The organism is Pseudomonas sp. StFLB209, from assembly GCF_000829415.1.
Lineage (GTDB): Bacteria > Pseudomonadota > Gammaproteobacteria > Pseudomonadales > Pseudomonadaceae > Aquipseudomonas.
Genome location: NZ_AP014637.1, coordinates 3,680,367 through 3,911,052 on the forward strand (window position 1 = coordinate 3,680,367; position 230,686 = coordinate 3,911,052).

The following is a 230,686-nucleotide window of genomic DNA, read 5'->3' on the forward strand; positions in this document are numbered from 1 at the left end:
CCAACCGGCTGGCGGCGCAATCGACGCCAGCGGTACACCATCGGCCCCGGCAGCTCAGGCTCCGGCGGCTGGCACCGAGCCGCCAGACCCGGCCAAAGAGAAGCTCTATTACGACGCTTCCCTGGATCTGGTCAAAGCCAAGGATTTCGACAAGGCCAGTCAGGCACTTGCCGCATTCCTGCGTAAATACCCCAACAGCACTTACGCGGGCAACGCTCAATACTGGCTGGGTGAGGTAAACCTGGCCAAGGGTGACCTGCAAGGTGCCGGTCAGGCATTTGCCAAGGTAAGTCAGCTGTACCCCAAACACGGTAAAGTGCCCGATTCGCTTTACAAGCTGGCAGATGTCGAGCGTCGCCTGGGGCATACCGACAAGGTCAAAGGTATTTTGCAGCAGGTTGTAGCCCAGTATCCGGGTACTTCCGCTGCTCAATTGGCGCAGCGTGACCTTCAGCGTCTTTGAGCCAAAGCTGACAGTTGTCCAGAAAAGCCGCGCCTGTCGCGGCTTTTTTCGTTAGAATCGCCCACCCGAAATATCGGTCATCATTAGTTTCGCTTCATGGCATTGCGTGATTGCGCGGTGCCCTGAAGTGCCTGACGGAGGCGGACGGCCTGTTTAGCTGTTACGCCCGTGGCTCTCATGCAAGACACATTACGTATCACCGAAGTTTTTCACTCGTTGCAGGGTGAAACCCGCACGTCCGGGCTGCCCACTGTATTTGTGCGGTTGACCGGTTGCCCGCTGCGCTGCCAGTACTGCGACAGCGCCTATGCGTTCAGCGGCGGCACCATCATGACGCTGGACGCCATTGTCGAACAGGTTGCAACCTGGCGACCGCGCTATGTATGCGTGACCGGCGGTGAGCCTCTGGCCCAGCCCAATGCGATCGCGCTGCTCAAGCGCCTGTGTGATGCTGGCTATGACGTCTCTCTGGAAACCAGCGGGGCGCTTGATATCTCGGCAGTCGACACCCGTGTCAGTCGTGTTGTGGATCTCAAGACCCCGGGCTCGATGGAAGTCTCGCGTAACCGCTACGAGAACATCGAGTTGCTGACGCCTAATGATCAGGTCAAGTTTGTGCTCTGCTCTCGGGAAGACTACGACTGGGCGGTGTCCAAGCTGATTCAGTACCGGCTTGATCAGCGAGTGAGCGAAGTCCTGTTCTCGGCCAGTCACCATCAGTTGAAAGCGCGTGATCTGGCGGACTGGATCGTCGCAGATAATCTGCCGGTGCGTATGCAGATGCAATTGCACAAGCTGCTTTGGGACGATGAGCCCGGGCGTTGAGAGGAGAAAGCAATGAGTGACAAGAAAGCGGTCATCCTGCTGTCTGGCGGCCTGGATTCGGCCACGGTTGTGGCTATGGCTCGCGCCGAAGGTTACGCCTGTTACACCATGAGCTTTGATTATGGCCAACGCCATCGCGCCGAGCTCGATGCAGCTGCACGTGTGGCGAAAGACCTGGGTGCCATCGAGCACAAGGTTATCGGTCTGAATCTGGACGGCCTGGGCGGCTCGGCCCTGACTGACAGCAGCATTGATGTGCCCGAGGCGCCCACCGAAGGTATCCCGGTTACCTATGTGCCGGCGCGAAACACCGTGTTCCTGTCGCTGGCGCTGGGCTGGGCCGAGGTGCTGGAGGCGCGGGACATCTTCATCGGCGTCAACGCGGTGGATTACTCCGGCTACCCCGACTGCCGCCCCGAGTTCGTCGAAGCCTTCGAGCGCCTGGCCAACCTGGCGACCAAAGCCGGTGTAGAAGGGCAAGGCTTTACCATCCGTGCGCCGCTGCAAAACTTGAGCAAGGCTGACATCATCAAGGCGGGGACGGAACTTGGTGTGGATTATGCGCTGACGGTTTCCTGCTATCAGGCTGATGATCAGGGCCGTGCCTGCCGTAAATGCGATAGCTGCCGCCTGCGTGCAGAAGGCTTCGCTGCGGCCGGTGTGAATGACCCAACCAATTATTTTTAATTTTTTTATCGGAAGGTGTTGAATTACTGTGAAAAATCAGTAATATACGCGCCATCCAACGGGTCGTTAGCTCAGTTGGTAGAGCAGTTGGCTTTTAACCAATTGGTCGTAGGTTCGAATCCTACACGACCCACCATATATACGCAGAAACCCTCCCTAGTGGAGGGTTTTTGCGTTTGGCTGCTTAAATAATTTTTGATCTTCTGTCAGGCAAGATTTGCGGCACTGCTTGTTTTGGCTCAACGACCGAGCACTTTTGAACTTTATTTAAATAGTAATCATTAGCAGATTTGGCAGTTTAAATATTTGTGCTGATACCGTTCATTAGGGTTAGAATCTGCCCGCTTCAGGCCGCAGGGCTTGAGGTTGTGTTCAAGAGCTGGATGCTCCCAGATCTACGGGGCGCCGGCTTTTTTTTCGCATGCCTTTCGGGTGTAAACTTGCATTACGCGCCACCGCGCACTCAGGTCCAGCCAACATGACGCAGATTTCCGAACGCTTTCTGGTGCAGGCCCATCTGGCGGCCAAGCAGCCAAGAGAGTTGAGCCTCGAAGAACAAGCCCACTACCGTGCGCAGATCGCTGCCGAACTCAAAGCGCGTGATGCGGTGCTGGTTGCGCATTATTACTGCGACCCGGTTATTCAGGCGCTGGCCGAAGAGACCGGCGGGTGTGTGGCGGACTCTCTGGAGATGGCGCGTTTCAGCAATAACCACCCTGCCAGCACCGTGCTGGTTGCCGGGGTGCGGTTCATGGGCGAGACAGCCAAGATCCTCAACCCGGAAAAGCGCGTGTTCATGCCGACCCTGGAGGCAACCTGTTCGCTGGATGTGGGTTGTCCTGTCGATGAGTTCTCGGCGTTTTGCGATAAGCATCCTGACCGCACGGTGGTGGTCTATGCCAATACCTCGGCAGCTGTTAAAGCTCGCGCCGACTGGGTGGTGACTTCCGGCTGTGCGCTGGAAATCGTCGAAAGCCTGATGGATAACGGCGAGAAGATCATCTGGGCACCGGACAAGCATCTGGGGCGCTGGATTCAGCGCGAGACCGGCGCTGACATGCTGCTGTGGGACGGTGCCTGCATTGTCCATGAAGAATTCAAGTCCAAGCAGCTTGAGGATATGAAGGCGCTGTACCCTGAGGCGGCAGTGCTGGTGCATCCGGAGTCGCCGGAAGCGGTTATTGCGTTGGCCGATGCAGTCGGTTCTACCAGTCAGATGATCGCTGCCGCGCAACGTCTGCCGAACAAAACTTTTATCGTTGCCACTGATCGCGGCATTTTCTACAAGATGCAGCAGGTGTGCCCCGACAAGATCTTCATCGAGGCGCCCACCGCCGGTAACGGCGCGGCATGCCGCAGTTGTGCGCATTGTCCGTGGATGGCCATGAATACCCTGGAGCGTACCTTGCAGTGCCTGCAGGACGGTAGCAACGAGATCTTTGTCGATCCAGCCCTGATTCCGCATGCCGTACGCCCGTTGCAGCGCATGCTGGACTTCACCCAGGCTGCCCGTCTGAGGCAGGCGGGCAACGCTTGAGGCAGTGGATATAAAAAGCCCGGCATCGCTGCCGGGCTTTTTTATTTGCGCTGCCCTCAATTGTTACATCATGCCTTTGACCAGACGTTCCTGTTCGACCAGTTCTTTCTGGCGGGCGTCGATGCGTGACGCCAGCTGGAAGTTGTTGCTGGAACGACGCTTGGCGAAGTCCAGTTGCTGGATGGCCTGGCGGAAGTCGCCGACCAGAGCAAAGAACTCGGCGCGGGCCTGGTGCAGGCCGACGGTATTGCCGGTCAGGCCACGGGCTTCGGCCACCTGATACCAGATGTCCGGGTCGACCGGACGGTTTTTCAGCAAGGCATCCAGGGCTTTTTCGGCTTCAGCGTTTTTACCTTGCTTGAGCAGGGTGTCGATACGCGCCTGATTGAGCGGGTAGTTGCCAGGGTATTGAGTCAGCAGGCGCTCTGCGCGCTGCTGAGCTTCGGCGAGGCGGTTGCTGGTGATGTCCAGGTCGATCTGGGCCAGGTTGAAGGTGATGTCGTTAGGTGCCTTGTCCAGCAGCGGCTTGAGGCCTTCGCGTGCTTCGTTGAGCTGGCCGCCCTTGATCTGGGCAATTGCCAGGCCATAGCGAGCGTAGTCTGACTTCGGGTTTTCGCTGAGCTGGGCACGGAAGCGCTTGGCAGCAATGCCTGGGGTTTCTTCATAGATCAAGGCGATGCGGGCACGCATCAGTTGATAACGCAGGCTGTCTTCCTTGCCGCCGGACGCGGCCTGTTCGGCGCGGTTACGGGTGTCGGCGATACGTGACTCGCTGACCGGGTGGGTCAGGAGAAACTCTGGCGGCCTCGCATCGAAGCGGTACTGGCGCATCAGACGTTCGAACATGGTGGGCATGTTGCGCGGGTCGTAGCCGGCTTTTTCCAGATTGAGGATGCCGATGCGGTCGGCTTCCTGCTCGTTCTGGCGCGAGAAGCGTCGCTGCTCCTGAATCGCTGCGGCCTGTGATCCGGCAATCGCGGCCATGCCGGCATCCCCGGCGCCGGCCGCAGCCATGACGATACCGGCCAGCATCGCGGCCATTACCGGCACCTGCATGCGTTGCTGGGCCTCGACACCACGGGCGAAGTGGCGCTGCGACAAGTGGGCCAGTTCGTGGGCCATGACTGAGGCATATTCGCCTTCGGTCTGGGCGTGCAGAAACAGGCCGCCGTTGACACCAATGATTCCGCCGGGGGCGGCGAAGGCGTTGAGCTGGTTGCTGTTGATCAGGATGAATTCGAGGCGCCGGTCCTGGACCTGGCTGGTCTCGGCCAGTTTATAGACCGAGGACTCGACGAAGTCTTTGAGTTGCGGGTCGGAAAGCTGATCGACCTGCGAGCGCAACATGCCCAGCCATGCCCGCCCCAATTGATGTTCCTGTTCCGGGGAGACGATGGACGAACTGGAGTCGCCCAGCGAGGGCAGGTCATCGGCCATGACCGGAGTGGCCAGCAGGCAGGCGAGGGTGAGCAGTGTAGGACGCAGAAAATTCATGCACGAAGCTCTGGGTAAATGTGCAGCTACTGTAGCTGCCTCAATGGCTTGCTGACCAGAGTGCGGTATTCTTCAAGCCATGTATGAAACATCCTGATTACTTTTTGCCACAACGATGTGCCTGGCTGGAGAGAAACGATGTCTGAAGCTGTAGTCCCCGAAAACTGTGATGCTGAACTGGATGCACGCGGGCTCAATTGCCCATTGCCGCTGCTCAAGGCCAAGATGGAACTCAACCGCCTGGTCAGTGGTGCGGTGCTCAAGGTGCTGGCCACCGACGCCGGCTCCCAGCGTGACTTTCGCAGTTTCTCACGGCTCTCCGGTCATCAGCTGTTGCATGAGCAGAGCGACGCGGGGGTCTATACCTACTGGTTGCGCAAAGCGTAGCTGGCCGTTTTTCTTCAAAAGGACGTTTGATGTACAAGGTGCTCCAAGACTGGATGCAGCGCTACTTTTCTGATGAAGAGGCGGTGGTGCTGGCGGTTCTGTTGGCTCTGGCCTTCACCCTGATTCTGACCCTGGGCGGGATGCTGGCGCCGGTCCTGGCCGGGCTGGTACTGGCGTTTCTGATGCAGGGGCAGGTCGGGCTCTTGATGCGTTTGCGCATCCCGGAGCGCGTAGCGGTGAGTCTGGTGTTCACCTTGTTCATCGGTTGTTTGCTGGTGTTTTTGCTGATCCTGGTGCCGCTGCTGTGGCATCAGTTGATTACCTTGCTCAATGAGTTGCCCGGCATGCTCGCCAAGTGGCAGTCGCTGCTGCTGTTGCTGCCTGAGCGTTATCCGCATCTGGTATCCGATGAGCAGGTGTTGCAGGCAATCGAGGTGGCGCGGGGTGAAGTGGGCAAGGTCGGCCAGTTGGCACTGACCTTTTCATTGTCCAGCCTGCCGCTGCTGGTCAACCTGATGATCTATCTGGTGCTGGTGCCGATCCTGGTGTTCTTCTTCCTCAAAGACCGCCATCAGATGGGCCGCTGGGCGCGGGGGTATCTGCCGCGTGAGCGGGCACTGCTGACCCGGGTGGCCAGAGAGATGAACCGGCAGATTGCCAATTACATCCGTGGCAAGGTCATCGAGATTGTCATCTGCGGTGGGGTGACCTACGTGGCGTTTGTCGCGCTGGGGCTCAACTACGCGGCGCTGCTGGCGATGCTGGTGGGCATTTCGGTGGTCGTGCCCTACGTTGGCGCTGTGGTCGTCACCGTGCCTGTGGCATTGATCGGCCTGTTCCAGTGGGGCTGGGGGGATCAGTTCATCTACCTGATGGCCATTCACGGGATCATCCAGGCGCTCGATGGCAACGTGCTGGTGCCGCTGCTGTTCTCCGAGGCGGTAAACCTGCATCCGGTGGCAATCATTTGCGCCGTGTTGCTGTTTGGCGGGCTATGGGGCTTCTGGGGGATCTTTTTCGCGATTCCGTTGGCCACCCTGTTCAAGGCCGTGCTCGATGCCTGGCCGCGCCAGGAGCCTGTTGTGGCACCGATGTTGTAGGGTATTCCGGGCGGCGCAGGGCGCGCTGCCCGGGTTCATAATGCGCAATCAGGCCTGATTCAGCTCTTGAGCCTTGGCCAGCACCTGCTCTACATGGCCGGGCACTTTCACGCCGCGCCACTCATGGCGCAGCACGCCATCCTTGTCGATCAGAAAGGTGCTGCGATCCACTCCCAGGTACTCCTTGCCATACAGCTTCTTGAGCTTGATGACATCGAACAGCTGGCACAGTGCTTCATCCTTGTCGCTGATCAGCTCGAACGGGAACGCCTGCTTGGCCTTGAAGTTCTCGTGAGTCTTGAGGCTGTCACGCGATACGCCGAACACCAGGGTGTTGGCGGCTTCGAATGCCGCAATGCTGTCGCGGAAGTTCTGGCCCTCGGTGGTGCAACCGGGGGTATTGTCCTTGGGGTAGAAGTAGATCACCACCTGACGCCCCTTGAGGCCGGACAGGCTGACGGTCTGACCGCCAGTGGCGGCTACCTGGAAATCGCTAACGGATTGGTCTACTACAACGGCCATCAGGCATTCCTTACATTGGGGCTTGTGGGCGCCATGGTTCGATCAGTGCGTCGAGGTTCAGGGCGTCGGAGAAATCCAGGAACTGGTCGCGCAGCCAACTGATCTGGGTACCTGCCGGCAGGGTTACGGTAAAGGTCGCATTCAGCATGGTGCCGCCGGTCTGCGGCGCCTGGTAGGTGTCGCAGGTGAGGTTTTCCAGCTCGACGTTGTGGTCGATGAAGAACTGGCACAGCTCATTGATAATGTCCGGGCGATAGGCCGAGCTGACATAGGCAACGTACGGCAGTGCCTCGGGACGGCTTTCAAGGGCGGCACTGCGCACCACGCTGATGGTGAAAGTGTGTTTCTTGGCCAGGTTGGGAAGCGCGACTTCCAGGCGCGCCAGAGCGTCCCAGCTGCCGGATACCTGCAGCACCAGAGCGCTGAACTCGCCGTGCCTGGTCAGGCGCGAGCTGACCACCGCGCAACGGTTTTCATGGCTGGCGCGAGAGAGAATGTTGGCCAGTTCCATAGGGTTGGCGCCTAGGGCGCTGATGACAAGAAATTGTTCGCGAACCGGGGGGGTGGAGGACATGCAGCATTCCTAGATGATGAACGGTCGGTATCTTCCGGGCCTTTTCGAGCCGCTGGCAGGGATGGTCTGCTCCGCTGCTGTTCCGAACCTTCCTGGCCGGGCCAGCCGTGGCAGGGTCGCAACGCGCTGGAACAGGGCTGTCAGGGGCAAAACCGGGCGATTGGTCGCCGAGCGCAGACGAACGATACTGAGCAAAGGGTGAAGGGTAGCGAAATCCTTCGCCAAGGGGAATGCTCAGAGCGCCGGAGTTCGCTTGTACAAGGCTGATGGCGCCAGTACCATTACGGCTCTCTTTTTCCGGCAGGAGCGGTTGCATGATTGCGGGCAGTATGGTGGCACTCGTCACACCCATGGATGCACAAGGTAGTCTGGACTGGGACGCCCTGAGCAAACTGGTGGACTTCCACCTGCAAGAGGGCACCAACGCCATTGTCGCGGTCGGTACGACCGGCGAGTCGGCGACCCTGAGCGTAGACGAGCACATCGAAGTGATTCGTCGCGTGGTCGGCCAGGTGGCCGGGCGCATTCCGGTGATCGCCGGAACCGGCGCCAACTCCACCAGCGAAGCGGTGGAACTGACCACCAATGCCAAGAATGCCGGCGCTGATGCCTGCCTGTTGGTGGTGCCGTACTATAACAAGCCTACTCAGGAAGGCCTGTTCCAGCATTTCAGCCACATTGCCCGCGCCGTCGATATCCCGCAGATCCTCTACAACGTCCCTGGCCGCACCGCCTGCGACATGCAGGCCGAGACAGTGATCCGCCTGTCGACCGTGCCGAACATCATCGGTATCAAGGAAGCCACCGGCAACCTGCAACGCGCCAAGGACATCCTGGCCGGTGTCAGCAGTGACTTTCTGGTCTACTCCGGTGACGACGCCACGGCGGTAGAGCTGATGCTGCTCGGCGGCAAAGGCAATATCTCGGTCACTGCCAACGTTGCGCCACGGGCCATGAGCGACCTGTGCGCCGCCGCCCTGCGAGGCGATGCCGCCGCCGCCCGGGCCATCAATGACAAGCTCGCGCCGCTCAATAACGCCCTGTTCGTCGAATCCAACCCTATCCCTGTGAAGTGGGCGCTGACCGAACTGGGTCTGATGCAGAGCGGTATCCGCCTGCCACTGACCTGGCTCAGCCAGTCCTGTCACGAGCCGCTGCGCCAGGCCCTGCGCCAGGCCGGCGTACTGGTTTAATTGAGGAAGTACAACGCAATGAAGCGATTGGCCGGACTTTCCGCACTTGCCCTGATCATCTCCAGCACCAGTGGTTGTGGCTGGGTATGGGGCCCAGACGGTTACTTCCGTGATCGCGGCAGCGATTACCTGGAAGCGACCCAGACAGCACCGATGCAGGTGCCAGCCGATATCAGTGGTGCCAAGCGCCTCGATCCGCTGCTGCCGATTCCGCGCAACGTTGCCGATAGCACCCACAAAGGTGAATACGTCGTGCCGCGTCCGCAACCGCTGAGCACTTCCTTGGCCGAGGCCGGCGATTTCAGCCTGCAGCGTAACGGCGAAGCACGTTCGATCCTGGCCCAGCGCCCGCCGGCCGAAGTCTGGCCGGTGGCGCACCAGTACTTCGAAGACAATGGTTTCCGGATCGCTGAAGAGCGCCCGCAGACCGGTGAGTTCACCACAAGCTGGCAGCGTGGCGACGAACTCTCGGCTTCGGTGGCTCGTCGTCTGGCCGGTGGTGGTAGCCCCGCTGACGGCGAAACCCGCGTACGGGTACGTATCGAGCCTGGCGTGCAGCGCAACACCAGTGAAATCTACGTGGTCAGCGTTTCCCGTGCCGCGGGCAGCACCAGCGATGTCGAGTTTCCTGCGCGCAGCGCCAACCTCGGCGTTGACGCTTCGCTGACCGACGACCTGCTGGCGAGCCTGAACCGCAATGCCGGGCAGGGCGGTTCGGTGTCGCTGCTGGCTGCGCGTGACTACGATGCCCCGAGCCGCGTGGCCCTGGGCTCGGACGGTAGCGGTAACCCGGTCCTGAATGTCGGTGAAGACCTTGATCGTGCCTGGTCCAGTGTCGGTCGTGCGCTGGAGCAGGGAGACTGGCGCGTTGAAGACATCAACCGCAGCCTGGGTCTGTATTACATCAACCTGGCAGAGCGGGCCAAGACGCCTGAAAACGAATCCGGTGGCTTCTTCAGTGGTCTGTTCGGCAGCAAACCGACCAAGGAAGAGCTTGAAGCTCGCGCCGAGCGTTATCAGGTGCGCCTGAGCAAGGTCGGTGACAGCGTCCAGGTGACGGTCGAGAAGAACATCAACACCGTGGCACCTGCCGATGTGGCGCGTCGCGTGTTGAGCATCATTCAGGATCACTTGGGCTAAGTGCGCTTCGCGGTCCTCGGCAGCGGCAGTCGTGGCAATGCCACGCTGGTCGCAAGCCACGATACTTATGTGTTGGTCGATTGCGGCTTTTCGCTGCGTGAGACCGAGCGACGCCTGGCCCGGCTGGGCGTCGCTGCAGAACAGCTCAGTGCGATTCTGGTGACCCACGAACATGCCGATCATGTGCATGGCGTGGGTTTGCTGTCTCGGCGCTACAATGTGCCGGTGTACCTCAGTCGCGGGACGTTGCGCGGCATGCGCAAACCTGTGGAGGCCGCTGCACTGCTCTGTGCCGGCGAGTCGCTGCGCATCGGCGCGCTGGACATCGACGTGGTGTCGGTCGCCCACGATGCACTGGAGCCAACCCAGTTTGTCTTCAGCGACGGGCAGCGGCGCTTTGGCCTGCTGACCGACCTGGGGTCATATTGCACGGACGTATTGCAACGCTATCAGGGCCTGGATGCCCTGATGATCGAAGCCAACCATTGCCGCGATCTGCTTGCCAGAGGGCCTTATCCGGTCTTTCTCAAGCAGCGGGTGGGAGGCCACACAGGACATTTGAACAATCATCAGGCCGCGAGCCTGGTGAGCGAGCTGGGATGGCAGACACTGCAACACCTGGTGCTGGCCCATCTGAGCAGCAAGAACAACCGGCCGCAGTTGGCCCGGCAATGTTTCGTCGATACCCTCGGGTGCGACCCGGACTGGCTGCAACTGGCCGATCAAGATTGTGGGCTCGACTGGCGACAGATCGCCTAGCCCAATCATTAGCAAGCGGAGCCCATCATGGAAAAGCGCGAAGAACTCTACCGCGGTAAAGCCAAATCGGTTTACAAGACCGATGACGCCGACCGTTTGATCCTGCTGTTTCGTAACGACACCTCGGCGTTCGACGGCAAGCGTATCGAGCAACTGGACCGCAAAGGCATGGTGAACAACAAGTTCAACGCCTTCATCATGCAGAAGCTCGAAGAGGCCGGCGTGCCGACCCAGTTCGACAAGCTGCTGGGTGACAACGAAGCACTGGTCAAGAAGCTCGACATGATCCCGGTCGAGTGCGTCGTGCGTAACTACGCTGCCGGCAGCCTGGTCAAGCGTCTGGGCGTTGAAGAAGGCCTGAAGCTTGAGCCTTACACCTTCGAACTGTTCCTCAAGGATGACGCCAAGGGCGACCCGTTCATCAACGAATCTCACGTTGTGGCATTCGGTTGGGGCACCGCCGAGCAACTGGCGCGCATGAAAGAGCTGTCGCTGAAGGTCAACGAAGTGCTGAGCAAGCTGTTCGACGACGCTGGCCTGCTGCTGGTCGACTTCAAGCTGGAGTTCGGCGTGTTCCACGGCCAGATCGTGCTGGGCGACGAGTTCAGTCCTGATGGCTGCCGCCTGTGGGACAAGGAAACCCGCAAGAAGATGGACAAAGACCGCTTCCGTCAGGGGCTGGGCGACGTCATCGAAGCCTATGAAGAAGTCGCGCAGCGTCTGGGCGTGCCCCTGTAAGTTTGCAAGCGCTTGATACCACGAAAAAAATTGTAGAAATGTCTCGACAACTACGATCAAGCTGGTATGATGCGCGCCATTGGAGAGATGCCGGAGTGGTCGAACGGGACGGATTCGAAATCCGTTGTACTGGCAACAGTACCTAGGGTTCAAATCCCTATCTCTCCGCCATACAACGAAAAGCCCCGCAGATGAAAATCTGCGGGGCTTTTTCGTTTTACTCCTGCTGCATGCTTTTGAGCATCGTTCCTGGTTCGGTATCAGCCAGCTGTCTCGCATGACGTGGTCTGCTGTGTTCAGCCGATCGCCCGGTTATATAAATGTTGGCAGTTATCCTACAACCGTGTCGGCCATTATATAAATTTAATTGGTTTGCCATACCCATTAACAAGTTAGGGGTATACAGGCTTAATTGGATCCAGAGATATCCTTTTGTCTACCACTCACCCAGATGATGTGAAACATTTTTGGGGTGGAAATATGTCTGGTATCAAATCGGTTACCATGGGCTCGGTATTGTCTGACGATCCACGCATTTAAACCCTGATTGTGGGCAAGGTTATTTATGGATGGCGCGCAATTAAGAGCCTGCCTGGAGGCTGAGGTAGATGAACTGCATGCCCAAGGTAATATTGACTCGCTCATCAAGCAGCATTATCAGTACCTGGGGCAGTACTATAAAGTTCGGCCGTTCTTTTACAAGAATGTTCTGAAATTTGACAGGTTTATGGTGGTGTTGGCCATGTTGACCAACTATTACGATGAGCATCTTCCTTCGCTATCAAAGGTTCGCGAGTTGTGTTTGCAGCGTGGTTATTTGTCCAAAAACAGCCTGGAGTCGTATTTCTCCTTTTTCATTATTTCCGGTTATATGGAGGTGACGCATCACCCGGATGATCGACGGCTCAGGATTTACAGGCCTTCTGTGCGGGCCATGGCTGAGGCCGTCAATATCGTCAGTGCCTATTACTTTCCGGCGCTCGGTATGACGGATACCTGTGATGGCTCTGCAAAGGTCAGTGGACGAACCGTAGAGGCGTTCTTTCGCGGCTTCAAGCGGATTCTGGATGCTGACATCACCCTTGACATGCTGCTGCCGGAAAGCCGCTGGCTGATTAATCGCGACGGCGGGCACATGCCGATGCTGGCCCTGTTCGTCGAGGCGCTGGAAAAGCAGGCCAAGGCCGGGTCGGGTTGTAAAAGGTCGAGCTACGGAGAAATGTCTGCCGGGCTTGCGGTGTCGAGCACTCATTTGATCAGGCTGGTGAGGGAGGGTGAAACGAAGGGCTATTTCACAACGGCCAGGAGCACCTTGGAACTGTCGGAAAGCTTCATGCAGTTGGTGCGAAAAATGATGCTGATCAACTTCGCTATTACCCGAGTGAGCATCAGGCTGGGTGAACAGCACACCGGCCAATAAGGAGGCACATGAAGAACAACATGGAGCAGGGTAAAGTTGCAGCGAACTCAAGACAGGCGAATCAGAACGGTGTTGCATGGCGGTATTGTGCGTGCGGAGTGTCTGGCGATTTCCAGTTGGTGTGTGGTGCAGTGGCTTGTTTACTCCCGTCAGTCAGTGATCGAGGCGCTCCTGCTGTTTTTTCTGATGATTGCCATCAGTCTTGTCCAGACATTTACCCGTAGCGATAAAGTCTGGCGGCTCGCGGGTGTGGTATTTGTTCTGGTGTTTTCTGCATCTTACAAGTTTTTATTTGTTTCGCGTCCCGAGCTGTATCAGGCATTTTCATTGGCTTTTGCAGTCATTGCCGTATTGGGCGCTTCGTTGCTGATCCGCAGTCCTCATGATTACACGGTCACTGCGTTATTGACCTGGTTGATTATCTGGCCCGTCGCACCCTTGGCGGTGCCGGACGCCAATCTGTATGTCGTTATCTTTGCCCTGTTTTCCGTCGCGTTGGGCGGGCTTAACAATTATTCGTTCATGGATTCTCTGAGGAGTATTTTGGCGGCCGAGCAACAGTATCGGGTCATGGCTGAAACCGACTATCTGACCGGTATCTACAACCGTCGTGCGTTCATGGCGCGTTTCGAACGCCTGGCGCTGTCCGTGCGGGGCGGGTGCTTTCTGATGATTGATATCGATAACTTCAAGCGTGTCAACGATGGCTGGGGGCATGACGTCGGCGATCAGGTTCTGTGTGCCCTGGCGCGTTGCCTGAATCAGGTGCAAGGCAGTCACTGTCATGGGCGCCTTGGTGGCGAGGAGTTCGGTGTGCTGCTCGATACGCGTAATACCCAGGAGGCCGTCGCTTATACCGAGCGTCTGCTGCAGGCGGTGCGCGGCTGCGACTTTTTGCCCTGCAGGTTCACCGTGAGTGCGGGCCTGGTGTCTTTCGAGCGGGGGGCGGATGTCTCGCACGTGCTCAAAAGCGCTGATCGCAAACTTTACGAGGCCAAGAGTGCCGGTAAAGACAACTTCAAGATGCAGGTGTGCTGAGTGTTCGCCTGCTATCGCTCATACCGCTGTAGAAACCATTGCGATAGAGCAGGGAGGTGCCATGAGGCACAGCATAGCGACAGCCGTTGCCGATCTGGAGTCCGGTGTCGCGCACCTGAAAGGTCAAGTGTCATGCATGTTGCTGAAGATCAATCAGGTCGATTGCGCCATTGACATTGCCAAGTCGCTGCTGGCCAGCACAGATCGGTTAATGGGCGGGCCCCAGACCAATGCGAGCAGTTTGAGTGACCTGTCCTGTGTTCATCTCAAGGGCGAGTTGTTGAGGCTTATTGCGGTCGTCGAGGAGGGCGTCAGAAGAATTCTGGGGCTGACCGGCATGTTGATCGACGACGTTCGCCAGAGACTGTTGATCATCAGTCGGGGGTTTTGCGAGTTCGATTCAGCGCGTGGTCGTTTGAATGCCCTGAAGACGGTGCTGGATGACGTCGAGTCGTTATGTGTCTCGATTCTGGCGCGATCCAGCGTTCAGTTGCTGGCGCTTGATGCCTTGAAACAGAACAAGGGCGCCCTTGAGTGACCGCTTGGCAGGTTCTGCCGGTGGTTCATTCGCCGTAACCATTGGGAGGTGTGAGTATGTTCGAACGACGCTTGAAACAAGAGCTGATAAAGCGCGATAACCAGTTACGGCAGTTACAGCAACTGGGTGCACAGCTGGATGCGGGCATGCTCTCAGTGCGCCTGGGCCCGGATTTGAAAGTCATGGCGTTCAACAGCGCATTTGCTGACTCGCTGGGGCGCATGCCTGAGCGGCTGCATGGCCAGAGTCTGAAGCAGCTCATGTCAACGTCAGGCAGCACCGCGGGGCTCTTCGCAGCGCTGGAAGACGGACTGAAGGCGTCAAAGCCTGTGCATGACCGTTACCGGTTTATACGCACCGATGGCGGCGCTGCCTGGCTGAGCCTGCATTGGCTGCCGGTGTATGACGATGCGGGCCGTCTCGAACATGTGCAGGGTTACGGTTCGGCTATCACCGACATGGTCGAGCAGATCAGCGAACATTCGCAAATCCTGGCGGCGTTGCTCAGGTCCACGGCGGTAATCCAGTTCAATCCCGACGGCACCGTGATCACCGCCAACGATCAATTCCTGCAGAGCATGGGGTATTCGCTGGCGCAGATTCAGAAACGTCATCATCGGATCTTCTGCGCAACGGACTATGCCGCCTCTGCCGAATACGTGGCGTTTTGGGAAAGGCTGCGGCAGGGTGAATACGTGGCGGGCCGGTTTTGCCGGCTGCACAATCGTGGTCATCCGGTCTGGTTGGAGGCTTCCTATAATCCGGTCTATGACGCTGAAGGGCGGCTGTACAAAGTGGTCAAGTTCGCCAGCGTCGTAACCGACCAGGTGAGCCGCGAGACACAGGTCAAAAGCGCTGCGCAGATCGCCTACGATATTTCGCGCCAGACCGAGACCCGCGCCGCGCAGGGTACCGAGGTCGTACAGCAGGCCATCAAAACCATGAAATCCATCGCCGGTCAGATGCAATCGGCGACCGCCAGCATGCAGGCTTTGGGCGACCAGTCGTTGCTGATCAGCAGCATGGTGGAGAAGATCAGCGCGATTGCTTCGCAGACCAATCTGCTTGCCCTCAACGCGGCTATCGAGGCTGCGCGTGCCGGTGAGCAAGGTTGGGGCTTTGCAGTCGTGGCCGATGAGGTGCGTCAACTGGCCGGGCGCACCAGCGCGGCCACCGGTGAAATCGTCCAGATTGTCCAGCACAACAAGACCCTGGCTGACAAGGCGGTCGAAGACATCCAATCCAGTCGGACAAAGGCCGAGCAAGGCCTGCTGATGGCCGAGCAGGCCGATACCGCGATCATCGATATTCGCAATGGGGCCATTGAGGTGGTTCAGGCTGTAGGAAGGGTCACGGTGGATTTGGGCTAAGCGCTTGGTATGCACAACTGCGCCGTAGAGCCGGTCGCCCGTACCGATGGCCGGGTATTTGACGACGATCAGGTATCTATTCTGGTTGCCCTATTCCCTGCTCGCGGCGCCAGCGCGACTGCTATCGTGAAGAGCACGATTCAGCGTGTTGTTACGTATTACGTTGGTTTGACCTGACTCACAATCGAATGCTCAGGGGGCCATCATGCAAAAGACTGTCATTTTTGGAGTGCTCGATACTGCTCAGTTGGCGTACTACTACTTGAAAAAAGACCCTTCGGTTGAAGTTGTCGGTTTCACGGTCAACCAACGTTATCTCCCGGAATCGAGGCATTTCGAAGGCTTACCGGTGGTGCCGTTCGAATCCCTCCATGAGTATTTTCCGTGTGTCGGGTACAAGCTGTTTGCACCGATGACGGGGCGCAGGATGAACCGTCAGCGTGAGTCGATCTATCTTCAGGGCAAAGAAAAGGGCTACGACTTCATTTCATACGTCAGCCCCCAGGCGACGGTGAATGACAACCTGATCGGTGAGAACTGTTTCATTCTGGAAGACAACACACTGCAACCCTTCACCAGCATCGGTAACAACGTGGTCATGTGGAGTGGTAACCATATTGGTCACCATAGCGAGATTCGCGACCATGCGTTTTTCGCCTCCCATGTGGTCTTGTCCGGGCATTGCCTGGTCAATGGCTATGCCTGGTTCGGCGTCAATTCGACCATCACCAATAATTGCACGATCGCTGAGGGCACCTGTGTCGCCATGGGGGCGCTGATTTCGAAAGACACTCAGCCCTGGCAGTTATATGTCGGTGCCCCGGCGCGCGCGGTGAAAAGCAGTCAGGAACTGGATTTCTAGGCATCCCATGGTGTGTAAGGCCTGCGCCTCACAGGTAATCGTAGGCCTCAAGATGCGGTTTTATGCCTTGGGCGCCGACTTCCATCAGCGCATCGATGATCGACAGGTACGGGGTAAAGACTTTGCCACGCTGGCGGTAGGGCAGTGGCTGCATAGCGATGAATTGCAGATCGATACCGGCGTTGGCAAATGCCCGTGGCTCGTACAGTGACCTGCCGCCCTGGGCGTTGATGTAGCGTGTTGCACCTTCCTGGCGGCAAATATCCAGAATCCGCTCCTGCGCCGCCAGGTGCGCGTTGTTGTAGATCTGGCTGCTGGGGATGATTCGCGCCGTCAGGCCCATGAAGCTCGCCATCATTTGAATCTGATAAGTCAGAAATTGCGCAAGGTTGCTGCTCTCAAAGCTCAGCAGGTGCTCAAGCAAAGGAAACACCTGATAGAAGCAGGGCGCTTTGCCATAAGCCATTTGCATACTCAGCAGCATTCGACGCTGCCACTGCGCGGCGGGTGCGATCTGGATCTGGTTAATCTTGCGGTTCTGCGATGCATCAAGCAGCGGCAAAGTGATCAAGCCCGCAGCGTTATTGATCAGGATCCGGTTGCGATTGATCCAGCCGCGGTTGATGTAGTTCACGTCGTCATAGACCACGAAGCAGTCCGAGGCGTGTAGCAGTTGCCAGTAGCCAATATAGGGAAACAGGTAGGGTTGCATGATCGCCACTGCACTCATGCAATCGCCTCGGCAATCGCGAAGTTGTTGCACGGGGGCCTGAAGGTGATAACGCTGACGTGCAGATGGTGGCGGAAACTGTCGAGCATCCGTTTCTCTCCCTGGCGATTCAAAAAATGTCCTTGGCCCACGTGTACGGGCGTAAGACGTTATTGAATCGCTCGCGCTGGCCCATCCGGAGTACAGGTTCAGTTAACTGTCGACCAACGCTCTGAGGTCACGGGTGATCAGGTCAATCACTCCAGCAAACTGTAGCAGCCAGGGGTGTTCGTGCAACGGACGGCTTTGCAGTGGCGGTAAATATTATTGCGTGCTGACGGGTATGCGCATGGCGTGGTGCATGAGCGTCGCCGGGTGACTCTGCATGTCATCCATCTGGTCTATTCTCCCTGCAAGTGCATACGCTATCGGGGGCTTCCTACGGTTGCGCAGCACCCTCCGCTGTCGCCCGAAGTGCCACACGGCCTCGGTTCACTCAGTTGCATGCAAGGAGTTGCAAATGACCGATGTAGATCAAGCAGAACAAACCCCTTCGCTTCCGGATCAAGGCTACGATGAGCTGATCGCCCAGTTTCAGGCGCAGGGTCGGCAGATTGATTGGCTGCTGCAGTGGCTGGTCAGGTTTGTGGTGAGTACCAAGGTCGAGCTGGGTGTCACCCTGTCGGTCGGTGGAAATCTGCTGTCAGGACATCTTGTTTCTCATGATGCCTATTTTGATCAGCTAGCCGAGGAGCTGGCGGCGCCTTTTGGTCAATTTCACAACGGTACTGATCAATCAATGAAGGAAATGATTCTGTCGTTCAAACCCGGTGAGCTGGCTGAGGACGATAATCACGCCTTCCACTTCATTCATCTCAAGGACGCCAAAACCTACTCTTCCGACCAGAGCCCGATCTGCGAAACCGGTGTGCTGTGGCGTGGCCGCATCGCCGCGGTAGACGGCTTCAGTATCGGTCGGATCGTGACGCATTGATGGCAGCTGTCCGGCGCGGTGCAAGCCTCGCCGGCGGTTCACTTTATCAACGGGCAAAGAAAAGCCCGCCGGATGGGGGGAGCGGGCTTAAGGTTCACACTTGGGAGCGACTTCAAGATGCAACAGCCGCTGTGAAAAGTTCGTGAACTTCATGTCATGGTTTTGCAGCCTGTTAGTTTTTGTTTTTTTGTTCGCCAGGTCTGGGTTTCGGCCGTCGTTGCGAATGCCCGCTGAATTTCCCACGTCGACGTTCTCCAGCGCTAAATCAGCGCGCGCCGTCGTCATTGGCCGTTGTCGTCAGATGGCAACAAAATCTGTGCAGCGTGGTGCAGGCGATCTCGCTGAAAACTGTCGTTTTTTAGCGACAATATGTCGCAGCGGGGCGGGTGTCGCGAGTAATATGTGCGGCCTGAATTGCTCACCGAATTTTTCCGGTATGGCCTGAGAGAGCTGGCAAAAAAACAATAACGCAACACGCCAGGTTGCACGCCCCGGTCTTGCACAGAATTTACGAGAGACGAAAAGGCGAAGAAGAAATGACCAATACCACACGACCGCTGTACATTTCCTACGCAGGTCCTTCCCTGTTGGAAATGCCCCTTCTGAACAAGGGCAGTGCGTTCACTCCGCAAGAGCGGATCGATTTCAACCTGATCGGCTTGTTGCCACAAAACGTGGAAACCATCGAAGAACAGGTGGCCCGGGCCTACAGCCAGTATCAGCAGTGCGCCAGCGATCTGGACAAGCACATCTTCCTGCGCTCGATCCAGGACAACAACGAGACGCTGTTCTTCCGTCTGCTGGACGCGAATCTGGAACAGATGCTGCCGATTATCTACACCCCGACGGTCGGTCAGGCGTGTCAGGAATTCTCCAAGATCTACCGCACCCACCGCGGCCTGTTCATTTCCTATCCTGACCGCGATCGTATCGATGACATCCTGCGCAGCGCGACCAAAGACCGGATCAAGATCATCGTGGTAACCGACAGCGAGCGCATTCTCGGTCTGGGCGACCAGGGCATCGGCGGCATGGGGATCCCGATCGGCAAATTGTCGTTGTACACCGCCTGCGGTGGGGTCAGCCCGGCCTACACCCTGCCGATCGTGCTGGATGTCGGCACCAACAACCGTGAATTGCTGGATGACCCGATGTACATGGGCTGGCGCCACGAGCGGGTGACCGGCAAGGAGTACGAAGACTTCGTTGCGCTGTTCATCGAAGCGGTACAGCGCCGCTGGCCGGACGTGCTGCTGCAGTTCGAAGACTTTGCCCAGGCCAACGCCATGCCGTTGCTGGACAAATACCGCGACGTGCTGTGCTGCTTCAACGATGACATTCAGGGCACCGCGTCCGTGGCGGTGGGTACGCTGCTGGCGGCCTGCAAGGCCAAGCAGGAAACCCTCGGCCAGCAGAAAGTGGTGTTTCTGGGCGCCGGTTCCGCCGGTTGCGGTATCGCCGAACACATCATCGCCGCCATGCAGGTCGAGGGCCTGAGCGAGGCCCAGGCACGCAAGCGGATCTTCATGGTCGACCGTTTCGGTCTGCTCACCGAGGGCATGGATAACCTGCTGGACTTCCAGAAGCGCCTGGCGCAGCAGTCTGCTGACGTGGCCGGTTGGGCAAGCGCCGGTCAGGACTATGCGTCACTGCTGGATGTGGTCAGCAACGCTGGCGCCACCGTACTGATCGGGGTTTCGGGTCAGCGTGGCCTGTTCAGCGAAGAAGTGATCCGTGAGTTGCACAAGCACTGCCCGCGTCCGCTGGTGATGCCACTGTCCAACCCGACCTCCAAGGTCGAGGTCACGCCTGAGGAAGTCCTGCGCTGGACCGACGGCCAGGCCCTGGTTGCCACCGGTAGCCCGTTTGCCCCGGTGAACATCAACGGTCGCACCGTACACATTGCCCAGTGCAACAACTCGTACATCTTCCCGGGCATCGGTCTGGGTGTCCTGGCGTGCAAGGCTTCGCGAATCAGCGACCGCATGCTGATGGCAGCCTCGAACGCCTTGGCCGAATGCTCGCCTATGGTGACCGGGGAGGGCGATGCGGTGTTGCCGCCGCTCAAGGACATTCAGCAGGTCAGCCGCAAGATCGCTCTGGCCGTGGCCAAAGAGGCCCAGGCCGAAGGGCTGGCGCTGGAAACGCCGGAAGACGTTATTCTCGACGCCATCGAGCGCAACTTCTGGACGCCTGAGTACCGTACCTACCGTCGGCGTTCCAACTGACCGACAGCCGGGGCGCGCAATGCGCCCCGGCCTCCTGCAACATCTGCTCAATACTATGAAGATTGTGCAAAGACTTGCCGGCTGATGCGCGACAAGCTCCCACGGCGATATATACTGCGCGCCATTATCCAAGGGAGAGCCGTGTGGCCATCGATATTCACTGGATCCGCGACGACGACAGCCTTGCCCGCCAATGCACGCAATGGCAGTCCCTGCCGTTTATCGCCGTCGACACCGAATTCATGCGGGTCGATACCTTCTATCCGATCGCCGGTTTACTGCAGGTCGGATATGGCAACAACGCCTGGCTGATCGATCCTTTGCTGATCAACGACTGGCACCCGCTGGCGGTACTGCTGGAAGACCCGGCCGTTACCAAAGTTCTGCATGCCTGCAGCGAAGACCTCGAAGTCTTGCTGCGCCTCACCGGCAGCCTGCCGCTACCGTTGTTCGATACCCAACTGGCAGCCGGTTACCTGAACATCGGCTTTTCGATGGGCTATTCGCGGCTGGTGCAAGCGGTGCTGGACATCGAACTGCCCAAGGGCGAGACCCGTTCCGACTGGCTGCAGCGGCCACTGTCCGATACGCAGGTCAGCTATGCGGCAGAAGACGCCATGCATCTGGCCGAGCTGTTCAACAAGTTGCAGCCACAGCTATCGGCCGAGAAGTACGCCTGGGTTCTGGAAGACGGCGCCGAACTGGTCGCCAATCTGCGTCGCGAAAGCGATCCGCGCGAGGCTTACCGCGAGGCCAAGCTGGCCTGGAAGCTGTCTCGTCAGCAATTGGCGGTGCTGCGTGAGCTGTGCACCTGGCGTGAGCAGCAGGCGCGGATTCGCAACCAGCCGCGTAATCGTATCCTGCGTGAAGCTTCGTTGTGGCCGTTGGCCAAGACCCAGCCGGATCAGCTCACCACGCTGGCGCGCATCGAAGACATGCACCCGCGTACCGTGCGTCAGGATGGCGAGTTTCTCTTGCAACTGATCAAGAGCGCGGGCAATACCCCTGCCGAGCAATGGCCGGCGCCGCTGCCGGAGCCGCTGCCGATCGAAGCCTCGGCCATGCTCAAGTCATTGCGCGCCATCGGCCAGCAGTACGCCGAGCGCCTGGATATGGCGCCGGAATTGATGCTGCGCAAGAAAACCCTGGAGTTGCTGCTCAAAAGCGGCTATCCCCAAGGGCCTTACCAATTACCCGATTCGCTGCGTGGCTGGCGCCGTGAGTTGATGGGCCAGGCACTGCTCGACAGCCTGGCCAGTGTCGGAGAACAGCCTTGAAACGTATTTGCTCCATCTATCGCAGCCCCAAGAAGAACGAGATGTACCTGTACGTCCTGAAAAGTGACGTGCTCAGCCGTGTACCTGAGGGTTTGCTGACCGCGTTCGGCAAGCCGCAGCATGCCTTTGACCTGGTCCTGAGCCCTGAGCGTGCGCTGGCGCGTGAGGACATCACCAAGGTGCTGGAAAATCTCGACAACCAGGGTTATCACCTGCAAATGCCGCCTGCCGAAGAAGAATACATCGAGCATTTGCCCGAAGAACTGCTGCGTCGCAACGATCCGGTGTGATCGTGTCTGCCGGCATCCGACGGGTGCCGGTCTGGTGATGCCCGGTACTTCGTATTGACCTGCCTGCCCGAATTCCAGGATTGCCTTGCATGCGCGTTCTGATCGCTGAACATGATTACGCTCTCTATACCCGACTGCTGCAACAGGCTGCCCCACAACTTGAAGTCCTGAGCAGTGGTGATTCGGCGCAGTTGGCCGAAATGGCCAGTGATGCGCCGGTCTGGCTGGGCCAGCCCGATCTGCTCGCCACGTTGTTGCGTCAGGGGCACAAACCGCAGTGGATGCAATCAACCTGGGCCGGCATCACGCCGCTGCTCAGTGAGCACCTGAGCCGTGAGTACCGGCTGACCCGTGCGGTGGGTATTTTTGGCCAGGTGATGGCCGAATATGTTCTCACTTATATGCTTGGTCATGAGCGTGAAGTGCTTGCACGGCTGATGAGCCAGGTCGAGCGCAAATGGGATAACCGCCCAGGCCATAGCCTGGCCGGGCGCAAGGTACTGATCGTGGGTGCCGGTGACATTGGTCGGAGTGTTGCGCAGTTTCTACGGCCGTTTGGCGTGCAATTGTTCGGCGTGGCCTCCACGGCGCGTGAGCTGCCGCCCTTTGAACAGGTCGTCACGCTGGCTGATATGGCGCAACTGCTCGGTGATATGGACTATGTGATCAATCTACTGCCCAACACGCCGCAGACTCATGACCTGTACGATGCGAAGCTGTTCGCTTGCTTCAAGCCTTCGGCGCTGTTCATCAACACCGGGCGCGGTGTGTCGGTGGTCGATGCCGACCTGGTAGAGGCGCTCAAGGAAGGCCATCTGGCCGGTGCAGTGATCGACGTCTGCCGCCAGGAGCCCTTGCCTCGGCGTCATCCGTTCTGGACTGCTTACGGCCTGTTGTTGACCGGACACAGTTCAGCGCCCACCTCGCCACCGGCGATGGTCGAACTGTTTCTGGACAACCTGCGCGCCTTTGAAGCGGGCGAGCCATTGCGCGGCGAGGTGGATTTCGCGCGCGGTTACTGACGGCTGCGCCTGTCAAAATCCGTAGGAGCCGCCGGGCGGCGATCCGCTTCAGCGGCGAAGCCTTCGCCGCTGAAGCAGCTCCTACGAGGCCCGGTGTGTGCTGCGTGATTCAACCTACAGGCTGAAATCACCTTCGGCAGCCAGTTCGCTGACCGGCTGGCGCGGGCTCGGTACTTCACGGCCTTGCAGGTATTCCGGCAGGCTTGCCTTGTCGCCGGCCTTGCCCACTGCGATCACCGCGTGAATCGCGTAGTGCTCCGGAATCTTCAGCTCTTGACGGGTCAGGTCCTGATCGAAGCCGGCCATGCCGTGGGTGTGCCAGCCGCTCAGGCTCGCCTGCAGGGCAAACAGCCCCCAGGCGGAGCCGGTGTCGAAGGTGTGCCACAGGGCCGGGCTTTCTTCGCTGGCGCCCGGTGCGGTGAAGGTGGTCTTCGACACAATGACCACCAAGGCTGAGGCGTGCTGGGCCCAGCTGCGGTTGAATTCATTGAGCAGGCCCAGGTAGCGTTCCCAGTTCGGTGTACCACGGCGCGCATACAGGAAGCGCCAAGGCTGTGAATTGTAGGCCGAAGGCGCCCAGCGCGCGGCTTCGATGAAGCTCAGCAGGGTTTCTTCCGGGATCACCGCATCGCTGAACGCCCGCGGCGACCAGCGTTGGATGAATTGCGGGTGAATGTCAAAGTCGGCAACGCGAGGATGAGTGCTCATGGCAGTCCTTGTCGTAGGGAGGGGTTGAATGACGGGCAGACAGGATGGGCCGTGGTCGGCAGGCATCAGGATGTAACAAAGCCTGTCAAAATTACTGTTTCGCACTACCAATGACAAGTCTGGCGACAGCCAGCGCTTGGCCCGCAGCAGTTGTGCCACTAGACTGGCGGCCTTTTCCTGCACCGACGCTGTTTAGCCGCCCATGACCGCCACACTCGAACCTTTCTGGATCCACAAGCGCCTCGACCAACTGAACCGGGACGAGTGGGAGTCGCTGTGCGATGGGTGCGGATTGTGCTGCCTGCAAAAGCTCGAAGACGAAGAAGACAACAGCGTCTACTACACACGCATCGCCTGCAAGCTGCTGGACCTCAAGACGTGCCAGTGTTCGGACTACCCGAACCGTCGCGATGCCGTGCCCGACTGTATCCAGCTCACCCCAGGCCAGGCCGATGAGTTCAAGTGGCTGCCGCCGACCTGTGGTTATCGGCTGGTCAGCGAAGGCAAGGATCTGCCTGAGTGGCACCACCTGGTCAGCGGTGACCGCAAGGCGGTCCACCGCAAGCGTATCTCCCAGTCCGGGCGCATGCTCAGCGAAGACAGCGTGCCTGAAGATGACTGGGAGGATTACCTGATTTTCCGCGCCGGCTAACGCTTCAGATCTCAGGCCTGGAGGTCTTCGGGGTGGCGACCTCGTCAATGACCGTCTCTTTCACCGCCTCGATCACTTTGGGCGCGGTTTTTTCGGCTTTTCTTTTCAGGTGGTGCAGTTCGGCGCCGGCACGTTCGATATCGGTCCGTGCACGGTGCAGATCGCTACGGCTTTTCTCCAGCAGGCTCTTGGCCGAGCAGTGGCCGGTGATGCCACGGGCCAGAACCGCGCCGCCGATGGCCAGCTGTACCAGACCGAACAGCCCGCCCCGGCGCAGCCCTTTGCCTACCAGCGCCACGCCACCGGCCAGCGAGGTGATGCGCTCCCAGCCCTGAACGTTCTGTTCCGGGCGTTGTGGCGGGAATGGGCGGTCAATGCGTTCGATGATCGGGGTATCGCTCATGATTGCTCTCCTGACGGGTTGAACCATTACTGACTGCCAGCCAGGTCAACTGTTCCCCGAATCTGCATCAATGGCTGCGCGGGCGGCTGGCGTGGGCTCGGTGACCTTGTCACGACCGAACTGCGCACCGGAGCGGGTGTTGTTGCCCTTGGCCATGCGGTCGTAGAGCACCACATTGACCGTCGCCGCGAGGTTCATGCAGCCTTCGGTAGGGATGTACACCACGTCCTCGCACCAGTCGCGGATCTCCTGGTCCAGCGAGCCATCTTCCGGGCCGAAGATATACAGGGCGCGATCAGGGTGGGTGTACTCCGGCAAGGCGCGGGCACCTTCGACCAGCTCGACTGCCACTGGGGTGCAGCCCAGCGGCAGGATCTGTTTGAGGTCTTCAATACCGATCAGCGGGATATCCTGGTGGATCTTCTTGGTGTCGGTAACAAAGTCCCTGGCGCGCTCATAGCGTTTACCGGTGTAGAACACCGACGCCACGCCATAGCAACCGGCGGCGCGCATGACCGAGCCGACATTTTCCGGGGATTTGGGGTTATACAGTCCGATACAGGCGTAGCGTTTGTTGCCCACGGTGAAGTGCTCTGGAGAAAAGCCGGCAAGTATACGGCAGATTCAGAACCACAGCCGTACCCCCAGCACCAGCCGTGCTTCACTGCGCGCTTCACCCTCAGCCCTGGCGTAGTCAGCGCTATTGCCGTAGCGATGGTTCCAGGTCACGCCGATATAGGGCGCAAACTCGCGGCGGATCTCATAGCGCAGGCGCAAACCCAGTTCGCTGTCGGCAAGACCTGCACCGACCCCGCGTTGCTCATCGTTGCTGGCATACAGGTTGACCTCTGCCGAAGGCTGCAGGATCAGCCGGTTGGTAATCAGCAAGTCGTACTCGGCCTCCAGGCGTAGCGCAGCCTGGCCGCCTTCGCCGATAAACGCCGTAGCTTTTTCCAGCCCGGACAGCGGCATGCCCTGAATCCCGAACGCCGCCCAGGTTTGCGCGGCACCGGGATTGAAGTCCTGACGTATGCCACCCAGCAAATCCCACCAGGGCGAAATTGAATGGCCCCACAGCGCCTGTACTTCGGCGTGCTCGGTACGCCCTTGACTGCGTTCGCCCTCGCTGCGTAACCACAACCGGTCGATGTCCCCACCGACCCAGCCGTCGACATTCCAGGCCAGCGCACTGCCGTGTTCGCCATCCTGCCATTCGAGCCTGTCCAGCAACACCTGGTGATTCCAGGCGTTGTCGTGCATCTGGTGCCCTGCCGGGTGCTGGTACACCGCCGCCCGGTCAGCGTCGGTCAGGGGCGGGACTGGCGAGGCAACGGCGGGTGGCATTGAATGGCCGCTGTGTGTGCTCATGTCGTGGCCTGCGTGACCCTGATGAGCATCAGTGGCGGGCGCAGGCGCGTGTCCTGCATGCTCGTCTAGCGGCTGGGCGTGCATGGCAGGGTCCGCCATGGCGCCGTGGCTGGAGTGGTCCATATTGTGACCGGTGCCTTGCGCGGCCAGCGCGACCGGGCTGAACAGCAGGCTGGTGGTCAATAGCAGGGCAGGGCGGCGGCTCATGTGCGTCAGGCTCATTCTTGTACCCTCACTTCGCGGAACATGCCGGTCTCCATGTGGTACAGCAGGTGGCAGTGATAGGCCCAGCGGCCCAGCGCGTCGGCAGTCACCCGGTAGCTGCGCCGCGTGCCGGGCGGCATGTCGATGGTGTGCTTGCGGACCATGAAGCGCCCGTGCTCGTCCTCCAGATCGCTCCACATGCCATGCAAGTGAATGGGGTGGGTCATCATGGTGTCGTTGACCAGCACGATACGCACCCGCTCGCCATACCTGAGCAACAAGGGTTCGGCGTCGGAAAACTTCACACCATTGAACGACCAGGCGAATTTTTCCATGTGCCCGGTCAGGTGCAGTTCAATGCTGCGGCCTGGTTCGCGGCCATCGGGGTCAGCGAAGCGGCTGCGCAGGTCAGCGTAAGTCAGCACCCGTCGGCCGTTATCGCGCAGGCCGATACCTGGATCATCCAGCTTGGCCGTTGGCTGGGTGGTCTGCATATCAACCAGCGGATTGCCCTCTTCGCTGGCGGGGTGTTCGATGGGTTGCGAACCGCTGCCATGCTGCATGCCCGGCATCGCTGGCATGGCGGCGTGATTCATTTGGCCATGGTTTATCTGGTCATGGCCCATGCCCGCATGGCTCATGTTCATATCGGCCATGCCCAGCAGTGGCCGTGGGTCCAACTGCGGCACTGGCGCACGTAGCCCCGGCTGGCTGGCCAGCGTGCCGCAGGCAAAGCCGCTGCGGTCCATGGCCTGGGCGAACAGGGTGTAGGCGGGGGCCTGTGGCTCGATGATCACGTCATAGGTTTCTGCCACGGCGATACGCAGTTCATCGACGGTCACGGGTTCGACATGCAAGCCATCGGCGGCAACCACGGTCATTTTCAGGCCCGGTATGCGCAGGTCGAAGTAGCTCATGGCCGAGCCGTTGATCAGCCGCAGGCGGACCTTTTCGCCGGGCGTGAACAGCCCGGTCCAGTTCATGTCCGGTGCCTGGCCGTTCATCAGGTAGGTGTAGGTCGCGCCGCCGACATCAGCGATATCGGTGGGGTTCATGCGCATCTGCGCCCACATTTTCCGGTCGGCGACAGTCTGGCTCCAGCCGTGCCGGCCGACGTCGTCAATGAAGTCGATCAGGGTGCGTTTCTGGCGATTGTAGTAATCGCCTTGCTGCTTGAGTTTCTTCAGCAGCGTGGCAGGTTTCTCGTCGGTCCAGTCAGTGAGCATCACCACATGCTCACGCTGGTACTCGAACGGCTCGGGTTGCCTGGCATCGATGATCAGCGGCCCGTAGACCCCGGCCTGCTCCTGTAACCCGGAGTGGCTGTGATACCAGTAGGTGCCGTTCTGGCGCACCTTGAAGCGGTACTCATACATGCCGTCAGGGGCGATTCCGGCAAAACTCAGGCCCGGTACACCGTCCATATTGGCTGGCAGGATGATGCCGTGCCAGTGAATGGAGGTCGGTTCTTGCAGCCGGTTACGCACGCGCACCGTCACCGTATCGCCCTCACGCCAGCGCAACAACGGGCCGGGCAAGCCGTTATTGATGGTCAGTGCGGTACGCGGCCGACCGGTGATGTTCACCGGCGTTTCACCGATGAACAGCTCGAATTCGGTGCCGCTCAATTCCAGCGGCTGCTGATTGCCGACCGCAGCGGCCCGCAGCGGCGTAGCCAGCAAGCCCAGCCCACCCAGCAGCCCGCCGGCGGCCAGGCCCTGAACGAACGTACGTCGTGAAGTCTTGAAAGGCATCGCAGTAGAAGTCCCATGCATCGATGGGCGTGAAGATGCCATAACGCACAGCGGTGGGTGATTACATTTACGTCAGGTTAAAAAGCATGAGCAACGCTATAGGCATAAGCATTCGGCGAACTCTCCTGGTAACCGAGTGTGCCCTGAGAGGGTGTTTACAAAATAGGCGAACGAAGGCAAGACAAGGCGAAATCGGGCGGAAAAGCGCAGTGTACAGAAGTACATGAGCATGTTGACCGGGCTGGCGATCCAGGCCGATTTCAACGCAGTATTGCTAAGTGCAGCCATTTTGTAGACACCCTCTAAGCTTATGCATAACAAGTCTTATACCTATCCAGGTCGGTCTCATAAGCTGGCGTTTTGGGCACCTCTAAAAACGACCTGCGTTGCCAGCACTGCGTTAAAAAACGGCTCAGGATGCTCATTTACAACCCGTAAACTCCGCTCCCTCGCCGTTTTTTGCCTTGCGCAGGCTGCCTCGCCTACGTTTTTAGAGGTGACCTTTTGCAAGATATATCTATTGAATGCACCGGGATCTGTTTGCAATGCGAAGTCCGGGACACCATGAAGGAGGCTACGTTGATTCGGGCTTTTATGGTTGATGTGGATGGTGTCGTCGTCGATGGTCGGCCCGCCGACGGCCAAGGCTGGGCTTCATCACTTGAAGAGGATCTCGGGCTGGCAAGCTCGGATCTTCATAAGGCGCTGTTCGAGCCCTACTGGGATGCCATAGTTACCGGCAAGTTATCCCTTGAAGAGAGGCTTGCCTCGGTGCTGGCAGACATTGCTCCGAACCTTTCTGCGCATAGATTATTGAATTACTGGTTTGAAAACGATGCTCGGCTCAATCTCGGGTTGCTGGCGGACCTGGCCCGTCATCGTCGTCGTGGGGTGAAAGTATTTCTCGCGTCCAATCAGGAACACCTACGCGCAGAGTTTTTAATGACGTCACTTGGCCTGGATCACTACTGCGATGGCATCTTTTACTCCGCAGCGCTGTCTTGGCGAAAGCCAAGCCTTGAGTTTTATAAAAAGATCACCGAGTTGTCCGGATTTCTACCAGAGGAGTTACTCCTGATTGATGATACTCCAGCTAATGTTCAGGCTGCACTTGAGTCGGGCTGGAATGCTATTTGTTGGACGAAGTCCAGCGAGCTTGAAGCGCAGATCAGTGATCTACAAGTAATAGGCGAAAGTGCAAAATGACCCTGCGCAGGGTCGTATCGTGAACAGCGACTGCTCTTGAGTTCTGTAAGAAAAAGTACTGCTGCCTACAAAGTAGGCGGCAGGCCAAGGTGACCATAGCCGCAACGCTCCTGGCCAGCCAAACATCCGTTCACTGATGCTCTGCTGTCGATACTTTGGACAATCAAAGAGTCGCGGCAAGCCATGCGGGCCGCCAGCCAATCATGGCGCAAACGCTACCGGCACCGACTTTTAGTACAAAACCTAAAAAGTATGAGCGGCTGTGTTTTTGCCGTTGTTCTTCGGGCCGAGCCCGCGCTGTGGCGCCAGATCAGCACAGAGGTGCAGCGCTCACTCATCCTTCTTCATCAAGCCTGCCAGCGCCGCAAACGGGTTATGCGTGGCCTTGGCGATTTTCGGTGTGCTCAGTGAGTCTTCGCTGAAGTACTGCTGGTCGGTGTATCGCGCATGTTCGTTGTCATGGCAATACAGACACAGCAACTCCCAGTTCGAGCCGTCCTGGGGGTTGTTGTCGTGGTTGTGGTCACGATGGTGTACCGTCAATTCGCTCAGGCGCTTGCCGGAAAACTCCCGGGCGCAGCGCCCGCAGACATGCGGGTACATGCGCAGGGCCTTGTCACGGTAGCCTTTTTCCCGTTCGCGCTGGGTTTCGGCGAGGATGCGGTCCAGTTTGGAAGTGTTCGACGGCGTGCTCATACAATGGCCTTGCTGCAGGTGTGGAATACGCCGTCAGTCTATCAGGCTGTCAAACCTGCTGCGCGAGCAACTGCCCATCGACCATGCGCAGCCGCCTGGACAATGAAATCGCCAATGCGCGAATAATCTTCGCCGCAATCTTCGGCGCCTCGTCGATCATCTTGTCCAGCGAGTCACGCCCCAGGGTCAGCAACTGGCAGTGGCTGGCAGCGATGCAACTGGCCGAGCGACGTTCGCCATCGAGCACCGCCATTTCGCCCAACGCCCGGCCGCGGCGCAGGCTGGCGATATCCACCGCCTGGCCGTCGGGGTTGAGTTTGCGCACCACCACGCTGCCCTGGTCAATGATGCACATGAAGGTTCCGGGGTCGCCTTCATTGAAGATGACCTGGTCCTTGTCGAATTCAGTGATGCTGAAATAACCGGCGACGCTGGCCAACTCGCTGGATGACACGGAATCAAACAGCCCGCAGTCGAGCAGCATGGTGTGAATCGCGGTGTTCATGTTGGACGGTTCAGGCATGATTCGGTCTTGTTCTGATTGGTTTACGCTCACGGTCAACGCTTGTTGCAGCCAGGCGCCCGATGACGACGGTCTGGCTGCGAAGCACGGCTATCAATCAGCCAGGTCAAGTACTTTGAACACAAAACCGTATTCAAGTGCCACATCCCGCAGGCCTTGATAGCGGCCGCTCATGCCGCCATGGCCGGCGCCCAGCTCGGTCTTGAGCAGCAGCAGGTTGTCGTCGGTCTTGTGCTCACGCAACCGCGCCACCCACTTGGCTGCCTCCCAGTACTGCACGCGGCTGTCGTTGTAACCGGCGATCACCAGCGTTGCCGGGTAGGCCTGGGCCTGGACGTTTTCATAAGGCGCATAGGCTTTGATCCGCTCATACACTTGCGGTTCTTGCGGATTACCCCATTCGTCGTATTCGGTGACGGTCAGCGGCAGCTCCGGGTCGAGCATGGTGTTGAGCACGTCGACAAACGGCACTTCGGCAATTGCCGCACGGAAAAGTTCAGGGCGCTGGTTGAGTACCGCGCCGATCAACAACCCGCCAGCGCTACCGCCGCTGATCACCAGTTGCCCGGCGCGGGTCAGGCCTTTGTCGATCAGGTGTTCGGCGCAGGCAATGAAGTCGCCAAAGGTGTTGTGTTTGTGTTCCTGCTTGCCGGCGCGATACCAGGCTTCGCCCAGCTCGCCGCCGCCACGCACGTGGGCGATGGCAAAGGCTACGCCGCGGTCGAGCAGGCTCAGGCGGGCATGGGAAAACCACGGGTCGAGGCTCGCGCCGTAGGCGCCGTAGCCATACAGGTAAACCGGCGTTGGCTGGCCCAGGCATTCACGGCGCACCACCAGGCTGATCGGCACTTGAGTGCCGTCGGCGGCAGTTGCCCAGAGGCGCTGACTCACATAGGCATCGGCATCGAACTTGCCGAGTACCGGTGTCTGCTTGAGTACCTCTTGCTGGCCGTTGTCCAGTTGCAACTGGCGTACCTGAGACGGGCGGTTCAGTGACTGGTAGCGCAGACGAATACGGTCGCTGTCGAACTCCAGGCTGTCCTGCACGTACAGGCTGTAGGCGGCATCAGGCAACTGCACGCGATAGGACGGCAGGCTCTGCGGGCGCACCTCGATCACTGGCAGGCCACCTTCACGCAGGCTCAGGGTGATGGCTTTGGCATTGAGGGTCACGCCATCGAGCATCACTGTATCGCTGTGGGGCACCAGCGGCTGCCAGTCGGCGCGGGCTGGAATACCGGTGGCCGGTGCCTGGTAAAGCGCGAAGTTGATACCGTCCTGGTTGCTGCGAATGAACCAGGTCCATTGGCCATCGAGCAGGCCATGATCGACGTCATATTCGTGGCCTTCGACCCGTGGTGCCAGGCAAGTGAACGCCTGCGTCGGCTGATCGGCGTCCAGTACCCAGGCTTCGCTGGTGGTCTTGCTGCCCAGTTGCAGCAGCAACTGGCGTTCCGAGCTGCTGCGTGCGCATTGCAGGAAAAAACGCCCGTCCGGCTCGCAAAACACCTCCTCGGCATTTGCCTTGCCCAAACGATGGCGATGGAGCTTCCAGGGTCTGTGGGTGTCATCCAGCGTTGCGAAGAACAGGGTCTGGCTGTCATTGGCCCAGGTCATGCTCCCGTCGCAGTCCTCGAAGGGCAGGCTGTGCACCTCGCCGCTGTCCAGTTCCTTGACGAACAACTGGTAGATCTCATCGCCCGAGGTGTCCAGGCTGTAGGCCAGACGTCGGTGGTCAGGGCTGATGCTGAAGCTGCCCAGCGACAGGAAACCGCCGTTGGCCAGTACGTTCGGGTCCAGCAACAGCTGTTCGCTGGGTTCGTCTGCCTGATGGGACCCGTCGGCCGGGCGTGCGCAGCGGTAATGCCGGGCATATTCGTCGCCGGCGGTGGTGCGGGTGTAATACAGGTACGGGCCCCAGGGCGAGGGCAGCGACAGGTCGGTCTCCTGGATGCGCGCCTTGATTTCTTCAAACAGCGCCTCGCGCAGAGCCTGTTGGTCGCCTAGCTGTGCATCGGTATAAGCGTTTTCGGCTTTCAGGTAATCGAGTACTTCAGTGCTGTCGCGCTCTTGCAGCCAGACATAAGGGTCCTGGCCATCGGCCTTACGGGCTACAGGGGCGCTGGCGCAGGTAGTAGGTGAAGTCATGCCGGGCTCTCCTGGATAAAACGTGGTTCACATGCCGGACGCGCCGGGGCCGTGAAAAGCCGTTATCATAAGCGTCTATTTGACTGGCTGACCACGCACCACATGACTGAACATGACTATCTGATCGCCTGGGGTCTCTACGCCGTTGCTGCATTGGGCTGCCTGCTGGTGCTGTTTGTAATGACCGGCTGGATGTGGCGCTACCTCAAGGAGCCGCTGCGGGTGATTGGCGCGGTGCTGCTGTTTACCCCGACCGTGGTTGATCCGGCACGTGATCTTTACGCGCCGGCGGTGGCTATTTCGGCACTGGATCTGCTGTTCAAGGTGGGCAGCAATGTCTGGACGGCGGTGCTCGACCTTGCCATGTATGGTCTGTGTGCGTTCATTGCTTACCTGGTGTTCGTGCTGGTGCGCATGCCCATCGAAAAAAGCCGCAAGGCACGCCAGGAGCAGCTTGAAGCCCGCAAGCAACAGGCCGCTGCGCAGGATGACGAGGATGACGAGCCGTTCGGCAACAATGAGCCTTACGCCCGCAGCCCGGAACCGGCGTCGACGCTGCGCACCCGGGTCGAGCCGCGTCTGTAACCGTTCGCTTCGTGGGGGCGCGCCGGCTGTACGCCTGCGCAGGCAATGTTTTGAAGCGAGTACCTGAACATGTGTGAACTGCTGGGCATGAGTGCCAATGTCCCGACTGATATCGTTTTCAGCTTTACCGGCCTGATGCAGCGCGGCGGCCGAACCGGTCCGCACCGTGATGGCTGGGGCATCGGTTTTTATGAAGGGCGCGGCCTGCGCCTGTTTCAGGATCCGGCGGCCAGCAGCGAGTCGGAAGTCGCGCAGTTGGTACAGCGTTATCCGATCAAGAGCGAAGTGGTGATCGGCCATATCCGCCAGGCCAACGTCGGCAAAGTCTGCCTGTCCAACACGCACCCGTTTGTACGTGAACTGTGGGGCCGGAACTGGTGCTTTGCCCACAATGGCCAGCTGGCGGATTTCAATCCGCAGCACAGTTTCTATAGGCCGGTGGGCGATACTGACAGCGAAGCGGCGTTCTGCGACCTGCTTAACCGCATTCGCGAGGCGTACCCTGAGCCCGTGGAAATCGAGCAGCTTTTGCCAACGCTGGTAGAGGCCTGCAACGAGTACCGTGGCAAAGGGGTATTCAATGGCTTGCTGAGTGATGGCGACTGGCTATTTTGCTTTTGTTCCACCAAGCTGGTGCACATTACCCGACGGGCGCCATTTGGCCCTGCGCGGTTGAAGGATGTCGATGTGATCGTCGATTTCCAGGCTGAAACAACGCCCCACGACGTGGTCACCGTGATCGCCACCGAAGCCTTGACCGAGAATGAGACCTGGACCGGTTACGAACCGGGCCAGTGGGGGCTGTGGCGCAAGGGGGAGTGTGTAACCCACGGCACCACCGCAACACCGTAATACCTGCTTTGAACGACCGACCCGCCAAAAAATCAAAAAGAGGGATATCGATGCTGCGTAGTTACCTGCGACTGGTTCTGTTCACCACCGCACTGTTGTTCGGCGTCCAGGCGCCAGGTTTCATCAGTGATTACAGCAAGCGGGTCGAGGCGCACCTGATCGAGGCGCAGCAGGCGATCAAGGGCTTCAAAGCGACCGCGCAGCAGTTCTTCAACGGTGACATTCAGGCACTGATCCAGCACTACCGCAACAGCGAAGACCCGGTGTTTCGCAACGACGCCAGCAACATCGAAAACCTGCTCAGCCGCACCCAGGTACTGGAGCGTCAATGGCTGGGCCTGCAAGGCTCCATGGCCGGCAAAGCCTGGCACGTCGCGACTGCCGCCGACCCTGACATCCGCCGCGAAACCCTTGATGGCTACACCTGGCAACTGCTGCTCACCCCCGTGGTGATCGGCTGGGGTATCGCCAGCGCGGTCATCCTCACCTTCCTGGTTGAAGGCCTGTTCCTGCTGCTGGGCTGGGTGGTCAACGGCGGCCGGCGCAAACCGAAAATGCGCGCCGAGTGGCGTTGAGCAAAACGCTGGTGATTGTCCGCAGGAGATCGCCCGCCGCCTCGGCGCCGCGCTGTCGCGCAGCAAACACGGCCCCGTAGGAGCGGCTTTAGCCGCGAAGGCTTCCCGGCTGAACCGGATCGGCCGCTCTTACTTGGCCAAATAGCGAATCCCTTCCTCCAGCCCTTGCAGGGTCAGCGGATACATCCGCTGCTCTACCAGGTCGCGCACAATGTGCGTCGAGGTCGTGTAATCCCAGACGTTCTTCGGGTAAGGATTGATCCACACCAGCTTTTTGAACTTGGTCATGAACCGCTGCATCCACAGATGGCCCGGCTCCTCGTTCCAGTGTTCGACGCTGCCACCGGCATGCGTGATCTCATAAGGTGCCATGGACGCATCACCGACGAAGATCACTTTGTAATCGGCGCCATAGGTATGCAGCACGTCCTGGGTGGCGATGCGCTCGGCATTGCGCCGCTGATTATCCTTCCACAGCGTTTCATAAACGAAGTTGTGGAAATAGTAATACTCCAGGTGCTTGAACTCGGTCTTGCACGCCGAGAACAGCTCTTCGCAAACCTTCACATGCGCATCCATCGAGCCGCCAATGTCGAACAGCAACAGCAGTTTCACGGCGTTGCGTCGCTCCGGGCGCATCTGGATGTTCAGCAGTCCCGCATCGCGGGCGGTGTGTTCGATAGTGCCATCGAGGTCCAGCTCTTCGGCCGCCCCCTCACGGGCGAACTTGCGCAGCCTTCGCAGTGCGACTTTCAGGTTGCGGGTGCCCAGCTCGACCTGATCATCGAGGTTGCGGTACTCGCGTTGGTCCCAGACTTTGACCGCCTTGCCCTGACGCTGCCCGGCATCGCCCACCCGGATGCCTTCGGGGTGATAGCCTCCGGAGCCAAACGGGCTGGTGCCGCCGGTGCCGATCCACTTGTTGCCGCCAGCGTGGCGCTCTTTCTGTTCGGCCAGGCGCTGCTTGAACGCCTCCAGCAGTTTGTCCAGGCCTCCGAGTGACTGGATCTGCGCCCGCTCTTCAGGCGTCAGCGAACGTTCGAATTCCTTGCGCAACCAGTCTTCGGGAATCAGCGCCTGCAACGCGTCATCAAGATCCTGCAGGCCATTGAAGTAAGCGCTAAAAGCCCGGTCGAACTTGTCAAAGTGGCGCTCGTCCTTGACCAGAATGGTGCGGGCCAGAAAGTAGAACTCGTCGATATCGGCAAACACCACACGTTGTTGCAGGGCCTCGATCAGGTCCAGCAGTTCGCGCAACGACACCGGTACTTTTGCGGCACGCATTTCGTTAAACAGATTGATCAGCATGGCGAGGGCCTTTGTTCAGCGGTTGCCGCGCCGGCTCATGAACGCCAGGCGTTCGAGCAATTGCACATCCTGCTCGTTCTTCACCAGGGCACCGGCCAGCGGTGGAATGGCCTTGGTCGGATTGCGCTCGCGCAGCACTTCTTCGCCAATCTCGTCGGCCATCAACAGCTTCAGCCAGTCGACCAGTTCCGAGGTCGAGGGCTTCTTCTTGAGGCCCGGCACTTTGCGCACATCGAAAAACACATCCAGCGCTTCGCTGACCAGGCTTTGCTTGATGTTCGGGAAGTGCACATCGACGATCTTTTGCAGTGTCTGGCGGTCGGGGAAGGCGATGTAATGGAAGAAGCAGCGGCGCAGAAAGGCGTCGGGCAGTTCTTTCTCGTTATTGGAGGTAATGATGATGATCGGCCGGTGCCGGGCCTTGATGGTCTCGTCGGTCTCGTAGACGTAGAACTCCATGCGGTCGAGTTCTTGCAGCAGGTCGTTAGGAAACTCGATATCGGCCTTGTCGATCTCGTCGATCAGCAGAATCACCCGCTCGGGTGCTTCGAAGGCTTCCCAGAGCTTGCCCTTTTTCAGGTAGTTACGCACGTCGTGAACCTTGTCCACGCCCAGTTGCGAGTCGCGCAGGCGGCTGACCGCATCGTACTCGTACAAGCCCTGATGGGCCTTGGTGGTGGACTTGATGTGCCAGGTGATCAGCCGTGCCCCAAAGGATTCGGCCAACTGCTCGGCCAGCAAGGTCTTGCCGGTGCCTGGCTCGCCTTTGACCAGCAACGGTCGCTCCAGAGTGACGGCGGCGTTGACCGCCAGTTTGAGGTCGTCGGTGGCGACGTAGGTGGCGGTGCCTTCGAACTTCATCGTTGATGGATCCTCGTAACCCGGACAAAGGGATGAATATAGCCTGTATCACTGCGCATCGGTGCCTTCATATCGGGCATTGAAGGCCTGGATAAAGCCATTGCGCAAAATCCCCCAGAACGCTTGCAGGCCACTGATGTTCTGCTGCTTGACGCTGCCAGACAGCGCTACACGGGTCGCGAACTGGTTCTTTTGCTGGTTTTTGAGCACGGTTTCACTGGCGCCGACCAGGGCCTCCCAGACCGAGCGCAACAAGCCCTTGTTCTGGTTCTCGACGTCCTGCTGCCAGTTGAACACCTCGACATCGCGCAGCAAGGGCTTGATATAGCCGTCCAGCCGGCCGTCGACCGCCTGGGCTTCGATGACCAGATCGCCGTGCCCGGCGTTGAAGTCGAACTTGCCATAGGCCGAGGCAAAGTCGTTCATGCGCTTGAGCTCTATGCCGGTGGCGCGCAGCCGAAAGTCAAAGTCCTGAAAGTTGTTCATCGGATCGAACGTGGCGGTGCTTTCAAGGCGGGCGCTCTGCAACAGCCGGGCCTTGCCTTCGAAGCGTGCGTCCCGAGGGCCCTGCAGGTCGACCACGTTGGTCAGGTTGTACAGGCTGGCGTTGACCTGATCGGCCTCGATACGCACTTTCGGGGTGGTACTGAAGTTATTGAAGGTGATCTGGCCGTTATCGATGCGCAACTCGTTGAGGGTGAACGGCAGGACTTTATCCAGTTGCGCCCGCCAGTCGGTGCCCTGACCGGTCTGCGAAGCGCTGCGGTCTTGGCCGCCGTCGACGAAGTTGAGTTGCGGTTCGCTGAAAATCACCTCACCGACCACGGCATGATCCTGCCACAGCGAGCGCCAGCTTATGGCCAGTTCGATCAGCGGCGCCTGCAGAAACGGCACCGGCACTTTGCCGTCGACCTTGACGATCTGCAGCGCCTTGATCCGATAGGCGCCGCGCCACCAGGCCAGCTCGACATCGGCGATGCGGCCACGGTAATCGCCCATGTCTGCCAGCTTGTCGTTCAGGTAGTCGCGCACCAGATAAGGCAGGGCCAGGTGCAGGGCCAGCAGCAGGCTGGCCAGACCGGCCAGGGTCCATAATGGCCAGCGGTAGCGACGTTTCATGGTATTGGCCTCGAAAAGACGGTTAACAGGCTGTTGAGAGTTGACTGCCGTCAAGATCAATCGTTTCGCTGTGACTGGACGCAAAACAGCCTTGCGCATAGGCTGTTGGGTCTTTCTCAAATGCCTTTGCAACAAGGACACCGTCATGAGCCGGATCTATGCAGACAATGCCCACTCCATCGGCAATACGCCGTTGGTGCAGATCAACCGGATAGCGCCGCGCGGCGTGACCATCCTGGCCAAGATCGAAGGTCGCAACCCTGGCTATTCGGTCAAATGCCGGATCGGCGCGAACATGGTCTGGGACGCCGAGAGCAGCGGCAAACTCAAGCCGGGCATGACCATTGTCGAACCGACTTCCGGCAACACCGGCATTGGTCTGGCCTTCGTTGCGGCGGCGCGGGGCTACAAGCTGATCCTGACCATGCCGTCCTCCATGAGCCTGGAGCGCCGCAAAGTGCTCAAGGCGCTCGGCGCAGAGCTGGTGTTGACCGAGCCTGCCAAGGGCATGAAAGGCGCGATTGCCAAGGCTGAAGAGTTGCTGGCGGCCAACCCCGGCGAGTACTTCATGCCGGCGCAGTTCGACAACCCGGCCAACCCGGCGATTCACGAGAAAACCACCGGCCCGGAAATCTGGGCTGATACCGACGGCGCGATCGACGTGCTGGTCGCGGGTGTTGGTACCGGCGGCACCATCACCGGCGTCTCGCGCTACATCAAACAAACCGCTGGCAAGCCGATCCTGTCGGTGGCGGTCGAGCCTGAGACCTCGCCGATCATCGCCCAGGCGCTGGCTGGTGAAGAAATCAAGCCGGCCCCGCACAAGATTCAGGGCATCGGCGCCGGGTTCATCCCGAACAACCTCGATCTGTCGCTGCTCGACCGCGTCGAGTCTGTCAGCGAAGACGAAGCCAAGAGCATGGCCCTGCGCCTGATGCAGGAAGAGGGCATCCTGTGCGGTATTTCCTGCGGTGCTGCCATGGCCGCTGCCGTGCGGCTGGCTGAAAAGCCCGAGATGCAGGGCAAGACCCTGGTGGTGATCCTGCCCGACTCGGGCGAGCGCTACCTGTCGAGCATGCTGTTCAGCGACCTGTTCACCGACCAGCAATTGCAGCAGTGAGTTTCTTGCCGGTCGGTCAAAGGTTTATGATGGCCGACTTGTTAAGCGCTTGATGCGCTGAAGAACTTCTGGCCGGTGCGTACCGGCCTTACGACCCGAACTGACGGGCGGCCTTGATCCAAAGGCCGCCCGTTGGTTTTCAAGGAGAGCTCCATGACCCTATCGTTCGCTGTAAAGGCGTCGATCCTGCTGTTGTTCGTGGGCAGCACGCTGTACGTCCACCTGCGTGGCCGGGCACGCCTGCCGCTGCTGCGTCAGTTTGTCAATCATTCGGCGTTGTTCGCTCCTTACAACAGCCTGATGTACCTGTTTTCCAAAGTACCGTCCAAGCCATACCTGGACCGCCGCGAGTTTCCTGAGCTCGATGTGCTCAAGGACAACTGGCAAGTCATTCGTGAAGAGGCCATGCGCCTGTTCGACGAGGGTTACATCCGTGCGGCAGCCAAGGATAACGACGCCGGTTTTGGCTCGTTCTTCAAGAAAGGCTGGAAGCGGTTTTACCTGAAATGGTACGACAAGGCCCTGCCGTCGGCCGAAACCCTGTGCCCGCAAACCGTGGCGCTGGTCAACAGCATTCCCAACGTCAAGGGCGCAATGTTCGCCTTGCTGCCTGGCGACAGCCACCTCAACCCGCACCGCGACCCGTTCGCCGGCTCGCTGCGTTATCACCTGGGCCTGTCGACGCCCAACTCCGACGCCTGCCGGATCTTCGTCGATGGCGAGGAGTACGCCTGGCGTGACGGTGAAGACGTGATGTTCGACGAAACCTACGTGCACTGGGTCAAGAACGAGACCAGCGTGACCCGGGTGATTCTGTTCTGTGATGTCGAGCGGCCACTGACCAACAACCTGATGACCCGCATCAACCGCAGCGTCAGCGCCTTTCTGGGCCGCGCCACCGCGCCGCAGAATCTCGACGACGAGCGCGTCGGCGGCATCAACCAGGCCTATGCTTTCAGCAAGCGCTTCAGCAACGTGATCAGCACTCAGGTCAAGCAGTTCAAGCGCAGCAACCCCAAGGCCTACCGCATCCTGCGCCCGGTGCTGGCCGTGCTGGTGCTGACCCTGCTGGGTTACTGGCTGTTTGGTTGATCCGATAACGGGGTAGGGGCCGGCAGATACTCACAGCGCTCTGGAGGATTGACCGTGCCTCCCCACCCCCTCGCGCAGGCCATCGCCCGGCTGATCCTGGCCGGCTTTGACGATTACCGCAGGCATTTCCGGCGCATCACCGGCGCTGCCCGGCAACGCTTCGAGCAAGCGCGCTGGCAAGCCATTCAGGATGCCTCCGCGCAGCGCATCGAACTCTATGAAGTTCAGGTCAATCGCACCATTGTCCGGCTGCGCCGGCGCTTTGCCGGTGAGCGCTGGCCGGGGGTGAGGGGATGGCCCCTGATCAAGACCCTGTTCACCAGCCTGATCGCCCCGCGCCGCGACGGCGAACTGGCCGAGACCTGGTTCAACTCGGTGTTCTGCGGGTTATTCAGTCATGACCTGATCAGCGATGGCTGCATGTTCGTGCACAGCACTTGTCCGCCGTTACGGGGCAAGCCTGAGCTCGCGCAGATTCGGCGTTACTGGCCCAATGGCAACCTGCCTGTGTTGCTGCGCAGGATTTTCAATGATTACCGCTTCAAGGTCCCTTACTGCGACCTGGACGCAGACCTGCTGCGCCTTGAGGCGCTGCTGCAAGCCAACTTGCCGGACTGGGTGGTGCGCGACCCTGAGCTGTGTATCGAACTGTTTACCTGCGTGTTCTACCGCAACAAGGGCGCGTACCTGGTAGGCCGGCTGTTTACCGCAGATGAACACTGGCCGTTGGTGATTGCCCTGCTGCACCACCAAGGCGAGGGCCTGCGGATCGACACCCTGATTGTCGACGAGGCCGAGGTGTCGATCATCTTCTCCTTCACTCGCTCATACTTCATGGTTGATGTGCGGGTGCCCAGGCAGTTCGTGGCGTTTCTCAAGCGCATCCTGCCGGGCAAGCACCTGGCCGAGCTGTATAGCTCGATCGGCTTCTACAAGCAGGGCAAGTCGGAGTTCTATCGGGCGCTGATTCGTCATCTCAATCGCACTGACGACCGTTTTGTCATGGCCCCGGGTGTTCCGGGCATGGTCATGAGCGTATTTACCCTGCCTGGCTTCAATACCGTGTTCAAGATCATCCGCGACCGCTTTGCGCCGGCCAAGCTGGTTGACCGTGCCACGGTGATCGACCGTTACCGGCTGGTGAAAAACAGCGACCGGGTCGGCCGCATGGCCGACACCCAGGAATTTGCCGATTTTCGCTTTGCCTTGACCAGCTTCGAACCTGCCTGCCTGACCGAGCTGCTGTTGGCAGCGCCGTCGACTGTCCAGGTGGTGGATGGTGATACGGTGCTGATCCGCCATTGCTGGACCGAACGGCGGATGATGCCGTTGAACCTGTATCTGGAGCAGGCCAGCGCGGCGCAGCGACATGAAGTACTGGACGACTACGGCCTGGCGATCCGCCAACTGGCAGCGGCGAACATCTTTCCCGGCGACATGCTGCTGAAAAACTTCGGTGTCACCCGTCATGGTCGGGTGGTGTTCTACGACTACGACGAAATCAGTCTGCTCACCCAGGTCAACTTCCGCCGCATCCCTGCACCGCGCACCCCGGAAAATGAATGGGCCGCTGAGCCTTGGTACGCCGTCGGCCCCCACGACGTTTTTCCCGAAGAGTTCCCTACCTTCCTGTTCGCCGACCGCGAACAACGCCAGCTTTTTACCCGCCTGCATGGCGAACTGTTCGATGCCCACTGGTGGCAAAGCGTTCAAACCGACATCCGCGCCGGCAACGTGATCGACGTATTTCCCTACCGCAGAGGGCAGTGAATCGAGCGGCCGACAAAGGTCGCCGTTGCTGTTGATCTTGCTTCTGCTTTTGCTCTTCGAATCCCGCTTGAAGCGGGACTAGCCGTCGCAAGCATTTTGGTTACGTTGGCGCTCCAAAGTAACTCGCCCAGCAGGGCGAAACCTGCGTCTCAAGCAACTCGGTATTGGATTTTCCATTGATCGAAAGATCGCCGTGCTAGCGAAGAGTGCAGCACATTCACAATAGATGTATGAGTTTTACCGGCCTCTTCACGAGCGAACTCGTTCCCGCAGAGACCGCGTTGATCATTAGTCCTGCGGTTGAGCCCTATATCCTCAATGCAAATCCACATGCCGACTCAACAACGCCCGCAACGCCGCAGGCTTGACCGGCTTGGGCAGGTAATCCAGCCCGGCTGCATGCACCTGCGCAATCAACTCCTGGCGACCATCGGCACTGATCACCACCCCCGGCACCGGCTCACCCAGCCGCGTGCGTAACCAGGCCATTAACTCAGCGCCGGTCTCACCGTCATCCAGGTGGTAATCGACCAGCGCCAGGTGCGGCCGGACCCCCGTGTCCAGCAACGCCTGACACTCACTGCGATTGCGCGCGGTCCACACCTGACAACCCCAGCGACTCAACAGGCTCTGCATGCCGATCAAAATGCTGTCTTCGTTATCGACACACAGTACCTGCGTTCCATTGAGCGGCGGCTTGTCCGCCTCGACCACCACCGCCTGCGCCAGCGGCTGAGTCTCGGCCAGTGGCACCTGCACACTGAACACACTGCCACGGCCCGGCCATGAGCGAACCTGCAACGGATGATCAAGCACCCGGCACAAGCCATCGGCAATCGCCAGCCCCAGCCCCAGGCCTTTTTCGGCGCGGGTCTGATGACTATCCAGACGCTTGAACTCCTCGAAGATCACCCGCAGCTTGTCCTGCGCAATGCCTGGCCCGCGATCCCAGACCTCAAGGTTCAGATGCCGGCCGCGACGCCTCACACCCAGTAACACCGGGCCTTTGGCATAACGGAAGGCGTTGGTCAGGAAGTTCTGCAAAACCCGGCGCAGCAGCTTGATATCACTGTCGACCCGCAACGCGCTGCCCCGCACCCTGAACTGGATGCCTTGGTCCTGAGCCAAAGCCTTGAACTCGGTGCCGAGTGTGTCAAACAGGCTGTTGAGGGCAAAGGGCTGACGATCCGGGGCAATCTTGCCGTTTTCCAGGCGCGAAATATCCAGCAGATCGCTGATCAGGTCTTCGGCTGAGCGCAATGAGCTGTCCAGGTGCTGGATCAGTTGCTGAGCGTCGCAGGAAATGCCTTCCTGCTGCGCCGACAGCGCGGCGGAAAACAGCCGCGCAGCATTGAGCGGTTGCATCAGGTCATGGCTGACGGCGGCCAGAAAGCGGCTTTTCGATTCGTTGGCCGACTCGGCATGTGCCTTGGCCTCGCCCAGTGCCTGGTTGAGCTGTGACAGTTCATGGGTGCGCTCGGTGACCCGTTGTTCAAGGCTCTCATTGACGTCCTTGAGGACCTTTTCCGCCTCGCGGTACGCGGTGATGTCGGTAAAACTCATGACGAAACCACCGCCGGGCATCGGGTTGCCGATCAGTTCGATCACCTGACCATTGGGGAACAGCCGTTCGGAGGTGTGCGCACGGCCCTGGCGCATCCAGTGCAGACGCCTGGCCACGTGGACTTCGGCCTCGCCAGGGCCGCACAGGCCGCGCTCGGCGTTGAAGCGAATGATGTCGGCAATCGGCCGGCCGACCCCGATCAAACCCTCGGGGTAGTCGAACAGCTCCAGGTAGCGACGGTTCCAGGCCACCAGGCGCAGCGACTGGTCGACCACACTGATGCCCTGGGTGATGTTCTCGATGGCGCCTTGCAACAGGGCACGGTTGAACTCCAGCACTTCCGAGGCTTCGTCGGCGATGCGCACCACGTCCTCAAGTTGCATCTCGCGGCCTTCGATGGCTGCCTTGACCACCGCGCGTGCCGAGGATGTGCCCAGCACACCGGCCAGCAGGCGTTCGGTATGGGCGATCCATTCGCCGTTGGCGTTCTGGCCAGGGTTGAAGTCCTGGCCCTGGGTGAAGGCGAAGCGCAGGAAGCTTTTGTGCGCCCGGTCGTCACCGACGAAGCGCGACGACAGATGCAGCAGGTCTTCAACTTGCACCGACAGCAGCGACCGGCTGCCGGAGCGGGCCTGGGTCTGCTGGCCGATGAAGCGCCCGGCCTGCCAGTGTTCGGTGACCCGTGGGCGCGAGAGGATCGAGACCCAGGCGAACAGGATGCAGTTACCGGTCATCGACAGCACCACACCCTGGGTCAGCGGGCTGATCGGCAGATTAAAGGGGTTGTTGTGCAGCCAGGCCAGCAGCGGGAAACTCTCCAGTGCCCAGCCCATGCTGTGGGCAATCACCGGCAGCACCAGGGTGTAGAACCACAGGAAAATACCCGTGGCCAGGCCGGCGAACACGCCACGGCGGTTGGCCTGTTTCCAGTACAGCGCGCCGAACATCGCCGGCGCCAGTTGGGTGATGGCCGCAAAGGCGATCTGGCCGATGGTCGCCAGGCTGGCGGTGGAGCCCAGCATGCGATAGCTGACGTAGGCCAGCAGCAGAATCACCACGATGCTCACCCGACGCACGGTGAGCATCCAGTGGCGGAAGGCTTCGAACGGCCGCTCGGCATTTTTGCGCCGCAGCAGCCATGGCAGCAGCATGTCGTTGGACACCATGGTCGACAACGCCACGCTGGCGACGATCACCATGCCGGTGGCCGCCGAAGCGCCACCGATGAAGGCCAGCAAGGCCAGGGCAGGGTGGGCGTGGCCCAGCGGCAGGCTGATTACAAACGAGTCGGGTAGCACCCCGTCGGGCAGCATCATCTGCCCGGCCAGGGCGATGGGGATCACGAACAGCGCAGCCAGCGCCAGGTAAGCAGGAAATACCCATTTGGCCAGGTTCAGGTCGCCAGGCTCGATGTTTTCCACCACCGTCACGTGAAACTGCCGCGGCAGGCAGACAATGGCCATCATCGCCACCCCGGTCTGCACGATCATCGCCGGCCAGTTGATGGTCTCCTGCCAGTAGGCTTCCAGTTGCGGGGCCGTACGTGCCTGGCTGAGCAGGTCGTCGAAACCGTCATACATGCTGTAGGTGACGAACACCCCGACGGCCATGAACGCCAGCAGCTTGATCACCGCTTCGAAGGCAATCGCCAGGACCATGCCCCGGTGGTGTTCGGTGATGTCCAGATTGCGCGCGCCGAACACGATGGTGAACAAGGCCAGGACCAGCGACACCACCAGTGCGGTGTCCTGGGCGCTGGTGCCGGTCGAGTCGGGCCCGGCGCCGATCAGGATATTCACCCCCAGCACGATGCCTTTTAGCTGCAAGGCGATATAGGGCAGCATGCCAACCAGGCAGATCACCGCCACCATCACCGCCAGTGGCTGGGATTTGCCATACCGTGCGGCGATGAAGTCGGCAATCGAGGTGATGTTCTCCTGCTTGCTGATCAGCACCATCTTCTGCAGCACCCAGGGCGCCAGCAGCATCAGCACGATAGGTCCGAGATAAATTGGCAGGAACGACCATAGCTGCTCGGCGGCCTGGCCCACTGCGCCGAAGAAGGTCCAGCTGGTGCAATACACCGCCAGCGACAGGCTGTACACCCAGGCCCGCTGGGTCGGGCGCAGGGCATTGCTGTAGCGGTCGCCATAGAAGGCGATGGCGAACATGATCGCCATGTAGGACAGGGCGACGACCGCAATAAGGCCGCTGGACAACGACATGGAAACTCCGGAGCAGAAATGGAACGCAATCTGGTCTGAGAGTCTGGCACGTGGCTCGTGGCAAGTCAGCGCCGACCATGGTCGCAGTGGCTGTAAATCAATTGGCGGCGCAGTCAGTGCCGAGGGCTATGAAGGCAAACCTAAAAGGACGGGGCGAGGTTGCGCCGGGCAGCCTCGCCCCCGTGTCAGGGCTTTTGAGCTCAGAAGGCGGTCAGATTTCTTCGTCCTTGAACGCTTCTTCGCGTTTTTTGCGCAGCGCGGGCAGGATCATCAGCACCAGCAGGATGGCCGAGGCAGCGAACAGGCCGGCGCTGATCGGCCGCTCGACCAGCACCATCGGGTCGCCCTGGGAGATCAGCATCGCCCGGCGCAGGTTGGTTTCCAGCAGTGGCCCGAGCACGAAGCCCAGCAGCAGCGGCCCCGGCTCGCATTTGGCTTTGCGCAACAGATAGCCCAGCAAACCGAAGATGATCACCAGTGCCACATCAAAGCCGCGGTTGTTGACGCTGTAGACGCCGACACAGCAGAACAGCAGGATGGCCGGGAACAACAGGCGGTAAGGCACGCGCAGCAAGCGAACCCAGACCCCAATCAGCGGCAGGTTGATCACCAGCAGCATCACGTTGCCGATCCACATACTGGCGATCAGTCCCCAGAACAGCTCGGGCTGGTGATTGATCACCGACGGGCCAGGGGTGATGCCGTGGATCATCATCGCGCCAAGCATCATCGCCATGATCGAGTTGGACGGAATGCCCAGGGTCAGCAAAGGAATGAACGACGATTGCGCGCCGGCGTTGTTGGCCGCTTCCGGTGCGGCGACCCCTTCTATTGCACCGCTGCCAAAATTTTCCGGGGTTTTGGAGACTTTCTTTTCCAGCGAGTAGGCGCTGAACGCACTCAAGGTCGCGCCACCGCCCGGCAGCACGCCCAGGAAGGTGCCCAGTGCGGTGCCGCGCAGGGTGGCCGGCCAGGCTTTGCGAAAGTCCTCGCGGGTCGGCCACAGGCGGGTGATCTTGCCGGCCAGTGAGCCCCGTGCTTCGGGTGATTCAAGGTTAACGGCGATTTCTGCGATACCGAACAGGCCCACGGCGATGACCACAAAATCGATGCCGTCATACAGGTCGGTGGAGCCGAATGTCAGGCGTGTACTGCCACTGCTGACATCCATGCCGACCATGCCCAGCAACAGTCCTATGCAGACCATGGCCACCGCCTTGATCACCGAGCCGCTGGCCAGGATAGTGGCGGCCATCAGACCAAAGACGGTCAGGGCGACGTATTCGGCCGGGCCGAACGACAGGGCGAACTTCGACAACAGCGGGCCGGCCACCGCCAGTGCAACGGTGGCCACGGTGCCGGCAAAGAACGAAGCCAGTGCGGCAGTGGCCAGTGCCGCACCGGCCCGGCCGCGCTTGGCCATGGCATGGCCATCCAGTGCTGTCACCACCGCAGACGCCTCACCGGGCAGGTTGACCAGAATGGCTGTGGTCGAGCCGCCGTACTGGGCGCCATAGAAGATGCCGGCGAGCATGATCAGCGCCGCCAGCGGCGGCAGGAAGTAGGTGATCGGCAGCAGGATTGCCACCGTGGCGGTCGGGCCGATACCCGGCAAGACCCCAATCAGGGTGCCCAGCAGCGCGCCAATCAGGCAGAACGCCAGGTTGGTCGGGCTCATTGCGGCAGAAAAGCCCAGGTACAGCGCGTCGAAAAATTCCATCAGAACGGCCCCACTGGCATTTGGACGTCCAGTCCATAGATGAACACGACCAGCCCGAACAGGCTAAGCACGACACTGGAGATGAGGGCTTCACGCAGGCGCCACTCTCTGTCGGCCATGCTGCCGAACAGGATCAGCCCGGCCGACGCGATCAGAAACCCGGCCAGCTCGGCCGCCAGCGCGAACCCGCCAACGGCGGCCAGCAGGATCAGCAAGGGGCGCAAGCGCACCTTACCGATGGGCTCGGCGCCCTTGCACAAACCTGCCAGGCCAATGATCAGGCCCAGTATCAGCACCATGCTGCCAACCACCATGGGCATGAAGCCAGGCCCCATCATGGCCGCGCTGCCAAAGGCCAGGTCTTTGCTCGACCATAACGCCAGGCCGCCCAGCCCGATCAGGGTGGCGCTGGCCAGCAGATCGGGACGGTTGCCGCGTGTTGCCGCGCTTACTGCACCCATGGCGAGACGCTCCAGAGCTTCTGGTAGCCTTGCAGTTGGGCGGGCATTTGCGCTGCCCAGTCTTCACCTGACAGGTAGGCGATCGGCAGCATCAGGTCCTTGGCCTTCTTGAGAAAATCAGGGTCTTGCAGCACATCGCGGACCGCCTCGGACATGCGCTTTTCGATGTCGGCAGAAATACCTGAAGGCGCCGCAATGCCACGTTCGGAACTCATGACCAGGTCGACACCTTGTTCCCTGGCGGTTGGCAGGTCCGGTTGCTGCGGCATGCGCTCGGCCGAGAACTGGGCCAGCACCCGGAAGTCGTCATCGGCATTCAGTTCGCTGATGTTCTGCCCGGCGCCACTGATATGCCCGCCCATCAAAGCGGTGCGTGACTCGGACGCGCCGCTGAACGGGATGTGGGTGAGTTTGGTGCCGGTCAGTTGCTGCAACTGGACCATCATCAGGTGATCGTCGGTTCCTACGCCGGAGGTGCCGATCGACATTTTGCCCGGCGCGGCTTTGGCGGCTTCGATGAAGTCGGCCAAGTTCTTGTAGGACGACTCCTTGGGCACCGCCAATACGGTCGGGTCATCGACGATCCGCGCCACCGGACGGATCTTGTCGGTGTCGTAGCCGACCTTGCGCTGTACCCGGGTGCTGAGAAAACCCGGGGTATTGATAAAGGCAAAGGTATAGCCGTCAGGCTTGGCTTTGCTCAGCGCGGTGTAGGCGATTTCGCCGGCTGCACCGGGACGGTTGACAATCACGATGTCGGCGCCCAGGCGCTTCTCGATGAACGGCTCCATGGCGCGGGCCATCACGTCAGTGCTGCCACCGGGTGCATAGGCCACCAGAAACTCGATCGGCCGGTCTTGCGGCCATTGCGCATGGGCGTTGAATGAGTTGAGGGCAAGGGCGAGCAGGGCTGCACTCGAACAGAATGTGGGCTTGTTCATCAAGGTTCCTCGGGTTGTTTTTATTGAGGTACTGGCAGGTGAAATTCAGCGCAGTCGGCGCGACAGTGGACGGCGTGACAAGCAGTGACGCAGCGGCTGGGGATGAGCGGCAAGGCGGGGCATAGGCTGACCTGTATTTTTATTGTTCAGGTATGAGATGACGATAAAAAAGCTAACAGATTGAAATGATATTTTAAAAATAAGCTTTTGTGACAGGATGTTTCGTCGCGTTTCGCTAGCATTCAATAGCGCTGTAAGCGCTTTCTGAAAGCCGTGTAGGGCGCTTCCTGGCGTATTCATGAGGGGTTGACAGGAAAGGGGCTGTGAATTTTTATAAAAGGAATGCTATTTCAAAAAAACAAGAAAAATGGAGCTGTATATGCACTGCGCTGCAAAACCTTCCCTGCGCCATCCGGTCCTGAACGCCTGTTTGCTTTTACGTGGTTTGTCACTGCCAAGGTTTGGCTCTGTGAGCCCTTCCATCTCTCGTCTGGCAATCGCAACAGGTTGCGCGATCGTCGGCTTGCAGGCGCATGCCGATTTGCTCAAGGACAGCCAGGCCACGCTGTCGATGCGCAATTTCTATTTCAATAACGACAACCGCGATGGCAGCGCCGATCCTTCGAAAACCGAAGAATGGGCGCAAGGCTTCATGCTCAACTACCGCTCAGGCTTTACCGAAGGGCCGGTCGGGTTGGGGGTGGATGCCACCGGTATGCTCGGCCTGACCCTCGACAGTGGTCGCGGTCGGCATGTCGGCAGCACGATGATTCCGTCTGACGGCGACCGCGCCGCCGATCAGTGGAGCCGCTTCGGTGCGACAGCCAAGCTCAAGGCCAGCAAGACCGAACTGCGCTACGGCCAGTTGATCCCCAAAATTCCGGTACTGGTGGCCACTGATGGTCGCCTGCTGCCGCAGACCTATCAGGGCGTGCAGGTGCAGTCCAAAGAGCTGGACGACTTCACCTTTCTGGCAGGTGGCCTGAACCGGGCCACCGGGCGCGGCTCGACCAACCGCACCGGTATGGCGGTGGCCGGTGGTTCGCAGCAAAGCGATCGCTTCTACTTCGCCGGGGTCGATTACCGGGTTGACCGCGACTTGCTGCTGCAGTACTACGCAGGCCAGCTCGAAGACTATTACACCCAGCATTTTCTGGGCCTCAATCACAAATGGACGCTGGGCGACGACAGCTCGCTGACCACCGACCTGCGCTATTTCCGCACCCTTGCCGACGGCGCCAACCGCAGTGCTTCCGGTCGCGCCCAAGGCTATCGCACCAGCGGTTATACCTCGGCAGGCAATGGCGAAATCGACAATAGCTTGTGGAGCGCGGCGTTTACTTACCGGCTGCGCGGTCATTCGGTGTTGCTCGGCTACCAGAGCGTTTCCGACGACAGCAACTTCGTCCAGCTCAATCAGGGTTCGATCGATGAGGGCGCCGGGGGGACCACCCTGTACCTGTGGACCCAGAAAATGGTGCTCAACTTCAGCCGTGCCGGCGAGCAGACCGCCTTTGCGCAATACGCCTACGATTTTTCCGCCAACGGCGTGCCGGGGCTCAAGGCCAGCGTGATGTACCTCAAGGGCGACAATATCCAGACCGTGAACGGCGCCGAACAGTCGGAATGGGAGCGTAACCTGGCACTGGAATACGTCGTGCAGGACGGCGCTTTCAAAGGCCTTGGCGTTGCCTGGCGGCATGCCGTGGCCCGCAGCGAAGCTGCGCGTGATGCCGACCAGACCCGGGTGATCATCAACTACACCTTGGCGCTGTTCTAAGTCGCAGGCATTGCGAGCCGCTGTGGGAAATCACCTGCCGCCTCAGCACCGCGGATAAGCGCTGCATGCCTTTATGGGAGCGACCTTGGTCTGGGCGGCATTCCGACGAAAGGGCCAGCAAAGTCACAGCAGATGCAGTGTTTTTACCGGCCTCTTCGCGACCAAGGTCGCTCCTACAGAATGCCTGTCATCGCACAGAGATTTGCAATGCGGCTTGTCAGTCTGTGCCGTGAACGTGCAGATTAGCGGCTTTGGCGTGTTGCGCGCCTCTATTCAAAGCCTCTCAGGTGCACGGACGATGAGTCAGCAGTCACAATTCGATCTTCTGAAAAAGCGGCGCTTCCTGCCGTTTTTTATCACCCAGTCCCTCGGGGCTTTCAACGATAACGTGTTCAAGCAGGCGCTGATCCTCGCCATCCTTTACAAACTCAGCATCCAGGGCGATACCTCGGTGTACGTCAACCTCTGCGCCATGCTGTTCATTCTGCCGTTCTTTCTGTTTTCGGCGCTGGCCGGGCAGTTGGGCGAGAAGTATCCCAAGGATGCGCTGATCCGCCTGATCAAGCTGGCCGAGGTCGGCATCATGGCTGTCGCTGCGGTGGGCTTTGTGTTCAGTAATCTGCCGCTGCTGTTGCTGACACTGTTCGCCATGGGCACTCACTCGGCGCTGTTCGGTCCGGTGAAGTACTCGATATTGCCCCAGCATCTGCGCGAGAACGAACTGGTCGGCGGTAACGGGCTGGTGGAAATGGGCACCTTCCTGGCCATTCTGGCCGGCACCATCAGTGCCGGAATCATGTTGTCGTTCACCCATTACGCCTGGATCGTCTCGGCCGCCATCCTGCTCACAGCGTGCCTGGGACTGTTGGCCAGTTACGGCATTCCCAAGGCGGGCGCTGCGACGCCGGATTTGCGTCTGAACTGGAACATTTTCAGTGAAACCTGGGCAACCGTGCGGCTGGGCCTGACCCAGACCCCGGCAGTGTCGCGCTCGATCGTCGGCAACTCGTGGTTCTGGTTTGTCGGGGCGATTTACCTGACCCAGATTCCAACCTATGCCAAGGACCTGATGCACGGCGATGAAACCGTGGTCACCCTGATTCTGACGGTGTTCTCGGTGGGTATCGCGCTGGGCTCGCTGCTCTGTGAGCGGCTGTCCGGGCACAAGGTCGAAATCGGCCTGGTGCCGTTCGGCTCGTTCGGCATCACCCTGTTCGGCCTGTTGTTGTGGTGGCATTCGGCGCATCTGGTCGAGCCTGCCACGGTGCATGGCTGGCGCGAGATTCTCGGCTTGAGTGCCGGGCGCTGGGTGTTGCTGGATATCCTTGGCATCGGGGTCTTTGCCGGCTTCTATATCGTCCCGCTGTACGCCCTGATCCAGTCGCGCACCGCCGAGAAGGAGCGTTCGCGGATCATCGCGGCCAACAACATCCTCAATGCGTTGTTCATGGTGATCTCGGCACTGGTCTCGATCCTGTTTCTCAGTGTGGCCAAGCTCTCGATCCCGGAGCTGTTCCTGGCCGTGTCGCTGATGAATATCGCGGTCAACGTGTACATCTTCCGCATCGTGCCCGAATTCACCATGCGCTTTTTGATCTGGCTGCTCAGCCATTCCATGTACCGCGTCGAACACCGCAACCTGGATCAGATCCCTGATGAGGGCGCGGCGCTGCTGGTGTGCAATCACGTGTCGTTTGTCGATGCATTGCTGATCGCCGGTGCCGTGCGACGGCCGATCCGCTTCGTCATGTACTACAAGATCTACCAGCTGCCGGTGCTCAACTTTGTGTTCCGTACCGCTGGGGCCATTCCGATTGCCGGGCGCAACGAAGACATGCAGATCTACGAGCAGTCTTTTGCCCGCATTGCCCGTTATCTGGCCGACGGTGAACTGGTGTGTATCTTCCCGGAAGGCAAGCTGACCACTGACGGTGAAATCAGCGGCTTCAAGGCGGGCATGAGCCGGATCATCGAGGAAACCCCGGTGCCAGTGATTCCCATGGCGCTGCAAGGTCTGTGGGGCAGCTTTTTCAGTCGTGATCCGAGCAAGGGGCTGTTCCGTCGCCTGTGGTCAAGGGTGGTGCTGGTGGCTGGCCCGCAGATTGCCGCCGAAGCGGCAAAGCCGGTGGAGGTGCGTGAGGTGGTCAAGCAGTTGCGCGGCCAGGCCCGTTAGTCTGCAAGCACAATCAGTACATGGCGTTTCTTGCCCAGACTGACCTGCCACGGTGCCTGCTCGGCATCCAGTGGCAGGTCCGGGTTGTCCAGCCGCTCACCCTTGCAGCGCAAGCCGCCGCCGGCCGCCAGCCGGCGCACGGCGCTAAGTGACGGCTCCAGTCCGGCATCGACCAGCACGCTGGCAAGCGTAGCCCCGGCGTGCAGCGCTTCACGCTTCAGCGCAATCTGCGGCAGCCCGGCGCTGTCGTGTTCGGCGAAGATTGCGTTGGCCTGCCGCTGCGCCTGGTCAGCCGCGTCCTGACCGTGGGCCAGGGCAGTAACCTGATTGGCCAGCACGATCTTGGCCTGGTTCAGCGCCGCACCGCCTGCGGCTGTCAGGCGCTCGATCTCGTCCAGCGGCAATTCAGTGAACAGCTTGAGAAAGCGGGCCACGTCGCGGTCATCGCAGTTGCGCCAGAACTGCCAGAACTCGAACGGCGCCAAGCGCTCGCCATTGAGCCACACTGCGCCGTTAAGGGATTTGCCCATCTTCTTGCCGTCGCTGGTGGCCAATAACGGCATGGTCAGGCCGAACAGTTCGCGGCTGTCGCGGCGCCGACCCAGCTCTACACCATTGATGATATTGGCCCACTGATCGGCGCCGCCCAGTTGCACGGTACAGTCAAAACGTTTGGCCAGCTCGGTGAAGTCATGGGCTTGCAGCAGGGTGTAGCCGAATTCCAGAAACGACAATGAATGCTCACGATCCAGGCGTTGGCGCACGGCATCGAAGGTCAGCAGGCGATTGATCGAGAAGTAGCGGCCCACCTCGTCGAGAAATTGCAGGTAGCCGATACCGTCCAGCCACTGGGCGTTATCCACCACACGCCCGGCGCCGTCACCCAGTTCGACATAACGTGCGAAGGTCTTGCAGATACCGGCGATGTTCGCCTCGATCTGCGCCTGGTTCAGCAGCGGGCGGCTCTCGTCACGAAAGCTCGGATCACCGATGCGCGTGGTGGCGCCACCGATCAGCATCAACGGTCGATGCCCGGCCTTTTGCAGCCAGCGCATCAGCATCAGGCCTTGCAAGTGCCCCACGTGCAGGCTGTCGGCGGTTGCATCGAAACCCAGATACACGGTGCGCGGCGCCTCGGCCAGATGCTCGCGCAGGCCATCCAGGTCGGTGGATTGATGAATGAAGCCGCGTTGTTGCAGGGTTTCGATGATGTCGGTGTTTGCGCTCATGGTGGCTCGGCCGTTGTATAGATGAAAAACTATAAAACCTACCGATAGGTAGGCTTGCTGGGCCGATCATAGACAAGCTTGCCCGGCAGGGCAATGACTCGATAAGTCAGGAGCAGAGGAGGGGCGTGAACCAGCCTGTATCGGCCGGTCCACGAAAGGCGCGCTTAGTCTTGCAGCTTGTGGCTTGCCACTTGCGGCTGCTCGTCTTTCATCTTGCGGAAATACGTCGACAGCAACGCACCGGAGATGTTGTGCCAGACGCTGAACAGCGCACTGGGCACCGCTGCCAGTGGCGAGAAGTGTGCGGCAGCCAGGGCAGCGCCGAGGCCGGAGTTCTGCATGCCGACTTCCAGCGCCAGCGACTTGCGCTGTGGCAGGCGCAGCTTGAACAGCTTGCCGGTGAAGTAACCGAGCAGGAAGCCGAAGCTGTTATGCAGAATCACCACGGCCATGATCAGCAGGCCTGATTCTGCGATCTTCGCCTGGCTGGCGGCCACCACGGCGCAGACGATCATCACGATACTGACCACCGACACCAGCGGCAGCACCTCTACCGCATAGCTGATCCGGGCGCCCAGCAGACGTTGGGCAAGTACTCCGAGGATGATCGGCAGCATCACCAGTTGCAGGATCGACATGAACATGTCGGCGAACGAGACCGGCAGCCAGGCCGAGGCCAGGAACCAGATCAGCGCCGGGGTCAGCAGCGGGGCGAGCAGGGTGGTCACCGCAGCGATGGCCACTGCCAGGGCCAGGTCACCCTTGGCCAGCCAGGCCATGACGTTGGACGAAGTGCCGCTGGGGCAGCAGCCGACCAGGATCACCCCGACGGCGATTTCCGGCGGCAGGTGGAAGAGCTGGCAAAGCAGCCAGGCCACGCCGGGCATGATCACGAAGTGGGCGACCACGCCGAGTGCCACGCGCCAGGGGTTGCGCGCCACTTCCGAGAAATCTTCAAGCTTGAGGGTCAGGCCCATGCCGAACATGACCAGCCCCAGCAGCGGGACGATCCAGCCTTTGAGGCCAATGAAAACCTGCGGGAACAGGAACGCCAGGATGGCGAACAACAGCACCCAGTACGCGAAGGTGTTGCCGACGAAGCGGCTCAAGGCTGCCAGTGCGCGCATGGCCTTATCCTTTTGTGATTGCTTAATGAAAAGCGCCGCCAGCGAGGGCGGCGCGATGGCGCTGGGCTGATCAGATGCCTTGTGGCTGCTCTTCGCCGCCCAGGGCTTCGAACAGCTCGGGCAGGAACTCGCCGAAGGTCAGCATCATCAGGGTGAAACTGGCGTCCAGTTGGCCCAAGGCTTCGTCACCGCCGTCCTGCTCGGCCTGCTCTTGCAGCAGGTCTTCGAACTTCAGGCGCTTGATTACCAGCTTGTCGTCGAGCACGAACGACAGTTTGTCTTGCCAGGCCAGCGACAGCTGGGTGACGATTTTGCCGGTGTTCAGGTGCAGCTGGATCTCATCGCCGGTCAGGTCCTGGCGCTTGCAACGCACGATGCCGCCGTCTTCGTGGGTGTCGCGCAGTTCGCATTCATCCAGCACGAAGAAATTGTCGGCGGCTTTCTGGGTCTTGACCCAGTCGGTGAGGGTGGCGCTTGGGGCGACCTTGACCGTCAGTGGGCGCACCGGCAGCGAGCCGATCACTTCACGCAGGGTCGACAGCAGGTCTTCAGCGCGCTTGGCGCTGGAGGCGTTGACCAGAATCAGGCCCTGTTTCGGCGCGATGGCGGCGAAGGTCGCCGAGCGGCGGATGAACGCGCGCGGCAGGAAGGCCTGGATGATTTCATCCTTGAGCTGGTCGCGCTCCTTCTTGTAGACCTTGCGCATCTGCTCGGCCTCGATCTCTTCGACCTTTTCCTTGAGGGCATCGCGCACCACGCTGCCAGGCAGAATGCGCTCTTCCTTGCGCGCCGCGATCAGCAGGAAGTCCTGACTGACATGCACCAAGGGTGCGTCTTCGCCTTTGCCGAACGGCGCCGTGAAGCCATAAGTGGTCAACTCCTGGCTGGCACAGGGGCGGGCAGGCTTGGTCGCCAGTGCAGTTTCCAGCGCTTCGGCGTCAAAGGGCACGTCCTGGGTCAGTCGATAGACAAGCAGGTTTTTGAACCACATGGGCTGAGTCTCTCCTCATATACAAAGTGGGGCATTATTCGCTGCCCGGCTCCCTTGGACCAGCCCTGAGCTAAGTCATTGGAAAATTTATAAATTTTTTTTCAAAAAGTGCTTGTCAGAGTTTGGGGTGCTCCGTAGAATGCGCGCCACACCGAGAGGGTGATTAGCTCAGCCGGGAGAGCATCTGCCTTACAAGCAGAGGGTCGGCGGTTCGATCCCGTCATCACCCACCATCAGTGTAATGCGCAGCGGTAGTTCAGTCGGTTAGAATACCGGCCTGTCACGCCGGGGGTCGCGGGTTCGAGTCCCGTCCGCTGCGCCACTTTCGATTCAAGCTCACTGAACGGCTTGAATCACTGCCAAAAAGGCGGCCTCAGGGTCGCCTTTTTGCTTTTCCGGCTTTTGTTCGGCGCTTCAGGCGCAAGCCTTCAATCGTCTTCACGGGTCCTTTCAGCCCGCACCGCGTCCATGAACGCCTGCATGGCCGATGACTGGATGCGATGGCGGCGGGTGATCAGGCCGTAAGGCGGCAGACGCGGTTCGAAGATGATCGGCAGTACCGCCAGCAGGTGCTTGCCTGGGTAATCATTGATGACCGACACCGGCGTCACACCAATCATGTCGGTCTGCTGCAGCAGCGACAGCAGGGTCATGATCGAAGTGGTTTCGACGATGCTGTTGGGGATATCCACCCGGGCGTTGTGGAAGGCCTGATTGATGATGGTGCGCATCGGGCTGGGGTGCTGTTGCAGGACCCAGGTCATGTCCTGCAGTTGCTCCCAGCTCAGTTCGGTGGCGCCTGCCATCGGGTGTTGGGCGCCGGCAACCACACACAGGGTTTCTTCACCCAGACTGTCGAACAGCAGATCATCGGTGCGGGCGCCATCTGGAATACGGCCGAGCACCACGTCCAGTTGATCCTGTTGCAGGGCCTGCACCAGTACATCGCTGGTATCGACCTGAATGCTCATCGACAGCCGTGGATGACTGTTCTTGAGGGTGGCGATGGTGCGGGTCAGGAGCCCGCAAGCCAGCGCCGGAATGGCGCCGATGGTTACCCTGCCAAGATTGCCGGACTCCAGCGCCACGAACTCCTCACGCATGCCCGACAGCTCGGCGAAGATCATCTTCGCGTAGTAGATCGCCGTCTCGCCAAACGCGGTGGCGCGCATGCCGCGCGGCAAGCGCTCGAATAGTTCGACGCCAAGCAGGCTTTCCGCTTCGTGGAGCATCTTGGTGGCTGCCGGCTGGGTCATGCCGATCTCTTCGGCCGCGCGGCGCAATGAGCCGAACTCCTGAAGCGCCAGCATCAGGCGCAGTTGCCGCAAACGCAGGCGGCTGTGGATGATGCTGGCGTCTGGAATACGGGACATGGCGCGACTCTTGGCAGGAGAACCGGCCAAGGGTGACAACAAATCGCGCCGCTCGCCAGTCATAAGCGAGCGGCCCCTGGCAACGCCCGGAAACAGCCCGGCCTGGGTCCGGTCACGAGACATGCTTGGTCTGCCCGCAGCCTTGACGCGTAAACAGTGCTTTTATGGCGCGCGCCAGCAGTGGCCAGAACAGCATCAGCAGGGCTGCCGTGGTCAGGCTGCCAACCAGTGGATTCGACCAGAAGATCGATAATTGCCCGTCGGAGAACAGCATCGACTGACGAAACGCGTCTTCGGCCTTGTCGCCCAGCACCGCCGCAAGAATCAATGGCGCAATCGGGTAGCCGAGCTTTTTGAACAGATAACCGAGCGCGCCAAAGATCAGCATCAAGCCGACGTCGAACATCGAGTTGTGCACCGAGTAGGCACCAATCGAGCAGATCATGATGATGATCGGCGCAATGATCGAAAACGGGATGCGCAGGATCGAGGCGAACAGTGGCACGGTCGCCAGCACCACAATCAGGCTGACCACGTTGCCCAGATACATACTGGCGATCAGCCCCCAGACGAAATCGTGCTGCTCGACAAACAGCGTCGGCCCCGGATGCAGGCCCCAGATCATCAGCCCGCCGAGCATCACCGCGGCGGTTGCCGAGCCCGGAATCCCCAGGGTCAGCATCGGGAGCAGGGCGCTGGTGCCGGCACTGTGATCGGCGGTTTCAGGGGCGATAACACCTTCCACTTCACCTTTGCCGAAGTTGTCCCGGTTCTTCGAGAAGCGTCGCGCCAGGCTGTAGCTCATGAACGAGGCGGCGGTCGGTCCGCCGGGTGTAACCCCCATCCAGCAACCGACCAGCGCGCTGCGCAGCCAGGTCAGCCAATAGCGTGGCAATTTGGCCCAGGTGCGCAGGATGGTCATTGGCGTGATGCGCGCCCGTTCGCCGCGAAACACCAGGCCTTCCTCGACCGTGCAGAGAATCTCGCCGATACCGAACAGGCCGATCACCGCCACTTCAAAGCTCAGGCCGGAAAGTAGCCAGGTCTGGTCGAAGGTCAGCCGCAGTTCGCCAGACACCGTGTCCATCCCCACGGCAGCCATGGCAAAACCGATCATCATCGCGACCACGGTTTTCAGTGGCGGGTTCTTGCTCATGCCAATGAAAGTACAGAACGCCAGCAGGTACACGGCGAAGAACTCGGGCGAGCTGAACGCCATGGCGAATTCGGCGATACGGGTCGACAGGAAGGTCAGCAGCAGCACGCCCACCAGTGCCCCGAGCAGCGCCGAGGTGAAGGCGGCGGTCAGTGCTTCGCCGGCCTGGCCGTTGCGCGCCATCGGGTAGCCATCGAAGGTGGTCGCCACCGACGAGGGTTCGCCGGGTATGTTGAACAGGATCGAGGTGATGGAGCCGCCGAACAGTGCGCCCCAGTACATGCACGACAGCAGGATGATCGCTGACACCGGCTCCATGGTGAAGGTCAGCGGCAACAGCAGCGCCACGCCGTTGGGCGCGCCGAGGCCGGGCAGTACGCCGACCAGAATGCCAAGCAGCACACCGATGACCATCAGGCCGATGTGATGCGGGGTCAGGATCAGCGCCATGCCCTGCATCAGAGAGTCGATTTCACTCATTGCGGCTTTCCTCCGGCCAGGGTCAGCAGATCACCCAGCAGGCCGCTGTCCAGCGGCACTTTGAACCACAGGGCGAAGATCAGATAGCTGGCCAATGCCGCGCCGCAGGCTATGGTAGCGATCAGGACGATGCCGTAAGGCTTGCTGCGCTGGCGGTCGCGCCACATGAACCAGGCGATGAACACCGCCGAGGCCAGGTAGATACCGGCAAACGGCATGGCGATTACATACAGGGTAATCGGCACGAATACCGCCAGCACCTGGCCAAAGGCCTGGCGGCCGACGAACCCGGCGCTCATCGCCGGGCTGCGCAGCAGCGCCAGAATCAGGTTGCCGAGACTGGCGGCGGTCATCAGCAGACCGATGTAGAAGGGGAAGTAACCGGCCTGGGGGCCGGCATCGCCCCAGCCGATACCGATATCAATGGCGCCATACATGACGATGCTGCCAAGTGCGGCGGTAAACAATGCCAGGCCGATTTCCACCCGGCGGGTGGTCACCAGCGGCGTGTCGGTGGTGTTGGACATGAGAGTTCCTCGCTGTGGGCTGGGCAGCCCGGCGGCTTCGCTGCGCGCCGGGAGAGGTCGAGGCGAGGCTTACTCGCGCAGCCAGCCGGCCTGCTTGAACACGGGGATGACGCGCTCGCGATCCTTCTCGATGTAGCTGACCAGTTGCTGGCCGGCGAGGAAGGTCGGGGCCAGCGCCGAGCGCTCGACGTAGGTTTTGAATTCCGGGGTCTGGCTGACCTTGCGCAGCAATTCGACATAGAACTCGCGCTGCTCGTCGCTGACCCCGCCAGGCAGGAACACCGTACGCGGGAAGCGGTACTGGTCGATGCCCAGGCCCTGTTCCTTGCAGGTGGGTACGTCGGCCCAGGACTGCGTGTCGGTGACTTTCTGGGTGTAGCTCATGCGTTGCTGGCTGAACACGCACAGTGGTACCACCTGGCCGCCGCGCCACTGGCTGACGCTTTCGGCCGGGTTGTTGAAGTTGGCTGCGATGTGCTTGCCGGCCAACTGGGTGGACGCTTCGCTGCCGCTCTTGAACGGTATGTAGGTGAGCCGGGTGTTGGTCTGCTGACCGAGCAGCAGGGTCAGGGTCTGGTCGACATCCTTGGACTGACTGCCGCCGATTCGCATCTTTGCCGGATCCTGGGCAAGGGCGGCCTTGAACGCGGCGGCGTCCTTCCACGGTGAGTCCTGATAGGTCCAGAGGATGAAGTCATCTTCCGCGACGGCGGCTACCGGGGTCAGGTCGGTCCATTGGTAGCCCAGCTTGGCGACCAGTGGCAGCAAGTAGATGTTATTGGTGCCGATCACCAGCTTGTGGGCGTCGCGGTTGGCCAGCTTCATCTCCAGAAAGGCTTCGGCACCGTTGCCGCCGCCCTTGTTGAGCACCACAGTATTGACGTCGAGCAGCTTGTGCTGAGTAATCGCCGACTGGATCACCCGGCCCAGTTGATCGGTGCCGCCGCCGGGGCCGCCGGCCACAACGATCTCTACGTTTTTCTGCGGTTTCCAGTCGGCCAGGGCACTGAGCGGAGCGCTGCAAAGCAGGCAGCAGGCGCTGAGCAGGGCGGGAATGTGACGCGAGCGAACGATGCGCATCGGGGCTACCTCATTGTTGTCATTGTTATGTGGGATGCCCGGAGTGTGCGAAGCATCTCGATAAGCGTCTACTCAAAATAACTGATACTCCGATAGCCTCAGGTTATGTCGACCGCGTCGGTCGAGTGATAACCCCAGGCTATGTCCATATGAGAATCTTTGATTAGACGGTTATCGTTTCGCGGGCCGATAGTGCGCTCAGCCCGGACGGTCCCCTGCCGTCCCGGAATTACAAAAACAACAATGCAGAGGTACTTTCAATGGCTCAGGCTCACCCTGTCGCCCGACAAGTGCGCGCCTCCTCGGACCAGGTTCTGGCTGCCAGTCCCAGTCGAGTGCGCTGGCGCATTTTCGCAATCATCTTCGCGCTCACGGTTATCAATCTGGTCGATCGGGTATCGCTGTCGATCGCCATGCCGATCATCGCCAAGGAGTTCACCCTCAGCCCGAGCATGCAAGGGCTGATTCTCAGCAGCTTCTTCTGGGCCTACGCGTTGCTGCAGATTCCCGGCGGTTGGCTGATCGACCGCTACGGCCCGCGTCGGGTCATCGGTTGGTCAACCGGGCTGTGGGGGACTTTCCAGACGCTGGCCGCATTTGCCACCGGTGGGCTCTCGCTGATGTTCGCGCGGGTCGCTCTGGGCGCTGCCGAGGCACCGTTGTTTCCGGCAGGCGGCAAGCTCAACTCGTTGTGGCTGGGCTCTGGCGAGCGCAGTCGCGGTGCGGTGCTGATGGACTGCGGCGGGCCGTTGGGCGTGGCGCTGGGTGGCTTGTTGATCGCCTACATGATTGCCGTGCTCGACTCCTGGCGGATCGCGTTCTTCATCGCCGGTATCGCCACCCTGGCGATGGGCTGGCTGGCCTGGCATTACCTGCGTGACGATCCGGCGGCGCATCCAGGTGTCAATGAGGCTGAGCTGGCGTCGATCAATGAGGGGCGCAGCGTGCCGATGGCCGAGGCCGCGCAGCAGGCCGTGAAGGGCCTGGGCATCGCCGCCCGCTCGTTGACCGGCATCATGCTTGGCCGGGCCAGTTGGGCCATGGTGTTCTTCGGTCTGCTGACCTGGGGGCCAAGCTATCTGGCGCAGGCGCGTGGCTTCGACATAAAGGGCATTGGCGCGGCGACGTTCGTGATCTTTCTGTGTGGCGCCGCCGGCTCGCTGACCGGTGGCTTTCTCTGTGATCTGCTGATCCGCAAAGGCATGCGCCGGGGGCTGGCCGCCAAAGGGCTGCTGACGTTTTCCGGGCTGATCGCGCTGTGCGCCTTCTTGCTGCTGCCCGGCCTTGGCGACCCCTACCAAGCGGTCGGGCTACTTTCGCTGACGGCATTCTTCCTGATGTGGGGCAGTTTGTACTGGAGTTTTCCAGGCCTGCTGGCATCGCCGGCAAGGGTGGGCCTGATCGGTGGCGTGATGAATCTGGCGGGTAGTCTGGGCGGTATCGCGGTGCCGATCCTGGTCGGCCTGCTGTTGCAACATGCTGGCGGCTACAGCGCGGTATTGGGCTTCTTCGCCGTGTGCTCGGGGCTTTTTATCGCCGGCACGCTGTTGATTTCTCTGGACCAGGCCGAGGTGGCCCATGGCTGATCTGTATGACGGGCCGATCACTGATGCCCACCATCATTTCTGGGACCCACAGCGCAATTACCATCCGTGGTTGTCGGGCAAGCAAAACATCCCGTTCCGTTACGGTGACTACAGCGCGATCAAGCGTCGTTACTTTCCGGATGATTACCTGGCCGATGCCGGTGAGCATCAGGTGGTGGCCACTGTGTATGTGGAGACCGAGTGGGATGCCCGCGACCCGATTGGTGAGACGCGCTTCATTCATCAGGTCGCCGCGCAGTATGGCGCGCCCAATGCGGTGGTCGCCCAGGCCTGGCTGGACGCCCCGGATGCTGCTGAGGTGCTGGCCGCCCAGGCAGGTTTTGAGCGAGTACGCAGCGTACGCCACAAGCCAGGGGGGCCGGCTGCGCCGGATCACGTCGGTCAGCAGCGGACGTTGATGAGTGATGAGCAATGGCGCCGCGGCTATGCCGAGCTGGCGCGCCATGGCCTGCACTTCGACCTGCAAAGCCCGTGGTGGAGCCTGCATGAGGCAATCGAGCTGGCCCGCGACTTTCCACAAACCCAACTGATCCTCAACCACGCCGGGCTGCCGTCGGATCGCAGCGAGCAGGGGCTGGCAGGCTGGCATGCCGCTATGGCGCGTCTGGCCGACTGCGCAAACGTCGCGGTGAAGGTCTCTGGCATCGGCCTGCCCGGCAAGCGCTGGTGCGTTGAAGACAACGCCTGGATCGTGCGCGAAACCATCGCCATGTTCGGCGCCGCGCGGGTGATGTTCGCCAGCAATTTTCCGGTCGACAGCCTGTGTGGCTCGTTCGACGACATCTACGGCGGCTTCAAACGCATCGTCGCCGACCTGCCGCGCCAGCAGCAGGAGCAGCTATTTCACACCAATGCGCGGCGCCTTTATCGCACCGTGCCGGATGTCATCCGCCTTGCGGACGTCTCTGCCGACCTGAGGACCATTGCATGAGTAACTCGACTCTTCCCCGTCTGGCCATGGTGCTGGGTGATCCGGCCGGCATCGGTCCTGAACTGATCGCCCGGCTGCTCAGCGAGCCGGAGGTGCGGGGCAAGGCCCATGTTTTGCTGATCGCCGATGAAGCAGAAATGCGCCGCGGTATGGACATTGCGGGGCGGTCGTTTCCCTACCGCATCATCGACTCGACCGAGGCGCTGCAATTCACCGACGACACACCCTTGCTGTTGCCATTTCGCGGCCATGCCGAGGGCGAGTTTGTGCGCAGCGAAGCCAGTGTCATCGGCGGCCGCTACAGCCTCGATACCCTGGAGCAGGCACTGCGTCTGACGGCGGCCGGCAGCACCGACGCTATACTGTTCGGGCCGTTGAACAAAACCTCACTGCACATGGCTGGCATGGGGCACAGCGATGAGCTGCACTGGTTCGCCGAATACCTGGGGTTCGAGGGACCGTTCTGCGAATTCAACGTGCTCGATAACCTGTGGACCTCGCGGGTGACCTCCCACGTGGCGCTGGCCGATGTGCCTGGCATGCTCAGCCAGCAACGGGTGTTGGAGGCCATTGGCCTGATCGATACCGCGCTCAAGCGCAATGGTCTTGATAAACCACGCATCGGCGTCTGCGGGCTCAACCCGCATAACGGCGACAACGGCAGCTTCGGTCGGGAAGAGCTGGACATCATCGGCCCGGCAGTGGAACTGGCTCGCGAGCAGGGCATCGACGCCGTCGGCCCATATCCGGGCGACACCATCTTTCTCAAGGTGCAGGGCGATAGCCAGGCCTTCGATGCGGTGGTGACCATGTACCACGATCAGGGCCAGATCGCGATCAAGCTGATGGGCTTTTCCCGAGGGGTGACGGTGCAGGGCGGCTTGCCGATTCCTATCACTACCCCGGCCCACGGTACGGCGTTTGATATTGCCGGGCAGGGCAAGGCCAATGTCGGCGCAACCCGGCAGGCCTTCGAGATCGCTTGCCGTATGGGCGCTCGACGTCAGGCCTGACGCCAGACCGTATTGCTGATTTTTTCTCTGCCGGCTCGCGCTCGCCAGCCGGTCAGGTTGACTCATGCTTTGAAACAGGAGCTAGACCATGAAAATAAAATCCATCCGCACCCGCGTTTTCGAATGGAAGGGCAAGGTCGTACCGCCCCAGGCACATTTCTGCACCAACGCCAGCGACATTCTTTTCGAGCGTGGCGATGCCATGGGCTCGTTCCGGTTCCACGGTTGGCTGGTGGTGGAAGTGGAGACTGACAACGGCATCGTCGGCATCGGTAACTGTGCCTTGGCGCCGCGGGTCGCCAAGCAAATCATCGACACCTATCTGGCCCCGATTGCGATTGGCGAAGACCCGTTCGACAACGAATACATCTGGCAGAAGATGTACCGGCAGAGCCATGCCTGGGGGCGTAAAGGCATCGGCATGGCGGCGATTTCGGCAATCGATATCGCCATCTGGGACATCATGGGCAAGGCGGTCGGCAAGCCGGTGTTCAAGCTGCTCGGCGGCCGCACCAAGGAAAAGATCTGGACCTACGCATCCAAGCTGTATGCCAACGACAACCTCGACCTGTTCCTCGAAGAAGCCCAAGGCTACCTGAATCAGGGTTTCACTGCCTTGAAGATGCGTTTCGGTTACGGCCCCAAAGACGGCCCGGCCGGCATGCGCCGCAACATCGAGCAGGTGCGTGCCCTGCGTGAGCTGGCAGGTCCGGATGTCGACATCATGCTTGAGTGCTACATGGGCTGGACCCTGGAATACGCCCGGCGCATGTTGCCGAAGCTGGCCGAGTTCGAGCCGCGCTGGCTGGAAGAGCCGGTGATCGCTGATGACCTGGAAGGCTACATCGAGCTGAAGAAGATGGGCATCATGCCAATCTCCGGCGGTGAGCACGAGTTTACCTCCTATGGCTTCAAGGACCTGCTCGAACGCCGGGCCGTCGACGTGATCCAGTACGACACCAACCGGGTCGGAGGCATCACCGCTGCACGCAAGATCAACGCGATGGCCGAAGCCTGGTCGGTGCCGGTCATCCCGCATGCCGGGCAGATGCACAACTATCACCTGACCATGTCCACCACCGCCTCGCCAATGTCCGAGTTCTTCCCGGTGTTTGACGTTGAGGTGGGTAACGAACTGTTCTATTACGTGTTCAAGGGCGAACCGGCGCCGGTCGATGGCTACATTCAACTCGATGACAACAAACCGGGCCTTGGTCTGGAAATATCGACCGAGTACTTGAGCGAGTTCAACATCATCGAGTGACGGCCTGGCTCAAGCATAACGCTCTGGCCCCTGCTGCCCTCGGTCAAAGAGGGCAGTATGCCCATGCACACGTATGAGGGAGGGCGCTGGCCGCGCAAGCGTCACGAAGCAGCCGAATGCTGAGGGTTTTTCGGGTTATCGATTTTTTTCAATTATTTGCAGCTAAGTGCTTGCCAGCTATGGAATTGCTCCGTAGAATGCGCGCCACACCGAGAGGGTGATTAGCTCAGCCGGGAGAGCATCTGCCTTACAAGCAGAGGGTCGGCGGTTCGATCCCGTCATCACCCACCATCAGTGTAATGCGCAGCGGTAGTTCAGTCGGTTAGAATACCGGCCTGTCACGCCGGGGGTCGCGGGTTCGAGTCCCGTCCGCTGCGCCACTTTCGATTCAAGCTCACTGAACGGCTTGAATCACTGCCAAAAAGGCGACCTCAGGGTCGCCTTTTTGCTGTGCGTTGAAAAAAGCGCTCGGCATGTCGGCGTCGGGCCGATGCGGCACGGAGCATGATTGTTTATTCCAAAATTAAATCTCTGTTATTGATTTAGATCATTTTTATTAATATTAACTTATAGCCAAATAGAATTATCTGCGCTGGTCAAATTCCGTTATGTTTGGTTTCGACAGCCTACCCCTCACCTCGGATGGTACCCAATGTGATTCAGATTCTGCGTCGCAGACCGTAACCACCCAGGCCAAACGCCTGATTCGGCACGGTCTGCCAGGGTGATCGACCACTGATCCCTGAAGCAGAAATGTTGGAAGGGAGTTTGACCCATGCTGCATATCCAGTCCCCCCAAGCGAGTTCTTCACCTCGTTTGCCTGTACGACGCTCCTTGAGCTGCCAATCCATTCACCAGTGCCTCGCGCCACCCGGCCTGAGCGGCTGAAGCTCGCCTTTGCGCTGATGCTTGCTGCTCTGCATGGCTGAGCTGCGCCGCTTTATTAATACCACCCCTAAAGATCACGTTGCCGTATTGGCGGCGTGACTTCCCGACTGCGCAATTTGGCAACACAGGCGGCAGTGCCGTTTGTTCTGGAGCGAATATGGAGCAAGTGATTCAAGGCAACGGCAAACAGGGATGGCGCCGTTCAGTTGTGTTCAACCCGTTGTACCTGGCGGTCAGCAGTGTGCTGCTGGCTGGCAATGTACAGGCTCAAGAGGTGCCGGTACGCCAGACCGATGCGCTGTCTACCGTGGTGGTCACCGGTAACCGTGGCACTGAACAACGCACCGTGACCAGTAGCCCGGTGCCTATCGACGTGGTCAGTGCCAGGCAACTACAGGCCACCGGCAAACCGGGGTTGATGGAGGCCCTGAGTGCGACCATCCCGTCGCTGACCCTGCCGGAAAAGACCGGTTGGGACGGCGCGGGGATGTCCCGCGCACCGAACCTGCGCGGCCTGCCGGCTTCGCAAGTGCTGGTGCTGGTCAATGGCAAACGCCGCCATACCAGTGCGACCCTGAACATCAACGGCATCAACATCGGCGCCGCGCCGGCGGATCTGGACCTGATCCCGATCAGCGCCATTGATCATGTTGAAGTGCTGCGTGATGGCGCGGCCGCGCAGTACGGCTCCGACGCGATTGCCGGTGTGGTCAACGTGATCCTCAAGGCCGACACCAGCGGCACCTCGGTGACCAACGCCGGTATCGGCTATGACGGCAAGAAGCAGACCGTGCAGCAGAGCCTGAACAAGGGCTTTGAAATCGGTGATGGCGGGATCGTGCAACTGGCCCTCGACGCGCGCAGCCAGAACGACGACAACAAGGCCAGCGCCAACGGCTACACCTATGAGCAGGCCTTTGACCGCGCCGGCAAATCCACTTACGGGGGCTACGGCACGCCGAAGAACAATCTGCTGACCCTGGCCTATAACGCCGAGCTGCCGGTCACTGATGAGCTGACCCTGTATTCGTTCAGCACCTTCTCGCGGCGCAAGACCGAGCAGGGGCAAAACTTCCGCCTGCCGACCATTACCAACACCATTCGCACCGGCCCCAACGGTTACCCGGCCGGCTATGTGCCGACCTGGTACATCGACGAAGAGGATTTTCAGGCCGCGTTCGGTGGCAAGGGCCAGCTCGGCGAGTGGGATTGGGACCTGTCGACCACTTTTGGCCGCAACGAGGCTGAGCAGGGCACCTGGAACAACCAGAATCCGTCGCTGGGCGAAGCAACACCCAACTCGTTCAAGTCCGGGACCTGGATCGCCAACGAGCTGACCACCAACCTGGATTTCAAGCGCGGTTTCGAGGTAGGCCTGAGCAAGCCGCTGGACCTGTCGCTGGGCCTGGAGCATCGCCGCGAAGCTTATGAGGTCGAGGAGGGCGACTGGGCCTCGTGGGCCAACGGCGGTTATTGCGTCGCGCCGGGTAACTGCGCCGCGTCCGGCGCCCAGGTCACCAACGGTATTTCGCCGGACCAGACCGACAAGGCGGCGCGCAACAGTGTGGCCAGTTATGTCGATGTCGGCTTCAACCCGTTACCGCAATGGTATGTCGGCAGCGCGTTTCGCTATGAACACTACAACCAGGGCGTAGGCGCGACGCGCAGCGGCAAGCTGACCACCCGCTATGAATTCACCCCGCAACTGGCGGTGCGTGCCACGGTGAGTAATGGCTTCCGTGCGCCGTCGCTGGCCAACAGCCTATTCAGTGCGCGCTCGACCACTTATGGCGTAGTCGACGGCGTGTATCAGTCGATCAACTACGGCGTGCTGCCGGTGGATTCCGGCGCGGCGCAGGCGCTGGGCGCGTCATCGCTGAAGCCTGAGCGGTCGACCAACTACAGCCTGGGCCTGACCTTTACGCCCACTGACCGGCTGAGCCTGACCGCCGACGCCTACCTGATCAATGTGCGTGACCGCATCACCCTGACCAACACCCTGCTCGGCAGTGAAGTGACCCAGGTGCTGCTCAATAACGGCATCGACTCTACCTCCGGCGGCCAGTACTTCATCAACGGCGCCAACACCCGCACCAAGGGCATCGATCTGGTCGGTAATTACAGCCAGGACGCTGGCAGCTGGGGCGCGTTGAAGTGGACCGCCGCGTTCAACTACAACGACACCGAAATCCTCAGCTACCGCAACTCGACCAGCATCCTCGGCACCCAGTACGCGCTGATGGATCGCCAGGCGCGCAATTTCATTGATGGGGTACAGCCCAAGACCAAGCTGATCCTGAGCGGCGACTGGCAGATCGAGCGCTTCAACATCAATCTGACCCTGACCCGCTACGGCAAGTACACCGAGGTCAACTCAGCCGCCGACCGCTCGCTGGATCGCACCTACCAGGCCAAGTGGATCACCGATCTGGACGTCGGCTACGACATCACCCAGGACCTCAACCTGGCCGTCGGTGCCAAGAACCTGTTTGACGTCTACCCCAAGAAACAGGGGGTGCCCAGCAGCACCATGGTCAGCAGCTGGGGCGCCTACTCGCCGTTCGGCTTTACCGGTGGCTACTACTACACGCGCCTGACGTATGCCTTTTGACGCGCCCCTGACGACACGCACTCATTGCCTGCGAGGAATCGAACATGCCTACCATCGCCAAACCCTTTGATCTGCAAGAACAGGACAGGGTTGCCCGGGCCTCTGCGCCCCACCGCACCACGCCGTCCATCGCGTTGCAGATTGTCCCGGCGCGTCATCCCTGGCGCTGGGTCGGCAGCCTGTTTGCCGCCGTGGTGCTGCTCGGCATCGGCCATTCACTGGTCAGCAACCCGCGTTGGGAGTGGGGGGTGTTTGCCGAGTGGTTCTTTGCCCCGTCGGTGCTGCGCGGCCTCGGCCAGACCCTGCTGCTGACCCTGCTGAGCACGCTGTTCAGCATTGTGCTCGGCACTGGCCTTGCGTTGGCGCGGCTGTCGAAGTCGCCGCTGCTGGCGACTCTGGCCTGGGGGTACATCTGGTTCTTCCGGTCAATGCCGGCGCTGCTGGTGCTGATCATCCTCTACAACTTTGCCTATCTGTATGAGCGCATCGTGCTCGGCGTGCCGTTGACCGACCTGGTGCTGGCCGAGTGGTCGACGGTGGACGTGCTCAGCCAGTTCACCGTGGCGGTGCTGGGCCTGTCGATGATGCAGGCGGCCTACACCGCCGAGATCATTCGCGGCGGCATTCTTGGTGTCGATCAGGGCCAGCATGAAGCAGCCGCAGCGCTGGGCCTGCCCGCCCACCGGCGGATCTTTCGGATTATCCTGCCGCAAGCCCTGCGCTCGATCCTGCCGTCCGGGTTCAACGAGATCATCGGCCTGGTCAAGGGCACCTCGATTGTCTACGTGCTGGCCTTGCCCGAGCTGTTCTACACCGTGCAGGTCATCTACAACCGCACCCAGGCAGTGATTCCGCTGCTGATGGTGGCCACGGTCTGGTACCTGATCATCACCACGCTGCTGACCATCGCGCAGTATTACATCGAGCGTTACTTCGCCCGTGGCACCAGCCGGGTGCTGCCGCCCACGCCGTTGCAGCGGCTGATCAACTGGGTCGAGGTGCGCCGCCATGGCTGAAGCGAGCGGGCATATCCGCATCCACAACGTCGGCAAGTCCTACGGCGCCCAGCAGGTGCTCAAGGACATTGATCTGGACATCGAGGCGGGCAAGGTCACGGTGATTCTCGGACCGTCCGGTTCGGGCAAATCAACCCTGCTGCGCACCATCAACCATCTGGAAAAGATCGACAGCGGGCACATCACCATCGACGGTGAGTACGTCGGTTACCGGCGCAAGGGCGACCAGCTGTTCGAACTCAAAGAGCGCGAGATTCTCAAGCGCCGTGCCGAAGTCGGCTTCGTGTTCCAGAACTTCAACCTGTTCCCGCACCTTAGCGCCTGGCAAAACATCGCCGAGGCGCCGCTGGCCCATGGTCGCTGGAGCAAGGCCCAGGCCCGCGACAGGGCGGTGGAGCTACTGGCCCGGGTTGGTCTGGCCGAACGCGCCGAGGCCTACCCACGGCAACTGTCCGGCGGACAGCAGCAACGGGTGGCCATCGCCCGGGCGCTGGCCCTCGACCCCAAGGTGCTGCTGTTCGATGAGCCGACCTCGGCGCTGGACCCGGAGCTGGTCGGCGAGGTGCTGGAGGTGATCAAAAACCTCGCCAGCCTCGGCACAACGCTGGTGGTGGTGACCCACGAGATCGGTTTCGCCCGTGAGGTGGCCGACCATGTGGTGTTCCTCTGCGACGGACAACTGGTCGAGCAAGGCCCGCCGCAGCAGATCTTCCACAATCCGCGCCACCCACGCACCGCCGCCTTTTTCGGCAAGGTTTTATGAGCTTGCTTATGCCGCGTTGCACGCGCAGCAGCGGCTTGAGCCGCGAACCCCATCTATCAAGGAGCGCTTTATGAAGTTCACCAACACCGCGCGCATCGCCCTGCTGGCCCTGGCTGTCAGCGCAGGCCAGCCCGCCCTGGCCGTGACCGACAATGCCGCCGGCGTCAAGGTGGTCAAATTCGACCTGAGCCCCAATCGCGAACGCATTCATGCGCCGCGCAACGAGGCTGCGATTGCGCAGATCCCGCCGGGCTTCAAGTTCGCCCAGCCGGGCAAGTTCACCGTTGCGGTGTCTGGCACCGCCAGTCCGCCGCTGGCCCTGCTGGCCTCCGATGACAAGACCACGATTGGCAGTGAGGCCGACACCGCGCAGTTGATTGCCGACAGCCTGGGTCTGCAACTCAATGTGGTGCAGAGCAGTTGGGAAGACTGGCCGCTGGGGGTCAGCTCCGGCAAATACGATGCGGTGATCAGCAATGTAACGGTGACCGAAGCGCGCAAAAAACGCTTTGACTTTGCCACCTACCGCCGCGACGTGGTGGGCTTCTACGTGAAGAGCAGCAGCAAGATTCAGTCGATCAAAGAGGCCAAAGACATTGCCGGGCTGAAGATCATCGTCGGCTCCGGCACCAACCAGGAGAAGGTCTTGCTGGCCTGGAACCAGGCCAATGAAAAGGCCGGGATCAAGCCGGCGCTGTTGTTGTACTACGACGACAACGCCTCGGCGCAACTGGCGGTGCAGTCCGGGCGCGCTGACGCGACCTTTGCGCCCAATGCCACCGGTGCCTATTCGGCGGCGTTGACCGGTGGCACGCGGCTGGTGGGGGTGGTCAACGGCGGCTGGCCGTTGCAGGCCGATATCGCCGTGACGACCCGCAAGGACAACGGCCTGGTAACGCCGATCCACAGTGCCTTGCAAGGGGTGATTGCCGGCGGCCAGTACGCGCAGGTGCTGGCGCGCTGGGGGCTGGATGTCGAGCGGGTCGACGAATCACTGATCAACCCACCGGGCCTGCCGGACTGATAAAGGAGCGCACACATGACACTGACTCGACGTGAAGCCTTGTCGACCATTGCTGCGGTCGGCGGTGACAACGCCGCCCGTGAGGCGCTGGCGGCGCTGGGCCTGGGACCGTCTTCGCACCGCCGGCCGCAACCGCTGCAGCTCAAGCCGGACGCCGGGCAGGGCGCCAGCGTGCTGGTGCTCGGCGCCGGGATCGCCGGCCTGGTGAGCGCCCTGGAACTGCGCCGCGCAGGCTTTCGGGTCAAGCTGCTCGAAGCCCGTGAGCGGGTCGGCGGGCGCACCTGGACGCTGCGCAACGGCGACCGGGTCGATTACCGCGATGGCCGCAGCCAGACGGTACAGTTTGATCAGGGGCTGTATTTCAATGCAGGCCCTGCGCGGATTCCCAGCCAGCATCGCACGCTGCTGGATTACTGCGCCGAGTTGGGTGTGCCGCTGGAAGTGCTGGTCAACAGCAGCCACGGTGCTCAGGTACGCCCGGACCTTGCCCAGCCAGCATTCACCGTCGGCCAGGCGATCAACGATGCCCGCGGTCATCTGGCCGGGTTGCTGGCCACGGCGGTCAAGCGTGACGCCCTGGACGATGTGCTCAGCGCTGAGGAGCGGACCCGCTTGCTGGGGTTCTTGCAGGTGTATGGCGACCTGTCGCAGGAACTGGCCTATGAAGGCAGCCTCCGTTCCGGACATGGCGAATCGCAAGCGCATCCCGGTGCCTTGCCAGGCAGCCTGAGCCCGGTGAGCCTGGAGCGGCTGTTGCACCCTGAACTGTGGGGCGCCTTGCTGCACAGTGAGTTCCCCGAGTTTTCGGCAACCATGTTCCAGCCGGTCGGCGGCATGGACCGCATCACCGATGCGTTTTACCAGCGCCTGCGCGAACAGGTGCAACTGGGGGCTGAAGTGCGCCGGATTCGTCAGCTCGACGATGGCGTGGCGGTGACCTGGCACGACCACCAGAGCGGCCTGGAGCAGGTCGAGCGCGCCGATTATCTGGTGGCGACCATTCCACTGCCGCTGCTGGCGCGGCTCGACACCGACTTCAGCGAGCCGGTCAAAGCCGCGTTGCGTGAAGCGCCCAACGGCAAGGCGACCAAGGTGGCCTGGCAGTCGCCGCGCTTCTGGGAAACCGATTACCGGATCTACGGCGGCCTGTCGTGGGTCGAGCACCCGGCCCGGCTGCTCTGGTACCCGAGCAACGACCTTAATACCCGCGAGGGCCTGGTGGTGGCCGGTTATGTCACCGGCGACGATGCCCAGGCGTTCGGTGAGCAGCCGTTCGATGCGCAGTTTCGCGCCTCCAGCGAGGCCGTGGAGTTGTTGCATCCGGGTTACTCAACCCAACTGCGCCACCCGCTGGCGGTGTCCTGGGAACAGATTCCGTTCAGCGAAGGCCCATGGCTGGAACGCGACCGCTTTGCCGCCCAGGCCAGCGCCTTGCTCGAAGAGCCCCATGGCCGGGTGTACTTCGCCGGCGACGGGCTGGTGCAGAGCGGCGTCGGCATCTGGCAGGAGTCCGCCGCCAACTCGGCCCGCCATGCGGTTGCGCGACTGGCCGAGCGGGTTATCGAGCAGCGCCAGAAGGCCCAGGCCGGTGTACTTAACGAACACATCAATCCAGGAGCATGACCATGAGCGACAGCATTCAACGCACCTCCGTTGGCACCTTTCCGATCTCCCAGACCGTCACCGTGCCGGCCTCGGCCAGCCTGATCTTCGTTAGCGGCACCTTGCCGGACGTCGCCAACCCCGACGCACCGCCGGGCACCCCGGCAGCCTATGGCAACACCGAAGTACAGACGGTTTCGGTGTTCAACAAGCTGCGCAACATCTTGCGTCAACAGGACCTGGACCTGGGTGACATCGTGCAGTTGCGGGTCTTTCTGCTGGGCACCGAAGAAACCGGCGGCCGCCTGGACTTCGCCGGCTTGCAGGCCGGCTACACGCAGTTTTTCGGCACTCAGGAGCAGCCCAATAAACCGGCCCGCACCGCCTTGCAGGTCGCCGGCCTGCCGTTGCCCGGCGCGCTGATCGAAGTTGAAGCCGTCGCTGCCAGAGCCGTCTGACGCCGCTTCGCTGAATCGGGCGCAGCGCCGCCCGATTCCTGTTGATCCCATTCCAGCCACAGACCGACCACCGGGGACAGACCCTGGCGCGGGTTCGTGCACCTGCAATAAAGCCGACAAGGAAACGTTATGAGCAGACAGCGTGCAGCAGTACCGGGCCGGTTCGCATCACCACGGCCGTGGGTTTTGAGTTCACTGAGCAGCGCTTTGCTGCTGGCGATGAGCGCCCAGGCGGCGCCGCCCGGTCAGGGCAGCGGCAGTGATACGCAACTGGACAAGGTTCAGGTGGTCGGCGCCCGGGTGACCGAGGCCGACGAGGCGATCGGCACCGATAAGATCAGCAATACCGTGTCGATCTCCCATCAGGCGTTGCTCTCGGCACCGGCCGGCACCTCGGGGCTGAAGATGCTTGAATCGCTGCCGGGTTTCAATGTGCAGGTCAATGACGCACTGGGCCTCTACGAGTTCGGCAACTCGGTGTTTGTGCGCGCCTTTAACTTCCAGCAGATCGGTTTTTCCATCGATGGCGTACCGTTGGGCCGCACCGATCAGTTTGGTGGCAGCCCGATTTATCGCTACGTGGATAACGAGAACACCCAACGGGTGACAGCCTCCACCGGCGCAGGCGATGTGTCGCAACCGGGCTATGCCTCGCTGGGGCCTTACGTGGATTACGTGACGGTCAATCCGAGCAAGGAGGCAGGGCTGAGCACTTCCTACACGCTGGGCAGCGACAGCCTGCGGCGCAGTTTTATCAAGGTCAATACCGGCGAATACAACGGCCTGTCGGCGTACCTGAGCCGTTCGAAGATCGACGGTGACCTGTGGCGCGGACCGGGCACCATTGACCGGGAGCACATCGAAGCCAAGCTGCGTTATCAGTTCGGCGACGGCAATGACCTGCAGTTTCGCGTGGTGCATAACGACTTCTTCGACTACGACTCGCCATCGATCACTCAGGCGCAGTACCGGGGCACGGCCGGTGACGCTTTTGGCCGGTCGGGGCGCGACTTTGCCTATCTGGGCCAGTTGCCGAACCTGCCGCCGAGCACGGCGGGGGTGCAGTACAGCAATGCCGGTTACAACCAGTACTACAAGACTGCGATCAACCAGCGGCGTGACACGCTGTACAGCCTCAACGGGCGCTTTGCGCTCAGCGACAACCTGGACAACACCACCAGCGTCTATTACGAAGACAAGAAGGGCTTTGGCGTGTCGCCGGAGGCCTACGCCACCTCCCTCGCGCTGCACAACGCTCAGGTCGCCAGCGTGCCGGGATTGTCGGCACCGCGAGGTATCCAGTACGGCCTGTCGGCCTTGAGCGGTCACCGCTATGGGGCCAGCAGCAACTTCACCTGGCATGTCGGTCAGCACGCCATCGAGGCTGGTATCTGGGCTGAAAAGGACGTGTTCAACCGCTTGCAGGCGCGCTACAACCTGACCGATGGCAGCCCGGCCGGTTACCGGTTGATCAATGAGCCGGTGCATCTGCAAGGCGACTTCAGCTCGACCCGCGACTCGCTGCAACTGCATATCAAGGATACCTGGACCTTGTTCGACGACCGTCTGCGCCTGCAGTATGGCTTCAAGCGTCTGGACCTGGATTATCGGGTCGAAGGCTACCGCAATGCCGGCGATTACATCGCCAACCGTCAGCCCCGGCTGGGCACCACCTGGCGCGACAACTTTCTGCCCCAGGCCGGTATCGTCTATGACCTGACTGCCAGTTCGCAGCTGTTTGCCTCGTACTCGGAAAACCTCGCCCTGCCACGTGGCGCCGATGATGTATATCGCGCCGCCAGCCCCAACGTTCCGGCCCCCGAGGCCGAGACGTCGAAGAACTACGAGGTTGGCTACCGCCTCAATTACCCGACCTTCAACGCTGCCTGGGCGCTGTACCGTACCGAGTTTGACAACCGCCTGCAGTCGTTTGCCGCCATCGTGCCGGGCAGTACCACCACCGAGACGTTCTACCAGAACGTCGGCAAGGCCGAGGCCTACGGCACCGAGCTGAGCGGCCAGTGGAAACCGCCGGTCCTCGCCAACAAGGTGGTGCTCAACGGCAGCGTCAGCTACAACGTGGCGCGTTTCAAGGATGACGCTGCCGGCCTGGCGCTGAAAGACAACGAGGTGCCCGATAGCCCGCGCTGGCTGGCGCAGGCCGGTGTCACCTACGAAATCACCCCTTGGGCGGTACTGAATTTCACCGCCCGGCACATCGGCTCGCGCTACAGCAACTTCACCAACAGCGAATCGGTGCCCGGTTACACCCTGTACAACGCCTATCTGGACCTGGGCCGCGACGACCTGCATTACGGCCCGCTCAAGGGCGTCAAGCTGCGCTTCAACGTCGACAACCTGTTCGACAAGGATTACCTGGGCTACATCCTGACCAGTACCACCGGGCCGGCTTCCTACCGTCCCGGCTCGCCGCGCACCTTCCAGACCACCCTGAGCGCGGAGTTCTGAACCATGAACAGACTTGCTGCCGCTTTATCGGGTCTCGCACTGACCCTGCTCAGCCTGAGCCCGCAGGCCGACGAGCAGGTCCGCGCCTCGACCCTGGCCCTGCATCAGCGCTTGCTGGTGCTCGACAGCCATCTGGATACGCCGCTGAATTTCCTGCGCCCTGGCTGGGACATCCTGGCGCGTCACAGCTACAAGGACGACGGCAGTCAGGTCGATTTGCCACGCATGATCGACGGCGGCCTGGATGGTGGTTTCTGGGTCATCTATACCCCGCCCGGACCGCGTACCGAAGCCGGGCGGGCCTACGCCAGCAACTACGGCCTGTCGGTGCTGGCGCGGATCAAGGACTTGATCAGCCGTGCGCCGGAGCGCTTCGAGCTGGCACTGACTGCCGCCGATGCGCGGCGCATCGCCGCCGAGGGCAAGCGGGTGGTGTTCATCAGCATGGAAAACGCCGACCCGCTGGGCTCCGATCCGCAACTGCTGAACACTTACTACCGACAGGGTTTGCGCATGCTCGGCCTAGTGCACTTCAGCACCAACGAAATCGCCGACTCGGCCACTGCGCTGCCGGAATGGAAAGGTCTGAGCCCCAAGGGCCGCGAGCTGGTCGCCGCCGCCAACCGGCTGGGTATTTTGCTGGATGTTTCGCATGCTTCCGATGCCGTGTTCGATCAGGTCCTGGCCTTGTCCAAAGCCCCGGTCATCGCCTCACACACCAGCGCCAAGGCGGTCAGCCCGCACCCGCGTAACCTCGACGATGAGCGCCTGCGTGCGCTGGCGGCCAAGGGCGGGGTAGTGCAGGTCAATAGCTACGGCGACTATCTGATCCCGCTAAAGCCCAACCCGGAGCGGCAAAAGGCCTTGGCGCCGCTGTACGCCCGCTACAACAACCTCGCCGCGCTGAACCCCGATGAGGTCAAGGCGCTACAAGCCGAGATCGCTGCGGTCAAGCAGCGTTACCCCCAGCCAAGGCCGGACCTGGATGTGTTCATGAACCACGTGCTGCACATCCTCAAAGTGGTCGGCCCCGAACACGTCGGCATCGGCGCCGACTGGGACGGTGGCGGTGGAGTGGAGGGGCTGGAAGACGTCAGCCTGCTGCCGCGCATCAGCGAGCGACTGCTGCAGGCTGGCTACAGCGAGCAGGATCTGGCCAATATCTGGGGCGAGAACCTGCTCAGGGTGCTGCAAGCGGCGCAGGATGCGGCACCGCACTGAGGTGCCGCCGACGCGGGGCCCGTGGACCGGTGCGAGCCAGCTTGTTGGCGAAGACGGCGGCACATTCACCGCAGATGTAGTGTCTTTACTGGCCTCTTCGCGACCAGGGTCGCTCCTACTTGATCAGCGCCAGCACTGCGTCAGTTACCTGGCGCGTGGTGGCGGTACCGCCCAGGTCCGGGGTATGCAGGCCACTCTCGGTCACCGCCTCAATGGCCGACATCAGGGTCCTGGCCGCCGCTGCCTCGCCCAGATGCTCCAGCATCATTGCGGCGGTCCAGAACGTGGCGATGGGGTTGGCTACACCCTTGCCGGTGATGTCGAACGCCGAGCCATGGATCGGTTCGAACATCGACGGAAAACTGCGATTGGGATTGAGGTTGGCCGTCGGCGCAATCCCCAGGCTGCCAGACAACGCCGCGGCCAGATCGGAAAGAATGTCAGCGTGCAAATTGGTGGCGACGATCACATCCAGGGTGCCGGGCTTGAGCACCATGCGGGTGGTGACGGCATCGACCAGTTCCTTATCAATCCGCACATCCGGAAAGTCCTTGGCCACCTCAAAGAACACTTCATCCCACAGCACCATGCCGTGACGCTGGGCATTGGACTTGGTGACCAGCGTCAGGTGCTTGCGCGGGCGGCTGCGGGCCAGTTCGAAGGCAAACCGGTGAATCCGCTCGACACCGACCCGGGTAAACACCGACACCTCGGTAGCGACCTCTTCCGGCAGGCCGCGGTGTACCCGACCGCCATTGCCGGAATACTCGCCCTCGGAGTTCTCGCGCACCACCACCCAGTCGATCTCATGACCATTATGCAGCGGACTTTTGACCCCCGGCAGCACCCGCGCTGGCCGTACATTGGCGTACTGATCGAAACCCTGGCAAATCGGCAGCCGCAGCCCCCACAGCGAAATGTGATCGGCCACATTCAGCGCGCCCACGGCGCCGAAGAAAATCGCATCGAAAGTCTTCAGCTCGTCCAGACCGCCTTCAGGAATATAAAAACCGTTCTTCAGGTAATTGTCCGAATTCCAGTCGAAATGCCCGAACTTCAACTCAAAGCCGGATTTTGCTGCCAACGCCTGCAACACCTCGACCCCGGCGGCAATCACCTCCACGCCAATACCATCACCCGGTACCGCTGCAATCTTGTAAGTGCTCATGACTCAACTCCACGCTGGATAATCAATCGTGCCTGCCGCCACCGAATGGCCGACAAGGTGTGGAACCGAGTGTAAGTGGTGAATTGGGATTTATGATTCACTCAAAATAACAACATAATTAACTTTATTTCATGAGTTCAAGCGCTCATCGGCACCTGCCGTCAGGGCAGAGCGCGCAGCCCGATTAGCTGCGGGATTAATCCATGCAGCGCATCACGCGCCATACTGTCCACTTAGCCGCCGATTGCCACTGTAGGAGCGACGTTGGTCTGGGCGGTATTCCGACGAAGAGGCCGGTAACGTCACAGCATCTGCTGCGAATGGGTCGTCGTCTTGGTTTGTAACCGGAGCGCTGCCGGCTGCTCCCAGCGGTCTGGCTGACCCGTATTTAGGCTAAAGCAGGCCCCACCGCAGCCATCAAGCCCGGCGACAGTTCTGAACAACCCCTGAACAGTCATCACCCAGCGCCGAGCTTGTCCCTACCTCCCTGAACTTATTAGGGTTTTGCGCCTCTGATGCCGGTAGCCATTGATCGCGGCGGCCTGATAAGCTCGCGGCTTTACTCGTTTGCCCTTTCGGCGCATGAACAAGGAAACAGCATGAAACAGCATCGGTTGGCAGCGGCGATTGCCCTGGTTGGTCTGGTACTCGCAGGTTGTGACAAACAAGCCAGTACCGTCGAGCTGAAAACCCCGGCCCAGAAAGCCTCCTACGGCATCGGCCTGAACATGGGCAAAAGCCTGGCACAGGAAGGCATGGACGACCTCGACTCCAAGGCCGTAGCCCTGGGTATCGAAGACGCCATCGGCAAGAAAGACCAGAAACTCAAAGACGAAGAGCTGATCGAAGCCTTCGCTGCCCTGCAAAAACGCGCTGAAGAGCGCCTGGCCAAGCAGAGTGAAGAAGCCGCAGCAGCCGGCAAGAAATTCCTCGAAGAAAACGGCAAGAAATCTGGCGTGACCACCACAGCCTCCGGCCTGCAATACGAAGTCGTCAAAAAGGCCGACGGTGCTCAACCCAAACCAACTGACGTGGTGACTGTTCACTACGAAGGCAAACTGATCGACGGCAAAGTGTTCGACAGCTCTGTAGAGCGCGGCAGCCCGATCGACCTGCCGGTCAGCGGTGTGATTCCAGGCTGGGTCGAAGGCCTGCAACTGATGCACGTTGGCGAAAAGATCAAACTGTACATCCCGGCTGAGCTGGCTTACGGTGCCCAGAGCCCGAGCCCGTTGATTCCGGCCAACTCGGTACTGGTCTTCGACCTGGAACTGATGGGCATCAAGGACCCGGCCGCAGCGCCGGCCCTGCCTGACGAAGAAGAAGAGGCCGCACCGGCTGAGGCACCTGCCAAGAAGTAATTGCGGCATGTCAGCAAAAACGCCCTGCACCGCAGGCGTTTTTGTATCCGGTCGAACGCTTTATCCTGTGTGAAGTCTCACTATCAGGCCGGGCAGTGAGCTTTGTCGGACAATCAGGTGAGCGCTACACTGCGCCATGTCACCGATTTAACAGGAGTTTTCAGGTGGCCAAAAAACGCCCGATTTGAGTCAGGCCCCCGTGGCACGGGGCGCTCAGGCCTGAAAAGCGCGGCTGTTCACAAGGTTATCCACAATTTATGTGGATAACATGACTGCCATAAATCTTTCGTATCGGAGTGATCATGAAAGCCCCCTGGACTTTTCTCCGTTTCCTGCCTGGTGCCCGCCGCCTATTGGCCGCAGGGCGTTTACCGGCATTGCTGTTTGCCGTTGCCCGCAAAGGCTCCAGCGAGGGCAGCCGGCTGGGGCGCATCAAGGACGATCTGCGTCTGCTGCAGGCCCTGTGCCTGGCCTACTGGCGTGGCGAGTACCGCGACATAAGCCCCAAGGCCATTTTGTCTATCGTCGCCGGCCTGATGTACTTTCTCAGCCCGTTGGACGCGATCCCTGACTTTATTCCGGGCCTGGGGATGTTCGATGACGTTGCGGTACTGGCCTGGGTCATGAAAAGCCTGACTGACGAACTCGATGCGTTCCGTGCCTGGCGTGAGTCTCAGCCGGTGGAGAAACTGGTAGTCGTCGAGCGGCTGCCTGCCAGTGAAGCATTGCTGGAGCGCGAAAAAGGCATCTGATCCCGCAAATCGGCCGACTTTAAGCGAATCTGCCGGCCTTGCAGGTGGGCAACGACCCATAAAGCACTGTTAAGATAACGACATCATTGTTTTTCGAAATAAGTCCTTATCCAGTACAGGGGGTCGTATGGATCTTCAAGTCATCTCACGTGACGGCGAACCCGAGTACGCCGTACTGCCCTGGGGCCAGTACCAGGCACTGTTGAAAGCCGCCGGGCTGGCTCAAGCACCGGCCCGTCAGGTGGTCGAGACCCCGCAGGAGCCCCAACCATTGCCCGGTTTCGACCAGCTTGCTGCGCTGCGTCAGGCCAAAGGCCTGGAACTGGCGGGGCTGGCCCGTTCGGTGGGGGTCAGCCCTTCCTATCTGGAGCTGATCGAAAACGGCACCCGTGAGCCGGACGCAGCCATCAAGCGCAGCCTGGCGTGGCATCTGGGGGTAGCCGGTTGGCGGGGTGACTCATGAGCGTGCGTATCAGCCGCCAGCACTGGGAACAGCTGCTGAGCGAGCTTGATCAGGCCCGTCGTCAGCGTCATCTGGTCACTTACCGTGCCTTGCTCGAACGCCTGCAACTGCCAACCCCGGCGATGCAAACCTTGAGCGCCGCGCTGGAATACCTTGCCACCCTGGACGCCAAGGCCGAGCAGCCATTGCGCAGTTCACTGGTCATCAGCCAGGGCGCCAGCCGCCTGCCACGCCCTGGTTTCTTCGAATGCGCCGAGCGTCTGGGGCGTTTTTCCGGGCCGTCTGACGGCACCGCTGCGGCCGCCTGGCATGCCTCGGAAGTGGTGCGGGTTTTCGAGTTCGCCTACTCGCAGCCTGAGCGCGAGCAGTTGGCGGCCAAAGGTTAGTAGGGTTAATGCCGATCAGTTAAGGTCGGCGCGGTCTTTGTGGGAAGTTCTGCTGGCGAATGCAGGGGACATCCACAGCAGATGTGCAGGTTTTACCGGCCCGGTCGCGAGCCGTTGCTGCCTGCCACGGGCATTTGCTGGGGCCAGACCTTGACGCTGTTGAGCTTGAGATCTGGCATCAGTGCTCTGTAACCGCGTCGTTTAAAGGGTCGACCCTGACAGCCCTGCTTCTGTCGATCTTCCACGACATCAACTCGTTGACCGTGGCTTCCAGGGCGGACCAGCTGTTTATCACAGCAGTGAAGTTCGCCAGGTAAAGATGATTGCTGGCATCAATGCCAGCCTGCAAGGTCTGGATAACCTGTTTTACCGTGGTACGTTGCTCGCTCCAGAAATGCCCAAGCGCTTGCTGGCAATCGAGCAATTGGATCAAGCAACGCTTGGCATTTTGCATGTGAGCAACAACCGCGCTGGCAATCGCCAGTTCTTGTACCGGTATGCTCTGCCTGCTTTGAAGCTCCCGAACGGCTTGCATGGACTGCGTTATGGCTGCCAGGTCCCGTTTGTGCTCCTCAGCTGGCCACGCACCCAGAAGCGGGAATGTAAGCTCAAGAACGGGCTCTGCCAGAAAGTTTGTGTCGGCAATCTCACTGTCACTTTCAACTGATGAGTCGCCGTGTTGCAGTGCACGTCGATAAACCATGCTGACACGCTCAATGATCAAGTGCCGATCCGGATCAAGGCCTGTGAACGGTTCCCCGCCGCTGGCGCGCAGCGCGTCTTCGAGTTGTTGATATTTCTGGGCCAGCTCATGGGCCTGTTCGCGTTGCGCCTGAGATGTTTGCAGGGCATCGGCGATTGAACCTGCCAGGCGCTCAAGCGGCCCGGTGATGAGGTGTGACAGCTGTTGCGTGCGACGCTGATATTCAACGGCCTGGCTGCAAGCCTCATCAAGCTGCGATACCAGCACTTGCTCAAGTACCGCGGCCCATTGCCCGGGGTCGTGCGCGAGCGCTGCCCGCACGGCGTCGACCCCCGCCACGCACGTCGAATAGGTGATGAACGGCCTAAGCATCTGCGATGCCAGGGTCGCCTTGAGTGAGGTCCATTGCTGGGCTGTTTCGATCAGCGCGTTGGTGACTTCACTCACCGCCTGCAGCGACGGGGACGAATGAGGCGGATGGGGCCTCGACAGATCCGTCAGCGCACTGGCGTAGCCATCAAATGCCAGGAACGAGATATAAGCGTCGACAAGATTCTGCTGACCTGGAGAAGACATCATGATTGCTTGCTCCGAGAGCAGCGGCTCCTCGTTCCAGGAGCCACCATTCTGTTCTGAAATGCCCGGTGCTGTTCAACGATGTTCGGCAACCGGGCACTGGCTTTTGCCGATTCAGGCTGCCTGGATGTTGGCAACTTCACCGCCAACTTTCATCTCGCCTACTGCAACCTGGACATCGGCCATGGCTAATTGCTCGGCCATTTTGGTTGCCGCTTGCCATTCCTTGCTGGCCGAGGACGCGAAAGCCCCCTGGATAATTGCACTGACGCTCAGCTCTGCCTTTTCGAGTTTTTCACTGACGCCTTTGAGCTCTCCAGCGAAAATGCTCCAGATGGTCCTGAGGTCGGACAGTGCGTCCAGCGATGTCTTGACATGCTCTTTGGCCTGCGTCGTTGCCATGGACAGAGCATGCAAAGCTACGATTTGTCTTTGATCAGCCGAAAGTTGCGCCTGCTTCTTGGTGATCTCTTTCATTTGATCGTTGATCTTGCTCTGGGTTAATGCCCACAGGGTAATGCTTGCACCTGCCCCAATGAGGGCAGGGACGCCGACGGTCAGGGACCAGCCTAAACTGATCGGCGCCAGTGCCAGGGCGATGACCCCGACAAACAGGGAGACGCCAAGGCCGGCGGCTTCATAGGCGATCTGCCGATTCTCGGCTGCGATCATGGCGTTCAATCCACTGATTGCAGCATTCAACTCTTGTACATGACCCAGCAGCTCGGTTTCCGCGTTTTGAATGCTGCTGACACTTGATACCAATTCATTGTGCGAACGCTGCATCTTGTTACCCCAGGCGCGCAGACGCTCGGCGGTTGTATCCGCTTTGTGAATAGCCTCCTGAACTTCGTCGTTGAGCATTTTCACCAGCAGCGAAATCTTCACCACTGTTGGATCGCTGGCCCCCATCGCTGAAGGGTTCGACTCGACCTGCTTGACGATAAGCCCCATCACCGAGTCGAAGGTGGTTCCAAAGTCAATGACTTGCAGCGGCACACCGCCGGTGAGTTCGGGAGCCAGATCGTCGATCCACTCCTGAGCGTTCAGTTTGGCTTGATCCAGAGACTTGGACAGACCATTGAACCAGTTGTAGTGCTTTTCCGGAGTTTCGATGTGCGTATTGAGCACGCCGTGACAGGCTTGGGTAATCAGATTGAGACTGAAAAAAGCGGCTTGGGTCTTACCCGATACAGCCTGGGTATTTTTCACCAGCGATTGCGTAGCCATGTAAGCACCCTCTTTAACCTGCAGTTAATGAAATGTTCTGACTCAAAGGCTCAATGACAACGGTTTGTCCACGATCAATTTTCAATCCCGCCAAGTGGCTGGCATAGGCTTCCAGTTTTTTCCAGGAAGCGGCCACCAATTGGTAATTGGATAAATACAAGTGAGCGTCGGGGTCGGCACCGGCATTAAGTGCTTCAATGACCTGGCGCACCGTATTGGTCTCTTCACGCCAAAGCTGAGTGATGGCTGGAAGTTTGTTTTCAATGCTCAGAAACTCGCGTTCGAGCCGATAAAGAAGACTCAGCACATTCTTGGTGGCCGCCAGGGCCTGCGCGGTTTGATCCAGGCTGACTTGTAACTGGCTGATGTCACGCAGTAACTTGTAGATTCGCTCCGAGCGCGCCCAGTTTTCGTACACCGCGTAGCTGGCCGTGAGCACTGCAAGCGTCAAACCCACGTACGAGATCCCGTTGGCTATCGCGGCGCCCATCATGATGCCTCGGGTCGCTGCATCAATATTGGATGTTTGAATATCCACCAGTTTGTAAATGACCTTTCCGTGGTTGGTGACCAGGGTGCTGGTTTTGCTCAGCGTACCGACGGTGAGTTTTTCCTGTTGGGAGATCAGGGCGTCCTGTAGTTCTTGCATTTTTTGCGCAAGCTCATTGGACTTGGCCTCTTGTGCTCCCAGCGAGCGCCAGCCAGCCTGGATACTCTCATCGAGGCGATGGTGCGCGGCACTGAATTCCTTGCGTAACGCTTTGATTTTATCTTCGCACTCAATGGCCTGGCGCAAGCCTTTGTTCAGTTGTGGCATCACAACCTGGTTCAGCACAGCCACCCACTGCGTGCGCTCGTTCTCGACAGCCAGCCGCATCATGTCTTCCACGCCGGAAACACACGAAGCGTACTGGATGAACTGCTTTAATAGTCCTCCCAGAAAGTCAGGTTTTAATGTCGGCCATTCCTGTGCGGTATGATTGAGCAGTTCCAGACGATTTCTTACATCGCTCAGCCAGTCCGGATCATTGATCAGCTTTCCTACTGTCAATGTCGTAACCGTATGGCTGTAAGCATCCAGCTCAATAAAAGAAACAAAAGCATCAGTCAATGTTTGCTTCAACAGATCGACACGAGGATAGATCACAGCCGTCACTCCCGGACCTAAAAGATTAAAAAGAGTAGTTTCGATTCCGGCAAGCCGAACACTTCAGGCCTGAGCACTTCGCCGAGACCGGCAAATGTTGCACATTTATAAACGATGATTTCGCAGGGCGATAAGGCAGGGGCGTGAAGTGGGTTTGGTCACGGCGAGGGAGAGAAAGGTTGCATCCAGCATCGTCGTATCATCCTTTGCATATCGAAATTATGATATGTGGCGCAATAACATCGCTTCGCCAGCCTAAGCGATCTCGATTCGATAGTGCAATAGGCTTGCGTGATGTTCTGGCAGGGATAATTCGATTCTGTTTATTGTCCTGCGCGAGTGGCCGACAACGCGGGCGGGCGGGAACTCCCCGCAAGCCGTTGCCCGACAGCGCTGTGCCGGGCGGCGGGCGGGTTTTGATCGGCGATGCGTATCAAGCCACCGCGAAGTAATGCTTCACAAAACTTTCGCTGAGCACTTCCCACAGCACCGGCGTGCCCTTGGTCACGAACCAGCTGTCGCCGGCCTTGTAGCGGCTGACCTGGCCGGTGCTCTCGTCGGTCAGTACCAGCTCGCCGGTAACCACGGTGGCGTGCTCGTTGAACGGGTAGACCATACGGAACTTGCCTTGGGTGGTGCCGAAGTAGGCGCTGCTGACCGGGTCGGTTGGGGCGCCGAAGGTCATCTTGCCGAAGGCGTTGACCTCGCCTTCGAGAATCTGCGAACCCAGATCAGCCACGGTGCCCCAGGCATCAAGCTGGCTGAGTTGAACATCTTTGTTGATTACGGTCAGGGTCATGCGGCAGTACTCCTAGAGGATGGAATGAAATCAGCGGCGACCATTGAAGTAGCCGGACAACTGGTGAAAGGTCTTGCCGCCGCTGAGCAGCAGCGGGCGGATCTGGTCCTTGCCGATGATGTTGGGATGGCGCACTGAACTGAGCAGCTCATAGCGCGCCGAGCCTTCGCTCATGCCTTCAGCAAGGATCTTGCAAATGATGTGGCTGGGGGTGACGCCAAAGCCTGAATAGCCCTGCACATAGAACACGTTGCGCCGGCCGTTGAGGGTGCCCAGTTGCGGGAACAAGGTGGCGCCGGTGGCCATCGGGCCGCCCCAGGCCAGGTCGATTTTCACGTCTTTGAGGTACGGGAACACCTTGAGCATCAGGCGCCGGTTCCAGGCTTTGAGATCATTGGGGATATGCTCGACAAACGGGGTGGCAGAACCGAACAGCAAGCGGTTCTCGCGGGTCACCCGGTAGTAATCAATCACCGGCCGGATATCGCTGTATGCACCCCGAATCGGGCTGATGCGCTGGATCAGTTCTTCCGGCAGCGGCTCGGTCACCATCTGGAATGCGTACGTATTGATGGTCTTGCAGTGCAACTGCGGTTCGAGCTTGTTGAGGAAACTGTCGCAAGCCCAGAGCAGTTTGCTGGCCTTGACCGAGCCACGGCCGGTGCGCACAGTGATGCGCTCGCCGTATTGCACCTCCAGCGCCGGGCTGTGTTCAAAGATCCGCACGCCCAGCTCGCTCAGGGCCTTGGCCTCGCCAAGCAGCAGGTTCAGCGAGTGCACATGGCCACCGCCCATGTGCAGCAGGGCACTGCTGTAAACGTCGGAGCCGATGATCTGTTTGACTTCGGAGCCTGCCAGAAAGCGAATCTCGTCTTTGCTGTTGATCGACTTGAAGTCGCGCTCCCAGTTGCGCAGGGTCTGTTCCTGACGTTTGTTGAAGCCCATGTAGCCATAGCCATGGCTGAAGTCGGCGTCGATGTTATAGCGGGCGATACGCTCTTTGATGATGCCGGCGCCCAGCTCGCTGATCTCGAAGATCTCGCGGATGCCGCTTTCTCCGACGCTGTTGCGGATCTTCTCCAGGTCGTGGCCGATGCCGGCCATGATCTGCCCACCGTTGCGCCCGGTGCCGCCGAAACCCAGGTAGCGGGCTTCGAGCACCACGATGTTGGTGATGCCTTTCTCGGCCAGCTCCAGCGCGGTGTTGATCCCGGAGAAGCCGCCGCCGATGACCACGACATCGGCGTCTATGTCCTCCTCCAGGGTCGCAAAACTCAAATTGTACTTTTTGGTTGCTGAGTAGTACGTGGGCGTTTCGATATTGATCATGGTGGCGACCGGCTCATGATTCTTGTCAGTTGCTTCATTAAACGCCCGGTCGCCGCATGTCGTCTTGCCTTTGTGTGCCGCCGGACTTGTTCGGCACTGCCAGTCTCAAGTGAGCGAGGCGAGGGTCTCCGGCAGGGTGGCACCGCCATCGACAATAATCGTCTGGCCGGTGACATAGGCTGCCAGCTCCGAAGCCAGGTAGAGCATCGCCCCGGCGATGTCCGCCGGTTGCCCGAGACGGCCCAGCGGCACGCCTTGGGCGATGCGCTGGCTGAGGCCAGGATCGCCCAGGTTGCCCATCGCCGGGGTGGCGATCATGCCCGGTTCCACGCCATTGACCCGCACCCCCAGCGGCGCCAGTTCCAGCGCGGCGCTGCGGATGAAGCCGTTGACCCCGGCCTTGCTGGCGGCGTAGTGACTCAGGCCCGGAAACGCCACCCGCGGGCCGGTCACCGAAGACGTCACCAGCAGGTTGCCGCGACCTTGCTGCCTGAACAGCGGCAAGGCGGCCTGGGTCAGCCAGAACAACGCTGCCAGGTTGACGTCCAGAGTCCGTTGCAAAATGGCCGGGGTGATCTGTTCCAGCGGCGTCAGTGGAAAGTAACCGGCGTTGTGCACCAGTACATCGAGGCGCGACAGGTCGCCGATCATGGCATTGATCGCGTCTCGGTCGGCCAGATCGATGTCCACCGCCTGCACATCCCGATTGAGCCGACTCAGCTCGCTGGCCAAGGCTTGGGCTTCAGGCAGGTTCAGGTCGGCGATCAACACCCTGGCACCACGCTCGCTGAATGCCTCGACGATACCCCGGCCAATGCCTTGGGCGCCGCCGGTCACCAGTACGGTTTGTCCGTTGAAATCCAGCATCAGGCACCTTCCAGTTGTTCAAAGGCCAGGGTGGGCACGTCGACAATGCTCGATCCGCCATCGGCGACCAAGGTAGCGCCAGTGACGATGCTGGCCTCAGTGCTGATCAGAAACCGGCACAGGTTGGCGATTTCGTCGGGCAGCGCGGGCCTGCGCAACGGCACCGCGGCGGTGACCCGTGCATAAGCGGCGTCCAGGTCTTCTGCGTAATGCGCCATCAGTGGCTGCATCTCGGCATCGGCCATGGGCGTGCGCACCCAGCCGGGGCACACGCAGTTGACCCGTACACCCAGCGGGCCGTAGTCCTTTGCCAGTGAGCGGTTCAGGCCCAGCAGCGCGTGTTTGGCGGTGGTGTAGCCGCACACTTGTGGGCCTGCGGCCAGGGAGGCGATGGAGCCCAGCAGTACGATGCTGCCGCGCCGCTCGATCAGCAGCGGCAGGCAGGCCTGGGCGCTGAAAAAGGCGCTGTCCAGATTGCTGCGCAGCGCCGCCTGCCAGTCTGCGCTGCTGGTTTCGGTGGCGCTGCCCAGGCCATGCCCGCCTGCGCAGGTGAGCAGGGCATCAAGGCCGCCAAAGCGCTCGCGAACCTGCTCGATGAATTCGGCCCAGGTGTCGGCACAGGCGGCGTCGCCGACCAACACCAGGCCGCCGGTCTGGGCCGCGACCCGCTCCAGTGGCTCGCGGCGCCGGCCGACCAGCACCAGATTGGCGCCGTCGACCGCCAGGCGACGGGCGCAGGCTTCACCGATTCCGGTGCCGGCGCCGGTAATCAGTACGGTCTTACTCATCGCTGTCGTACTCGGTGACATTCAGTACACGGCAGTAGGAGGCCACCGGAAAATTGCTCAGCTCTTCGAAGCCGTCACCGGCATAGCCGAAGATCTTGCCGTCGCTGCGGTGCTGTTGCAGATCGATGACGATCAGGCCCAGGGTCGGCACGATCTTCTCGCGCCAGACGAACAGGTAGAGTTGTTCGGCGAGTTTGTAGTAGTGGGCCCGGTCGGTGTCGCACAGGCCCTGTTCCACCCCGCGCAGGCACTGCCAGCTGTAGTAGTCGCGGTTCAGATAGACATGCTCGTAGACTTCCGTGGGGCTGTAGCGGTACAGGTTGCGCAGGCCGACCAGTTCCTCGGTTGGCGCATGCGGGCAGGCGCCGTCTTGCCAGGGCTGGTCCAGGCTGCCGTGCAGGAACTCGACCTGGACACCGGTCAGTGGCTGGCCGGCCAGGGCACGATGATAAAGACCTTCATGGGTCTGGGCCTCGCCGGGCAGGCGGCCGATGACGGCCGTGAAGGCGCTGTTGAGTGTGTCGAGCACCAGGCTGATCGACCAGGCCTGGCCGGCTTCGTGTTTGACGAAATCCACCAGATAAATGCCGGCACGCAGTGACGTGGCGCGATAGGCTGCGCTGCCGCTGCTGTGGCCATCGGCGGCCTGCCAGTGCACCTGTTGGGCATCGAAGCGATGGCTGATCTGCCAGCCATTGGCAAAGTTCAGCTCGAAGCGCCGGTCTGCCAGATCGGCCAGGTTCGGCAAAATGAAAGACTCGGGGGCAAAACCGTCGGCCAGGGCGCCTACGGTGATCCAGTCGGACTGCTTGCTCATCGGGGTGTGCTCGTGTTGTGAGTGATGAGCACGATGGTGCGGCGCGGCGCGCCTGAGCGGTATCAACCAGATGGTTGAACCGGCTATAGAAACAGCCGGCTGACCAGCTCGGTACGGCTGCTGACCCCGACCTTGCGAAACAGGTTGATCAGGTGGGTCTTGACCGTCGGCAGGCCCAGGTCGAGCTGGCGGGCCAGTTGTTTGTTGCTGGCGCCGTCCTGCAACAACAGGGCGATTTGCCGTTCACGAGCGGTCAGCGTTTGCAGGCGGTCTGTTGGCGGCGCTGTCTGCAAGCCGGCGGCAGCCATTTGCATCAGCCCGTGTAAGGCCAGCAGGCTGTGCAGCTCATCAGGCTGGAATGGCTGCTGGCCCCGGCAGCGCAGCAATGACACGCCCAACGCCGGACGGCCGCCGAGGTGAGCGATGACCTCGACCACATCCACCACCTGATGGCGCTGCAGAAACCGGCGATATTCCTGGCTGCTGCCCGGGTCTTGATGCGCCAGCCCGTCGCGTAGAGCAATCACCGGCTGGTCGATGGCAGCGCAGAGTTTCGGTTGCAGAGGGTCGAGCCAGCGATAGTGCTCAAGGTAGGCGTCATGCATCGACGCCTGCATGCCCTGTAACTGGAAGTCGCAGGCCAGTAGCCCGGCGTCGATCCGGTAGAAGGCCGCCAGTGCGGCGGGGACCTGATGAGTGAAGGCACTCAGGCAGTGCCGGGCCAATTGATTGCTGTCGAGCATCACCACAACCTGCGTCTTTGCCCAATGGCTGCTCAGTATTGTCACGCAGTGCGTCCAGGTCTTGTCTGTGACTGCCAGCGATTGAATTGTTCCGGGTTGGTGGTTAACTTGTTAACGATGGCTTTTCAGCCTGCACACTCGATGTCTGTCGACCCTTTGGAGCTTGCGATGCCCGCCCCGCAACGTCTGATTGTCCTCTTGGCCATGCTGGTCGCATTCGGCCCACTGTCTATCGATATGTACCTGCCGAGCCTGCCCGCCATTGCCAATGATTTGCAGGCCAGCGAAGCGCAGGTGCAGATGACCATTGGGGTGTTTCTCGGCGGTCTGTGTCTGGGCATGCTCGTGTACGGCCCGCTGTCGGATCGCTTCGGACGTCGGCGGCTGTTGCTGGGCGGTATCGTGCTGTACCTGCTGGCCAGTGTCGGTTGCGCGCTGGCGTCGGCTGTCGAGCAGTTGCTGGTCTGGCGCTTTGTCCAGGCCCTGGGTGGCGCGGCGGCGGCGGTGCTGGCGCGAGCCATCGTACGTGATCTGTTTGCTCTGGAGGAGGCGGCCCGGGTGCTGTCACTGATGCATCTGGTGACCATGCTGGCAACGCTGGCGGCACCGTTGCTTGGCGGTTACCTGATGCTGCTGGCCGGCTGGCGCTCGCTGTTCGCGGCGCTGATCGGCTTTGCCGCTGTGTGCCTGATCGCGGTGGCCTGGAAAATCCCCGAAACCCTGGCACCGCACAAACGTGGCGAGTCGCTGGGCCAGGCACTTCGTGCCTACGCCCACATGGCAGTACAGCCGTTGGTGATCGGCTACAGCCTGTGCATGGGGCTGTGCTTTGCTGGCATGTTTGCCTTCATCACAGCATCGCCGTTCGTGTACATCGACTATTTCGGCGTTTCGCCGCTGGCTTACGGCTGGCTGTTTGCCCTGAATATCTTCGGCATCATCGTCACCACGCTGATCAATGCGCGGCTGGTCAGGCGGCTGGGGCCGGGGCCATTGCTCAACGCGGGCAGTGCCGTGGCGGCGCTGGCCGCAGTGTTGTTACTGCTGGTCGGGGCCAGTGGCTGGGGTGGTTTGCCGGCGGTAGTGGTGGGGGTGGTGCTGTACGTCAGTGTCACTGGGTTGCTGGGTGCCAATTGCCTGGCCAGCCTGCTGGCGGTGTATCCCCGCCAGGCCGGGGCGGTGGCGGGATTGGCGATATCAGGCCAGTTCGGCCTGGGGATGCTCAGCAGCGCCCTGGTGGGCCTGCTGTATGACGCCAGCCCCTTGCCGATGTGCCTGATCATGGGCGCTTGCGGCATCGGTTCGTGGCTGGCGCTGCGCTTTGCCCGCAGCCGCAATTAGTTTCCACTGATCTGGAATGGACCCCGTAGGAGCGGCCGGGCGGCGATCCGCTTTAGCTGCGAAGCCTTCGCAGCTAAAGCTGCTCCTACGGGGAATGCGGCGCCGGTCTAACTGATCACTTTGCTATCAATGACCTCAAACTAACGGCGGCACACGCAACTGATTCGAGCACTCCAGCAACGAGCGGCGCTGGGTGTCGGCGTACAGTTGCAACTCGTTGATGGTTTCGCGGCCCAGGTCGTGCTGGAACTGCTGCTGGTTGGAGCTGGCGTTGTAGTGCGACTGCGCATCGTCACCGAGGTTGGACTGGAAGATCCCGGCAGCGCTGACCGGCAGGAAGTCTTCATAAACCAGCGGCTCGAAGTCGATGTGGCCCGCCTCGATCAGGGCTTCCAGATCCTTGAGCGGCAGCTCGCTGCTGCGCGCGGCGATGCCTTTATCGGTCGGCAAGTAACGGAAGTAGGCCAGGCCCTGCTGACGCATTGCCTGCAGGTCGTCCGGGAAGTCCTTGAATACCGCTTCCAGCAGTTCGGCGTAACGTACCGCGTTGGCTTCGTTGGGAAATTCCCCCAACTGCTCGCGGGCCGTGTTGAGCAATTGGTCATACAAGGCCCGGCCTTTGGGGGTCAACGCTGCGCCACGTTGTTCGATCTCGCCAAAGCGCGCCGAGTGGCTGCCCGATTCATTGGCGCCTTGGCCGACAAAGGTGATCGGCTCTTGCAGCGCCTTGAAGCTGGTCTGGCGCAGCAGGATCGGATGCTGGCGCCGTGGCGGGCCTTCGACCACCGCCTTGGGGGTAATGCCGCGCAGCGGCATGTTGCTTTGCACCGTATCGATGTCCAGCGTGCGCGGGGTCAGGTGGTTGATGTGCGGGCCACGGAAGGCCACCACATCGGCAATCAACCGGTGCTGGGCCAGCAGTTGCTGGTACTCGGCCAGCGACACCGTGGCGGTGTTGTGCCAGCGGAAGGTCTCCAGCGCCTGTTCGACGAACTCGTCGGCGTCGGCCTGGTTGAGTCCGCCATCACGCTCGCTTTGCTCAATCAGCTCCAGCACCCGTGGGGTGAAGATCGAGCGCTTGGCCAGTACTTGTTCGGCGAAGGCGCGCAGCGCGGCGTTGTCGATCAGTTCCAGGCGCAGCAGCGAAGTGAACACCCGGAATGGGCTGACCTGCAGCGAGTCTTCATGGACCGCGCGAAACGCCGTGGAGTGCACCGGCACGCCGGCCGGAGTCAGGTCGTAGTAACCCACCGGCTGCATGCCCATCACCGCAAACAGTCGTGCCAGGGTGGCCAGTTCCAGTGGTGTACCGACGCGAATCGCGCCATGACGTTCCATGTCCAGGCGTTCGATCTCGCCGGTTTTGTTCAGGCTGTCGAGCACCTGCGGGCTGTGCTTGAACACGCCCTCGTTGGTTTCGGCGACCAGTTCCATCAAGGTGCCGTACAGCGGGACTTCTTGCTGATACATGTGGGACATGGCGCGGGAAAAGCCGGCGCGAATCTGGTCGCGATTGGCGAAGCTTGCAGTGCTCATCTGGATCGGTTCTCCGAACAATTTCCAGTCAATCAACGGTGTCTTTTCAGTCCAGCGCGGCCAGGCAGCGCTCGAAAATATCCAGGCCCTGTTCAAGAATCTCGGGCTCGGTGGTCAGTGGTGGCAGCAGGCGGATGATGTGCCGCGACTTGCCGCTGGGCATCAGCAGCAGGCCGGCATCCCGGGCGCTGCCCAGCAGTTGCGCCAGTTGCCCTGTGGCCGGGTTGCCTTGCGGGGTCATCAGCTCGATGCCGCGCATGCAGCCCACTCCGGTCAGACGCCCCAGATAGGGCGACAGGCGGGTTTCCTGCCAGTGCCGGTAACGGTTGACGATGGCCTTTTCCTGACGCTGACCCCAGTGGGCGAGATTGTCATCGCTCATCTGCGCCAGCGAAGCGATGCCTGCCGCACAGCCGATCGGGTTGCCCGAATAGGTGCCGCCCAAGCCGCCTTTAGGCAGGGTGTCGAGCAGGGTCTTGCGACCGACTACTGCGCCCAGCGGAATGCCGCCAGCGATGCTTTTACCCAGCAAGATCAGATCCGGCTCGATGCCCAGCCGGGTAAAACCGAAGCGTTGGCCGGTGCGCCCAAAACCGGACTGGATTTCGTCGGCGATCAACACAATGCCGTGCTGGTCGCACAGCGCGCGCAGCGCCACGGCGAACTCCGGCTCAAGCGCCAGGAAGCCGCCTTCGCCCTGTACCGGCTCGACGATGAAACAGCCAACCTCGTTAACGTCGATCTCGACGCTGAACAGCCGCTCGATGGCCTTGAGCGCTTGCTCGGTGGTCACCCCGGTGTCCTTGCTCGGGTAGGGCACATGAAACACCGGGCCCGGCAGCACGCCGATGCGTTGCTTGTAAGGCGCGACCTTGCCGTTGAGGTTCAGGGTTGCCAGAGTCCGACCGTGAAAGCCGCCATCGAAAGCGATCACCGCAGTACGACCGGTCGCGCCCCGGACGATCTTCAGGGCATTTTCCGCCGCTTCCGCACCGCTGTTGGTGAGCATGCCACTGAGTGGGTAGCTGACCGGCATGAAGGCTTCCAGGCGGTCCATGAACTGGATATACGGGTCATGGGGCACGGCATTGAAGGCATAGTGGGTGAGCTTTTCGGCCTGGGCCTGGATGGCCCTGACCACCGCCGGGTTGCAGTGCCCCAGGTTGAGTACGCCGATGCCGCCCATGAAGTCGATGTAGCGTTTGCCCGCAGTGTCCCAGACTTCAGCGTTACGGCCGTGGGACAGGGTGATCGGATGCACCGCCGAGATCGACTGGCTGATGTTCTCGCGGCTCATGGACGGCACCCCGCTACACGGCAGGGCAAAGGTTGCGAAGCAAAGGCACACGGGCCGGTCGGCAGAGGCATGGGGGCATCCTGAGGGGTGGACGTTTTGCACTATCTAAACGAACAACCGGTGCCCCCCGCAAACGAAATAAAATCGCCGTGTCATTCCATTAATTCTGGATGTGGCGTTGTGCCGGGTAGCAGGAATCAGGCGTTGGTCTGGCTCAGCCGACCCTTGATCCATTCCACAAACGCTTTGACCTTGGGGACTTGTGCGGCATGTTCGGCGTGCGCAAGAAAATGCGAGCCGTCGCTTTGCAATGGATGATTCCATGGAATCACCAGCTTGCCCTCGGCCAGTTCTTCGTTGACCAGATACCGCGGCACCAAGGCAATGCCGCAGCCGGCCTGGGCGGCGCGGATGCACATATAAAAGGTGTCGAAGCGCGGTCCGTGGTAGCTGTTGTGCGAGTGCAGGTCCTGCTCCAGAAACCACTCATGCCAGGCTTCGGGGCGCGAAGTGCATTGCAGCAGGATATGCCCGCTCAGCGCCTCGGCGTTCTCGAATACATGCCGGGCCATGATTTCCGGGGCGCAGACCGGCACCACCTGTTCCTTGAACAACTCGATGCAGGTGGCGCCCGGCCAGGTGCCCTGGCCGAAGAAGAACGCCACATCGGCTTTGGCCCGGACCAGATCGAAGGGCTCCAGCTCGCTGCGGATGTCCAGGTGAATGCCTGGATTCATGGCGCTGAAACCCTTGAGGTTGGGCACCAGCCAGCGATCGCCGAAGGTCGGCTGGGTGGCGATTTTCAAGACTTCGGTTTCACCGCCATAGGTGAGGATGTAGCGGCTGGAAATGTCGACCTGGGTGAGGATCTTGTTCACCTCGGTCATGTACAACTCGCCGGCCGGGGTCAGGTGCAGGCGGCGGCGGATGCGCTGGAACAACGGATGGCAGAGCATCTCTTCAAGTTGCGCGACCTGTTTGCTGACTGCGCTCTGGGTCAGGTGCAGCTCCTGGGCGGCGCGGGTAAAGCTCAGATGCCGGGCGGCGGCCTCAAAGCATTGCAGGGCGGTGGTCGAAGGCATCAGTCGCTTGGACATCGTGAGATTCCTGCCAGGATCGATAGAGGTCGAGAAAAAAACTACAGAGCCTATGCTGGTATTGGAACGTCGTCGAGCCTGCACGCTGATGCGCTTGATACATTCCAAAACGGAATCATGTTTTTCTAAATCGTCGTTTGTGGGGCTGGCCGATGCAGGTCAATACTGACCGGCATCAATGTTTTGAACCCGTATAGACGCAGGAGAATAAAAGTGGTTGCCAAACTGTTGGAAAGCCTGGGCGTAGACAAGAGTGCTTATACGGGCGGCAACCATGCCGTCTACACCCCCATCGATGGCAGCCAGATCGGTGCCGTCACCCTGGAGAGCAAGGAACAGGTCGCTGCCCGTGTGCAGAGCGCCCATCAAGCCTTCCTCAAATGGCGCAGCGTTCCGGCCCCGCGCCGTGGCGAGCTGGTGCGTATTTTTGGTGAAGTGCTGCGTGAGCACAAAGCCGAGCTGGGCGAGCTGGTCTCGATCGAGGCTGGCAAGATCACTCAGGAAGGTCTGGGTGAAGTGCAGGAAATGATCGACATCTGCGACTTCGCCGTTGGCCTGTCGCGTCAACTGTACGGTCTGACCATCGCCTCCGAGCGCCCTGGTCACCACATGCGTGAAACCTGGCACCCGCTGGGTGTGGTGGGGGTGATCAGCGCCTTTAACTTCCCGGTCGCGGTCTGGGCCTGGAACACCGCCCTGGCGCTGGTAGCCGGTAACGCCGTGCTGTGGAAACCGTCCGAGAAAACCCCGTTGACCGCCCTGGCTTCCCAGGCGCTGTTCGACAAAGCCCTGAAAATCTTCGGCAGCGATGCCCCTGAAGGCCTGGCGCAGTTGATCATTGGTGACCGTGAGGCCGGCGAGGTACTGGTCGATGACCCGCGCGTACCACTGGTCAGCGCCACCGGCAGCACCCGCATGGGCCGTGAAGTCGGCCCGCGTGTCGCGGCACGTTTTGGGCGCAGCATTCTTGAGCTGGGTGGCAACAACGCGATGATCCTGGCGCCGAGTGCCGACCTGGACCTGGCCGTGCGCGGCATCCTGTTCAGCGCCGTCGGCACCGCCGGCCAGCGTTGCACCACGCTGCGCCGCCTGATCGTGCATCGCTCGATCAAGGACGAGGTGGTGGCTCGGGTCAAAGCTGCGTACGGCAAAGTCCGGATCGGTGACCCGCGTGAAGGCAACCTGATCGGCCCGCTGATCGACAAACAGGCTTTTACCGCCATGCAGGACGCGCTGACCAAGGCTCGCGACGAAGGCGGCCAGGTGTTCGGCGGCGAGCGGCAACTGGCCGAGCAATTTCCGAACGGCTACTACGTCACTCCGGCCATCGCTGAAATGCCTGGGCAAAGCGATGTGGTGCGTCACGAGACCTTCGCACCGATCCTTTACGTGCTGGCCTATGACGAGTTTGAAGAAGCGCTGCGCCTGAACAACGAGGTGCCGCAAGGCCTGTCGTCGTGCATCTTCACCACCGACATTCGCGAAGCCGAAGCCTTCCAGAGCGCGGCCGGCAGCGACTGCGGCATTGCCAACGTCAACATCGGCACCAGCGGTGCAGAAATCGGCGGCGCGTTCGGTGGCGAGAAAGAAACCGGTGGCGGCCGCGAGTCCGGCTCCGATGCCTGGAAAGGCTACATGCGCCGCCAGACCAACACGGTCAACTACTCCCGCGAACTGCCGCTGGCCCAAGGCATCGTGTTTGATTGACAGGTGCTGGCTGTTCGCGGCTAACGCCGCTCCTGCCTTGCAGGAGCGACCTTGGTCGCGAAAGGGCCGGTAAAACCACACCCTATGCTGTGACTCTACCGGCCTCTTCGCGAGCGAGCTCGCTCCTACAGTATCTCGCCGGGCCCGCAGGCGCGGCCGGGCGACAATTTGTTCCAGCCACGAAATCGATCACCTGATTCGTGCTTTTTCCAGCCATCGTTCTGGAGTTCTTGAATGGCGCAATTACAACAAGGGTGTCTCTGGGAACAACTCACCCCACAGCGCCCGATTCATCCGCCATTAATTGGCGAGCGCAGTGCCCAGGTGTGCATCATCGGTGCCGGCTTTACCGGTCTGTCCGCTGCCCTGCAATTGCTTGAAGGCGGCAAGTCGGTGGTGATCGTCGAGGCCCATCAGGTCGGCCATGGTGGTTCCGGGCGCAATGTCGGTCTGGTCAATGCCGGCACCTGGGTCGCTCCCGATGAACTGGAAAAGGTCCTCGGTACTGCCGAGGCGACCCGGCTGAATACCGCGTTGGGCGCAGCCCCGGCACTGGTGTTCGCGACCATCGACAAGTACGGCATCGATTGCCAGGACACCCGCACCGGCACCCTGCACATGGCGCACAACGCCAAGGGCCTGGCGGACCTGCGCAGCCGGGTCGAGCAGTGGCAGCGGCGTGGCGCGCCGGTTGAACTGCTGACCGGCAAGGCCTGTGCAGACGCCTGCGGTACTGACAAGGTCGCCGGCGCCGTGCTTGACCATCGTGCCGGTACGGTCAACCCCATGGCTTATGCCTCGGGCATGGCAGTCAATGTGGTCAACAACGGCGGCGAGCTGTACGGCGAGTCGCCGGTGACCGGCCTCAAGCGTACTGCCGATGGCTGGCAGGTGACCACCGAGCGGGGCAGCGTACGCGCCGAGCAGGTGATTATCGCCTCCAACGCCTACACCGAGGGGCAGTGGACCGAGGTCAAGGATCACATCTTTGCCGGCTACTACTACCAAGTGGCGTCGGTGCCGCTGTCTGGCGCCGAACAGGCCGAAATCCTCAAGGGCGGTCAGGGCTCCTGGGACACCCGAACCGTGCTGAGCAGCATTCGCCGCGATGTACACGGGCGTCTGATCCTGGGCAGCCTGGGCAATGCCGGTCACTACCCGCTGTGGTTCATCCGCCAATGGGCCGACCGGATCCAGCAGCACTACTTCCCGCAACTGGGCAACAAGGTCGAGTGGGAATGCACCTGGACCGGCCGGATCGGCTTCACCCCCGACCATCTGCTGCGCCTGCTGGAACCGGCACCGGGTTTGCTGGCCGCGACCGGCTTTAACGGTCGGGGCGTGACCACCGGCACGCTGGTGGGCAAATGCTTCGCCGATTACCTGCTCAGTGGCAACGATGCCAAGGCCTTGCCGGTGTCGTTTTCCACCAGTGCGCCTGCGACCGGTAATGGCCTGCGCAGTCTGGGTTATGAGGCGGGTTTTACCCTGTATCACGCAGGGCAATGCTTGCGTGTAGTGCTCTGAGCGATTGAAAAACTACCTGCGTTGCCATTGCTACGTTAAAAACGGGCTCACAATGCTCATTGACCACTAGTCAACTCCGCTTGCTCGCTCGTTTTTGTGGGGCCGCCGTCGGTATTGCACTGGCTGCCTCGCCAACGTTTTTCAAAGGCTGGTTTTGGGCACTCACAACCCGGCCATACAACAATAAATCTCCATAACGTCGTTTTGAGGCGCGGCCTCGTGCTGCCCGCAAGATGGCGTTGACCTTGAGGGACACCCATGGCTACAGACAAGAAAAACGAGCACCGCTCACTCAAGCACGGCCTGACTTCACGTCAGGTATCAATGATTTCCATCGCCGGGATCATCGGCGCGGGACTGTTTATCGGCTCCTCCAATGCCATCGCCAAGGCAGGTCCCGCGATCCTGATTTCCTACCTGATTGCCGGTACGCTGGTCCTGCTGGTGATGCGTATGCTCGGCGAAATGGCCATCGCCAACCCGGACAGCGGTTCATTCTCGACCTACGCCGCGCGCGCCATCGGTCCACGGGCAGGCTTTACCATTGGCTGGTTGTACTGGTGGTTCTGGGTGCTGATCATTCCGGTGGAAGCGATTGCCGGCGCTGACATCCTGCACGCCTGGATGCCTTCGATACCGTCCTGGGCGTTGGCCTTTTTGATCATGATCGTGCTGTCGGCCACCAACCTGATCAGCGTGAAAAACTTCGGCGAGTTCGAATACTGGTTCGCGCTGGTCAAGGTCGTGGCGATCCTCGCGTTCATCGCTGTATGTTCGGCCGCCGTGCTGGGCTTCTGGCCACTGGCCGAGGTCTCGGGCGTGCAGCACCTGTGGAACAGCGGCGGCTTCATGCCCAATGGCTTTGGCGCGGTGCTCGGTGGTGTGCTGGTGACCATCTTCTCGTTCTTTGGTGCCGAGATCGTCACCATCGCCGCCGATGAAACCGCCAACCCCAAGGAAAAGATCCGCCGCGCGACCAACCTGGTGGTCTACCGGATTGCGATTTTCTACCTCTTCTCGATCTTCTTCATCGTTTCTCTGGTGGCCTGGAACGACCCGCAACTGGTCAAGGTCGGCTCGTTCCAGCGCGTGCTGGAAGTGCTGAACGTGCCAGGTGCCAAGCTGGTGGTCGACATCGTGGTGTTCGTGGCGGTGACCAGTTGCATGAACTCGGGGCTGTATACCGCCTCAAGGATGCTTTACTCGCTGGCCGCCCGTGGCGAAGCGCCGGAGCCGGTGCGCCGGGTGTCCGGCAGCGGCGTACCGACCATCGCTGTGCTGCTGTCGACCCTGGCCGGCTTCGTGGGCTGCTTCGTCAACTACGCCTTTCCGGGCCAGGTATTCGGCTTCCTGCTGTCCACCACCGGCGCCATCGCCTTGCTGGTGTACCTGGTGATCGCCATTTCCCAACTGCGCATGCGCGCAATCATGGTCAGGGAAGGCACCGCGATCGAGTTCAAAATGTGGCTGTTCCCCTGGCTGACCTGGTTCGTCATCGGCCTGATCACGCTGGTGCTGGGCTACATGCTGGTCAGCCCGAGCTATCGCTACGAAACCCTGCTGACCGCCGCGGTAGCCGGGACGATTCTGTTGATCGCATTTGTACGGCGCAAGCCAGCGGTCAACGTGTATGCGCAGCAGGGCGGGGCGGGGAACTGAGTTTTTATAAAGGCTGGGTTTATGTGGCACATTCAGTCTGTACGGCGTTGCTGTTGCTGTTGCCGTTGATCTTGCTCTTCGAACAGAGATGGCACAGACGACGCAAATAGCGACTTTGGCGCTGGCCGAACGCAGGTGTCGATTTGGTGGGAAAGCCGGCAGGGAAGCCGCTGCTCTTTCTATAAGGAGCAGGTGCGCTGGGCAGGACGCCCATCGCGCCGGCCCCCAAATCGATGCCGGACGGAGGGTAGTTCGCCCGCAGGGCGGACCCAAGCCAGGAGCAGCGACGGTCTACTTTTGGGCGAAAGTGACCCGCCGTAAGGGCGGAACCTGACGAATAGACAACAGCGGCAAAGACCCATGCACCAATCTAAAGGCCAATTCGCGGCTAAAGCCGCTCCTACGGCGCCCCGCACACCGCCCCGCTCATGTCATCCGATAACTGAAGGTTGCAATTCTTTACGGTCGTATCTGATAATCACTTTCATTTCCGACTTGTAATGTCCCATGTCTGCCGACCCGCCATCCCTCAACGCTGCTGTCCAGCACCTGTATACCGAGCATCACTCTTGGTTACAGGGCTGGCTACGCATGCGCCTGGGTAGCCGCAGCGATGCGGCAGACCTCGCCCAGGACACCTTCGTGCGGCTGCTCAAAGCCCGCACCGCATTGCAGATCCGCGAACCCCGGCATTACCTGTCCACCGTCGCCCGTGGTCTGGTCATCGACCTGTTTCGCCGCCGCGCCCTGGAACAAAGCTACTTGCAATGGCTGGCCAGCGTGCCGGAAAGCGAACAGCCGTCGCTGGAAGACCAGGCGGTGATTATCGAGACCCTGGGCGAAATCGACCGCATGCTCGATGGCCTGGGCAGCACGGTCAAGCAAACGTTCCTGCTGTCGCAGTGCGAAGGCCTGACCTACGCCGCCATTGCCGAGCGCCTTGGCATTTCGCTACGCACTGTCAACAACCACATGGCCAAAGCCATGGAGCATTGCTGCCTGATGCAGATGCAGCATTTTTCATGAGCCCCTCAGCCAACGAACGCGAAGCCATCCGCGCCGCGGCGCAATGGTATGCACGCCTGGCATCCGGCCAGGACACTGAGCGCGAGCAGCGCGCCTGGCAGTGCTGGCACGACGCCGACCCCTTGCACCGCCAGGCCTGGCAGCGCGTCGAGTCGGTCAGCTCACAGTTTGCCCGGGTGCCGGGGCAGCTGGTTGTGCCGGTGCTGCGTGGGGGGCAGTCGCGGCGCCAGGTGTTGCGCAGCGTGCTGCTGCTGGGCGCCGCTGGCGGTTTCGCCGTCGCGGGTTGGCGCAGCGATATGGGCGGGCAACTGTTGGCTGACTATCGCACCGGGGTGGGCGAGCAGCGTGATGTGCAATTGGCTGATGGCAGCGTTCTCAAGCTCAATACCGCGACCGCGCTGGACGTGGATTTCAACGCGCAGCAGCGCAAGCTGACCCTGCGTTCCGGAGAAGTGCTGGTCAACGTTTCGCCTGACCCGCTGGGCCGGCCCTTGTGGGTGCAGACGCCCCATGGCCGGGTCCTGGCCAGTGAAGGGCGTTTCACGGTGCGGACCCTTGAGTCGTTGAGCCGGGTCGCGGTGCTGCGCAATCGGGTTGCCGTGCAGTTGCCCCATGACCTGCGGGCACAGACCCTGGAGGCGGGGCAGCAGATTGATTTTGATTCGGCCCGCATGGGTATCGCCCAGGCCAGTAGCGCCGCCACGGCGGCCTGGGAGTACGGCAGCCTGATTGCCATCAACCAGCCGCTGGGCGAATTGCTTGAGGAGCTGGCGCGTTACCGGCATGGCTGGCTGCGCTGCGATCCGGGCCTCAAGGACCTCAAGGTCAGCGGCGCCTTTCCACTGGCCAATACCGATGTCGCGCTGGCCGCGCTGGAGAGTGGTCTGGGTCTGAAAGTAGTGCGCCATACCGCCCTGTGGGTCACCGTCACCCGCGCCTGAAACAGTCGGGTATGACCATCTGGGCGCGACAAGCCCCGCCGTTCAGGGCGGGGAAGGATAGCGCGGACGGCGTAGCCGTCCCTGGTTGCAGTGGGGTGTCTGCTGCTGTTCGATGGACGCACCGCCACAGGATGAAGCGCAGTAACACGGCGACACAGATGCCCTTCTACGGCGGTATTTCGTTACAAAGACCCCATGGGCATGCACCTTGAAAACACCGTGCCGTCCGCGCCTAATGTCGTCTTCATTGCTCATGGCTCAAGAGCAGCATGCAACGACTTCAAGCCTTCAAGTACGAACTCATGCCAGACGGCCGACAGGAGCGGCAAATGCGCCGCTTTGCGGGCTCCTGTCGCTTCGTCTTCAACAAGGCGCTGGCGTTGCAGAAGGAGCGCCACGAGCAAGGCGAGAAGAAGCTCGGCTATGCGGGCTTGTGCAAGTTGCTGACTGAGTGGCGCCATAGCCCGCCAACCGCATGGCTGGCCGATGCGCCTGTTCACCCATTGCAACAGGGCCTCAAGGATCTGGAGCGGGCCTACGCCAACTTTTTCGCCAAGCGAGCCGACTTTCCCCGGTTCAAGAAGAAGGGGCAGCGCGATAGTTTCCGCTATCCCGACCCGAAACAGATCAAGCTCGACCAGACCAACAGCCGCCTGTTCTTGCCCAAGCTGGGCTGGCTGCGCTACCGCAACAGCCGCGAGGTGCCTGGCACGGTGAAGAACATCACCGTGAGCCAGTCGTGTGGCAAGTGGTTCGTGAGTATCCAGACCGAACGCCAGATCGATGAGCAGCCCACGGCACAGGGTGCGGCAGTCGGCATCGACATGGGCATTGCCCGCTTCGCCACGCTTTCGGATGGTTCGTTCTACGCACCACTGAACAGCTTCAAACGCCATGAAACCGCGCTGTGCAAAGCGCAGCAGGCGATGAGCCGCAAGGTCAGATTCAGCCGCAACTGGAAGAAGGCGAAAGCCTGCGTCCAGCGCATTCACTCGCGCATCGGCAATGCCCGCCGCGACTACCTGCACAAGTGCTCCACCACGATCAGCCAAAACCACGCGATGGTGTGTATCGAGGACTTGCAGGTACGCAATATGTCCAGGTCGGCGGCAGGCACGGCCGAGGCGCCGGGAAGAAACGTTCGGGCCAAGTCTGGCCTGAACAGGGCCATCCTCGATCAGGGCTGGTTCGAGTTCCGTCGCCAACTGGACTACAAGCTGGCGTGGCGCGGCGGCTGGCTGATTGCCGTGCCGCCGCAAAATACCAGCCGCACGTGCCCGTGTTGCGGCCATGTGTCGGCGGCCAACCGCCAGACGCAAGCCCTGTTCAGGTGCGTGGGATGTGGTTTTGAAGGCAACGCCGATGTGGTCGGCGCGATCAATGTACTAAGGGCGGGACACGCCCGGTTAGCCTGTGAAGTGAGCGCAGAGGTCATGGCGCCAGCAGCAGGAACCCACCGAAGCGACTCGGGGGCGGCTCGATGCCGCGCCTGAGCGCCGTAGGAATCTCCGGCCTTCAGGCCGGGGAGGATGTCAATGCGCCAATCAAGTAAATAAAAATGCATCGTCTTTGCATCAAACCTGTATCCCGTTCGGCTATCCCTTCGATATTGGTCATTACACACCCCGGGGGAGGGGATACATGAAACCTTGCTTGCCCATCCGCACCACCTTGAGCACTGCCATTCGCGTTTGTCTGTTCGGCCTGGGAAGCGCCTGCCTGATGCCCTCACTGCATGCGGTGGCCGACGATGCCGCGACCCAGGGCAGTGTGCGCAGTTATGACATTCCGGCCGGCAGCCTGACCGAGGTCCTGAGCCGTTTTGCCGCTTCGGCCGGTGCGGCGATTTCTTTCGATGCCGGGCAGTTGCAAGGCAAGACTTCAAACGGCCTGCGCGGGACTTACAGCGTGCAGCAAGGCTTCGCCACTTTGCTGGCCGGTAGCAACTTTCAGGTCGTGGCACAGGGCAACGGTAGTTACGTGCTTATCCCGCGACCTGCTGGCGTCGCCGATGGCGCTATCGAGCTGGGGGCCACCAGCGTTATGAGTAGTGGCCTGGGCAGCGTGACCGAGAACTCCGGTTCTTACACCACCGGCGCGGTGAGCATCGGCAAGGCGCCGCAGACTCTGCGGCGTACCCCGCAATCGGTCACGGTACTGACCAGCCAGCGCCTGCAAGACCAGAACCTGACCAGCCTGACCGCTGTGCTGGAGCAGACCCCCGGTGTGGTGGTGGACCTGTTCGACAGCGAGCGGGTCAACTATTACTCGCGCGGCTACCAGATCGACGCGATTCAGTTCGACGGCGCCACGGTGGTGCAGGGCAGTGGTGGCGGGTCGTTTATTCAAAGCGATTCAGCGCTGGTTGATCACATTGAAGTGCTGCGCGGCGCCACCGGTATGTTGCGTGGTTCGGGTAACCCGTCAGGCACGGTGAACATGGTGCGCAAGCGCCCGACCCGTGAATTCCAGGGTTCGGCCAGCGTGACCGCCGGCTCCTGGGATGCCCAGCGCTACGTGCTGGATGTGTCCGGGCCGCTGAACGAAGGCGGTGGCATTCGCGGCCGGATGATCGCAGTGCACGATGACCGCGACATGTTTCAGGACACCCGGATGGAGCGCAAGAATGTGCTCTATGGCGTGCTGGCTGCCGACCTTACCGACAGCACCACCCTGACCACCGGCATCGAGTACACCGAACTGGACGCTACCGGTGCCTGGGGCGGCCTGCCGGCGGACTTCAGTGGCAAACCCCTGGACCTGTCGCGCAGCACCTATCTGGGGACCAACTGGAACCGCTGGAACCGCAGCAACCTGCAGACGTTTGTCGAGCTGGAGCACATGTTCGCCAACGACTGGAGCCTGAAACTGTCCGGCACCCGCACCCATTTCCGGCTGGACGATCACGGTTTCAAACAGACTTACATTTCCAGGGCCAGTACCACCAACCCGTATCTGGTCAATGTGCAGACCACTGAAGGCGATGGGGGGGAAAGCGAGCAGAGCCACCTCGGCGCCACACTCAATGGTCCGTTCAGTCTGTTCGGGCGTCAGCACGAGTTGCTGCTCGGCGTGGAGCGGATCAGAAACGACTCGACCGCATCGGCCACCAACTTCATGCCCAATCTGACCAATGTCGATGTGCGCACCTGGAACCCGAGCACCCTCCTGCCGGAGCCGGTCATCAACATCAGCGCCCGTCCGGTGCTGACCCGCACCACTCAGGAGGGCGCACATGCGACCTGGCGCATTTCCCTGGCCGATCCGCTGACCGCCATTGTCGGCGCCCGGATCAACTGGTGGGACTATGATCAGTCGACCAGCGCCACTGGCGACTACAGCGTGAATCAGGAGGTCGTGCCTTACGCGGCGCTGATCTACGACCTGAATGAAAATTTCAGCCTGTATGGCAGCTACACCGAGATTTTCAGCCCGCAGAGTGCAACTGACGCAACCGGGTCGGTGCTTGATCCGGTGACCGGCGAAGCTTACGAGATGGGCATCAAGGGTGAGTTCTACGAGGGGCGGCTGAACACCTCGCTGGCGCTGTTTCGTATCAACCAGGTTGGCAAGGCGCTGGACGACATCTCCGGGCCTAACCCGTGCCCGCCGTTGTACCCCAATGGCTATTGCCAGGCGGCCAGCGGCAAGAGCCGCAGCGACGGCTTCGAGATTGAGGTGTCCGGCGAGGTGCTGCCAGGCTGGCAGGTTTCCGGCGGCTACACCTACACCAGCACGGAGTTTCTTAAAGACACGGTGAGCAACACCGGTAATGTCCTGCGCTCTACCGACCCCAAGCGCATGCTCAAGCTGTTCACCAGCTATCGCCTGCCAGGCGCCTGGTCGGATCTGACCATTGGTGGCGGGGTTCGCGCGCAGAGTGATATCTATTCGCGCAGTGGTGCAGCAACGGCTACTCAGAGCGGTTACGCGATATACAGTGCAATGGCCAGCTATCGCTTCAATGATCACTACTCGGTACAGGTCAACGCCAACAACTTGTTCGACAAAGAGTACTACAAGAAGATCGGTGCCACGGCCACCGGGTACTACTGGGGCGAGCCACGCAGCCTGGAGGTGACGTTGCGCGGTACGTTCTAGTTACTCGGTTTAAAGGTTTCACTCAAATAGAGGTCATCTCCTTCAATCGAGGGGGTGGCCTTTTTTAAGGTGTGATCGAAAGCGGGATAAGTAGGCTCATTGAATAAGAGGTGCTGAAATAAAATTGTCATGAGTGTCCGGAAGTTACGCTTGGCGGGCGACTTGTTTTAGTAACTTAACCCGAAACTAATTGACAGTGTTGTAACATTTCTACATTCTTACTTCGCGTTACTGCTGGTCAGGAACGCTCAGGGGGCTTGTAGGACATTCCCTGAACGACGGAGTCCAACGCCACTTCACGATGTTGAAGAAAGAATGACGCCATGCAATTTCAGTGGCCGCTGCTGTTTCTCTCTCTCACATAATAATTCATGCCGGTGTCGTCTAACGCGATGTCGGACAGATTAAGTTTGTTTGTCTGCCTTTGATTGGGTGTTGTACGAAAACGGCCTGCGCTCGACCATGCGCTGCCAAGAGCGGCTCGTGCGCGAGTCCGATCGCAGTGCTCATTGGCGCCAGTAACATCGACCGTGACCGTTGCTCGCCGGTTTTTGCCGTGCCTGTCCTTCGCCCGCTGACTTTTAGTACATCAACCTGGTTCGCTGCCCGTTTATGGGGCGCGAAAGTTTTAGGTGTATGGCACAGCAGAGTGCCGTCGTTTTCTTCCCCATGTACCTAAAGAGAATATGCATGGAACAGCATAGCCTTGTGGAGTTTTCAAACCGTGGCGCCACACGCCCTGCCTATTGGTGGGCGGGTTCACCGAGCAGCTATCCTTTGTTCAAGGCGCGAATGCTCAAAACTTACCCGTGTGCACGCGAATGCGTCGATAACTTGTTGCCTGTGGGTTTTGCGTGCGCGGATGTCGGGCTGGCCGGGGCGCTGACCAACCTGGCATCGATCACCCAGAGTCTGAAAGCCAATCCGCAGCATTGGGCACGGCGCGCCCGACAATGGGGGAGGGTGACCATGATCGGACCTGTCCACCGCACCCTTTATGAGCACGCTTTGCATGAAGGTGCCGGACTGTTGTTCGAAACCTGGAAAGCCAGCCGCGCTGTCCGCGGCTGGATGGTGGTCGAGATTGAGCCAAGCGAAATTTACAGTGTTGCGAGCATGCTCAGACGAGCCCGGGAACTGGCCAACCTGATGCCCAACATCATGGTCAGCGTGCCACTGAGTGAAGAGGGCTGTGAGGTCATAGAAGAACTGGTCGCGAGCGGGCATGCGATCAACGCCAGCCTGTGCTTCAGCGTGGCTCAGGTGCAGGCCGGGCTGGCAGCGATCAACCGCGGTCGGCAACGCGCGATGATCCAGGGGGTCAACCTGGAGCGCACCCGTCACCTGATCAGCGTGCTGCCTGCCGGTGTGATGGAACACCCTGAATTTATCGCCCAGGCGGCCATGGTGGGCATTGAGTTATCGTCCCAGGAGCAGCGCTGGGCTGAAGTGGCCCTGTATCAGGCTTTGCAGGCGGCGCTGCGCGGCCAGGGCGAGTCCACCCGGCTGATGGTGTGCGGTTTCGGTTCTTTCTCGCAATGGGCTCCGGTGGCTTGTCAAGCCGAACCGGTTAAACGAGGCGGTCTGTTACACAGTGTCGGCGAACAGCAACTCGAAAGCCTGATTGCCCATTGTGGTGCGGTCGCGACTGCCCGCCATGATCCGGATGCGCCAGTGCCCGCCGAGGTCATGGAGCGCTTGCTGAAGATTCCCGGTTTTTGTCAGGTCTGGGGCCGCGACACCCTCGCAAGCGCCTGTTTTGCCCGTCATCCGGTCTATCTGCAGGCGGTCGGCAAAAGTGTGCGGGCCTACACCCGGTTACTGGGGTTTGCGCGGCAGCTGAATCCGCCGCTGTTGGCTGACGTTCATTATCCGGACAGAGCTGTCGATGTGCATAACTGTTAGCGGCTCGCGCAGGCTCTTCGGATAGCGCGTGACGGGATCGACCAAACGGCACAAAAACCCTGTCGATCAAACGCTTGAGTCTGTATTGTGGCGGTTTATGTCGCTGGGATGCGTTTCGCAGTCCAATTCTCAGAGAGCCTTACCGGATGTCGGCAACTCCCCTCTGCCAGGCCTTGCCTTCGGTGCTTGCTGCACTGCGGGCGCAGACCGGCCAGATGCACTCCGGGCTGGAAAAACGCATGCCGTTTTTTTCAGCCCGTCTTGATCTCTCGCTCTATACGCGCCTGATTCAGGCCTATTATGGCTTCTATCAGCCGCTCGAAGCTGCCTTGCTGGGCTGTGCCTGGCTGCCGGCCGGGCTGGAACTGGGCGAGCGCCTGAAAGTCCCGACGCTGCTGCGTGACCTGCAAGCCCTGGCTGTCGACCAGCCGCACAGGCTGGCGCTCTGTACTCGCCTGCCTGCCATTGACAGCCCGGCCAGCGTTCTGGGGGTGCTGTATGTGCTGGAGGGGGCAACCCTGGGAGGCCAAGTACTGCGCCGCGAGATGCATGCGCGCCTGGGGCTGGATGAACACAGTGGCGCGGCGTTTCTTGATGTCTATGGCCGTGACACCGGGCGGCGCTGGAAGGCTTATCTGAGCCTGCTCGACGAGCAACCCACCGATGCGCAATTCTTGCAGGCTGCCGCGCTGGCTGCCGAATCCACCTTTGCCTGTTTCGAGCAATGGCTTGATTGCCAAGAGATCCTTTCATGAGTCATCCCGACCGCAGTGTCTTTGAACGCTTGCTGAGCAACTGCGCCAGCGAACCCATCCAGTTCCCCGGCGCGATTCAGCCGCATGGCGTGCTGCTGACCCTGACTGAGCCGGACCTTGTGTTGTTGCAGGTCAGCGCGAATATCGAGTCGCTGCTCGGTCAGCGCCCCGAGCAGGTGCTGGGCCAGCCCTTGGCCTGCCTATTGGGTGAGGCCCAGGCGACATTGATTGCCCAGGCCCGCAGTGCACAGAGTTTCAGCGATGCACCGCGCCTGTTATTGACCTGCAACGGTCGGGAATTCGAAGCGTTGCTGCACCGTCACGATGGCGTGCTGGTACTTGAACTGGAATGCCGGGATAACAACGTACTGGTTGCCAACGACAAGGCCCTGACCGGTAATCTGGGGCGCATTCTACGTAATCTGCAGGCGGCGCCGACTTTGCAGGCGTTGTATGAAGCCTGCGTGCGCGAAATCCAGAAACTCACCGGTTACGATCGGGTGCTGGTCTACCGGTTCGAGGAACAAGGCCATGGCCAGGTCATCGCCGAGGCATCCTCACCGGACATGGAACTGTACAACGGCCTGTTTTTCCCGGCCTCGGACATTCCCGAGCAGGCTCGCGAGCTGTATCGGCGCAATTGGTTGCGGATCATCCCCGATGCCGACTACCAGGCGGTCGAACTGCTGCCGCGTCTGCGCCCCGACACCGGCCAGCCGCTGGACATGAGTTTTGCCACGCTGCGCAGCGTCTCGCCGATTCATTGCGAATACATGCGCAATATGGGGGTGCTGTCGTCCATGAGTGTGTCGCTGCTCAAGGGCGACAAACTCTGGGGCTTGATCACCTGTGGTCATCGCACACCGCTTTACGTGCCCCATGAGCTGCGCATCGCCTGCCAGACTCTGGGCCAAGTGCTGTCGTTGCAGATCAGCGCCATGGAAGCGCTGGAGGTCAATCGTCAGCGTGACGCCAAGTTGCAGACCCTTGCCTTGCTCAACGAGTCCATGGTGGCGGCGCAGGACGATGTGTTCGACGGCCTGGCGGCGCAGCCTGAGTTACTGATGCAACTGGTCGATGCCAGCGGGGTGGCGATCCTTGAGGGCAATCAGTTGCACTGCTTTGGCAACTGCCCCACGCCTGAGCAGATCCGCCTGCTGCACGCCTGGTTGATGAAGCGTAACGAGCCGGTATTTTCCAGCCATCACCTGTCCAGCGTCTATCCGCCGGCCGAGGCTTATCAGAAGTCGGCCAGCGGTGTTCTGGCCATGAGCCTGCCCAAGCCGATCGACAACGGCGTGCTGTGGTTTCGCCAGGAGGTCAAGGAAAGCATCCCATGGAGTGGTAACCCTGAGAAACCGCTGGACATGGTCGACTCCGAAGCGGGCCTGCGCCTGCGACCGCGCACCTCGTTCGAGATCTGGAAAGTGGAGATGACGGGCATTGCCAGCCGCTGGAGTCATGGTGACCTGTTTGCCGCCAATGACCTGCGCCGCTCGGCACTGGAAGACGATCTGGCCCGTCAGGTGCGCCGTGAACAGCAGGCGGTGCGCGCCAGAGACGACCTGGTCGCTGTGGTGTCGCATGACCTGCGCAACCCGATGACCGTGATTTCGATGCTTTGCGGCATGATGCAAAAGTCATTCAGCTCGGATGGCCCGCATACCTCGCGGCGTATTTCGTCGGCGATCGATACCATGCAACAGGCCGCCAGCCGCATGAACGTGCTGCTCGAAGATTTGCTCGACACGTCCAAGATCGAAGCCGGGCGCTACACCATCGCGCCCAGGTCCCTGGAGGTCTCCCAGATCTTCGACGAGGCTTACACCCTGCTGGCGCCTCTGGCGCTGGACAAGGGCATTGACCTGGTGTTCAGCCCCGGCGAGCAGCTCAGGGTCCATGCCGATCCCGAGCGGCTGTTTCAGGTGCTGTCCAACCTGATCGGCAACGCCATCAAATTCACCCCGATGCAGGGGCAGATCAGCGTCAGCGCCCAAGCCGATGGCGAGCGCGTACTGTTTTGCGTACGTGACTGCGGCGAGGGAATTGCACCTGAGCAACTGCCGTTCATCTTCGACCGCTACTGGACCCTCAAAGACAACAACCCCACCGGCACCGGGCTTGGGTTATACATCTCCCAAGGCATCGTCAAAGCCCACGGCGGCACACTGAGCGCCGAAAGCGAATTAGGCCAGGGCAGTGTGTTTCGCTTCAGCATCCCGGTAGCGGTGTAGCCACAAAAGGCACCGTTGCCGTAGATTTTTATTTTTGAGCCGGGATGGCACAGACGACGCGAATCGCGACTTGGGCGCTGGACGGAGGGCAGGCGTCGATTCGGGGGAGAAATCAGCATGGATGCTGCTGATTTTGAAACCGGGGGCAGGTGCCCTGGGCAGGGATGCCCATCGCGCCGGCCCCCGAATCGATGCCAGACGGAGGGGAGTCTGCCCGCAGGGCGAAACCTGCAGCCCAGTCACCGCGATAAAGGATTTTCCATCAGCCCAAAGGCTTGTTCGCGGCTCAAGCCGCTCCTACCTGCCCAAATCAAACCCGCACAAAAAATCAAACCTGCACAAACACCGCAAACGCAAGCTGCCCGCCCTTGGGCCGCAGATCCTGCAGGTAAGAATCACGATCAGCCGACAACTCCAGACTGACACTCATATTGCGCTTGCCAGCATTACGAATCTCCAACTCATCACGATGCGCACGCAGAAAATTGCTCGGCACCTTCAAATGCAACAACTGATCAGTCTCGGGTGTGTGCAGCAGCAGATTGATCCACTCGCTGGTCTTGATCTGACCAAACGGCAGATCAAACCACCAGATATTGCGCTTGGGGTCCAGCACCGCGAGATGGCTGTTATCGCGATTCAAGACGGTGCTACTCAATTGCTGATTGCGGCGTTCAATCGCCTGAGACTTGTCGAGCTTCATGGGACATTCCGGAAAACATAGCGTGGCGCGCATTCTCTCATGCCGGTCGCTGCCCCGACGAATGGAAAAACAGCCGATAAAATAATTGAAACTCTCAAGCCGAGCGGCCAGTCCATCATTATGTCGGGTTGACAACGACATCCTTCAGTCACGGGACCAGCGGTCCGGGAGAATCTTCATGAGCAGCACCAGCGATAAAGTCAAAGGCATGGCCAATGAAGCGGTAGGGAACGTTAAACAGGGCGTTGGCAAAGCAACCAACAACGACAAACTCCAGGCCGAGGGCAAAGCCCAGGAAATCAAAGGCCGTGGTGAACAGGCCAGAGGCAAGGCCAAGGACGCGATCAAAAAAGGCGTCGACAAGGCTTGACCCTGATAGCCCGGTCACGGAGCCCCAAGCCCGTGACCGGTGCGTTTTGCTGAAACCTTTTGCCGTTCTTCAAGTCCATGTCTGCGCCGGAACAACTCGCCCGGTCTGGATAACTACACCGCGAATCGACGTGAAGACGTACAGTACTCAGGTAGCCGGGTATGATCGCGAAAGGAGACGCCATGATTTTTTCCCACCTGCGTGGTTTGCCGATGGGTAAGGTGCTGGTTCGCACCGTGACCGAATTCATCAACGACGAAATGTCGACCTACGCTTCGGCGCTCGCCTATCAGGCCTTGTTTTCGCTGTTCCCCTTCCTGTTGTTCCTGATCTCGCTGATCGGTTTCCTTCACCTGCCGGACTTCTTCTCCTGGCTGCGCCTGCAGTCGGAACTGGTATTGCCGCCCCAGGCGCTGGAGCAGGTCAACCCGGTGATCGACCAGTTGCAGCAATCCAAAGGCGGGTTGTTGTCGGTGGGTATCGTCATCGCGCTGTGGACCGCGTCAGCGGGTGTGCGCTTGATGATGAGCGCCATGAACGCCGCCTATGACGTGATTGAAGGCCGGCCGATCTGGAAGCGCCTGCCATTGTCGGTGTTCTACACCATCGGCATCGCGATGATGCTGCTGGCCGCTGCCGCATTGATGGTGACCGGGCCGCAGGTCATGAACTGGTTTGCCGCGCACCTGGGTATCGAAGACTTCATTGTCACGGTGTGGACCATCTTGCGCTGGCCACTGATCATCATCCTGATGATGGTCGCCGTTGCGGTGATCTACTACGTGATGCCGGATGTGAAGCAAGAGTTTCGCTTTATCACCCCAGGCTCGGTCTTGGCGGTGGTGGTATGGATCATCGCCTCGCTGGGTTTCAGTTTTTATCTGAAAACCTTTGCTGATTACAACGCCATGTACGGCAGTATCGGGGCGATCATCGTCCTGCTCCTGTACTTCTATATCTCGGCCGCCGTGCTATTGCTTGGGGCGGAAATGAATGCGGTGATCGAGCATATGTCTCAGGAAGGCAAGGACAGCGGCGAAAAAGAGCCGGGTGATGGCGGCGTCGAAGCCAGCGGGGCTGACGAGCCGGGCGTCGGTGGGGCGCATACCCGGGAGCCGGCGCGCCAGGCATGATGGCCTGACGTATGGAATGTGGCACGATTGCGCTTTGCCTTACAGGACGTTAGCTGATGATTCGCGAGATTTTGAAAATGGGTGACCCGCGCTTGCTGCGGGTCGCCCCGCCGGTGCCGGAAAGCCTGATTGGCACCCCAGAGTTGCAAACCCTGATCGATGACATGTTCGACACCATGCAAAGCGTCGGTGGCGTTGGCCTGGCTGCGCCGCAGATCGGTGTCGATCTGCAACTGGTGATTTTCGGTTTCGAGCGCAGCGCCCGCTACCCTGATGCCGAGGCCGTGCCGCGCACCATCTTGCTCAACCCGGTGATCACCCCGCTCGATGATGCACTTGAAGGCGGTTGGGAAGGCTGTCTGTCGGTGCCTGGCTTACGCGGGGTGGTCGAGCGTCATCGGCATATCCGCTATGAGGGCGTTGACCCGCAAGGTGTACCGATCCAGCGTATCGCCGAGGGTTTTCATGCCCGGGTGGTGCAGCACGAGTGCGATCACCTGATCGGCCGTCTGTACCCTTCGCGAGTGACTGATTTTCGTCAGTTCGGGTTTACCGAAGTGCTATTTCCAGACCTCGATCCCAACGCTGATGACTGATCACGCAGCAGGGCGACCAGTGCCTTGCTGCGTTGATAGCGAGCCAGCCGCTCAGCCAGCTCGGCCGGCAATTCAACGGCTGTGACGAACCCTAACGACTGATAAAAGCCCTGCAAGTCAGGGTGGCAGAACAGCCACAGCGGCCCGCTGCATTGGCTGTGTGCCTGGTCGATCAGGCGCCGGGCAAGCCCCTGACCACGCCATGAGGCGGCAACAAACAGCCCGGTCAGCCAGTGGCCATGACGAACCGGCGTCAAGCACAGCGCCGCAACAATCTGCGCCTCCTTCACGACCCAGGCCTGGCCTTGGGCGGGCAGGCGCATGGGCGAGCGATGGCTGCGGTAGAATTTTTCCAGCAACGGGCGCGCCAGGGCGGGTAACGGGTAAATGTGCAGGTCAGACATGGCGTAGCGATAGACAAAAGCAGGCATCATACCGGCTCAGGCCATCGATAATGGAATGACTGGATGCTTTATCCCTCAATGCCCCTCACAACGGAGCGCCTGCAACTGCGCGGTTTTGTCGGGGCTGACCTGGCTGAGCTGGCCGCGTTACTGGCTGATCCACAGGTGATGCGCTATTCGGTACGCGGGGTCATGAGCCGCTCAGCCAGTGCCGAGTTCCTCGAGCATTGCCGTGTCAGCCTGGCAGAAGAAGGCTTTGCGCCGCTGGCGGTGATTGAACAACGTAGCGCCCGGCTGGTCGGATTCTGCGGTTTGTGTAAAGAGCGCTTCGAAGAGGCAGAGGAGGTCATGCTCGGTTATCGGCTCAGCCCGGCGTTCTGGAATCAGGGCATGGCCAGCGAGGCGGTAAAGGTCGTGTTGGCCCATGGTTTCGGTACTCTGGCGGTGAGCTCGGTGGTGGCGGTAGTGGAGCCGCAAAACCAGGCATCGATACAGGTGCTGCACAAGGCCGGGTTTCAGGATTACCTGCATGCCCGTTACTTTGGCATGGGGGTTCGCCTTTACCGGATGACCCGTGAGCGCTGGCAGGCGTTGCTGATAACGGCATGTTGAGGCTGGAAGCGACCCCTGATCTGACAACGGGTCTTTTTAACTGCTAGGTTCAAAGTTGCTGTCTGTCAGCCGGGAGGGGCGATGAACGACTGCAAAGCCACGTCCTTGCCCGGCCTGATTGCCGGCGGGATGTTGATGATCGGCCTGGGGGGGGCGCCTTTGAGTGCCGCTGAGGTCGACGACACCGCACTGGCGTTCGTCCAGCAACGTCATCTGGGCGATGGTTTGGGCTGGCAGGGCTATCAGATGGCCTCACGCACCGCGGTGTTTGCCGGGCTGGTCGACGCCCTGGGCAAAACCCGGGCCCAGGTGTTGGTGCAGGGTGAATTGCAGCGCTTGCAGCCGCAGTATCAAGGCCGCTGGGAGCAGAACCTGGCGGCGGCCTATGCCCATTCGTTCAGTGTCGAAGAACTGCGCCAGCTTAACGACGGCAAAGGCTCGCCTGCGCTGATGAATCGCTTCAAGGCGCGCAACAATGAAGTCGGTCAGGAAATGAAAGCACGCTCTGCCGATCTGCTGGCCGAGTTCGTCTCCCGCGCGCTGGAAAGCGCGCGGAAAAACTACATGCCGTGAAGGAAAATCTATGGACCCATTCATGCAGGCAGCCATTGATGAGGCCCGCCAAGGCCTGGCCGAAGGCGGTATACCCATCGGTTCAGTGATTGTTCACGATGGCAAGATTATCGGCCGTGGACATAACCGTCGTGTCCAGCAAGGCAGTGCCATCAAGCATGGCGAAATGGATGCGTTGGAGAACGCCGGCCGGCAGCCGGCCAGGGTCTATCGTGAAGCGGTGCTCTACACCACGCTGTCGCCCTGTGCAATGTGCAGCGGGGCGATTCTGCTGTATGGCATCGGCAAGGTAATCGTCGGCGAAAACCAGACCTTCATGGGTGAAGAGCAACTGCTGCGAGCCCGCGGCGTGCAGGTCGAGGTGCTGGGTGACAGCACTTGCGAACACCTGATGCGCGACTTCATTGCTCGTCATCCGCAACTGTGGAATGAAGATATCGGCGAGTAGCCCCTGCCAGTGTCAGCTTGGTCAGATCACTCTGGTCGCCACGCCGAACAAGGCCACACCCCGCAGCACGCCGTCTTGTTCATCCAGCTTAAGCGGCGCGGTGCCGCCTGGCATCCTGACGTGCACGGCGCCGCCTTGTACCAGCCCGGCAGCCCAGGCCGCGCAGGCCACGGCGCTGGCGCTGGTGCCGGAAGATGCCGTGGGGCCTTCGCCGCGCTCGAACACTCGTGCTTCCAATTGTCCCGGTTCGCTCAGGCAGGCCCATTGCAGGTTGACCCCGGCCGGGCAGGGCTCACCGGCACCCAACTCGCCGGCGGCAAAGGCGATCCGGGTCAACGGTTGGTTCAGCGCTGGCTCATGCAGTGCAGCAAACGTCGGCAGTTGAGCGGCATCAGCCAACAGGGTGACGCAATGTGGATTGCCGACCCGCACGAACACGCTGTGCGCCCACGCAGGATTGACGGCGGCCAGAGGCGGCACCCGGTTGACCGGGCGATCATTGAAGCGGCTGGCTTGCACGGCAGTCTCGAGCGCGGCCACCGCCTGTGGTCCGAACTGCGGCATACCAAGGTCCAGCCAGAAGCCCCGGATGCCATCCAGGGTGGCGGGTTCAATGGCGGTTTCCAGCGGCGCTGACCCAGCGTCATGATGCACGCGCAAGGTAAATGGCTGCAGCGTTGCCAGGCCGCTCTCGGTCAGTGCCTGGGCAAAGATGGTCAGACCGTTGCCGCTGCGTTCGGCCAGGGTGGCGTCGGTATTGACGATCAATACATCAAAGGGGGCCTGGTCGCTAAACGGACCGATCAGCAAGCCGTCGCTGCAGTGCGCCTTGGCGCCGGGTGGCGCCGTTCCTTCGGGCCAGGCACACACCGCAGCAATGGCGGCTGCAGCCCAGTGCGAGCGCAGCCGCGCGGCGTCGGCGGCGTCATCGGGGATTGCTACACCCAGGCGGCGTAGCTGATCGGGGTTGGTCACGGCATAACGGTTACCGCGGGCGTCAAAGATTCTTGTCATGATCGAGTCTGGTAAATGGAATACCGTGCATTCTGCACTGTCTGAGGCTTGGAACGATGCTAATCTCGGCAATTGTTAGGTTGCGCAGCCCAAGCGCGCGCAGCATTGAGACTGGAGCGAGGGATGCAGGTACAACGGCGCAACAATGTAAGAGTGATCGGCGAGGGCCCCGTTACCCTGATCTTTGGCCATGGGTTTGGCTGCGACCAGCGGATGTGGCGCTTCGTGGCGCCGAGCTTCAGTGACCGCTACCGGGTCGTGGCCTACGATCTGGTGGGCAGCGGTGGTTCGGACCTGTCCGCGTATTTCCAGCATAAGTACGAGCGGCTCGACGGTTATGCCCAGGACCTGCTGGAGATTATCGAGCAGTTTGGCCAGGGGCCGGTGGTGCTGGTCGGTCATTCGGTCAGTGCGATGATCGGTGTGCTTGCCGACCGCCTCAAGCCGGGCTTGGTCAGTGCGCACATCATGGTCGGGCCGTCACCGCGGTATATCGATGATCAAGGCTACGTCGGCGGTTTCAGCCGCGCTGACATCGATTCACTGCTCGACACCCTCGACAGCAACTACCTGGGCTGGTCGAGCACCATGGCGCCGTCGATCATGGGCGCGCCGGACCAGCCGGAGCTGGGCGAGGAACTGGCCAGCAGCTTTTGCCGCACCCACCCCGACATTGCCCGGCATTTCGCCCGGGTGACGTTCATGTCCGACAACCGCGAGGATGTTCAGGGCCTGACCACGCCGGCGTTGATTCTGCAATGCACTGACGACCTGATCGCCCCGGTCGAGGTCGGTGATTACCTGCATGCTGCGATGCCCGGCAGCACCCTGCGGCTGATCGAAAACATTGGCCACTGCCCGCACATGAGTGCGCCGGCGGCCTGCATCGAGGCCATTGAGCAATTTCTCAAGCCCTATGGAAACACCCCGCATGCCGCCTGAGTCACTGCCTGACGCGCAAACCCTGTTCGACAATGCCCCCTGCGGTTTGCTGTTGACCTGCGGCAATGGCGAAATCGAGCGCGTCAACCAGACCTTCTGTCGCTGGGTCGGGCGCGAGCAGCAGGCGCTGCTCGGTCAGCGCTTTCAGAGCCTGCTGACCATGGGCGGCAAGATCTTTCACCAGACTCACTGGTTTCCGCTGCTGCAGATGCAGGGGTCGGTGGCCGAGGTCAAGCTCGACCTGTTGCACACCGATGGCCGTCAGATACCGATGATGCTCAACGCCGTGCGTCGCGAGCATGATGGCGTGTTCCATCACGAACTGGCGTTGTTCGTGGCAGAAGAACGCAATCAGTATGAGCGCGAGCTGCTCGCGGCCCGGCAGATGGCCGAAGAGTTGTTGCAGCAACAGCTCATGGCCCAGAAAGAGTTGACCTCGGCGCAGAACCGTCTACGTCTGGCGCACGCCGAAGCGCAGATCCGCGCCAATTTTGCCGAACAACTGGTCGGTATCGTCAGCCATGACCTGCGCAACCCGTTGACGGCCATCAAGATGGCGGCAGACCTGCTGCAACGCGGCAACTTCGACCAACGCCAGCTTCGGGTCATGGGCCACATATCCCACTCGGTGGACCGTGCCAGCCGCTTGATCGGCGATCTGCTGGACTTCACCCAGGCCAGGGTTGGCCAGGGGCTGGCGGTCAGCCTGCAGGCCATTGATCTGCATGCCGTGGTGGCGCGCTGTGTCGAAGACCTGCGGCTGGCCTTTCCCGGTCGGCGCCTGGTGCATGTGCGCGAAGGCGAGGGGCTTTGCAATGCCGATGCCGACCGGTTGTTTCAGGTGGTCAGTAATCTGGTCGGCAATGCGGTGAGTTATGGTGACCCGCAAGGCGAAATCCGGGTTATCAGCGCATTTGGCGGCAAGGGTGGCAGCCTGGCGGTACATAACAGTGGTCAAGTGATTCCTGCCGAGCAGCTCGAAGAGCTGTTTGAACCATTGGTGCGCGGTGCGGCCAGCGATGACAGCCGCAGTGTAGGGCTGGGGCTGTTTATTGTTCGCGAGATCATGCGCGCCCACCTGGGCGATGTATTGGCGCAGTCCAGCCCGGAGCACGGCACCACCTTTACTGCACGATTTCCCAGAGCCTTTTAAACCCGCACAGGTTAAAGCGGGTACTCCTGACCAGCCTTGTTACAAACTCTGTCAGCGCATTTCTTGCCCATCTGCCATCGCTGGTCGAACCTGAGGCCTGATCCGGTTTCCAAGGTTTGAACCCCTACTTTCAGGCAGGCAGATAATGACTCGCTTCTTGCAAGGCCTCGCCATTGCAGCGCTGCTGGCTGGCGGACCGCTGGCCCATGCGCAGCAGCCGCTCGGCGCTGGTGCCGACGGCAACCCTTACAACAGCCCGATCAAACGCGCCAACCCCAACAGTCGACAAGGCACGGTACCTGACACGCCGCGCCCCAATACCTCGCCCGTGGTGCGTCCGCCGACCCTGGAAAACGGCGGTATCCGCAATGGCCAGCCGACCCGTCAGCAGGCGCCGGTACGGCCCGCCGAGCAGCCCCGCTTCAACCCGCCCGAACGCGGTACTCCATCCCGATGATCTCTACGTTATGCATAAGGAAACGCCCATGTTGAGAAAAACCCTGATCGCGACATTTTGCGCCAGTGCGCTGGCTGGCCTGCCATTGGCCGTTTCAGCGGCCGAGGCGGCCAAACAGTACAAAAGCGAATTGGGCGCTGTGACCGTCACCCAGTTGGCCGAAGGGCTGGATCACCCTTGGGCATTGGCATTTTTGCCGGACCAGCAAGGCATTCTGGTGACTGAGCGTTCCGGCAACCTGTTGCTGCTGGGCGTTGATGGCAAGGCCGGTAAGCCGATCTCAGGCGTACCGCAAGTCTGGGCCAACGGGCAGGGCGGCTTGCTGGATGTGGTGTTGTCGCCGGACTTCGGCAAAGACCGGCTGGTGTATCTGGCGTACGCCGAGGGCGATGGCAAAAGCGCCGCTGAAGGCGACAAGGCGGGCACGGCAGTGGGGCGTGGACGGCTGTCGGCAGACCTGAGCCGTCTGGAAGATTTCAATGTGATCTTTCGTCAGCAACCCAAGCTGTCGGTAGGCAACCACTTCGGCGCGCGGCTGGTGTTCGACCGTGAAGGCTATCTGTTCATCGCACTGGGCGAGAATAACCAGCGGCCCACGGCCCAGGACCTCGACAAACTGCAAGGCAAGGTGGTGCGGATCTTCCCGGACGGCAAGGTCCCGGATGACAACCCCTTTGTTGGGAGCAAGGGCGCGCGGCCGGAAATCTGGAGCTATGGTCACCGTAACCCGCAAGGCGCCGCGTTCAATCCGTGGAATGGCACGGTATGGGTCAACGAACATGGACCTAAAGGCGGTGACGAGATCAACATCGCCGAGCGCGGTCAGAACTTTGGCTGGCCGCTGGCAACCCACGGTATCAACTATTCGGGCCTGAAAATTCCTGAAGCCAAAGGTGAACTGGTCGAAGGGACGGTCAAGCCCTTGCATGTCTGGGAAGTGTCGCCGGGCGTCAGCGGCATGGTGTTTTACGATGGCGGGCGTTTTAAGGCGTGGGATCACAGCGTGTTCATCGGCGCACTGGCAACCGAAGAGCTGATTCGTCTGAAGGTCGAAGATGGCCGTATTGTTGATGAAGAACGGCTGCTCAAAGAACGCAAGGAGCGGATCCGCGACGTACGTCAGGGGCCGGATGGTTATCTGTATGTGCTGACCGATGACGGCAACGGAAAGTTGCTCAAAGTCGGCCTGGAATAATCGCGGGTAGTTGCGTAGGAAATAGCTGCGTAGGAAATAATTAGCGGCTCAATCCGCCCTAGCGTTTGCCAGCGTTGATTGAGCCGCTTGGTATCAGATTCAGGAATCAACGATCCTGTTTGTCGAGCAGCACTTCACCGGTCTTGGCATCGACATGGAAGTCCCACTCGGTACCCTGGGTATTGCGCAGTTCGATTTCGTAGACATAACGGCCGCCCTGCTGCTCCAGCTCGGTGTCATGGATGGTGAAGCCAGGGTGCTTGTCCAGCGCCTGCTTGTTGAACTTCTGCAAGTCGCCGATGGTGCCGGCTTTTTGCAGGTCGGCAAGCTGATCAGGGCGAACATCGGCCTGGGCCATGCCGGCAGCGGCGCTCAGAGTTACAGCAGCAAACAGGGCAGGGATGAATTTTTTCATGATCAATTTCCTTTCAGTGTGGAATCTGGGGTTATAGAGCGGTTAACAACCGAGGGGTTCAGTTGTTTTGTTGAAGCCAGATTAACCACCCATACTTAATTCACCCTTAAAACCTGAAGACAGAGAGGGGGCACTCGTTTATTGAAAAGACGGCCTCTCAGGGTTGTAAAAGTTCCGCCATAAACGTACAAAGTCGCCCCCGCCCAATCCTGGAGTTGCCCCTTCATGAGTACGCCACACCGACTGGCCTGGCCCTTGCTGCCACTGAGCCTGGCCGTCGCCTCTGCGTTGCAGGCTGCCGAGCCCGTGAATCTTGACGCTGTGCAGATCAGGGACGTGGCTGACCAGCCGGGTGCCGAGGGTTACCAGGCCCGCCGCGCTGCCGTTACCGCCGCTGCTGATACGCCGCTGCTCGATACGCCTGCCTCGGTTGCGGTGTTCACTCAAGCGTTGCTGGAGGATCGCCAGGCCCGCTTGCTCAGCGAAGTGCTGCGCAACGACGCCTCGGTGGGCGAAGCCTATGCGCCGGTGGGCTACTACGAAAACTTCCTGGTCCGGGGCTTTTCGCTCAATGCCGGCAACAGTTATCGCATCAATGGCCGCAGCATTGCCGGCGAGCAGAACGTGGCGCTGGAGAATAAACAGCAAGTTGAGTTGCTCAAGGGCGTCTCCGGTCTGCAAGGTGGGGTGGCCGAGCCGGGTGGGGTGATCAACTATCAGACCAAACGCGCTGCCGATGTGCGTTCGGTAACCGTCGCCACCAATGAGCACGGTGAGCGTTACATTGCGACTGACGTCGGTGGCTGGTTCGGTAGCGAGCGGCAGTTCGGCCTGCGCGCCAATCTGGCTCATGAAGATATTCGCTCATATGTTGAACACGCTGACGGCCAGCGCGACTTCGCCTCACTGGCCTTCGACTGGAACATCAACGAGCGCGCCACGTTGCAACTCGATGCGGAGTATCAGACTCGCGAGCAACGTTCGGTGCCGGGCTATCAGTTGCTCGGCGGCAGCGAGCTGCCGCATGACGCGTCGCCCCGCAAGCGGCTGGGCCATCAGAGCTGGTCCAACCCGGTGGGCATCGACTCGCTGAACCTCAATGGGCGCTTCGAGTACCGCTTCAATGAGAGCTGGACCGGTAGCCTCAGTGCCTCGCGCAGCCGGGTGGTGATTGACGACTACAGCTCGTTCGCCTGGGGGTGCTATGGCGCTGCCAGTTGCGCCGGGCAAGCAGTGCCCAATTACTTCAGCGCTGAAGTCGACTACGACATCTACGATTTCCGCAGCCCCGATGACACCCGGCGTAACGACGAGGTTGAAGCGGCGCTGGCCGGGCGCTTTGCCACTGGCTCGCTGGAGCACGAGCTGACCATCGGCACCAGTGCCTTGCGGCGCACCGTCGATACCCGTGGCACATTCAACGAGTGGGTTGGCAGCGGTAACATCAATCAGACCCCGGACACGGTGACGCAGGCTGACAAGCTGCTGCCACACACTGAGCGTCGCCTCGACAGCCGCCAGTACGGGGTGTTCTTCACCGACCGGATTCGCTTCGACGACCACTGGCAGCTGGTGGCCGGTGGTCGCCAGGTGTATCTGAACGAACAGGCGTGGCGTGAAGACGGCAGCGACCTGCGCCATACCCGGCGCTCGTTGTTCCTGCCGCAGGCCGCGCTGATCTATAAACCACTGGCAAACCTGTCGCTGTACACCAGCTACAGCAAAGGCCTGAGCCTGGGCGGCACGGCGGCGTGGTTCAGTAACAACGCCGGTGAAATCCTCGCTCCGAGTGTGTCGCGGCAACTGGAAGCGGGGATCAAGTACGACCTGCAGCGCATGAGCCTGACTGCCGCGCTGTTCCAGATTCGTAAGGCCTATCAGTACTCGCAGCCGCAGGCCGACGGCACCTTCACCTATGTAGAGCAGGGTCAGCAGAAGAACCTTGGCCTTGAGCTGGGCGCCACCGGTCATCTCACCGAGCGGTTGCAGATTGCCGCCAGCGTCGCGGCGATTAGGGCGCGGGTCGAGGGCAGCGGCACCGAGGCCTATGAGGGGCATCAGGCGCTGAACGTACCCAAATACCGCGCCAGCCTGCAGGCCGACTACGCCTTGCCGATCCCGGGCCTGGCGCTGCTTGGCGGCATGCAATACAGCGCCAGCAAATTCGCTGACCGTCAGGGCCAGGTCAACGTCAACGACTATGCCTTGTTCAATGTCGGCGGCCGTTACAGCACCCGCCTGAGCGGCTACGACACCGTCTGGCGACTCTCGGTCGATAACCTGTTCGACAAGCGCTACTGGCGTGATGTGGGCGAGTACCTGGGCGACGACTACCTGTTCCCCGGCGCACCCCGCACCGCCCGATTGTCCGCGACGGTCAATTTCTGAGTCATTGCAGTCGCCAGCAGAGCTGCCTGCCACGGGCAGTATTTAATTCATTGATATATAGGCTTGTTTCGTAGGAGTGGCTTCAGCCGCGAATGCTTCGCCGCTGAAGCGGCTCCTACGATTCCCGCTTCTGTTACGTCACAGTGCCGAGGCGGCAACTGCTGGATGGCTCATGTCATTGTGCTGTCATCTTTTGGTCATATTCGGCTGGTTAACTGCGCCAGCACAGGGAGGTGCGCATTATTCAATGCTGCGCAGGCTGATCGCTGACGCAGTTCACGCTGTCGAGTGCCTGCCCACATGTACAAATCTCTCAAGCTGCAGATCCTCACCCTGCTTGGCGCCAGCCTGGCGTTGTTGCTGGTGATTGCCCTGGCCTGTTTTTACCTATTGTCGAATAACGTGCGCGACTATCGCGGTCTGCTGGATGGCCCGTTGCGGGCGTCGCAACTTATCGACGAGGCCAATCTGCAGTTCAAGATTCAGGTCCAGGAATGGAAAAACGTGTTGCTGCGCGGCAAGGCCGCGGCCGAGCGTGACAAGTACTGGAACCAGTTCGAAGCTCAGGAACGTCAGGTGCAACTGATTCTTGGCCAGCTTGCTCAGTGGCAGTCTATCGACAGCGGTATCCGCAGCCAGGTCGAGCGCTTACGTGAAGAGCATCGCAATCTGGGCAGTGCCTATCGCAAGGGGCGTGATGCCTTCATTGCCGCCGGTGGCGACCCGGTCGCCGGGGATCTGGCGGTCAAGGGCGTGGACCGGGCCGCCAGTGAACAAATGAGCGCGCTGGTGGATAGCTTGCGCCAGCACAGCCAGAAACAGTCGCAAAGCCTTAGCGAGGCCGCCAGCAGCACGATCCTTTGGGGCGTGTTGATTATGTTGGCCTCGGCGCTGTTGGTAGGCCTGGTGACCCAGTGGATGGTCAGTCGCAATATTGCCGGCCCGGTACGCAAGCTCATCGACTATGTAGCGCAATTGAGTGAAGGCAGGTTCACCGAACGCGCCCGTGTCGAGCGCAAGGACGAATTGGGCCGCCTGGCCACGGCCGCCAACCTGCTGCGCGATTTTCTTGCGCAGACCATTACCAGCCTCAAGCAGGACAGTCAGGACCTGGACGGCGCGAGCATCCAACTCAAGTCCATCGCCGCGGTGATGGCGCAAGGCACCCGAGAACAATTTGACCGCACCGATCAGGTGGCGACCGCGATGCACGAGATGTCCGCGACGGCCCAGCAAGTTGCCCGCCACGCCGCCGAAGCGGCCAATGCCGCCGACGACGCTGACCGGTGTTCCCAGGAAGGTGAGCACGTCATGGCCGCGACCATTGAAACGATCAACCAGATGCGCACCGAAGTGGCTAACACGGCCGAGGTGATTCGCCGCCTGGAGAGTGACAGCGAGCGGATTGGCAAGGTCCTGGAGGTGATTCGCAGCATTGCCGAACAGACCAACCTGCTCGCGCTCAACGCGGCCATCGAAGCCGCTCGCGCCGGTGAGCAGGGCCGTGGCTTTGCCGTGGTCGCTGACGAGGTACGGACCCTCGCTCAGCGCACCGCGGCATCTACTGCCGAGATCAATCAGATCATCAGCTCGGTACAGACTGGCGCAATCAATGCTGCGCAAGCCATCGAAAACGGCCAGGCGCGCAGCCAGGAAAGTGTCGAGCAGGTCGCCCGGGCGAGCGATTCGCTGCACCGCATCACCTTGGCAGTGGAAGCGATCCGCGACATGAACCGGCAGATCGCTACGGCCGCTGAAGAGCAGACCTCCGTGGCCGAGGATATCTCGCGCAATCTCACGCAAATCAGTGCCATTGCGACCGTCAACCAGGACAATATCCAGCGCACTCAGGCTTCCAGCGATGATCTGCATGCGCTGTCACTGGACTTGAACAAGGTCATCGCCGGGCTGGCGGCATGATCTTACGGTTTTGCCCGTAGCGTCGGGTTATCGGTGCTGTAGCAGTTTGTAGCGCGCTCTGATGGGGCACTTTTGCTATTCTTCGCGCGCTTTCAAACTGTCACATACCGGGAGTGCCCATGACGGCCACTGCACGACCACGTCCGAAGCCATTTTCCCGCGCTGACTATCGGACCCTGGGCCTTGCCGCACTGGGCGGGGCTCTGGAGATCTACGATTTCATCATATTCGTATTCTTCGCCCTGACCCTCAGCCAGCTGTTCTTTCCGCCGGACATGCCCGAGTGGCTGCGCTTGTTGCAAAGCTTCGGCATTTTCGTCACCGGCTATCTGGCGCGACCGCTGGGCGGCATCCTGATGGCCCACTTTGCCGATCGGCTGGGACGCAAGCGGGTATTCAGCCTGAGCATCCTGATGATGGCCCTGCCATGTCTGCTCATCGGTCTGATGCCCACCTACGCGCAAATCGGTTTCTGGGCTCCGCTGCTGTTGCTGGCGCTGCGGGTGATGCAGGGCGCGGCGGTGGGGGGCGAGGTGCCGAGTGCCTGGGTGTTTGTCGCCGAGCACGCGCCAGCCGGGCATCGCGGCTATGCGCTGGGTGTGCTGCAGGCCGGGCTGACCTTCGGTTACCTACTGGGCGCGCTGACCGCGACCTGGCTGGCGCGGGTGTATACCCCGCAGGAAATCCTCGATTACGCCTGGCGTATTCCGTTTCTGCTCGGTGGCGTATTCGGTGTAGTGGGGGTGTGGCTGCGCCGCTGGCTCAGCGAAACCCCGGTATTCATGGCCTTGCATGCCCAGAAAGAAGACATGCAGCGCCTGCCGTTGGGCCAGGTGTTGCGTGAGCATCGAGCGTCGCTGCTGCCGGCGGCGCTGCTTACCTGTGTGCTGACCTCGGCGGTGGTGGTGCTGGTGGTTATCACCCCGACGGTGATGCAGCAGCGTTTCGGCTTCAGTGCCCGTGAAACCTTTGCCCTCAGTGCCTGGGGCATTGTGTTCCTGAACATCGGTTGTGTGCTGGCCGGCATGCTGGTCGACCGTATCGGTGCCTGGCGCTGCGTGTTGCTGTACAGCCTGCTGCTGCCGCTGGGGATCGGTATGCTGTACGCCAGCCTGATCCTGCAGTGGCTGGCGCCTGGCATCGCCTATGCGCTGGCCGGCCTGGCCTGTGGCATCGTCGGGGTCGTGCCGTCGGTGATGGTCGGGCTGTTCCCGGCCCGCATCCGGGTTTCGGGCATCTCTTTTACCTACAACATCGCCTATGCATTGTGGGCCAGTGTCACGCCGTTGCTGTTGATCGGCCTGATGCCCGTAAGCCCGTGGGTCTGCGTGGTCTACTGCCTGGTGATGGGCGCGGTGGGCCTGCTGACCGCTACCTGGTTTGCTGCCCGCCACGATCTGGGTTGTGACCAGCCCTGCCTGGGCAAGTGATGTTCCAGGCTGACAGCCGGGCAAACAACCGGCTGTCAGCTTTCACTGCAAGCGTCTACGCTGGATGTACATGAACCCGAGCCGGATCCGGCAGGAGTTGTTTCATGAACATCGAGAATCAGGACCCCCTCATCCCGGACCAGATCCGCACGTTGCTGGAAAACTGGTCGCTGGCCGTACGCAACAAAGACCTCGACGCGATCATGGCGGCATACCACCCCGATGTGGTCGCTTTCGACGCCATCATCGAGCTGCAATTCAAAGGGCGCGATGCCTATAGCAAGCACTGGGCACACTGTCTGAACCTGTGCCCGGGCGAGATGCTGTTCGAACAACGTGATCTGGTGGTGCAGGGGGCGGGCAACGTGGCGTTCGCTCACTGGCTCAATCACTGCGGTGCCACGGATGCCAACGGCGTCATCCAGGGGTCATGGATGCGTGGCAGCGCCGGTTACCTGCGCACCCCCGATGGCTGGAAAATCGTCCATGAGCACTTCTCGGCGCCTTTTGATATGGCCAGTGGCAAGGCGCTGTTTGACCTGCAACCCTGAGCTGGCCTGTGCCAGAGGAGAGACCAAATGAGCATCAAAGCCATCCCCGAGGACTTTCATACCGTCACCGTCTACCTGGGCGTGCACGATGGTAATGCTGCAATTGATTTCTATAAGCGAGCGTTCAATGCCCGTGAGGAGTTCCGGCTGGACCGTCCCGACGGCAGGGTCGGCCACGCCGAGCTGTATATCGGGGATACGCGCATCATGCTGTCGGAACCCTGCGATGAGGGTGCTCTGAGCAGTCCGGTGCTGACGCCAACCGCTGATTGTTCGCACAAGGCCACGGTAGGCCTGCATCTCTATGTGGAGAATGTGGATTTGACCTATGAGCTGGTTACCGACGAGGAGGACGTGGTGGTGGTGAGCGGCCTCAAGGATCAGTTCTATGGTGACCGGTCGTTCACGTTGTGCGATCCCTTTGGCCATCTGTGGTTCATTTCCAGCCACAAGGAAGACGTCAGCGCCGAGGAAATCAAGGCCCGTGCCCAGCGGCTGTTTCAGGGGCATGACCGGGAGCTTTGACGGATCCAATTGTAACAGCTGATTGTAATTAGCCAGGCGCAAGTTTATCTTGCGCCTGATTCGTTTTTGTAGCCGTATTGCCATCAGTTTCTTTGATGGGCGTATCGCTGTGGGCTGGATAGTTGGTTGTGTGGGATTTAAGTTTTGGAGGGGTTATATATGTCTTTAAGGTTTGTAGGAGTTTTCTACTTCGTTAACTTAAAGCGAATTCTCTTCGTTTTTTATCGGGTCGGCAGGTGCAGGCCGTGAAATATCTGCCTCTGTCATTTACCGCGTGAATCGCTGGATGAAAATAGTCAAAGCAAGAAGCGTCCTACGCGCTCCGTCATGAATCATGTAATAACGAGAGGAACCTCCATGTGCATGACCAGCAGGGAACGACAGGTTCTCGGGTTGCTGCTGCAAGGACGAACCAACAAGGAAATCGCCGAGCAGCTCAGCATCAGCGGCTATACCGTACGCGACCATGTCTCGTCGTTGCTGCGCAAGAGCCGGGTAAAAAGCCGTACCCAACTTATTGCCTGTCATTTATGGGCTCCACTGAACTGACCCCCTACATCTGTCGGATTGTTTTCGTCGGCGAACATTACATAATTGCCTTCATGCTTGTATTGCCACTGTTTGATTGCTGCATGCTCGTGGGGAGCGAGGCGGCATCACAGGCAAGCAGGCTCCACTTATGAGTCAGTGTTGTTCTGTGCCTATCAAAAAGACTGCTCTTGCCTGAAGTCTTAAAGTTGTTGTGCAGAAAAGCCTGTGGAGCGTGTAAGAAAAGTCGGCAGACAAAGGTCAGCCACCCTGATAACGATAGGGTACCTCTAAAAACCTGGGCGAAGTAGCCAGCGCAGCGATGGCAACGCGGGTCGTTTTTAGAGGTGCCCGGATAAGGAGTCCATTCAATGGCAGCATGTTGTGAGTACCGCTCTGAACAAAATGAACAAGCGGACCGGCAAACGGTGATGATGTCCGAGGCCGATTGCCGACTGGCCTATGCAGCGCTGGCACGACAGCAGGCCATGCTGTCGTCCGTCCATCTCGTCCAGTTGCATGACTGTCTGTTGGGCCCCAGAGGGTTGTTTGCGCTGTTGGTCCGGGAGCTGGAAGAAATGGGGCGGTTGGCGCCCCTGCTCGAAGACGTGGCGGCCCTGGCCAACCGCGAACTGCGCACTCAGGCTGACAAGGCACTGTGCTTCGTCATGGGCCATCATCGCTGGCGTAACGTGTCGCCCAATCCTTTTCGGGCGATGAGCCGCGAACGGCTGTGTTGCCTGGTGTACGACGACACTGCTGGCTACACCCTGATCGAGCGCTACGCCGCGCTGCTGACCCTGCGCCAGCTCGACAGCCAGTTTTTCACCCGGCTGATCGACACCACCCGCAAGAGTGTGGAGCGGCGCGTAGTCTTCCAGGGCTTGCTGGAACATCATGATGCCTTGCTGCCGGTCGAGCGTTGCGTTTACCCGGATAATTACCGTGCATCGCAGCAACAGCATCTGGAGCGTGAACTGCAGCTGTATGGCGATTTGACGCTCAGTCAGCCGCTCAGTGTGATGGTGGCCCGCTACAGTACGGCGACCCTGCTGAAAAAGCTCGGGGTGCGTCAGACGCCGAGAGCCAGGCCCTGAAAATCAGCGCGGGTGCACGGCGCACTGACGACCCGGTTGCGCCCGGTGCTCTTGGCGCCGTATAGCGCCTTGTCGGCTTCATTGAGCCAGCTCGCGGCATCGACGATGTGCTGTTCATAGGGCGCAACACCGATGCTCAGGCTGATTCTGAGTTCAGGCAGCAGTGCATCGACCTGGTTTTCGACGATCTGACGCAGACGTTCCAGAATACCCACCGCCAGATCGAGGTCGGTATTGGGCAGGATTACACAGAGCTCGTCACCGCCATAGCGACCTGCCAGGTCGCTGGCGCGGATGTTGTCACGCAATGCCTGGCTCAGCGCCTTGAGCACCGAGTCGCCGACGATATGCCCGTACCGGTCATTGATGGTCTTGAAGTGATCAATGTCGATCAATGCCACACAGCAGGCGCGATTGAGCGTCTGGCTGCGGGTGAACTCCACCTGCAGGAGGTCTTTCCAGGTGCCATGGTTGATCAGCCCGGTCAGGCTGTCGGTGCGGCTCAAACGGCTGAGTACGTGTTTGTGCTCGCTGAGCTTGAGCGCCACCTTGTAGCCCATCCAGCCGATGAACGCAGGATAGATCACCAGCAATGGCAGGCAGGCGTAGATTTCCTCGGGCGTGCTGGCCAGCTGGATTTGCGGGGTAAACAGGACAAAGCCCAGCACAGCGCCCAGCAAATTGGCCAGTAAGCCTTGCCAAAGCAGGCGCAGGCCGTTGGCGGCGATATTCTGCATGGCCATCATGGCCAGTATGGCGACGCTCGGCAGCGCACTGAAGCCCATCAGCGCCACCCAGATACCGCCGGCAAACGAGTCGCCGAGCATGTTCTGCAGTTCGGCCTTGTAGGGGTTGCTACTGCGTCGGGCGCGCTGGTAAGCCAGGTGTGGCCAGACCCAGGCATGCATCACCAGCATGGCCCAGATCCAGTGCATCCACGGCAACGGGTACAGCGCGACCGCCACGCAAACCGATCCGACACTCAGGCCGATGGTGCGTGGCAAATAAATGCGTTTGGCAAAGGACAGGCCTCGGCCGTTCTGTTCCCCATCGTGGTGTGGCATCACTTCTTACCGGTAATCGCTTGCTGCCCGGTCAAAAGCGAACGCCTTGACCAAGCGCGGATTTTCGCTGTTCGATCAAGGCAAGGGAAGAGCGATATGCCATTATTGTTGAACTATTGGACGAACAGACAGTCGCCGTCTTCGGTTGTCATCAACACCCTGCGCCATGGCATTCACAGCAACTGCCTGGCCGTTGGCTGCCACGGTCGTTGTTACCAAGCTGACGCGAAAAGCCCCTTCCTTCAGGTGGGGGATGAAAGCGCCACCGCGAAGCGGTCATAGGGGTTAAAACCCCAAAAACCGCCCCTATTCTGTGTTTCATGACTGAAATGAAAGCGACCAAAACCCTCAAGATTCGAGTGCGAGACAAGCATGCAGCGCAGTTGCGTGAAGCGTCTCGCGCTGTGAATTTTGTGTGGAACTACGTAAACGAGTTGAGTAGTCGCTTGATTCGTGAGCGTGGTCGTTTTCTGTCGGCGTTCGACATTCACAAGTACACCAACGGGGCCGGCAAAGACCTGGGACTGCACAGCCAATCGGTGCAGGCTGTTGCCGACGAATATGTCATACGGCGCAAGCAGTTCAAAAAGCGCCAGCTCCGCTGGCGCTGCTCGGGCGGCGCTCGGCGCAGCCTGGGCTGGGTGCCCCTCAAGGCCGGCGCTGCTGTCTGGAAAAACGGCCAGGTCGTCTTCAACAAGCAGCACTTCAAGGTCTGGGACAGCTACGGCCTGGCGGGCTTTAAATTCAGATCCGGTAGCTTCAACGAGGACAGCCGTGGACGCTGGTATTTCAACGTCGTGGTCGAGGTCGACCGCCAGTTATCGCCAGGCCAGGACGCGGTGGGTATCGACCTCGGACTGAAAACCACGGCCACCTGCAGCGACGGTGATCGCCTTGAAAGCGGCAGGTTCTACCGGGATCTGGAAAGCGCCCTGGGCACGGCCCAGCGGGCCGGCAAGAAGGCCCGTGTACGGGCGATTCACGCCAAAATTGCGAACCGTCGCAAGGATACCCTGCATAAGTTCAGCAACGCGCTGGTAGCGCGTTGTGGCGTCATTGTGGTGGGTGATGTGAACTCACTGAAACTCGCGAAAACCAGGATGGCCAAGTCGGTGCTGGACGCCGGCTGGGGTCAATTGAAAACCATGCTGGAATACAAATGCGATCACGCAGGCACGGTTTTCAAGGTTGTTAGCGAGAGAAACACCACCCAAACCTGTTCGAGCTGCAAGCAATTGCCGGACTCGAGGCCGAGAGGTATCGCAGGGCTTGGAATAAGGGAATGGACTTGTTGTGGGTGTGGTGCCACCCACGACCGCGACGTCAACGCCGCAAAGAACATTCTCGCGCTCGGGCATGAGCGTCCAGTTGTGGGAATCCCCGCCCTTTAGGACGGGGAGGATGTCAATTGCCGATCACCGTTTTTAGCGTGTCGGCATGACCCTTCGGATCCTTGGCGCTGGAAATCACGGTAAGTACTGCCGAGCGCTTGCCGGACGCCGCCACCAGGGTGCTGGTCAGGACCTTGCCACCGCCGAGCGTGGCGTAGGCATCAAGCTGGCGCACGCCCAGGCCATTTTTCTTGAGCACGCGTTGCTCGCCCTGTTTCTGAAAGTCATGAAAGCTGTTGCTTTGCTGGCTCAGCGCTGCGCTGCTCAGTTCATCGAGCACCTGGCTGTCGTTATCAGTGGCTTGGTCAGTCACCGGGTTCGGGGTTTCGGTCACGATCAATACCCGCCGGTTGGCTTCGTCGGTGTACATCGCGCCACTGATACCTTCAGCGATGGCCTTGGCATCGACTTCCTGCATCTCGCTTTTCTTGTAGGTGGCCGGCAGGTTAAAGGCCAGCTTGCCGCCGAGCAGCGATACTGGCTGACGGGTCTCGCTCTTGGCCGGTTTGGTGCGCGACTCGGCCTGGGCATTCATGGGCAGCAGTGTGACACTGAGCAACAGGGCAAGCAGCGTGCAGGTACGGTGGGCAGCGAACATGACAAAACCTGAGCAATTCAAGGGGCAGGTCGGCAGTGTGCCTGAGGAACCTGCAGGCGGCCACTGACAGGTTTTCGCAGCCTTGATAGCCGGGAGTGTCGCTGATGGCTGGCAAAGTGTCGCAGCAGCAATGCTGCCTCTGGGCTATTTGTGCAAGGCCGATAAAGAATGGAAATTTCCATTAATTCAAGCGTTTGAATGTTCTGAAAACAAATGTTTCAGGTATGCTTGCAAAATGCCATCCATGACCATGATGATGAGTCGTTGGCAAGTCGGTAATTGTCGACTTGCTCCTCGGTTTTTCTTCGCTACGCTTGGATTTCAGGTGCGATGGGGCGAGAAATTGCCAGCGCCTGTCGGGCATTGCCAACCTTCAGGGTCCCTCTGAGGCAGTGTCTCCTGACGCAACAGGATGTGCTAAACCCTTACATAGCGTGCTTTCAATGCCGCATGACTCAATCGCAACGATTGTCGTGCAGTAAGTTCAGGTATGCCTGGATCTTTGCAGTTATCAGAAGAGGTTGCAGTCGATGCGTTTGAACATGCCGGTTACCCAAAATGAAAGAACCTTTTCTGCCAACGAGCGTTTGATCTCCACCACCGATCTAAGCAGCCACATTACCTACTGTAACGACGCGTTTGTCGCCATGAGCGGCTTTACCCGTGAAGAGTTGATCGGCCAGCCGCATAACCTGGTACGCCACCCCGATATGCCCCCATCGGTGTTTGGCCATATGTGGGAAACCATCAAGCAGGGTAAACCTTGGATGGGGGTGGTCAAGAATCGTTCCAAGAACGGCGATTTTTATTGGGTGAGTGCCTACGTCACGGCGGTGTATGAAAACGGCCGCATCATTGGTTATGAATCGGTACGCTCGCTGCCAACCCGCGATCAGGTGCGCCGTGCTGAAGCACTGTATGCCCGCCTGAGGGCTGGAAAGCCGGCCGTGTCGAGAACCGGTAGTGCGATTTACCACCTCAGCCGCCAGTTACCGATGGTTGTAGCCACCCTGATTCTGGCTGTGGGTACCTACTTGCTCGAGGACACGCCGTTCGTGTTCTTGTTATTGGCGGTGCTGGTGGGGCTGGGTGGCTATCTGGAGATTCGTCACCGGCGTGGTCTGCAGAAAACCCTCGATGAACACCCCAAGGCGTTCACCAGCGCGCTGGTCGCCCTGACCTACAGTGATAACCGCGGCCCGCAAGCGCAACTGGACCTGGCGATGATCAGTGAAGAGGCCCGCCTGCAAACGGCTCTGACCCGGCTGGTGGACACCGGCGAGGGGGTCAAGTCGCGTGCCGGGCAGTCGGCGCAATTGTCGGTGCAACAGGCACGCTCTCTGGATCAGCAACGTAACGAAACCGAACAGTCGGCCACGGCGATCAACCAGATGGCCGCGACGATCCAGGAAGTCACGCACAACGTGCAGAGCACTGCCCACGCCGCTGAAGAGGCTGACAAACTGGCCCAGCAGGGTCGCAACCTGGCCGACGAAAGCCTGCTGGCGATCCGGCACATGGCCAACTCGGTCAATGAAATCGGCCACGCCGTTGGCGAGCTGGCGGGTGCAACGCAATCGATCGGCAGTGTGGTGGACGTGATTACCTCGATTGCCCAACAGACCAACCTGCTGGCCCTCAACGCTGCGATCGAGGCGGCTCGTGCCGGCGAACAGGGCAGGGGCTTTGCCGTGGTTGCGGACGAGGTGCGTTCGCTGGCGTCACGTACTCAATCGTCCACCGAGGAAATCCAGAAGATCATCACCTCGTTGCGTGATGGTGCCGACCGCGCCGTCGCCACCGCCAGCCGCGGCGAGCAGAACTCCCAGGAAAGCGTGGCCAGCGTCGAGGCCGTCCAGCAAGCTCTGGACGGCATCAGCAAGGCTGTCACACGGATTACCGGCATGAGCCAGCAAATGGCCTCGGCGTCGGAAGAGCAGAGCCATGTGGCCGAGAACATCAGCCAGCAGATCACCCGCATCGCGCAACTGTGTGACCAGAGTGCAGACCAGGCGCAGCAAGGGTCTGCGATCAGCCGTGAGCTCGAAGAAATGGCCCAGTACCTGCACAGTCTGGCGGAGCGGTTCAGTCGTTGAGGTCATGAGTGAGGGGAGGTCTTGCGGCCTCCCGGTTCACAGGCGGTCCTTGGCGCAGCTGTTATTGATCCGCGATCCACGACGCATAGCCGTTGGTGCTCCCCGCATGATGGGTCCAGATAATGTCGCGGTAACTGATTGCCAGATGCTCCTGCGGCTGACCGTCGCTGTGCAGCAGTGCATGAGGCATGTCCTGGGTCAGCTCACGAATCAGTCCGCCGCGAATCTCGACGGTGTAGAACTTCTCCTGGGTACCGCGCGAGGAGGTGCGGTAGAAGTCGATCATGCAATCGATCTGGTCTCGATTGGCCAGCGCCTGGCTCAACAGCGGGGTTGATTTGTCGACGTGCTTGGTGATGTACACCGGTTGGTGTGTGGCGTGGCGGGCGTTGTCGAGGTTGGCCATGTTGTGGGTGAAGGCCAGCACCATGATCTGGTCGGCGTGGCTGGTCTGGTTTTTGCCGCCCAGCGACTCCGGTGTGCAGCAGCCATTGGACATGAAGCCTTGCTTGTCGCTCTTGATGGTCATGTAACCGCAGTTGGCCATGGTCGCCCTCCTTGATAAATGGAGGGGCAGTGTATTTTTTGGCTCCCCGGCGATATGTAGGACGTTTCCGAAATTGCAGTTGTTTTAGCAGGCAAGAACAGCCTGCGGATACTGACGGTTCAGCATCCGCCGCTTCAGGTCTTGCTCAGTAGCGAATCATCACTGATTTAAGCTCGGTGTAGTCATCGATAAATGCCGAGCCAAATTCGCGGCCGATGCCGGAAGCCTTGATTCCGCCAAAGGGAACGGCCGGGTCGAGCAGGGTGTGCATGTTCACCCATACGGTGCCGGCCTCAATGCGTGGCACCATGCGCATGGCCTTGCCCAGATCGTTGGTCCACAGGCTGGCGCTCAGACCGTATGGGGTGCTGTTCATCAGCTCCAGCAACTGCTCCTCATCGTCGTACGCAAGGAACGTGGCGATCGGGCCGAAGGTTTCTTCGCTCAACAGGGTGTCGCTCAGCGAGTTGGCGAGGATCACGGTCGGCTCTACATAAAAGCCTTCGCGTTCGATCAAGCGTCCGCCGTGGACAATGGTGCAGTTTTCTGCGCGGGCGCGGTCGAAGAACTGGCCCAGCTTCTGTTGGTGAATGCGGTTGGTCACCGGGCCGAATTCAGTGCTTTCATCCAGCGGCGAGCCCACTTTCAGCGCGGCCAGGCGCTGGCTGAGTTTGTCCATCAACTCATCGATGCGTTGGCGCGGAGCAAAGAAACGTTCACCGGCGGCGCAGATTTGCCCTGAGTGTAAAAAGCCCGCTTCGATGGCGCCGTTGACCGCTTTGTCGATGTCGACATCGGCCAGAAACCCCACCGAGTTCTTGCCGCCCAGCTCCAGCGTCGCGCGGGTCAGGTTGGCGCCCAGCGCTGTTTTGCCCACGGCGATGCCGGTGGGCACGGAGCCGGTGAACGATACTTTGTCGGTGCCGGGATGTTCGATCAGCGCCTGGCCGACCTTGCCCAGGCCGGTCACTACGTTGAGTGCGCCGGCCGGCAGACCGGCTTCAATACCCAGCTCGGCGATGCGCAGAATGGTCAGTGGCGTGAACTCGCTGGGTTTGATGATCACGCTGCAGCCGGTGGTCAGGGCTGACGCCAGCTTCCAGATGGCGATCATCGTCGAGAAATTCCACGGCACGATACCGACCACCACGCCCACCGGCTGACGCAGGGTGTAGGCGGTGTATTGCTCGCCGTTGAACGAAGGCAGCGACGGGGTGATGGTCTGACCGGTGATTTTGGTTGCCCAACCGGCAAAGTAACGCAGGAAGTGCGCGGCCTGGCCCACTTCAAAAGCGCGGGATATCTGAATGATCTTGCCTGACTGCAAGGTTTCCAGTTGGGCAAGCTCCTCACCGTGTTGCTCCAGCAGGTCGGCCAGTTTGAGCAACACGGCGCTGCGCACGGCCGGGGCGGTCTGTGACCAGACCTTGAAACCCTGACGAGCCGAAGCGACCGCAGCATCCACATCGGCCTCGACGGCATCGCTGACCCGCGCGATGACCTGGGCATTGGCCGGGCTGACCACCTCGATCCGTCCGTTGCCCTGAGATGGCTGGGGGCGCCCGTCGATGAACAGGCCATGGTCGCGGTCCAGAAAGGCACGGACCTGGGGGAGCAGTTGAATGTCGGACACGAGCAGTACCTCAGGCAGAAAACGGGCAGAAAAAAGCGTGAACCACGCGTATTGCCTGAGGGTAACCAGGTGCGGTCAAACACGCTTGATCAGGGCTGACCAGCGCTTGTCTGTGCGTGCCAGCGACTGGGTGGCTTGAGCAGTGGGCCGGCTATGAAAAGTACAATCTTCCATCTGGAAGGTGCATTTTCCGCATCCGACGCCAGACCCATACTGGCGCTGTGTTCGGCTGACCGGCCTTTGACCCGAGGGTCATCAGTGCTGGGTCAGGCCGCTGGAAAATGTCCAATAATAAGCAGAGCCCCCTCATGAAAAAGCCAAATCCCCTGCTTGAAGACCTGCGTGCGATCCTGCCGGCCATTGCGGCCAATGCCGCTCAGGCAGAAAAAGACCGGATGGTGCCCGCCGAAAATATCGCCCTGCTCAAAAGCATTGGCCTGCATCGGGCCTTTCAGCCCCGTCCTTATGGTGGGCTGGAAATTTCCCTGCCGCAGTTCGGCGACTGCATCGCCTTGCTGGCCGGCGCCTGTGCCAGCACCGCCTGGGCCATGAGCCTGCTGTGCACGCACAGTCACCAATTGGCGCTGTTTCCGGCCCGCTTGCAGGAAGAGATCTGGGGGGCTAATCCTGATGCCACCGCCAGCAGCAGTATTGCGCCGTTTGGCCGCACCACTGAAACCGATGGTGGCGTGCTGTTCAGTGGTGAAATGGGCTGGAGCAGCGGCAGCGATCACGCCGAGTGGGCGATTGTCGGTTTCCGTCGTCAGAACGCCGAAGGCGGCCAGGATTACTGCTTTGCCGTGTTGCCGCGCAGCGATTATCAGATCCGTGACGACTGGTACGCCGCCGGCATGAAAGGCAGCGGCACCAAGACTCTGGTGATCGACAACGTGTTTGTGCCTGAGCACCGCATCCAGAAAGCCAAGGACATGATGGAAGGCAAGTCGGCCGGGTTCGGCCTGTACCCGGACAGCAAGATTTTCTATGCGCCCTATCGCCCGTATTTTGCCAGTGGCTTCTCGACGGTCAGCCTGGGAATTGCCGAGCGTATGCTTGAGGTCTTTCGCGACAAGACTCGCAACCGTGTGCGTGCCTACACCGGTGCGGCGGTAGGGGCCGCGACCCCGGCGCTGATGCGCCTGGCCGAGTCGACCCATCAAGTGGCGGCGGCGCGGGCCTTTCTGGAAAAAACCTGGCAGGACCACGCTGAGCACGGTGAGCGCCATGAGTACCCGTCCCGCGACACGCTGGCGTACTGGCGTACCAACCAGGGCTATGTGGTGAAGATGTGCATTGAGGCCGTGGATCGACTGTTCGCTGCGGCCGGCGGCACGGCCTGGTTCGAAAGCAACGAGATGCAGCGACTGTTCCGTGACTCGCACATGACCGGTGCGCATGCCTACACCGACTACGACGTCTGCGCGCAGATCCTCGGTCGCGAGTTGATGGGCCTGGAGCCGGACCCAAGCATGGTCTGACGGACCCTGTGATATCGGCAGCCGAGGCTGCCTGATGCGCCCGATAACCTTATTCGAATCAGGGCAGCCGCTGGCGGCTGTCCGGGAGTCTTGCATGTCTGAACCAAGCGCAATTGCCGTTAACCCTGCTCTGGACCCCCGTGCATTTCGCCGGGCGCTGGGTAATTTCGCCACCGGTGTGACGGTGGTCACCGCCGCCACCGCTGCGGGTCACAAGGTCGGGGTGACGGCCAATAGCTTTAACTCGGTGTCGCTGGACCCGGCGCTGATTCTCTGGAGTCTGGACAAACGCTCGACCAGCCATGAGGTGTTTGCCGAGGCCACCCATTTTGCGGTCAATATTCTGGCTGCGGATCAGATCGAGCTGTCCAACAACTTCGCCCGGCCACGCGACGACCGCTTTGCCGGTATCGCCCATGAGCCGGGTGTCGGTGGTTCACCGTTGTTGCTCGATTGCTCGGCGCGTTTCGATTGCCAGAAGTATCAGCAGATCGACGGCGGCGACCACTGGATTCTGATCGGCAAGGTGGTGGCCTTCGATGATTTTGGCCGTTCACCGCTGCTCTACCATCAGGGTGCCTACTCGATGGTGCTGCCACATACCCGGATGACCAGGCGTGAAGAGGGCCAGGCGCCGAGCAGTCACTTTCAGGGCCGTCTGCAGCACAACCTGTATTACCTGATGACTCAGGCCTTGCGTGCGTATCAGGCCGGCTACCAGCCTCGCCAGTTGTCTACCGGCCTGCGCACCAGTGAGGCGCGGATGCTGATGGTGCTGGAAAACGATGCCGGCCTGAGCCTCAATGACCTGCAACGAGAGGTCGCGATGCCGGCCCTGGAAATCGACGAAGCCGTTGCCAATCTGCGCCGCAAGGGGCTGGTCTGTGATCGTGACGAGCGGGTTTGCCTGACCGCCAGCGGCGTGGATGAAACCGAGGGCCTGTGGAGCATTGCCCGCGAGCAGCAGGACAAGGTATTTGGTGCGTTCAGCGCTGAACAGATCGCGACCTTCAAGGCGGTGTTGCAGGCGGTGATTCGCGGCTGAGCAACTGGGGGGGTGGGGGCTGGCTGGCAGGGTGATGCAAATCGCCTGGCAGCCTGGCACATGCGAACCCCGGCGATTCAAGGCCTGATGGCAACGGGTGTCTCTCACGTCCGGGGTGTCTGATGTTTTTCAATAACAACAAATGGGTCGATGAACTTAACCAGGCCTTGCAACAGTTGGGCAATGGACAGCCCGTGGCACCAGGCGTGATGCAGCGCTTTCCTCTGGTGCAGCAAAACCTGCAGGCAGTTGCGGCGTTACACGCTCAGTGGCGTGCCCGTGAGCAGCAACAAGCCAGCGCGCAGGCCGACGTCGAGGAACGTCTGAGCCAGCTGCGCAATGCGTTGGCGGCGGCCGAGCTTGAGCAGCAGCGGCTGTTGCCACAGCTCAAGGCGCTTGAAGACAGCAACCAGCAGTTGCATGAACGCTTGCATCAGCATCATCAGGAGCAGCGGGTCTGGGAGCTGTTGCAGTCGACCCTCACTGAAGGCTTCTGGGACATTCGCGTGGCGCATGGGCGGATTGACGATCCGGCCAGCTTCATGCGCATCTCTGACCCGTTTCGGGCCTTGATGGGCTATGCCGCCAACGAGTTGCCTGATGGCTGGGATGCCCAGGTCGGTATCACTCATCCGGATGACCTGGCGGCAATCATGGCGATCTTTGAACGTGAGATCGTCATGCCCGCAGGCAGCGGAGAGTATGTGTTCGAGTACCGCATGCGGCACAAGACCCGTGGCTATATCTGGTGCCGCGAGCGGGGCCGGGCGATCCGTGACGAGCGCGGTGTGCTGCAACGGGTGATGGGCGCGGTGCGCGATATCAGCGACGAGCGTTCGGCCCAGGCCAGTCACGCGCAGATGCTGGAGCAGAACCAGGCGACTTACGCGCAGATTTCCACGGTGGTCGGGGTGATCAAGGGGATTGCCGAACAGACCAACCTGCTGGCCCTCAATGCAGCGATTGAAGCGGCCCGTGCCGGTGAGGTGGGCCGCGGCTTTGCGGTGGTCGCCGATGAGGTCAAGAAGCTGGCCGAAAGCACCCGCCACGCGACCCAGCAGATCCAGACCATGCTGGTGCGTGATGCGCGGCGTTAGGGGCTAGCTGCAGGAGTGTTCAGTAGCAGCCGGTCGGCGTTCCGGTTGCTCGCGAAAGCGGCGATGAAACCAGCACATTCGCAGTGGATCTCACGCCGCCTTCGTCAATCTGCCGACCAGACCAAGGTCCGACAAGGATCGCGTCGGCCTTGACTGATCAGCATTAACCACAAGCTCGCTGCTGGCTATCAGAACGGGACCGCGACAATCAGCTGGCTGTAGACGTTGGTGCCGTTGCCACCGACCTGGTTTCCGCCGTTGTCCTGATCCTTGCGCGGTTTGTACAGGCCGACCAGCGGGGTGATGATCAGGTGATCATTGACCGCCCATTCGACATACAGGTCGGCTTCGCGGCCATCGAGGTTGAGCGCCTGGCCGGTGTGCAAGGTCCGGTAGTCAAAGAACAGGGCGCCGATGGTCAGGTTGTCCAGCGGCTTGACCTTCAGGCCCAGATGGTGAATGGCGGTGTTGCTGTTGAAGGGGCCGGCATAGTTGGCGGTGACCTCACCCTGGAACCAGGTGCCAAAGCCACGGTTCTGGCCATTGAACATCGAGTCCCAACCCTCGGAGTAGCGGCTGTAGCGGTAGCTCAGGTCCGGGCTCCAGGGCAGATCGGCGAAGGTGTAGCCGGCCTCGGTGTACCAGGCTTGCTCGTGACCTGCGTCCTTGGTTTGCCTGGCGTATTCGAACGAGAAGTGTGCGTTGTCGATGCCTGCATTACCGGCGCCACGCAGGCTGTAGATGTTCATGCCGTCACGCTGGCGCTGAAAGTCACTGGCGTATTGCTTGTCGACGCCCAGACCGTGGATCCAGGTCAGGCCCAGGGTGCCTGGCGCAGCGCTGTATTCCAGGGTCGCGGCGGCCAGTTCGGTATTGGCCTGGGCACGGTTATCGGACTTGAACCACAACAGGCTGCCATGCAGGCCATCCTTGCCGCCCAGGCGCAATACTGCCGTTTTGTCGAAGGCGTGACGGGCGGCCAGATAGTAGGCGCCGCCGCGGTTCATGTCACCGTCAGCGATACCTTTACCCAGGTTGATACCGTCGTCGTTGATGATGAAACCGTCTCCCAGGGTAATGACCTGGCGTCCCCATGACAGATCGACACCATCCTTGCCCAGCACTGGAAACAGGTCACCGGACTTCCAGCCGGCAAAGGCTTCGTCGAATTTTGTCGTGCGCTCACTGCCATTGGTGTAGCCGGCCGCATCGCCGTCGCCCCAAGTGGCTGAACTGACCAGGTTTGCGGTGCCATACAGGCTGCCAAAACCCGCCAGGCCCTGGCTGGCGCTCAGCCCGTATTTGATGAACCCCTCGCGCCAGGTCGAACCGCCTGGCGTGCCGTCGTAGTTCTTGCGGCTGTTGAAGTGGCCGTAGACGGCGAGGAAGTTACCCGTTAGTTGGGTGTCTTCATCGCTGTACAGTTCGATGGCCTGGCTCTGACTGACGCCGAGCAGGCTGCTCAGGCCGATGACCAGAGCCAGGGTATTACGTCGGGTAAAGCGCTCCATGGTGTTGCCCCTTTTTTCTAATGGACGTGGGTTGCCATCAGTTAGGGGTATTGCAAGGCGGCAGGTCTTTGCCGAGCGTGCCAGCCATTTGTATCTGTCCGCCATGGCCTCGATGCTGGCAGGCTGCAACAAAATCGCCGTCAGCCATGGGCAAGACGTTGAAGGAGGGCCGGCGCACAGTGATTGCATGGCGCAGTGCGGCGATCGTCGGCTGGCATCGCTTGACAGGGGAGTGGCGCAATACTTGCCGGCGATTGTTTGCATTGCCTGATCGAACGACTAGAACAGCAGGGGTCCAGCATGTCACTCAACCAACAGCTCACTGAGCATCTGAATCGCGGCACAGTGGGGTTTCCCACCGCGCTGGCCAGTACCATCGGCCTGATCATGGCAAGCCCGGTGATTCTCACCGCGACCATGGGCTTCGGCATCGGCGGCAGCGCCTTTGCCCTGGCCATGATCCTGGCGGTGATCATGATGCTGGCGCAGGCCACCACCTTTGCCGAGGCGGCCTCAATCCTGCCGACCACAGGCTCCGTATATGACTACATCAACTGCGGTCTGGGACGCTTTTTCGCCATTATGGGCACATTGGCGGCTTACCTGATCGTCCACGTTTTTGCCGGCACCGCCGAGACCATCCTGGCCGGGGTCATGGCGTTGGTGAATTTCGAGCACCTCAATACCCTGGCCGAATCGGCCGGCGGTTCCTGGTTGCTGGGCGTAGGGTTCGTGGTGGTGCTGGGTATCCTCAATGCCTTTGGCGTCAGTGCGTTCGGCAAGGCCGAGATCATCCTGACTTTCGGGATGTGGGTGACCCTGATGACCTTCGGTGTGCTGGGCCTGATCGCCGCGCCGGCGGTGCAGCTCGACGGGCTGTTCGGTGCGTCGCTGGTCGGTACTGACCTGGTGACCATTCTGTCGCTGGTGGGCATGGCGATGTTCATGTTCGTCGGCTGCGAGTTCGTCACCCCGCTGGCGCCGGACTTGCGCCGTTCGGCTCAGGTCATGCCCAAGGCGATGATCCTGGGATTGCTGGGCGTGGCGAGCTGCATGTTCATCTACGGCGCTGCGATGAAGCGCCAGGTGGAGAACGTGGTGCTGGACGCCGCTACCGGCGTGCACTTGCTCGACACACCCATGGCCATCCCGAAATTCGCCGAGCAGGTAATGGGCGATATCGGCCCGATCTGGCTGGGTATCGGTTTTCTGTTCGCCGGTGCGGCGACCATCAACACGCTGATGGCCGGCGTGCCGCGAATCATCTATGGCATGGCGGTCGACGGTGCGTTGCCCAAGGTGTTCACCTACCTGAGCCCGCGTTTCAAGACGCCGCTGTTGTGCATTCTGGTCGCGATGCTGATCCCCTGCGTGCATGCCTGGTATCTGGGCGGTAACACCGACAACATTATCAACCTGGTGCTGGCGGCGGTGTGTGCCTGGAGCACGGCTTATCTGCTGGTGACCCTGTCGGTGGTCAGCCTGCGTATCCGCCGCCCGGACCTGCCGCGCGCCTATCGCTCGCCGCTGTTCCCGTTGCCGCAGATCGTCTCCAGTGTCGGCATCCTGCTGGGCATGTGGTTTATCACCCCACCCGGGATGAATCCTGCAGATATCTACGTACCGTTCGGCATCATGCTCGCGGGCACTGCCGCCTATGCATTGTTCTGGACGCTGGTGATACAGAAGGTCCATCCATTCAAGCCAGCCAGGGTCGAAGACGTACTGGCCAAAGAGTTCGCCAACGAACCAGGCATTCACCCGGAGGCTGCAGCCCGTGATGCTTTCAAGACTGTTTGATGGCCTGACCGCCCCGCGTGATCCGGCCGGTTACCGGCCGGGCGTGACGCTTGAGTGCCTGCGGCGCAACCTGGCGCTCAGCGGCTGGCAGCAGCTTGAGCCGCGCCTGGCGCGAGTGAGCCTCGATGGCCTGATGGTTGAGGTGCGCGAGCGCACCGAGTCGCAATTGCTGATGCACCTGGTGATGAGTGAGTTTGTGCTGCAGGTGCCGGGCGCAAATCAGTGCGCCGGGCGTTATGAGCTGCACCATACCGGTTCGATCCGCCGCAGCGGCTTGCGTTGCCGGCGCCGGGGTGGTGATAGCGCAGCACTCGCTACGCTGCGTCAGGCACTGGAGCTGGATCAGCCGCTGCGTGAGGCCTTGATGCCGCTGGATTTCAAACGTCTGCTTCTGGAGGCCGCTGACGGCCAGTGGACGGTGCGTCTGGAGCATATGGGCGGCAGTGAAGTGGTCAACCGCATGCCTGCGTTTCGTCGCTATATCGCTATCAGCGCAGAACAAAAAACCAGCCTGTTCGCGGCGCTGAATGCCTTGTCCCGCGTCTTGCGCGAGATCTAGGTCGACTGGCACGTATCCTGCCTATACATGAGCGATTCAAGTGAAGTTGTGTGCTTATTATTAACATGTTATCAATAAGCGCATAACAACAAGATTCATCGTGGAGGCAGGTATGAACACTGATCAAATCGCCCGCAATGCCCTTGAACAATGGAATACCCGACTGCGCGCCATCTGTGGCCGCTTCGAGACTGACCTGGCGTTCAATCGCTCACTGTTCATCGGTGAGATCTGCACCTGGACACGCTCCGGTCTGGAGTTGGCCAGCCTGCGCACCAACGCTGGCAATATCGTCCGTCAGGCCGGCAATGCCGACCTGGACAACGACCAGGACTGTTTTCTGGTCAGCCAGCGCAGTGGCTATTCACAGATCACCCAGCACGGCATCAGCATCAAGCTGGCGCCGGGCGACATGTTGCTGATGGACTCGAGCGGCTACTGTGAAATTACCCCGTTCGGCCTGATCGAACACGCCTCGCTATCCTTGCCGCGCCAGGATGTACTCAAGGGGCTGAAAAACCAGCGGCTGGCCTTCGGCAAGGTATCTGCCGCCAAGACCTGCGGGCGCATGCTGCATGTGTTGATGGATCAGATTTGCAAGGACACCCGCGATGACGAGGCCGTCGCAACCGATGAGCACGGCTTGCAGAATGCACTGATCTCGCTGCTGCCATCGGCGCTGGAACACAGCGATGAGGCCTGTACCGACTTGAGCGCGTCAGGCAGTGTCAACCTGCGCAGTTGTGTGCAGAAGCTGATCGACGAATCGCTGGGCCAGCCTGGCCTGAACCCGGCGGTGCTGGCGGGGCGCCTGAACATCTCGGTGCGGCATCTGTATCGCTTGTTCGAAGATGAAGGCGACAGTGTGTGCCGTTACATTCAGCGTGCACGGCTCAAACGCAGTGCCGAAGACCTGGCCAATCCTTTCCTGCGCAGCGAATCGATCACCACCATTGCCTACAAATGGGGCTTCACCGACTCGGCGCATTTCAGCCGCTCATTCAAGAAGCAGTTTGAACAGTCGCCCAAGGATTTCCGCAGTGTCAGCCTGACCCATGCGGCTGGCGCGGCGTGAAGCAGTACAACCCATAACCTGGAGCGTTTGCCTCTTTGCGAGAAGGTTTTTATAGTGGCCAGTTATCCTTCCTATCGATAGGTAGATTTAGGTGTCGGTAGGCTGTATGGGAGGGGTGGGGGCCATGCCGGGACTCGGCGTAGCTCCGTATGGTCCCCACCGGCATTACTGGCGTGAGCCACTACAATAGTGATTGGCAGGAAAACACTGATGAAAACCCTGAGTGCCTCGGCTGAACGCATCTGCTGCCTGGCCATTGAGCATTTCGCCGAACGCGGCTATGACGGTTCGTCGCTCAACGACATCGCGATCCTGGCCAATATGCGCAAGCCGTCGCTGTATGCGCATTTCTCCAGCAAGGATGAGCTCTACAGCGTGGTGTTTGAACGCGCTCTGGAAAACGAACGGCTGCACATGCAAAGCTGCTTCGATACCGCCAGCGAGCTCAATAGCGTGCCGGGCGGCCTGCTGGTCCACCAGTTGGCCGAGCGTTACCAGGCATCGGCCTCGTTGCGTTGCCTGTTGCGCGCGGCCTTCTACCCGCCAGAAGTCTTGCGCCCAATGATCAGTGCAGGCTTCGAAGAGTACCTGGCCCAGATGCGCCAGTTGTTCAGACCACTGCTCGCCCAGCGTTACCCGCAGATGGACGACACCGACCTGGAGCTGTACTGCGATGCCTGGCAAGGCATCGTCGACAGCCTTCACGTCGAGCTGCTCTATGCAACACCCGAGGCTTATGCCAGACGCCTCAAGGCGCTGTGGAGGGTTTACGGCGACTCACTGTCGCTACTGCGTCAGGGATCGTCGCCGTACGTTTCGTACATCACATCAGGCCGATAGCGGGTAGCTCGTCAAGCCCTTACCGATCATGTCCTGTACCCCCAGAATCAGCCGCTCAGCCGGGTAGGCAGGGCAGGATGCCCCGACCTTGCCGATCAGCTCAGCCGCCGAAATGGGGTTGATGGCGGTATGGCGGATCAGATCCGCCACCTGGCGGGGCAGGAAGATGGTCTGGCTGTCGGTATGTGAATCGGCAATCAGGATGTTTTCCGGCGGTAGCGAAACCGGTGTTTGCCGCCTCACCCAGAAAGGTGAAGTGCCAAAGCGGGTTTCCATGCCGTAAATGCGCCAGCGTGTACGCAAGTACTGGCGAAAGTCAGCGGCAATGGCGGTCTCGTAGGCCGAGATCAGTAGCCCCTCACCATGCAGGCGATCCGAAGCAGCACGGGCGGCCTGTATACCTGTGGCCAGAGCGTGAGGAATACCGCCGGAGGAGAGTGGGTCAAACGATGCCGCTGCATCCCCGGCAGGAATGATCCCGCCGCCTGAGCCAGGCACAAGGCAGGCCGAGAAGGCCGCATCAGTGCGTAACTCGACATCGTTCCCGGCAGGATTGATGAGCTCGGCGATATGGCGCGTGCCCGCCAGGGCTGTCAGCCAGTTCTCCGGGCGCGACAGCTTGTTCTGATGAATGATGTCCGAATCACTCATGAACGACACTGCAACGCGGCCTCCGGGTACGGGGGCCGCATACCACCAGCCATTGGCCACGGTCTCAACGGTCGTCAAGGCCGCCGGCGAATGGGTTGCAGAGGCCGTCAGCAGAGCGCTGACGCCGACCAGATCATCATGGCGGTGGTGCAGCGCCTCATTCCATCGCGATGTCCGGCCGGCAGCATCAATCACCACTCTGGCACGCACCGCATGCTCGTGGTCACCGCTGTTGCGCAGTGTCAGTTGCCAGCCATCATATTGATCACGATCAGGCATCAACTGACGCACCGCCAGGCAGCGGGTATCACACTCCAGCCGCCCGCCGCGCTGGCTCACCAGGCGGGCCATCATGTGTTCAAAACGGGCGCGGTCAATCGCCCAACCGTGCCCGTGGACGTTGAACATGAAGTCGAACGACGCCAACTGCTCACTGCCCCAGGCGGCCTGGTTACCCCAGGTCTGCAACGGTGCCATCCCGGCAAAATCATCCCACACCGCCAGGTAATCCAGCAGGTTGCGAACGCCGGGTGATAAGGACTCACCCGACTTGGGCCGGTCATAATGACCGGCCTCTACTACCAGAACCGAGATATCGGTGCGTTTTAGCAGAGTCAAGGCGGCCGAGATACCGGCCGGCCCGCCCCCGATTATCACGACATCGAAACACGGTATTGTTTCGTCGACAGAACCGGTCATGACGTTTACTTACCTTGGGCTTTAAGTCTGATGGCGTAATCGTTATTCATTTTGAACTGCGCCAACTGCCCAAAGTTACGCTCTTTCTCCACCAGATAGGGGATTTCGTTACTCCCCTGATTAACGACAAAGCCCAGCGCCGACCAGTTGCTGATCATGTCTTCTTTCGAAAAAATGCCGCGTTGATATTCAACATTCTGTCCGGCCGGGATAACGGGCTGCCCGTCAATCTGGCTGACATAAGCGTCCAGCACCTGATCTTGCGGGTGAGTGGCGCCAGTCATGACATTGAACGGGCTTTGTGGCGGCCACCAGTACACATAATAGGTCGGCGGCAGTTCAATTCCGGAACCATCGGAAAGTTGGTTGATATTGATATCGGAAATATTCGGGGTCTGAACCGTGCATTCCTGAAAGTCGGCCATCCACGGGATTGCCATGCGTTTGGTCAAGTCCCCCGGTTCACAACCAATTTTCTTGCCATCAGCATCTGGGGCGGTTTCATTACGGCTTTGAATCGACAGGCCATATTCCCGATAGTGTGCCTGCATATCGGTTTGCCCCGAATTGGCATGGGCCAGCATGATATGGAAAGGCGCATCATAGAGATTGGCACTGCGCATGCTCCAGGTCACTTCGATGCCTGGTGAGAACGGCCCGCCGACACAGTTGCTGATATCTGCCAGCGCCAGTTGGGTTTGCGGAGCCTCTGCGGCCGCATGATGGAGCTGATGATAGTATTTCTGCACCGAGCGATGGGACGTGCTGCCGCTTGAGCGGGCTGTCGTAAAGTTACCCTTCGCCCATTGGTAGAGAAAGAAGTACTGGGTGGCGGTGAGGGTCAGGAATTTATAAATGGGGCCAAAATTGGTGACGGAGTTATCACCGGAATTGAGCGGCATCATCGGCTGACCGTCGCGCTCAAGCTGGGCCGGACCGAATTCCATGTCGGCGTAATGGCTGTCGTAGTCTGCGGGCAAGAGCGGAACGCGGAAGTATTTGAAGTAGGCCATGCGCAGTTCACGGTTCGCGTCACTGCTATCACGCATGTCAAAAGACGGCCTGGCAAACTCATCCATGGTGGGAACGTTGGCGACCCATTTGTAGCGGGACAGGGCATCCAGAATCGGCTGAATATGGGCGTCGAAGTTGATTTTGAACGTGGGATTGAAGCCATACAACGGACAATATTTTCCGATCTCGGCAAAATAATCGGCCGAGTTTTGCGCCGTGTGCTGCTCCGAATCAAACAGGCTCGGATCTGCCCCCATCTGGCGAACGGCTACATCGTACAAGGTATCGGCGAGGGTGATGACGTTGACCACCTCGGGCACATACTTCGGACTGCCAACGATCAGCCATGCCGGCTCAGGTGTGATTTTACTGCCATCGCGCAGGGTGATTTGCGCACAGACAAAACCGTCGGAGATATCATCCCAATACCCGGAGGCACCCCGAAATGAAGATATTTCTCCTGACCCCGTCACCTTGCCAAAACCACCCAGTGCCACAAGATTGCCGCTGCTGTCGGTTTTCAGCTCGCCCAATACATCAATTTGCTCTCCACCCGAACCCACGGGCGGGAACGAACCTTTTGAATAATCGCTCGGGATGTTATAGCGCGAGAATTGAATGTTTTGCCCGGCCCCGGAAATACTGCGCGGACCCGGGTCAATAATCAGTTGCTGACGGGCCACGGGGTCGGTGACATTGGAGTTGTTAACCGGAATATGTTGGGCTTCATAACTGTTTTCTGGACCAAACTCCAGATTGCCCTGCAACTCGGAAAACGTGTACCAGATCGGCTTCTTGTTAGCGATATGGACAGTCCACTCAATGGAACTGATTTCTTCACTGTCAAGTGTGACTGGTTGCGGGCTAGTACCATCAGTGCGGACAATCTGAAACTTGGCAGCCTGGCGCTTGATACGACCAACACTGTCTTTGAAGGCATTGACGAACCTGGGCTTGCCGTTATCCAGTTGCAGATTGCCCTGTGCGTCACATTCAAGGGGTAAGCCCCCGGTGGCTTGTGGCGATAAATAAAACTCTGTGGGGCTGTTACCAAGACGGGCAGCACCAATCTTTGGAAAAATCTCGTAAGTCGAACTCATCCGAACCGCCCCTCCGTTGGGCACTTGCGCGATACATGCTCTGGTGCTGAATACCGATAATGGCATTACGGCATCAGATTATTGGTGCTCTTTTGAGTTCGTCAAGTTGAGATCAGAAAAAAATGGGTGACAGATAGCCGGCCAATTGTAAAAAGCGCTCTGCGGCACGGCTCAGGCTGGTTTGGGTTTTTATAAATAACTTGGAAAATCAGTTGTCTGGCGCGGGTGTTATGCGAGGGATTGAAGCGACGGTTCTTTGGCTCCTCGTCACTTCTGAAACACCCACTCACATTTAAGCCACTTTTGTTCACTTAAATGCCGCCTGCTCCTGTAGGAGCGACCTTGGTTGCGAAGACGGCGGCACATTCGCCGCTGTTGCTGTGACCTTACCGGCCTCTTCGCTACCAGGGTAGCTCCCACAGAGATGTATAGCGTCTAACCGATTAAGCCACTGCTGCCTGGCTTGAACCATTGCTGTTGCCCGGATCGACGACGAGCGCACGCCCGCAAAATCAGTAAACCCCGCCCCCACTGCTCGGCGCAGGCCCGTCCTTGAATGCCGCCGCCAGGGTCTGCAACCCCCGCATCAGCACGGTCGTATCCACCCCTACTGCTACAAACTTTGCTCCCAGCTCAATGTACCGCCGTGCCAGCTTCTGGTCGGCGCTGAGAATCCCTGCCGCCTTGCCGGTCTGACCGATCCGCACAATCGCATCCTCGATCGCCGCCTGCACCTCAGGATGCCCGGGATTACCCCGATGCCCCATGGCCGCACTCAGGTCCGCCGGGCCAATAAACACCCCGTCGACCCCCTCTACCGCGACAATCTCGTCCAGCCGCGCCAGACCCTCCAGATTCTCGATCTGTACCAGCAGGCACATCTGCTCGTCGGCCTTATCCAGGTAACCGTCAATCGTGTTCCAGCGCGAAGCCCGCGCCAGTGCGCTGCCCACCCCGCGTATTCCGTTGGGCGGATAGTGAATCGCGCGCACCAGCTCACGGGCCTGCTCGGCACTTTCGACCATTGGCACCAGCAGCGTCTGCACACCAATATCGAGAACCTGTTTGATCAGCGCTGTATCACCGATCACCGGACGAATCACCGCCTGGCCAGGGTAGGGCGCCACCGCTTGCAGCTGACCGAGCAGACCCCGCAGATCATTGGGCGCGTGCTCACCGTCGATCAGTAGCCAGTCGAAACCGGCATTGGCCGCCAGCTCGGCGCAATACGGGTCGGCCAGACCCAGCCACAGACCGATTTGCGCCTCGCCCGATTGCAGGCGCTGCTTGAAGGTATTGATAGGCATATCCATGGGGGGGGCTCCTGGGTAGGAGCGGCTTTGGCCGCGAAGTCTGCCCGACATAATGAATGTGATGCCTGGCGTGGTCTTTTCGCTGCTAAAGCAGCTCCTACAGCATTTCAAAGGGGGTTACACGAAACGGCAGGCAATGCTGCCCAACTGGTCGTAATCGACGTGGAAGGTGTCGCCCGGCCTGGCGGCGACCGGTCGGGTGAAGGAGCCACCCAGAATGATCTGCCCGGCCTGCAGGGTGACGTCATACGGCGCCAGTTTGTTGGCCAGCCACGCCACGCCTTTGGCTGGATGATTGAGCACGGCAGCCGAAACCCCGGACTCTTCGATTACGCCATTGCGGTAAAGCACCGCTGGCACCCGGCGCAGGTCGATGTCGGTAGGGCGTACCGGCTTGCCGCCCATGACCACGCCGGCATTGGCGGCGTTGTCGGAAATGGTGTCGAACACCTTGCGGGTGACCTGGGTCTGCGGGTCGACCTGCTGGATGCGGGCATCGATGATTTCCAGCGCCGGAACCACCCACTCAGTGGCATCGAGCACATCGAAGATCGTCACGTTCGGGCCTTTGAGCGGCTTGCCGAGGATGAACGCCAGCTCCACCTCCACGCGCGGCACGATGAAGCGATTGAACGGGATGTCGGTGCCTTCGTCGAAAAACATGTCATCGAGCAGCGCGCCGTAGTCCGGTTCGGTGATGTTCGACGACACCTGCATGGCGCGGGAGGTCAGGCCGATCTTGTGGCCGACCAGCTTGCGCCCGTCGCGGATCTTGCGGGCGACCCAGGCACGTTGGATGGCGTAGGCGTCTTCGATGCTGATGTCCGGGTATTGCAGAGAGAACTGGCCAACCTGCTCGCGGGAGCGTTCGGCCTGGTCGAGCCGCTCGGCGGCTTGCTGGATGAGGGTAGGGGCAAGCATGGAAAGCTCCTTATTGCGGATTGACGATAGCGGCCGGGGTACGCAACACCAGCAGGCCGCCCAGGGCGATGAGCAGCGCCAGCACATAAAGGGCCAGGCTGGCGCTGTGAGTGGTGTCGCGCATCCAGCCGATCAGGTAGGGCGCGAGAAACGAGGCAATGCTGCCAAACGAGCTGATCAGGCCGATGCCGGCGGCGATGGCGCGCAGCGAGAGAAAGGCCGGCGGCAATTGCCAGAACATCGGCAGTGCGGCGCTGGCACCCATGCCGGCGATGATCAGCCCGGCCATGACCGGCACCGCGCTGGCTGGCGTGACGCCGGTCACGGCAATGCCAAGCGCGCACATCAGCAGCGGCACGCACAGGTGCCAGCGGCGTTCACGATGGCGGTCTGACGAGCGTGCGCAGGCGAGCATGAACAGCACACCGGCCAAGTAAGGAATCGCACTGAGCAGGCCGACCATGCTGTCGCGGCCAATGCCGGCGCCGTGAATCAGGGTCGGCATCCAGAATGCCAGGGTATTGACCGCCAGCATCACGGCAAAGTAGATCGCCACCAGCAGCCATACGTGAGCATCACGCAGGATCCCGGCGAACGAGGTGATGGTTTTGCGCTGCTCTTCGGCGGCCAGTTCTTCGCCCAGGCGTTGCTTCTGCTCAGCGCTGAGCCAGCCGACCTGGCTGAAATGCTCCGGCAGCACCCGCCAGACCAGCAAGCCGAGCAATACCACCGGCGAGCCCTCCAGGACAAACATCCACTGCCAGCCGCGCAGCCCGCCGGTGCCGTTGAACCACTCCAGGATGGCCCCGGACAGCGGGCCGCCAATCACTCCGGCCATCGGTACCGCAATCGCAAACAACGCGGTGATCTGCGCACGGCGGCGTGCCGGGTACCAGCGGTTGAGGTAGACCAGAATGCCCGGAAAGAACCCGGCCTCGGCCACCCCCAGCAAAAAGCGCAGGGTGTAGAAGTCGCTTGGGCTCTGGACCAGAAACATACCGGCAGACAACAGCCCCCAGACCACCATCAGGCAGGCGATCCAGCGACGTGGCCCGACCCGTTCCAGTGCCAGGTTGCTGGGCACCCCGAACAGCGCATAGGCGACGAAGAACAGCCCGGCACCCAGGCCATAGACGGTGTCGCTGAAGTGCAGGTCGGCACTCATTTGCATCTTGGCAAAACCAATGTTGATGCGGTCCAGGTGGGCGAACAGGTAGCACACCAGCAACAGTGGCATCAGCCGCCAGGTGACGGTGCGGTGCGTGGCGTCGCTGAGGTTGTGCTCAGCAGCGGCGCTTGCGGCAGAGTGGGTTGCGCTCATGGTCTTGTACTTTTTGTTGGTTGAGACGACACGGCTGGGTTCTTTGGCGGCAGTCAGGTGCTCTTGTTGAACAAGGGGTGCAGGCTGCTGTGCTTGCCGTCATAGACCTGGTTGTGGCTTTCATCGACCTGCAGGGTGATGCCCACCGGGCGTTGATCGAGGATCGGCTGCAGACGCTGGCGCAGCACGCTCAGCAGGTTGTCACCGACCGCTTTGTGCACCGCAGCGCTTCGACCGCTGCCCATGCGCAGGTTGGCGTATAAAAAGCCATAGTTGCCCTGGCCGTCAGCCACCGCGCTGTGCGCCGCCGGATAGGCCAGCACCCGGGTGCCGCCGGTGGGGAACACCGCCTTGCCGGTTTCATCGCGTTGTTCAAGCATGCTGTCGGCCAGCGCACGGCACAGGCCGGGAATATCGGCTTGGTGTTCCAGGTCGGCGGTGTAGAGCAGGACCAGATGGGGCATGAGGATGTGTTCCTGAATAGGGTTGCAATGCTGTGGGAGCGCCCGGGCGGCGATCGGTTTTGGTCGCGAATTTTCCAGGCGCCATGAATGCTGCGTCTGGAATGGCCCTTTCCCGGCTAAAGCCGGTCCTGCAGCCGGTCCTGCAACCAGTGCCGCGACCGGTTTTACAGCCGGCTCGTGGACACCACCGCCGCCGGATTGGCGGCCTGGGCCGGTGGAATCGCCGAGCCATCCTGCGGCGTGACCGGGAACAGCGCGTTGATCTGCCCGGTGCCCGAGGAGCCGAAGTAGGGCGTCAGCACTTCGGCTTTGCCGTCATAGTCCGACCAGCCCAGTGCACCAAGCAGCATCGCGGTGTCATGCATGAAGCCTTCGCCGTGACCCTTGGCTGCGTATTCGGGGAGCATGCCGCAGAACTCCGGCCACTCGGCGTTTTCCCACATCTTCACCACGCGGTGGTCGAGGGTTTCCAGGAACGGGCTCCAGACTTTGGTGGCAAAGTCCGGCGCCTGGCCGTTCTGGGCGAAGCGGTGTGACAGCGAGCCGCTGGCCAGGAACGCCACGGTGCCGTCGTAGTGATCCTCGACCGCTTTGCGCATGGCCCAGCCCAGCCGTGCGCTGTCGTTGAGGTAATGCGAGGTGCACAGCGCCGAGACCGAAATCACCTTGAAGTGCTGGTCCTGGTTCATGTAACGCATCGGCACCAGGGTGCCGTATTCCGGCCCCAGAGTCGTGGCGTGGTGGGCCATGGTCTCGACGTTGAAGCGGTTGCACTCTTGCGCGAGCAGCTTGCCCAGTTCGGTGTTGCCGGGGAATTCGTACTCCATGTTGCTGATGAAGTGTGGCAGTTCATTGCTGGTGTACACGCCTTTGAAATGCGGCCCGCACAGCACGTGATAATTGGCATTGACCAGCCAGTGGGTGTCGAACACCACGATGGTGTCGACGCCCAGTTCGCGGCAGCGTCGGCTGATCTCGTGATGCCCGTCGATCGCCGCCTGACGAAAGCCCTGGCGCGGGCCGGGCAGCTCCGACAGGTACATCGACGGAACGTGAGTGATCTTGGCAGCCAGAGCAAGTTTGCCCATGGTGGTTCTCCCGGTTTTTATTGTTAATTGAGCGCCAACCGGCAAGCTACAAGCCAGAAGCGTTACGCTCTTTCTTGCAGCTTGTCGCTTCAAGCTTGCAGCTGCCTTATACCCCCCAGCGCGGGATGTGGTGGCTGCCCATTGAAATACACACGTTCTTGATTTCAGCAAATACTTCAAAGCTGTACTGGCCGCCTTCACGGCCGGTGCCTGAACCCTTCACGCCGCCGAATGGCTGGCGCAGGTCGCGCACGTTCTGGCTGTTGATGAACACCATGCCAGCTTCGATGCCTTGTGCCAGGCGGTGAGCCTTGCCGATGTCCTGGGTCCAGATGTACGAGGCCAGGCCGTACTCGGTGTCGTTGGCCAGATGCAGAGCCTCGGCTTCGTCCTTGAACGGGATCAGGCACACCACCGGGCCGAAGATCTCTTCCTGGGCAATGCGCATCTTGTTGTTCACGTCGGCGAACACGGTGGGCTGAATGAACTGCCCCTTGGCCAGGTGCGCAGGCAGGTTGGCCGGACGCTCCAGGCCACCTGCCAGCAGGGTGGCGCCTTCTTCGATGCCGATCCTGATGTAGCCGGTGACTTTGTCGTAGTGCGCCTGGGTGATCATCGAGCCGACTTGAGTCTTCGGATCAGTTGGATCACCGACAATCAGCCGTTTGGCGCGGGCCGCGAATTCAGCAACGAACTGCGGGTAGACGCTTTGCTGAATGAAGATCCGGCTGCCGGCGGTGCAGCGTTCGCCGTTGAGCGAGAAGATGGTGAACAGCGCCGCATCCAGGGCGCGGTCCAGATCGGCGTCTTCGAAAATCAGTACCGGCGACTTGCCGCCCAGCTCCATGGAGTATTTTTTCAGGCCGGCGGTCTGCATGATCTTGCGCCCGGTGGCGGTGCCGCCGGTGAACGAGATGGCACGTACGTCCGGGTGGCGAACCAGTGCGTCGCCAGCGGTTGCGCCATAGCCCTGGATCACGTTGAACACGCCGTTGGGAATGCCGGCTTCAACGGCCAGACGGCCCAGTTCGTTGGCGGTCAGCGGTGACAGCTCGGACATTTTCAGAACCGCAGTGTTGCCCAGCGCCAGGCACGGCGCGGTTTTCCAGGTCGCGGTCATGAACGGCACGTTCCACGGCGACACCAGGCCACAGACACCCACCGGCTGGTACAGGGTGTAGTTGAGCATCTGGTCGTCCACCGGGTAGGTGTGGCCGTCCATGCGGGTGCAGACTTCGGCAAAGAAATCGAAGTTATGCGAGGCGCGGGGGATCAACACGTTCTTGGTCTGATGGATCGGCAGACCGGTGTCCAGGGTCTCCAGTTCGGCCAGCTTCGGCACGTTCTGGTCGATCAGCTCGCCGAGCTTGCGCATCAGCCGGGCGCGTTCTTTGGCCGGCGTGTTGGCCCACTTAGGGAAGGCTTCCTTGGCCGCAGCTACCGCCTGGGCGACTTCCTCGGCGCCGCCGCTGGCAACTTCGCCGATGGCTTCGCCGGTGGCCGGGTTGTAGTTGACGAATACGTCTTTGCTTTCGACCTCACGGCCATTGATCCAGTGTTTGATCATGCTGCTCACGCCTTATTGTTCTTGAAGAAATCAGCTTCGCTGACGATTCGGTTGACCAGCCGGCCGACGCCTTCGACTTCCACCACCACCTCATCGCCCGGCAGCACATCGGCCAGGCCCTCGGGCGTGCCGGTGGCGATCATGTCGCCCGGTTGCAGGGTCATGAAGCTGGACAGGTATTCGATCAGGTAAGGGATATCGAAAATCATGTCAGCGGTGGTGCCTTCCTGCTTCAGCTCGCCGTTGATCCAGGTCCGCAGCTTGAGGTTGCTTGCGTCTGGCACATCGGCTACGTCGACGATGTACGGCCCGACCGGGGTGGTGGCGTCGCGGTTCTTGACCCGCAGGTTGGGCCGGTAGTAGTTCTCCAGGTAATCGCGGATCGCATAGTCGTTGCACACCGTGTAACCGGCCAGATACTGCAAGGCGTCTTCACGCTTGACGTTACGTGCCGGCTTGCCGATTACCGCCACCAGCTCACACTCGTAGTGCATGTAGGCGACGTTGTCCGGGCGCCAGCTGATTTGCCGGTGGCCGGTGTAGGTGCCCGGCGACTTGACGAAGGCCAGTGGCTCGGTGGGCGGCGCGAAGGCCAGTTCTGCGGCGTGATCGGCGTAGTTCAGGCCCAGCGCGAACATGTTGCCGGTGGCCGGTGGCAGCCACTGCACCTGGTCCTCAACCAGCACGCGGCCATCGGCCAGACGCACACTCAGACTGGTGTCATCGCCGACTTCGACCTGCACGTTGTGGACCTGGCCTTCAAAGCCAATGCGAGCGTGTTTCATGGGCGTGGCTCCTGTTCGGCGACGATGCTGTTGCTCAGTCGGCCCAGGCCGCTGATCTGCACCTCGACACGGTCACCGGGCACGACATCGACGCGGCCTTCCGGGGTGCCGGTGATCAACACATCGCCTTCGTGCAGGGTCATGAACTCGCTGATTTCGGCGATCAGTTGCGGGACATTGCGCACCCAGTTGGCGGTGCTGTTTTGCTGGCGCAGTTCGCCGTTGACGAACAGTTCCAGGGTCAGTTGGCCGGCGTCCGCCACCTGCGCGGCAGGCACCAGTTCAGGGCCCAACGCGCAGAAACCATCGCGGCACTTGGCCTTGACCGCCGGGCGGTAATAGCTGTCTTCGGGCAGGCTGAACTCATTGACGATCAGGTAACCGGACACATGCGCCAGGGCATTCTCAAGGCTGACCCGGCTGGCCGACTTGCCGATCACCACACCCAGCGCGGGGCCGGCCTGCAGGCGTTCGCCGCGCGGCTGGATGACCTGGCCTTGATGGCTGTTGCGGGTATTGGGGGTCTTGATGAACAGCACCGGTTTGACGGGCGGCTGCTTGTAAGGCGCTTGCTCGAATTCGGCGAGACGCTGCTCCAGCAGACCCTGATAGTTCAGCGCAACGCCGAGCAGGGTGCCATGGGCGACGTCGTGCAGGGCACGGGTCATGTTGTTCTCCTGGCAGTGATCGGGCAGCGGCTGCCAGATCGTTTACTTGTTAATGTATTAACTTTATAAGTTAAGATGTTAATGATCGTCAAGTGCCAGGCACTGGTATGCGTCGCGCAAAAGGCGGAGCATGGCTGCAGGCGCACTGACGCTGGAAAACAACAACGAGAATGATCAGATGAACGATCGACAGCCGATCCCCAACATCAACATCGGTCAGGTCTATGACCAGCGCTACAGCGATGCCGAGGTGCATTACGACAAGCTGGGCAACCTGGCGGGCTTCTTCGGCCGTAACATGCCGGTGCATCGGCATGACCGTTTCTTTCAGGTGCATTACGTCAACAGCGGCAGCGTGCGGGTGTATCTGGATGACCAGCAATACGTCGAGTCCGGCCCGATGTTCTTCCTGACTCCGCCGACCATCGCGCATTCGTTCGTCACCGAACCCGACAGTGACGGCCACGTCCTGACCGTGCGTCAGCAGCTTGTCTGGAACCTGATCGAGGCAGACCCCAGCCTGGCACCGGGGCCGCAACTGCCGGCCGCTTGCGTGGCGCTGTCGCAACTGGGGCCGGCGTTCGCCGCAGAGATTCGCCGTCTTGAATTTCTGTTCGAGGAACTGCGTGAGGAAATCAACGACCGGCGTGCCGGACGCGGCACCGCGCTGGACAGCCTGACCCAGTTGATCATGACCAGCCTGCTGCGGCTGTGTGCCCGTTCGCTGCAAGCGCGGCCTGCACGTCATGAAGACCTGCAGATTTTCCACCGTTTCAACGAACTGATCGAAAGCCATTATCTGGAGCACTGGGCGTTGCCGCGTTATGCCAGTGGCATTGGCGTGACCGAGGCGCGGCTCAATGATGTTTGCCGGCGCATCGCCGACCTGCCGTCCAAGCGGCTGATTCTTGAGCGGCTGATGCAGGAGGCGCGGCGCCTGCTGTTGTTCACTGGCCTGTCGGCCGTTGAGATCTGCTACCGGCTGGGCTTCAAGGACCCGGCGTACTTCAGCCGCTTTTTCCTGCGCTATGCCGGGATGAGCCCCGGCGAGTACCGGCACAGCCAGGCGCACGCTCATGATCAATCTCCTGCGCAGGAGTGAAAATGTGGGAACAAGCTCGCTCGCGAAGGCGGCATTACGCCCGGTGATCTATCCCTGAATGCGACAAGCGTGGTGTCTGGCGCTGATGATGGGCGCGCCGGCCCTTGCGGAAAATGCCTTTTCGCCGGTTGCGCTGGTACTTTTCAAAGCGGCGCTACTTGCCAGCGGATCAGGCAAGAAATCCAGCGTAATGAGCTACCCGGTTTGCCCAGGCTCTGGGTAAATAACCTGTCTATAGTTTTCCAGCCAGGCTCTGCTGCGCGGAGTGCTGGCCATGAATATTAAAAAGCAGTTCACCCACCGGGATTAGCGCCATGCAGTTGAATATCAACGACAAGACCTATGAGGTCGAGGCCGAGGCGGGCACCCCGTTGCTCTGGCTGATTCGCGACGACATCGGACTGACCGGCACCAAGTACGGCTGTGGCCTGGCGCAATGCGGCGCCTGTGCGGTCATGGTCGACGGCATGCTGGTGCGCTCCTGCGTCACGCCGGTCGAGGGTGTGGTCGGTCGCAAGATTCGCACCATCGAAGCGATAGAAGACGACGAGCTCGGTCAGCGGGTTGTCGCTGCCTGGGTCAAGCATCAGGTGGCGCAGTGCGGTTATTGCCAGTCCGGCCAGGTCATGGCTGCCACCGCGTTGCTCAAACGCTCGCCCAATCCGTCGCCAGAGGAGGTCAGTGCGGCAATGACCCACCTGTGCCGGTGCGGAACCTATAACGCAATCCAGGCGGCGATTGCTGATCTTTCCAGCGGACCTGCTTGAACCCGCGCGTTTTCGACCTCATTCGATGGAAGAACAAAACATGGCAAGGCACAACCGACCTACCGGTGCCGACGGTCAATTTCCGTTGGCAGAACCGGTCAATATCTCGCGGCGTGGCTTTCTTCTGGCCTCGGCAGGTCTTGGCGCTGGCGCGCTGGTGATTGGCTTCGGCCTGCCGCTCAGGGAGGCGCGTGCCGCTCAAGGCCCGGCGGCAATGGCGCCCGGTGCACGGGTGCCGGCGTTTCTGGAAATTCGTCCGGACAACAGCATCCACTTCAAGAGCCCCTTCGCGGAGGGCGGGCAGGGGATTTTCACCGGCCTGGCGCAAATCGTCGGTGAAGAGCTGGACGCCGACCCGCAGCGCTTTGTCGTGGCAATGGCCCCGCCCGGTGGCGACTACAAGGTCATGGACATAGGCGCGCGTTTTACCGGCGGCAGCATGTCGGTGCGGTCGAGCTACACCACCATGCGCAAGCTCGGCGCCGCCGCACGCCTGATGCTGCTGGAGGCCGCCGCCGAACAGTGGTCGGTGCCGGTGGCGCAACTGACCACCGAGCCTGGCCGGGTCATCCACCAGGCGTCGGGCCGCTCGGCAAGCTACGGCGAATTGGCCGGTGCCGCGCTGGACCGGCCGGTTCCCGACCCTGAGCGAGTGCAACTCAAAGACCCGCAGCAGTTCCGCTGGATCGGCAAGCCGGTGGCGCGCCTGGACGTGCGCGACAAGTCCACTGGCAAGGCGGTGTATACCATCGACTGCCGGGTCGATGACATGCTGCAGGCGGCTATCCAGCACGCGCCGCGGCTCGGCCTGGAAGTACAGCAAGTGCGCAACCAGGCGCAGGTCCAGGCGCTGCCCGGTGTCCATTCGGTGCATGTGCTGCCCGGCGCCGTCGCGGTCGTCGCGCAGCGCTGGTGGACTGCCAAACGGGCCGTCGAAGCGCTGCAGGTCGAGTGGCGAGAGCCGCAAGACAATACCGCCATGCGCTACATGCCGGCGGACTTTTCCAGCGCGGCGTACCTCAAGCAGCTCAAGGACGATCGCGACCCCGGTCAAGACAGTGAGGTCGAGGGTGATCCGGTCAAGGCCTTTGCCGGTCCCGGCAAGACCGTGAGCGCCACTTATCATACCCAGAACCTGCACCACGCCCAGCTGGAGCCGCCCTCGGCGCTGGCGCGTTTCAACGCTGACGGCGGGCTTGAGGTGTGGCTGCCTAACCAGGCCCCGGATCTGTTTCTGGCCGAGATCGTCAAATTGACGGGCCTTGAGCCGTCGCGCATCACCCTGCATTCACCGTTGCTGGGCGGTTTCTTCGGTCGGCACTTTATCTACCCGAGTGCTTCGCCTTACCCGCAGGCGATCTTGCTCGCGCAAGCGGTCGGGCGTCCGGTCAAGGTGATCTGGAGCCGTGAGCAGGAGTTCTTGCGTGACCCGTTGCGACCGATGTCAGTGGTGCATCTGCGCGGTCACGTCAACGCCGAGGGATTGCCGGTCGCGCTTGAGGCAATCACCGTCACTGAAGGGCCGACCGAAGGCATCGCCAACAAACGCGGTGAGAAAATCGACCCCACGGCTGTGGAAGGGCTGACCGGCAAGCAATACCGCATCCCTGACCGGCGCATTGCCCAGCGTTACCGCAAAACGCCGCTGTCGCTGGCCTACTGGCGTTCGGTGGGCAACTCGATCAATGACTTTGTCTACGAAGCCTTTCTCGATGAACTGGCCGATGCCGGCAAGCAAGACCCCTTTGAATTGCGGCTGCGGCTGTTGCAGGGCAATCAGCGGCTGACCCACTTGCTCAACGCGGTGGCCAGCCTGGCCGGCGGCTGGAAGCGCGGCCCGTTTACCGCAGAAGATGGCAGCCGGCGGGCGAGGGGGGTTGCCATGGCCTCGCCGTTCGGCACCGAGGTGGCGGTGATTGCCGAGGTGTCGATTCACAACGGCCAGGTCAAGGTGCACGACATCTGGCAGGCGATCGATCCGGGCAGCATCGTCAACCCGGCAATTATTGAGGCGCAGGTCAACTCCGCGGTGGCGCTCGGGCTGTCGCAGACCCTGATCGAAGAGGCGCAATACGAAGAGGGCCAGCCGCTGGCGCGTAATTACGACCTGTATCGGATCTTGCCGCTGAGCATGATGGCCAGGGTGCATGTCACGGTGATCGAGAGCGGCGCCAAGATGGGCGGGATCGGCGAGCCGCCGTTGCCGGCCGTGGCACCGGCAGTGGCCAATGCCGTCGCCAGATTGACCGGGCAGCCGATTCGCAGCATGCCCCTGTCGCACTATCGCTTCGACACCTGAGCAAGGAATCAGCCGTTGAACAGAACAACACGCTATCTGCTGGTGGTCGGTGTCGCGGTGGCTGCGGGCCTGGCCTGGTTTGTCACCCGCACACCCCATTCGCCGCTGGATAACCAGACGCCGGCAGCGGCCACGCCTGAACTGATCCAGCGCGGCGAATACGTCGCCCGGCTCGGCGACTGTGTGGCCTGCCACAGCACGCCCAAGGGCGCGCCGTTTGCCGGCGGCTATGAAATGGCCACGCCCATGGGCTCGATCTTCACCACTAACATCACCCCCGACCCGCAGACCGGGATTGGCCGCTACAGCCTGGCCGACTTCGACCGGGCGGTACGCTCCGGGGTGGCCGCCGACGGGCATCGGCTGTACCCGGCGATGCCGTATCCGTCGTATGCCAAGTACAGCGATGAAGACATTCGCGCGCTCTATGCCTTCTTCATGCATGGGGTAAAGCCGGTACAGCAGGCCAATCAGCCGGGCAAGATTGCCTGGCCGCTGAACATACGCTGGCCCATCGCACTGTGGAACGCCATGTTTGCCCCGCAAGGCGCCTATCAGGACAAAGCCGGCCAGGATGCGCTGTGGAATCGCGGCGCCTACATCGTTCAGGGACCGGGCCACTGCGGCAGTTGCCACACGCCACGCGGGCTGGCCATGAACGAGCAGGGCATGGATGAAAGCAGCCCGCGGTACCTCAGTGGTGCGTTGCTCGATGGCTGGTATGCACCGAGCCTGCGCCAGGACCCTAACACTGGACTGGGGCGCTGGAGCGAAGGCGAGATTGTCCAGTACCTGCAAAACGGCCGGAACGTTCACAGCGTGGTCACCGGGACCATGACCGAGGCCTTCAACAACTCGACCCAGTACATGACCGACCACGACCTGGCCGGTATTGCCCGCTACCTGGCGTCATTACCCGGCGACCCACAACGCGACGGGCCGGCCTGGGACCCGGCGCGCGCCCAGGCCTTGACCGCCAGTGACATGCAAAAACCGGGGGCGGCCAATTACGTGGCCAAGTGCAGTTCCTGCCACGGCATCGACGGTCGCGGTCAGGGGCAGTGGATGCCGCCGCTGGCCGGTGCGTCGTCATCGATGGCCAAACACAGCGCCACCAGCATCAACGTGGCCTTGAATGGCTCGGACCGGGTCGTGGCGCAGGGCATGCCCGATGCCTATCGCATGCCGCCTTATCGCAATCAACTGAACGATCAGGAAATGGCTGACGTCTTGACCTTCATCCGCAGCAGCTGGGGCAATCAGGGTGGGCCGGTGACGCCTGCCGAGGTGGCTGAACTGCGCGAGCGAACCCGCGCGGCGAGCAGCAATCCGATCATTCTGCAGATGCGCTGATCACGGCCGAGCAAGGAGATCGAAGATGGAAAGCGTTGACCTGCTGGTACTGCGCACCGCTTCAGGCTGGCTGGCTGAAGGGCGGCGGGTGCTGCTGGCCACAGTGGTCAGGACCTGGGGTTCATCGCCGCGCCCGGTGGGCTCGATGATGGCGTTGCGTGATGACGGTCGCACCGCTGGCAGCGTCTCGGGTGGCTGTATCGAGGATGACCTGATTCATCGTTACAGCGCCGCCTTCAGCACTCAACCGATGCCCGTTGGCGCACCCCAAGTGGTGCGCTACGGGGTCAGTGCTGATGAGGCGCATCGTTTCGGTTTGCCGTGCGGCGGCACCCTTGAACTGGTGTTGGAATTCGAGCCTGACCAAGCGTCACTGGCGCACCTGCTGGCCGCGCTGGATGACGGCGTATTGATGCGCCGCACGCTGGGCATGGCCACGGGTGATGTCACGCTGGTGCCTGCCAACCAACCCGAAGCCTTGCAGTTCGATGGCGCGACCCTGATCAATACCCTGGGGCCGGCGTACCGGATGCTGCTGATCGGCGCCGGGGCACTGGCCGAGTACCTGGCGACCATGGCCTTGTTCAGTGGTTTTCGGGTCACGGTCTGCGACCCGCGTCATGAATATCGGGCCGGCTGGTCGGTGGCCGGAGCTGAACTGGTGACCGGCATGCCGGATGACGAGGTGCTGGCCTTCAGACCGGATGTGCGCAGTTGCGTCATCGGCCTGACCCATGACCCGAAACTCGACGACCTGGCGCTGCTGGCCGCGCTGGACAGCCCGGCCTTTTACGTTGGTGCCATCGGTTCGCGGCGCAACGACCGCAGCCGTCGTGATCGACTGATCGAGCATTTCGGCCAGAGCGAAGCCTCGTTGCAACGCTTGCATGGCCCGGTCGGCATCTTCATCGGCAGCAAGACCCCGGCAGAAATCGCCGTGAGCATCATGGCTCAGGTACTGGCGATCAAGAACGGCGTGTGCCTGCCCGACACCCTGTCGGTGGCGCACGGCAAGCAGCAGCTGGAACGCAATACGACCGACGCGGCCTGAGCCTTCCGGCAGGCCGATCGGGGGTTCGGAACCGGTCAATCGTTTACTTGTTAACCAGTCGTCGGCTATAGTCCTCGGCCATCATCCGAACCCTCCCACCGCCGGTCCTGCACCGGCTATTGTGTAGACCATGCCCAGCCCCAGACCCTCTCTGACCCTTACCCTGCTGCAGGCCCGTGAAGCAGCGATGGCGTTCTTTCGTCCGTCATTGAACGAACATGGCCTGACCGAACAACAATGGCGGGTCATTCGCATCCTCAACCAGCAGGGTGAAATGGAGAGCTACCAACTGGCCGAGCAGGCCTGCATCCTCAAGCCGAGCATGACCGGCGTGCTGGCGCGCCTGGAGCGCGACGGCATTGTACGGCGCAGCAAACCGGCCCATGACCAGCGACGCATGCTGGTCAGCCTGACCGAGCAGGGCCAGCAGTGCTTCGTCTCGATGAGCGAAGACATGGAGCGCAACTATCAGCGCATCCAGGCGCAGTTCGGCGAAGACAAGATGCAGCAATTGCTGGAGCTGCTGCGCGAGCTCAAACGCATTGAGCCGTGATTCACAAGGGTAACCTTGGAGGGGTAATGCTGATCCGTTAAGGACAACGCGGTTCCTGTGGGAGCTGGCTTGCTAGCGAAAGCGGCTGCACATTCGCAGCAGATGCGGTGACTTTGCCGGCCTCTTCGTCGGAATGCCGCCCAGACCAAGGTCGCTCCCACAAAGGCAGATAGCGCTTATCCGAACAGTATTGGCTCTAGCCGGGAAGCCTTCGCGGATAAATCCGCTCCTACGGCGCCCGTCATCCGCACACGCCGTTGTGCAAGCACACAACAACGCGGCCATACCGTCGTGCAAACCGCCAAAGAGTTTTTGTTGACGCACCCCTATGATCAACGGGCTGCCCATAACAACAACATCCTTCAAGGACTCCACACCATGTCCAACTCGCCGACTCGCGAGGCTGACGACGTGCAAGGCAATCTTGTCTACCGTCGCATCACCCTGCGTCTGATCCCCTTCATTTTCATCTGCTACCTGTTCAACTACCTGGACCGCGTCAACGTCGGTTTCGCCAAGCTGCAGATGCTCGACGCCCTGAAGTTCAGCGAAACGGTCTACGGCCTGGGCGCCGGGATCTTCTTTATCGGTTACGTGCTGTGCGGCCTGCCCAGCAACCTGGCCTTGAACCGCTTCGGGCCGCGGCGCTGGATCGGCCTGATGATGATCACCTGGGGCACGTTCTCGACCTGCCTGCTGTTTGTCACCACGCCGATGGAATTTTATGTGCTGCGCTTTCTGACCGGCATGGCCGAAGCCGGCTTCTTCCCCGGCATCGTGCTGTACCTGTCGCGCTGGTACCCCAACCAGCGGCGCGGTCGGATCATGGCGCTGTTCATGTCGGCGATTCCGGTGTCCGGCCTGCTTGGCGGGCCGTTCTCCGGCTGGATCCTCAACCACTTCGCCCATGGCCAGGGCGGCCTGGATGGCTGGCAGTGGATGTTTCTGATCCAGGGCCTGCCGACCGTGTTGCTCGGCCTGCTGGCCTTCAAGCTGCTGTGCGACAAGGTCGAAGACGCCCGTTGGTTGAGCGCCGAACAACAGCAACGGGTCAGGAGTGATGTGGCCAATGACGAGTTGAACCGCCCGAAACAGGCCAGTTCGTCGCTGGCCAGCGTGCTGACCATGCCGCTGATCTGGACCCTGGGCTTTATCTACTTCTGCATCCAGAGCGGGGTGTATGCCATCAACTTCTGGCTGCCCTCGATCATCAAGAACCTGGGCTTCAGCGATGCGCTTGTGATCGGCTGGATCAGTGCGATCCCTTACCTGCTGGCCGGGGTGTTCATGCTGTTGGTGGGGCGTTCGGCCGACTTGCGCAACGAGCGGCGCTGGCACCTGGTGGTGCCGATGCTGATGGGCGCGGCGGGGCTGATGATTGCCGCCAACTTCGCCAGTGTGCCGGTGATCGCCATTGCCGGCCTGTGCATTGCCACCATGGGCGCGCTGACCGGTCTGCCGATGTTCTGGCCGTTGCCGACCGCGTTGCTCAGCGCCAGCGTGGCCGCCGGCGGCCTGGCCTTGATCAACTCCATCGGCCAGATGGCCGGGTTTCTCAGCCCTTATCTGGTGGGCTGGATCAAGGATCAGACCGGTTCGACCACCGCCGCGCTGTATGCGCTGGCGGCGTTGACCATTGTCGGCAGCCTGGTGGCGCTGCGTCTGAGCCGGCCTGCCTCGGTTCCGGCAACGGCGGCCACCTGACCCGCGTTACCAGCGATAGCTCAGGGTACTGACCAACTGGCGTTCGTCACCGTAGCGGCAGATGGCGAACTCGCAATAGGTGTAGCGCTTGTTGGTCAGGTTGTTGGCGTTGAGCGCGACTTCCCAGTGTGGGTCGATCTCGTAGCTGGCCCGCGCATCGAACAGGGTGTAGGCCGGCATGCCTGACGGGACGCCCGAAGCCTGGGTGCTGCCCTTGTAACGGGCGCCGCCGCCGATGCGCAGATTGGGGATACCCAGCGCGTGCAGGCGGTAGTCGGCCCACAGCGCGGCCTGGTGATACGGGCTGTCTTCGCTGCGCTGGCCGATTTCTGCGGCCACGTTACTCTTGGTGATGCGTGCATCGATGTAGGCGTATGAGGCGATCAGGCTCAGGTTCGGCACAGGTTCAGTGCGTGCTTCGAGTTCCAGGCCACGGGAACGGACTTCACCGGTCTGCACCGAGAAATTGATGTCGGTGCGGTCCTGGGTCAGGACATTCTGTTGGGTCAGTTCATAGACCGCTGCGCTGAGCAGAGTGTTGCTGCCCTCGGGCTGATAACGGATACCGACTTCGTACTGCTTGCCTTCGGTAGGCACGAACGCCACGCCGTCACGGTCAGTGCCGGCCACCGGGAAGAATGACTCGCTGTAGCTCAGGTACGGTGCCAGGCCATTGTCGGCCTTGTACACCAGGCCCACACGCCAGGTGGTGGATTCATCGCTCTGGCTGCTGTGGCTCTGGTTGCGAAACAGTTTGGTGCTCTGGTCGGCCCAGTCATGCCGCCCCCCGAGCAGCAGAACCCAGCGCTCGTCGAACTTGATCTGGTCCTGCCAGTAAATGCCTTTTTGCAGGGTGTCTATTTGCGAGCCACGATCGGTTGCCGGGTTGCGGTTAACCACCACCGGCTGGCCGTATTGCGGGTTATTGAGGTTCAGCGACGGCGCGTTGCCACGGAAGTTGTGTGAGTCATAGCTGCTGTCATAGGCGTCGAAACCCAGCAGCAAGGTGTGCTGCCAGTTGCCGAACTGCCACTGGCTTTGCACATTGGTATCGCTGGCCAGCGCGCGCGAACGTTCGCGGCGGTCGCTGTACTGGCGGCCGAGAGTCCCGGTATTGAGGGCATTGGCCAGTGTCGCTGTGTTGACTTGCAGATAACGCCAGGTCACGTCAGCTTCGTAGTAGCGCAGCTTGTGGCTGACTTTGGTGTGTTCATCGAAGCGGTGGTCGAACTCATAGCCGAGCGCCGACATATTGCCATCCATGCGGTCGTAATCCGGCTCACCGATAAAATCGTGGCGGCCGATGGCGAACGGGCTGTCACCCACGCCCTTGGTCAATTGCCAGGGCAGTGGCGCCGAGAAACCCGTTGCGGTTTTCTGATAGAACGACAGCAGTGTCAGCGAGGTGTCTTCGGTCGGTTGCCAGGTCAGGGCCGGCGCAATGTAGAACTTGTCATTGTCGATATGATCGGCGCTGGTCTGGCTGTCGCGCTCCAGCACGGTCAGCCGGTAACTGAGGGTGTCGCTGTCGCCCAAGGGACCGGTGAAGTCGCCGGACAACTGCTTGCGGTCATGCTCACCGAGCTGCGCGTTGACTTCATTCCAGGAGGTCTGGCTGGGGCGCTTGCTGACTGCGTTGATCAGCCCGCCCGGCGACAACTGGCCGTAGAGCACCGAGGCGGCGCCGCGAACCACTTCGGCGCGTTCCAGGCCGTAGGGTTCCTGCACGCCATCGTAAGAGTTGTTCTGCAAACGCAGGCCGTCGCGCAGCGATCCACCGGTGGCTGACTCAACGTCAAAGCCGCGAATCCGGAATCGGTCGGCGGTGCGGTTGAAGCTGGTGGGCTGGCTGGTAAAACCGGGGGTGAGGTCCAGACTCTGCGAAAGCGTCTCCGCTTGCCGGTCACGAATCTCATCGCTGGTGGCCACCGACAGTGACTGCGGGGTTTCGGTAATGGGCGTGTCGGTCTTGGTCGCGCTCAGGTTGCGTTTGGCCACGTAGCCCTGTACGTGGCCGGTGGCGGTTTGTTCGGTCGTGGCGCCAATCGCGGTGGGCGCCAGCTCCAGGCTGTCGCCGGCCTGCAGCGCCGGGGTCAGCAGATAGCCGTTGGCACCACGCAGCGCCTGGTAGCCGCTGCCCTGCAGAATCCGTGCAAAGCCTTCATCGACCCCATAGCTGCCTTGCAGGCCCTGGCTTTGCACACCGGCGACTGTTTGCGGGTTGAACATCAACGCCACGCCGCTGTGCTGAGCGAAGCGGCTCAACACCTGGGCCAGCTCACCAGCAGCGATGTTGTAAGACTGAGCCTGCTGCTGAGCGTGTGCAAAGGGTACGCCCAGGCCGAGCAACGCGCTGCTGGCCAGGCTGATGGTCAGCGCCAGAGGCGCCAGGCGGCAGGGGAAGGTCTGGGGCGTGTCCAGCGGCATGGAAGGCAGTCCTGTCTTGTGGGTTGTCCTTCCTTGACGCAGGGCTTGAGCAAAGCGGAACCGCAGCAGAATTTATTTTGCTGCCGAGGCCGCAATCCGTTCGACCTGCAACCACCAAGGCCCGTAAGATTCGATACGCACTGGCAACACGTCGCTGATCAGGCGCATGGCCTGCTGCGGGTTATCCAGCGGCAGCACCGCCGAGACGCGCAGATCGGCCAGTTGCTGGCGGTCGAACTGCACATGGCCGCGATACTGGCGGGCCAGTTCATCGAGCACTTCAGGCAACGGCCGGTCATCCACCACCAGTTGATGGCGTTGCCAGGCAGCCGACAACGCCGCCGGGTCGATGCTGCTGAGCCGTTGCACCTGCTCGCGGGTGATTCGAACCTGCTCGCCGGCACTGACCTGGGTCTCTTCAGGCGCCAGCGCAGTGCGCGCAGCCACTTTGGATTCGAGCATGCTCAGCAGCGTTGAGTCGTGTTCACGCTTGACCGTAAAGCGCGTGCCGAGGGCGCGCATGCGTCCGTCTTCGGTCACCACCGTGAAGGGGCGCTGGTGGTCACGGGCCACATCAATGAGGATTTCACCGCGCAGCAGTTTGATCTGTCGCTGGTTGTGGCTGAAGTCGATGTCCACCGCGCTGTTGCCGCTCATGACCAACCGCGAACCATCATCCAGAGTCAGCTGTTGCCACTGCGCCGGCGCACTGCGTTGATCGGCGAGCAGCACCGCAGGCGGATAGCTGCGCAGCAGCAGGGCCAGTGGCAAGGCCAGCAACAGCGCCCAGGTCGCGCCGCGCAGCGGCAAGCGTCGGCGCGCCACCGCGCCGGCATTCAGCGCCGCCCGGGCCGGTGCCTGCCTGGCGCGTAATGACTGCACGCCGCCAACGAAGGTCTGCAGCCGCTCGAAAGCCGCCGCATGCCGCGCATCGATTGCTTGCCAGTGTTCGAACTGTTGTCGCTCGGCATCCGTAAGCGGGCCGTCGGTGCAGCGGATGACCCAGTCGGCGGCCTGCTGCTCGATGTTTTGCAAAGGAGTCATGCCGGTTCAGACGTCCAGCGCATGATTGCAATGCACCAGCGCATTGAGCAGATGCTTGCGCACCATGCGCTCGCTGATGCCCAACTGGCTGGCTATCTCGGCCTGACGCCGGCCTTCGAGGAAATACAGCAGGAACACCTGGCGGGCGTTGTCATGCAGACCGTCGAGCACGAAGGTGATGTGCTCCAGCGATTCCAGGGTCAGCAGAATCTGCTCCGGCGACTGCTGGCAGTGCTCCAGCACATCGGCAGTCAACGCCAGCTCGCGCAGGTAGGCGTCCTCGATCTTGCGCCGCCGGGCGCGGTCGATCAGCAGATGCCGCGCCGTGGTGGTCAGAAACGCCCGCGGCTCACGCAACCGCCCGAGGCTTTCGCGCGAACCCATAATGCGCACAAAGGTGTCATGCGACAGGTCGGCGGCATTGTGCGGGCAGCCAAGCTTCTTGCGCAGCCAGGCGAACAGCCAGCCATGGTGCTCGGTGTAGAGCTCATGCACGGCTTGCTTGAGAGGGAGTTCGCTGGCGGCCATTGCGAATGCATCTGTAGATAAGAATTATTCGCAAGGTTAAACCAGCCTATGGCCATCAGCAAGGCGGGCGTGCCGGGTCAGGGCATAAGTGCCTGTCATGGACGCAGATGCACAGTATTTCTACCCACACGATTCTGCTTCAAAACAGCCTCCTGAAACACAAAGTCACATTTATTAAAAGTGAAAGTTACAGCTTACGTTTGGCGGGTCGCCGCCGAAAACGAATGGACGGTGCAGGCTTGATCACCGCAAGCCGACAGCGCTCGTTCGTTCACCATCAAGACAAGGAAGCAGCAAATGGCAGTAATCAATGGAACAGCCGGCGAAAATATACTGATCGGCACAGATGAAGATACTTATGAACTGCGGATTTCGGTCGACGGCCCGCATGGCACTGCCTTGCCCGCGGGCATTAACAAACTGACTTATGTTGGTGAGGGCGCTTTCACGGGCATTGGTAACGATGCCGATAACATTATTACCGGTGCGGCAGGCGACGATACTTTTTACGGCGGTGCTGGCGCTGATCAATTTATCGGTGGTGCTGGCTACGATACGGTGCGCTATTCCGACAGTATGGAAGCAGTGACTATTGATCTGCACACGGGGGAGCATTCCGGTATCGCTGCAGGCGATACCTTTACCGAGATCGAGGCAATCAGTGGTTCGTATTACGACGATACCTTCGTCGCTAATGGCAGTGCTATGGATGTCGATGGCGGCCATGGTCAGGACACTGTCGATTATTCGGCATCGACTGAAGGGGTGAATATCGAGACTCGCGCCGACGGCAGTGTGGTCGTTACAAGCATCGCCGCCGAGGGCAGTGCGCTGATTGATATCGAGAGGCTAATCGGTTCTGCATTTGATGACAGCTTTATCAGCAATGCGGACGCTTGGGCAGCGTACATCACGTTTGAAGGTGGCGCTGGCGACGACACCTATTACATCAACGGTACAGAAACACCGCCCATTGTCGAACACGCTGATGGCGGCATCGATGAAGTGCGGGTGTCGGTTGGTAATCCAAATGGTACTGTCCTGGCCGCGAACATCGAGAATCTGACTTATGTCGGTGATCAGTCGTATCTTGGGGTTGGTAATGACGGTGATAACATCATTCGTGGTGGGGCGGGTGACGATGCGCTATTGGGCGGCGGTGGTAACGACATACTGATCGGCGGCGCAGGTGGCGATTGGTTCTCCGGCGGCGATGGCTACGATACCGTGAGTTATGTGGACAGCTCTGTCGGTTTGCAGATCAACAGTAAGACTTTAAATGCCAGTGATATTGCTGCAGGCGATTTTTATAGCGACATCGAGGCGATCAGAGGGTCTGACCACGACGATACGTTCTTCAGCGTTAGTGACTATGTTATCGATTTCGATGGCGGCGACGGTGTCGACACGATCGACTACTCAACTTCGTACGAGGGGATCAACGTTGACGTGCGCGAGGGTGCCGGTGCGGTGGGCATCGGCGGAGAGGCTGAAGGTAGCACGCTGACCAATATTGAGATTGTCATCGGATCAAACGCCAATGACACCTTTACCAGCGGAGCAGACAGTCGCGGTACAGCCATCACGTTTGAAGGCAACGCCGGTGATGATATCTATTACATCGACACTGCGATCACACCGACCATTATTGAAGAAGAGTTTGGCGGCATTGACGAAGTTCGTGTTTCGGTAAGCAACCCGAACGGCACTGTGCTGGCCGCGAACGTAGAAAATCTGATCTACACCGGTAATGAAGCGTTCATCGGCATCGGTAACGACAGCAGTAACGTCATCACGGGTGGCGCGGGTGTTGATTCGCTGTACGGCGGTGCTGGCGATGACACCATTACTGTCACCCATGGCCTGGCCGATGGCGGCGATGGCAATGACCAACTGACCGGTACGGGCACGGGCTTCTCGCTACTGGGCGGTGCGGGTGACGATCAACTGGTGTTCAAGGCCAGTGGTTCGGCCAACGGCGGAGAGGGCGATGATTTCTATAGGGTAGAGACCTCGGATCTGGTAACGATTCGGGACGTCAGCAGCAGTTACTCCGATACGTTGTTTTTGAACATCAGCAATAGCCAACTGCTGGTTGATCGTGTCGGCGATGACCTATACCTGCATAGCTCTGTCTTTACTGCGGTAGAGACTCCGCAAGAGGGCGTACTTCTGACGGATTGGTTTGCCGGCTACGATAGCATTGAGCATATCTATACCTCGGATAATTCCCGCATTTATCTGACCGGTCAGGGTACGGCAGACTTCGTAATGGGTTGATTACCTGTCACTTTTCCCTGAAGTCTAAGACTGCTGGCAGTAAGTATGAGCGGTGTCTGCTCTTTAGTTGGCTCATCGACAAATACCTTGCTTTCGGGGGCGGGTTCTGATTCAAGAAATATCTTCGATAAACGTAAAGTAATATTTATTCATAATGAGTTTTGCGCCTTACATTCCGGCTGCCGCAGCCGAAAACGAATGGACCGTGTCGACTTCCCTCTCGAAATGACAACGCGCTCATTCATCATCAAGACAAGGAAGCAGTAAATGGCAGTTATCAATGGGACAAGCGGGGCAGATACGCTGACGGGCACCAGTGACAGTGATCAGATCAACGGTTTGGCCGGTAATGATGTGATCCATAGCAGTGCCGGGGCGGACAAGATCGTGGGTGGCGTCGGAACGGATACAGTTGATTACTCGAAGTCTGCCGAAGGCATCAGTATAGATGTGCGGGCAGGCGTCGGACTGGCCGGACGGGGCGGAGATGCTGAAGGGGATATTCTGGAAACCGTCGAGAAAGTCGTCGGCTCGGTCTTCAACGATACCCTTGCCATTGGGGCGATTGCAACAATGGTCACCCTGGAAGGCGGTGCGGGTGATGATACCTACATCATCGGCCACGACGGCACGCCGATCATCGTCGAGCAGGCCAATGGTGGCAATGATGAAGTGCGCGTGACAGTGCTGAGTAAGCAGAATACCAGACTGGCAGATAACATCGAACGCCTGACCTATGTTGGCAATGGCGCGTTCACTGGTTACGGCAACGCTCTCGACAACATCATCACCGGAGGATCGGGTGGCGACAAGCTGTACGGTGGTGCTGGTGCCGATCAGTTTATCGGCGGTGCCGGTAACGACACCGTAGGCTATGACGACAGCACAACGGGTGTGTCCATCAATCTCAAGACCGGTGAGAAGAGCGGTATCGCAGCCGGTGATACTTATACCGACATCGAGGTGATCTGGGGCTCGAATGCCAATGACACGTTTGTTGGTGACGGCAGCGGTATGGACTTCAATGGCCTGGGGGGTATCGACACGGTCGATTACTCAGGCTCGGCCAGTGCAGTGGATGTGTCGGTAAGTGTGGGCAATGTACGAGCGGGAATCGGCGGTGATGCCGAAGGTACCGTCCTCAACAATATCGAACGTATCGTCGGCTCGGCCTTCAACGACACCCTTGCCATTGGGACGATTTCAACAATGGTCACCCTGGAAGGCGGTGCGGGTGATGATACCTACATCATCGGCCACAACGGCACGCCGATCGTTGTTGAGCAGGCCAATGGTGGCAATGATGAAGTGCGCGTGACAGTGCTGAATCAGCAGGGTACCAGATTGGCGGATAACATCGAACGCCTGACCTATGTTGGCAACGGCGCGTTCACTGGTTACGGCAACGCTCTCGACAACATCATCACCGGAGGATCGGGTAACAACACACTCTATGGCGGTGCGGGAGACGATCAAATCATCGGAGGAGCAGGTAGCGATACCCTAAATGGCGGTGAGGGTGCAGATCAGCTTATCGGTGGCGCTGGCTACGATACGGCTGGCTATGCTGATAGCATTAGTGCCGGTGTGACGGTCAATCTCAAAACGGGTATCCACAGTGGTTTTGCTGCGGGGGATACCTACGTTGATATTGAAGCGATCAGCGGATCGAATTTCAATGACGTTTTCTATGCCGACAGTTCTTCCACCGGGTGGAATGGCGTAGTCGGCCAAGACATGGTGACCTATGAGTTGTCCGAAACTGCAGTGACCGTCGACTTGTTCACCGGCACCAACGCAGGGGACGCAGATGGCGACACTTACGCTAGCATCGAGATCATTCAGGGCAGCACGTTCGGCGATACCCTGTCGGGCTCTCGTCTGGCGGACACTTTCATCGGTGGTGCTGGTGCTGACACCATTGATGGACGTGAGGGGCATGACAGCGTCTGGTACATCACCAGCGCCGCCGGGGTTACCATCAATCTGCAAACTCAATCCAATCAAGGCGGCGATGCTGAGGGTGATGTTTTATCAAACATCGAACGCTTAGTGGGTAGCCACTTCAATGATGCGTTGACCGGAGACGCTGGGGTCAATTATCTGGAAGGCGGTTTGGGCGACGATATTATCGAAGGCGGTGAGGGGGGCGATTACATATTTGGCGGGCTGGCATCCCAAATCGGTTCCTTCACTCTGGTTGGACAGACCAATGGACCCCAGGCAGACACCCTTTACGGCGGTAATGGGAACGACACCATTGTTACTGCTGCCAATGATCTGGGCAGTCGCGTGTATGGCGAAGCTGGCGGCGACGTTATCACGGTTGTCCATGGCATGGCTGATGGCGGGGATGGCAACGACGTGCTGACCGGTACGGGCTTGGACTTCTCGCTATTTGGCGGTTCGGGTAGTGACCAGTTGGTGCTTCACTCTAGCGGTTGGGCCAATGGCGGAGAGGGTAGCGATACCTATACTGTTAGAACGACGAAACTTGTGATGATTCAGGATGATGGTGCCAGCTATGGAGACAAACTGGTTTTGTCGCAAATCACAAGCAGCGAGCTCCTGTTTGACCAGATTGGCAACGATCTCTACCTGCATCGTTACAGCTTGGCCGCTGGGCAGACGCCACAGGAAGGGGTTCTGCTCAAGGACTGGTTTGCTGGCTACGACACCATCGAGCATGTTCAGACTGCCGATATGCAGCTCATCAGTCTGTCAGGTCTCAGTCCTACGACATCTTCGTTAGCTTGATCTCAAACCACTGAACTAACCTAGCGGCAATACTGTTCGGTTAAGGAATATTTCAGTCTGACTCGGTCTCGGTGGAAGGGGGCTAGCCCCCGAAAGGGCTATCAAATCCGCCATATTTGCTAAGGATATACCGCAGCATTCGTCGGCAAGCCAAGTTCCCACCGGGTCCGCAGCGTTTATCCGAACAGTAATGAACCTAGCGGCAAAAAGGGATGAGCCCGGCAACGGACTCATCCCTTTTTCATTCCACCGCCTCGTAAGGCAACCCCACATAATTCTCGGCAATGGTCTGCCGCCCGGCCTGCGAACCCACGTAGTAATCCAGTTCAGTCTGTTGAATACGCTGGCTGAAATCGTCGGTGCCTGGAAACTTGTGCAGCAGCGAGGTCATCCACCAGGAAAACCGTTCGGCTTTCCAGACCCGGCGCAGGCAGATTTGTGAATAGCGTTGCAGCAGGTCGGTGCGGCCCTCGCGGTAGACCTTGAGCAGAATGCGGTACAAGGTGCTGACATCGCTGGCCGCCAGGTTCAGCCCCTTGGCACCGGTGGGCGGGACGATGTGTGCGGCATCGCCGAGCAAAAACAGCTGGCCGTACTGCATGGGTTCGGCGACGAAGCTGCGCAGCGGCGCGATGCTCTTCTCGATGGACGGGCCGGTGATCAGGCGTTCGGCCAGATGGTTGGGCAGGCGGGTTTTCAGCTCGTTCCAGAAGCGTTCGTCCGACCAGTCTTCGACCTTTTCCTCTGCCCCGACCTGCACGTAATAGCGGGTGCGGGTCGGTGAGCGCATGCTGCACAAGGCAAAACCACGCGGGTGGTTGGCGTAGACCAGTTCTTCGTTGACCGGCGGGGTGTCGGCCAGCACGCCGAGCCAGCCGAACGGGTAGACCCGCTCGAAGACCTTGAGGCTGTCGGCCGGGATTGACTGGCGGGATACGCCATGAAAACCGTCGCACCCGGCGATGTAATCGCAGTCGACCCGTTGGCTTTCGCCATTGCGGGTGAAGGTTACGTAGGGTCGGTCGGTCTTGAGGTCATGCAGTTGCACATCGTCGGCGTCGTATAGGGTGGTGCCGCCAGCGGCCTCGCGGGCCTGCATCAGGTCGCGGGTCACTTCGGTCTGGCCGTAGACCATCACGGTCTTGCCCTGGGTCAGGTGCTTGAGGTCGATGCGTTCGCAGCGGCCATCGAAGGCCAGTTCGAAGCCGTCGTGTACCAGCCCTTCTTCGTCCAGACGTGCGCCGACACCGGCCTCACGCAGCAGCTCAACCATGCCTTGTTCCAGCACGCCGGCACGAATGCGCGAGAGTATGTAGGCGGGGTCTTTGCGTTCGATGATGATGTTGGCAATGCCGGCACGTTGCAGCAGTTGGCCCAGCAACAGCCCGGACGGGCCTGAGCCGATGATCGCGACTTGGGTTTTCATTGTTGTTGTCCTGTCTTTGCGCCCTGCACACCAAGGGTCTGCGGGCTGTCGTTGTTGTTGTCTCCTGTATTTTTAATGGATGGATACCGCATAAGAAGGCACTATCCAGCGCATTATCTGGATTTTTCGAGGGTTATCTGAATGTCCGGCCGGCCTGGCAGCAACATCCCGGTGTTCAAGCTGTACGGCGAGACGGTCGTCTGGCCGACACCCGATCTGATCCATTGCGAATCGATTGCCGAGCGCAGCAGCCTGCACGACTGGGAAATCAAGCCACACCGGCACAGTGATCTGGTGCAACTGCTGTATGTGCAGTCGGGGCGGGCGTTGCTCAAGGTTGAGGAGGTGGTACGTGAGGTCGAGGGGCCGGTGCTGCAGGTCGTGCCGGCCCTGAGCGTGCATACCTTTCGGTTCGCGGACACCATCCAGGGCCACATTCTGACCCTGGCGATGCCGCTGGTGGAGCAACTGGAGGCTGCGCTGGACGGTTTCAGGTTGGCCACCCCGCTTTGTCACGGGCCGGGTGACGATTCACCCGAGCTTGACCGGTTATTCAGCGCGATTGTCAGTGAGTACCATCAGGTCAGGGTCGGTCGCGAGCTGATGCTGCAGGCGCTGATCAATCAGTTGCTGGTGTGGTTATGCCGGCGCAGTGAGCAAAGTGGCGCAGGGCAGGCGGCGGGCTCCCCCGACCGGGGGCGTGAGCATTTGCAGCGTTTCATGCATCAACTCGAAGAAAGTTTTCGTCTGCACTGGTCAATCGAGGAGCATGCGCGACGCCTGGGTATCAGTGCCGCGCACCTCAATGCGCTGTGCCGGCGGCTGGCGGACCAGTCTGCGTTGCAGATCATCAACCAGCGCCTGCTACTCGAAGCCAGGCGTGGCCTGGTGTACACCACCATGACCATCAATCAGCTATCCGACAGCCTGGGGTTTTCGGAACCGGCGTATTTCACCCGGTTCTTCAAGCGTGCTGCCGGAGTCTCGCCCCGGCAGTTTCGCGATCAGCTCACCACCCGATAGCATGGCTCGTAGGCCGCGCCACCGGGCAGCTTCATGCGGTGCTGTTCGACGAACGCCTGCAGCAGTTTGTCCAGTGGCTGCATGATCGCCGGGTCGCCATGAATCTGATAGGGGCCGTGCTCTTCGATCAGGCGAATGCCTTTGTCCTTGACGTTACCCGAGACGATCCCGGAAAACGCCCGGCGCAAATTGGCCGCCAGTTCGTGCGGCGGCACGTCGTGGCTGAGCTTGAGCCTGGCCATGTTTTCGTGGGTCGGGTCGAACGGATGCTGGAAGCTCTCGTCGATTTTCAGCAGCCAGTTGAAGTGGAACGCGTCGTTACGCTCGCGGCGGAACTGCTTGACCACTTTCAGGGCGTGGGCCATCTGCCGGGCGACTTCGGCCGGATTGTCGATGATGATCTTGTAGTGCTTGCGCGCGGCTTCGCCAAGGGTGGCCTGGACGAAAGCATCCAGTTGATGCAGGTAGGCTTCAGCGCTTTTCGGGCCGGTGAGCAATACCGGGAATGGCAGGTCCTGGTTGGCCGGGTGCATGAGGATGCCCAGCAGGTACAGGAACTCTTCGGCCGTGCCGGCACCGCCGGGGAAGATGATGATGCCGTGGCCGACGCGCACGAAGGCTTCCAGGCGTTTTTCGATATCCGGCAGGATCACCAGTTCGTTGACGATCGGGTTCGGTGCTTCGGCGGCGATGATGCCCGGCTCGGTCAGGCCCAGGTAGCGGCCGCCGTGAATGCGCTGCTTGGCGTGGGCAATGGTGGCGCCTTTCATCGGGCCTTTCATCACGCCCGGGCCGCAACCGGTGCAGATGTCCAGGCTGCGCAGGCCCAGCTCGTGGCCGACCTTCTTGGTGTACTTGTACTCATCGGTGTTGATCGAGTGGCCGCCCCAGCAGACCACCAGCTTCGGCTCGACGCCGGCACGCAGGGTGCGAGCGTTGCGCAGCAGGTGAAACACGTAGTCGGTAATGCCTTGCGAGGAGCTCAGGTCGATGCGCTGGCTGTCCAGTTCGCTTTCGGTATAGACGATATCGCGCAGGGCGCTGAACAGCATTTCACGGGTGCTGGCGATCATCTCACCATCAACGAAGGCATCCGCCGGGGCGTTGAGCAATTCAAGACGTACGCCGCGATCTTGCTGGTGAATACGGACTTCGAAGCTCTCGTAGGCTTCCAGAATGGTCTTGGCGTTGTCGACATGCGCGCCGGTATTGAGGATTGCCAGGGCGCACTGGCGAAACAGGCTATAAACGCTGCCGGAGCCGGCGGCGGAGAGTTGCTGGACTTCGCGCTGGGAGAGCGTTTCAAGGCTGCCCTTGGGGCTGACCGAGGCGTTGATCACTTGTCTTGGGAGCATTCTATTTTCCATTAGAGCGATGCCGCCGACACTGTGTCGGTGGCACCTTGATGGTGAACATCAGCGACGTTAACGCTTGAGGGCTATTCTTGCTGGCAGCCGCGCTGCAAAGCAAACCCTGCGCAGTATTGCCAGCATTTGTGCCGCAAGAAAACCACTCTGGTGAATATCTTGCCGGGAACGCCTTGCGGCTGAAAATTGACGCCGATATCGGCCAGTAATGAACCTGACACCTTTTACAGGGTCTGTAGAGCGATGGATTCTCGACGGCCTGCTGATTCGAGGCCTGGCCTTGCGGCCATGGTGCTCGTGTACTGCTGACATCCGGCGGCTGCAGGAGTTGCACGCAAAGTCCCGTCATGGATGCCCATCGTGCGCCGGCCCGTTCACCGCGGCCTTTGTTTTATTCAGCGAAGATAGTCACTGCCATGCCTCGTCATTTTTCCTCACTGCTGGCCCGCGCGCCCGGCCTGTTCCTGTCAAACCCGCCACGTCGCCACCTGCGTGCCGGGCTGTTTCTCGCGCTGCTGGGCCTGCTGGGTTCGCAATCGCTGCAGGCGGCCGCCAATGACCGCTGGATCAGCGACAGCCTCAATACCTACGTACGCAGCGGCCCGACTGATGGCCACCGGATTGTCGGCACGCTCAAATCCGGGCAGAAGGTCGAGTTGCTCGGTAGCCAGGGTTCCTACAGCCAGATCCGCGGCGAGGGTGGCAGCACTGTGTGGATTCTGACCAGTGACCTGCAGGAAGAACCCGGTCAGTCCGAGCGGCTGCCACAGCTCACCAGTCAGGTGGCACAACTGACCGACCAGTTGGCCAAGATCGACGACACCTGGAAGGCTCGCGTGCAAGGCATGCAGGAAACCATGGATTCGCGCAAGAAACTGATCGATGAGCTTGAGGCTCGCAGCCAGGGACTGACCGAGCAGTTGACCCAGGCGCAGTCCGAGCTGCGTGATACTCAGGCACGGCTGGGTATCGAAAACCAGCAGGCGCTGATGAGTTACATGGTCTACGGCGCCAGCATTGCCGGGGTCGGCCTGCTGATCGGTCTGATCCTGCCGGCCATGAGCCGCAAGCGCAAACGCAACGACGGCTGGGTCTGACAGTCATCTATCCGGGCGTTCGATAGCCGCCATCGGGTTCGCAAGTACACGGGCTTGCGTGCCTGATGGCCGCTGAAAACTGAAGAAAATCCGCTTTCCAGGCGTCTAACTGTGATTTCGCTCTACAGTTTCCCGCTTCAAGGTCGAAAAACTTTTTGGCTTTGCTAACTTGTCCATCAGGCAGGTAGCCGAACGGGCGCAGGAAAATCAGTTTGATGGCATTGTGCCGTTAGTTATTATCTGCGCCCTCAGAATCGTGTCGAACCCGGGACCCAAACCCGCAGAGCCGATTTCGCACCCCCTTGAAGACAGGACCCTGGATGCTGGCGTACAACCAAAAAAGCTTTCTGATCGTCGATGACTTTTCCGACTTCCGCAGTTCGGTCAGGTCAATGCTGCGTGAGCTGGGCGTCAAGGAAGTGGATACGGCCGACACCGGCGAACAGGCGCTGAAGATGTGCTCGGAGAAGCGCTACGATTTCGTCCTGCACGATTTCAATCTGGGTGACGGCCGCAAGAATGGCCAGCAAGTGCTTGAAGATCTGATGACCGAGCGACTGCTCAGTTATGAAAGCGTATTTATCATGGTCACCGCCGAGAATAGTCAGGCGATGGTCATGAGTGCTCTGGAGTGGGAGCCGGATGGCTACCTGACCAAACCGTTCAACCGTGCCGGGCTCGCGCAGCGCATCGAGAAGATGGTCCAGCGCAAGACCCTGCTCAAGCCGATCTTCCAGGCGCTGGACCGCGGCAAGCCTGCCGAGGTATTGGCGGCCTGCGTCAATCTGGCCAAGCAGGACCCGCGCCTGGCGCCGTTGTGCCTGCGCTACAAGGCTGCTGCCTTGCGCGACCTCAATCAGGTCGAGCCGCTCGAAGCCCTGCTCAACTCGATCATTGCCGACCGGCCCACGCCGTGGGCCTACGGCATGCTCGGCAGCCTGTTGCTCAAGCGTGGCCGCACCGCCGATGCGCAAGGGGTCTACGAGCAGGCCACCAAGGCTTTTCCGATGTTTCCTGCGCTGTTCGACGGGCTGGCCGATGTGCTGATGGCCCGTGGTGAAACCAAGCGCGCCCAGAGTGTTCTGGAGACCGCCGTGCGCCTGTCGCCGCTGGCGGTACGCCGGCAGACGATGCTCGGCAAGCTGGCCATGGATAACCAGGATTTCGAGAGCGCCTCGCGGGCTTACCGTCAGGCGGTTTCCCAGGGCCAGTTCTCGCGCTTCAAAAACCCTGAAACCAATCTGGGCCTGGCCCATGCCTTGATCAACAAAGGCGGCGATCAGGGCCTTGATGTGCGCGCCCGTGCGGAAATCAACCAGGCGCTGGGCGATGTGGCCAAGGAACATGCCAATGACGAGGGCTTGCAGGTACGTGCGCGCTTGATGAAGGCCGCCAGCCTGCAACACTCGGACCCGGAAACCGCCGCCAAGCTCACCGAACAGGCTGTGGCGCGGCTCGATGGCATGAGCCAGTTTCTTAGCGCCGACGCCGCCATGGTGGTTGCGAGCCAGCTCAAGCAACTGGGTCAGGAGCAGGCGGGTGCCGGCGTGTTGAAAAACACCGCAGAGATCTACGGTGATGACCCGCAGGTCATGAAAACCCTGGCCAGCCTGACTGATGATCCCGAGATACTCGGTGCCAACAAGGCCGCCATCGACTTGAACGTTCAGGGCGTACGCAGCTATAAAGCCGGTCAGTTGTCCGAGGCCCAGGAGCTGTTTCGCAAGGCTCTGGCGCTGCAGCCGAAGAACATCAGTATTGCGCTGAACCTTGCCCAGTCGCTGTTGCACCCAGGCCAGAGCTTGAGCGCCGAAGCGCTGCAAGAGTGCCGGGCATCGCTGACCATGGTCGGCAAAATGCCAGAAACTGACGCGCGCTACCCGCGCTACCAGAAACTCAAGGAAAGGGCATTTGGTGCATGATTGATCAACCGCAAGGCCCGGACTTCTCGATGGTCATCGCCTCCACGGTGCATGACATGAAAAACTCCCTGACCATCCTCAGCCAGGCCCACCACAACTGGGTGGAGCGCCTGAGTCAGGAGCAGCTAGAGCACCCCGAGCACGGGGTCATGGAATACGAGTTCGCCCGCCTCAATGGCATGTTGGTGCAACTGCTGGGGCTCTACAAACTGGGCGTCAACCAGTTGCCGATGCAGGCCGACTACCACGACTTGGATGACTTCATCGAAGCGCAACTGGTGCACCATAAAGAAGTGCTCGACAGTCGCGGCATTTCGGCCAGCTACAGCGTCGATGGTCTGACCCCGCTGGGCTTCTTTGACCGGGAGCTGATCGGCTCAGTGCTTAATAACATCATGGTCAATGCCATTCGCTACGCCGACAAGGCGATTGCCATTACCGCCGGTGAGCAGGGCGGTGAGCTGTTCATCACGATCAATGACGATGGCCGGGGGTATCCGGCGTCGATGATCGAACACCAGCATGAGCTGGTGCAAGGCATCAACCCGATCAGTGGCAGCACCGGTCTGGGCTTGTACTTTGCCGGTCATATCGCCAGCCTGCACGCGCGTAACGGGGTGGCAGGCCGGGTTGAGCTGGCCAATGGCGGGGCGTTGGGGGGCGGGTTGTTTACGTTGTATTTGCCGTAAAGGCAATTCGTCGACATCGTCCCCGATTTGAACAGGCCCTTTGCCACGCTTCAGTTATGGTGATTTCAGCCGATTACCAAGCGTGAGCAATCAACAGGAGGGCTGATGTGAATCTGTACATCAATCAAGTCCGCAATAAGCCGGACTTCCGTCATGCGATCTACCGCGGCGATATTTTCCTCGATACCGATCTGCCAATGGCCGAGTCCCTGTGTGCCTTCGCCAGAGAAAGCATTACGGCAGCGTTCAACGGTGAAACCGATCATCAGGCTCTGCACACGATGATGCCGGTGGAGGAATTTGTCAGTCTGGTGCAGCGCCTCAAAGGCCAGTTCACCAACTGCCAACAAGTCAAGGATATGATTCGCCAGTTCATAGTGGACCTGGGTTTGGCGCCTGAAGATTATCTTTTCGATGTGCCACGCATTCGTGTAGTGCCCAACTATGACTACCTGCATGCCGGAGTTAGCTACGCCTACAAGCCGCATCGTGATACTTGGTATGGCAGCCCCGAATGCCAGATCAACACCTGGATGCCGGTCTATAGCATCGAGCCGGAACAAACGATGATGATCAATCCTGCCTATTTCGATGTGGCGGTGAAAAACTCGTCGGCCGACTGGAGCCTGGCGCACTGGATCAATGTGCAGCGCCCTTTGGCGACCGCTAATGTAACCGAAGAGGTACGGGTGCATCCGTTGCCGCTCGAAGAGTTGTCCACCGCCTCCGAGTTGCGTGTGGCCGGTAATTCCGGTGATATCTTGCTGTTTTCGTCAGCGCATTTGCACGGTACGGTGGCCAACCACACCAACAAGACTCGTTTCAGTGTCGATTTTCGCTTGATTCATATTGCCGACCTGTTGGCCGGCCGTGGTGCGATCAACGTTGATAACAAGGTGCGAGAAGCCGAAGCCGGCCTGTCCCAGTTTTTCCATGCCAGCGATTTTTCCCAGTTCAAAGGAGTCAATCCATGACCAAGCGCCGCCTGACCGCCGCTGAAGTTGAATACAACGAAAAGCGCGCCAGCGTCCTCAAGCGGGTAGACTCGCAGTATGTGGCCGATGCTCCGTTCGTGTTTGCAAATCGCATTACTGTGACGGCAGCCTTGTCGCGCATGGAACTGTTCAAAATGATTCACGATGTGCCCGGCGCGATCATCGAGTGCGGGGTGTACAAGGGCAATTCGCTAATGCTCTACATGCACCTGTCGATGATTCTTGAGCCTTATGCGATCAATCGTTCGATCATCGGCTTCGATACCTTCTCCGGCTTTGCAAGTATCGATGCCGAAGAGGACCCCAAGGACATCAACGAAAGCATGTTCTCCGACACCGACGAGTCGCTGATTCAGGACATGATCGATGCCAATGATCTGGTGCGGCCGGTCAACCGCATTCCGCGTTGCGAAATCATCAAGGGCGATATCATGGAGACCGTGCCAGCGTTCCCCAAAACCCGTCCCGATCTGGTCGTGGCCATGCTGATCCTCGATACGGATCTGTACTCTTCAACCAAAGTGGCGCTGGAAACATTCCTGCCCTATATGCCCAAGGGCGCTATCGTGGTGCTTGACGAAGTTGCTTACCGTAATTTCCCTGGCGAGACTACAGCCCTGCGTGAAGTATTGGACCTGAATAAGGTAGAGCTCAAGCGCCTGCCGTTCGACTCCAGCGTTGGTTATTTCAGGGTCTGATTGCTATGCAACTTGTTTGTGGCCATTGAAATTCGTTGGCCTGCTGCCTAATCTCGCGGTTCGCCAGACTGGATATCAAGGAACGAGGCAATGGCCTGCGAAGAACACTCAGCCGCGCCGCAGGCGCTGGCCGGGGTAGACGAAGTCGAATGCATCACTCCCGACCTCAATGGCGTACCGCGTGGCAAGGTGATGACCGCCGAGGGCTTTCTCGGCGGACGACGGTTGCAGATGGCGCGCGGCGTGTTGCTGCAATGCATCATGGGTGGCTATCCACAGGCGAAGTTCTACGGCAGCGATGACGGCGACCTGGCACTGGTCGCTGATCCGCAGCACGTTTATCGGTTGCCCTGGAGCGACGGCGATCGCGCTTTGGCGATCTGTGATGCTGTGGAGCTGGACGGCCAGCCCTGCGGGTTGTCTAGCCGTAGCGTGCTCAAGTCGGTACTGGCTCGTTATACCGGGCAGGGGCTGGCGCCGGTGGTTGCCACTGAGCTGGAATTCTACGTTTTCGCGCCCAATCCTGATCCGCAGCAGCCTTTCCAGCCCCCTGTAGGGCTTGATGGCCGGCGTGAGCAGGGCTTCTCGGCTTTCAGCGTGACCTCCAACAATGGTCTGCGGCCATTCTTTGCCGAAGTGCGTACCTGCATGGCGGCGCTCGGCCTGCCGCGCGACACCTTCATGCATGAAATGGGCGTCAGCCAGTTCGAGATCAATCTTCTGCACGGTGATCCGCTGTTGCTGGCCGACCAGACCTTCCTGTTCAAGCACCTGCTCAAGGAAGTGGCGCTCAAACATGGCCTGAGCGTGGTCTGCATGGCCAAGCCGCTGGCCCAGGCGGCGGGTAGTTCGATGCACATTCACCAGAGCGTTGTTGATGTTGCCTCGGGGCGTAATCTGTTCAGCGATACGGATGGTCAGCCAACGCCGGCTTTTCATCACTTTATCGGCGGGCAGCAGGCGTGCATGGCGGACTTCACGGCATTGTTCGCGCCGAACGTCAATTCCTACCAGCGTCTGTTTCATCCCTATGCCTCACCGAACAATGCGTGCTGGTCTCATGACAACCGCGCGGCCGGGTTGCGCATTCCGTCCAGTGGTCCCGAGGCGCGGCGGGTGGAGAATCGTTTGCCCGGTGCTGATGCCAATCCTTATCTGGCGATTGCTGCCAGCCTGGCAGCGGGCTGGCACGGTCTGCAGCATGCTCTGGAGCCAGCGGCGCCGGTCCAGGGCGAAATCGATGTGCCGCCGGCCCTCCGGCTGCCCGTCACCTTGCAGGAGGCGCTGTTGCGGCTTGAGCGCAGCACCTTGGCCAAGGAACTGTTCGGGCAGGCGTTCATCGAAGGCTTCGTTGCCAGCAAGACCCTGGAGCTGACAAGCTTTCTCGATGAAATCACGCCCTGGGAAAGACGAGTGCTTGGCAGCCAGATCTGAGCGACCAGTATTGTCTTTGGCCGGCAGTCGGATCGAAACCATTCCCGGCTCAAGCCAGTCCTACAGGCACCGCGCTGCGAATGATTGACCATGCCCACACGGGCAACTTTGATAGTCGGGACTACCATGCGCCAAATCTGGAAATCGTTTCGAGCGCTGTACTTCGCTTCACTGATGATGTTGATCGGCTCCGGCCTGCTCAGTACCTACCTGGCCTTGCGCCTGGCGGCCGATCAGGTTGATAGCCTGTGGGTGGGTGGATTGATGGCAGCCAATTACGTCGGCCTGGTGCTGGGCGGCAAGATCGGCCACCGGCTGATCGGCCGGGTCGGCCATATCCGTGCCTATGCCACCTGCGCCGGGATCGTCGGTGCGGCGGTGCTGGGCCATGGCCTGACCGACTGGTTGCCGGCCTGGCTGGGGCTGCGTCTGATTGTCGGCCTTGGCATGATGTGCCAATACATGGTCATCGAGAGCTGGCTCAACGAGCAGGCCAATGCCAGCCAGCGCGGTATTGTCTTTAGCGGCTACATGATCGCTTCCTACCTGGGGCTGGTACTGGGGCAACTGATTCTGGTGGTGCATCCACAGTTGGGCCCTGAGCTGCTGATGCTGGTGGCGATGTGTTTTGCCCTGTGCCTGGTGCCGGTGGCGATGACCCGCAGTATTCACCCTGCACCGTTACACCCGGCGCCGCTGGAGCCGCTGTTTTTCATGAAGCGTGTGCCGCAGTCACTGACCACCGTGCTGGGCGCAGGATTGGGGCTTGGCGCATTCTATGGCCTGGCGCCGGTGTATGCCGCAGGGCACGGGATGCCGACCGAGCAGGTGGGTCTGTTCATGGGCTGCTGCATTCTGGCCGGCTTTATCGTGCAGTGGCCGCTGGGGCTGTTATCGGATCGGTTTGACCGGGCGTTGCTGATTCGCGTCATTGCGGCGCTGCTGGTGCTGTTCAGTCTGCCGTTGGTGGTGTTGGCCGATGTGCCGGTAGAGGTGCTGTTTATCGTGTGCTTCCTGGCCGCACTGATGCAGTTCAGTCTTTATCCTTTGGCGGTCGCTTTCTCCAATGACCACGTTGAGGCTGAACGGCGGGTTTCGCTGACCGCCATGTTGCTGATGACCTATGGCATCGGCGCAAGTATCGGACCATTGCTGGCGGGTGTGCTGATGCGTACCTTTGGCGGCAACATGCTGTATGCCTTCATTTGTGCTGTAGCGGCCTTGTTGGTGCTGTTGATCCGTCCCAAAGCCGTTACCCGCCTGCATGAAGTCGAGAATGCACCTTTGCAGCACGTGGCAATGCCCGACAGCATGGCCAGTTCACCGCTGTCGGTGGCCCTTGACCCTCGGGTCGATGAGCAGGTTGTGCAGGACAAGATGCAGGCTGACACCGATGCCGAGCCTGAGAGTGGCACTGAGCCGGTGGAAGAGCTTGATGAGTCGCAGCGCAAGCAGGGCTAAGGTAGATGTAGGGGCGACCTTGGTCGCGAAAGGGCCGGGTCAGGTGCAGAATTTGTAGCGTCTGAGAAACAGCTTTCGCGAGCTTGCTCGTTGCCACTGGAAAATCAACATGCTGGAATCAATGCCGCTCCCGAGGTCGGGAGCGGCAGACGACTCAGAAATCGTCGTCCTTGTCGAAGCGGCGCGCTTCGCGTTGCAACTGGTAGACAAAGCGCTCGACCTGGCGTTGTACCAGGCCGCTCATGTTATGGAAGCGTACGCCGGCAAAGGTCGTGTGAAAACGCTCCTCGAAATGCAGATAGCGCAGTTCCACCGGGGCGGTCATGGCGCCGAACGGAAGCTTGGCGATAAACCGCTCATAGACCTGGCCCAATTGCATACGGTCAGAAATGTCACCTTCGAAGCGCAGCTTGCAACCGGTAGCGGAAATATCCAGCAGTTTGCCAACCAGAGGTGACTTGAGCTTGTCGCCGCCGATTTCGATATCGACCAGATGCGACAGCTTCAGTGCAGCGCGAAACGCATTGCGGCGCTGGTGATAGACCACTTCATCAGGCAGCGGGGTGCGATAGAAGCGTGCCTCGGGTGTGTCAATCAGGGTTGCGGGTGCGGTGGATTCCCAGGCGATACGTACGCCGTCATGAAAGCCTTCGACGCGAAAGGATTCACCATTGGTCAAAAAACGTTCGCCATCGCGCGGGATCATTTCGTCCAGGCCGATGGTCCCGGTGTCGCGGTCAACCTCGACCAGGTAGCTCTGGAAGCGCTGGGCACGGTCATGGAAGGTAATGATCAGTGGATCGTGACTTTCCATCAGCAACCGCAGGTTGGAGGCAATTTCCAAAGGCGTATTGAGAACCTTTGGGGGTTGCGGAGCATCATCCGCGGCTAAACCATTCACGTTTAAGCATCTCCAGGCAAAAAACTACGGCAACGCTGAATAAGAGCATTCTGCCATCACGCAGGGCGACTTGAATAGCAAGTTACGCCTGACTGAGTGGGCGAGGCCGGGCTCTTCCAGCGGTCGAACCGCGGTTATCGTACAGCGTCGGTGTGTCGCCGCCGTTCAGGATGCGCAATTGATGAGCGGTTGTCATCTGTTGCAACTGAATGAGTTTGCCGTTCTGCTCGTTGAGTGCCTGGCAATCGGAAATCAGACTGGCCAGCTCATCGCCTGCCTGCAGCAACTGCTCGCCTACCGCAGACTGGCTGGCCAGCTCTTCGAGACCGGCCCGGTTGGTCGGCAAGCCGAGGCCAGCCAGCACCTGGCTACGCCTGCGCCCATGCTGCTCCAACTGGACGACCAGTGCCTGCTTCTTCGCCAGCACCTGCTCCATCTCGGTCATGTCCCGGCCGTGCAGTACCAGCGACTCTGCCTGGAGCAGATCGAGCAACTGGCGTGTCGGGGCCATATCATCCGTAATCATCTGCAGTAACGTTGTGTCTTGCATCGCATGCTCTGGTTTTTCAAGCGTCCGGAGGATGCCTCGGCTTTAGCTCAAGGCCTCGAAGTTGAGCAGTTTGCTGGCCAGACGGTTGCTGTCCACGGTGTAGCTGCCGTCTGCAATCGCCTGTTTGAGCTCGGCAACGCGAGCGCTGTTGACGGTTGGCAGGTCGCGCAGTTTGTCAGTGATACCTTGCAACTGTTGAGCCTCGCTGCTCAGGTGAACGGATTCACCTGCATTTTTTACATTGGCACTATCACCGATCGTAGCAGGTACGTCGGTTTTGCCGGCTTCTCGGCTGTTGCCGGTGCGTGATGCACCGCCAAGTGGTTGTGAATTACCTAGTCGACTGAAATCTATGGGCATGATCGTAAACCTCTGGGTGTTCTGGACGCTTGCCTTGTTTTCGGCCACCCAGGAAAAAACTTTAGGCACATTATGGCAATGCACGAATGCAGGAGCTGAAAAGTCGCCCCTGGCTATTCGGACCTGCCTGGCAGTCTAGAAAAAACCGCTGCCGCGCACCAGTATCAGATGCCTCTCGTTACCTCTCACATGGCCACTTCCACCTGTCCCGGGGCGGTAATCTGGGCCTTGATGACCTTGTTTGAATTAAGGTTGCGGACCCGGATCTGCTCGTTGAAGCCGCCATCGGACAGCGCCTCGCCGGGCATGCGCACTGCCAGGCTGCTGCTGCGAGCGATGATCACTACATGGTCGCCTTTGCGTACCATAGCCGGTTGCTCGAGAAAGTTCGGTGACAGCACTTGGTCGACGACCGCTGGTCGGACCAGCTTCTGGCCAATTGCCTGGTCCAGGCTGGTCATATAGCTCAGACCCAGTGAGCTGATATCGCGCTCGCGCAGCGTCACGTCCATCTCGCTGATGACGGTGTCACGTTTGAGCGGGCGGGTAGTGGTGATGACCTCGCGGTACAGGTTGACCTGGGCCGGCACAAACACGGTCCAGGGCGCAGACCCCTCGCAGCGGACTCGCACTGATATCCGACCCACCGGGCGCGGGCTCTCCAGGCTCGCTGTCAAATCCTTGTCGCAAAACGCCATGCGCATGCGCGGGTCCAGGGAGCGGACCTGGATTTCATGACGACCCTGAATCTGATTGGTCGTTAAATACTCTTGAACTGTGTACTCAAGAAACCCCTCGGTGACGCCGATAAGCTGTTCAGGCAGAGTAAAACTCTGTGCATTGCCCGGTGTTGTTGCGCAAAAAAGACTCAGCATGACGATTGCACCCAGCAGTCGGCGGGTTTCTAATGCGGCGTGTCGAAAAATTGTCGTCTTGGCATTCATGACGTATAAAAAGCAAGGCCCGTGCCGCTTACCAAACCTGGTACGTGGTGAACGATGGCAGAGGTAAGGGGGTCAGGGCATGGCGGGAGTTATGGATTCGGTAAACCAGCGCACGCAGCTGGTTGGTCAGAATCGCCTGGAGTTGCTGCTGTTTCGTCTGCAGGGCAAGCAGCTCTACGGGATCAACGTATTCAAGGTCAAAGAAGTGCTGCAATGCCCCAAGCTCACCATCATGCCGAAGTCGAGCAGGATCGTGCGGGGCGTGGCGAATATTCGCGGCGGTACCATTCCGATCATGGACCTGGCCATGGCCACCGGTTCGGCGGGGATGATTTCGCTCGAAAACTCCTTTGTCATCATTACTGAATACAACACCAAGGTTCAGGGTTTTCTGGTGCACTCGGTCGAGCGCATCGTCAACATGAACTGGGAAGAGATTCATCCGCCACCCAAGGGCACCGGCCGCGATCATTACCTGACGGCAGTGACGCGGGTGGACAATCAGCTGGTGGAAATCATCGACGTCGAGAAGATTCTTGCGGAGGTGGCGCCGATCAGCGAGTCGGTGTCGTCGGGTGTGATCGATGAAGAGATTCATCACAAGGCCGTTTCGCTGCGGGTATTGACGGTCGACGACTCGTCGGTGGCGCGCAAGCAGGTCAGTCGCTGCCTCGAAACCGTAGGTGTCGAGGTTGTGGCACTCAACGACGGGCGTCAGGCGCTGGACTACCTGCAGGCGATGCTGGCCGAGGGCAAGAACCCCGAAGAAGAATTCCTGATGATGATCTCCGACATTGAAATGCCGGAGATGGATGGCTATACCTTGACAGCAGCGATCCGCAGCGATCCGCGGTTGAAGAATCTGCACATCACTTTGCACACCTCGTTGTCTGGGGTGTTCAACCAGGCGATGGTCAAGAAGGTCGGCGCCGACGATTTCCTGGCGAAATTCCGGCCTGACGATCTGGCGGCCCGAGTGGTTGCCAGGATCAAGGCAGCAGACCACAGCTAGGGGTGTGTCCCTGGTCGATTACATGATTTGAGAGGCGGCACCTTTGTCTACGGGTAATTTGGATTTTGAGCAGTTCCGGGTCTTTCTGGAAAAAGCCTGTGGCATCTTGCTGGGGGAGAACAAGCAATACCTGGTGTCCAGCCGTCTCAACAAGCTGTTGGAGCAGCAGGGCATCAAATCCCTCAGTGAGCTGGTGCAGCGGATCCAGAGCCAGCCGCGCAGCGGTCTGCGGGAGCAGGTGATCGACGCGATGACGACCAACGAAACCCTGTGGTTTCGTGATACCTATCCGTTCGAGGTTCTGAAAAACAAGGTGCTGCCCGAGCAGATCAAGGCCAGCCCCGGCCAGCGTCTGCGTATCTGGTCGGCGGCCTGTTCTTCGGGGCAGGAGCCGTTCTCGCTGTCGATGTCGATTGATGAGTTCGAGCGTAGCAATCCTGGCCAGCTCAAGTCGGGGGTGCAGATCGTGGCGACCGATTTGTCCGGTGCAATGCTCAATAACTGTAAAAGCGGTGAGTACGACAGCCTGGCCATTGGTCGTGGTTTGTCGCCAGACCGCTTGCAGCGTTACTTTGATGTCAAGGGGCCGGCACGCTGGGCGGTCAAGGCGCCGATCAAGAACCGGGTGGAGTTTCGCCCGTTCAATCTGCTCGACAGCTATGCCAGCCTGGGCAAATTCGACATCGTGTTCTGTCGCAACGTGCTGATCTACTTCTCTGCCGAGGTGAAGAAGGACATCCTGTTACGCATTCATGGCACGCTCAAGCCGGGCGGCTACCTGTTCCTGGGGGCCTCCGAGGCGCTGAACGGTTTGCCGGATTATTATCAAATGGTCCAGTGCAGCCCGGGGATCATCTACAAAGCCAAGTAGGAGTGGTAGGATCGGTAGGATCGGTAGGAGCGACTTTAGTCGCGAATACAGCGAATACAGCGAATACAGTCAGCCATCTGCGGGAGCGACGCCCATCCATAACAGGACCGGGCGCCGCTCCCGCAGCCGTTTTGGCTCTTGCTAACGAAAGCGCCGCGCTGAACGGTTGTCGCCTGCCGATACTGGCAAAAAAACGGCACCTTGTTTGCCGTATGGCCCGCCTGGAGAGGAAAACTCTTGCCGCTTTTCTGGCAGCGGCTTCCGCCGACGGGCTCCAGCCCCCGGTAAATATGGCTTTTGAGGAACTGGCACGCAGCTTGCTTTCTCAGAGCTACGAACATCAGGTCAACCGGTAAAGGTTTCCCGACATGAGCATCAGCTTCGATAAAGCACTGGGTATCCACGAGAAGGCACTGAACTTCCGTGCACAACGCGCCGAGGTGTTGGCCAACAACATCTCCAACGCCGATACCCCTAACTACAAGGCGCGTGACCTGGAGTTTTCTGCGGTGCTGGCTGCCGAGAGCGAGAAGGCCAGCAAGGGCCAGTTCGCGATGAATACCACCAATGGTCGCCATATCGCAGCGCAAGGGGCTGGCAGTGATCTGGAGGGCGTGTTGATGTACCGCACCGCCACTCAGCCTTCGCTGGACCAGAACACCGTCGATGCTCAGGTCGAACAGGCCAGCTACACCGAGAACTCCATGAGTTTCCAGGCCAGCTTTACGCTGCTCAACAGCAAGTTCAAGGGCCTGGTCTCGGCCCTTCGCGGAGAGTAATCCATGTCGCTGACCAATGTGTTCAACATTGCCGGTAGTGCCATGAGTGCCCAGACCACGCGTCTGAACACCACGGCCAGTAACATCGCCAACGCCGAAACCGTCTCTTCGAGCATGGATCAGACCTACCGCGCCCGTCATCCGGTGTTTGCCACCGTGCTGCAGGGGCAACAGTCGGTGTCTGGTGGTTCGCTGTTTCAGGATCAGGGCCAGGCCGGCCAAGGTGTGCAAGTCGCCGGGATTATCGAGGACAGCTCTAATCTGGAAGCGCGTTACGAGCCTGATCATCCTTCGTCTGACGAGAATGGCTACGTTTACTACCCCAACGTCAACGTCGTTGAAGAAATGGCCAACATGATTTCCGCCAGTCGGTCTTTCCAGACTAACGTCGAGATCATGAACACCGCTAAAACCATGATGCAGAAAGTGCTGACGCTGGGTCAGTGACGGAGAGATGAAACATGGCCGTTGAAAACGACGTATCCGCGAAATTCGTCAATTCGTTGCAGAATCCGACCTCCACCAAGGTCGAGCAGAAAACCGGCACCAGCGCGCTGGGCAAAGACGCGTTCCTGCAACTGCTTGTGACCCAGATGAAGAACCAGAACCCTCTGGATCCTCAGGACAACACCCAGTTCGTGTCGCAGCTTGCGCAGTTCAGTAGCCTGGAAAGCATGCAGAACCTGACCTCGTCGGTGGATGCGATTGCTACCACCTACAAGTCTTCGCAGGCGCTGCAGGCGTCTTCGCTGGTCGGTCGCTCAGTGATGGTTGATGCGGGCAGTGTCTATGTGGAGGCGGGCAAGGGGCTGACCGGTTCTGTGGTTCTGCCAGCATCGAGCACTTCAACCAAGATCAGTGTGTACGACGCCGAAAAGAATCTGGTCGATACCATTGATATGGGGTCGAAGTCTGCCGGTACGCAGAGCTTTACGTGGGATGGTCTCAAGGATGACGGTACTGCATTCCCGGCTGGCACTTATACCTTTAGTGCCAATGCCTCGATCAATGGCAGCGGCACCGCGTTGACCACCTACCTGCCGGCGACCGTCAGTAGCGTGAAGATGTCGTCCACTGGCGCTGACATGACCCTTAACCTGGCGGGCGGTAGCAGTATCGCGTTGTCCAAAGTACAGACAATCGGATTGTAAGAGCCGACCAAGCGGCGAGGAGTGGTAAATGTCATTCAATATCGGCCTTAGTGGGCTCTATGCGGCGAACAAGAATCTCGATGTCACCGGCAACAACATTGCCAACGTGGCAACGACCGGTTTCAAGGGGTCGCGTGTCGAGTTTGGCGATCAATATGCTCAGTCGATTCGTGGTACCTCCGGCAACGTCAACACTGGCAGTGGGGTAACGGTCAACTCTGTGTCCCAGCAGTTCCAGCAGGGCAACCTGACTACCGGGACCGGTAATAGTCTGGATCTGGCCATTAACGGTAATGGTTTCTTCCAGCTCAGCAACAGCGGCGAGAAGCTCTATACTCGTGCCGGCGCATTCCACACTGATAAAGACGGCTATGTTATCAATAGTGAAGGGATGAACCTGCAGGGTTACAACGTTGATGGCAACGGTAATGTTGTAGTGGGTACGCTGGCGAACCTGCGGGTCGATTCTTCGAACCTGGCGCCGAGTACGACCAGTATGATCACCAACGTGGCCAACCTGAACTCCACGACCACTGCACCGAGCATCACGACGTTCGACCCAACGGACACCAAGAGTTATAACCTCAAGTACGATACGCCTATCTACGACTCGCAAGGTAACGCTCATAAGCTGGAGAGTTACTTTGTCAAGACTGGGGTAAACTCGTGGTCGATGTACACCTTGGTTGACGGGCAAAACATTTCGCCAGCTGACCCGACCGCTCCGGTCGATCCGCAGTTGGACCGAGTGGACTTCAAATTTGACTCGGCGGGTAATCTGTCATTGCCGCGTACTACGACAGGTGATGTGGATGCTGCTGATCCAAATGCTCCGCAGCCTGTCAGCGGTAGCAAGGTCACCCTCAATGCTGATGGTACCTTTCAGGTCGCTGACTGGAAGCCGCTGATCCAGACCGGTACTGCCGCCAACCCGGTATGGGCTGAAAACGGCGCCACGGGTTCGGCGACCGGGATCAAGCTGGACATGACCGGTATCAGCCAGACTGCGTCGGTTTCCGGTCTGATTACCCAGAGCCAGAACGGCTACGCTACTGGCCAGATCAGTGCCATGAGCGTTGACTCGACAGGTAATCTGTTCGCCACCTACACCAACGGCCAGTCGAAGGTTATTGGTCAGGTGTCGCTGACCAGCTTTGCCAACGTGCAAGGCCTGGCCTCGGCCGGTGGCACCAACTGGCGTGAAACTTTTGCCTCTGGCGTGCCGGTCAGCGGTCCGCCGGAAACCGGTACTCTGGGTTATATAACCGGCCAGGCACTTGAAGAGTCGAACGTCGATCTGACGGCTGAGCTGGTCAACCTGATCAAGGCGCAAAGTAACTATCAGGCCAACGCCAAGACAATCTCCACTCAAAGTACGATCTTGCAAACGACTATCCAGATGGTTGGCTAATCGGCCTGTTCAAAAAACCCTGCTTCGGCAGGGTTTTTTGCGTTTAAGTGCAGCTGTTTTTCTGTAAGGCTGTTGTTGAGGAGTATGCGCTTCTCTGAGGGTTGTTCAATGAGCCCGTCTGGCTTTTATGGACGGCTTCAATATTTTAATTAATCCAGAACTTTCCCACTCGATACCCGGAAACTTCCGATTCTGATCAATGCAAGACTCGAAACTACAGTCTGGTCTCGCCATTGTGCATGCAGTCCAGCTGGCTGTTTTATCACTCATTGAGCAGAGCGCCATCTGGCGTCCGGGAGTTTTCATGACATTTAATGTGGCCATGAGTGGCCTGCGTGCGGCTCACAAGCGGCTGGAAGTGGCGGGTAACAATATTGCCAACGTGGGCACGGTAGGCTTCAAATCTTCGCGTGCGGAATTTTCAGCGCTTTATTCCTCATCTCAGTTGGGCAGCAGTGTGCATAACATTGGTGATGGTGTGCGCCTGGCCAATGTCGCGCAGAACTTCAACGCCGGTGATGCGATGAGCAGCGATGGCGCGCCATTGGATATGCGTATTCAAGGCAGCGGTTTCTTTGTGGTCAGTGAGCGGGGTGCGTTGGGTTATACCCGTGCGGGCGCTTTTCATAAGGATGCTGAGGACTTTATTGTCGACAGTGCCGGTAATCGTCTGCAGGGGTACGGGGTGGATGACGATGGGCGGGTGCTGGTCGGCATGCGCACTGATTTGAAAATCGATACTTCGGTGATGCAGGCACGGGCAACCCGTGAGCTTGAGCAGGCGGTGAATCTGAGTTCAGCCATGCCATCGCTGGCCGCATTGCGCGAGTTCAATCCGGCCGAGCCGGGCAGTTACACCCGGGTCATGACCCGAACCGTACGCGACGCAGGTATTGCTGAAGTGGTCGAAATGGTCGATGCCAGCGGAGTGGTTACCCGGCCGGGCGTCCCAGCGGTGGCGCCAGAGGATCATGAGTTCAGGCAGTATCTGGTCAAGACTGATGCGGATCGCTGGACGTTGTATGTCACCGTGGATGGGCGCAATCCACTGGACGCCGGCTCTGACAAACCCTTGCAGTGGTCGCTGCAAAAGCGGCCTGATGGCTCGGTGGTGCTTACTGGTGGTAGTGAGCACATCAAGAAGGTGTCCGATGCAGAGTTTTCCTTGAGTGGCTGGCAGCCGGCTCGGCAAGTTAATGGGCAGTGGCTGGCCAGTGCCGCGGGGGCGGCAGGCCCATTGGCCCTGCCTTTGATGGATGGGGCTGATCACGCGCTGAGTGAAGTCGATCCGTTGGTGGAGCGTCCGGTGCCAGTGTTCCGGCCAGCGGATCTGGGGTCGTTCAACAAGACTTTTTCCAGCACCCTCCACGACTCATTGGGTAATCCACATGAGTTGCAGCAGTATTTCGTCAAGGACGGCACCAATAGCTGGAAGATGCACGTTCTGGTCAATGGTCGTAACCCGGCTGATCCGCAAAGTGCTGAGCCAGTGACCGCCAGTCTGTTGTTCAATGCCAACGGCACGCTGGCCAGTGTCACAGGGGCTGCTGGTCTCGATCTGGATCGGGGTGCCCTGGTGCTCAAGCATTGGTTGCCGGCGCGGCTCAGTGATGCGTCCGGGCGTGGCTGGGTCGCCAACGGCGCAGCAGCGCATCCTGACGGCGTGCGGATTCAGGTGGATCGCCTGACCCAGCACAACGCTGACACCGCATTGCTTGCCAGTCGCCCCGACGGTCACGCGCCGGGGATGCTGGCCGGAATCGGGATCGGGCGTGATGGTGTATTAAGTGCGGCTTACACCAACGGGCTGCATCGGGCGATTGGTCAGGTCATGCTGGCGCGGTTCGCCAATGAACAAGGCTTGTTGCCGGTCAGTGATACGCGCTGGAGTGCAGCCCAGGCTTCGGGTGCGGCGATGTTTGGTGTGCCGGGAGGTGCGGGAGCCGGAGGTATTGTCGCTCAGTCTCTGGAGGCTTCGAATGTTGAGCTGTCGGCGCAGCTGATAGAGCTGGTTCAGGCGCAGACGGCGTTTCAGGCCAATTCCAAGGCAATCTCAACGCAGACCACGGTGTTGCAGACTTTGATCCAGTCGACCTGAGCGTCAGATCGAGCAGTCTGATTTCACATAAAAACCGTTCAGGCGTGTCCAGCCCCAGCCGGGGCTGGTCTGGGCGCAGATCACGCGGTCGGCACCTTGCCATTTGTAGTAGCGCGCTGGTGCGGCCTGGCTTGGGGCGATGGCGCTCAGCAGGGTCAAGCCCAGCAGGCTGGTGGTCAACAGGCGCAGCCCGGGTTTAATTCGCATGGTGATCACCACTTCATGCTCTGGGTGGGGTCTTGTCACGATAAAACACCTTGCTGCGATTGGCAAAGCTGCGCGGCGCAGTTTTTTGGCGGTCAGTGCCGGGTTGTTGGCCGCCAGCGGCAGTCCTTCGCCGCTTTGGCAAATGAGTGCCTGCCAGCCCGCAAGCGAAGTGCCCGTCAGTGCTGGGGATCAGCGCTTTTGTATCGCTAATGACAAGTTGGTGCAAAAATTGCTTCGCCTGCATCAGTACAGCTACAGACGGCAAGCGTCTGTCGGAGGAGGAAGACTGTGGACAAGTTGCTTTACGTGGCAATGAGCGGTGCGTCGGAAAATGCTCTGGCGCAGAAGGTGCGTGCCAACAACCTGGCGAACGTTTCGACCACCGGTTTTCAGCGTGACTTCGAACAGGCCCGCTCGATGCCGGTGTTTGGCGAAGTCATGCCGTCGCGCGCCTATGCCATGAGCGAACGGCCGGGTACTGACTTTTCCGGTGGCGCCCTGATTGAAACCGGCGGTGACCTGGATATCGCCGTCAAGGGTGACGGCTGGATTGCCGTGCAAACCGCTGACGGTGGCGAAGCCTATACCCGTAGCGCCGGCATGAACATTGACGCGCTGGGTGTGTTGCGCGCCGCCAATGGCCTGCCAGTGATGGGTAACGGTGGCCCGATTGCAGTGCCACCGCAGCAGCAGATCGATATCGGTTCCGACGGCACCATCAGCATTCGCTCGTTGGGAGAAAGCCCGCAGGTCATGGCGCAGATTGACCGCATCAAGCTGGTCAATCCAGCCCTGGCCAACCTGGAAAAAGGCCCTGACGGCTTGATTCACACCAAAGACGGGCGGCCTGCCGAGATGGACGCCAACGTGCGTGTCGAGTCGGGGTTCCTGCAGGCCAGCAACGTTAATGCGGTCGAGGAAATGACCTCGATCCTGGCGTTGTCCCGGCAATTCGAATTACACGTAAAAATGATGAAAACCGCTGAAGAAGACGACCAGGCAATGGCTCGCGTCTTGCAGATTGGCTAACCATTGACAGCTCGCGCCGGTAACCCGGCGCCTGAGGAGAAAACCCATGCTTCCTGCTCTGTACGTCGCCAAAACCGGCCTGGCTGCCCAGGACACCAACCTGACGACCATTTCCAACAACCTGGCCAACGTTTCGACCACCGGTTTCAAGCGTGATCGGGCCGAGTTTCAGGACCTTCTTTACCAGATCAAGCGTCAGCCAGGTGCTCAGTCCACTCAGGACAGTGAGCTGCCGTCCGGCCTGCAGGTCGGTACCGGTGTGCGTATCGTCGGCACTCAGAAGAGCTTCGTGGCCGGCAGCCTGCAGACCACCGAGAACCCGCTGGACATGGCCATCAACGGCCGCGGTTTCTTCCAGATCATGCAGCCCGACGGCACTATCGGCTACACCCGTGACGGTACCTTCCACCTGGATGCCAACGGTCAGATCGTGACTTCCAACGGTTTTGCCCTGGAGCCGGCAGTGGTGGTTCCGCAGGGTGCCCAGACGTTTACCGTGGCTCAGGACGGCACTGTATCGATCACGCTGCCGGGGGCGACAGCGACCCCACAGGTGATCGGTAACATTCAGACTGCCGAGTTCATCAACCCGGCCGGCCTGCAGGCCATTGGCGGCAACCTGTATCTGGAAACCGCTTCCAGCGGTGCGCCGAACGTTGGCCAGCCGGGTCTCAACGGTCTGGGCCCGGTGCTGCAAAATACCCTGGAAAACTCCAACGTCAGCACCGTTGAAGAACTGGTCGACATGATCACTACCCAGCGCGCCTACGAGATGAACTCCAAGGTGATTTCTACCGCTGATCAGATGATGCAGAACCTGGTACAAAACCTGTAAGACCTGATGCACCTGCTCAATCTGCCAAGGCGCCGTCGCGGCGCCTGCTACATCGCGAGGTTTCAAGAGTCATGAAGCGCTTATCTGCTCTGCGTTTTCCCGTGCTGATCGCGCCGCTGTGCGCCGCTGTGCTATTGAGCGGTTGTGTAGCGCCAAACGCCAAGCCCGATGACCCTTATTACGCTCCGGTGTTGCCGCGCACACCGATGTCGGCGGCTGCCAACAATGGCGCGATCTATCAGGCAGGGTTTGAGCAGAATCTGTACGGTGACCGCAAGGCATTCCGGGTTGGTGACATCATCACCATCACGCTGTCGGAGCGGATGGCGGCAAGCAAGGCAGCCAGTTCGGGGTTGAGCAAGGACAGCAATACCAGCGTCGGCCTGACCTCGCTGTTCGGTTCGGGTCTGACCACCAATAATCCGATCGGCAGCAATGACCTGAGCCTCAGTGCCGGCTATGAGGGCAAGCGGGCGACCACCGGTTCCGGTCAGGCTGCGCAGAGCAACAGCCTGACCGGTTCGGTCACTGTTACGGTGGCCGATGTGATGCCCAACGGGATTCTGGCGGTGCGTGGCGAAAAATGGATGACCCTCAACACCGGCAACGAGTTGGTGCGTATCGCCGGCCTGATCCGCGCCGATGACATCGCCACTGATAACACCGTGTCGTCGACCCGTGTCGCCGATGCGCGCATCACCTATTCAGGGACCGGAGCGTTTGCCGATACCAGCCAGCCAGGCTGGTTCGACCGCTTCTTCCTCAGCCCGTTGTTCCCTTTCTGATCGCGGGATAGCCATGATTGCCTTGAAGAAACTGATCGTTGCTGCGCTGCTGATCACCGCGCCTTTCGCGGCCCAGGCCGAACGTCTGAAAGACATTGCCAGTATTTCCGGGGTGCGGACCAACCAGTTGATCGGTTATGGCCTGGTGGTGGGGCTCAACGGTACGGGTGACCAGACCACCCAGACGCCGTTCACCTTGCAGACCTTCAACAACATGCTGGCGCAGTTCGGCATCAAGGTGCCGGCTGGGTCCGGTACGGTGCAGCTCAAGAACGTGGCGGCGGTTGCGGTGTATGCCGACCTGCCGCCGTTCGCCAAACCTGGCCAGGCGGTGGACATTACCGTGTCGTCGATCGGTAACTCCAAAAGCCTGCGCGGCGGCAGCCTGTTGATGACGCCGATGAAAGGTATCGACGGCAACGTCTATGCCATCGCCCAAGGCAATCTGGTGGTGGGCGGCTTTGACGCGGGCGGCGCGGATGGCTCGCGGATCACCGTCAATGTTCCGTCGGCCGGTCGGATCCCTGGCGGCGCAACCGTCGAGCGTGCGGTGCCAAGCGGTTTCAATCAGGGCAATAGTCTGACTCTGAACCTTAACCGCTCCGACTTCACCACGGCCAAGCGTATTGTCGACAAGATCAACGACATGCTTGGCCCAGGCGTGGCTCAGGCGCTGGATGGCGGTTCCGTGCGGGTGACGGCGCCGCTCGATCCGGGGCAGCGCGTCGATTATCTGGCGATTCTGGAAAATATCGAGATCGATCCGGGTCAGGCTTCGGCCAAGGTGGTCATCAACTCGCGCACCGGCACTATCGTGATTGGTCAGAACGTCAAGGTTTCGCCGGCGGCTGTGACCCATGGCAGCTTGACCGTGACCATCACTGAAGACCCGATTGTCAGCCAGCCAGGGGCGTTATCCGGCGGCCAGACCGCTGTAGTGCCGCGCTCGCGGGTCAATGCCCAGCAGGAAATGAAACCGATGTTCAAGTTCGGCCCTGGCACCACGCTGGATGAAATCGTCCGCGCCGTTAACCAGGTCGGTGCCGCGCCAGGTGACTTGATGGCGATTCTCGAAGCTTTGAAACAGGCCGGCGCGCTGCAGGCCGACCTGATCGTGATCTGAGGACGCGCATGATGGATATGCCCAAGGCTCCAGGATCCTCCGTCGTCGACTCCGGTGCCTATACCGACGTCAATCGTCTGGCTTCGCTCAAAGGCAGCGATAAGGACAGCCCGGAAAACCTGCGCAAGGTGGCCCGCGAGTTCGAGTCGCTGTTCGTCAGTCAGATGCTCAAAGCCATGCGCTCGGCCAATGAAGTGCTGGCCAAGGACAATCCGATGAATACTGCCGCTACCCGCCAGTATCAGGACATGTATGACCAGCAATTGGCAGTGACTCTGTCGACCCGTGGTAACGGTATTGGTTTGCAGGATGTGCTAATGCGCCAGTTGTCCAAGGACAAGGGTGTGCAGCATGCGCCGGCCGCGCCGACGGAGTCTGCCGAGGGCAGTGCGGCCGCTGAAAAGGCCGCTAACAAACCGGCCCTGGCAACCTCCATCTATCAGCAACCGTTGTGGGCCAATCGTTCTCACTCGGCAGCCGGCACTGATGCCGCGACCAATGCGTCCGGTCAGGCGCGTAACGACATGGCCATGCTCAACTCGCGGCGCCTGGCGCTGCCGGGCAAGCTCACCGACCGCTTGCTGGCCGGTATCGTACCGTCGGCCACGACCACGGTTCAGGATCAGCCCAATCACCGCATCAACGTGCCCGGCACTGGGTCGAATAAAGAGCTGATTGCCCGTGCCAACGGCGACTGGACGCGCAATCCCGAATTGGCCAATACCCCGGACATCTCCGCGAAGAGAGTGCAGACCCCACTGGCGCCGGCCAAGCGCGCGTTTGGCAATTCCGACCAGTTTGTTGCGACCATGTTGCCGCTGGCCAAGGAGGCAGCAGCGCGTATCGGTGTTGACCCGGTCATGCTGGTGGCCCAGGCGGCGCTGGAAACCGGTTGGGGCAAATCGATCATGCGCCAGAGCGATGGCAGCAGCAGTCACAACCTGTTCGGTATCAAGGCCATGGGCGGCGGCTGGAAAGGCGCCGAGGCGCGGGCGATCACTAGCGAGTTCCGTGACGGCAAGATGGTCAAGGAGACGGCCAACTTCCGTGCCTACGACTCCTACGCTGACAGTTTCCACGACCTGGTGAGCCTGTTGCAGAACAACAGCCGCTATAAAGAAGTGGTCAATTCGGCCGATAACCCGGAACAGTTTGTAAAAGAATTGCAGAAAGCTGGCTACGCCACCGACCCGGACTACGCCAGCAAGATTTCGCAGATCGCCAAGCAGATGAAGAGTTACCAGAATTACGCTGCGGTAACCGACGCTTCCACGACTTTATAAAGGCTTGAACCATGTCGCTGATCAATATTGGACTTTCAGGGCTCAACGCCAGTAGCGCTGCGATTGCCACTATCGGCAACAACACCGCTAACGTCGACACTGCGGGCTACTCGCGGCAGCAGGTCCAGACGACCTCAACGGCGCAGATCAACCTTGGCGTGGGCGTTGGTTACCTCGGCACGGGCACTACGGTGTCTGATGTGCGGCGCATCTATAACGGTTACCTGGAAACCCAGTTGCAGAACGGCACAGCATTGAGTGCAGAAGCCACTGCCTTTTCGACCCAGGCAAACAAGATCGATACCCTGCTGTCGGACAGCAATACCGGTATTGCGACCCAGTTGGCGTCGTTCTTTACCAATTTGCAGGGCATCGCCGCCAATGCGACGCAGTCTTCGCAGCGTGCAGCTTTTCTGGCCCAGGCTTCGTCTTTGGCGTCACGTTTTAACTCCATCTCGGCGCAGATGGTCTCGCAAAACGACAATATCAACAGCCAGCTCAAGAGCCTGGCGGGTAACGTCAACGAGCTGACGAGTACGATCGCCAGCCTGAACAAGCAGATCACCCAGGCCTCGGCCGGTAATACGTCGCCCAACAGCTTGCTCGACTCTCGTAACGAAGCGGTTCGCAAGCTCAATGAGCTGATTGGCGTCAAGGTTGTCGAAAACAATACCGGCTTCGATGTTTACACCGGTACTGGTCAGTCACTGGTCGTGGCTGGAACCTCTTATCGGATGGAGGCCGGTCCGGGGCCGAGTGACCCGAGCCAATTCAATCTGCAGGTCTATTACGGTAATACGCCGACCGATGTCACCGATGTTGTCACCGGCGGCACAATTGGCGGGTTGCTTCGTTATCGCTCCGATGTTCTGGCTCCGGCGGCCAACGAGTTGGGTCGTCTCGGGCTGGTACTTTCCGATCAGGTCAACACGCAACTTTCCCAGGGTATTAACCAAAAGGGTGAGTTCGGGACCAACCTGTTCAGCAATATCAACTCGGCTGACGCGATCACTCAGCGCAGTATCGGCGCGATCCGCAACAGTTCGGGTTCCGGCAACCTGAATGTAACCATTACCGACACGAGTAAGCTGACGGCCGCTGATTATGAGGTCAAGGTCGACTCTTCGGATCTGACCACTACACCGCCTACCACCCTGTACACCGTGCGGCGTCTGCCCAATGGCGAAACCGTTGGTACCGGCGACCTGTATGCCAATCCTGCCCCCAGCTTCGATGGTTTCTCGCTGTCGCTTAGCGGCAATGGCCTGGCGGCCGGTGACACCTTCAAGGTGACCCCGACCCGCAATGGGGCCACAGGTATTTCGGTTGTCATGAGTGATCCGCAGGACTTCGCCGCCGCGGCGCCTCTGACTGCCGCAGCAGGAGTGAGCAACAGCGGCACAGGTGGTTTTACCCAGCCGATGCTTAATACCAAACCCGATATCTACAACGCGACCGGGCTCAATGATCTGCACACTGCCTTGAAAGATGCGACCCCCATGCGTCTGGTCATGGGAACAGCGACCAATGGGGTACAGAGCTATTCGCTGGTCGATGCGAAAGGTGTTGCAGTCAATGATGCCAGTGGCAATGCCATTACCGGTACGATCGTCCAGGGCCAGAGCAATACCCTGAAGTTCAACGTGGGGTATATCGATAGCGCATCGAATTCGAAGTCGTTCGAGTTTGAAATGGTTTTGTCCGGAACGCCCAATGCCAATGACACCTTTAGTGTCGACCTGACTGCGGCAGGTTCTTCTGATAACCGTAATGTTACAGCGCTGGTTGGTTTGCAGACTGAACGTACGGTCGGTGTGTCGGGTGGCAGTGTAGGGGTAAGTCTGTCCAGCGCCTACGGTAGCCTGGTTTCAACTGTCGGCACTCAGGCAGGCCAAGGCAAGCTTGACGTGACTGCGACCGATGCGGTGCTGGCCCAGGCGAAGACCGCACGCGACTCGGTATCCGGCGTATCACTGGATGAAGAGGCCGCCAACCTGATCAAGTATCAGCAGTACTACACCGCGTCGTCGCAGATCATCAAGGCGGCTCAGACCATGTTCAGTACTCTGATCAACGCCCTTTAAGGAGTCGTAGCCCATGCGCATTTCCACCAATCAGATCTACGACGCGTCCAGCGCCAACTACCAGCGTAACTATGCCAAGTTCATCCAGGCGGGCGAGCAGACCACAACGGGTGTAAAGCTCAATAGCGCCAGCGATGATCCGGTGGGGGCGGCACGTGTTTTACAGCTGGCTCAACAGAATTCGATGCTGGACCAGTATGCGTCTAATATCACGACGATCAACTACAACGCAGCCAACACTGAAACTGCGCTGGAAAGTATCGGTACTGCGCTTCAGACAATCAGTGAGTTGGTTATCAAAGGCGGTAACGGTGCCTATACCGATGCTGACAGGATCTCTACGGCTGAACAGATCAAACAGCTGCAGAGTCAACTGCTTGGCTTGATGAATAGCCAGGATGCCAATGGTCGTTATCTGTTCTCCGGGTCCGATGCGGCGCAGCCGCCTTACTCAATGAACTCCGACGGCACCTATAGCTATCACGGTAACCAGACCTCCGTGGGGTTGGCGGTGGGTGATGGACTGATTCTGCCGAGCAACACGACGGGTTGGGAAGCGTTTGACAAGGCGGTCAATACCACTCGTACTTCGCTTACGGCGACTGGTGCGACTCCTAACGATGACAAGTTCAATATGTCCAGCGGTATCGTGTCGTCGACCACCACCTATAATTCCAGCTTCATCGCCGGCCAGCCTTACACACTGAGTATCGTGAGTGGTCCGCAATATGCGATCACCGATGCTGCAGGCAATGATGTGACCGGCGATGCTTCGACTGCTGGCGCATTCAGTTTTGCCAATTCGGAAAATCAGTTGATCACTTTCCGTGGCGTGGATCTGAATCTCAACATCAACCTGTCTGCTGCCGAGTCGGTCGATGCCGCTACTGCTGAAGGTGTGTTGCTGGGGCGCACTTATGAACTGAGCTCAACACCGCCTAGTATCAGCCCGGTACGCAGTGCTGGTAATACGTCGGCAGCGGTCATCACGACGGCTGCGGTGGGTACTACAGCTGCAGAGAAAGAATTGTTCAACACAACTTTCCCAACGGGTGGCGCAGTGTTGAAGTTCGTCCCCGGTGGTTATGAACTTTACGCGGCACCCTTGAGTAACAATAATCCTCCGGTGGCGGTGGGTACTGGATCGGGGCCGACTATCAGTGCGGCGGGTGTCAGCTTTACCATCAGTGGCACGCCTAACGATGGTGATCAGTTTGTGGTCGAGAGCAGTACGCATCAGACCAAGAATGTACTCAATACGTTGACTGACGTAATCAAGGCGTTAACGACTCCGACTGATGGCAGTGCTGTCGGGCTACAGAAGCTCAACGCCTCTCTGAACTCAGCCATGGGCAATATCAATATGGCGCTTGAGCAGTCTTCTACTGCGCGCTCCGCGATTGGAGCAAGGCAGAACGCGGCGACTGATCAAGGCGTCACCAATGATTTGCTCAAAGGTAATAATACGGTCGAGTCGCAGTCATTCACCAAGGCTGACGAAATGGAGGCAGCCACTCAGCTGACTTTGCAGAAAAACATCCTGGCTGCCTCTCAGCAGGTGTTTTTACAGCTTTCCAGTTTGAATCTGTTCAGCAAGCTGTAAGTCGTACTTTTTCAGGCATTCGCCGTCTTTTTTCAGCGGCCGAAGTGGAGGCGTACTGGTTACGCTTCCCGCCGCTTGTGAGTCCTTACCGTGAATTCGACACCGCTCGTCAGTATCGTCATCCCCGCCTTTGACCCGCTGTACTTCGGCGCGGCTCTGCAAAGCGCCCTTGATCAATCTTACTCTCCGTTGGAAATCGTGATCAGCGACGATTGTCCGACGCAAGAAATCTGCAAAATTGTCGAGTCGTTGACCGTGCCTGAAGGGGTGCGTCTGCGTTATCTGCGTAATCAGCAGCGCCTGGGATTCCCTCGTAATCTGGTACATGCAGTCGCTCAGGCCGAAGGCGAATTCATCAAGGTACTGTGCGATGACGACCGGATGTTCGCGGACTGTATCAGGCTGCAGGCGCAGGTGTTGTGTGAACATCTTGACGTTAATCTTGTGTTATGTCAGCGCGTGCTGATTGATGCCAATGACTACGCCCTCCCATCGCGGCTTATCAACTCCCAGATCCATAACTTCGATACGATTTTCAAAGGCGGCGACATGCTGGCGCTGTTGCACAGCTCGCCGACCAATATCCTGGGTAATTTTTCATCTGCTTTGATGCGTACAGCAGATGTGCAAGCGATTCTTGAGGCGCTGACCCAAGAGGGTGTCGAGTTTTGCGCATTGCTGGACTTTGCACTCTTCATTTGTTTGCTACGACGTGGCGAAATGGCCATGTTGCGCTCTGTGTTGAGTGCTGAGCGGATTCATTCAGGACGCTTGAGCAAACAGTCATCCATGATCGAAGCCGCAGGGCGTGAATTGCAGTGGCTATTACAGATGATGGAGGGGCGCGGTGGTGACGATGCGCCTGCCCCAGGCTGGGTGCGTGCAGTGGATCTTGCTCGCGTAGTGGCTGGCCAGCCGCATAAGTGGGAAGAGCTGGCGCTTTTGCGTGCGATGAGTAATCTCATAACTTCACTGGGGTTGCGTGTCGGTAGTGAGAGTGAAAGCTATGATGAGTTCTATGCCGACTGGCTTGCCGCCCGGCGGTTTACTGATGCTGAATTGGCGCAGCTCCCCCGCGCAATTTCTCAATGGCCGCAGAAACCGCGTATTGCAGTCGTCGTTATTGATCTTGAAGGTGATTCTGTTGGTCTGGGTCTGACGCTGGGATCTCTTGAGTCGCAGATGTATGACGTGGCGAACGTTTCGTTAATAGCTCCCAAGTGTCCGCCGATGGATCTTTCGGTCCAGCATCATATGGCGCGCGAAGACTGGGTGACGCAACTCAACGAAATCATTACTTCCATGCATCAGGTCGAGTGGGTTTATCTGCTGCGCCCGGGCGATCAGCTTGTTGAATCTGCACTACTGGTCTTGGCTGAGCGTATTGCCCATCGCCCAGGCATGCTATGCATTTACAGCGATGAAAGCGCATGGAGCGAGGGCGTTTCTCGTGAGCCGGTGTTCAAGCCCGACTTCAATACCGATCTGATGCGCAGTTACCCCTATGTGGGACGAGCTCTGGCGTTTTCTCGTCAGGCCATACTTGATTATGACGGCTTCGACCCGTTTCATGCAGAGCTCGCACCTCAGGATCTGTTATGGAAGCTGGTGGAGGTCCATGGTCCGCAGACCATTGGACATATTGCCGAGATTCAGCTCGCCAGTACTTATACGTTCGCGCAATGGTTATCTGCACCCTGGATGGAGCAACAAAGTCGACAATTGCTTCGGTCGCATCTGGAGCGTATTGGCGTTGAGCACCGTATTCGGGCGGGTGAGTTGTCGTTAATCAGCCGCGTCGATTATCTGAGTGAACATCAGCCGCTGGTGAGTATCGTCATTTCTGTAGGTCGTCGGCTGGCGGTCTTGCAGCGTTGCATCGAGACGCTAATTGAGCAGACGGCTTATAGTCGTTATGAAATTCTCTTGATAGACGATAACGCTGACGATCAGGAGATGGGCGACTGGCTGGCGGCCATGGGGCAACTGGACACAAATCTGTTGCGCGTTGTGCGCACGGACGTTGTCGGTAAAGCTGCGCTCAATAATCTGGCGGCCGACGAGAGTCGTGGTGAATATCTGCTGTTTCTGGGTACCGACACGGTATTTACCCAGTCGCAATGGCTCAGTGAATTACTAAACCATGCGCGGCGTCCTGAGGTCGGGGTGACGGGGGGCAGGATTCTCAATCCGCAGGGTGCAATCATACATGCGGGTCTGATCGTTGGATTGGGTGGCGCAGCCGCCTCGCCTTTCTTGGGGGAGTCTAGCAAGGCGCGTGGCTACATGCAGCGTTTGCAGGCAACCCAGAACTGGAGCGCTATCAGTGCCGATTGCCTGATGGTGCGAAAAGAGGTGTTCGATAGTGTCAATGGCTTTGATGCCGACGCCTTCGCTTCGTGTCTGCATGATGTTGACCTTTGCTTGCGCATTGGCAAACAAGGATATCTGGTGGTCGGCACGCCTTATTCGAGTATCGTCCAGCATCGTTTGCCTGCTGAGCGTTCATTAGCGCAGATTCAAGAGCGCGAGTTGGAACGTGATCATCTTCATTGCCGCTGGATCGATGTCATTGCCAGAGACCCTGCCTATAACCCGAGTCTGAGTCAGGGTCTTTCCAGCTTTGCTCTCAATCCTGGTTTGAACACCGGCTGGAGTCCTTTTTGCTCGCAATCGTTGCCAACCGTGTTGATCATGCCGGTCAATCAAATGGCGACGGGACACTATCGTGTTATCCAGCCGTTGACCGAGTTGCAGGCTGCTGGGCGGGTGGTAGGGCGTACAGTGTTCGATTTCCCATCGTTTGCTGAGATTGAGCGGATTGCGCCGGATGTGATCGTCCTGCAGTGCCGCTATGGCGGTAATGCTCCCGCCTATATCGCCTCTTTGAAGAAATATTCTCGTGCCTTGCGGATATTCGAGCTGGATGATTATGTGATCAAGGCGCCTGTCAAGAATGCCCATGCCAGAAACAAACCGGCTGATACCGAGCAGTGGTTGCGCGAGTCGATCCAGGCCTGCGATCGGGTGGTGGTGACAACTCAGGGACTCAAGGATGCATTGTCAGCCATGCACGATGATATTCGGGTAGTGCCAAATATGCTTGCCCCACATTTGTGGCAGGGGCTTAAAAGCCATCGCAAGACTTCGGCGCGTCCGCGTGTGGGCTGGGGGGGCGGGACCAGCCATACCGGGGATCTTGAGGTCATTGTCGATGTGGTACGACAATTGGCGGACGAAGTTGACTGGGTGTTTTTTGGTATGTGCACCGAGGAGCTTAAACCGTATGTGCGCGAGTTTTATCCACCTGTCGATCTTCAGCGCTACCCTGCCAAACTCGCAAGTCTGAATCTTGACCTTGCTCTGGCGCCACTGGAATTTCATATTTTCAATGACTGCAAGAGCAACTTGCGGTTACTGGAGTATGGTGCTTGTGGTTACCCGGTAGTCTGTACCGACACGGAGGCCTACAAAGGTTTTCTGCCGTGCACCCGAGTCAAGAGCAACAGCACCGAGGAATGGATTGAGGCAATCCGTATGCACTTGGCTGATCCTGAAGCCAGTTATCGCATGGGCGATCAGTTACGCGAGGCGGTGTTTCAGAACTTTATGTTATCAGGCGATAACCTGCGCCATTGGGAGTGGGGCTGGTTACCAGACTGATCCCGCACCGCTGACGGTCAGGCAGTGCCCAGTGCTGCCTGATCGCTTTCTGTCAGAACGTCCCTTGCTGTAATTGGCGCAGTTCCTGCAAGCCCTTCGCTTATCGTCATGAATCCTTCTTCGTTGCACGCAGGAAGGCATGGCCTGGTATGGATGAAGGGTTCTGGCGGCCCAATGCTCAAGAGGAACGCGATGAAGGCAGTCATTCTGGCTGGTGGTCTGGGAACGCGTATCAGTGAAGAGTCGCACCTCAAACCCAAACCGATGATCGAAATCGGCGGCAAGCCAATTCTTTGGCACATCATGAAGCAGTACTCTGCCCACGGCATTCACGACTTCGTGATTTGCCTGGGTTACAAGGGGTATGCGATCAAGGATTTTTTCGCCAATTACTTCCTGCACACCTCCGATGTCACGTTCGACATGCGCAATAACCGCATGGATGTGCACCAGAACTACAGCGAGCCGTGGAGCGTGACCCTCGTCGATACGGGAGAGGAGACCATGACCGGTGGCCGCCTCAAGCGCGCTGGCCGCTATCTGGAAGGTGAAGAGGCCTTCTGCTTTACCTATGGCGATGGCGTCTCGGATCTGGATATCCGTGCTTTGGTCGACTTTCACAAGGCTCATGGCCGCCTGGCGACAGTGACAGCTGTTCAGCCGCCGGGGCGATACGGCGCGCTGGAGTGCTCCGGTGATCAGGTTCTGGGTTTTACCGAGAAGCCGCCAGGTGATGGCGCGTGGATTAACGGTGGCTTCTTCGTGCTGTCGCCCAAGGTCTTGCGTTATATCGAAGGTGACCAGATGCCTTGGGAGTCCGAGCCGTTGGGCCGACTGGCTGCCGAGGGGCAGCTCAATGCCTTCCAGCACACCGGTTTCTGGCATCCGATGGACACCCTGCGCGACAAGAATTATCTGGAGCAACTCTGGCAGAGCGGGGAGGCCCCTTGGAAAATGTGGGGGTGAGCGCGGCCTTCTGGCAGGGCAAGCGTGTTCTGCTGACCGGCCATACCGGTTTCAAGGGTAGTTGGCTGGCGCTGTGGCTAAAGAGTATGGGAGCCTGGGTCACCGGCTTTGCTCTGAATCCACCGACCACGCCAAGTCTGTTCGAGCTGGCCCGGGTCGGCGAGGGGCTCGACGACCGGCGCGGCGACTTGCGTGATCTTGCGGCGCTACTGGATGTTGTGGTCGAAACCCGACCGCAAATTGTTCTGCATCTGGCTGCCCAGCCGCTGGTGCGAGAAGGCTACCGTGATCCGCTGGGGACTTATTCCAGCAATGTCATGGGCACGCTCCATCTGCTGGAAGCCATCCGTCAGGTCGGCGGTGTCAAAGCGTGCGTGCTGGTCACCACCGACAAGGTCTACGCCAACCAGGAATGGGCTTGGCCTTACCGGGAAAATGAAGCGCTTGGCGGGCATGATCCTTACAGCAGTAGCAAAGCCTGTTGCGAGTTACTGGCGCAGTCCTACGCGGCTTCGTTCTTTGCGCCTGAGCAATACGCAGAGCATGGCTTTGCCATGGCCACTGCACGCGCCGGCAATGTACTGGGTGGTGGCGATTTTGCCGCTGAGCGGCTGATACCTGACGTACTCAGGTCCTGGTCGGCTGGCCAGCCGGTAACCTTACGGTACCCGCAGGCAGTCAGGCCTTGGCAGCACGCACTGGAGCCTTTGGCGGGTTATCTGCAACTGGCCCACGGGCTCTTTGAGCAAGGCACGGCCTTTTCCGGTGCCTGGAACTTTGGGCCGGGTGAAGCCGACATGTGCAGCGTTGGTGAGGTAGTTCGGCTGTTGTCCGCGCGTTGGCCGCAAGCTGCCGGTATTCAGATCGAGCCCGTCACCTTGCATGAAGCCGGGTTATTGCGCCTGGACAGCAGCCGTGCGCGTCAGTTACTGGGCTGGCAGCCGCGCTGGTCGCTGGCACAATGTCTGGAGCATACCTTGAACTGGCACTTGGCCTGGCAGGCTGGCGCAGATATGCATCAGGTGACCCTTGAGCAATTGAATCTGTTTCGGGGGTGCCCGTGAGCGAGTTTGGATTGCAGGCGTTACCGCTGGCCGGGCTGGCACTGGTGCGCCACAAGCGTCATGAAGATGCTCGCGGGCATTTCTCCCGGCTATTTTGTGAAGGCAGTCTGGCTACGTTCGGTTATCCCTTTCACATCCGCCAGATAAATCACTCTTGCACCCGTGAGGCGGGCAGTGTTCGCGGTCTGCATTACCAGGACGGGCAACAGCCCGAAGCCAAACTAATCAGTTGTCTGCGCGGCGAAGTCTGGGACGTAGCAGTTGATCTGCGTCCGGACTCGGCAACCTATCTACATTGGCACGCACAACACCTGCGCGTCGGTGATGGCTGCGGGTTGCTGATCCCGGCAGGGTTTGCCCACGGATTTCAGGCCCTGAGTGACGACGTCGAACTGCTTTATCTGCACAGTGCTGACTATAGTCCTGAAGCCGAGGGGGGGTTGTCGGTGCACGATCCGCGGTTGGCGATCAACTGGCCGCTACCTGTCAGAAATCTGTCGGTGCGCGACAGTTCACACCCGCTGCTGGATGCTTCTTTTACTGGAGTTCGCTTATGAACTGCCGAGGTTGCGGCGCCCCTCTGAGTCTGCCGCTGATCGACTTGGGAACGTCACCACCCTCCAATGCTTACCTTTTGGCTAGACAACTGGAACACGCTGAGCAGTGGGTGCCGTTGAAAGTTCAGGTCTGTGAGCAGTGCTGGTTGGTGCAGACCGAGGATTACACCCAAGCAGACAGCCTGTTCGACGCCGACTATGCTTACTTCAGTTCGTTCTCCAGTACTTGGCTGGCGCATGCCGAGCGCTATGTGCATGAGATGGTCGAGCGTTTTGGCCTGAGCACTGACAGTCGGGTAGTTGAAGTGGCGGCCAATGACGGTTACCTGTTGCAGTATGTCGCTGCGCGCGGCATCGCTTGCCTCGGTGTCGAGCCTACCCATAGCACGGCCCAGGCCGCTCGCGCCAAGGGGCTGGATATTCGCGAGTTGTTTTTCGGCCAGCAGACCGCGCAGTCTCTGGTTGCCGAAGGCTGGTCTGCCGATCTGATGGCGGCCAACAATGTGCTGGCCCACGTGCCGGACATCAACGACTTTCTTAGTGGCTTTGCCACGTTGCTAAAGCCGCATGGCGTGGCAACGTTCGAGTTTCCGCACCTGTTGACGCTGATGGCTGGTGCGCAGTTCGACACCTTGTACCACGAGCATTATTCCTACTTGTCACTTACCGCCGTGCAGATTTTGTGTCGGCGCAATCGCCTGCGCATTTTCGATGTTCAGCAATTGCCTACCCATGGAGGCTCATTGCGAGTGTTTGTGCAGCGTAGCGATGGGCCGCCGCGCGCGATTGAGCCATCAGTTGAGTGGGTTCTGGCTCAAGAGCAGGCCGTAGGGGTCACTACCAGGGCGTATTACGCAACCCTGGCGCCGGCTGCCGAGCGTATCAAGCATCAGTTGTTGAGCTTTTTGTTGCAAGCCAAGGCTGAGGGCAAGCGCGTAGTCGGCTATGGCGCTGCGGCCAAGGGCAATACGCTACTCAACTACGCTGGCATCAAGACCGACCTGCTGGCCAGTGTGGCAGATGCCAGCCCGCACAAACAGGGTAAGTTCCTGCCAGGCAGTCGCATTCCTGTGATAGCGCCTGAGCAGTTGCTGGCTGAGCGGCCCGATTACGTGCTTGTCTTGCCGTGGAACCTGCTCGATGAGGTGCGTCGGCAGTATCCGCAGGTGCATGAATGGGGTGGCCGGTTCGTCATCGCGGTGCCGGAGCTGACCCTGCTATGAGTGGTCAGAGGGTATTGGTTACCGGTGCCACCGGGTTTGTCGGCCGGCATCTGGTTCAGGCGTTGCTTGATGGCGGTTGTCAGGTACGTGCCGTGGCACGCGATCAGCACAAGGCCCTGCGCATGCCGTGGTTCGACAGGGTCGAGTTCGTCGCGGCGGATGTTCACGCATTGGACCTGGATGTTGTCGCGCTTGCCCAAGGTGTCGATGTGCTGGCGCATCTGGCTTGGCCAGGGCTGCCGGCGTATCAGGGGCTGTTTCATTTTGAGCGCAACCTGTTCGCCGACTACACCTTCATCAAGTCGGCGGTGCAGGCCGGTATCACTCAAATCATGGTCACCGGTACCTGTTTTGAATATGGCTTGCAGAACGGCGAACTGAGCGAAAACACTGAGGCACGGCCGGTCAATCCTTATGGACTGGCCAAGCACACCCTGCGGCTGTTCCTTGAAGCGTTGCAGCGTGAGCAGTCGTTTACTTTGCAGTGGGTGCGGCTGTTCTATTTGTATGGTGAGGGGCAAAACCCCAATAGCCTGCTGGCCAGTCTGGAAAGGGCCATTGATACCGGTGCTGAGTCCTTCGATATGTCGGCAGGCGATCAATTGCGTGATTATCTGCCCATCGAGCAAGCTGCCGCTCACATGGCGGCGGTCGTTCAGAAAGCGGATTTCAACGGGATACTCAACTGCTGCAGTGGTCGGCCGGTTTCTGTCCGTGCGTTGGTAGAGGCGCAGGTCGCCCGGCGTCATGCCGATATCCATATCAATCTTGGCCATTACCCCTACTCAGTACATGAGCCGCTGGCTTTCTGGGGTGATGTGCGCCGTCTACAACAGTTACTCGGAGCTGAGCATGCACAATGAGTTGTATCGGGCCAGCGGTTTGCCGGTCTTGCAGAACCGCACCTTTGCCGACCAGGCTACAGCCAAGGCTTATGCCAGTGCCGATGTCGTGCTGGTGCAGGATCTGCACAGTGGGCTTGTGTACAACGCTGCCTTCGATCCGCAAAAACTCAGCTACGACAGCGATTATCAGAACGAGCAGGCGCATTCGGCACACTTTAAGGCGCACCTCGAAGCAGTCGAGCATATCGTCAAGCAGCACTTCGTCGGCCAGCGGCTGATCGAGGTGGGGTGTGGCAAGGGCTATTTTCTTGAGCAATTGCGTGGCAAGGGCTTCGATATCGTGGGCATCGATCCGGCATACGAGGGCGACAACCCACATGTGCTAAAGGCGCCTTTCACGCCGGACGCCGGTCTGTCAGCCGATGCAGTGGTGTTGCGCCATGTGCTTGAACATATCCCTGACCCGCTCGCTTTCCTGCATATCATCGCGCAAGCCAATGACGGTGGGCGTATCTACATCGAAGTCCCGTGTCTGGACTGGATTCTCGAACATCGCGCCTGGTTCGATGTGTTCTACGAGCATGTGAACTACTTCCGCATCGAGGATTTCCGTCGGATGTTCGCCACTGTCGATGAGGCAGGGCATCTGTTTGGGGGCCAATACCTTTATGTGGTGGCCGATCTGGCCAGTCTACGCGATAGCTTGCCGCCCGCCGAGCCCGTTCAGGTGCCGGACAATTTCTGCCACAGCATCGGCCGTGCCTTGCAGATTGCCCAGGTTGACGGTGGTCAGCCAGTGGGTATTTGGGGCGCCTCGTCCAAGGGCGTGATCTATTCGCTGTTTCTGCAACGTGCCGGGGTCAGTGTGGACCAGATCGTTGATATCAACCCGGCCAAGCAGGGACGTTATCTTCCGTTGAGTGGCTTGCGTGTTTCCTCACCTGAAGAAGCCATGCAGGCGTTGCCGGCCGGAGCACATTTGTTTGTGATGAATTCCAACTATCTGGATGAAATCAGGCACATGACCGATGAGCGCTATGTGTATCACGCCGTCGATGATGCCACATTCCAGTAATTTTCCTTCGAGGTTGAACATGACCAGTATCCAGGCTCAAGAGTTCGCAGCGCAGAATGAGGCTGATATCCAGGCTCAGGGTGAAAACCAGAAACTGCGGGCACTGGCGACCGATTTTTTCAATGAGTCGGCGCAACACAAGTACAGCTATCACTTTTCCTGGATGGGCCGTCCCATCATCCAGTTGCCCCAAGACATGGTGGCCATGCAGGAGATCATCTGGGACGTTCGTCCGGATTTGATCATTGAATGTGGCATTGCCCATGGTGGTTCGCTGATCTACTACGCGTCGATGCTCGAACTGCTCGGTCATGGCGAGGTGCTGGGTATCGATGTGGATATCCGCCCTCATAACCGTGAGGCTATCGAAAGCCACCCGATGTTCAAGCGTATCGCCATGATCGAAGGCTCCAGCATTGATGCCGGCATTGCTGAACAGGTTCGTGCCCAGGCGATCGGCAAGAAGGTGATTCTGGTGCTGGATTCAAACCACACCCACGAGCATGTGCTTGAAGAGCTGCGCCTGTATGCGCCACTGGTCAGCGTGGGTAGCTACTGTGTAGTTATGGACACCGTGGTCGAGGATATGCCGGCTGAGGCATTCCCTGATCGTCCATGGGGGCCGGGTGACAATCCAAAAACGGCGGTCTGGGAGTATCTGAAGGAAAATACCGATTTCCAGATCGATCAGCGGTTGAACAATAAACTGCTGATTTCGGTTGCGCCGGATGGTTATCTGCTGCGCGTCAAGTAACCGATGCCGAATCTTTCACCAGGCCGCGCGCCGGGTTCAGGGAAAACACAAATGCAGTCGCATGTTTTGGATAATCCAGGCTCCCTGAAGGAGCTGTTCACTCTGGTTTTGATCACCCACAATCGCAATGCGTTTCTCAGGCGCACCCTTGAGTACTATCGCGGCTTTACTGGACGACTACTGGTTTTGGACTCGTCCGATCAGGGTGATTCGGCGCTGAGCGAACAGTATCCCTTTATCGATTATCACCATCTGCCCCAGCTGTCTTACGGGAGTCTTCAGGAAAAGCTGGCCTATGGCTCGTCTGTGGTGACAACGCCATTCATGGCCTTTGCACCTGATGATGATTTCATGCTTCATGATGCGTTGGCCCAGTGTGTGGCATTTCTGCAGGCCAACCCCGACTATGGCATGTGCCATGGCTACGGGATGATGTATCTGGCGCGCGGCGCCGAGGTTCTGTATTTCCGGCGGGAAATGAAAGTTCAGGAAGATTATGGCTCCGATTGCGCTGCGCAGCGGGTTATGGACTTCATGGCGCAGTTCCTGCCGCCATTCTATGCCGTAACCCGTACCGAGTTACTGCGTAGTTGGCACCGGTCGATGCCGGCGGGAGTCAGTTTCGAATGGCAGGAAGTGGGCCACTCTTTTTATCTGTTGGCCAGTGCCAAGGCGCGGATTCTGGATATTCCCTACATTGTCAGGGAAATCAACTACGGTGGTTCCGACCACAGTACCAACGTCCTGACCGTCCTGGCGCCGCTCGATGCCCAATCGGTGGCGGGGCGCGAGGAGTTCGCCGCGTTCCTGACATCCTTGCCGACCGGGATCAGTGAGCTTGAGCCAGGCGCTGCCAGGCAGCTTGCGCTGGACAGCTTTGCAGCCATGGCCGACTGTCTCCTGCATGGCCGCTCGCTAAGGATGAGCCGCATTTTCCGCTCGCAATGGCAGCAACCTGGCGCCGAACCTGTGCGTCACTTCGACCTGATCCAGTTTGTCGAAATGCCGTTCTACAACAAGGCTTTTTTCGACAGATTGACCGAGATCGAGTTTCTTATTCATTCGATGCCGGCAAACCGCCAGCAGATGCTTGAGCTTGAGGGGGTGCTGGTCCAGCAGCAGGAACTGATGCAGCAGTACCCCAACGACACTCAGGAAACGTTGCGTGCCCGTCTGTGGCGGGCTTTGAGTCTCGGCGTCTTCAATCTTGATGTGGTCGACAGGCTGATTCCTGCACTGCAGGCTGGCAGTACTCCTGAAGAACTTGACGAGGCTGAAAACCTCAAGGCCTGGGCGCAGCGAGTCAGGTCGGTGGCTGTTGTGGACCGCAAGGCGATGTTCGACAACATGCACAGTGGGCGCTTGATCAAGTGGCTTGATGATCGTCGGCCCACTGTGCGGCAGGTCGGTGAAGCTGACAGGCTGTTGCAGCAAAGCGGTCCACAGATCGAGATTCTGCTGCTTGATCTGGATAACGACGCTGATGCTCTGCAGGCAACCTTTGACAGCTTGCTGGCGTCTAATCTGAAGACCTTCAAGGTCGTGGTCCTGATGACCGGAGACCTGCCGGCTAACACCCGTCGCAAGGACACGGTGCATTTCGTCAAGGTCAAATCCGGACGTCACGTTGAGCAGCTCAATGAATTGGCAGCCGGGTCTTCGGCAGACTGGCTGCTGTTGGCCAAGGCCGGTGAGGTGTTCACTGCAACAGGGCTGTTGCGGGCCGCACTGGAATTGCGTGCGGCGCCAGAGTGCCGTGCGGTTGCGATGGATGAGGTTCATCGCCAGGAAGATGGCTCGTTGCGCGATGTGTTGCGCCCAGGCTTCAATCTCGATCTGCTCTTGAGTGTGCCGGACCTTATGGCCGGGCATTGGCTGATTCGTCGTGATGTGTTTCTCGAGGCTGGTGGTTACTCCGCCAGGTTTGCTGAGGCGCTGGAGTTCGATCTGGTTTTGCGTCTGATTGAGGGCGGTGGCATGAGTGGGCTGGCCCATCTTGCCGAACCGCTGTTGATCTGTAAGGCCCCGGAGCGGGTCGAGAACGAGCAGCAAAGCCAGACTCTGGTTCGTCACCTTGAAGTGCGTGGCTACCAAGCCCAGGTCAGTTCAACCAGGCCCGGCAACTGGCAAATCGATTATCGCCATGCCCGACGTCCGCTGGTGTCGATCATCCTGCGCAGTGAAGATAATTTCGAAGTCTTGCAGCTTTGCCTGATTAGCGTATTACAGCGTACTCGTTATCAACAGCATGAGATTCTGATTGCCGACAACCACAGTCGCGACCCGCGCCTGCATCAGTGGCTCGATGAGCTTCAGGCCAAGGGTGAGCGAATCAGGACGCTACGGCTGGAACAAGGCGTCAATACCGCCGCGCTTTACAATCTGGCCAGCCAGCAGGCTCGGGGTGAGTACTTGCTGTTCCTGGCGCCCGACGCTCAGGTGGTGACCGCCAACTGGGTCGACAGCCTACTCAATCAGGCACAGCGCCCTGAGGTCGCGATCGTAGGGGCGAAACTGGTCGACAGCAAGGGTGTATCCACTCAGGCAGGTCTTCTGCTTGGCCAAGACAATGGGGTGGCGGCAGCGTTTGTCGGCGAAGGCAAGGATTCACCAGGCTATATGGATCGTGCGCTTGTCGAACAGAACTGTAGCGCGGTGTCCTGGGCTTGCATGATGGTCCGCAAAGAGCTGTTTGATGCTGCCGGTGGTTTCGATGAGGTGGCGTTCGGTCAGGGCTTTGCCGATGTCGATCTGTGTCTGAAACTGGGAGAGGCGGGTTATCTGACCGTCCTGACCCCTCAGGCTCAGGTGCTGCACAGTGGTGAGGTGGTGCCGGTCGCAACAGCGCTCGACGCATTGCGCAGTAAGTGGTCCGGGCCTCTGCAGCAGGATCCGCTCGGCAATGAGAACCATCTTCATTCCCAGCGGGAGTCCTGGCTCAAGGATGGGGCGGTTGACTGGGATCAGTTGCTCGGTTGACACACGGATGCTTTACCAAGGCCGCGAACACGAGTAGTGTTCGTGGCCTTTTTATTTGTCGCGCATGGCAGATGGCTTTGTTGCAAATCGTGACATTGGGCGTGACCTAGACTCGGCAGCGGGCATCTTCACTGTATCGAGCGTGCATGCAAGGCGGTACTCGTATTGTTCGCTGCTGTGTTTGCTTGCTGCTATCGACCACGAGTCCTTTATTTTCAAGTCACGCCCGTCGCTACGGCGCAGGCGTGGTTAACTGCTTACTATCGGGAAGCCGCGATGATTGGCATAAAAAGCATAGCGAGTTACGTGCCCGTCGAGGGTGTGGACAACTACGCGCAAGGCGCCAGGTTCGGCAAGGATGAAGAATTCATTCTGGGCAAGATCGGCTCCACCTTTTTGCCGCGCAAGGATGCCGCGCAGGAAACCTCGGACCTGTGTGTCGAGGCGGTCAACGCCCTGTTGGCCAACAATCCCCAACTGACCCGTGAAAGCATCGATGTGCTGATTGTAGTCACCCAGAACGGTGACGAAGAGGGTTTGCCGCACACCGCGGCGATCGTCCAGGACAAACTGGGTTTATCGACCCGCGTTGCCGCTTTTGACATTTCTCTGGGCTGTTCGGGATATGTGTACGGCATTTATGCGATCAAAGGCTTCATGGAGGCGGCTGGCCTGAAAAATGGCTTACTGGTCACTGCCGATCCTTATTCCAAGATCGTCGACCCTGATGATCGAAACACAACAATGCTGTTTGGCGATGCAGCCACCGCTACCTGGATGGGCGAAGATGCGCCCTGGCAATTGGGTAAGGCCCGTTTCGGCACCGATGGCTCCGGCGCGCCGCACCTTAAGGTCAGTAACGGCGTGTTTTATATGAATGGCCGTCAGGTATTCAACTTCGCGCTGCTCAAGGTGCCCGCGCACTTGCATGAGCTGCTAGATGAGTCGGGCCTCAAGCCTGAGGATATCGATGCCTTTTGCATTCACCAAGGCAGCGCGGCGATTGTCGATGCCGTGGCGCGACGTTTCGAGGAGCAGCCTGAAAAGTTCGTCAAGGACATGGTCGAGACCGGCAACACTGTTTCATCCAGTATTCCGCTGCTGATTGAAAAGCACGTGCTGGGGTCAACCTGGCAGCGTGTTGCCCTGAGCGGTTTCGGTGTGGGGTTGTCCTGGGGGTCGGCGATCATCTATCGCGCCTGATACGTAATCTTGCCCTCTTTGCGCCCGACACTCGTTGATCGGGCGTTGTGCATTTGAATTCAGTGTTTTGCATCGATTGCCAACTGCATCGCGTTTTGTCCTGAGCCAGGGGCAATTCAATGGCTATCCTTACTGGTTGAGTGCTGCGATAACTTGTTGTTTTGACTGGCTTGTAGAGTGGTTTGTAAAAAAAATCAAAAAAGCCCTCAAGCAACCTGCCATGCCGACGATAACTATTACGAAGGTTCTCTAGGCACACCCGGCGCTCGCAGGGGCCGGAAGCCACGCAGCAATCAACCCACGAGGAATTCATCATGGCTTTAACAGTAAACACCAACGTTGCCTCCTTGAACGTGCAGAAGAACCTGGGCAAGGCTTCCGACGCGCTGTCGACCTCGATGACTCGTCTGTCTTCCGGTCTGAAAATCAACAGCGCCAAAGACGACGCCGCCGGTCTGCAAATTGCTACCCGTATGACTTCGCAGATTCGTGGTCAGACCATGGCGATCAAAAACGCCAACGACGGTATCTCCATCGCCCAGACCGCTGAAGGCGCGATGCAAGAGCAGACCAACATCCTGCAACGTATGCGTGAACTGGCCATCCAGGCGCGTAACGACAACAACGGCACTACCGATCGTGAAGCTCTGAACAAAGAGTTCGCGGCCATGTCCGACGAGCTGACTCGTATCGCTGAAAGTACCAACCTCAACGGCAAGAACCTGTTGGACGGTAGCGCTGCGACCATGACCTTCCAGGTCGGTTCCAACTCGGGCGCCAGCAACCAGATCACTCTGACCCTGAGCAGCTCGTTCGCTGCTTCGACTCTGGGTGTCAACTCGGCTGCCGTTGCGATCACCGGTTCTGACAGCACCACCGCTGAGGCGAGCTTCAACGCTGCTATCTCGGCTATCGACAGCGCTCTGAACACCATCAACGCCGCTCGTGCTGACCTCGGTGCTGCGCAAAACCGCTTGACCAGCACCATTTCCAACCTGCAGAACATCAACGAAAACGCTACTGCTGCTCTGGGGCGCGTACAAGATACTGACTTCGCTTCTGAAACTGCCCAGCTGACCAAGCAGCAGACTCTGCAGCAAGCATCGACTTCGGTTCTGGCCCAGGCCAACCAGTTGCCTTCCGCTGTACTGAAACTGCTCCAGTAATTCTGGGGTGAGCATAAGCGAGGGGTGCGGTCACGTACTTCCTCGCTTTTTTACTTTCTGAGGTAATAGACAATGGATATGGGCGTCAGGTTGAATTTGTCTTATCCGGCCGCTAAACCGGCGAGCGAGACTGTCGTGTTGGATAAGGTGGCTGTGAAACCTCCGGTTGTCGAGGCTGAGGCTTCGTCACAAGAGAGTAAAGGCTCGCAGCACGATGATGAAAAGGTCAAGGCCGCTGCTGCGCAGATCCAGCAGTTTCTTCAGTCGATCCAGAGAAATCTGGAGTTCTCGGTTGATGAGGATTCTGGCAGGGTAGTGGTCAAAGTAATTGCCAGTGACACCGGTTTGGTGGTTCGACAAATCCCCAATGAGGAAGTGTTGAAACTGGCTGAAAGCCTGAACGATGCCAATAGCACTTTGTTCAAGGCTGAGGCCTGATACGGCAACAGTACGGGTGGGTTTCTGGGCTTGCGCTGGGTCAGAGACCTTGTAACCTTCTGAAAGGAGATTGATATGGCATCCCCTATAACCTCAACGGGTATCGGTTCCGGGCTGAAGATCACCGAAATGGTGACCGCGTTGGCTGATGCTGAAAAGGCGGCCAAACAGAAGCAGATCACCACCCAAAGCACCAAAAACACGGCTTCGTTGACTGCGGTCGGTCAGTTGCAAGGCGCTCTGGCAGCCTTCACCTCGACGTTGAAAACGCTCGGCAGCACGACTGCGCCGGCATTCAATGGCTTCGCTGCAACCTCCTCCGATGAGAAGGGTGTCAAGGCTACAGCCGGAAGCAGTGCTGTTGCCGGGACTTACTCCATTGTGGTCCAGGAGCTTGCAACTGCGTCCAAGGTGACCACTGCTGCGCTGACTCCGGCGCAGGCGAGTGCTATTCCGAGTGGTGAACTGACCATCAGTCAAAATGGCATTGATACCAAGGTCAATATCACATCAACGACCTCGTTAGAGGAGGTGCGTAACCAGATCAATACCACGATGCAGGGCAAAGGCATCAGCGCCAACATTGTGAATGACGCGAGCGGTTCGCGGCTAGTATTCACCTCGACAACTACCGGCGCAGGTACCGATATTAGTGTCAAGGGTGACAGTGCCATGGGTACGTTGCTGGACATTGATGGCACCCAAAAAATGAGTGATAGCGCTACTGGTGCCGGGGCGATCACGGCAGTGGCCGGGGATGCGAAGTTCACGGTCGACGGTCTGGCGCTGACCAGTTCCAAGAACAGCGTCTCAAATGCTATTTCGGGTCTGACTCTGGAGCTGGTTGGCAAAAACCAGCCTTCGACAATCACGGTGGCAAGCAATACCGAGGGCTTGCAAGCCTCGATGCAAAGCTTTGTGGATTCTTTTAATACCTTGGTCAAGCTTGTCAGTACTCTGACCAAGGGTACGACGTCTTCTAATGGCACATTTGTCGCCGCGCCAATGACTGGGGATTCTGCGCCTCGCAGCATCCTTGAGGCTGTTCGCAAGGAAATTGCTTCGGCCACCGCTACAAGTGGCCTGGGTTCTCTCTCTCAGTTGGGTATTGCTACTCAACAGGCTGACGGTACCTTGTCTTTTGATACCACCAAATTCAAAGAGGCGGTCACCGACAAGCAGCTGGGCGGTCAGATGCAGGCTTTTTTCACTGGTGACGATAACAACAAGGGCTTCATCTCACGAATCGAAGACTCGTTGAAGCCCTTTACGGCAGCGAATGGTGTCCTGGCGCAGAAAAAGACCAGCCTGGACAAAATTACTGTTCGTCTTGAGGCGGATCAGGAGGCGCTGGATCGCCGGATTGAAACGCTGACTGCATCGCTTACCAAGAAGTACAACGCCATGGACCTGGTGGTTGCCCAGTTGAAAGCCACAGGTGAAAGTATTACCTCGATCTTTGAGGCGATGAATGCTCAGAAGAACGCGTCCTGATGGTGATGCGTTGACGAATACCCGGCCGTGTGCCGGGTTTTTGCCTTATGGCCTAAAGTTTATCGAGCGCGCGTCGATAGCTTGAATATACAAAGTTTGTCTTGCCCGCGAGGTCTCTCATGAATCCTATGCTAGCGTTGCGTCAATACCAGAAAATCGGCTCTCATGCCCAGACGTCCGAAGCCAGTCCTCACCGTTTGGTACAAATGCTGATGGAGGGCGGCCTGGACCGGATTGCCCAAGCCAAGGGTGCAATGGCGCGCAAGGATGTGGGCAACAAAGGAGTATTGATCGGCAAGGCCATCGCCATCATTGGCGGGCTGCGTGAGGGGCTGGATCTGGATAATTACGCCACTGATGCATTGCGCAATCAGGACAACCTTTATCACTACATGATGAAGCGTCTGGCCGAGGCTAACATCAAGAATGACCAGAAAATGCTTGATGAGGTAGCAGGTCTGCTGATCACTGTAAAAGAAGGCTGGGACGCCATCGGCACGATCAACTGATCTGCTTTCAGGAGTTATTCCCATGAGTGCTGCATTGCAACGTATCGAAGAAACCCAGGAAGCGCTGCTTGAGGCTCTGGCTGTGCGTAACTGGGAGGCGATTACCCAACTCGATCTGGCTTGTCGTGAGTGTGTCGAGACTGTGGTAGAGCACGCAGCGCCCGATGATGAGAAGTTGCGCGGCAAACTTGAGGAGTTGCTCGGGGTCTACCGGCAGTTGATTGACGTCGCGGTCGGCGAGCGTCAGGCAATCGTCGATGAGATGTCAGAGATTCAGCGAGCCAAAAACGCTACGAAGGTATACCATTTGTTCGGCTGAGTTGGATTGTCGGACACAAAACACGCCATAAATTTGACTGTGTCCGTTTTTTTGACTTAACTAGTGATGTTTTTCGTTTTCTGGCGTCAGATCAGTATTAAGAAGTGGCTGAGATGCCAAGCGGCTTGCCTGCGGGCAGGTTAAAGAGTTGACTAGGGAAGTTGCTATTGCATGTGGCGTGAAATCAAAATCCTGCTGATCGATGACGATAGCCAGCGCCGCCGTGATCTGGCGGTCATTCTCAATTTTCTCGGCGAAGAGAACATTTCCTGTTCCAGTCAGGACTGGCAGCAGGTGGTTGGCTCTCTTGGCTCTACCCGGGAAGTACTTTGCGTACTTATTGGCAGTGTCAGCGCTGCTGGGAGCTTGCAGGGACTTCTTAAGACCATCGCTGCATGGGATGAGTTCCTTCCCGTGTTGCTTTTTGGTGAGCACGCCCCTGTAGAGCTGCCAGAAGACCTGCGCCGCCGGGTGCTGTCGACTCTGGAAATGCCGCCTAGCTACAGCAAGCTGCTGGACGCCTTGCACCGTGCGCAGGTCTATCGCGAGATGTACGACCAGGCCCGTGAGCGTGGCCGTCATCGTGAGCCGAACCTGTTTCGCAGCCTGGTGGGCACCAGCCGCGCGATTCAGCATGTCCGGCAGATGATGCAGCAGGTCGCCGATACCGACGCCAGTGTGTTGATCCTGGGTGAGTCCGGCACCGGCAAGGAAGTGGTCGCACGCAACCTGCATTACCATTCCAAGCGCCGTGACGCGCCTTTCGTGCCGGTCAATTGCGGGGCGATTCCTGCCGAATTGCTTGAGAGCGAGTTGTTCGGTCATGAGAAGGGTGCGTTCACCGGGGCGATCACCAGCCGTGCCGGGCGCTTCGAGCTCGCCAATGGCGGTACGCTGTTCCTCGATGAAATTGGCGATATGCCGTTGCCGATGCAGGTCAAGCTGCTGCGCGTGCTTCAGGAGCGCACCTTCGAGCGGGTCGGCAGCAACAAGACTCAAAGTATCGACGTGCGCATTATTGCGGCGACGCACAAGAATCTTGAGAGCATGATCGAGACCGGTGCGTTCCGCGAGGACCTGTACTACCGTCTGAACGTGTTCCCGATCGAGATGGCGCCACTGCGCGAGCGTGTCGAAGATATTCCGCTGCTGATGAATGAGCTGATTTCGCGGATGGAGCACGAGAAGCGCGGCTCGATCCGCTTTAACTCGGCGGCGATCATGTCGCTGTGTCGCCATGGCTGGCCGGGTAACGTTCGTGAGCTGGCCAACCTGGTCGAGCGGATGGCGATCATGCATCCCTATGGTGTGATCGGGGTGTCGGAGTTGCCGAAGAAATTCCGCTATGTCGATGATGAAGACGAGCAGATGGTCGACAGTCTGCGCAGCGATCTGGAAGAGCGGGTGGCGATCAATTCCACCACGCCGAACTTCACTTCCACTGCCATGTTGCCGCCCGAAGGGCTGGATCTGAAAGACTACCTGGGTGGTCTGGAGCAGGGCTTGATCCAGCAGGCGCTGGATGATGCCAACGGTATCGTGGCGCGTGCTGCCGAGCGGCTGCGGATCCGGCGTACCACGCTGGTCGAGAAAATGCGTAAATATGGCATGAGTCGCCGCGATGGTGACGAACAGGCAGATGATTGACGCTTGGCTGTCCAGGCGTTGACCAAAACCTCCGCCAATGCGGAGGTTTTGTTTTTTATGCGCCTGAAAAGCCTGGGGCTTTCGCCGCTGCACCGGTCTTGTCAGGGTTTTCCAGCGGGTTAGGCACGGTGATTGCTAAGTCTCTTTTCAACAAGCCGTTTAATGACGGTTCGCCCTGCGAGAGAGAATTCGATGCCTCAGGCCTTGCACGTTTCTACCGATCTTTCTGTTCAGTCGGCGTTGTCGCCGGAGCTGGAGAGCCGTCAGGGGCTGGAACAGGCTTTTGCGCTGTTCAATCAAATGTCCTCACAGTTGACTGACTCCTACGGGCTGCTCGAATCGCGGGTCAACGAGCTCAAGGGCGAGTTGGCCGAAGCCGGTGTGCAGCGGATGCAGGAGCTGGCGGAAAAAGAGCGTCTGGCCAACCGCTTGCAGAATTTGCTGGATCTGCTGCCAGGTGGGGTGATCGTCATTGATGGCAGTGGGGTGGTATGCGAAGCCAACCCGGCGGCTGTCGAGCTCTTGGGCCAGCCGCTGGAAGGGGAGTTGTGGCGTCAGGTGATTAGCCGCTGCTTTGCGCCGCGTAGTGACGACGGGCATGAGGTCTCGCTGAAGGACGGCCGACGCTTGTCGATTGCCACCCGTTCGCTGGACGCTGAACCTGGCCAACTGGTGTTGCTTACCGACCTGACAGAGACCCGGCGCTTGCAGGACCAGTTGGCGCGTCATGAGCGTTTGTCGTCGCTGGGGCGCATGGTCGCTTCGCTGGCGCATCAGATTCGTACGCCGTTGTCAGCGGCCATGATCTATGCCAGCCACCTGAGTGAACAGGCGTTGCCGGTCGAGACTCAGCAGCGTTTCGCCGGGCGTCTCAAGGAGCGGTTGCATGAGCTGGAGCACCAGGTGCGGGACATGTTGGTGTTCGCTCGCGGTGAGTTGCCGCTGAATGATCGCCTGCCGCCTGCCGCGCTGTTCCAGGCCTTGCAGGCGGCGGCGCAGACCCATGTGAGTGAGGTTGCGGTGCGCTGGCAGTGCGATCCGGTGCCGGGTGAGTTGCTGTGCAATCGCGACACACTGGTCGGTGCCTTGCTTAATCTGATCGAGAACGCGGTGCAGGCCAGTGGCAGCACCGCGCAGTTGAAGATCCACCTCTACCGTAGGGGTGACATGCTGCGCTTGTGCATCAGTGATTGTGGTGCGGGTATGGATGCGGCGGCGCTGGCGCGGATTGGCGAGCCGTTCTACACCACCAAGACCACCGGCACCGGTCTGGGCCTGGCGGTGGTTTTTGCTGTGGCACGGGCTCATCAGGGCCGCGTTGATTATCGCTCCAGAGTCGGGCGCGGTACGTGCGCCATTGTTAGTCTGCCGCTGATTCCCGGCGGCGCTCAGGGAGAAGTTTGATGGCGGGCAAGGTATTGCTGGTCGAGGATGATCGTGCGCTGCGCGAGGCGCTGGCCGACACGCTGGAACTGGCAGGTCATCAATACCGTGCGGTAGCCAGTGCTGAAGATGCGCTCAGAGCGGTTGCGCAGGATGTATTTAGCCTGGTGGTCAGTGATGTGAACATGCCGGGTATGGATGGCCACCAGTTGCTCGCCGCGTTGCGCGAGCGGCATCCGCACCTGCCGGTGCTGTTGATGACCGCCCATGGCGCTGTGGAGCGTGCTGTGGACGCCATGCGTCAGGGCGCAGTGGATTATCTGGTCAAGCCCTTTGAACCGGGGGCGTTGCTGGCACTGGTGGCAAAGCATGCGCTGGGCAGTATTGGTCCTGCCGAGCATGACGGTCCGGTGGCCATCGAGCCTGCCAGTCAGCAACTGCTGGAACTGGCTGCCAGGGTGGCGAGAAGTGACTCTACGGTGCTGATCTCGGGCGAGTCGGGCACCGGTAAAGAGGTGCTGGCGCGCTTCATTCATTTGCAGTCACCGCGCGCTGCGAAACCCTTCATTGCCATCAACTGTGCGGCCATTCCGGACAATATGCTCGAAGCCACGCTGTTCGGGCACGAAAAGGGTTCGTTTACCGGGGCCATCGCGGCCCAGGCGGGCAAGTTCGAGCTGGCCGAAGGCGGCACCATTTTGCTCGATGAAATTTCCGAAATGCCTATGGGGCTGCAAGCCAAGCTGCTACGGGTATTGCAGGAGCGCGAAGTTGAACGGGTCGGGGCGCGTAAGCCGATCAGCCTGGATATTCGGGTGTTGGCGACGACCAACCGTGATCTGGCCGGTGAAGTGGCGGCCGGGCGGTTTCGCGAAGACCTGTTCTATCGTCTGTCGGTGTTCCCGCTGGCCTGGCAACCGTTGCGTCAGCGAACTGCCGATATTCTGCCGTTGGCCGAGCGCTTGCTGAGCAAGCATGTCAAAAAAATGAAGCACGCGCCGGTGCGGCTCTCTGAGGAGGCGCGCGCTTGTCTGGTGGCATACGCCTGGCCAGGCAATGTACGTGAACTGGACAACGCGTTGCAGCGTGCACTGATTCTGCAGCAGGGCGGGCTGATTCAGGCGCGCGATTTCTGCCTGGTCGGGCCAGTGACCTTCGCTGCCGAGCCGCCTGCACCTGCTGGCGCTTTGCCGGTGGTGGGCGCTGATTTGTCAGCGGGCGCCGAGGCGGTCGGTGCGCTGGGCGAAGACCTGCGCCGTCGTGAATTCCAGTTGATCATCGACACGTTGCGCAGTGAGCGTGGGCGGCGCAAAGAGGCTGCCGAGCGGCTGGGTATCAGCCCGCGTACCTTGCGTTACAAGCTGGCGCAGATGCGTGACGCGGGGATGGATGTCGAGGCTTATCTGTACGCTTCGTGAGAATGGTTTTTTATCGGTTTTGTTTGATGTTTATGTGATCCAGGTCAAATTGTCGATACAGTGCAATATCGCCGTGGCACTATGCACGGCATTGGGCGGTGTCGCTCATTCCGAACACTGTTTTGATGCAATAAAGCTTC

At 59.8% G+C, this 230,686-nt stretch carries 198 protein-coding genes, 6 tRNA genes and 5 pseudogenes (1 of these 209 running past the window's edge); 140 read left to right on the forward strand and 69 right to left on the reverse strand.

Annotated elements, in window-relative coordinates; all coding sequences use genetic code 11:
- The 5 genes from ybgF to nadA form a co-directional block, all read left to right on the forward strand.
- Positions 1-463 carry the 3' portion of a tol-pal system protein YbgF gene (gene ybgF, locus PSCI_RS16485; RefSeq protein ID WP_045488970.1) on the forward strand. It extends 347 nt beyond the left edge of the window, so 463 of the gene's 810 nt are visible here — the last part of the coding sequence; the start codon falls outside the window, past its left edge; its stop codon occupies positions 461-463.
- A gap of 177 nt (positions 464-640) precedes the next feature.
- A complete protein-coding gene (queE, locus tag PSCI_RS16490) occupies positions 641-1,288 on the forward strand; it encodes a 7-carboxy-7-deazaguanine synthase QueE (protein WP_045488972.1) in 648 nt (215 codons plus the stop codon).
- 12 nt (positions 1,289-1,300) lie between these two features.
- A complete protein-coding gene (gene queC / locus PSCI_RS16495; RefSeq protein ID WP_045488973.1) occupies positions 1,301-1,975 on the forward strand; it encodes a 7-cyano-7-deazaguanine synthase QueC in 675 nt (224 codons plus the stop codon).
- A 60-nt stretch (positions 1,976-2,035) separates the two neighbouring features.
- A tRNA-Lys gene (locus PSCI_RS16500) sits at positions 2,036-2,111 on the forward strand.
- A 342-nt stretch (positions 2,112-2,453) separates the two neighbouring features.
- The gene (nadA, locus tag PSCI_RS16505; RefSeq protein WP_045488976.1) at positions 2,454-3,512 is read left to right on the forward strand and encodes a quinolinate synthase NadA; all 1,059 of its coding nucleotides are present in this window, start codon (positions 2,454-2,456) and stop codon (positions 3,510-3,512) included.
- A gap of 63 nt (positions 3,513-3,575) precedes the next feature.
- Here nadA and PSCI_RS16510 read toward each other — a convergent pair whose 3' ends face one another.
- Positions 3,576-5,006, reverse strand: coding sequence for a M48 family metalloprotease (locus PSCI_RS16510; protein ID WP_045488978.1), 1,431 nt, complete (start codon positions 5,004-5,006; stop codon positions 3,576-3,578).
- 138 nt (positions 5,007-5,144) lie between these two features.
- On the opposite strand from PSCI_RS16510, the gene PSCI_RS16515 reads away from it, so the two are divergent.
- Both PSCI_RS16515 and PSCI_RS16520 read left to right on the forward strand, forming a co-directional pair.
- Complete coding sequence (locus PSCI_RS16515; RefSeq protein WP_045488980.1) at positions 5,145-5,393, forward strand: sulfurtransferase TusA family protein; 249 nt, start codon at positions 5,145-5,147, stop codon at positions 5,391-5,393.
- A gap of 29 nt (positions 5,394-5,422) precedes the next feature.
- Positions 5,423-6,493: an AI-2E family transporter gene (locus tag PSCI_RS16520; RefSeq protein WP_045488982.1), complete on the forward strand. Its 1,071-nt coding sequence runs from the start codon at positions 5,423-5,425 to the stop codon at positions 6,491-6,493.
- Between the two features lie 48 nt (positions 6,494-6,541).
- Here the strand turns inward: PSCI_RS16520 and PSCI_RS16525 are convergent, their stop codons facing one another.
- Entirely contained in the window at positions 6,542-7,015 is a 474-nt protein-coding gene (locus PSCI_RS16525) for a peroxiredoxin (RefSeq protein WP_045488984.1), read from the reverse strand.
- Between the two features lie 10 nt (positions 7,016-7,025).
- Positions 7,026-7,589 (reverse strand): glycine cleavage system protein R, encoded by a 564-nt coding sequence (locus PSCI_RS16530; protein WP_045488985.1) that lies wholly within the window; start codon positions 7,587-7,589, stop codon positions 7,026-7,028.
- 314 nt (positions 7,590-7,903) lie between these two features.
- Here PSCI_RS16530 and dapA point away from each other — a divergent pair, with 314 nt between their 5' ends.
- The 11 genes and pseudogenes from dapA (at position 7,904) to PSCI_RS16580 (ending at position 16,647) form a co-directional block, all read left to right on the forward strand.
- Complete coding sequence (gene dapA / locus PSCI_RS16535) at positions 7,904-8,782, forward strand: 4-hydroxy-tetrahydrodipicolinate synthase (protein WP_045488987.1); 879 nt, start codon at positions 7,904-7,906, stop codon at positions 8,780-8,782.
- A gap of 18 nt (positions 8,783-8,800) precedes the next feature.
- On the forward strand, positions 8,801-9,922 hold the full coding sequence (bamC, locus tag PSCI_RS16540) for an outer membrane protein assembly factor BamC (RefSeq protein ID WP_045488989.1): 1,122 nt from the start codon (positions 8,801-8,803) through the stop codon (positions 9,920-9,922).
- Positions 9,923-10,681 (forward strand): MBL fold metallo-hydrolase, encoded by a 759-nt coding sequence (locus PSCI_RS16545; RefSeq protein WP_045488991.1) that lies wholly within the window; start codon positions 9,923-9,925, stop codon positions 10,679-10,681.
- 27 nt (positions 10,682-10,708) lie between these two features.
- On the forward strand, positions 10,709-11,419 hold the full coding sequence (gene purC, locus PSCI_RS16550; protein WP_045488992.1) for a phosphoribosylaminoimidazolesuccinocarboxamide synthase: 711 nt from the start codon (positions 10,709-10,711) through the stop codon (positions 11,417-11,419).
- A gap of 81 nt (positions 11,420-11,500) precedes the next feature.
- Positions 11,501-11,590: transfer RNA gene (locus PSCI_RS16555), tRNA-Ser, on the forward strand.
- A 394-nt stretch (positions 11,591-11,984) separates the two neighbouring features.
- Complete coding sequence (locus tag PSCI_RS16560; RefSeq protein ID WP_045488994.1) at positions 11,985-12,839, forward strand: hypothetical protein; 855 nt, start codon at positions 11,985-11,987, stop codon at positions 12,837-12,839.
- An 87-nt stretch (positions 12,840-12,926) separates the two neighbouring features.
- Entirely contained in the window at positions 12,927-13,877 is a 951-nt protein-coding gene (locus PSCI_RS16565) for a GGDEF domain-containing protein (protein WP_144403266.1), read from the forward strand.
- Positions 13,878-14,013: 136 nt separating this feature from the next.
- A complete protein-coding gene (locus tag PSCI_RS16570) occupies positions 14,014-14,415 on the forward strand; it encodes a hypothetical protein (protein ID WP_144403267.1) in 402 nt (133 codons plus the stop codon).
- 56 nt (positions 14,416-14,471) lie between these two features.
- Positions 14,472-15,236, forward strand: a pseudogene (locus PSCI_RS30210) (PAS domain-containing protein); the annotation flags it as partial.
- Between the two features lie 111 nt (positions 15,237-15,347).
- Positions 15,348-15,785, forward strand: a pseudogene (locus PSCI_RS30215) (methyl-accepting chemotaxis protein); the annotation flags it as partial.
- Positions 15,786-15,990: 205 nt separating this feature from the next.
- Entirely contained in the window at positions 15,991-16,647 is a 657-nt protein-coding gene (locus PSCI_RS16580; RefSeq protein ID WP_045489000.1) for an acetyltransferase, read from the forward strand.
- A gap of 28 nt (positions 16,648-16,675) precedes the next feature.
- Here the strand turns inward: PSCI_RS16580 and PSCI_RS16585 are convergent, their stop codons facing one another.
- A complete protein-coding gene (locus PSCI_RS16585) occupies positions 16,676-17,377 on the reverse strand; it encodes a WbqC family protein (RefSeq protein ID WP_045489003.1) in 702 nt (233 codons plus the stop codon).
- Between the two features lie 499 nt (positions 17,378-17,876).
- On the opposite strand from PSCI_RS16585, the gene gvpU reads away from it, so the two are divergent.
- From gvpU to PSCI_RS16610, 5 genes are all read left to right on the forward strand, one after another.
- A complete protein-coding gene (gene gvpU, locus PSCI_RS16590; protein ID WP_045489006.1) occupies positions 17,877-18,350 on the forward strand; it encodes a gas vesicle accessory protein GvpU in 474 nt (157 codons plus the stop codon).
- A 536-nt stretch (positions 18,351-18,886) separates the two neighbouring features.
- Positions 18,887-20,578 carry an NAD-dependent malic enzyme gene (locus PSCI_RS16595; protein WP_045489008.1) on the forward strand — a complete coding sequence of 564 codons (1,692 nt, stop codon included), beginning with the start codon at positions 18,887-18,889 and terminating at the stop codon, positions 20,576-20,578.
- A gap of 143 nt (positions 20,579-20,721) precedes the next feature.
- Positions 20,722-21,855: a ribonuclease D gene (gene rnd, locus PSCI_RS16600; RefSeq protein WP_045489011.1), complete on the forward strand. Its 1,134-nt coding sequence runs from the start codon at positions 20,722-20,724 to the stop codon at positions 21,853-21,855.
- Entirely contained in the window at positions 21,852-22,145 is a 294-nt protein-coding gene (locus PSCI_RS16605) for a YcgL domain-containing protein (protein WP_045489014.1), read from the forward strand. The genes rnd and PSCI_RS16605 overlap by 4 nt, the downstream gene beginning before the upstream one ends.
- Before the next feature lie 89 nt (positions 22,146-22,234).
- Positions 22,235-23,167 carry a D-2-hydroxyacid dehydrogenase gene (locus PSCI_RS16610; protein ID WP_045489017.1) on the forward strand — a complete coding sequence of 311 codons (933 nt, stop codon included), beginning with the start codon at positions 22,235-22,237 and terminating at the stop codon, positions 23,165-23,167.
- A gap of 114 nt (positions 23,168-23,281) precedes the next feature.
- Here the strand turns inward: PSCI_RS16610 and PSCI_RS16615 are convergent, their stop codons facing one another.
- Positions 23,282-23,875, reverse strand: coding sequence for a nitroreductase family protein (locus PSCI_RS16615; RefSeq protein ID WP_045489021.1), 594 nt, complete (start codon positions 23,873-23,875; stop codon positions 23,282-23,284).
- A gap of 202 nt (positions 23,876-24,077) precedes the next feature.
- On the opposite strand from PSCI_RS16615, the gene PSCI_RS16620 reads away from it, so the two are divergent.
- Positions 24,078-24,527: a YcgN family cysteine cluster protein gene (locus tag PSCI_RS16620; protein ID WP_045489024.1), complete on the forward strand. Its 450-nt coding sequence runs from the start codon at positions 24,078-24,080 to the stop codon at positions 24,525-24,527.
- 4 nt (positions 24,528-24,531) lie between these two features.
- On the opposite strand, the gene PSCI_RS16625 is transcribed toward PSCI_RS16620, so the two are convergent.
- The 4 genes from PSCI_RS16625 to PSCI_RS16640 are packed head-to-tail and all read right to left on the reverse strand — an operon-like array spanning position 24,532 to position 28,256.
- On the reverse strand, positions 24,532-24,930 hold the full coding sequence (locus PSCI_RS16625; RefSeq protein WP_045489025.1) for a YgaP family membrane protein: 399 nt from the start codon (positions 24,928-24,930) through the stop codon (positions 24,532-24,534).
- A 45-nt stretch (positions 24,931-24,975) separates the two neighbouring features.
- Positions 24,976-25,512 carry an RNA methyltransferase gene (locus tag PSCI_RS16630; RefSeq protein WP_045489027.1) on the reverse strand — a complete coding sequence of 179 codons (537 nt, stop codon included), beginning with the start codon at positions 25,510-25,512 and terminating at the stop codon, positions 24,976-24,978.
- Positions 25,513-25,554: 42 nt separating this feature from the next.
- On the reverse strand, positions 25,555-26,505 hold the full coding sequence (locus tag PSCI_RS16635; protein ID WP_084710246.1) for a copper resistance protein B: 951 nt from the start codon (positions 26,503-26,505) through the stop codon (positions 25,555-25,557).
- A gap of 11 nt (positions 26,506-26,516) precedes the next feature.
- The gene (locus PSCI_RS16640) at positions 26,517-28,256 is read right to left on the reverse strand and encodes a copper resistance system multicopper oxidase (protein ID WP_045489031.1); all 1,740 of its coding nucleotides are present in this window, start codon (positions 28,254-28,256) and stop codon (positions 26,517-26,519) included.
- 579 nt (positions 28,257-28,835) lie between these two features.
- On the opposite strand from PSCI_RS16640, the gene PSCI_RS16645 reads away from it, so the two are divergent.
- Complete coding sequence (locus PSCI_RS16645; RefSeq protein WP_197540954.1) at positions 28,836-29,462, forward strand: HAD-IA family hydrolase; 627 nt, start codon at positions 28,836-28,838, stop codon at positions 29,460-29,462.
- A 52-nt stretch (positions 29,463-29,514) separates the two neighbouring features.
- Here PSCI_RS16645 and PSCI_RS29135 read toward each other — a convergent pair.
- The 4 genes and pseudogenes from PSCI_RS29135 to PSCI_RS16660 all read right to left on the reverse strand — a co-directional run.
- Positions 29,515-29,645: pseudogene (locus PSCI_RS29135) on the reverse strand (IS5/IS1182 family transposase); the annotation flags it as partial.
- Between the two features lie 147 nt (positions 29,646-29,792).
- Entirely contained in the window at positions 29,793-30,158 is a 366-nt protein-coding gene (locus tag PSCI_RS16650) for a YajD family HNH nuclease (protein WP_045489033.1), read from the reverse strand.
- Positions 30,159-30,207: 49 nt separating this feature from the next.
- Positions 30,208-30,681, reverse strand: coding sequence for a cyclic nucleotide-binding domain-containing protein (locus PSCI_RS16655; protein ID WP_045489035.1), 474 nt, complete (start codon positions 30,679-30,681; stop codon positions 30,208-30,210).
- Positions 30,682-30,774: 93 nt separating this feature from the next.
- Entirely contained in the window at positions 30,775-32,829 is a 2,055-nt protein-coding gene (locus PSCI_RS16660) for a S9 family peptidase (RefSeq protein ID WP_045489038.1), read from the reverse strand.
- Positions 32,830-32,931: 102 nt separating this feature from the next.
- Between PSCI_RS16660 and PSCI_RS16665 the strand changes: the two genes are divergently transcribed.
- The 3 genes from PSCI_RS16665 (at position 32,932) to PSCI_RS16675 (ending at position 34,841) form a co-directional block, all read left to right on the forward strand.
- Positions 32,932-33,414, forward strand: coding sequence for a hypothetical protein (locus tag PSCI_RS16665; protein WP_045494468.1), 483 nt, complete (start codon positions 32,932-32,934; stop codon positions 33,412-33,414).
- A gap of 69 nt (positions 33,415-33,483) precedes the next feature.
- Entirely contained in the window at positions 33,484-34,266 is a 783-nt protein-coding gene (locus tag PSCI_RS16670) for a class II glutamine amidotransferase (RefSeq protein WP_045489041.1), read from the forward strand.
- A gap of 50 nt (positions 34,267-34,316) precedes the next feature.
- A complete protein-coding gene (locus tag PSCI_RS16675) occupies positions 34,317-34,841 on the forward strand; it encodes a DUF2937 family protein (protein WP_045489043.1) in 525 nt (174 codons plus the stop codon).
- A gap of 129 nt (positions 34,842-34,970) precedes the next feature.
- Here the strand turns inward: PSCI_RS16675 and PSCI_RS16680 are convergent, their stop codons facing one another.
- Genes PSCI_RS16680 through PSCI_RS16690 form a run of 3 tightly spaced genes read right to left on the reverse strand, consistent with a single transcriptional unit; the run spans position 34,971 to position 38,129 of the window.
- Complete coding sequence (locus tag PSCI_RS16680) at positions 34,971-36,149, reverse strand: vWA domain-containing protein (RefSeq protein ID WP_045489045.1); 1,179 nt, start codon at positions 36,147-36,149, stop codon at positions 34,971-34,973.
- A 15-nt stretch (positions 36,150-36,164) separates the two neighbouring features.
- Entirely contained in the window at positions 36,165-37,010 is an 846-nt protein-coding gene (locus PSCI_RS16685) for an AAA family ATPase (protein WP_045489048.1), read from the reverse strand.
- A 48-nt stretch (positions 37,011-37,058) separates the two neighbouring features.
- Positions 37,059-38,129 (reverse strand): DUF748 domain-containing protein, encoded by a 1,071-nt coding sequence (locus PSCI_RS16690; RefSeq protein WP_045489051.1) that lies wholly within the window; start codon positions 38,127-38,129, stop codon positions 37,059-37,061.
- Positions 38,130-38,274: 145 nt separating this feature from the next.
- Between PSCI_RS16690 and cysK the strand changes: the two genes are divergently transcribed.
- From cysK to aceK, 3 genes are all read left to right on the forward strand, one after another.
- Positions 38,275-39,249, forward strand: coding sequence for a cysteine synthase A (gene cysK, locus PSCI_RS16695; protein ID WP_045489054.1), 975 nt, complete (start codon positions 38,275-38,277; stop codon positions 39,247-39,249).
- Between the two features lie 153 nt (positions 39,250-39,402).
- A complete protein-coding gene (locus PSCI_RS16700) occupies positions 39,403-40,341 on the forward strand; it encodes an aspartyl/asparaginyl beta-hydroxylase domain-containing protein (protein ID WP_045489057.1) in 939 nt (312 codons plus the stop codon).
- A 54-nt stretch (positions 40,342-40,395) separates the two neighbouring features.
- A complete protein-coding gene (aceK, locus tag PSCI_RS16705) occupies positions 40,396-42,111 on the forward strand; it encodes a bifunctional isocitrate dehydrogenase kinase/phosphatase (RefSeq protein WP_045489060.1) in 1,716 nt (571 codons plus the stop codon).
- 315 nt (positions 42,112-42,426) lie between these two features.
- Here the strand turns inward: aceK and PSCI_RS16710 are convergent, their stop codons facing one another.
- From PSCI_RS16710 to PSCI_RS16725, 4 genes are all read right to left on the reverse strand, one after another.
- Complete coding sequence (locus tag PSCI_RS16710) at positions 42,427-45,900, reverse strand: PAS domain-containing hybrid sensor histidine kinase/response regulator (RefSeq protein ID WP_045489063.1); 3,474 nt, start codon at positions 45,898-45,900, stop codon at positions 42,427-42,429.
- Positions 45,901-46,111: 211 nt separating this feature from the next.
- Positions 46,112-47,620 (reverse strand): tripartite tricarboxylate transporter permease, encoded by a 1,509-nt coding sequence (locus PSCI_RS16715; RefSeq protein ID WP_045489064.1) that lies wholly within the window; start codon positions 47,618-47,620, stop codon positions 46,112-46,114.
- Positions 47,620-48,081: a tripartite tricarboxylate transporter TctB family protein gene (locus PSCI_RS16720; RefSeq protein WP_045489066.1), complete on the reverse strand. Its 462-nt coding sequence runs from the start codon at positions 48,079-48,081 to the stop codon at positions 47,620-47,622. Before PSCI_RS16720 ends, PSCI_RS16715 begins: the two co-directional genes overlap by 1 nt.
- Positions 48,069-49,022, reverse strand: coding sequence for a tripartite tricarboxylate transporter substrate binding protein (locus PSCI_RS16725; RefSeq protein ID WP_045489069.1), 954 nt, complete (start codon positions 49,020-49,022; stop codon positions 48,069-48,071). The genes PSCI_RS16720 and PSCI_RS16725 overlap by 13 nt, the downstream gene beginning before the upstream one ends.
- 469 nt (positions 49,023-49,491) lie before the next feature.
- Between PSCI_RS16725 and PSCI_RS16730 the strand changes: the two genes are divergently transcribed.
- On the forward strand, positions 49,492-50,802 hold the full coding sequence (locus PSCI_RS16730) for an OprD family porin (RefSeq protein ID WP_045494471.1): 1,311 nt from the start codon (positions 49,492-49,494) through the stop codon (positions 50,800-50,802).
- A 298-nt stretch (positions 50,803-51,100) separates the two neighbouring features.
- Positions 51,101-52,975 carry an MFS transporter gene (locus PSCI_RS16735; RefSeq protein WP_045489072.1) on the forward strand — a complete coding sequence of 625 codons (1,875 nt, stop codon included), beginning with the start codon at positions 51,101-51,103 and terminating at the stop codon, positions 52,973-52,975.
- Here PSCI_RS16735 and tyrS read toward each other — a convergent pair.
- The 3 genes from tyrS to rdgC form a co-directional block, all read right to left on the reverse strand.
- Complete coding sequence (tyrS, locus tag PSCI_RS16740; protein ID WP_045489076.1) at positions 52,972-54,204, reverse strand: tyrosine--tRNA ligase; 1,233 nt, start codon at positions 54,202-54,204, stop codon at positions 52,972-52,974. The two genes, PSCI_RS16735 and tyrS, sit on opposite strands and share 4 nt — an antisense overlap.
- 164 nt (positions 54,205-54,368) lie before the next feature.
- The gene (locus tag PSCI_RS16745; protein WP_045489080.1) at positions 54,369-55,331 is read right to left on the reverse strand and encodes a bile acid:sodium symporter family protein; all 963 of its coding nucleotides are present in this window, start codon (positions 55,329-55,331) and stop codon (positions 54,369-54,371) included.
- Positions 55,332-55,401: 70 nt separating this feature from the next.
- Positions 55,402-56,322, reverse strand: a complete 921-nt coding sequence (rdgC, locus tag PSCI_RS16750; RefSeq protein ID WP_045489083.1) for a recombination-associated protein RdgC — start codon at positions 56,320-56,322, stop codon at positions 55,402-55,404.
- Between the two features lie 157 nt (positions 56,323-56,479).
- On the opposite strand from rdgC, the gene PSCI_RS16755 reads away from it, so the two are divergent.
- Together PSCI_RS16755 and PSCI_RS16760 are read left to right on the forward strand one after the other, a co-directional pair.
- A tRNA-Val gene (locus PSCI_RS16755) sits at positions 56,480-56,555 on the forward strand.
- A gap of 12 nt (positions 56,556-56,567) precedes the next feature.
- Positions 56,568-56,644: transfer RNA gene (locus tag PSCI_RS16760), tRNA-Asp, on the forward strand.
- A 106-nt stretch (positions 56,645-56,750) separates the two neighbouring features.
- Here PSCI_RS16760 and PSCI_RS16765 read toward each other — a convergent pair.
- From PSCI_RS16765 to PSCI_RS16780, 4 genes are all read right to left on the reverse strand, one after another.
- Positions 56,751-57,695 carry a LysR family transcriptional regulator gene (locus PSCI_RS16765; protein ID WP_045489086.1) on the reverse strand — a complete coding sequence of 315 codons (945 nt, stop codon included), beginning with the start codon at positions 57,693-57,695 and terminating at the stop codon, positions 56,751-56,753.
- Between the two features lie 112 nt (positions 57,696-57,807).
- Entirely contained in the window at positions 57,808-59,331 is a 1,524-nt protein-coding gene (locus PSCI_RS16770) for a tripartite tricarboxylate transporter permease (RefSeq protein ID WP_045489088.1), read from the reverse strand.
- Entirely contained in the window at positions 59,328-59,858 is a 531-nt protein-coding gene (locus PSCI_RS16775) for a tripartite tricarboxylate transporter TctB family protein (RefSeq protein WP_045489091.1), read from the reverse strand. Before PSCI_RS16775 ends, PSCI_RS16770 begins: the two co-directional genes overlap by 4 nt.
- 69 nt (positions 59,859-59,927) lie before the next feature.
- Positions 59,928-60,938: a Bug family tripartite tricarboxylate transporter substrate binding protein gene (locus PSCI_RS16780; RefSeq protein WP_045489095.1), complete on the reverse strand. Its 1,011-nt coding sequence runs from the start codon at positions 60,936-60,938 to the stop codon at positions 59,928-59,930.
- A 260-nt stretch (positions 60,939-61,198) separates the two neighbouring features.
- Between PSCI_RS16780 and PSCI_RS16785 the strand changes: the two genes are divergently transcribed.
- From PSCI_RS16785 to PSCI_RS16850, 14 genes are all read left to right on the forward strand, one after another.
- Positions 61,199-62,524 (forward strand): MFS transporter, encoded by a 1,326-nt coding sequence (locus PSCI_RS16785; protein WP_045489098.1) that lies wholly within the window; start codon positions 61,199-61,201, stop codon positions 62,522-62,524.
- Positions 62,517-63,476 carry an amidohydrolase family protein gene (locus PSCI_RS16790; protein WP_045489101.1) on the forward strand — a complete coding sequence of 320 codons (960 nt, stop codon included), beginning with the start codon at positions 62,517-62,519 and terminating at the stop codon, positions 63,474-63,476. Before PSCI_RS16785 ends, PSCI_RS16790 begins: the two co-directional genes overlap by 8 nt.
- Positions 63,473-64,489: a 4-hydroxythreonine-4-phosphate dehydrogenase PdxA gene (locus tag PSCI_RS16795; RefSeq protein WP_045489103.1), complete on the forward strand. Its 1,017-nt coding sequence runs from the start codon at positions 63,473-63,475 to the stop codon at positions 64,487-64,489. Before PSCI_RS16790 ends, PSCI_RS16795 begins: the two co-directional genes overlap by 4 nt.
- An 88-nt stretch (positions 64,490-64,577) precedes the next feature.
- Entirely contained in the window at positions 64,578-65,753 is a 1,176-nt protein-coding gene (locus PSCI_RS16800) for an L-rhamnonate dehydratase (RefSeq protein ID WP_045489106.1), read from the forward strand.
- Between the two features lie 215 nt (positions 65,754-65,968).
- Positions 65,969-66,044: transfer RNA gene (locus PSCI_RS16805), tRNA-Val, on the forward strand.
- 12 nt (positions 66,045-66,056) lie between these two features.
- Positions 66,057-66,133: transfer RNA gene (locus PSCI_RS16810), tRNA-Asp, on the forward strand.
- A gap of 666 nt (positions 66,134-66,799) precedes the next feature.
- Positions 66,800-69,253, forward strand: coding sequence for a TonB-dependent receptor plug domain-containing protein (locus tag PSCI_RS16815; RefSeq protein ID WP_084709999.1), 2,454 nt, complete (start codon positions 66,800-66,802; stop codon positions 69,251-69,253).
- A gap of 44 nt (positions 69,254-69,297) precedes the next feature.
- Positions 69,298-70,269 (forward strand): amino acid ABC transporter permease, encoded by a 972-nt coding sequence (locus PSCI_RS16820; RefSeq protein ID WP_045489108.1) that lies wholly within the window; start codon positions 69,298-69,300, stop codon positions 70,267-70,269.
- Complete coding sequence (locus PSCI_RS16825; protein WP_045489111.1) at positions 70,262-71,032, forward strand: amino acid ABC transporter ATP-binding protein; 771 nt, start codon at positions 70,262-70,264, stop codon at positions 71,030-71,032. The genes PSCI_RS16820 and PSCI_RS16825 overlap by 8 nt, the downstream gene beginning before the upstream one ends.
- Positions 71,033-71,102: 70 nt before the next feature.
- Positions 71,103-72,056: an ABC transporter substrate-binding protein gene (locus PSCI_RS16830; RefSeq protein WP_045489114.1), complete on the forward strand. Its 954-nt coding sequence runs from the start codon at positions 71,103-71,105 to the stop codon at positions 72,054-72,056.
- 15 nt (positions 72,057-72,071) lie between these two features.
- On the forward strand, positions 72,072-73,679 hold the full coding sequence (locus tag PSCI_RS16835) for a flavin monoamine oxidase family protein (protein ID WP_045489117.1): 1,608 nt from the start codon (positions 72,072-72,074) through the stop codon (positions 73,677-73,679).
- A gap of 2 nt (positions 73,680-73,681) precedes the next feature.
- A complete protein-coding gene (locus tag PSCI_RS16840; protein ID WP_045489119.1) occupies positions 73,682-74,116 on the forward strand; it encodes a RidA family protein in 435 nt (144 codons plus the stop codon).
- A gap of 129 nt (positions 74,117-74,245) precedes the next feature.
- Entirely contained in the window at positions 74,246-76,585 is a 2,340-nt protein-coding gene (locus tag PSCI_RS16845) for a TonB-dependent receptor (protein WP_084710001.1), read from the forward strand.
- A 3-nt stretch (positions 76,586-76,588) separates the two neighbouring features.
- Entirely contained in the window at positions 76,589-77,806 is a 1,218-nt protein-coding gene (locus tag PSCI_RS16850; RefSeq protein ID WP_045489122.1) for a dipeptidase, read from the forward strand.
- Between the two features lie 115 nt (positions 77,807-77,921).
- On the opposite strand, the gene PSCI_RS16855 is transcribed toward PSCI_RS16850, so the two are convergent.
- The gene (locus PSCI_RS16855; protein WP_045489125.1) at positions 77,922-78,974 is read right to left on the reverse strand and encodes a tartrate dehydrogenase; all 1,053 of its coding nucleotides are present in this window, start codon (positions 78,972-78,974) and stop codon (positions 77,922-77,924) included.
- 599 nt (positions 78,975-79,573) lie between these two features.
- Here PSCI_RS16855 and PSCI_RS16860 point away from each other — a divergent pair.
- From PSCI_RS16860 to PSCI_RS16875, 4 genes are all read left to right on the forward strand, one after another.
- Positions 79,574-80,335, forward strand: a complete 762-nt coding sequence (locus PSCI_RS16860) for an FKBP-type peptidyl-prolyl cis-trans isomerase (RefSeq protein ID WP_045489127.1) — start codon at positions 79,574-79,576, stop codon at positions 80,333-80,335.
- Positions 80,336-80,637: 302 nt separating this feature from the next.
- Entirely contained in the window at positions 80,638-81,087 is a 450-nt protein-coding gene (locus PSCI_RS16865; RefSeq protein ID WP_045489130.1) for a YkvA family protein, read from the forward strand.
- A 127-nt stretch (positions 81,088-81,214) separates the two neighbouring features.
- Positions 81,215-81,550 (forward strand): helix-turn-helix domain-containing protein, encoded by a 336-nt coding sequence (locus tag PSCI_RS16870; protein WP_045489133.1) that lies wholly within the window; start codon positions 81,215-81,217, stop codon positions 81,548-81,550.
- Positions 81,547-81,936: a hypothetical protein gene (locus PSCI_RS16875; protein WP_045489136.1), complete on the forward strand. Its 390-nt coding sequence runs from the start codon at positions 81,547-81,549 to the stop codon at positions 81,934-81,936. Before PSCI_RS16870 ends, PSCI_RS16875 begins: the two co-directional genes overlap by 4 nt.
- Before the next feature lie 178 nt (positions 81,937-82,114).
- Here PSCI_RS16875 and PSCI_RS16880 read toward each other — a convergent pair whose 3' ends face one another.
- From PSCI_RS16880 to PSCI_RS16920, 9 genes are all read right to left on the reverse strand, one after another.
- Entirely contained in the window at positions 82,115-83,218 is a 1,104-nt protein-coding gene (locus PSCI_RS16880) for a hypothetical protein (protein WP_045489139.1), read from the reverse strand.
- A 111-nt stretch (positions 83,219-83,329) separates the two neighbouring features.
- On the reverse strand, positions 83,330-84,445 hold the full coding sequence (gene makA / locus PSCI_RS16885; RefSeq protein ID WP_045489142.1) for an alpha-pore-forming cytotoxin MakA: 1,116 nt from the start codon (positions 84,443-84,445) through the stop codon (positions 83,330-83,332).
- Positions 84,446-84,458: 13 nt separating this feature from the next.
- On the reverse strand, positions 84,459-85,592 hold the full coding sequence (gene makB, locus PSCI_RS16890) for an alpha-pore-forming cytotoxin subunit MakB (RefSeq protein WP_144403268.1): 1,134 nt from the start codon (positions 85,590-85,592) through the stop codon (positions 84,459-84,461).
- Positions 85,593-86,025: 433 nt separating this feature from the next.
- Positions 86,026-86,391: a cupin domain-containing protein gene (locus PSCI_RS16895; RefSeq protein ID WP_045489148.1), complete on the reverse strand. Its 366-nt coding sequence runs from the start codon at positions 86,389-86,391 to the stop codon at positions 86,026-86,028.
- A 30-nt stretch (positions 86,392-86,421) separates the two neighbouring features.
- Positions 86,422-87,720: an NAD(P)/FAD-dependent oxidoreductase gene (locus tag PSCI_RS16900; protein WP_045489150.1), complete on the reverse strand. Its 1,299-nt coding sequence runs from the start codon at positions 87,718-87,720 to the stop codon at positions 86,422-86,424.
- 105 nt (positions 87,721-87,825) lie between these two features.
- Positions 87,826-88,587 (reverse strand): SDR family oxidoreductase, encoded by a 762-nt coding sequence (locus tag PSCI_RS16905; protein ID WP_045489153.1) that lies wholly within the window; start codon positions 88,585-88,587, stop codon positions 87,826-87,828.
- On the reverse strand, positions 88,587-89,375 hold the full coding sequence (locus PSCI_RS16910; protein ID WP_045489156.1) for an SDR family NAD(P)-dependent oxidoreductase: 789 nt from the start codon (positions 89,373-89,375) through the stop codon (positions 88,587-88,589). The genes PSCI_RS16905 and PSCI_RS16910 overlap by 1 nt, the downstream gene beginning before the upstream one ends.
- Entirely contained in the window at positions 89,368-90,192 is an 825-nt protein-coding gene (locus PSCI_RS16915) for a molybdenum cofactor biosynthesis F family protein (protein ID WP_045489159.1), read from the reverse strand. Before PSCI_RS16915 ends, PSCI_RS16910 begins: the two co-directional genes overlap by 8 nt.
- Positions 90,193-90,275: 83 nt before the next feature.
- On the reverse strand, positions 90,276-90,935 hold the full coding sequence (locus PSCI_RS16920) for a helix-turn-helix transcriptional regulator (protein WP_045489161.1): 660 nt from the start codon (positions 90,933-90,935) through the stop codon (positions 90,276-90,278).
- Positions 90,936-91,103: 168 nt separating this feature from the next.
- Here PSCI_RS16920 and PSCI_RS16925 point away from each other — a divergent pair, with 168 nt between their 5' ends.
- Positions 91,104-92,276, forward strand: a complete 1,173-nt coding sequence (locus tag PSCI_RS16925) for a Bcr/CflA family multidrug efflux MFS transporter (protein ID WP_144403269.1) — start codon at positions 91,104-91,106, stop codon at positions 92,274-92,276.
- A 135-nt stretch (positions 92,277-92,411) separates the two neighbouring features.
- Here the strand turns inward: PSCI_RS16925 and hglS are convergent, their stop codons facing one another.
- The 3 genes from hglS to PSCI_RS16940 form a co-directional block, all read right to left on the reverse strand.
- On the reverse strand, positions 92,412-93,812 hold the full coding sequence (gene hglS, locus PSCI_RS16930) for a 2-oxoadipate dioxygenase/decarboxylase HglS (protein WP_045494483.1): 1,401 nt from the start codon (positions 93,810-93,812) through the stop codon (positions 92,412-92,414).
- Positions 93,813-93,858: 46 nt separating this feature from the next.
- On the reverse strand, positions 93,859-95,109 hold the full coding sequence (locus tag PSCI_RS16935) for a 2-aminoadipate transaminase (RefSeq protein WP_045489163.1): 1,251 nt from the start codon (positions 95,107-95,109) through the stop codon (positions 93,859-93,861).
- 197 nt (positions 95,110-95,306) lie between these two features.
- Complete coding sequence (locus PSCI_RS16940) at positions 95,307-96,206, reverse strand: LysR family transcriptional regulator (RefSeq protein ID WP_045489166.1); 900 nt, start codon at positions 96,204-96,206, stop codon at positions 95,307-95,309.
- A gap of 213 nt (positions 96,207-96,419) precedes the next feature.
- On the opposite strand from PSCI_RS16940, the gene amaB reads away from it, so the two are divergent.
- The 10 genes from amaB to PSCI_RS16990 all read left to right on the forward strand — a co-directional run bounded on the left by amaB (position 96,420) and on the right by PSCI_RS16990 (position 112,061).
- Complete coding sequence (amaB, locus tag PSCI_RS16945) at positions 96,420-97,913, forward strand: L-piperidine-6-carboxylate dehydrogenase (protein ID WP_045489169.1); 1,494 nt, start codon at positions 96,420-96,422, stop codon at positions 97,911-97,913.
- 234 nt (positions 97,914-98,147) lie between these two features.
- Positions 98,148-99,440 carry an L-pipecolate oxidase gene (amaA, locus tag PSCI_RS16950; protein WP_045489170.1) on the forward strand — a complete coding sequence of 431 codons (1,293 nt, stop codon included), beginning with the start codon at positions 98,148-98,150 and terminating at the stop codon, positions 99,438-99,440.
- A 258-nt stretch (positions 99,441-99,698) separates the two neighbouring features.
- Entirely contained in the window at positions 99,699-101,099 is a 1,401-nt protein-coding gene (locus PSCI_RS16955; protein ID WP_045489171.1) for an amino acid permease, read from the forward strand.
- Positions 101,100-101,606: 507 nt separating this feature from the next.
- Positions 101,607-102,125 carry a sigma-70 family RNA polymerase sigma factor gene (locus PSCI_RS16960; protein WP_045489172.1) on the forward strand — a complete coding sequence of 173 codons (519 nt, stop codon included), beginning with the start codon at positions 101,607-101,609 and terminating at the stop codon, positions 102,123-102,125.
- Positions 102,122-103,066 (forward strand): FecR domain-containing protein, encoded by a 945-nt coding sequence (locus PSCI_RS16965; protein ID WP_045489175.1) that lies wholly within the window; start codon positions 102,122-102,124, stop codon positions 103,064-103,066. The genes PSCI_RS16960 and PSCI_RS16965 overlap by 4 nt, the downstream gene beginning before the upstream one ends.
- A gap of 269 nt (positions 103,067-103,335) precedes the next feature.
- The gene (locus tag PSCI_RS16970; RefSeq protein WP_045489177.1) at positions 103,336-104,559 is read left to right on the forward strand and encodes an RNA-guided endonuclease InsQ/TnpB family protein; all 1,224 of its coding nucleotides are present in this window, start codon (positions 103,336-103,338) and stop codon (positions 104,557-104,559) included.
- A 148-nt stretch (positions 104,560-104,707) separates the two neighbouring features.
- On the forward strand, positions 104,708-107,167 hold the full coding sequence (locus tag PSCI_RS16975; protein WP_045489179.1) for a TonB-dependent siderophore receptor: 2,460 nt from the start codon (positions 104,708-104,710) through the stop codon (positions 107,165-107,167).
- A 969-nt stretch (positions 107,168-108,136) separates the two neighbouring features.
- Positions 108,137-109,072: a transaldolase family protein gene (locus tag PSCI_RS16980; RefSeq protein ID WP_158497589.1), complete on the forward strand. Its 936-nt coding sequence runs from the start codon at positions 108,137-108,139 to the stop codon at positions 109,070-109,072.
- Positions 109,073-109,218: 146 nt separating this feature from the next.
- Positions 109,219-109,827, forward strand: coding sequence for a biliverdin-producing heme oxygenase (locus PSCI_RS16985; RefSeq protein WP_045489184.1), 609 nt, complete (start codon positions 109,219-109,221; stop codon positions 109,825-109,827).
- The gene (locus PSCI_RS16990; RefSeq protein ID WP_045489190.1) at positions 109,824-112,061 is read left to right on the forward strand and encodes an ATP-binding protein; all 2,238 of its coding nucleotides are present in this window, start codon (positions 109,824-109,826) and stop codon (positions 112,059-112,061) included. Before PSCI_RS16985 ends, PSCI_RS16990 begins: the two co-directional genes overlap by 4 nt.
- Positions 112,062-112,389: 328 nt before the next feature.
- Here the strand turns inward: PSCI_RS16990 and PSCI_RS16995 are convergent, their stop codons facing one another.
- On the reverse strand, positions 112,390-112,764 hold the full coding sequence (locus tag PSCI_RS16995) for a hypothetical protein (RefSeq protein WP_045489192.1): 375 nt from the start codon (positions 112,762-112,764) through the stop codon (positions 112,390-112,392).
- A 178-nt stretch (positions 112,765-112,942) separates the two neighbouring features.
- Here PSCI_RS16995 and PSCI_RS17000 point away from each other — a divergent pair, with 178 nt between their 5' ends.
- The 3 genes from PSCI_RS17000 (at position 112,943) to def (ending at position 114,863) form a co-directional block, all read left to right on the forward strand.
- Positions 112,943-113,134: a CsbD family protein gene (locus PSCI_RS17000; RefSeq protein ID WP_045489193.1), complete on the forward strand. Its 192-nt coding sequence runs from the start codon at positions 112,943-112,945 to the stop codon at positions 113,132-113,134.
- 182 nt (positions 113,135-113,316) lie between these two features.
- On the forward strand, positions 113,317-114,267 hold the full coding sequence (locus tag PSCI_RS17005; protein WP_045489194.1) for a YihY/virulence factor BrkB family protein: 951 nt from the start codon (positions 113,317-113,319) through the stop codon (positions 114,265-114,267).
- Between the two features lie 56 nt (positions 114,268-114,323).
- A complete protein-coding gene (def, locus tag PSCI_RS17010; RefSeq protein ID WP_045489195.1) occupies positions 114,324-114,863 on the forward strand; it encodes a peptide deformylase in 540 nt (179 codons plus the stop codon).
- Here the strand turns inward: def and PSCI_RS17015 are convergent.
- Positions 114,806-115,267 carry a GNAT family N-acetyltransferase gene (locus PSCI_RS17015; protein ID WP_045494485.1) on the reverse strand — a complete coding sequence of 154 codons (462 nt, stop codon included), beginning with the start codon at positions 115,265-115,267 and terminating at the stop codon, positions 114,806-114,808. The genes def and PSCI_RS17015 overlap by 58 nt on opposite strands.
- Positions 115,268-115,345: 78 nt before the next feature.
- On the opposite strand from PSCI_RS17015, the gene PSCI_RS17020 reads away from it, so the two are divergent.
- From PSCI_RS17020 to PSCI_RS17030, 3 genes are all read left to right on the forward strand, one after another.
- Positions 115,346-115,879 carry a GNAT family N-acetyltransferase gene (locus PSCI_RS17020; protein ID WP_045489198.1) on the forward strand — a complete coding sequence of 178 codons (534 nt, stop codon included), beginning with the start codon at positions 115,346-115,348 and terminating at the stop codon, positions 115,877-115,879.
- Between the two features lie 129 nt (positions 115,880-116,008).
- Positions 116,009-116,452 (forward strand): hypothetical protein, encoded by a 444-nt coding sequence (locus PSCI_RS17025; protein ID WP_045494487.1) that lies wholly within the window; start codon positions 116,009-116,011, stop codon positions 116,450-116,452.
- Between the two features lie 10 nt (positions 116,453-116,462).
- Entirely contained in the window at positions 116,463-116,900 is a 438-nt protein-coding gene (locus tag PSCI_RS17030) for a nucleoside deaminase (RefSeq protein WP_045489201.1), read from the forward strand.
- 21 nt (positions 116,901-116,921) lie between these two features.
- Here PSCI_RS17030 and PSCI_RS17035 read toward each other — a convergent pair whose 3' ends face one another.
- Entirely contained in the window at positions 116,922-117,914 is a 993-nt protein-coding gene (locus PSCI_RS17035) for a DeoR family transcriptional regulator (RefSeq protein WP_045489204.1), read from the reverse strand.
- Positions 117,915-118,037: 123 nt separating this feature from the next.
- On the opposite strand from PSCI_RS17035, the gene PSCI_RS17040 reads away from it, so the two are divergent.
- The 4 genes from PSCI_RS17040 (at position 118,038) to PSCI_RS17055 (ending at position 121,661) form a co-directional block, all read left to right on the forward strand.
- On the forward strand, positions 118,038-118,856 hold the full coding sequence (locus PSCI_RS17040) for an alpha/beta fold hydrolase (protein ID WP_045489207.1): 819 nt from the start codon (positions 118,038-118,040) through the stop codon (positions 118,854-118,856).
- Positions 118,846-120,009 (forward strand): PAS domain-containing sensor histidine kinase, encoded by a 1,164-nt coding sequence (locus PSCI_RS17045; RefSeq protein ID WP_045489209.1) that lies wholly within the window; start codon positions 118,846-118,848, stop codon positions 120,007-120,009. The genes PSCI_RS17040 and PSCI_RS17045 overlap by 11 nt, the downstream gene beginning before the upstream one ends.
- A gap of 145 nt (positions 120,010-120,154) precedes the next feature.
- The gene (locus tag PSCI_RS17050) at positions 120,155-120,466 is read left to right on the forward strand and encodes a hypothetical protein (RefSeq protein ID WP_045489212.1); all 312 of its coding nucleotides are present in this window, start codon (positions 120,155-120,157) and stop codon (positions 120,464-120,466) included.
- A gap of 28 nt (positions 120,467-120,494) precedes the next feature.
- Complete coding sequence (locus PSCI_RS17055; protein WP_045489214.1) at positions 120,495-121,661, forward strand: PQQ-dependent sugar dehydrogenase; 1,167 nt, start codon at positions 120,495-120,497, stop codon at positions 121,659-121,661.
- A gap of 106 nt (positions 121,662-121,767) precedes the next feature.
- On the opposite strand, the gene PSCI_RS17060 is transcribed toward PSCI_RS17055, so the two are convergent.
- Entirely contained in the window at positions 121,768-122,076 is a 309-nt protein-coding gene (locus tag PSCI_RS17060) for a PepSY domain-containing protein (RefSeq protein WP_045489216.1), read from the reverse strand.
- A 225-nt stretch (positions 122,077-122,301) separates the two neighbouring features.
- On the opposite strand from PSCI_RS17060, the gene PSCI_RS17065 reads away from it, so the two are divergent.
- From PSCI_RS17065 to PSCI_RS17095, 7 genes are all read left to right on the forward strand, one after another.
- The gene (locus PSCI_RS17065; protein WP_045489218.1) at positions 122,302-124,464 is read left to right on the forward strand and encodes a TonB-dependent siderophore receptor; all 2,163 of its coding nucleotides are present in this window, start codon (positions 122,302-122,304) and stop codon (positions 124,462-124,464) included.
- Between the two features lie 300 nt (positions 124,465-124,764).
- Positions 124,765-126,384 carry a methyl-accepting chemotaxis protein gene (locus PSCI_RS17070; protein WP_045489220.1) on the forward strand — a complete coding sequence of 540 codons (1,620 nt, stop codon included), beginning with the start codon at positions 124,765-124,767 and terminating at the stop codon, positions 126,382-126,384.
- A gap of 119 nt (positions 126,385-126,503) precedes the next feature.
- Positions 126,504-127,814, forward strand: a complete 1,311-nt coding sequence (locus PSCI_RS17075; protein WP_045489222.1) for an MFS transporter — start codon at positions 126,504-126,506, stop codon at positions 127,812-127,814.
- Between the two features lie 104 nt (positions 127,815-127,918).
- The gene (locus PSCI_RS17080) at positions 127,919-128,365 is read left to right on the forward strand and encodes a YybH family protein (protein WP_045489225.1); all 447 of its coding nucleotides are present in this window, start codon (positions 127,919-127,921) and stop codon (positions 128,363-128,365) included.
- A gap of 27 nt (positions 128,366-128,392) precedes the next feature.
- Positions 128,393-128,890, forward strand: a complete 498-nt coding sequence (locus PSCI_RS17085; protein WP_045489228.1) for a VOC family protein — start codon at positions 128,393-128,395, stop codon at positions 128,888-128,890.
- Between the two features lie 327 nt (positions 128,891-129,217).
- Positions 129,218-129,439 carry a response regulator transcription factor gene (locus PSCI_RS17090; RefSeq protein ID WP_045489231.1) on the forward strand — a complete coding sequence of 74 codons (222 nt, stop codon included), beginning with the start codon at positions 129,218-129,220 and terminating at the stop codon, positions 129,437-129,439.
- Between the two features lie 350 nt (positions 129,440-129,789).
- Complete coding sequence (locus PSCI_RS17095) at positions 129,790-130,515, forward strand: hypothetical protein (protein ID WP_052483413.1); 726 nt, start codon at positions 129,790-129,792, stop codon at positions 130,513-130,515.
- On the opposite strand, the gene PSCI_RS17100 is transcribed toward PSCI_RS17095, so the two are convergent.
- Positions 130,491-131,579: a diguanylate cyclase gene (locus tag PSCI_RS17100; protein WP_045489234.1), complete on the reverse strand. Its 1,089-nt coding sequence runs from the start codon at positions 131,577-131,579 to the stop codon at positions 130,491-130,493. The genes PSCI_RS17095 and PSCI_RS17100 overlap by 25 nt on opposite strands.
- Positions 131,580-131,908: 329 nt before the next feature.
- Here PSCI_RS17100 and PSCI_RS17105 point away from each other — a divergent pair, with 329 nt between their 5' ends.
- Positions 131,909-132,970, forward strand: a complete 1,062-nt coding sequence (locus PSCI_RS17105) for an RNA-guided endonuclease InsQ/TnpB family protein (protein WP_045489237.1) — start codon at positions 131,909-131,911, stop codon at positions 132,968-132,970.
- A 13-nt stretch (positions 132,971-132,983) separates the two neighbouring features.
- Here PSCI_RS17105 and PSCI_RS17110 read toward each other — a convergent pair whose 3' ends face one another.
- Complete coding sequence (locus tag PSCI_RS17110; protein WP_045489240.1) at positions 132,984-133,568, reverse strand: hypothetical protein; 585 nt, start codon at positions 133,566-133,568, stop codon at positions 132,984-132,986.
- A gap of 530 nt (positions 133,569-134,098) precedes the next feature.
- Here PSCI_RS17110 and PSCI_RS17115 point away from each other — a divergent pair.
- Positions 134,099-135,664, forward strand: a complete 1,566-nt coding sequence (locus PSCI_RS17115) for a methyl-accepting chemotaxis protein (protein ID WP_045489242.1) — start codon at positions 134,099-134,101, stop codon at positions 135,662-135,664.
- 61 nt (positions 135,665-135,725) lie between these two features.
- On the opposite strand, the gene PSCI_RS17120 is transcribed toward PSCI_RS17115, so the two are convergent.
- Complete coding sequence (locus PSCI_RS17120; protein WP_045489244.1) at positions 135,726-136,211, reverse strand: Hcp family type VI secretion system effector; 486 nt, start codon at positions 136,209-136,211, stop codon at positions 135,726-135,728.
- Positions 136,212-136,356: 145 nt separating this feature from the next.
- Positions 136,357-137,844 (reverse strand): aldehyde dehydrogenase family protein, encoded by a 1,488-nt coding sequence (locus PSCI_RS17125; protein ID WP_045489246.1) that lies wholly within the window; start codon positions 137,842-137,844, stop codon positions 136,357-136,359.
- Between the two features lie 308 nt (positions 137,845-138,152).
- Between PSCI_RS17125 and PSCI_RS17130 the strand changes: the two genes are divergently transcribed.
- From PSCI_RS17130 to PSCI_RS30220, 4 genes and pseudogenes are all read left to right on the forward strand, one after another.
- Positions 138,153-139,322: a p-hydroxyphenylacetate 3-hydroxylase oxygenase component gene (locus PSCI_RS17130; protein WP_045489249.1), complete on the forward strand. Its 1,170-nt coding sequence runs from the start codon at positions 138,153-138,155 to the stop codon at positions 139,320-139,322.
- A 94-nt stretch (positions 139,323-139,416) separates the two neighbouring features.
- Positions 139,417-140,367 carry a p-hydroxyphenylacetate 3-hydroxylase reductase component gene (locus tag PSCI_RS17135; protein WP_045489252.1) on the forward strand — a complete coding sequence of 317 codons (951 nt, stop codon included), beginning with the start codon at positions 139,417-139,419 and terminating at the stop codon, positions 140,365-140,367.
- A gap of 209 nt (positions 140,368-140,576) precedes the next feature.
- Positions 140,577-141,203, forward strand: a pseudogene (locus PSCI_RS29995) (PAS domain-containing protein); the annotation flags it as partial.
- A pseudogene (locus PSCI_RS30220) lies at positions 141,180-141,443 on the forward strand (methyl-accepting chemotaxis protein); the annotation flags it as partial. The pseudogenes PSCI_RS29995 and PSCI_RS30220, both read left to right, overlap by 24 nt.
- Before the next feature lie 209 nt (positions 141,444-141,652).
- Here the strand turns inward: PSCI_RS30220 and PSCI_RS17145 are convergent.
- The gene (locus PSCI_RS17145) at positions 141,653-142,975 is read right to left on the reverse strand and encodes an alginate export family protein (RefSeq protein ID WP_045489258.1); all 1,323 of its coding nucleotides are present in this window, start codon (positions 142,973-142,975) and stop codon (positions 141,653-141,655) included.
- Positions 142,976-143,275: 300 nt separating this feature from the next.
- On the opposite strand from PSCI_RS17145, the gene PSCI_RS17150 reads away from it, so the two are divergent.
- The 4 genes from PSCI_RS17150 to PSCI_RS17165 all read left to right on the forward strand — a co-directional run bounded on the left by PSCI_RS17150 (position 143,276) and on the right by PSCI_RS17165 (position 147,249).
- On the forward strand, positions 143,276-144,775 hold the full coding sequence (locus PSCI_RS17150) for an APC family permease (protein WP_045489261.1): 1,500 nt from the start codon (positions 143,276-143,278) through the stop codon (positions 144,773-144,775).
- On the forward strand, positions 144,756-145,334 hold the full coding sequence (locus PSCI_RS17155; protein ID WP_045489264.1) for a DUF3156 family protein: 579 nt from the start codon (positions 144,756-144,758) through the stop codon (positions 145,332-145,334). The genes PSCI_RS17150 and PSCI_RS17155 overlap by 20 nt, the downstream gene beginning before the upstream one ends.
- A 112-nt stretch (positions 145,335-145,446) precedes the next feature.
- Positions 145,447-146,409, forward strand: coding sequence for a transcriptional regulator FeaR (feaR, locus tag PSCI_RS17160; RefSeq protein ID WP_045489267.1), 963 nt, complete (start codon positions 145,447-145,449; stop codon positions 146,407-146,409).
- Positions 146,410-146,619: 210 nt separating this feature from the next.
- On the forward strand, positions 146,620-147,249 hold the full coding sequence (locus PSCI_RS17165; RefSeq protein ID WP_045489270.1) for a TetR/AcrR family transcriptional regulator: 630 nt from the start codon (positions 146,620-146,622) through the stop codon (positions 147,247-147,249).
- Here PSCI_RS17165 and PSCI_RS17170 read toward each other — a convergent pair.
- The 10 genes from PSCI_RS17170 to PSCI_RS17215 all read right to left on the reverse strand — a co-directional run bounded on the left by PSCI_RS17170 (position 147,238) and on the right by PSCI_RS17215 (position 158,840).
- The gene (locus PSCI_RS17170; RefSeq protein ID WP_045489273.1) at positions 147,238-148,599 is read right to left on the reverse strand and encodes an NAD(P)/FAD-dependent oxidoreductase; all 1,362 of its coding nucleotides are present in this window, start codon (positions 148,597-148,599) and stop codon (positions 147,238-147,240) included. The two genes, PSCI_RS17165 and PSCI_RS17170, sit on opposite strands and share 12 nt — an antisense overlap.
- Before the next feature lie 5 nt (positions 148,600-148,604).
- Positions 148,605-150,713, reverse strand: a complete 2,109-nt coding sequence (gene lodA, locus PSCI_RS17175; protein ID WP_045489275.1) for a CTQ-dependent lysine 6-oxidase LodA — start codon at positions 150,711-150,713, stop codon at positions 148,605-148,607.
- A 512-nt stretch (positions 150,714-151,225) separates the two neighbouring features.
- On the reverse strand, positions 151,226-152,026 hold the full coding sequence (gene hpaI, locus PSCI_RS17180; RefSeq protein ID WP_045489278.1) for a 4-hydroxy-2-oxoheptanedioate aldolase: 801 nt from the start codon (positions 152,024-152,026) through the stop codon (positions 151,226-151,228).
- Positions 152,027-152,143: 117 nt separating this feature from the next.
- Positions 152,144-152,947: a 2-oxo-hept-4-ene-1,7-dioate hydratase gene (gene hpaH, locus PSCI_RS17185; protein ID WP_045489281.1), complete on the reverse strand. Its 804-nt coding sequence runs from the start codon at positions 152,945-152,947 to the stop codon at positions 152,144-152,146.
- Between the two features lie 10 nt (positions 152,948-152,957).
- Positions 152,958-154,268, reverse strand: a complete 1,311-nt coding sequence (locus tag PSCI_RS17190; RefSeq protein ID WP_045489284.1) for an MFS transporter — start codon at positions 154,266-154,268, stop codon at positions 152,958-152,960.
- Between the two features lie 53 nt (positions 154,269-154,321).
- Positions 154,322-154,732, reverse strand: coding sequence for a 5-carboxymethyl-2-hydroxymuconate Delta-isomerase (locus tag PSCI_RS17195; RefSeq protein WP_045489288.1), 411 nt, complete (start codon positions 154,730-154,732; stop codon positions 154,322-154,324).
- Between the two features lie 164 nt (positions 154,733-154,896).
- Positions 154,897-155,820: a 3,4-dihydroxyphenylacetate 2,3-dioxygenase gene (gene hpaD, locus PSCI_RS17200; RefSeq protein WP_045489290.1), complete on the reverse strand. Its 924-nt coding sequence runs from the start codon at positions 155,818-155,820 to the stop codon at positions 154,897-154,899.
- A 106-nt stretch (positions 155,821-155,926) separates the two neighbouring features.
- Complete coding sequence (gene hpaE / locus PSCI_RS17205) at positions 155,927-157,387, reverse strand: 5-carboxymethyl-2-hydroxymuconate semialdehyde dehydrogenase (protein WP_045494491.1); 1,461 nt, start codon at positions 157,385-157,387, stop codon at positions 155,927-155,929.
- Between the two features lie 5 nt (positions 157,388-157,392).
- Complete coding sequence (locus tag PSCI_RS17210) at positions 157,393-158,172, reverse strand: fumarylacetoacetate hydrolase family protein (RefSeq protein WP_045489292.1); 780 nt, start codon at positions 158,170-158,172, stop codon at positions 157,393-157,395.
- On the reverse strand, positions 158,169-158,840 hold the full coding sequence (locus tag PSCI_RS17215; protein WP_045489293.1) for a fumarylacetoacetate hydrolase family protein: 672 nt from the start codon (positions 158,838-158,840) through the stop codon (positions 158,169-158,171). The genes PSCI_RS17210 and PSCI_RS17215 overlap by 4 nt, the downstream gene beginning before the upstream one ends.
- Positions 158,841-159,018: 178 nt before the next feature.
- Here PSCI_RS17215 and hpaA point away from each other — a divergent pair, with 178 nt between their 5' ends.
- The 7 genes from hpaA to PSCI_RS17250 all read left to right on the forward strand — a co-directional run bounded on the left by hpaA (position 159,019) and on the right by PSCI_RS17250 (position 167,669).
- Positions 159,019-159,942 carry a 4-hydroxyphenylacetate catabolism regulatory protein HpaA gene (gene hpaA, locus PSCI_RS17220; protein WP_045494493.1) on the forward strand — a complete coding sequence of 308 codons (924 nt, stop codon included), beginning with the start codon at positions 159,019-159,021 and terminating at the stop codon, positions 159,940-159,942.
- 314 nt (positions 159,943-160,256) lie between these two features.
- Positions 160,257-160,709, forward strand: coding sequence for a (2Fe-2S)-binding protein (locus tag PSCI_RS17225; protein ID WP_045489296.1), 453 nt, complete (start codon positions 160,257-160,259; stop codon positions 160,707-160,709).
- Positions 160,710-160,749: 40 nt separating this feature from the next.
- Positions 160,750-163,008: a xanthine dehydrogenase family protein molybdopterin-binding subunit gene (locus PSCI_RS17230; RefSeq protein ID WP_045494496.1), complete on the forward strand. Its 2,259-nt coding sequence runs from the start codon at positions 160,750-160,752 to the stop codon at positions 163,006-163,008.
- A gap of 15 nt (positions 163,009-163,023) precedes the next feature.
- Complete coding sequence (locus tag PSCI_RS17235) at positions 163,024-164,361, forward strand: c-type cytochrome (protein WP_045489299.1); 1,338 nt, start codon at positions 163,024-163,026, stop codon at positions 164,359-164,361.
- A 25-nt stretch (positions 164,362-164,386) separates the two neighbouring features.
- A complete protein-coding gene (locus PSCI_RS17240; protein WP_045489302.1) occupies positions 164,387-165,412 on the forward strand; it encodes an XdhC family protein in 1,026 nt (341 codons plus the stop codon).
- A 130-nt stretch (positions 165,413-165,542) separates the two neighbouring features.
- Complete coding sequence (hpaR, locus tag PSCI_RS17245; protein WP_045489305.1) at positions 165,543-165,965, forward strand: homoprotocatechuate degradation operon regulator HpaR; 423 nt, start codon at positions 165,543-165,545, stop codon at positions 165,963-165,965.
- Between the two features lie 378 nt (positions 165,966-166,343).
- Complete coding sequence (locus tag PSCI_RS17250; protein WP_045489308.1) at positions 166,344-167,669, forward strand: MFS transporter; 1,326 nt, start codon at positions 166,344-166,346, stop codon at positions 167,667-167,669.
- Positions 167,670-167,675: 6 nt separating this feature from the next.
- On the opposite strand, the gene PSCI_RS17255 is transcribed toward PSCI_RS17250, so the two are convergent.
- The 3 genes from PSCI_RS17255 to PSCI_RS17265 form a co-directional block, all read right to left on the reverse strand.
- Positions 167,676-170,096 (reverse strand): TonB-dependent siderophore receptor, encoded by a 2,421-nt coding sequence (locus PSCI_RS17255; protein WP_052483414.1) that lies wholly within the window; start codon positions 170,094-170,096, stop codon positions 167,676-167,678.
- A gap of 72 nt (positions 170,097-170,168) precedes the next feature.
- Complete coding sequence (locus tag PSCI_RS17260; protein ID WP_045489310.1) at positions 170,169-171,140, reverse strand: FecR family protein; 972 nt, start codon at positions 171,138-171,140, stop codon at positions 170,169-170,171.
- Positions 171,141-171,146: 6 nt separating this feature from the next.
- Positions 171,147-171,668, reverse strand: coding sequence for a sigma-70 family RNA polymerase sigma factor (locus PSCI_RS17265; RefSeq protein WP_045489313.1), 522 nt, complete (start codon positions 171,666-171,668; stop codon positions 171,147-171,149).
- A 297-nt stretch (positions 171,669-171,965) separates the two neighbouring features.
- Between PSCI_RS17265 and PSCI_RS17270 the strand changes: the two genes are divergently transcribed.
- Positions 171,966-173,948, forward strand: a complete 1,983-nt coding sequence (locus PSCI_RS17270) for a calcium-binding protein (RefSeq protein ID WP_045489314.1) — start codon at positions 171,966-171,968, stop codon at positions 173,946-173,948.
- 267 nt (positions 173,949-174,215) lie between these two features.
- Positions 174,216-176,705, forward strand: a complete 2,490-nt coding sequence (locus PSCI_RS17275) for a beta strand repeat-containing protein (protein ID WP_052483415.1) — start codon at positions 174,216-174,218, stop codon at positions 176,703-176,705.
- 241 nt (positions 176,706-176,946) lie between these two features.
- On the opposite strand, the gene pobA is transcribed toward PSCI_RS17275, so the two are convergent.
- Positions 176,947-178,131, reverse strand: a complete 1,185-nt coding sequence (pobA, locus tag PSCI_RS17280) for a 4-hydroxybenzoate 3-monooxygenase (RefSeq protein ID WP_045489317.1) — start codon at positions 178,129-178,131, stop codon at positions 176,947-176,949.
- Between the two features lie 141 nt (positions 178,132-178,272).
- On the opposite strand from pobA, the gene PSCI_RS17285 reads away from it, so the two are divergent.
- Complete coding sequence (locus PSCI_RS17285) at positions 178,273-179,154, forward strand: helix-turn-helix domain-containing protein (protein WP_045489319.1); 882 nt, start codon at positions 178,273-178,275, stop codon at positions 179,152-179,154.
- On the opposite strand, the gene ppnN is transcribed toward PSCI_RS17285, so the two are convergent.
- A complete protein-coding gene (gene ppnN / locus PSCI_RS17290) occupies positions 179,136-180,509 on the reverse strand; it encodes a nucleotide 5'-monophosphate nucleosidase PpnN (protein WP_045489322.1) in 1,374 nt (457 codons plus the stop codon). The two genes, PSCI_RS17285 and ppnN, sit on opposite strands and share 19 nt — an antisense overlap.
- A 428-nt stretch (positions 180,510-180,937) precedes the next feature.
- Between ppnN and PSCI_RS17295 the strand changes: the two genes are divergently transcribed.
- The 7 genes from PSCI_RS17295 (at position 180,938) to PSCI_RS17325 (ending at position 188,817) form a co-directional block, all read left to right on the forward strand.
- Positions 180,938-181,618, forward strand: coding sequence for a TIGR04211 family SH3 domain-containing protein (locus tag PSCI_RS17295; RefSeq protein WP_045494503.1), 681 nt, complete (start codon positions 180,938-180,940; stop codon positions 181,616-181,618).
- 320 nt (positions 181,619-181,938) lie between these two features.
- Positions 181,939-183,540, forward strand: coding sequence for a tetratricopeptide repeat-containing response regulator (locus tag PSCI_RS17300; RefSeq protein WP_045489325.1), 1,602 nt, complete (start codon positions 181,939-181,941; stop codon positions 183,538-183,540).
- Positions 183,537-184,229 carry a sensor histidine kinase gene (locus PSCI_RS17305; RefSeq protein ID WP_045489328.1) on the forward strand — a complete coding sequence of 231 codons (693 nt, stop codon included), beginning with the start codon at positions 183,537-183,539 and terminating at the stop codon, positions 184,227-184,229. Before PSCI_RS17300 ends, PSCI_RS17305 begins: the two co-directional genes overlap by 4 nt.
- 107 nt (positions 184,230-184,336) lie before the next feature.
- Entirely contained in the window at positions 184,337-185,203 is an 867-nt protein-coding gene (locus PSCI_RS17310; RefSeq protein ID WP_045489331.1) for a hypothetical protein, read from the forward strand.
- Positions 185,200-185,922, forward strand: coding sequence for a TylF/MycF/NovP-related O-methyltransferase (locus tag PSCI_RS17315; RefSeq protein WP_045489334.1), 723 nt, complete (start codon positions 185,200-185,202; stop codon positions 185,920-185,922). Before PSCI_RS17310 ends, PSCI_RS17315 begins: the two co-directional genes overlap by 4 nt.
- 192 nt (positions 185,923-186,114) lie before the next feature.
- Complete coding sequence (locus PSCI_RS17320) at positions 186,115-187,356, forward strand: glutamine synthetase family protein (RefSeq protein ID WP_162484357.1); 1,242 nt, start codon at positions 186,115-186,117, stop codon at positions 187,354-187,356.
- A gap of 126 nt (positions 187,357-187,482) precedes the next feature.
- On the forward strand, positions 187,483-188,817 hold the full coding sequence (locus PSCI_RS17325) for an MFS transporter (RefSeq protein WP_045489341.1): 1,335 nt from the start codon (positions 187,483-187,485) through the stop codon (positions 188,815-188,817).
- A gap of 154 nt (positions 188,818-188,971) precedes the next feature.
- On the opposite strand, the gene PSCI_RS17330 is transcribed toward PSCI_RS17325, so the two are convergent.
- The 4 genes from PSCI_RS17330 to flgA form a co-directional block, all read right to left on the reverse strand.
- Positions 188,972-189,718: a flagellar brake protein gene (locus PSCI_RS17330; RefSeq protein ID WP_144403273.1), complete on the reverse strand. Its 747-nt coding sequence runs from the start codon at positions 189,716-189,718 to the stop codon at positions 188,972-188,974.
- 82 nt (positions 189,719-189,800) lie between these two features.
- Entirely contained in the window at positions 189,801-190,268 is a 468-nt protein-coding gene (locus tag PSCI_RS17335; RefSeq protein WP_045489345.1) for a flagella synthesis protein FlgN, read from the reverse strand.
- Positions 190,269-190,310: 42 nt separating this feature from the next.
- Positions 190,311-190,628, reverse strand: a complete 318-nt coding sequence (gene flgM / locus PSCI_RS17340; protein WP_045489348.1) for a flagellar biosynthesis anti-sigma factor FlgM — start codon at positions 190,626-190,628, stop codon at positions 190,311-190,313.
- A gap of 185 nt (positions 190,629-190,813) precedes the next feature.
- A complete protein-coding gene (gene flgA / locus PSCI_RS17345; RefSeq protein ID WP_045489349.1) occupies positions 190,814-191,572 on the reverse strand; it encodes a flagellar basal body P-ring formation chaperone FlgA in 759 nt (252 codons plus the stop codon).
- 79 nt (positions 191,573-191,651) lie between these two features.
- Here flgA and PSCI_RS17350 point away from each other — a divergent pair, with 79 nt between their 5' ends.
- The 7 genes from PSCI_RS17350 (at position 191,652) to PSCI_RS17380 (ending at position 198,894) form a co-directional block, all read left to right on the forward strand.
- A complete protein-coding gene (locus PSCI_RS17350) occupies positions 191,652-192,584 on the forward strand; it encodes a chemotaxis protein CheV (protein WP_045489350.1) in 933 nt (310 codons plus the stop codon).
- A 43-nt stretch (positions 192,585-192,627) separates the two neighbouring features.
- On the forward strand, positions 192,628-193,455 hold the full coding sequence (cheR, locus tag PSCI_RS17355; protein ID WP_045489351.1) for a protein-glutamate O-methyltransferase CheR: 828 nt from the start codon (positions 192,628-192,630) through the stop codon (positions 193,453-193,455).
- 368 nt (positions 193,456-193,823) lie between these two features.
- Complete coding sequence (flgB, locus tag PSCI_RS17360; protein WP_045489352.1) at positions 193,824-194,234, forward strand: flagellar basal body rod protein FlgB; 411 nt, start codon at positions 193,824-193,826, stop codon at positions 194,232-194,234.
- A 3-nt stretch (positions 194,235-194,237) separates the two neighbouring features.
- A complete protein-coding gene (gene flgC / locus PSCI_RS17365) occupies positions 194,238-194,681 on the forward strand; it encodes a flagellar basal body rod protein FlgC (RefSeq protein ID WP_045489353.1) in 444 nt (147 codons plus the stop codon).
- 14 nt (positions 194,682-194,695) lie between these two features.
- Entirely contained in the window at positions 194,696-195,385 is a 690-nt protein-coding gene (locus tag PSCI_RS17370) for a flagellar hook assembly protein FlgD (protein WP_045489354.1), read from the forward strand.
- Positions 195,386-195,413: 28 nt separating this feature from the next.
- The gene (flgE, locus tag PSCI_RS17375) at positions 195,414-196,796 is read left to right on the forward strand and encodes a flagellar hook protein FlgE (RefSeq protein WP_045489356.1); all 1,383 of its coding nucleotides are present in this window, start codon (positions 195,414-195,416) and stop codon (positions 196,794-196,796) included.
- Between the two features lie 304 nt (positions 196,797-197,100).
- Complete coding sequence (locus PSCI_RS17380) at positions 197,101-198,894, forward strand: flagellar hook protein FlgE (RefSeq protein WP_045489358.1); 1,794 nt, start codon at positions 197,101-197,103, stop codon at positions 198,892-198,894.
- Between the two features lie 3 nt (positions 198,895-198,897).
- On the opposite strand, the gene PSCI_RS17385 is transcribed toward PSCI_RS17380, so the two are convergent.
- Positions 198,898-199,101: a hypothetical protein gene (locus tag PSCI_RS17385; protein WP_045494505.1), complete on the reverse strand. Its 204-nt coding sequence runs from the start codon at positions 199,099-199,101 to the stop codon at positions 198,898-198,900.
- A gap of 288 nt (positions 199,102-199,389) precedes the next feature.
- Between PSCI_RS17385 and PSCI_RS17390 the strand changes: the two genes are divergently transcribed.
- The 25 genes from PSCI_RS17390 (at position 199,390) to PSCI_RS17510 (ending at position 230,546) form a co-directional block, all read left to right on the forward strand.
- The gene (locus PSCI_RS17390; protein ID WP_045489360.1) at positions 199,390-200,130 is read left to right on the forward strand and encodes a flagellar basal body rod protein FlgF; all 741 of its coding nucleotides are present in this window, start codon (positions 199,390-199,392) and stop codon (positions 200,128-200,130) included.
- A 46-nt stretch (positions 200,131-200,176) separates the two neighbouring features.
- Complete coding sequence (gene flgG / locus PSCI_RS17395; protein ID WP_045489363.1) at positions 200,177-200,965, forward strand: flagellar basal-body rod protein FlgG; 789 nt, start codon at positions 200,177-200,179, stop codon at positions 200,963-200,965.
- A 71-nt stretch (positions 200,966-201,036) separates the two neighbouring features.
- Complete coding sequence (flgH, locus tag PSCI_RS17400; protein ID WP_045489365.1) at positions 201,037-201,750, forward strand: flagellar basal body L-ring protein FlgH; 714 nt, start codon at positions 201,037-201,039, stop codon at positions 201,748-201,750.
- A gap of 13 nt (positions 201,751-201,763) precedes the next feature.
- On the forward strand, positions 201,764-202,873 hold the full coding sequence (locus PSCI_RS17405; protein ID WP_045489368.1) for a flagellar basal body P-ring protein FlgI: 1,110 nt from the start codon (positions 201,764-201,766) through the stop codon (positions 202,871-202,873).
- Between the two features lie 11 nt (positions 202,874-202,884).
- Complete coding sequence (gene flgJ / locus PSCI_RS17410; RefSeq protein WP_045489372.1) at positions 202,885-204,156, forward strand: flagellar assembly peptidoglycan hydrolase FlgJ; 1,272 nt, start codon at positions 202,885-202,887, stop codon at positions 204,154-204,156.
- Between the two features lie 11 nt (positions 204,157-204,167).
- Complete coding sequence (flgK, locus tag PSCI_RS17415) at positions 204,168-206,240, forward strand: flagellar hook-associated protein FlgK (protein ID WP_045489375.1); 2,073 nt, start codon at positions 204,168-204,170, stop codon at positions 206,238-206,240.
- 13 nt (positions 206,241-206,253) lie between these two features.
- Complete coding sequence (locus PSCI_RS17420; RefSeq protein WP_045489378.1) at positions 206,254-207,843, forward strand: flagellar hook-associated protein 3; 1,590 nt, start codon at positions 206,254-206,256, stop codon at positions 207,841-207,843.
- Between the two features lie 90 nt (positions 207,844-207,933).
- Complete coding sequence (locus tag PSCI_RS17425; RefSeq protein WP_045489379.1) at positions 207,934-211,506, forward strand: glycosyltransferase; 3,573 nt, start codon at positions 207,934-207,936, stop codon at positions 211,504-211,506.
- Between the two features lie 192 nt (positions 211,507-211,698).
- Positions 211,699-212,472, forward strand: a complete 774-nt coding sequence (gene rfbF, locus PSCI_RS17430; protein ID WP_045489381.1) for a glucose-1-phosphate cytidylyltransferase — start codon at positions 211,699-211,701, stop codon at positions 212,470-212,472.
- Entirely contained in the window at positions 212,463-213,536 is a 1,074-nt protein-coding gene (rfbG, locus tag PSCI_RS17435; RefSeq protein WP_373568471.1) for a CDP-glucose 4,6-dehydratase, read from the forward strand. The genes rfbF and rfbG overlap by 10 nt, the downstream gene beginning before the upstream one ends.
- Positions 213,533-214,093, forward strand: coding sequence for a dTDP-4-dehydrorhamnose 3,5-epimerase family protein (locus PSCI_RS17440; RefSeq protein WP_045489386.1), 561 nt, complete (start codon positions 213,533-213,535; stop codon positions 214,091-214,093). Before rfbG ends, PSCI_RS17440 begins: the two co-directional genes overlap by 4 nt.
- On the forward strand, positions 214,090-215,316 hold the full coding sequence (locus tag PSCI_RS17445; protein ID WP_045489388.1) for a class I SAM-dependent methyltransferase: 1,227 nt from the start codon (positions 214,090-214,092) through the stop codon (positions 215,314-215,316). Before PSCI_RS17440 ends, PSCI_RS17445 begins: the two co-directional genes overlap by 4 nt.
- Positions 215,313-216,179 carry an NAD-dependent epimerase/dehydratase family protein gene (locus PSCI_RS17450; protein WP_045489393.1) on the forward strand — a complete coding sequence of 289 codons (867 nt, stop codon included), beginning with the start codon at positions 215,313-215,315 and terminating at the stop codon, positions 216,177-216,179. The genes PSCI_RS17445 and PSCI_RS17450 overlap by 4 nt, the downstream gene beginning before the upstream one ends.
- Positions 216,169-217,236 (forward strand): class I SAM-dependent methyltransferase, encoded by a 1,068-nt coding sequence (locus PSCI_RS17455; RefSeq protein ID WP_045489396.1) that lies wholly within the window; start codon positions 216,169-216,171, stop codon positions 217,234-217,236. The genes PSCI_RS17450 and PSCI_RS17455 overlap by 11 nt, the downstream gene beginning before the upstream one ends.
- A gap of 19 nt (positions 217,237-217,255) precedes the next feature.
- Entirely contained in the window at positions 217,256-217,990 is a 735-nt protein-coding gene (locus tag PSCI_RS17460) for a cephalosporin hydroxylase family protein (RefSeq protein WP_045489399.1), read from the forward strand.
- 51 nt (positions 217,991-218,041) lie between these two features.
- The gene (locus PSCI_RS17465) at positions 218,042-220,969 is read left to right on the forward strand and encodes a TIGR00180 family glycosyltransferase (protein WP_045489402.1); all 2,928 of its coding nucleotides are present in this window, start codon (positions 218,042-218,044) and stop codon (positions 220,967-220,969) included.
- A gap of 276 nt (positions 220,970-221,245) precedes the next feature.
- A complete protein-coding gene (locus PSCI_RS17470) occupies positions 221,246-222,172 on the forward strand; it encodes a ketoacyl-ACP synthase III (RefSeq protein ID WP_045489405.1) in 927 nt (308 codons plus the stop codon).
- A gap of 314 nt (positions 222,173-222,486) precedes the next feature.
- Positions 222,487-223,338: a flagellin domain-containing protein gene (locus PSCI_RS17475; protein WP_045489407.1), complete on the forward strand. Its 852-nt coding sequence runs from the start codon at positions 222,487-222,489 to the stop codon at positions 223,336-223,338.
- Positions 223,339-223,410: 72 nt separating this feature from the next.
- Positions 223,411-223,776, forward strand: coding sequence for a flagellar protein FlaG (locus PSCI_RS17480; protein ID WP_045489410.1), 366 nt, complete (start codon positions 223,411-223,413; stop codon positions 223,774-223,776).
- A 75-nt stretch (positions 223,777-223,851) separates the two neighbouring features.
- Positions 223,852-225,270: a flagellar filament capping protein FliD gene (fliD, locus tag PSCI_RS17485; RefSeq protein ID WP_045489413.1), complete on the forward strand. Its 1,419-nt coding sequence runs from the start codon at positions 223,852-223,854 to the stop codon at positions 225,268-225,270.
- A gap of 119 nt (positions 225,271-225,389) precedes the next feature.
- Positions 225,390-225,779, forward strand: a complete 390-nt coding sequence (fliS, locus tag PSCI_RS17490) for a flagellar export chaperone FliS (protein ID WP_045489416.1) — start codon at positions 225,390-225,392, stop codon at positions 225,777-225,779.
- A gap of 22 nt (positions 225,780-225,801) precedes the next feature.
- On the forward strand, positions 225,802-226,098 hold the full coding sequence (locus PSCI_RS17495; protein WP_045489418.1) for a flagellar protein FliT: 297 nt from the start codon (positions 225,802-225,804) through the stop codon (positions 226,096-226,098).
- A gap of 171 nt (positions 226,099-226,269) precedes the next feature.
- Positions 226,270-227,745, forward strand: a complete 1,476-nt coding sequence (gene fleQ, locus PSCI_RS17500; RefSeq protein WP_045489420.1) for a transcriptional regulator FleQ — start codon at positions 226,270-226,272, stop codon at positions 227,743-227,745.
- Between the two features lie 192 nt (positions 227,746-227,937).
- On the forward strand, positions 227,938-229,149 hold the full coding sequence (locus PSCI_RS17505) for a sensor histidine kinase (RefSeq protein ID WP_045489423.1): 1,212 nt from the start codon (positions 227,938-227,940) through the stop codon (positions 229,147-229,149).
- Positions 229,149-230,546, forward strand: a complete 1,398-nt coding sequence (locus PSCI_RS17510) for a sigma-54-dependent transcriptional regulator (RefSeq protein WP_045489426.1) — start codon at positions 229,149-229,151, stop codon at positions 230,544-230,546. Before PSCI_RS17505 ends, PSCI_RS17510 begins: the two co-directional genes overlap by 1 nt.
- Positions 230,547-230,686 lie beyond the last annotated feature (140 nt).

Excerpts from the sequence above, each read along its gene's own strand:
- queE (WP_045488972.1), top strand. The coding sequence starts at position 641 with ATGCAAGACACATTACGTATCACCGAAGTTTTTCACTCGTTGCAGGGT.
- queC (WP_045488973.1), top strand. The coding sequence starts at position 1,301 with ATGAGTGACAAGAAAGCGGTCATCCTGCTGTCTGGCGGCCTGGATTCG.
- nadA (WP_045488976.1), top strand. The coding sequence starts at position 2,454 with ATGACGCAGATTTCCGAACGCTTTCTGGTGCAGGCCCATCTGGCGGCC.
- PSCI_RS16510 (WP_045488978.1), bottom strand. The coding sequence starts at position 5,006 with ATGAATTTTCTGCGTCCTACACTGCTCACCCTCGCCTGCCTGCTGGCC.
- PSCI_RS16515 (WP_045488980.1), top strand. The coding sequence starts at position 5,145 with ATGTCTGAAGCTGTAGTCCCCGAAAACTGTGATGCTGAACTGGATGCA.
- PSCI_RS16520 (WP_045488982.1), top strand. The coding sequence starts at position 5,423 with ATGTACAAGGTGCTCCAAGACTGGATGCAGCGCTACTTTTCTGATGAA.
- PSCI_RS16525 (WP_045488984.1), bottom strand. The coding sequence starts at position 7,015 with ATGGCCGTTGTAGTAGACCAATCCGTTAGCGATTTCCAGGTAGCCGCC.
- PSCI_RS16530 (WP_045488985.1), bottom strand. The coding sequence starts at position 7,589 with ATGTCCTCCACCCCCCCGGTTCGCGAACAATTTCTTGTCATCAGCGCC.
- dapA (WP_045488987.1), top strand. The coding sequence starts at position 7,904 with ATGATTGCGGGCAGTATGGTGGCACTCGTCACACCCATGGATGCACAA.
- bamC (WP_045488989.1), top strand. The coding sequence starts at position 8,801 with ATGAAGCGATTGGCCGGACTTTCCGCACTTGCCCTGATCATCTCCAGC.
- purC (WP_045488992.1), top strand. The coding sequence starts at position 10,709 with ATGGAAAAGCGCGAAGAACTCTACCGCGGTAAAGCCAAATCGGTTTAC.
- PSCI_RS16560 (WP_045488994.1), top strand. The coding sequence starts at position 11,985 with ATGGATGGCGCGCAATTAAGAGCCTGCCTGGAGGCTGAGGTAGATGAA.
- PSCI_RS16570 (WP_144403267.1), top strand. The coding sequence starts at position 14,014 with ATGTTGCTGAAGATCAATCAGGTCGATTGCGCCATTGACATTGCCAAG.
- PSCI_RS16580 (WP_045489000.1), top strand. The coding sequence starts at position 15,991 with ATGCAAAAGACTGTCATTTTTGGAGTGCTCGATACTGCTCAGTTGGCG.
- PSCI_RS16585 (WP_045489003.1), bottom strand. The coding sequence starts at position 17,377 with ATGAGTGCAGTGGCGATCATGCAACCCTACCTGTTTCCCTATATTGGC.
- gvpU (WP_045489006.1), top strand. The coding sequence starts at position 17,877 with ATGACCGATGTAGATCAAGCAGAACAAACCCCTTCGCTTCCGGATCAA.
- PSCI_RS16595 (WP_045489008.1), top strand. The coding sequence starts at position 18,887 with ATGACCAATACCACACGACCGCTGTACATTTCCTACGCAGGTCCTTCC.
- PSCI_RS16610 (WP_045489017.1), top strand. The coding sequence starts at position 22,235 with ATGCGCGTTCTGATCGCTGAACATGATTACGCTCTCTATACCCGACTG.
- PSCI_RS16615 (WP_045489021.1), bottom strand. The coding sequence starts at position 23,875 with ATGAGCACTCATCCTCGCGTTGCCGACTTTGACATTCACCCGCAATTC.
- PSCI_RS16620 (WP_045489024.1), top strand. The coding sequence starts at position 24,078 with ATGACCGCCACACTCGAACCTTTCTGGATCCACAAGCGCCTCGACCAA.
- PSCI_RS16625 (WP_045489025.1), bottom strand. The coding sequence starts at position 24,930 with ATGAGCGATACCCCGATCATCGAACGCATTGACCGCCCATTCCCGCCA.
- PSCI_RS16635 (WP_084710246.1), bottom strand. The coding sequence starts at position 26,505 with ATGAGCCGCCGCCCTGCCCTGCTATTGACCACCAGCCTGCTGTTCAGC.
- PSCI_RS16640 (WP_045489031.1), bottom strand. The coding sequence starts at position 28,256 with ATGCCTTTCAAGACTTCACGACGTACGTTCGTTCAGGGCCTGGCCGCC.
- PSCI_RS16650 (WP_045489033.1), bottom strand. The coding sequence starts at position 30,158 with ATGAGCACGCCGTCGAACACTTCCAAACTGGACCGCATCCTCGCCGAA.
- PSCI_RS16655 (WP_045489035.1), bottom strand. The coding sequence starts at position 30,681 with ATGCCTGAACCGTCCAACATGAACACCGCGATTCACACCATGCTGCTC.
- PSCI_RS16660 (WP_045489038.1), bottom strand. The coding sequence starts at position 32,829 with ATGACTTCACCTACTACCTGCGCCAGCGCCCCTGTAGCCCGTAAGGCC.
- PSCI_RS16665 (WP_045494468.1), top strand. The coding sequence starts at position 32,932 with ATGACTGAACATGACTATCTGATCGCCTGGGGTCTCTACGCCGTTGCT.
- PSCI_RS16670 (WP_045489041.1), top strand. The coding sequence starts at position 33,484 with ATGTGTGAACTGCTGGGCATGAGTGCCAATGTCCCGACTGATATCGTT.
- PSCI_RS16675 (WP_045489043.1), top strand. The coding sequence starts at position 34,317 with ATGCTGCGTAGTTACCTGCGACTGGTTCTGTTCACCACCGCACTGTTG.
- PSCI_RS16680 (WP_045489045.1), bottom strand. The coding sequence starts at position 36,149 with ATGCTGATCAATCTGTTTAACGAAATGCGTGCCGCAAAAGTACCGGTG.
- PSCI_RS16685 (WP_045489048.1), bottom strand. The coding sequence starts at position 37,010 with ATGAAGTTCGAAGGCACCGCCACCTACGTCGCCACCGACGACCTCAAA.
- PSCI_RS16690 (WP_045489051.1), bottom strand. The coding sequence starts at position 38,129 with ATGAAACGTCGCTACCGCTGGCCATTATGGACCCTGGCCGGTCTGGCC.
- cysK (WP_045489054.1), top strand. The coding sequence starts at position 38,275 with ATGAGCCGGATCTATGCAGACAATGCCCACTCCATCGGCAATACGCCG.
- PSCI_RS16700 (WP_045489057.1), top strand. The coding sequence starts at position 39,403 with ATGACCCTATCGTTCGCTGTAAAGGCGTCGATCCTGCTGTTGTTCGTG.
- PSCI_RS16710 (WP_045489063.1), bottom strand. The coding sequence starts at position 45,900 with ATGTCGTTGTCCAGCGGCCTTATTGCGGTCGTCGCCCTGTCCTACATG.
- PSCI_RS16715 (WP_045489064.1), bottom strand. The coding sequence starts at position 47,620 with ATGGAATTTTTCGACGCGCTGTACCTGGGCTTTTCTGCCGCAATGAGC.
- PSCI_RS16720 (WP_045489066.1), bottom strand. The coding sequence starts at position 48,081 with ATGGGTGCAGTAAGCGCGGCAACACGCGGCAACCGTCCCGATCTGCTG.
- PSCI_RS16725 (WP_045489069.1), bottom strand. The coding sequence starts at position 49,022 with ATGAACAAGCCCACATTCTGTTCGAGTGCAGCCCTGCTCGCCCTTGCC.
- PSCI_RS16735 (WP_045489072.1), top strand. The coding sequence starts at position 51,101 with ATGAGTCAGCAGTCACAATTCGATCTTCTGAAAAAGCGGCGCTTCCTG.
- tyrS (WP_045489076.1), bottom strand. The coding sequence starts at position 54,204 with ATGAGCGCAAACACCGACATCATCGAAACCCTGCAACAACGCGGCTTC.
- PSCI_RS16745 (WP_045489080.1), bottom strand. The coding sequence starts at position 55,331 with ATGCGCGCACTGGCAGCCTTGAGCCGCTTCGTCGGCAACACCTTCGCG.
- rdgC (WP_045489083.1), bottom strand. The coding sequence starts at position 56,322 with ATGTGGTTCAAAAACCTGCTTGTCTATCGACTGACCCAGGACGTGCCC.
- PSCI_RS16765 (WP_045489086.1), bottom strand. The coding sequence starts at position 57,695 with ATGTCCCGTATTCCAGACGCCAGCATCATCCACAGCCGCCTGCGTTTG.
- PSCI_RS16770 (WP_045489088.1), bottom strand. The coding sequence starts at position 59,331 with ATGAGTGAAATCGACTCTCTGATGCAGGGCATGGCGCTGATCCTGACC.
- PSCI_RS16775 (WP_045489091.1), bottom strand. The coding sequence starts at position 59,858 with ATGTCCAACACCACCGACACGCCGCTGGTGACCACCCGCCGGGTGGAA.
- PSCI_RS16780 (WP_045489095.1), bottom strand. The coding sequence starts at position 60,938 with ATGCGCATCGTTCGCTCGCGTCACATTCCCGCCCTGCTCAGCGCCTGC.
- PSCI_RS16785 (WP_045489098.1), top strand. The coding sequence starts at position 61,199 with ATGGCTCAGGCTCACCCTGTCGCCCGACAAGTGCGCGCCTCCTCGGAC.
- PSCI_RS16790 (WP_045489101.1), top strand. The coding sequence starts at position 62,517 with ATGGCTGATCTGTATGACGGGCCGATCACTGATGCCCACCATCATTTC.
- PSCI_RS16795 (WP_045489103.1), top strand. The coding sequence starts at position 63,473 with ATGAGTAACTCGACTCTTCCCCGTCTGGCCATGGTGCTGGGTGATCCG.
- PSCI_RS16800 (WP_045489106.1), top strand. The coding sequence starts at position 64,578 with ATGAAAATAAAATCCATCCGCACCCGCGTTTTCGAATGGAAGGGCAAG.
- PSCI_RS16815 (WP_084709999.1), top strand. The coding sequence starts at position 66,800 with ATGGAGCAAGTGATTCAAGGCAACGGCAAACAGGGATGGCGCCGTTCA.
- PSCI_RS16820 (WP_045489108.1), top strand. The coding sequence starts at position 69,298 with ATGCCTACCATCGCCAAACCCTTTGATCTGCAAGAACAGGACAGGGTT.
- PSCI_RS16825 (WP_045489111.1), top strand. The coding sequence starts at position 70,262 with ATGGCTGAAGCGAGCGGGCATATCCGCATCCACAACGTCGGCAAGTCC.
- PSCI_RS16830 (WP_045489114.1), top strand. The coding sequence starts at position 71,103 with ATGAAGTTCACCAACACCGCGCGCATCGCCCTGCTGGCCCTGGCTGTC.
- PSCI_RS16835 (WP_045489117.1), top strand. The coding sequence starts at position 72,072 with ATGACACTGACTCGACGTGAAGCCTTGTCGACCATTGCTGCGGTCGGC.
- PSCI_RS16840 (WP_045489119.1), top strand. The coding sequence starts at position 73,682 with ATGAGCGACAGCATTCAACGCACCTCCGTTGGCACCTTTCCGATCTCC.
- PSCI_RS16845 (WP_084710001.1), top strand. The coding sequence starts at position 74,246 with ATGAGCAGACAGCGTGCAGCAGTACCGGGCCGGTTCGCATCACCACGG.
- PSCI_RS16850 (WP_045489122.1), top strand. The coding sequence starts at position 76,589 with ATGAACAGACTTGCTGCCGCTTTATCGGGTCTCGCACTGACCCTGCTC.
- PSCI_RS16855 (WP_045489125.1), bottom strand. The coding sequence starts at position 78,974 with ATGAGCACTTACAAGATTGCAGCGGTACCGGGTGATGGTATTGGCGTG.
- PSCI_RS16860 (WP_045489127.1), top strand. The coding sequence starts at position 79,574 with ATGAAACAGCATCGGTTGGCAGCGGCGATTGCCCTGGTTGGTCTGGTA.
- PSCI_RS16865 (WP_045489130.1), top strand. The coding sequence starts at position 80,638 with ATGAAAGCCCCCTGGACTTTTCTCCGTTTCCTGCCTGGTGCCCGCCGC.
- PSCI_RS16870 (WP_045489133.1), top strand. The coding sequence starts at position 81,215 with ATGGATCTTCAAGTCATCTCACGTGACGGCGAACCCGAGTACGCCGTA.
- PSCI_RS16875 (WP_045489136.1), top strand. The coding sequence starts at position 81,547 with ATGAGCGTGCGTATCAGCCGCCAGCACTGGGAACAGCTGCTGAGCGAG.
- PSCI_RS16880 (WP_045489139.1), bottom strand. The coding sequence starts at position 83,218 with ATGATGTCTTCTCCAGGTCAGCAGAATCTTGTCGACGCTTATATCTCG.
- makA (WP_045489142.1), bottom strand. The coding sequence starts at position 84,445 with ATGGCTACGCAATCGCTGGTGAAAAATACCCAGGCTGTATCGGGTAAG.
- PSCI_RS16895 (WP_045489148.1), bottom strand. The coding sequence starts at position 86,391 with ATGACCCTGACCGTAATCAACAAAGATGTTCAACTCAGCCAGCTTGAT.
- PSCI_RS16900 (WP_045489150.1), bottom strand. The coding sequence starts at position 87,720 with ATGATCAATATCGAAACGCCCACGTACTACTCAGCAACCAAAAAGTAC.
- PSCI_RS16905 (WP_045489153.1), bottom strand. The coding sequence starts at position 88,587 with ATGCTGGATTTCAACGGACAAACCGTACTGGTGACCGGCGGCGCCCAA.
- PSCI_RS16910 (WP_045489156.1), bottom strand. The coding sequence starts at position 89,375 with ATGAGTAAGACCGTACTGATTACCGGCGCCGGCACCGGAATCGGTGAA.
- PSCI_RS16915 (WP_045489159.1), bottom strand. The coding sequence starts at position 90,192 with ATGAGCAAGCAGTCCGACTGGATCACCGTAGGCGCCCTGGCCGACGGT.
- PSCI_RS16920 (WP_045489161.1), bottom strand. The coding sequence starts at position 90,935 with ATGCTCGACAGCAATCAATTGGCCCGGCACTGCCTGAGTGCCTTCACT.
- PSCI_RS16925 (WP_144403269.1), top strand. The coding sequence starts at position 91,104 with ATGCCCGCCCCGCAACGTCTGATTGTCCTCTTGGCCATGCTGGTCGCA.
- hglS (WP_045494483.1), bottom strand. The coding sequence starts at position 93,812 with ATGAGCACTGCAAGCTTCGCCAATCGCGACCAGATTCGCGCCGGCTTT.
- PSCI_RS16935 (WP_045489163.1), bottom strand. The coding sequence starts at position 95,109 with ATGAGCCGCGAGAACATCAGCCAGTCGATCTCGGCGGTGCATCCGATC.
- PSCI_RS16940 (WP_045489166.1), bottom strand. The coding sequence starts at position 96,206 with ATGTCCAAGCGACTGATGCCTTCGACCACCGCCCTGCAATGCTTTGAG.
- amaA (WP_045489170.1), top strand. The coding sequence starts at position 98,148 with ATGGCGCAATTACAACAAGGGTGTCTCTGGGAACAACTCACCCCACAG.
- PSCI_RS16955 (WP_045489171.1), top strand. The coding sequence starts at position 99,699 with ATGGCTACAGACAAGAAAAACGAGCACCGCTCACTCAAGCACGGCCTG.
- PSCI_RS16960 (WP_045489172.1), top strand. The coding sequence starts at position 101,607 with ATGTCTGCCGACCCGCCATCCCTCAACGCTGCTGTCCAGCACCTGTAT.
- PSCI_RS16965 (WP_045489175.1), top strand. The coding sequence starts at position 102,122 with ATGAGCCCCTCAGCCAACGAACGCGAAGCCATCCGCGCCGCGGCGCAA.
- PSCI_RS16970 (WP_045489177.1), top strand. The coding sequence starts at position 103,336 with ATGCAACGACTTCAAGCCTTCAAGTACGAACTCATGCCAGACGGCCGA.
- PSCI_RS16975 (WP_045489179.1), top strand. The coding sequence starts at position 104,708 with ATGAAACCTTGCTTGCCCATCCGCACCACCTTGAGCACTGCCATTCGC.
- PSCI_RS16980 (WP_158497589.1), top strand. The coding sequence starts at position 108,137 with ATGATCGGACCTGTCCACCGCACCCTTTATGAGCACGCTTTGCATGAA.
- PSCI_RS16985 (WP_045489184.1), top strand. The coding sequence starts at position 109,219 with ATGTCGGCAACTCCCCTCTGCCAGGCCTTGCCTTCGGTGCTTGCTGCA.
- PSCI_RS16990 (WP_045489190.1), top strand. The coding sequence starts at position 109,824 with ATGAGTCATCCCGACCGCAGTGTCTTTGAACGCTTGCTGAGCAACTGC.
- PSCI_RS16995 (WP_045489192.1), bottom strand. The coding sequence starts at position 112,764 with ATGAAGCTCGACAAGTCTCAGGCGATTGAACGCCGCAATCAGCAATTG.
- PSCI_RS17000 (WP_045489193.1), top strand. The coding sequence starts at position 112,943 with ATGAGCAGCACCAGCGATAAAGTCAAAGGCATGGCCAATGAAGCGGTA.
- PSCI_RS17005 (WP_045489194.1), top strand. The coding sequence starts at position 113,317 with ATGATTTTTTCCCACCTGCGTGGTTTGCCGATGGGTAAGGTGCTGGTT.
- def (WP_045489195.1), top strand. The coding sequence starts at position 114,324 with ATGATTCGCGAGATTTTGAAAATGGGTGACCCGCGCTTGCTGCGGGTC.
- PSCI_RS17015 (WP_045494485.1), bottom strand. The coding sequence starts at position 115,267 with ATGTCTGACCTGCACATTTACCCGTTACCCGCCCTGGCGCGCCCGTTG.
- PSCI_RS17020 (WP_045489198.1), top strand. The coding sequence starts at position 115,346 with ATGCCCCTCACAACGGAGCGCCTGCAACTGCGCGGTTTTGTCGGGGCT.
- PSCI_RS17025 (WP_045494487.1), top strand. The coding sequence starts at position 116,009 with ATGTTGATGATCGGCCTGGGGGGGGCGCCTTTGAGTGCCGCTGAGGTC.
- PSCI_RS17030 (WP_045489201.1), top strand. The coding sequence starts at position 116,463 with ATGGACCCATTCATGCAGGCAGCCATTGATGAGGCCCGCCAAGGCCTG.
- PSCI_RS17035 (WP_045489204.1), bottom strand. The coding sequence starts at position 117,914 with ATGACAAGAATCTTTGACGCCCGCGGTAACCGTTATGCCGTGACCAAC.
- PSCI_RS17040 (WP_045489207.1), top strand. The coding sequence starts at position 118,038 with ATGCAGGTACAACGGCGCAACAATGTAAGAGTGATCGGCGAGGGCCCC.
- PSCI_RS17045 (WP_045489209.1), top strand. The coding sequence starts at position 118,846 with ATGCCGCCTGAGTCACTGCCTGACGCGCAAACCCTGTTCGACAATGCC.
- PSCI_RS17050 (WP_045489212.1), top strand. The coding sequence starts at position 120,155 with ATGACTCGCTTCTTGCAAGGCCTCGCCATTGCAGCGCTGCTGGCTGGC.
- PSCI_RS17055 (WP_045489214.1), top strand. The coding sequence starts at position 120,495 with ATGTTGAGAAAAACCCTGATCGCGACATTTTGCGCCAGTGCGCTGGCT.
- PSCI_RS17060 (WP_045489216.1), bottom strand. The coding sequence starts at position 122,076 with ATGAAAAAATTCATCCCTGCCCTGTTTGCTGCTGTAACTCTGAGCGCC.
- PSCI_RS17065 (WP_045489218.1), top strand. The coding sequence starts at position 122,302 with ATGAGTACGCCACACCGACTGGCCTGGCCCTTGCTGCCACTGAGCCTG.
- PSCI_RS17070 (WP_045489220.1), top strand. The coding sequence starts at position 124,765 with ATGTACAAATCTCTCAAGCTGCAGATCCTCACCCTGCTTGGCGCCAGC.
- PSCI_RS17075 (WP_045489222.1), top strand. The coding sequence starts at position 126,504 with ATGACGGCCACTGCACGACCACGTCCGAAGCCATTTTCCCGCGCTGAC.
- PSCI_RS17080 (WP_045489225.1), top strand. The coding sequence starts at position 127,919 with ATGAACATCGAGAATCAGGACCCCCTCATCCCGGACCAGATCCGCACG.
- PSCI_RS17085 (WP_045489228.1), top strand. The coding sequence starts at position 128,393 with ATGAGCATCAAAGCCATCCCCGAGGACTTTCATACCGTCACCGTCTAC.
- PSCI_RS17090 (WP_045489231.1), top strand. The coding sequence starts at position 129,218 with ATGAATCATGTAATAACGAGAGGAACCTCCATGTGCATGACCAGCAGG.
- PSCI_RS17095 (WP_052483413.1), top strand. The coding sequence starts at position 129,790 with ATGGCAGCATGTTGTGAGTACCGCTCTGAACAAAATGAACAAGCGGAC.
- PSCI_RS17100 (WP_045489234.1), bottom strand. The coding sequence starts at position 131,579 with ATGCCACACCACGATGGGGAACAGAACGGCCGAGGCCTGTCCTTTGCC.
- PSCI_RS17105 (WP_045489237.1), top strand. The coding sequence starts at position 131,909 with ATGAAAGCGACCAAAACCCTCAAGATTCGAGTGCGAGACAAGCATGCA.
- PSCI_RS17110 (WP_045489240.1), bottom strand. The coding sequence starts at position 133,568 with ATGTTCGCTGCCCACCGTACCTGCACGCTGCTTGCCCTGTTGCTCAGT.
- PSCI_RS17115 (WP_045489242.1), top strand. The coding sequence starts at position 134,099 with ATGCGTTTGAACATGCCGGTTACCCAAAATGAAAGAACCTTTTCTGCC.
- PSCI_RS17120 (WP_045489244.1), bottom strand. The coding sequence starts at position 136,211 with ATGGCCAACTGCGGTTACATGACCATCAAGAGCGACAAGCAAGGCTTC.
- PSCI_RS17130 (WP_045489249.1), top strand. The coding sequence starts at position 138,153 with ATGAAAAAGCCAAATCCCCTGCTTGAAGACCTGCGTGCGATCCTGCCG.
- PSCI_RS17135 (WP_045489252.1), top strand. The coding sequence starts at position 139,417 with ATGTCTGAACCAAGCGCAATTGCCGTTAACCCTGCTCTGGACCCCCGT.
- PSCI_RS17145 (WP_045489258.1), bottom strand. The coding sequence starts at position 142,975 with ATGGAGCGCTTTACCCGACGTAATACCCTGGCTCTGGTCATCGGCCTG.
- PSCI_RS17150 (WP_045489261.1), top strand. The coding sequence starts at position 143,276 with ATGTCACTCAACCAACAGCTCACTGAGCATCTGAATCGCGGCACAGTG.
- PSCI_RS17155 (WP_045489264.1), top strand. The coding sequence starts at position 144,756 with ATGCTTTCAAGACTGTTTGATGGCCTGACCGCCCCGCGTGATCCGGCC.
- feaR (WP_045489267.1), top strand. The coding sequence starts at position 145,447 with ATGAACACTGATCAAATCGCCCGCAATGCCCTTGAACAATGGAATACC.
- PSCI_RS17165 (WP_045489270.1), top strand. The coding sequence starts at position 146,620 with ATGAAAACCCTGAGTGCCTCGGCTGAACGCATCTGCTGCCTGGCCATT.
- PSCI_RS17170 (WP_045489273.1), bottom strand. The coding sequence starts at position 148,599 with ATGACCGGTTCTGTCGACGAAACAATACCGTGTTTCGATGTCGTGATA.
- lodA (WP_045489275.1), bottom strand. The coding sequence starts at position 150,713 with ATGAGTTCGACTTACGAGATTTTTCCAAAGATTGGTGCTGCCCGTCTT.
- hpaI (WP_045489278.1), bottom strand. The coding sequence starts at position 152,026 with ATGGATATGCCTATCAATACCTTCAAGCAGCGCCTGCAATCGGGCGAG.
- hpaH (WP_045489281.1), bottom strand. The coding sequence starts at position 152,947 with ATGCTTGCCCCTACCCTCATCCAGCAAGCCGCCGAGCGGCTCGACCAG.
- PSCI_RS17190 (WP_045489284.1), bottom strand. The coding sequence starts at position 154,268 with ATGAGCGCAACCCACTCTGCCGCAAGCGCCGCTGCTGAGCACAACCTC.
- PSCI_RS17195 (WP_045489288.1), bottom strand. The coding sequence starts at position 154,732 with ATGCCCCATCTGGTCCTGCTCTACACCGCCGACCTGGAACACCAAGCC.
- hpaD (WP_045489290.1), bottom strand. The coding sequence starts at position 155,820 with ATGGGCAAACTTGCTCTGGCTGCCAAGATCACTCACGTTCCGTCGATG.
- hpaE (WP_045494491.1), bottom strand. The coding sequence starts at position 157,387 with ATGATCAAACACTGGATCAATGGCCGTGAGGTCGAAAGCAAAGACGTA.
- PSCI_RS17210 (WP_045489292.1), bottom strand. The coding sequence starts at position 158,172 with ATGAAACACGCTCGCATTGGCTTTGAAGGCCAGGTCCACAACGTGCAG.
- PSCI_RS17215 (WP_045489293.1), bottom strand. The coding sequence starts at position 158,840 with ATGACCCGTGCCCTGCACGACGTCGCCCATGGCACCCTGCTCGGCGTT.
- hpaA (WP_045494493.1), top strand. The coding sequence starts at position 159,019 with ATGAACGATCGACAGCCGATCCCCAACATCAACATCGGTCAGGTCTAT.
- PSCI_RS17225 (WP_045489296.1), top strand. The coding sequence starts at position 160,257 with ATGCAGTTGAATATCAACGACAAGACCTATGAGGTCGAGGCCGAGGCG.
- PSCI_RS17230 (WP_045494496.1), top strand. The coding sequence starts at position 160,750 with ATGGCAAGGCACAACCGACCTACCGGTGCCGACGGTCAATTTCCGTTG.
- PSCI_RS17240 (WP_045489302.1), top strand. The coding sequence starts at position 164,387 with ATGGAAAGCGTTGACCTGCTGGTACTGCGCACCGCTTCAGGCTGGCTG.
- hpaR (WP_045489305.1), top strand. The coding sequence starts at position 165,543 with ATGCCCAGCCCCAGACCCTCTCTGACCCTTACCCTGCTGCAGGCCCGT.
- PSCI_RS17250 (WP_045489308.1), top strand. The coding sequence starts at position 166,344 with ATGTCCAACTCGCCGACTCGCGAGGCTGACGACGTGCAAGGCAATCTT.
- PSCI_RS17255 (WP_052483414.1), bottom strand. The coding sequence starts at position 170,096 with ATGCCGCTGGACACGCCCCAGACCTTCCCCTGCCGCCTGGCGCCTCTG.
- PSCI_RS17260 (WP_045489310.1), bottom strand. The coding sequence starts at position 171,140 with ATGACTCCTTTGCAAAACATCGAGCAGCAGGCCGCCGACTGGGTCATC.
- PSCI_RS17265 (WP_045489313.1), bottom strand. The coding sequence starts at position 171,668 with ATGGCCGCCAGCGAACTCCCTCTCAAGCAAGCCGTGCATGAGCTCTAC.
- PSCI_RS17270 (WP_045489314.1), top strand. The coding sequence starts at position 171,966 with ATGGCAGTAATCAATGGAACAGCCGGCGAAAATATACTGATCGGCACA.
- PSCI_RS17275 (WP_052483415.1), top strand. The coding sequence starts at position 174,216 with ATGGCAGTTATCAATGGGACAAGCGGGGCAGATACGCTGACGGGCACC.
- pobA (WP_045489317.1), bottom strand. The coding sequence starts at position 178,131 with ATGAAAACCCAAGTCGCGATCATCGGCTCAGGCCCGTCCGGGCTGTTG.
- PSCI_RS17285 (WP_045489319.1), top strand. The coding sequence starts at position 178,273 with ATGTCCGGCCGGCCTGGCAGCAACATCCCGGTGTTCAAGCTGTACGGC.
- ppnN (WP_045489322.1), bottom strand. The coding sequence starts at position 180,509 with ATGCTCCCAAGACAAGTGATCAACGCCTCGGTCAGCCCCAAGGGCAGC.
- PSCI_RS17295 (WP_045494503.1), top strand. The coding sequence starts at position 180,938 with ATGCCTCGTCATTTTTCCTCACTGCTGGCCCGCGCGCCCGGCCTGTTC.
- PSCI_RS17300 (WP_045489325.1), top strand. The coding sequence starts at position 181,939 with ATGCTGGCGTACAACCAAAAAAGCTTTCTGATCGTCGATGACTTTTCC.
- PSCI_RS17305 (WP_045489328.1), top strand. The coding sequence starts at position 183,537 with ATGATTGATCAACCGCAAGGCCCGGACTTCTCGATGGTCATCGCCTCC.
- PSCI_RS17315 (WP_045489334.1), top strand. The coding sequence starts at position 185,200 with ATGACCAAGCGCCGCCTGACCGCCGCTGAAGTTGAATACAACGAAAAG.
- PSCI_RS17320 (WP_162484357.1), top strand. The coding sequence starts at position 186,115 with ATGACCGCCGAGGGCTTTCTCGGCGGACGACGGTTGCAGATGGCGCGC.
- PSCI_RS17325 (WP_045489341.1), top strand. The coding sequence starts at position 187,483 with ATGCGCCAAATCTGGAAATCGTTTCGAGCGCTGTACTTCGCTTCACTG.
- PSCI_RS17335 (WP_045489345.1), bottom strand. The coding sequence starts at position 190,268 with ATGCAAGACACAACGTTACTGCAGATGATTACGGATGATATGGCCCCG.
- flgM (WP_045489348.1), bottom strand. The coding sequence starts at position 190,628 with ATGCCCATAGATTTCAGTCGACTAGGTAATTCACAACCACTTGGCGGT.
- flgA (WP_045489349.1), bottom strand. The coding sequence starts at position 191,572 with ATGAATGCCAAGACGACAATTTTTCGACACGCCGCATTAGAAACCCGC.
- PSCI_RS17350 (WP_045489350.1), top strand. The coding sequence starts at position 191,652 with ATGGCGGGAGTTATGGATTCGGTAAACCAGCGCACGCAGCTGGTTGGT.
- flgB (WP_045489352.1), top strand. The coding sequence starts at position 193,824 with ATGAGCATCAGCTTCGATAAAGCACTGGGTATCCACGAGAAGGCACTG.
- flgC (WP_045489353.1), top strand. The coding sequence starts at position 194,238 with ATGTCGCTGACCAATGTGTTCAACATTGCCGGTAGTGCCATGAGTGCC.
- PSCI_RS17370 (WP_045489354.1), top strand. The coding sequence starts at position 194,696 with ATGGCCGTTGAAAACGACGTATCCGCGAAATTCGTCAATTCGTTGCAG.
- flgE (WP_045489356.1), top strand. The coding sequence starts at position 195,414 with ATGTCATTCAATATCGGCCTTAGTGGGCTCTATGCGGCGAACAAGAAT.
- PSCI_RS17380 (WP_045489358.1), top strand. The coding sequence starts at position 197,101 with ATGACATTTAATGTGGCCATGAGTGGCCTGCGTGCGGCTCACAAGCGG.
- PSCI_RS17385 (WP_045494505.1), bottom strand. The coding sequence starts at position 199,101 with ATGCGAATTAAACCCGGGCTGCGCCTGTTGACCACCAGCCTGCTGGGC.
- flgG (WP_045489363.1), top strand. The coding sequence starts at position 200,177 with ATGCTTCCTGCTCTGTACGTCGCCAAAACCGGCCTGGCTGCCCAGGAC.
- flgH (WP_045489365.1), top strand. The coding sequence starts at position 201,037 with ATGAAGCGCTTATCTGCTCTGCGTTTTCCCGTGCTGATCGCGCCGCTG.
- PSCI_RS17405 (WP_045489368.1), top strand. The coding sequence starts at position 201,764 with ATGATTGCCTTGAAGAAACTGATCGTTGCTGCGCTGCTGATCACCGCG.
- flgJ (WP_045489372.1), top strand. The coding sequence starts at position 202,885 with ATGGATATGCCCAAGGCTCCAGGATCCTCCGTCGTCGACTCCGGTGCC.
- flgK (WP_045489375.1), top strand. The coding sequence starts at position 204,168 with ATGTCGCTGATCAATATTGGACTTTCAGGGCTCAACGCCAGTAGCGCT.
- PSCI_RS17420 (WP_045489378.1), top strand. The coding sequence starts at position 206,254 with ATGCGCATTTCCACCAATCAGATCTACGACGCGTCCAGCGCCAACTAC.
- rfbF (WP_045489381.1), top strand. The coding sequence starts at position 211,699 with ATGAAGGCAGTCATTCTGGCTGGTGGTCTGGGAACGCGTATCAGTGAA.
- PSCI_RS17445 (WP_045489388.1), top strand. The coding sequence starts at position 214,090 with ATGAACTGCCGAGGTTGCGGCGCCCCTCTGAGTCTGCCGCTGATCGAC.
- PSCI_RS17450 (WP_045489393.1), top strand. The coding sequence starts at position 215,313 with ATGAGTGGTCAGAGGGTATTGGTTACCGGTGCCACCGGGTTTGTCGGC.
- PSCI_RS17455 (WP_045489396.1), top strand. The coding sequence starts at position 216,169 with ATGCACAATGAGTTGTATCGGGCCAGCGGTTTGCCGGTCTTGCAGAAC.
- PSCI_RS17460 (WP_045489399.1), top strand. The coding sequence starts at position 217,256 with ATGACCAGTATCCAGGCTCAAGAGTTCGCAGCGCAGAATGAGGCTGAT.
- PSCI_RS17465 (WP_045489402.1), top strand. The coding sequence starts at position 218,042 with ATGCAGTCGCATGTTTTGGATAATCCAGGCTCCCTGAAGGAGCTGTTC.
- PSCI_RS17470 (WP_045489405.1), top strand. The coding sequence starts at position 221,246 with ATGATTGGCATAAAAAGCATAGCGAGTTACGTGCCCGTCGAGGGTGTG.
- PSCI_RS17475 (WP_045489407.1), top strand. The coding sequence starts at position 222,487 with ATGGCTTTAACAGTAAACACCAACGTTGCCTCCTTGAACGTGCAGAAG.
- PSCI_RS17480 (WP_045489410.1), top strand. The coding sequence starts at position 223,411 with ATGGATATGGGCGTCAGGTTGAATTTGTCTTATCCGGCCGCTAAACCG.
- fliD (WP_045489413.1), top strand. The coding sequence starts at position 223,852 with ATGGCATCCCCTATAACCTCAACGGGTATCGGTTCCGGGCTGAAGATC.
- fliS (WP_045489416.1), top strand. The coding sequence starts at position 225,390 with ATGAATCCTATGCTAGCGTTGCGTCAATACCAGAAAATCGGCTCTCAT.
- PSCI_RS17495 (WP_045489418.1), top strand. The coding sequence starts at position 225,802 with ATGAGTGCTGCATTGCAACGTATCGAAGAAACCCAGGAAGCGCTGCTT.
- fleQ (WP_045489420.1), top strand. The coding sequence starts at position 226,270 with ATGTGGCGTGAAATCAAAATCCTGCTGATCGATGACGATAGCCAGCGC.
- PSCI_RS17505 (WP_045489423.1), top strand. The coding sequence starts at position 227,938 with ATGCCTCAGGCCTTGCACGTTTCTACCGATCTTTCTGTTCAGTCGGCG.
- PSCI_RS17510 (WP_045489426.1), top strand. The coding sequence starts at position 229,149 with ATGGCGGGCAAGGTATTGCTGGTCGAGGATGATCGTGCGCTGCGCGAG.